Annotated in this window: 205 protein-coding genes, 6 tRNA genes, 1 pseudogene and 2 riboswitches (1 of these 214 cut by a window edge); of the genes and pseudogenes, 89 read left to right on the top strand and 123 right to left on the bottom strand. The window is 65.7% G+C overall.

What is annotated here, in order from left to right; genetic code table 11:
* The 6 genes and pseudogenes from GcLGCM259_RS10750 to GcLGCM259_RS10775 all read right to left on the bottom strand — a co-directional run.
* Window positions 1–1905: the 5' portion of a hypothetical protein gene (locus GcLGCM259_RS10750; protein WP_138926602.1), read on the bottom strand. 1785 nt of this gene lie to the left of the window's left edge; the window shows 1905 of its 3690 coding nt (coding positions 1–1905); its start codon is at window positions 1903–1905; its stop codon lies beyond the left edge, outside the window.
* Window positions 1906–2086: 181 nt separating this feature from the next.
* The gene (gene tuf / locus GcLGCM259_RS10755) at window positions 2087–3277 is read right to left on the bottom strand and encodes an elongation factor Tu (protein ID WP_138177181.1); all 1191 of its coding nucleotides are present in this window, start codon (window positions 3275–3277) and stop codon (window positions 2087–2089) included.
* Window positions 3278–3520: 243 nt separating this feature from the next.
* A complete protein-coding gene (gene fusA / locus GcLGCM259_RS10760; protein WP_138177178.1) occupies window positions 3521–5635 on the bottom strand; it encodes an elongation factor G in 2115 nt (704 codons plus the stop codon).
* Window positions 5636–5707: 72 nt separating this feature from the next.
* Window positions 5708–6178, bottom strand: a complete 471-nt coding sequence (rpsG, locus tag GcLGCM259_RS10765; protein WP_054820669.1) for a 30S ribosomal protein S7 — start codon at window positions 6176–6178, stop codon at window positions 5708–5710.
* Complete coding sequence (gene rpsL / locus GcLGCM259_RS10770) at window positions 6178–6552, bottom strand: 30S ribosomal protein S12 (RefSeq protein ID WP_054820670.1); 375 nt, start codon at window positions 6550–6552, stop codon at window positions 6178–6180. Before rpsL ends, rpsG begins: the two co-directional genes overlap by 1 nt.
* Before the next feature lie 1190 nt (window positions 6553–7742).
* Window positions 7743–8309 (bottom strand): annotated as a pseudogene (locus GcLGCM259_RS10775) (recombinase family protein); the annotation flags it as partial.
* A gap of 165 nt (window positions 8310–8474) precedes the next feature.
* On the opposite strand from GcLGCM259_RS10775, the gene GcLGCM259_RS10780 reads away from it, so the two are divergent.
* Complete coding sequence (locus GcLGCM259_RS10780) at window positions 8475–9221, top strand: formylglycine-generating enzyme family protein (protein WP_138926604.1); 747 nt, start codon at window positions 8475–8477, stop codon at window positions 9219–9221.
* A 350-nt stretch (window positions 9222–9571) separates the two neighbouring features.
* On the opposite strand, the gene GcLGCM259_RS10785 is transcribed toward GcLGCM259_RS10780, so the two are convergent.
* On the bottom strand, window positions 9572–13462 hold the full coding sequence (locus tag GcLGCM259_RS10785; RefSeq protein WP_138177170.1) for a DNA-directed RNA polymerase subunit beta': 3891 nt from the start codon (window positions 13460–13462) through the stop codon (window positions 9572–9574).
* 113 nt (window positions 13463–13575) lie between these two features.
* Window positions 13576–17082, bottom strand: a complete 3507-nt coding sequence (gene rpoB, locus GcLGCM259_RS10790) for a DNA-directed RNA polymerase subunit beta (protein WP_138177167.1) — start codon at window positions 17080–17082, stop codon at window positions 13576–13578.
* 400 nt (window positions 17083–17482) lie between these two features.
* On the opposite strand from rpoB, the gene GcLGCM259_RS10795 reads away from it, so the two are divergent.
* Both GcLGCM259_RS10795 and GcLGCM259_RS10800 read left to right on the top strand, forming a co-directional pair.
* Window positions 17483–18673, top strand: coding sequence for an acetyl-CoA C-acetyltransferase (locus tag GcLGCM259_RS10795; RefSeq protein WP_138926605.1), 1191 nt, complete (start codon window positions 17483–17485; stop codon window positions 18671–18673).
* Window positions 18674–18722: 49 nt separating this feature from the next.
* Window positions 18723–19226: an aminoacyl-tRNA deacylase gene (locus GcLGCM259_RS10800; protein WP_246049536.1), complete on the top strand. Its 504-nt coding sequence runs from the start codon at window positions 18723–18725 to the stop codon at window positions 19224–19226.
* Here the strand turns inward: GcLGCM259_RS10800 and GcLGCM259_RS10805 are convergent.
* From GcLGCM259_RS10805 to GcLGCM259_RS10840, 8 genes are all read right to left on the bottom strand, one after another.
* Entirely contained in the window at window positions 19180–20352 is a 1173-nt protein-coding gene (locus tag GcLGCM259_RS10805; protein WP_138926606.1) for an acyltransferase family protein, read from the bottom strand. The two genes, GcLGCM259_RS10800 and GcLGCM259_RS10805, sit on opposite strands and share 47 nt — an antisense overlap.
* Before the next feature lie 154 nt (window positions 20353–20506).
* Window positions 20507–20884: a 50S ribosomal protein L7/L12 gene (gene rplL / locus GcLGCM259_RS10810; protein ID WP_138177155.1), complete on the bottom strand. Its 378-nt coding sequence runs from the start codon at window positions 20882–20884 to the stop codon at window positions 20507–20509.
* Between the two features lie 80 nt (window positions 20885–20964).
* A complete protein-coding gene (rplJ, locus tag GcLGCM259_RS10815) occupies window positions 20965–21486 on the bottom strand; it encodes a 50S ribosomal protein L10 (RefSeq protein WP_138926607.1) in 522 nt (173 codons plus the stop codon).
* Between the two features lie 1064 nt (window positions 21487–22550).
* Entirely contained in the window at window positions 22551–23252 is a 702-nt protein-coding gene (rplA, locus tag GcLGCM259_RS10820) for a 50S ribosomal protein L1 (protein WP_138177150.1), read from the bottom strand.
* Between the two features lie 130 nt (window positions 23253–23382).
* A complete protein-coding gene (gene rplK, locus GcLGCM259_RS10825; RefSeq protein ID WP_054820895.1) occupies window positions 23383–23814 on the bottom strand; it encodes a 50S ribosomal protein L11 in 432 nt (143 codons plus the stop codon).
* A gap of 128 nt (window positions 23815–23942) precedes the next feature.
* Window positions 23943–24884, bottom strand: a complete 942-nt coding sequence (nusG, locus tag GcLGCM259_RS10830) for a transcription termination/antitermination protein NusG (protein ID WP_391495635.1) — start codon at window positions 24882–24884, stop codon at window positions 23943–23945.
* Between the two features lie 74 nt (window positions 24885–24958).
* On the bottom strand, window positions 24959–25213 hold the full coding sequence (secE, locus tag GcLGCM259_RS10835; protein WP_138177147.1) for a preprotein translocase subunit SecE: 255 nt from the start codon (window positions 25211–25213) through the stop codon (window positions 24959–24961).
* Between the two features lie 122 nt (window positions 25214–25335).
* Window positions 25336–25408: transfer RNA gene (locus GcLGCM259_RS10840), tRNA-Trp, on the bottom strand.
* A 268-nt stretch (window positions 25409–25676) separates the two neighbouring features.
* Here GcLGCM259_RS10840 and GcLGCM259_RS10845 point away from each other — a divergent pair.
* Entirely contained in the window at window positions 25677–26876 is a 1200-nt protein-coding gene (locus GcLGCM259_RS10845; protein WP_138926608.1) for a pyridoxal phosphate-dependent aminotransferase, read from the top strand.
* 97 nt (window positions 26877–26973) lie between these two features.
* On the opposite strand, the gene GcLGCM259_RS10850 is transcribed toward GcLGCM259_RS10845, so the two are convergent.
* Window positions 26974–27657 (bottom strand): LuxR C-terminal-related transcriptional regulator, encoded by a 684-nt coding sequence (locus GcLGCM259_RS10850; protein ID WP_138926609.1) that lies wholly within the window; start codon window positions 27655–27657, stop codon window positions 26974–26976.
* On the bottom strand, window positions 27650–28924 hold the full coding sequence (locus GcLGCM259_RS10855; protein WP_138926610.1) for an ATP-binding protein: 1275 nt from the start codon (window positions 28922–28924) through the stop codon (window positions 27650–27652). Before GcLGCM259_RS10855 ends, GcLGCM259_RS10850 begins: the two co-directional genes overlap by 8 nt.
* 126 nt (window positions 28925–29050) lie before the next feature.
* Between GcLGCM259_RS10855 and GcLGCM259_RS10860 the strand changes: the two genes are divergently transcribed.
* The 4 genes from GcLGCM259_RS10860 (at window position 29051) to GcLGCM259_RS10875 (ending at window position 32304) form a co-directional block, all read left to right on the top strand.
* Entirely contained in the window at window positions 29051–30448 is a 1398-nt protein-coding gene (locus tag GcLGCM259_RS10860; protein WP_138926611.1) for a PspC domain-containing protein, read from the top strand.
* Between the two features lie 12 nt (window positions 30449–30460).
* A complete protein-coding gene (locus tag GcLGCM259_RS10865) occupies window positions 30461–30706 on the top strand; it encodes a hypothetical protein (RefSeq protein ID WP_138926612.1) in 246 nt (81 codons plus the stop codon).
* Between the two features lie 93 nt (window positions 30707–30799).
* Window positions 30800–31042 carry a PspC domain-containing protein gene (locus tag GcLGCM259_RS10870; protein WP_054821522.1) on the top strand — a complete coding sequence of 81 codons (243 nt, stop codon included), beginning with the start codon at window positions 30800–30802 and terminating at the stop codon, window positions 31040–31042.
* A 233-nt stretch (window positions 31043–31275) separates the two neighbouring features.
* Complete coding sequence (locus tag GcLGCM259_RS10875) at window positions 31276–32304, top strand: 6-phosphofructokinase (protein ID WP_138177128.1); 1029 nt, start codon at window positions 31276–31278, stop codon at window positions 32302–32304.
* Between the two features lie 134 nt (window positions 32305–32438).
* Here the strand turns inward: GcLGCM259_RS10875 and ygfZ are convergent, their stop codons facing one another.
* The 3 genes from ygfZ to GcLGCM259_RS10890 all read right to left on the bottom strand — a co-directional run bounded on the left by ygfZ (window position 32439) and on the right by GcLGCM259_RS10890 (window position 35155).
* Entirely contained in the window at window positions 32439–33518 is a 1080-nt protein-coding gene (gene ygfZ, locus GcLGCM259_RS10880) for a CAF17-like 4Fe-4S cluster assembly/insertion protein YgfZ (RefSeq protein WP_175419401.1), read from the bottom strand.
* Window positions 33515–34153 (bottom strand): nitrobindin family protein, encoded by a 639-nt coding sequence (locus tag GcLGCM259_RS10885; RefSeq protein WP_138177125.1) that lies wholly within the window; start codon window positions 34151–34153, stop codon window positions 33515–33517. The genes ygfZ and GcLGCM259_RS10885 overlap by 4 nt, the downstream gene beginning before the upstream one ends.
* Before the next feature lie 261 nt (window positions 34154–34414).
* Window positions 34415–35155, bottom strand: coding sequence for a hypothetical protein (locus GcLGCM259_RS10890; protein WP_175419402.1), 741 nt, complete (start codon window positions 35153–35155; stop codon window positions 34415–34417).
* A 128-nt stretch (window positions 35156–35283) separates the two neighbouring features.
* Between GcLGCM259_RS10890 and GcLGCM259_RS10895 the strand changes: the two genes are divergently transcribed.
* From GcLGCM259_RS10895 to asd, 10 genes are all read left to right on the top strand, one after another.
* Entirely contained in the window at window positions 35284–35946 is a 663-nt protein-coding gene (locus GcLGCM259_RS10895) for a winged helix family transcriptional regulator (RefSeq protein WP_138926614.1), read from the top strand.
* A 197-nt stretch (window positions 35947–36143) separates the two neighbouring features.
* Window positions 36144–37109: an IS481 family transposase gene (locus GcLGCM259_RS10900; protein WP_138927235.1), complete on the top strand. Its 966-nt coding sequence runs from the start codon at window positions 36144–36146 to the stop codon at window positions 37107–37109.
* 10 nt (window positions 37110–37119) lie between these two features.
* Complete coding sequence (mshD, locus tag GcLGCM259_RS10905; RefSeq protein ID WP_138926615.1) at window positions 37120–38070, top strand: mycothiol synthase; 951 nt, start codon at window positions 37120–37122, stop codon at window positions 38068–38070.
* Window positions 38071–38168: 98 nt separating this feature from the next.
* Complete coding sequence (locus GcLGCM259_RS10910) at window positions 38169–40388, top strand: RNA degradosome polyphosphate kinase (RefSeq protein WP_138177114.1); 2220 nt, start codon at window positions 38169–38171, stop codon at window positions 40386–40388.
* A 41-nt stretch (window positions 40389–40429) separates the two neighbouring features.
* Window positions 40430–41395, top strand: a complete 966-nt coding sequence (locus GcLGCM259_RS10915; protein ID WP_138177111.1) for an NUDIX hydrolase — start codon at window positions 40430–40432, stop codon at window positions 41393–41395.
* 128 nt (window positions 41396–41523) lie between these two features.
* Entirely contained in the window at window positions 41524–41853 is a 330-nt protein-coding gene (locus tag GcLGCM259_RS10920; RefSeq protein WP_054821456.1) for a GNAT family N-acetyltransferase, read from the top strand.
* Between the two features lie 80 nt (window positions 41854–41933).
* Window positions 41934–42737 (top strand): thymidylate synthase, encoded by an 804-nt coding sequence (locus tag GcLGCM259_RS10925; RefSeq protein ID WP_138926616.1) that lies wholly within the window; start codon window positions 41934–41936, stop codon window positions 42735–42737.
* A gap of 89 nt (window positions 42738–42826) precedes the next feature.
* Window positions 42827–43300: a dihydrofolate reductase gene (locus GcLGCM259_RS10930; protein WP_425459803.1), complete on the top strand. Its 474-nt coding sequence runs from the start codon at window positions 42827–42829 to the stop codon at window positions 43298–43300.
* Window positions 43297–43521 carry an NF038396 family protein gene (locus GcLGCM259_RS10935; protein ID WP_054821454.1) on the top strand — a complete coding sequence of 75 codons (225 nt, stop codon included), beginning with the start codon at window positions 43297–43299 and terminating at the stop codon, window positions 43519–43521. Before GcLGCM259_RS10930 ends, GcLGCM259_RS10935 begins: the two co-directional genes overlap by 4 nt.
* Window positions 43522–43651: 130 nt before the next feature.
* Window positions 43652–44734 carry an aspartate-semialdehyde dehydrogenase gene (gene asd, locus GcLGCM259_RS10940; RefSeq protein ID WP_425459804.1) on the top strand — a complete coding sequence of 361 codons (1083 nt, stop codon included), beginning with the start codon at window positions 43652–43654 and terminating at the stop codon, window positions 44732–44734.
* 133 nt (window positions 44735–44867) lie between these two features.
* On the opposite strand, the gene GcLGCM259_RS10945 is transcribed toward asd, so the two are convergent.
* The 7 genes from GcLGCM259_RS10945 to GcLGCM259_RS10975 all read right to left on the bottom strand — a co-directional run bounded on the left by GcLGCM259_RS10945 (window position 44868) and on the right by GcLGCM259_RS10975 (window position 50025).
* Window positions 44868–45434, bottom strand: a complete 567-nt coding sequence (locus GcLGCM259_RS10945; protein ID WP_138926619.1) for a P-loop NTPase family protein — start codon at window positions 45432–45434, stop codon at window positions 44868–44870.
* 63 nt (window positions 45435–45497) lie between these two features.
* Window positions 45498–46577, bottom strand: a complete 1080-nt coding sequence (locus GcLGCM259_RS10950; protein ID WP_138926620.1) for a UDP-N-acetylmuramate dehydrogenase — start codon at window positions 46575–46577, stop codon at window positions 45498–45500.
* A gap of 8 nt (window positions 46578–46585) precedes the next feature.
* Entirely contained in the window at window positions 46586–47791 is a 1206-nt protein-coding gene (locus GcLGCM259_RS10955) for an MFS transporter (RefSeq protein ID WP_246049539.1), read from the bottom strand.
* Window positions 47792–47793: 2 nt separating this feature from the next.
* Window positions 47794–48234 carry a MaoC family dehydratase gene (locus GcLGCM259_RS10960; RefSeq protein ID WP_138177092.1) on the bottom strand — a complete coding sequence of 147 codons (441 nt, stop codon included), beginning with the start codon at window positions 48232–48234 and terminating at the stop codon, window positions 47794–47796.
* Between the two features lie 3 nt (window positions 48235–48237).
* Window positions 48238–48684 (bottom strand): FAS1-like dehydratase domain-containing protein, encoded by a 447-nt coding sequence (locus tag GcLGCM259_RS10965; RefSeq protein WP_138177089.1) that lies wholly within the window; start codon window positions 48682–48684, stop codon window positions 48238–48240.
* 57 nt (window positions 48685–48741) lie between these two features.
* Entirely contained in the window at window positions 48742–48996 is a 255-nt protein-coding gene (locus tag GcLGCM259_RS10970) for a hypothetical protein (RefSeq protein WP_138177086.1), read from the bottom strand.
* An 84-nt stretch (window positions 48997–49080) separates the two neighbouring features.
* Window positions 49081–50025, bottom strand: a complete 945-nt coding sequence (locus GcLGCM259_RS10975) for a DUF2797 domain-containing protein (RefSeq protein ID WP_246049541.1) — start codon at window positions 50023–50025, stop codon at window positions 49081–49083.
* A 347-nt stretch (window positions 50026–50372) separates the two neighbouring features.
* Between GcLGCM259_RS10975 and GcLGCM259_RS10980 the strand changes: the two genes are divergently transcribed.
* A complete protein-coding gene (locus GcLGCM259_RS10980) occupies window positions 50373–51134 on the top strand; it encodes a GTP pyrophosphokinase (protein WP_138177591.1) in 762 nt (253 codons plus the stop codon).
* Between the two features lie 119 nt (window positions 51135–51253).
* On the opposite strand, the gene GcLGCM259_RS10985 is transcribed toward GcLGCM259_RS10980, so the two are convergent.
* Both GcLGCM259_RS10985 and GcLGCM259_RS10990 read right to left on the bottom strand, forming a co-directional pair.
* A tRNA-Met gene (locus tag GcLGCM259_RS10985) sits at window positions 51254–51327 on the bottom strand.
* A gap of 47 nt (window positions 51328–51374) precedes the next feature.
* Window positions 51375–51446 (bottom strand) — tRNA-Thr (locus GcLGCM259_RS10990).
* Window positions 51447–51949: 503 nt separating this feature from the next.
* On the opposite strand from GcLGCM259_RS10990, the gene GcLGCM259_RS10995 reads away from it, so the two are divergent.
* Window positions 51950–52024: transfer RNA gene (locus GcLGCM259_RS10995), tRNA-Thr, on the top strand.
* Between the two features lie 411 nt (window positions 52025–52435).
* Here the strand turns inward: GcLGCM259_RS10995 and GcLGCM259_RS11000 are convergent.
* Window positions 52436–54337, bottom strand: coding sequence for a DEAD/DEAH box helicase (locus tag GcLGCM259_RS11000; protein ID WP_175419480.1), 1902 nt, complete (start codon window positions 54335–54337; stop codon window positions 52436–52438).
* A gap of 303 nt (window positions 54338–54640) precedes the next feature.
* Between GcLGCM259_RS11000 and GcLGCM259_RS11005 the strand changes: the two genes are divergently transcribed.
* Entirely contained in the window at window positions 54641–55045 is a 405-nt protein-coding gene (locus GcLGCM259_RS11005; RefSeq protein ID WP_138926622.1) for a hypothetical protein, read from the top strand.
* Window positions 55046–55153: 108 nt separating this feature from the next.
* On the opposite strand, the gene GcLGCM259_RS11010 is transcribed toward GcLGCM259_RS11005, so the two are convergent.
* Entirely contained in the window at window positions 55154–56311 is a 1158-nt protein-coding gene (locus tag GcLGCM259_RS11010; protein ID WP_138177076.1) for a cystathionine gamma-synthase, read from the bottom strand.
* A gap of 26 nt (window positions 56312–56337) precedes the next feature.
* Window positions 56338–57708: a pyridoxal-phosphate dependent enzyme gene (locus tag GcLGCM259_RS11015; RefSeq protein ID WP_138926623.1), complete on the bottom strand. Its 1371-nt coding sequence runs from the start codon at window positions 57706–57708 to the stop codon at window positions 56338–56340.
* 157 nt (window positions 57709–57865) lie between these two features.
* Between GcLGCM259_RS11015 and GcLGCM259_RS11020 the strand changes: the two genes are divergently transcribed.
* Window positions 57866–58819, top strand: coding sequence for a DNA-3-methyladenine glycosylase family protein (locus GcLGCM259_RS11020; RefSeq protein ID WP_175419403.1), 954 nt, complete (start codon window positions 57866–57868; stop codon window positions 58817–58819).
* A gap of 6 nt (window positions 58820–58825) precedes the next feature.
* Here GcLGCM259_RS11020 and GcLGCM259_RS11025 read toward each other — a convergent pair whose 3' ends face one another.
* Complete coding sequence (locus GcLGCM259_RS11025; RefSeq protein ID WP_138926625.1) at window positions 58826–59206, bottom strand: thioredoxin family protein; 381 nt, start codon at window positions 59204–59206, stop codon at window positions 58826–58828.
* Between the two features lie 117 nt (window positions 59207–59323).
* A tRNA-Tyr gene (locus GcLGCM259_RS11030) sits at window positions 59324–59405 on the bottom strand.
* Window positions 59406–59585: 180 nt separating this feature from the next.
* Here GcLGCM259_RS11030 and GcLGCM259_RS11035 point away from each other — a divergent pair.
* Window positions 59586–60074 (top strand): YajQ family cyclic di-GMP-binding protein, encoded by a 489-nt coding sequence (locus tag GcLGCM259_RS11035; RefSeq protein ID WP_054821547.1) that lies wholly within the window; start codon window positions 59586–59588, stop codon window positions 60072–60074.
* Between the two features lie 89 nt (window positions 60075–60163).
* Here GcLGCM259_RS11035 and htpX read toward each other — a convergent pair whose 3' ends face one another.
* Window positions 60164–61039, bottom strand: a complete 876-nt coding sequence (gene htpX / locus GcLGCM259_RS11040) for a zinc metalloprotease HtpX (RefSeq protein WP_054821548.1) — start codon at window positions 61037–61039, stop codon at window positions 60164–60166.
* 237 nt (window positions 61040–61276) lie between these two features.
* Window positions 61277–62554, bottom strand: a complete 1278-nt coding sequence (locus tag GcLGCM259_RS11045; RefSeq protein ID WP_425459778.1) for an MFS transporter — start codon at window positions 62552–62554, stop codon at window positions 61277–61279.
* A 112-nt stretch (window positions 62555–62666) separates the two neighbouring features.
* On the opposite strand from GcLGCM259_RS11045, the gene GcLGCM259_RS11050 reads away from it, so the two are divergent.
* The 3 genes from GcLGCM259_RS11050 (at window position 62667) to GcLGCM259_RS11060 (ending at window position 64834) form a co-directional block, all read left to right on the top strand.
* Window positions 62667–63098 carry a Fur family transcriptional regulator gene (locus GcLGCM259_RS11050; RefSeq protein ID WP_054821600.1) on the top strand — a complete coding sequence of 144 codons (432 nt, stop codon included), beginning with the start codon at window positions 62667–62669 and terminating at the stop codon, window positions 63096–63098.
* Window positions 63099–63274: 176 nt separating this feature from the next.
* Window positions 63275–64213, top strand: a complete 939-nt coding sequence (rarD, locus tag GcLGCM259_RS11055; protein ID WP_138926626.1) for an EamA family transporter RarD — start codon at window positions 63275–63277, stop codon at window positions 64211–64213.
* A gap of 81 nt (window positions 64214–64294) precedes the next feature.
* Window positions 64295–64834: a GNAT family N-acetyltransferase gene (locus tag GcLGCM259_RS11060; RefSeq protein WP_138926627.1), complete on the top strand. Its 540-nt coding sequence runs from the start codon at window positions 64295–64297 to the stop codon at window positions 64832–64834.
* Window positions 64835–64969: 135 nt separating this feature from the next.
* Here GcLGCM259_RS11060 and gabT read toward each other — a convergent pair whose 3' ends face one another.
* The 3 genes from gabT to GcLGCM259_RS11075 form a co-directional block, all read right to left on the bottom strand.
* A complete protein-coding gene (gabT, locus tag GcLGCM259_RS11065; protein WP_138926628.1) occupies window positions 64970–66310 on the bottom strand; it encodes a 4-aminobutyrate--2-oxoglutarate transaminase in 1341 nt (446 codons plus the stop codon).
* Between the two features lie 211 nt (window positions 66311–66521).
* Window positions 66522–66668 (bottom strand): methionine/alanine import family NSS transporter small subunit, encoded by a 147-nt coding sequence (locus GcLGCM259_RS11070; protein ID WP_138177054.1) that lies wholly within the window; start codon window positions 66666–66668, stop codon window positions 66522–66524.
* Window positions 66669–66670: 2 nt separating this feature from the next.
* A complete protein-coding gene (locus tag GcLGCM259_RS11075; RefSeq protein ID WP_138177051.1) occupies window positions 66671–68269 on the bottom strand; it encodes a sodium-dependent transporter in 1599 nt (532 codons plus the stop codon).
* A 113-nt stretch (window positions 68270–68382) separates the two neighbouring features.
* Between GcLGCM259_RS11075 and GcLGCM259_RS11080 the strand changes: the two genes are divergently transcribed.
* The 3 genes from GcLGCM259_RS11080 to GcLGCM259_RS11090 are packed head-to-tail and all read left to right on the top strand — an operon-like array spanning window position 68383 to window position 70792.
* A complete protein-coding gene (locus GcLGCM259_RS11080) occupies window positions 68383–69786 on the top strand; it encodes a PucR family transcriptional regulator (RefSeq protein WP_138177048.1) in 1404 nt (467 codons plus the stop codon).
* A 53-nt stretch (window positions 69787–69839) separates the two neighbouring features.
* On the top strand, window positions 69840–70274 hold the full coding sequence (locus GcLGCM259_RS11085) for a hypothetical protein (protein ID WP_138926629.1): 435 nt from the start codon (window positions 69840–69842) through the stop codon (window positions 70272–70274).
* Entirely contained in the window at window positions 70274–70792 is a 519-nt protein-coding gene (locus tag GcLGCM259_RS11090) for an HIT family protein (RefSeq protein WP_175419404.1), read from the top strand. The genes GcLGCM259_RS11085 and GcLGCM259_RS11090 overlap by 1 nt, the downstream gene beginning before the upstream one ends.
* Before the next feature lie 187 nt (window positions 70793–70979).
* Here the strand turns inward: GcLGCM259_RS11090 and GcLGCM259_RS11095 are convergent, their stop codons facing one another.
* Window positions 70980–71240, bottom strand: coding sequence for a hypothetical protein (locus GcLGCM259_RS11095; RefSeq protein WP_138926630.1), 261 nt, complete (start codon window positions 71238–71240; stop codon window positions 70980–70982).
* 518 nt (window positions 71241–71758) lie between these two features.
* Window positions 71759–72856 (bottom strand): polyprenyl synthetase family protein, encoded by a 1098-nt coding sequence (locus GcLGCM259_RS11100; RefSeq protein ID WP_138177039.1) that lies wholly within the window; start codon window positions 72854–72856, stop codon window positions 71759–71761.
* A gap of 301 nt (window positions 72857–73157) precedes the next feature.
* Between GcLGCM259_RS11100 and GcLGCM259_RS11105 the strand changes: the two genes are divergently transcribed.
* From GcLGCM259_RS11105 to GcLGCM259_RS11120, 4 genes are all read left to right on the top strand, one after another.
* A complete protein-coding gene (locus tag GcLGCM259_RS11105) occupies window positions 73158–74501 on the top strand; it encodes an isochorismate synthase (protein ID WP_138926631.1) in 1344 nt (447 codons plus the stop codon).
* A 317-nt stretch (window positions 74502–74818) separates the two neighbouring features.
* Window positions 74819–75607 carry an ABC transporter substrate-binding protein gene (locus tag GcLGCM259_RS11110; RefSeq protein ID WP_138926632.1) on the top strand — a complete coding sequence of 263 codons (789 nt, stop codon included), beginning with the start codon at window positions 74819–74821 and terminating at the stop codon, window positions 75605–75607.
* Between the two features lie 112 nt (window positions 75608–75719).
* Window positions 75720–76514, top strand: coding sequence for an amino acid ABC transporter permease (locus tag GcLGCM259_RS11115; protein WP_054821028.1), 795 nt, complete (start codon window positions 75720–75722; stop codon window positions 76512–76514).
* Window positions 76515–76525: 11 nt separating this feature from the next.
* Window positions 76526–77308 (top strand): amino acid ABC transporter ATP-binding protein, encoded by a 783-nt coding sequence (locus GcLGCM259_RS11120; protein WP_138926633.1) that lies wholly within the window; start codon window positions 76526–76528, stop codon window positions 77306–77308.
* An 87-nt stretch (window positions 77309–77395) separates the two neighbouring features.
* On the opposite strand, the gene menD is transcribed toward GcLGCM259_RS11120, so the two are convergent.
* The 3 genes from menD to GcLGCM259_RS11135 form a co-directional block, all read right to left on the bottom strand.
* Window positions 77396–79147, bottom strand: a complete 1752-nt coding sequence (menD, locus tag GcLGCM259_RS11125) for a 2-succinyl-5-enolpyruvyl-6-hydroxy-3-cyclohexene-1-carboxylic-acid synthase (RefSeq protein WP_175419405.1) — start codon at window positions 79145–79147, stop codon at window positions 77396–77398.
* A gap of 59 nt (window positions 79148–79206) precedes the next feature.
* Window positions 79207–81294, bottom strand: a complete 2088-nt coding sequence (locus tag GcLGCM259_RS11130; RefSeq protein WP_138926635.1) for a PhoX family protein — start codon at window positions 81292–81294, stop codon at window positions 79207–79209.
* A 145-nt stretch (window positions 81295–81439) separates the two neighbouring features.
* Complete coding sequence (locus GcLGCM259_RS11135) at window positions 81440–82459, bottom strand: o-succinylbenzoate synthase (RefSeq protein WP_138177023.1); 1020 nt, start codon at window positions 82457–82459, stop codon at window positions 81440–81442.
* A gap of 99 nt (window positions 82460–82558) precedes the next feature.
* Here GcLGCM259_RS11135 and GcLGCM259_RS11140 point away from each other — a divergent pair, with 99 nt between their 5' ends.
* Window positions 82559–83398, top strand: a complete 840-nt coding sequence (locus tag GcLGCM259_RS11140) for a phosphatase PAP2 family protein (protein ID WP_175419406.1) — start codon at window positions 82559–82561, stop codon at window positions 83396–83398.
* Window positions 83399–83402: 4 nt separating this feature from the next.
* On the opposite strand, the gene GcLGCM259_RS11145 is transcribed toward GcLGCM259_RS11140, so the two are convergent.
* From GcLGCM259_RS11145 to pdhA, 5 genes are all read right to left on the bottom strand, one after another.
* On the bottom strand, window positions 83403–84590 hold the full coding sequence (locus GcLGCM259_RS11145) for an MFS transporter (protein ID WP_138926637.1): 1188 nt from the start codon (window positions 84588–84590) through the stop codon (window positions 83403–83405).
* Window positions 84591–84647: 57 nt separating this feature from the next.
* Window positions 84648–85670: a hypothetical protein gene (locus tag GcLGCM259_RS11150; RefSeq protein ID WP_138926638.1), complete on the bottom strand. Its 1023-nt coding sequence runs from the start codon at window positions 85668–85670 to the stop codon at window positions 84648–84650.
* A gap of 226 nt (window positions 85671–85896) precedes the next feature.
* Window positions 85897–87306 carry a dihydrolipoamide acetyltransferase family protein gene (locus GcLGCM259_RS11155; RefSeq protein ID WP_138927240.1) on the bottom strand — a complete coding sequence of 470 codons (1410 nt, stop codon included), beginning with the start codon at window positions 87304–87306 and terminating at the stop codon, window positions 85897–85899.
* A gap of 4 nt (window positions 87307–87310) precedes the next feature.
* Window positions 87311–88393, bottom strand: coding sequence for an alpha-ketoacid dehydrogenase subunit beta (locus GcLGCM259_RS11160; protein ID WP_138926639.1), 1083 nt, complete (start codon window positions 88391–88393; stop codon window positions 87311–87313).
* Between the two features lies 1 nt (window position 88394).
* Window positions 88395–89558 (bottom strand): pyruvate dehydrogenase (acetyl-transferring) E1 component subunit alpha, encoded by a 1164-nt coding sequence (gene pdhA / locus GcLGCM259_RS11165; RefSeq protein WP_138926640.1) that lies wholly within the window; start codon window positions 89556–89558, stop codon window positions 88395–88397.
* Window positions 89559–89784: 226 nt separating this feature from the next.
* Here pdhA and GcLGCM259_RS11170 point away from each other — a divergent pair, with 226 nt between their 5' ends.
* On the top strand, window positions 89785–90237 hold the full coding sequence (locus GcLGCM259_RS11170; protein WP_171021222.1) for an Lrp/AsnC family transcriptional regulator: 453 nt from the start codon (window positions 89785–89787) through the stop codon (window positions 90235–90237).
* Between the two features lie 151 nt (window positions 90238–90388).
* Here the strand turns inward: GcLGCM259_RS11170 and GcLGCM259_RS11175 are convergent, their stop codons facing one another.
* The 8 genes from GcLGCM259_RS11175 to GcLGCM259_RS11210 all read right to left on the bottom strand — a co-directional run bounded on the left by GcLGCM259_RS11175 (window position 90389) and on the right by GcLGCM259_RS11210 (window position 97455).
* The gene (locus tag GcLGCM259_RS11175; protein WP_138177005.1) at window positions 90389–91174 is read right to left on the bottom strand and encodes an enoyl-CoA hydratase/isomerase family protein; all 786 of its coding nucleotides are present in this window, start codon (window positions 91172–91174) and stop codon (window positions 90389–90391) included.
* A 10-nt stretch (window positions 91175–91184) separates the two neighbouring features.
* Entirely contained in the window at window positions 91185–92345 is a 1161-nt protein-coding gene (gene paaE / locus GcLGCM259_RS11180; protein ID WP_138177002.1) for a 1,2-phenylacetyl-CoA epoxidase subunit PaaE, read from the bottom strand.
* Window positions 92342–92830, bottom strand: coding sequence for a 1,2-phenylacetyl-CoA epoxidase subunit PaaD (paaD, locus tag GcLGCM259_RS11185; protein ID WP_138926641.1), 489 nt, complete (start codon window positions 92828–92830; stop codon window positions 92342–92344). The genes paaE and paaD overlap by 4 nt, the downstream gene beginning before the upstream one ends.
* Window positions 92831–92876: 46 nt before the next feature.
* Window positions 92877–93737 carry a 1,2-phenylacetyl-CoA epoxidase subunit PaaC gene (paaC, locus tag GcLGCM259_RS11190; protein ID WP_138176999.1) on the bottom strand — a complete coding sequence of 287 codons (861 nt, stop codon included), beginning with the start codon at window positions 93735–93737 and terminating at the stop codon, window positions 92877–92879.
* Window positions 93734–94027, bottom strand: coding sequence for a 1,2-phenylacetyl-CoA epoxidase subunit PaaB (paaB, locus tag GcLGCM259_RS11195; protein ID WP_138176996.1), 294 nt, complete (start codon window positions 94025–94027; stop codon window positions 93734–93736). Before paaB ends, paaC begins: the two co-directional genes overlap by 4 nt.
* Window positions 94028–94030: 3 nt before the next feature.
* The gene (paaA, locus tag GcLGCM259_RS11200) at window positions 94031–95017 is read right to left on the bottom strand and encodes a 1,2-phenylacetyl-CoA epoxidase subunit PaaA (protein WP_138176993.1); all 987 of its coding nucleotides are present in this window, start codon (window positions 95015–95017) and stop codon (window positions 94031–94033) included.
* A 285-nt stretch (window positions 95018–95302) separates the two neighbouring features.
* A complete protein-coding gene (locus GcLGCM259_RS11205) occupies window positions 95303–96061 on the bottom strand; it encodes an amino acid ABC transporter ATP-binding protein (protein WP_138176990.1) in 759 nt (252 codons plus the stop codon).
* Window positions 96058–97455 (bottom strand): amino acid ABC transporter substrate-binding protein/permease, encoded by a 1398-nt coding sequence (locus tag GcLGCM259_RS11210; RefSeq protein WP_138177583.1) that lies wholly within the window; start codon window positions 97453–97455, stop codon window positions 96058–96060. The genes GcLGCM259_RS11205 and GcLGCM259_RS11210 overlap by 4 nt, the downstream gene beginning before the upstream one ends.
* A 303-nt stretch (window positions 97456–97758) precedes the next feature.
* On the opposite strand from GcLGCM259_RS11210, the gene GcLGCM259_RS11215 reads away from it, so the two are divergent.
* The 6 genes from GcLGCM259_RS11215 to GcLGCM259_RS11240 all read left to right on the top strand — a co-directional run bounded on the left by GcLGCM259_RS11215 (window position 97759) and on the right by GcLGCM259_RS11240 (window position 104553).
* Complete coding sequence (locus GcLGCM259_RS11215) at window positions 97759–99924, top strand: S9 family peptidase (RefSeq protein WP_138926642.1); 2166 nt, start codon at window positions 97759–97761, stop codon at window positions 99922–99924.
* Window positions 99924–100991, top strand: coding sequence for a GNAT family N-acetyltransferase (locus GcLGCM259_RS11220; RefSeq protein WP_138176985.1), 1068 nt, complete (start codon window positions 99924–99926; stop codon window positions 100989–100991). Before GcLGCM259_RS11215 ends, GcLGCM259_RS11220 begins: the two co-directional genes overlap by 1 nt.
* An 84-nt stretch (window positions 100992–101075) precedes the next feature.
* On the top strand, window positions 101076–101516 hold the full coding sequence (gene paaI / locus GcLGCM259_RS11225; protein WP_054821979.1) for a hydroxyphenylacetyl-CoA thioesterase PaaI: 441 nt from the start codon (window positions 101076–101078) through the stop codon (window positions 101514–101516).
* A 130-nt stretch (window positions 101517–101646) separates the two neighbouring features.
* Window positions 101647–102966 (top strand): phenylacetate--CoA ligase family protein, encoded by a 1320-nt coding sequence (locus tag GcLGCM259_RS11230; protein WP_054821471.1) that lies wholly within the window; start codon window positions 101647–101649, stop codon window positions 102964–102966.
* A gap of 109 nt (window positions 102967–103075) precedes the next feature.
* The gene (locus GcLGCM259_RS11235) at window positions 103076–103693 is read left to right on the top strand and encodes a TetR/AcrR family transcriptional regulator (RefSeq protein ID WP_138176982.1); all 618 of its coding nucleotides are present in this window, start codon (window positions 103076–103078) and stop codon (window positions 103691–103693) included.
* A gap of 179 nt (window positions 103694–103872) precedes the next feature.
* Window positions 103873–104553 carry a nicotinamide mononucleotide transporter gene (locus GcLGCM259_RS11240; protein WP_138926643.1) on the top strand — a complete coding sequence of 227 codons (681 nt, stop codon included), beginning with the start codon at window positions 103873–103875 and terminating at the stop codon, window positions 104551–104553.
* Window positions 104554–104756: 203 nt separating this feature from the next.
* On the opposite strand, the gene paaZ is transcribed toward GcLGCM259_RS11240, so the two are convergent.
* A complete protein-coding gene (paaZ, locus tag GcLGCM259_RS11245; RefSeq protein ID WP_175419408.1) occupies window positions 104757–106880 on the bottom strand; it encodes a phenylacetic acid degradation bifunctional protein PaaZ in 2124 nt (707 codons plus the stop codon).
* Window positions 106881–106967: 87 nt separating this feature from the next.
* Here paaZ and GcLGCM259_RS11250 point away from each other — a divergent pair, with 87 nt between their 5' ends.
* On the top strand, window positions 106968–107423 hold the full coding sequence (locus GcLGCM259_RS11250; RefSeq protein WP_138926645.1) for a hotdog fold thioesterase: 456 nt from the start codon (window positions 106968–106970) through the stop codon (window positions 107421–107423).
* Between the two features lie 35 nt (window positions 107424–107458).
* Here the strand turns inward: GcLGCM259_RS11250 and GcLGCM259_RS11255 are convergent, their stop codons facing one another.
* The gene (locus GcLGCM259_RS11255) at window positions 107459–108205 is read right to left on the bottom strand and encodes a tyrosine-protein phosphatase (RefSeq protein WP_246049543.1); all 747 of its coding nucleotides are present in this window, start codon (window positions 108203–108205) and stop codon (window positions 107459–107461) included.
* Window positions 108206–108346: 141 nt separating this feature from the next.
* Between GcLGCM259_RS11255 and GcLGCM259_RS11260 the strand changes: the two genes are divergently transcribed.
* Entirely contained in the window at window positions 108347–109228 is an 882-nt protein-coding gene (locus GcLGCM259_RS11260; RefSeq protein ID WP_175419409.1) for a serine protein kinase RIO, read from the top strand.
* 92 nt (window positions 109229–109320) lie between these two features.
* Here the strand turns inward: GcLGCM259_RS11260 and GcLGCM259_RS11265 are convergent, their stop codons facing one another.
* Genes GcLGCM259_RS11265 through GcLGCM259_RS11275 form a run of 3 tightly spaced genes read right to left on the bottom strand, consistent with a single transcriptional unit; the run spans window position 109321 to window position 112211 of the window.
* Window positions 109321–110181: a 3-hydroxyacyl-CoA dehydrogenase family protein gene (locus GcLGCM259_RS11265; RefSeq protein ID WP_138176970.1), complete on the bottom strand. Its 861-nt coding sequence runs from the start codon at window positions 110179–110181 to the stop codon at window positions 109321–109323.
* A gap of 6 nt (window positions 110182–110187) precedes the next feature.
* Window positions 110188–110982, bottom strand: coding sequence for an enoyl-CoA hydratase/isomerase family protein (locus GcLGCM259_RS11270; RefSeq protein ID WP_138926647.1), 795 nt, complete (start codon window positions 110980–110982; stop codon window positions 110188–110190).
* A gap of 5 nt (window positions 110983–110987) precedes the next feature.
* Window positions 110988–112211 (bottom strand): thiolase family protein, encoded by a 1224-nt coding sequence (locus GcLGCM259_RS11275; RefSeq protein ID WP_138176964.1) that lies wholly within the window; start codon window positions 112209–112211, stop codon window positions 110988–110990.
* Between the two features lie 479 nt (window positions 112212–112690).
* On the opposite strand from GcLGCM259_RS11275, the gene GcLGCM259_RS11280 reads away from it, so the two are divergent.
* The 4 genes from GcLGCM259_RS11280 to GcLGCM259_RS11295 all read left to right on the top strand — a co-directional run bounded on the left by GcLGCM259_RS11280 (window position 112691) and on the right by GcLGCM259_RS11295 (window position 117302).
* Window positions 112691–114034, top strand: a complete 1344-nt coding sequence (locus GcLGCM259_RS11280) for an MFS transporter (protein ID WP_246049544.1) — start codon at window positions 112691–112693, stop codon at window positions 114032–114034.
* 186 nt (window positions 114035–114220) lie between these two features.
* On the top strand, window positions 114221–115192 hold the full coding sequence (locus tag GcLGCM259_RS11285) for a 1,4-dihydroxy-2-naphthoyl-CoA synthase (RefSeq protein WP_138176961.1): 972 nt from the start codon (window positions 114221–114223) through the stop codon (window positions 115190–115192).
* A gap of 14 nt (window positions 115193–115206) precedes the next feature.
* Window positions 115207–116337, top strand: coding sequence for an AMP-binding protein (locus GcLGCM259_RS11290; RefSeq protein WP_138926648.1), 1131 nt, complete (start codon window positions 115207–115209; stop codon window positions 116335–116337).
* An 80-nt stretch (window positions 116338–116417) separates the two neighbouring features.
* Complete coding sequence (locus GcLGCM259_RS11295; protein WP_138926649.1) at window positions 116418–117302, top strand: 1,4-dihydroxy-2-naphthoate polyprenyltransferase; 885 nt, start codon at window positions 116418–116420, stop codon at window positions 117300–117302.
* A 24-nt stretch (window positions 117303–117326) separates the two neighbouring features.
* Here the strand turns inward: GcLGCM259_RS11295 and GcLGCM259_RS11300 are convergent, their stop codons facing one another.
* Window positions 117327–117608 carry a DUF4229 domain-containing protein gene (locus GcLGCM259_RS11300; RefSeq protein WP_138176953.1) on the bottom strand — a complete coding sequence of 94 codons (282 nt, stop codon included), beginning with the start codon at window positions 117606–117608 and terminating at the stop codon, window positions 117327–117329.
* Window positions 117609–117660: 52 nt separating this feature from the next.
* Between GcLGCM259_RS11300 and GcLGCM259_RS11305 the strand changes: the two genes are divergently transcribed.
* Window positions 117661–118071 (top strand): PLDc N-terminal domain-containing protein, encoded by a 411-nt coding sequence (locus GcLGCM259_RS11305; RefSeq protein ID WP_138176950.1) that lies wholly within the window; start codon window positions 117661–117663, stop codon window positions 118069–118071.
* A 22-nt stretch (window positions 118072–118093) separates the two neighbouring features.
* Here the strand turns inward: GcLGCM259_RS11305 and GcLGCM259_RS11310 are convergent, their stop codons facing one another.
* From GcLGCM259_RS11310 to GcLGCM259_RS11335, 6 genes are all read right to left on the bottom strand, one after another.
* Window positions 118094–118564, bottom strand: a complete 471-nt coding sequence (locus tag GcLGCM259_RS11310) for a hemerythrin domain-containing protein (RefSeq protein WP_246049545.1) — start codon at window positions 118562–118564, stop codon at window positions 118094–118096.
* Window positions 118565–118792: 228 nt separating this feature from the next.
* Window positions 118793–119830, bottom strand: coding sequence for a c-type cytochrome biogenesis protein CcsB (ccsB, locus tag GcLGCM259_RS11315; RefSeq protein WP_138927242.1), 1038 nt, complete (start codon window positions 119828–119830; stop codon window positions 118793–118795).
* Between the two features lie 7 nt (window positions 119831–119837).
* Window positions 119838–121583 (bottom strand): cytochrome c biogenesis protein ResB, encoded by a 1746-nt coding sequence (resB, locus tag GcLGCM259_RS11320; RefSeq protein WP_138926651.1) that lies wholly within the window; start codon window positions 121581–121583, stop codon window positions 119838–119840.
* Window positions 121583–122338 (bottom strand): cytochrome c biogenesis CcdA family protein, encoded by a 756-nt coding sequence (locus GcLGCM259_RS11325; RefSeq protein ID WP_171021239.1) that lies wholly within the window; start codon window positions 122336–122338, stop codon window positions 121583–121585. Before GcLGCM259_RS11325 ends, resB begins: the two co-directional genes overlap by 1 nt.
* Before the next feature lie 8 nt (window positions 122339–122346).
* On the bottom strand, window positions 122347–122967 hold the full coding sequence (locus tag GcLGCM259_RS11330) for a TlpA family protein disulfide reductase (protein WP_138926652.1): 621 nt from the start codon (window positions 122965–122967) through the stop codon (window positions 122347–122349).
* 5 nt (window positions 122968–122972) lie between these two features.
* Complete coding sequence (locus GcLGCM259_RS11335) at window positions 122973–123635, bottom strand: histidine phosphatase family protein (protein WP_138926653.1); 663 nt, start codon at window positions 123633–123635, stop codon at window positions 122973–122975.
* Between the two features lie 178 nt (window positions 123636–123813).
* On the opposite strand from GcLGCM259_RS11335, the gene GcLGCM259_RS11340 reads away from it, so the two are divergent.
* Both GcLGCM259_RS11340 and GcLGCM259_RS11345 read left to right on the top strand, forming a co-directional pair.
* The gene (locus GcLGCM259_RS11340) at window positions 123814–124578 is read left to right on the top strand and encodes a hypothetical protein (protein WP_138926654.1); all 765 of its coding nucleotides are present in this window, start codon (window positions 123814–123816) and stop codon (window positions 124576–124578) included.
* Between the two features lie 155 nt (window positions 124579–124733).
* Window positions 124734–126680: a potassium transporter Kup gene (locus GcLGCM259_RS11345; RefSeq protein WP_138926655.1), complete on the top strand. Its 1947-nt coding sequence runs from the start codon at window positions 124734–124736 to the stop codon at window positions 126678–126680.
* Window positions 126681–126697: 17 nt separating this feature from the next.
* Here GcLGCM259_RS11345 and GcLGCM259_RS11350 read toward each other — a convergent pair whose 3' ends face one another.
* Both GcLGCM259_RS11350 and GcLGCM259_RS11355 read right to left on the bottom strand, forming a co-directional pair.
* A complete protein-coding gene (locus GcLGCM259_RS11350; RefSeq protein ID WP_246049546.1) occupies window positions 126698–127381 on the bottom strand; it encodes a redox-sensing transcriptional repressor Rex in 684 nt (227 codons plus the stop codon).
* Between the two features lie 44 nt (window positions 127382–127425).
* Complete coding sequence (locus GcLGCM259_RS11355) at window positions 127426–127674, bottom strand: glutaredoxin family protein (RefSeq protein WP_246049548.1); 249 nt, start codon at window positions 127672–127674, stop codon at window positions 127426–127428.
* Window positions 127675–127789: 115 nt separating this feature from the next.
* On the opposite strand from GcLGCM259_RS11355, the gene GcLGCM259_RS11360 reads away from it, so the two are divergent.
* Window positions 127790–128608, top strand: a complete 819-nt coding sequence (locus GcLGCM259_RS11360) for an HAD family hydrolase (protein WP_138926656.1) — start codon at window positions 127790–127792, stop codon at window positions 128606–128608.
* A gap of 190 nt (window positions 128609–128798) precedes the next feature.
* Here GcLGCM259_RS11360 and GcLGCM259_RS11365 read toward each other — a convergent pair whose 3' ends face one another.
* The 5 genes from GcLGCM259_RS11365 to GcLGCM259_RS11385 all read right to left on the bottom strand — a co-directional run bounded on the left by GcLGCM259_RS11365 (window position 128799) and on the right by GcLGCM259_RS11385 (window position 132682).
* Window positions 128799–128897, bottom strand: a complete 99-nt coding sequence (locus GcLGCM259_RS11365) for a 30S ribosomal protein bS22 (protein ID WP_019174583.1) — start codon at window positions 128895–128897, stop codon at window positions 128799–128801.
* Between the two features lie 149 nt (window positions 128898–129046).
* A complete protein-coding gene (locus GcLGCM259_RS11370; RefSeq protein WP_054822018.1) occupies window positions 129047–129271 on the bottom strand; it encodes a helix-turn-helix domain-containing protein in 225 nt (74 codons plus the stop codon).
* Window positions 129272–129544: 273 nt separating this feature from the next.
* The gene (gdhA, locus tag GcLGCM259_RS11375) at window positions 129545–130888 is read right to left on the bottom strand and encodes an NADP-specific glutamate dehydrogenase (RefSeq protein ID WP_138176930.1); all 1344 of its coding nucleotides are present in this window, start codon (window positions 130886–130888) and stop codon (window positions 129545–129547) included.
* A gap of 159 nt (window positions 130889–131047) precedes the next feature.
* The gene (locus GcLGCM259_RS11380) at window positions 131048–131515 is read right to left on the bottom strand and encodes an ArsR/SmtB family transcription factor (protein WP_246049550.1); all 468 of its coding nucleotides are present in this window, start codon (window positions 131513–131515) and stop codon (window positions 131048–131050) included.
* Between the two features lie 51 nt (window positions 131516–131566).
* Window positions 131567–132682 carry an acetoin utilization protein AcuC gene (locus GcLGCM259_RS11385; protein ID WP_138927244.1) on the bottom strand — a complete coding sequence of 372 codons (1116 nt, stop codon included), beginning with the start codon at window positions 132680–132682 and terminating at the stop codon, window positions 131567–131569.
* A 253-nt stretch (window positions 132683–132935) separates the two neighbouring features.
* Between GcLGCM259_RS11385 and GcLGCM259_RS11390 the strand changes: the two genes are divergently transcribed.
* Window positions 132936–134369 carry a TrkH family potassium uptake protein gene (locus GcLGCM259_RS11390; RefSeq protein ID WP_138926658.1) on the top strand — a complete coding sequence of 478 codons (1434 nt, stop codon included), beginning with the start codon at window positions 132936–132938 and terminating at the stop codon, window positions 134367–134369.
* The gene (locus GcLGCM259_RS11395; protein WP_054821453.1) at window positions 134362–135033 is read left to right on the top strand and encodes a potassium channel family protein; all 672 of its coding nucleotides are present in this window, start codon (window positions 134362–134364) and stop codon (window positions 135031–135033) included. The genes GcLGCM259_RS11390 and GcLGCM259_RS11395 overlap by 8 nt, the downstream gene beginning before the upstream one ends.
* A gap of 105 nt (window positions 135034–135138) precedes the next feature.
* Here GcLGCM259_RS11395 and proC read toward each other — a convergent pair whose 3' ends face one another.
* The 6 genes from proC to GcLGCM259_RS11425 form a co-directional block, all read right to left on the bottom strand.
* Window positions 135139–135981 carry a pyrroline-5-carboxylate reductase gene (gene proC, locus GcLGCM259_RS11400; protein ID WP_138926659.1) on the bottom strand — a complete coding sequence of 281 codons (843 nt, stop codon included), beginning with the start codon at window positions 135979–135981 and terminating at the stop codon, window positions 135139–135141.
* Between the two features lie 7 nt (window positions 135982–135988).
* Window positions 135989–136807, bottom strand: a complete 819-nt coding sequence (locus tag GcLGCM259_RS11405) for a sugar phosphate isomerase/epimerase family protein (protein ID WP_138176918.1) — start codon at window positions 136805–136807, stop codon at window positions 135989–135991.
* Between the two features lie 52 nt (window positions 136808–136859).
* Window positions 136860–137882 carry a Ppx/GppA family phosphatase gene (locus GcLGCM259_RS11410; protein ID WP_138176915.1) on the bottom strand — a complete coding sequence of 341 codons (1023 nt, stop codon included), beginning with the start codon at window positions 137880–137882 and terminating at the stop codon, window positions 136860–136862.
* A gap of 29 nt (window positions 137883–137911) precedes the next feature.
* Window positions 137912–140719, bottom strand: a complete 2808-nt coding sequence (gene topA, locus GcLGCM259_RS11415) for a type I DNA topoisomerase (RefSeq protein WP_138926660.1) — start codon at window positions 140717–140719, stop codon at window positions 137912–137914.
* Between the two features lie 140 nt (window positions 140720–140859).
* Entirely contained in the window at window positions 140860–141510 is a 651-nt protein-coding gene (locus GcLGCM259_RS11420) for an ArsR/SmtB family transcription factor (protein WP_138176910.1), read from the bottom strand.
* A gap of 23 nt (window positions 141511–141533) precedes the next feature.
* Complete coding sequence (locus tag GcLGCM259_RS11425; RefSeq protein ID WP_138926661.1) at window positions 141534–143105, bottom strand: DUF7059 domain-containing protein; 1572 nt, start codon at window positions 143103–143105, stop codon at window positions 141534–141536.
* Between the two features lie 60 nt (window positions 143106–143165).
* Between GcLGCM259_RS11425 and GcLGCM259_RS11430 the strand changes: the two genes are divergently transcribed.
* Complete coding sequence (locus tag GcLGCM259_RS11430; protein ID WP_138176904.1) at window positions 143166–143747, top strand: GNAT family N-acetyltransferase; 582 nt, start codon at window positions 143166–143168, stop codon at window positions 143745–143747.
* Window positions 143748–143813: 66 nt separating this feature from the next.
* Here GcLGCM259_RS11430 and trhO read toward each other — a convergent pair whose 3' ends face one another.
* Entirely contained in the window at window positions 143814–144719 is a 906-nt protein-coding gene (gene trhO / locus GcLGCM259_RS11435; RefSeq protein ID WP_138176901.1) for an oxygen-dependent tRNA uridine(34) hydroxylase TrhO, read from the bottom strand.
* Window positions 144720–144857: 138 nt separating this feature from the next.
* On the opposite strand from trhO, the gene GcLGCM259_RS11440 reads away from it, so the two are divergent.
* On the top strand, window positions 144858–145514 hold the full coding sequence (locus GcLGCM259_RS11440) for a GNAT family N-acetyltransferase (protein ID WP_138176898.1): 657 nt from the start codon (window positions 144858–144860) through the stop codon (window positions 145512–145514).
* 166 nt (window positions 145515–145680) lie between these two features.
* Window positions 145681–148014: a DNA 3'-5' helicase SftH gene (locus GcLGCM259_RS11445; RefSeq protein WP_138926662.1), complete on the top strand. Its 2334-nt coding sequence runs from the start codon at window positions 145681–145683 to the stop codon at window positions 148012–148014.
* A gap of 7 nt (window positions 148015–148021) precedes the next feature.
* Here the strand turns inward: GcLGCM259_RS11445 and GcLGCM259_RS11450 are convergent, their stop codons facing one another.
* The 7 genes from GcLGCM259_RS11450 to GcLGCM259_RS11480 all read right to left on the bottom strand — a co-directional run bounded on the left by GcLGCM259_RS11450 (window position 148022) and on the right by GcLGCM259_RS11480 (window position 152740).
* Entirely contained in the window at window positions 148022–148411 is a 390-nt protein-coding gene (locus tag GcLGCM259_RS11450; protein ID WP_138926663.1) for an Rv3654c family TadE-like protein, read from the bottom strand.
* Complete coding sequence (locus tag GcLGCM259_RS11455) at window positions 148408–148749, bottom strand: TadE family protein (protein ID WP_054820908.1); 342 nt, start codon at window positions 148747–148749, stop codon at window positions 148408–148410. Before GcLGCM259_RS11455 ends, GcLGCM259_RS11450 begins: the two co-directional genes overlap by 4 nt.
* A 2-nt stretch (window positions 148750–148751) precedes the next feature.
* On the bottom strand, window positions 148752–148976 hold the full coding sequence (locus GcLGCM259_RS11460) for a DUF4244 domain-containing protein (RefSeq protein WP_246049551.1): 225 nt from the start codon (window positions 148974–148976) through the stop codon (window positions 148752–148754).
* A gap of 131 nt (window positions 148977–149107) precedes the next feature.
* Window positions 149108–149644 carry a type II secretion system F family protein gene (locus GcLGCM259_RS11465; protein ID WP_138926664.1) on the bottom strand — a complete coding sequence of 179 codons (537 nt, stop codon included), beginning with the start codon at window positions 149642–149644 and terminating at the stop codon, window positions 149108–149110.
* A complete protein-coding gene (locus GcLGCM259_RS11470) occupies window positions 149641–150420 on the bottom strand; it encodes a type II secretion system F family protein (RefSeq protein ID WP_175419410.1) in 780 nt (259 codons plus the stop codon). Before GcLGCM259_RS11470 ends, GcLGCM259_RS11465 begins: the two co-directional genes overlap by 4 nt.
* A complete protein-coding gene (locus GcLGCM259_RS11475; RefSeq protein ID WP_138926666.1) occupies window positions 150417–151658 on the bottom strand; it encodes a TadA family conjugal transfer-associated ATPase in 1242 nt (413 codons plus the stop codon). The genes GcLGCM259_RS11470 and GcLGCM259_RS11475 overlap by 4 nt, the downstream gene beginning before the upstream one ends.
* Entirely contained in the window at window positions 151655–152740 is a 1086-nt protein-coding gene (locus GcLGCM259_RS11480; RefSeq protein WP_138926667.1) for a CpaE-like family protein, read from the bottom strand. Before GcLGCM259_RS11480 ends, GcLGCM259_RS11475 begins: the two co-directional genes overlap by 4 nt.
* A 203-nt stretch (window positions 152741–152943) precedes the next feature.
* On the opposite strand from GcLGCM259_RS11480, the gene GcLGCM259_RS11485 reads away from it, so the two are divergent.
* The gene (locus GcLGCM259_RS11485; RefSeq protein WP_138926668.1) at window positions 152944–154596 is read left to right on the top strand and encodes a bifunctional 3'-5' exonuclease/DNA polymerase; all 1653 of its coding nucleotides are present in this window, start codon (window positions 152944–152946) and stop codon (window positions 154594–154596) included.
* A gap of 16 nt (window positions 154597–154612) precedes the next feature.
* On the opposite strand, the gene GcLGCM259_RS11490 is transcribed toward GcLGCM259_RS11485, so the two are convergent.
* Together GcLGCM259_RS11490 and nth are read right to left on the bottom strand one after the other, a co-directional pair.
* On the bottom strand, window positions 154613–155290 hold the full coding sequence (locus tag GcLGCM259_RS11490; protein WP_138176850.1) for an NUDIX hydrolase: 678 nt from the start codon (window positions 155288–155290) through the stop codon (window positions 154613–154615).
* Entirely contained in the window at window positions 155287–156075 is a 789-nt protein-coding gene (gene nth / locus GcLGCM259_RS11495; protein ID WP_138926669.1) for an endonuclease III, read from the bottom strand. The genes GcLGCM259_RS11490 and nth overlap by 4 nt, the downstream gene beginning before the upstream one ends.
* Window positions 156076–156275: 200 nt before the next feature.
* On the opposite strand from nth, the gene acs reads away from it, so the two are divergent.
* Both acs and aroQ read left to right on the top strand, forming a co-directional pair.
* A complete protein-coding gene (gene acs, locus GcLGCM259_RS11500; RefSeq protein ID WP_138176844.1) occupies window positions 156276–158252 on the top strand; it encodes an acetate--CoA ligase in 1977 nt (658 codons plus the stop codon).
* 163 nt (window positions 158253–158415) lie between these two features.
* Window positions 158416–158868 (top strand): type II 3-dehydroquinate dehydratase, encoded by a 453-nt coding sequence (gene aroQ / locus GcLGCM259_RS11505; RefSeq protein WP_054820869.1) that lies wholly within the window; start codon window positions 158416–158418, stop codon window positions 158866–158868.
* A 54-nt stretch (window positions 158869–158922) separates the two neighbouring features.
* Here the strand turns inward: aroQ and GcLGCM259_RS11510 are convergent, their stop codons facing one another.
* Entirely contained in the window at window positions 158923–160113 is a 1191-nt protein-coding gene (locus tag GcLGCM259_RS11510) for a MarP family serine protease (protein WP_138926670.1), read from the bottom strand.
* Window positions 160114–160319: 206 nt separating this feature from the next.
* Here GcLGCM259_RS11510 and GcLGCM259_RS11515 point away from each other — a divergent pair, with 206 nt between their 5' ends.
* Complete coding sequence (locus tag GcLGCM259_RS11515; RefSeq protein WP_054820866.1) at window positions 160320–160997, top strand: Crp/Fnr family transcriptional regulator; 678 nt, start codon at window positions 160320–160322, stop codon at window positions 160995–160997.
* A 97-nt stretch (window positions 160998–161094) separates the two neighbouring features.
* Here the strand turns inward: GcLGCM259_RS11515 and GcLGCM259_RS11520 are convergent, their stop codons facing one another.
* From GcLGCM259_RS11520 to sp36, 3 genes are all read right to left on the bottom strand, one after another.
* Window positions 161095–161970, bottom strand: a complete 876-nt coding sequence (locus tag GcLGCM259_RS11520; protein WP_246049553.1) for an NUDIX hydrolase — start codon at window positions 161968–161970, stop codon at window positions 161095–161097.
* Between the two features lie 82 nt (window positions 161971–162052).
* Complete coding sequence (locus GcLGCM259_RS11525) at window positions 162053–162529, bottom strand: RidA family protein (protein ID WP_138926671.1); 477 nt, start codon at window positions 162527–162529, stop codon at window positions 162053–162055.
* A gap of 21 nt (window positions 162530–162550) precedes the next feature.
* The gene (gene sp36, locus GcLGCM259_RS15595; RefSeq protein WP_246049554.1) at window positions 162551–162706 is read right to left on the bottom strand and encodes a Sp36 family protein; all 156 of its coding nucleotides are present in this window, start codon (window positions 162704–162706) and stop codon (window positions 162551–162553) included.
* 175 nt (window positions 162707–162881) lie between these two features.
* Here sp36 and GcLGCM259_RS11530 point away from each other — a divergent pair, with 175 nt between their 5' ends.
* The 4 genes from GcLGCM259_RS11530 (at window position 162882) to GcLGCM259_RS11545 (ending at window position 170016) form a co-directional block, all read left to right on the top strand.
* Window positions 162882–165125: a transglycosylase domain-containing protein gene (locus GcLGCM259_RS11530; protein WP_246049556.1), complete on the top strand. Its 2244-nt coding sequence runs from the start codon at window positions 162882–162884 to the stop codon at window positions 165123–165125.
* A gap of 109 nt (window positions 165126–165234) precedes the next feature.
* The gene (locus GcLGCM259_RS11535) at window positions 165235–166185 is read left to right on the top strand and encodes a metallophosphoesterase (RefSeq protein ID WP_138176826.1); all 951 of its coding nucleotides are present in this window, start codon (window positions 165235–165237) and stop codon (window positions 166183–166185) included.
* A 289-nt stretch (window positions 166186–166474) separates the two neighbouring features.
* On the top strand, window positions 166475–168211 hold the full coding sequence (locus GcLGCM259_RS11540; RefSeq protein ID WP_138926673.1) for an ABC transporter ATP-binding protein: 1737 nt from the start codon (window positions 166475–166477) through the stop codon (window positions 168209–168211).
* Window positions 168208–170016, top strand: coding sequence for an ABC transporter ATP-binding protein (locus GcLGCM259_RS11545; protein WP_138176820.1), 1809 nt, complete (start codon window positions 168208–168210; stop codon window positions 170014–170016). Before GcLGCM259_RS11540 ends, GcLGCM259_RS11545 begins: the two co-directional genes overlap by 4 nt.
* 92 nt (window positions 170017–170108) lie before the next feature.
* Here GcLGCM259_RS11545 and GcLGCM259_RS11550 read toward each other — a convergent pair whose 3' ends face one another.
* Together GcLGCM259_RS11550 and purD are read right to left on the bottom strand one after the other, a co-directional pair.
* Window positions 170109–171014: a phosphoribosylaminoimidazolesuccinocarboxamide synthase gene (locus tag GcLGCM259_RS11550; RefSeq protein WP_138926674.1), complete on the bottom strand. Its 906-nt coding sequence runs from the start codon at window positions 171012–171014 to the stop codon at window positions 170109–170111.
* A 2-nt stretch (window positions 171015–171016) separates the two neighbouring features.
* On the bottom strand, window positions 171017–172303 hold the full coding sequence (purD, locus tag GcLGCM259_RS11555) for a phosphoribosylamine--glycine ligase (RefSeq protein ID WP_138176813.1): 1287 nt from the start codon (window positions 172301–172303) through the stop codon (window positions 171017–171019).
* Window positions 172304–172445: 142 nt separating this feature from the next.
* On the opposite strand from purD, the gene GcLGCM259_RS11560 reads away from it, so the two are divergent.
* The 4 genes from GcLGCM259_RS11560 (at window position 172446) to purM (ending at window position 176069) form a co-directional block, all read left to right on the top strand.
* Entirely contained in the window at window positions 172446–172844 is a 399-nt protein-coding gene (locus tag GcLGCM259_RS11560; protein WP_138926675.1) for a sterol carrier family protein, read from the top strand.
* 4 nt (window positions 172845–172848) lie between these two features.
* Entirely contained in the window at window positions 172849–173202 is a 354-nt protein-coding gene (locus GcLGCM259_RS11565; protein WP_138176807.1) for a hypothetical protein, read from the top strand.
* A 98-nt stretch (window positions 173203–173300) separates the two neighbouring features.
* The gene (gene purF / locus GcLGCM259_RS11570) at window positions 173301–174824 is read left to right on the top strand and encodes an amidophosphoribosyltransferase (protein ID WP_138176804.1); all 1524 of its coding nucleotides are present in this window, start codon (window positions 173301–173303) and stop codon (window positions 174822–174824) included.
* Between the two features lie 105 nt (window positions 174825–174929).
* Window positions 174930–176069, top strand: coding sequence for a phosphoribosylformylglycinamidine cyclo-ligase (gene purM / locus GcLGCM259_RS11575; RefSeq protein WP_138926676.1), 1140 nt, complete (start codon window positions 174930–174932; stop codon window positions 176067–176069).
* A gap of 88 nt (window positions 176070–176157) precedes the next feature.
* Here purM and GcLGCM259_RS11580 read toward each other — a convergent pair whose 3' ends face one another.
* Both GcLGCM259_RS11580 and GcLGCM259_RS11585 read right to left on the bottom strand, forming a co-directional pair.
* Complete coding sequence (locus GcLGCM259_RS11580) at window positions 176158–177048, bottom strand: Sir2 family NAD-dependent protein deacetylase (RefSeq protein WP_138927246.1); 891 nt, start codon at window positions 177046–177048, stop codon at window positions 176158–176160.
* A 194-nt stretch (window positions 177049–177242) separates the two neighbouring features.
* On the bottom strand, window positions 177243–177470 hold the full coding sequence (locus GcLGCM259_RS11585; RefSeq protein WP_054821086.1) for a DUF3073 family protein: 228 nt from the start codon (window positions 177468–177470) through the stop codon (window positions 177243–177245).
* A 211-nt stretch (window positions 177471–177681) separates the two neighbouring features.
* On the opposite strand from GcLGCM259_RS11585, the gene GcLGCM259_RS11590 reads away from it, so the two are divergent.
* Window positions 177682–178266, top strand: a complete 585-nt coding sequence (locus tag GcLGCM259_RS11590; RefSeq protein ID WP_138176797.1) for a septum formation family protein — start codon at window positions 177682–177684, stop codon at window positions 178264–178266.
* 90 nt (window positions 178267–178356) lie between these two features.
* On the opposite strand, the gene clpB is transcribed toward GcLGCM259_RS11590, so the two are convergent.
* Together clpB and GcLGCM259_RS11600 are read right to left on the bottom strand one after the other, a co-directional pair.
* Entirely contained in the window at window positions 178357–180942 is a 2586-nt protein-coding gene (gene clpB, locus GcLGCM259_RS11595; RefSeq protein WP_138176794.1) for an ATP-dependent chaperone ClpB, read from the bottom strand.
* Between the two features lie 228 nt (window positions 180943–181170).
* Window positions 181171–181578 carry a YccF domain-containing protein gene (locus tag GcLGCM259_RS11600; protein WP_421014115.1) on the bottom strand — a complete coding sequence of 136 codons (408 nt, stop codon included), beginning with the start codon at window positions 181576–181578 and terminating at the stop codon, window positions 181171–181173.
* 137 nt (window positions 181579–181715) lie between these two features.
* Here GcLGCM259_RS11600 and trmB point away from each other — a divergent pair, with 137 nt between their 5' ends.
* Window positions 181716–182570, top strand: coding sequence for a tRNA (guanosine(46)-N7)-methyltransferase TrmB (trmB, locus tag GcLGCM259_RS11605; protein ID WP_138926677.1), 855 nt, complete (start codon window positions 181716–181718; stop codon window positions 182568–182570).
* Window positions 182571–182658: 88 nt separating this feature from the next.
* On the top strand, window positions 182659–183264 hold the full coding sequence (locus GcLGCM259_RS11610; RefSeq protein ID WP_138926678.1) for a GNAT family N-acetyltransferase: 606 nt from the start codon (window positions 182659–182661) through the stop codon (window positions 183262–183264).
* On the opposite strand, the gene GcLGCM259_RS11615 is transcribed toward GcLGCM259_RS11610, so the two are convergent.
* The 4 genes from GcLGCM259_RS11615 to dnaK all read right to left on the bottom strand — a co-directional run bounded on the left by GcLGCM259_RS11615 (window position 183261) and on the right by dnaK (window position 187296).
* Complete coding sequence (locus tag GcLGCM259_RS11615; protein ID WP_246049558.1) at window positions 183261–183629, bottom strand: heat shock protein transcriptional repressor HspR; 369 nt, start codon at window positions 183627–183629, stop codon at window positions 183261–183263. The genes GcLGCM259_RS11610 and GcLGCM259_RS11615 overlap by 4 nt on opposite strands.
* A 158-nt stretch (window positions 183630–183787) precedes the next feature.
* On the bottom strand, window positions 183788–184768 hold the full coding sequence (locus GcLGCM259_RS11620) for a DnaJ C-terminal domain-containing protein (RefSeq protein ID WP_138926680.1): 981 nt from the start codon (window positions 184766–184768) through the stop codon (window positions 183788–183790).
* A gap of 88 nt (window positions 184769–184856) precedes the next feature.
* Window positions 184857–185432 carry a nucleotide exchange factor GrpE gene (locus tag GcLGCM259_RS11625; RefSeq protein WP_138176779.1) on the bottom strand — a complete coding sequence of 192 codons (576 nt, stop codon included), beginning with the start codon at window positions 185430–185432 and terminating at the stop codon, window positions 184857–184859.
* 13 nt (window positions 185433–185445) lie between these two features.
* The gene (dnaK, locus tag GcLGCM259_RS11630; protein ID WP_138926681.1) at window positions 185446–187296 is read right to left on the bottom strand and encodes a molecular chaperone DnaK; all 1851 of its coding nucleotides are present in this window, start codon (window positions 187294–187296) and stop codon (window positions 185446–185448) included.
* Window positions 187297–187657: 361 nt separating this feature from the next.
* On the opposite strand from dnaK, the gene GcLGCM259_RS11635 reads away from it, so the two are divergent.
* On the top strand, window positions 187658–187879 hold the full coding sequence (locus GcLGCM259_RS11635) for a hypothetical protein (protein WP_138926682.1): 222 nt from the start codon (window positions 187658–187660) through the stop codon (window positions 187877–187879).
* Between the two features lie 152 nt (window positions 187880–188031).
* Here GcLGCM259_RS11635 and GcLGCM259_RS11640 read toward each other — a convergent pair whose 3' ends face one another.
* Window positions 188032–189495: a DEAD/DEAH box helicase gene (locus GcLGCM259_RS11640; protein ID WP_138926683.1), complete on the bottom strand. Its 1464-nt coding sequence runs from the start codon at window positions 189493–189495 to the stop codon at window positions 188032–188034.
* Window positions 189496–189832: 337 nt separating this feature from the next.
* Window positions 189833–191953 (bottom strand): MMPL family transporter, encoded by a 2121-nt coding sequence (locus GcLGCM259_RS11645; protein WP_138926684.1) that lies wholly within the window; start codon window positions 191951–191953, stop codon window positions 189833–189835.
* A gap of 111 nt (window positions 191954–192064) precedes the next feature.
* Between GcLGCM259_RS11645 and GcLGCM259_RS11650 the strand changes: the two genes are divergently transcribed.
* From GcLGCM259_RS11650 to GcLGCM259_RS11665, 4 genes are all read left to right on the top strand, one after another.
* Window positions 192065–192550 carry a MarR family winged helix-turn-helix transcriptional regulator gene (locus GcLGCM259_RS11650; RefSeq protein WP_138176764.1) on the top strand — a complete coding sequence of 162 codons (486 nt, stop codon included), beginning with the start codon at window positions 192065–192067 and terminating at the stop codon, window positions 192548–192550.
* Between the two features lie 25 nt (window positions 192551–192575).
* Window positions 192576–193193 (top strand): LysE family transporter, encoded by a 618-nt coding sequence (locus GcLGCM259_RS11655; protein WP_138926685.1) that lies wholly within the window; start codon window positions 192576–192578, stop codon window positions 193191–193193.
* A gap of 79 nt (window positions 193194–193272) precedes the next feature.
* Window positions 193273–193782, top strand: a complete 510-nt coding sequence (locus GcLGCM259_RS11660; RefSeq protein ID WP_138926686.1) for a low molecular weight protein-tyrosine-phosphatase — start codon at window positions 193273–193275, stop codon at window positions 193780–193782.
* Window positions 193769–195802: a chorismate-binding protein gene (locus GcLGCM259_RS11665; RefSeq protein ID WP_138926687.1), complete on the top strand. Its 2034-nt coding sequence runs from the start codon at window positions 193769–193771 to the stop codon at window positions 195800–195802. Before GcLGCM259_RS11660 ends, GcLGCM259_RS11665 begins: the two co-directional genes overlap by 14 nt.
* 13 nt (window positions 195803–195815) lie before the next feature.
* Here the strand turns inward: GcLGCM259_RS11665 and cls are convergent, their stop codons facing one another.
* Window positions 195816–197309, bottom strand: a complete 1494-nt coding sequence (gene cls, locus GcLGCM259_RS11670) for a cardiolipin synthase (protein WP_138927247.1) — start codon at window positions 197307–197309, stop codon at window positions 195816–195818.
* A 160-nt stretch (window positions 197310–197469) separates the two neighbouring features.
* Here cls and GcLGCM259_RS11675 point away from each other — a divergent pair, with 160 nt between their 5' ends.
* Window positions 197470–198345, top strand: coding sequence for an aminodeoxychorismate lyase (locus tag GcLGCM259_RS11675; RefSeq protein WP_138926688.1), 876 nt, complete (start codon window positions 197470–197472; stop codon window positions 198343–198345).
* Window positions 198346–198403: 58 nt separating this feature from the next.
* Here GcLGCM259_RS11675 and GcLGCM259_RS15775 read toward each other — a convergent pair whose 3' ends face one another.
* The 3 genes from GcLGCM259_RS15775 to GcLGCM259_RS11690 all read right to left on the bottom strand — a co-directional run bounded on the left by GcLGCM259_RS15775 (window position 198404) and on the right by GcLGCM259_RS11690 (window position 202308).
* A complete protein-coding gene (locus GcLGCM259_RS15775) occupies window positions 198404–200743 on the bottom strand; it encodes an ATP-binding cassette domain-containing protein (protein ID WP_138926689.1) in 2340 nt (779 codons plus the stop codon).
* On the bottom strand, window positions 200740–201363 hold the full coding sequence (locus GcLGCM259_RS11685) for an ECF transporter S component (protein ID WP_138176746.1): 624 nt from the start codon (window positions 201361–201363) through the stop codon (window positions 200740–200742). The genes GcLGCM259_RS15775 and GcLGCM259_RS11685 overlap by 4 nt, the downstream gene beginning before the upstream one ends.
* 63 nt (window positions 201364–201426) lie before the next feature.
* Window positions 201427–201581, bottom strand: a riboswitch (TPP riboswitch).
* Window positions 201582–201687: 106 nt separating this feature from the next.
* Entirely contained in the window at window positions 201688–202308 is a 621-nt protein-coding gene (locus tag GcLGCM259_RS11690; RefSeq protein WP_138926690.1) for an ECF transporter S component, read from the bottom strand.
* Window positions 202309–202374: 66 nt separating this feature from the next.
* Window positions 202375–202530, bottom strand: a riboswitch (TPP riboswitch).
* Window positions 202531–202648: 118 nt separating this feature from the next.
* Between GcLGCM259_RS11690 and GcLGCM259_RS11695 the strand changes: the two genes are divergently transcribed.
* Window positions 202649–202900, top strand: coding sequence for a DUF4235 domain-containing protein (locus tag GcLGCM259_RS11695; RefSeq protein ID WP_054821138.1), 252 nt, complete (start codon window positions 202649–202651; stop codon window positions 202898–202900).
* 90 nt (window positions 202901–202990) lie between these two features.
* Here the strand turns inward: GcLGCM259_RS11695 and mnhG are convergent, their stop codons facing one another.
* The 6 genes from mnhG to GcLGCM259_RS11725 are packed head-to-tail and all read right to left on the bottom strand — an operon-like array spanning window position 202991 to window position 209303.
* On the bottom strand, window positions 202991–203350 hold the full coding sequence (gene mnhG, locus GcLGCM259_RS11700; RefSeq protein ID WP_054821139.1) for a monovalent cation/H(+) antiporter subunit G: 360 nt from the start codon (window positions 203348–203350) through the stop codon (window positions 202991–202993).
* Window positions 203350–203616 carry an MrpF/PhaF family protein gene (locus GcLGCM259_RS11705; RefSeq protein ID WP_138176739.1) on the bottom strand — a complete coding sequence of 89 codons (267 nt, stop codon included), beginning with the start codon at window positions 203614–203616 and terminating at the stop codon, window positions 203350–203352. Before GcLGCM259_RS11705 ends, mnhG begins: the two co-directional genes overlap by 1 nt.
* On the bottom strand, window positions 203613–204263 hold the full coding sequence (locus GcLGCM259_RS11710) for a Na+/H+ antiporter subunit E (RefSeq protein ID WP_138176736.1): 651 nt from the start codon (window positions 204261–204263) through the stop codon (window positions 203613–203615). The genes GcLGCM259_RS11705 and GcLGCM259_RS11710 overlap by 4 nt, the downstream gene beginning before the upstream one ends.
* Window positions 204264–204276: 13 nt before the next feature.
* Window positions 204277–205884: a Na+/H+ antiporter subunit D gene (locus GcLGCM259_RS11715; RefSeq protein ID WP_138176732.1), complete on the bottom strand. Its 1608-nt coding sequence runs from the start codon at window positions 205882–205884 to the stop codon at window positions 204277–204279.
* Window positions 205885–206334, bottom strand: coding sequence for a Na(+)/H(+) antiporter subunit C (locus GcLGCM259_RS11720; protein ID WP_054821137.1), 450 nt, complete (start codon window positions 206332–206334; stop codon window positions 205885–205887). It abuts the gene before it with no gap.
* Window positions 206331–209303 carry a Na+/H+ antiporter subunit A gene (locus GcLGCM259_RS11725; RefSeq protein ID WP_138926691.1) on the bottom strand — a complete coding sequence of 991 codons (2973 nt, stop codon included), beginning with the start codon at window positions 209301–209303 and terminating at the stop codon, window positions 206331–206333. Before GcLGCM259_RS11725 ends, GcLGCM259_RS11720 begins: the two co-directional genes overlap by 4 nt.
* Before the next feature lie 212 nt (window positions 209304–209515).
* On the opposite strand from GcLGCM259_RS11725, the gene GcLGCM259_RS11730 reads away from it, so the two are divergent.
* A complete protein-coding gene (locus GcLGCM259_RS11730) occupies window positions 209516–210844 on the top strand; it encodes an MFS transporter (RefSeq protein WP_138176726.1) in 1329 nt (442 codons plus the stop codon).
* Window positions 210845–210880: 36 nt separating this feature from the next.
* Here the strand turns inward: GcLGCM259_RS11730 and dcd are convergent, their stop codons facing one another.
* Window positions 210881–211462, bottom strand: coding sequence for a dCTP deaminase (gene dcd, locus GcLGCM259_RS11735; protein ID WP_138176723.1), 582 nt, complete (start codon window positions 211460–211462; stop codon window positions 210881–210883).
* Window positions 211463–211628: 166 nt separating this feature from the next.
* Here dcd and GcLGCM259_RS11740 point away from each other — a divergent pair, with 166 nt between their 5' ends.
* Window positions 211629–212507 (top strand): M15 family metallopeptidase, encoded by an 879-nt coding sequence (locus GcLGCM259_RS11740; RefSeq protein ID WP_138926692.1) that lies wholly within the window; start codon window positions 211629–211631, stop codon window positions 212505–212507.
* A 160-nt stretch (window positions 212508–212667) separates the two neighbouring features.
* Complete coding sequence (locus GcLGCM259_RS11745) at window positions 212668–213306, top strand: DUF4352 domain-containing protein (protein WP_138926693.1); 639 nt, start codon at window positions 212668–212670, stop codon at window positions 213304–213306.
* A 132-nt stretch (window positions 213307–213438) separates the two neighbouring features.
* Here the strand turns inward: GcLGCM259_RS11745 and GcLGCM259_RS11750 are convergent, their stop codons facing one another.
* On the bottom strand, window positions 213439–215145 hold the full coding sequence (locus tag GcLGCM259_RS11750; RefSeq protein ID WP_138926694.1) for a fumarate hydratase: 1707 nt from the start codon (window positions 215143–215145) through the stop codon (window positions 213439–213441).
* A 111-nt stretch (window positions 215146–215256) separates the two neighbouring features.
* Here GcLGCM259_RS11750 and GcLGCM259_RS11755 point away from each other — a divergent pair, with 111 nt between their 5' ends.
* The 7 genes from GcLGCM259_RS11755 to GcLGCM259_RS11785 all read left to right on the top strand — a co-directional run bounded on the left by GcLGCM259_RS11755 (window position 215257) and on the right by GcLGCM259_RS11785 (window position 220828).
* Entirely contained in the window at window positions 215257–215742 is a 486-nt protein-coding gene (locus tag GcLGCM259_RS11755; protein WP_175419412.1) for an SseB family protein, read from the top strand.
* A 211-nt stretch (window positions 215743–215953) separates the two neighbouring features.
* Window positions 215954–216024: transfer RNA gene (locus GcLGCM259_RS11760), tRNA-Gly, on the top strand.
* Between the two features lie 151 nt (window positions 216025–216175).
* The gene (locus tag GcLGCM259_RS11765) at window positions 216176–217105 is read left to right on the top strand and encodes an AEC family transporter (protein ID WP_138926696.1); all 930 of its coding nucleotides are present in this window, start codon (window positions 216176–216178) and stop codon (window positions 217103–217105) included.
* A 214-nt stretch (window positions 217106–217319) separates the two neighbouring features.
* On the top strand, window positions 217320–218120 hold the full coding sequence (locus GcLGCM259_RS11770; RefSeq protein WP_138926697.1) for an amino acid ABC transporter substrate-binding protein: 801 nt from the start codon (window positions 217320–217322) through the stop codon (window positions 218118–218120).
* Window positions 218121–218274: 154 nt separating this feature from the next.
* The gene (locus tag GcLGCM259_RS11775; protein ID WP_054820790.1) at window positions 218275–218937 is read left to right on the top strand and encodes an amino acid ABC transporter permease; all 663 of its coding nucleotides are present in this window, start codon (window positions 218275–218277) and stop codon (window positions 218935–218937) included.
* Window positions 218927–219697: an amino acid ABC transporter ATP-binding protein gene (locus tag GcLGCM259_RS11780; RefSeq protein ID WP_138926698.1), complete on the top strand. Its 771-nt coding sequence runs from the start codon at window positions 218927–218929 to the stop codon at window positions 219695–219697. The genes GcLGCM259_RS11775 and GcLGCM259_RS11780 overlap by 11 nt, the downstream gene beginning before the upstream one ends.
* 138 nt (window positions 219698–219835) lie before the next feature.
* The gene (locus tag GcLGCM259_RS11785) at window positions 219836–220828 is read left to right on the top strand and encodes a hypothetical protein (RefSeq protein WP_138926699.1); all 993 of its coding nucleotides are present in this window, start codon (window positions 219836–219838) and stop codon (window positions 220826–220828) included.
* A gap of 24 nt (window positions 220829–220852) precedes the next feature.
* Here GcLGCM259_RS11785 and GcLGCM259_RS11790 read toward each other — a convergent pair whose 3' ends face one another.
* Window positions 220853–222139 carry an MFS transporter gene (locus GcLGCM259_RS11790; protein WP_246049562.1) on the bottom strand — a complete coding sequence of 429 codons (1287 nt, stop codon included), beginning with the start codon at window positions 222137–222139 and terminating at the stop codon, window positions 220853–220855.
* A gap of 193 nt (window positions 222140–222332) precedes the next feature.
* Between GcLGCM259_RS11790 and GcLGCM259_RS11795 the strand changes: the two genes are divergently transcribed.
* Window positions 222333–222872: a YdeI/OmpD-associated family protein gene (locus tag GcLGCM259_RS11795; protein ID WP_138926700.1), complete on the top strand. Its 540-nt coding sequence runs from the start codon at window positions 222333–222335 to the stop codon at window positions 222870–222872.
* 95 nt (window positions 222873–222967) lie between these two features.
* Here the strand turns inward: GcLGCM259_RS11795 and GcLGCM259_RS11800 are convergent, their stop codons facing one another.
* A complete protein-coding gene (locus GcLGCM259_RS11800; RefSeq protein WP_138926701.1) occupies window positions 222968–224884 on the bottom strand; it encodes an NHL domain-containing thioredoxin family protein in 1917 nt (638 codons plus the stop codon).
* Window positions 224885–224928: the final 44 nt, after the last annotated feature.

Consider the following 224928-nt stretch of genomic DNA (forward strand, 5'->3'; position numbering starts at 1 on the left):
CTCTCCCTGCAGGCGCAACGCCAGTGCGAACACCACCATCACCAGCAGGCTGGCGGTCACCCGGATCCGCCAGTGCAGGTTCGCCACGGCGGTGCGTTCTGCGTGCCCCGCATTTCGGGCCGAGTAGACCAGCATCCCGGCGGCAGCCGCCCAGATGCCCACCATCGCGGCGCTCGCCACGCCCCGGTCGGAGGCCGGGGCAAACAGGAACTGCAGCAGCTGGGCGCTCTTGGCGCCCACCGCCAACAGGAGCACCCAACGCAATTGCGCACCTAGCAGCGCCCGGGATTCGGGCTGCCGCCGCACGACGGCGCCCAGGCCCGCCATGCCAAGGACCAGTGCTGGCAGCGGCGTCCACTCGTCCTGCCAGTTCTCGGCCAGGGCCAGCAGGGCGAACCCGAACAGCCAGCCGGCCTCCACCAGGGTGCCGCCGCTTCCCGCCAGCCAGCCAAGCAGCACCAGCAGGGCAGGGATGACCAGCAGGGTCAGCCACCAGGTGCCGTGGGCGGAGTACGCATCCCTGGTATACCCGGCGGCCAGCGCCAGCCAGGCGCCGGCCCACAACACCATGCGTTCGGCAACCCGCCAGGTTTGGCTGGCCCCAAAAACCCGCTCATAGGCCGCGGCGAAGTGTTGTACGAGCGCCGCCTGGGCGGCCAGCAGCCCCGCCAGGAGAACCAGGATCACCCGGGTATCGACCTGTGCGTAGTCCAGCCCGAACAGCACCGCCAGCAGGAAGAACGCCCGGGCGGTAGCCAGGTTCCAAAGTCGGTGCCGCTCCTCCAGCCGGGTGCTAAGCACATAGAAGGCGCTCAGCGGCAGGAAGATCCAGAAGAACTCGCGGCTGCTCAACTCATCCAGCATGACCAGGGAGGCCAGGAACACCAGCGGAGGCAGCAGCCGGTAGCTGCTGGAGAGCGCTTGGTGGAATTGTGAGGCGCGCACGGCCGGGCTGCCGATGACCAGCAGGAGCATTGCCACCGCCAGCACCAACAGGGCCAGCAGGTAGGCCAGTACGCCCTGCTGGAGCACCGCGCCGCCGGACATGGCGGTGGAGATCAGAATCAGCACGGCCAGCCAGGCCAGCACCCGGGAGTGCAGCCGCAAAGAGGCGAAGCCGAATGCGAGGGTGCCCACCACGGAGTAGCCCAACCAGATGCCGGTGGGTGGGGTGTGCAGGGTGTTGTAGGTCGCCAGGGCGCATAGGGGCAACAGCGCCAACCCCGTGCCGGTGAAGGCCGCGGCGGCCGGACGCAGGTTGGGTTGGACCCGGTGGACTATCAATCCCGCGGCATAAAATGCTGCGGCGACAACACACAGGCCCACCAGCTTGGCCACCGGGGCCAGGGCGAAGCTGAGGAAGAGTGCGCCGGCCGCCACCAGCAGCAGCGCGGCAACATACAAGGTGATGTTCACGTTGCGCAGTTCGCGTTCGCGCGCGCTCAGCGTCGGGCGGACCGGGACGCTCGGTGCTGCACTCGTGCGCTGGGGGCCGAATTCAATGGCCCGCACCCGGTCGGAGACCTGCCCGCCGCCGGACGCGGGCGTCAGGAACGGAAGCCGGGCGGGGGCAGGGGTTGGCGTGGTTTGCGCGGGCTGCTGGCTCTGCTGGTCGCGTGCGGCGGGCGCAGGATGTTGCCCGGGGGCCGGCGCCGGAGGGGAACCGGCGTGGGCATAAGGATGACCCGGCGCGGGCTGCGTGCTGCCAGCTGCAGCGGAGGGTCCTGGCGCCGCGTCCGGCTCGGAGGCCTGGGCACCTGTGCCAGTGCGCCAGTACGCCGTTGCGGCATCATAGCCCTGTTGCCAGGCCTGGCCGAGCTGCTGGCTGCGGCGGCCGGCGGCGGTGCGCCGTCCGATCAGGAAGGCCACCACCGCGATGATGATGACCAAGATGGTGTAGCCCATGCCGCTCCCCCGTTTTCTTGCGTACGCCGACGTCTGTGAACCTGGATCAATTCAACCAGCTTTTTGACTAAATGTCGGCTTTGCTACGCGTATGGGCATAAAAAATTCCCCGTCACTCCTTGCGGAGTCACGGGGAATTTTTTGAACTTAGACCTCGCGGTCTAGAACATCATCCAGGTACTTACTTGGTGATGTTGGTGACGCGACCCGAACCAACGGTGCGGCCACCCTCGCGGATAGCGAAGCCCAGGCCTTCTTCCATGGCGATCGGCTGGATCAGCTCAACCGACATTTCGGTGTTGTCGCCCGGCATAACCATCTCGGTGCCTTCCGGCAGGGTGATGACGCCGGTGACGTCGGTGGTGCGGAAGTAGAACTGCGGACGGTAGTTCGAGTAGAACGGGTTGTGGCGGCCGCCTTCATCCTTGGACAGGATGTAGACGTTGGCCTCGAAGTTGGTGTGCGGGGTGATCGAACCCGGCTTCACAACAACCTGACCGCGTTCCACGTCTTCGCGCTTCAGACCGCGAAGCAGCAGACCACAGTTCTCGCCTGCCCAGGCCTCGTCGAGCTGCTTGTGGAACATCTCGATACCGGTAACGGTGGTCTTCTGGATCGGGCGGATGCCAACGATCTCAACTTCCGAGTTGATGGCCAGGGTGCCACGCTCGGCGCGGCCGGTCACCACGGTACCGCGACCGGTGATGGTGAAGACGTCCTCGATCGGCATCAGGAACGGCTTGTCACGGTCACGCACCGGATCCGGGATGAAGGTGTCAACGGCATCCATCAGTTCTTCGATGGACTTGGTCCACTCCGGGTCGCCTTCCAGGGCCTTCAGGCCCGAAACGCGGACAACCGGGGCGTCGTCACCGTCGAAGCCCTGCGAGGACAGAAGTTCGCGAACTTCCATCTCCACCAGCTCGAGCAGTTCTTCGTCCTCGACCATGTCGGACTTGTTCAGTGCGACCAGCAGGGTCGGAACGCCAACCTGGCGAGCCAGCAGAACGTGCTCGCGGGTCTGAGCCATCGGACCGTCGGTAGCGGCAACCACCAGGATTGCGCCGTCCATCTGGGCGGCACCGGTGATCATGTTCTTCACGTAGTCAGCGTGGCCCGGGGCGTCGACGTGTGCGTAGTGACGCTTCTCGGTCTGGTACTCGACGTGCGAGATGTTGATGGTAATACCGCGCTGGCGCTCTTCCGGTGCGGAGTCAACGCTAGCGAAGTCGCGCTGCTCGTTCAGATCCGGGTACTTGTCAGCAAGCACCTTGGAAATGGCAGCCGTCAAAGTGGTCTTACCGTGGTCAACGTGACCGATGGTGCCAATGTTGACGTGCGGCTTAGTCCGCTCGAACTTTGCCTTTGCCACAGGTTCCTCCTAGAAACATTTCAGAAGACGTATTTCCGTCTGCGCGGTTCGCAAACGAAACTGGAATCAGTCTACTGGGGGCATGGATAAATATGGAAATTTCGGTCCTCTGCGGGATCCGGTTGTGATGGATCCCTCGTTGGCCGTTTGCGAGGCCGGTTTCAATGGCTTTGGAACCGGCCTCGCGATCGGCCACTCCCCCACACAGGCGGGGTCACGGCCAAGTGTTGGTGCCTGAGGCGATTACTCGCCGCGGGACTTCTGAATGATCTCGTCGGCCACGGCCTTCGGAACTTCAGCATAGGTCGAGAAGGTCATCGAGTACACCGCACGACCCTGGGTCTTCGAGCGCAGGTCACCGATGTAGCCGAACATCTCGGACAGCGGCACTGCGGCACGGATGACCTTGACGCCCGAGGCATCGGACATTTCCTGGATCGAGCCACGGCGGGAGTTCAGGTCGCCGATGACGTCGCCCATGTACTCTTCCGGGGTACGGACTTCGACGGCCATCACTGGTTCGAGCAGGATCGGGTTGGCGCGACGTGCACCTTCCTTGAAGACCTGCGAACCGGCGATCTTGAACGCCATTTCCGAGGAGTCAACGTCGTGGTAGGCACCGTCGATCAGGGTGGCCTTCACGCCGACCATCGGGTAGCCGGCCAGGATGCCGAACTGCATGGCGTCCTGGATACCTGCGTCCACCGACGGGATGTACTCGCGCGGAACGCGGCCACCGGTGATGGCGTTCTTGAATTCGTAGCTGACGCCCTCAACGACCTCAAGCGGCTCGAAGGAGACCTGCACCTTCGCGAACTGGCCGGAACCACCGGTCTGCTTCTTGTGGGTGAAGTCGACCTTCTCCACAGCCTTCTTGATGGTTTCGCGGTAGGCCACCTGCGGCTTGCCGACGTTGGCTTCCACGCGGAATTCGCGCTTCATGCGGTCCACCAGGATGTCCAGGTGCAGCTCGCCCATGCCGCCGATTTCGGTCTGGCCGGTTTCCTCGTTCAGGGAAACGGTGAAGGTCGGGTCTTCCGCCGACAGCTTCTGGATAGCGGTCGACAGCTTCTCCTGGTCACCCTTGGTCTTGGGCTCGATGGCCACGAAGATCACCGGATCCGGGAAGGTCATCGATTCCAGAACGATGGGGTTGGCCGGATCGCACAGGGTGTCACCGGTGGTGGTGTCCTTCAGGCCGATCACGGCGTAGATGTGACCCGCGTGGATCTCATCAACCGGGTTCTCCTTGTTGGCGTGCATCTGGAACAGCTTGCCGATGCGCTCGCGCTTCTGCTTGGTGGAGTTCAGCAGCTGGGCGCCGGAGGCGACCTTGCCCGAGTACACGCGGATGAAGTTCAGCTGACCGAAGAACGGGTGGGCAGCGATCTTGAACGCCAGCGCGGAGAACGGTGCGTCCTCGCTCGGCTCGCGGGTCAGTTCGATGCTCTCGTCCTTGGGGTCGTGCCCAACCATGGCCTCGACGTCCAGCGGGGAAGGCAGGTAGTCGATGACCGCGTCGATCATCGGCTGCACGCCACGGTTCTTGAAGGCCGAGCCACAGAACACCGGGTAGGCTTCGCCCTTGACGGTCAGGGCGCGGATACCGGCCTTGATCTCTTCATTGCTCAGCTCTTCGCCCTCGAGGTACTTCTCCATGAGTTCCTCGGAGGCCTCGGCGACGTCCTCAACCAGCTTGTTGCGGTATTCCTCGGCACGCTCCTGCAGATCGGCAGGGATTTCCTGGATCTCGTAGTTGGCGCCCATGGTGACGTCACCCTTGGAGTCGCCTTCCCAGACGAATGCCTTCATGGTCAGCAGGTCAACAACGCCGACGAAGTCGGACTCGGAGCCGATCGGCAGCTGCATGACCAGCGGCTTGGCACCCAGGCGGTTGACGATGGTGTCCACGGTGAAGTAGAAGTCAGCGCCCAGCTTGTCCATCTTGTTGACGAAGCAGATACGCGGGACGTTGTACTTGTCGGCCTGGCGCCACACAGTCTCGGACTGCGGCTCCACGCCTTCCTTGCCGTCGAAGACGGCAACTGCACCGTCGAGCACGCGCAGCGAACGTTCCACCTCAACGGTGAAGTCAACGTGGCCGGGGGTGTCGATGATGTTGATCTGGTTGTTGTTCCAGAAGCAAGTCACGGCCGCGGAGGTAATGGTGATACCGCGTTCCTTTTCCTGCTCCATCCAGTCGGTGGTGGCACCACCGTCGTGGGTCTCACCGAGCTTGTGGTTCACACCCGTGTAGAACAGGATGCGCTCAGTGGTGGTGGTCTTACCGGCATCGATGTGTGCCATGATACCGATATTGCGGACCTTGTTCAGGTCAGTAAGCACGTCCTGTGCCACGTTGTCTCCCTAAGAGCTGAGGCTTGGCATGGCCGGCGGCGGGTTCCCGCCGCCGGCGACGCCAGGCGATTCTTACCAGCGGTAGTGTGCGAAGGCCTTGTTGGACTCGGCCATCTTGTGAGTGTCTTCGCGACGCTTCACAGCGGCACCCAGACCGTTCGAGGCATCCAGAATCTCGTTCTGCAGGCGCTCGATCATGGTCTTCTCGCGACGAGCCTTGGAGTAGCCAACCAGCCAGCGCAGGGCCAGCGCGGTGGCGCGGCCCGGCTTGACCTCGACCGGCACCTGGTAGGTTGCGCCACCCACACGGCGGGAGCGAACCTCTAGGGCCGGACGGATGTTGTCCATGGCCTTCTTCAAGGTCGAAACGGCATCGGCGCCCGACTTGGCGGCGGCACCTTCCAGTGCACCGTAGACGATGCGCTCGGCGGTGGACTTCTTGCCACCGACCAGCACCTTGTTGATCAGCTGGGTGACCAACGGCGAGTCGTATACCGGATCAGAAACCAGTGGGCGCTTCGGCGCCGGACCCTTACGCGGCATTACTTACCATCCTTCTTTGCGCCGTAGCGGGAACGAGCCTGCTTACGATCCTTAACGCCCTGGGTATCCAGTGCACCACGAACAATCTTGTAGCGAACGCCCGGCAGGTCCTTCACACGACCACCGCGCACCAGCACGATGGAGTGTTCCTGCAGGTTGTGTCCGACACCCGGGATGTAGGCGGTCACTTCGACGCCGCCGGACAGGCGCACACGGGCAACCTTACGCAGAGCGGAGTTCGGCTTCTTAGGGGTGGTGGTGTACACACGGGTGCACACGCCACGACGCATGGGGTTGCCGCGCAGGGCAGGGGCCTTGCCCTTGTTTACCTGCGGCTGGCGGCCCTTACGGACCAGCTGCTGAATAGTAGGCACTTTCGTGTCCTTCCAATTTTCTAAAATTCTTCGGCGCCGCCGATCCATCGGATGACGGGTACTGCTGCGCTATCTGCTCGTTCCATCGCGCACTCAGCGAAAAGTCTCTAGGCGTGCGAAAGTGTGGCATTCGTTGCGCAACCTACCCGCAACCCGGACCGCGTCCATTTTGCCACACATAAAACAATTGTTACGAGTCTAGCATTAATCCTGCCAGCCCCGAAAATCCAGGATTCAAAGCCCACATGACCAGTTGATTGCCAGTTCGCAAACCCTTGTCCTGCAGGCGTTGAGCCCCGGAGTGTCTCACCTACTATTTTCGCATGTGCCCCACGACCCAGCAATGGGATGTGCCTCACTATCATTCGGGCTATCCGCGTGCCGGCTGTGGCGCCGGGGCGATTCATCCCCGGCCATACCCTGCGGCGAGCGGACTACCCTCGACTGACCTACTGACAGAGGCCGAACACGCCAACAAGAACGATGAGCGGCATACCGACCGGGGGCCCGGCTCAATATTGTTGCCGCGGGAGGACACCCAATGTTCGGCTGGGCAAGCTTCCGAAGAAGCGAGGCGTGCTCGCGGAGGCGCGCGAGCACCGTGCCGCCTACCATGCCGCGTCGCCGGCTGGCATCCGCGGCGTGCGGGGTTGAATCGTCCAGCGGGCGGCAGTGTGCGGCCGTCCGCAAACCTCGGAAGGCAGCGCCACGCACATCTGCACTCCGCTCCCCCTGGCTCCCCAAAGCCGCCTGTTGCGCACCCAAGAGTTGTAATAGCACCGGGTGTAAATACTACTAGTCGCGCTTTTCTGTCCCGCTGATTATCGACAGTGGAGATCCCTCTACTGCCGGGGATCATGGCGTAGGCCGCTCGCTCACCGTCGGCTTCGCGCAACCCAGCCTTTCGCCTGCCTGCGCCGCGCCTGGGGCTAGGCTGACGGTACCTGGCAAAACCTAGAAGCACGGATGTCGCTCCTCGACCCGCTCACGGAGTTCGTGCCGGTACACGCGAGCATTGTGGTCATTTTCCGAAGCCGGCTGCACACAAGCCATCGAGACTCCAGGCCTGCGCAGCCGGCCATGGACATGAAAATTTCCGAAGGTGACTGCACAGGGCTGGACTTTGCGCAATAGTCCAATGTACTAACCTGCGCAGAAAATAAATGACCGACCCTACTTGATGGGTTCATTGCTCGCCTGAGAGCGCGGTACACGGTCGATCTAGCCACCGAGAACAGTTCTCCAAGTTCTGTCGTTGTCTGGTTCCCAGCGCGATGCAGCTCTACTAGATGTGCTTCTTGCTTGCTGGAAAGTCTGGGCGGCTTGCCGCGTAGTCTGCCTTTTGTCCTTGCAACAGCCATGCCCTCACGCGTGCGTGCCCGGATCAGATCTGCCTCAAACTCGGCAACCATAGCCAGGACGTTGAACAGGAGCTTACCTACAAGGTCGATGGGGTCGTGGACTGATCCGCCGATGCTGAGCTTCACCTCGCGGCCGGTGAGTTCATCAACGATGTCTATCGCGTCGCGCAAGGATCGCGCCATCCGGTCAAGCTTCATCACCACCAACGTATCCCCAGCACGGCAAGCGGCCATCGCCTCGCTGAGCCCGGACCGCGCCCTATTCGTGCCAGTGCGGCCTTGATCAGTGAAGTTCTTCTCAGGAGCCACGCCCGAGGCCATAAGCGCGTTCTTTAGGGCGGTGAGGTCTTGGTCGTTAGTGGATACGCGCGCGTACCCGATACGGAGTCCGGTCATGATTGGGAGCGTCCCGTTTAGGGTGCCTCTACCGGGCATTTTCTCGGTCGGGTCATACGGGAGTCGGGCGGACCCGGAAACCTGCCAGTGTTGCCAGGACCCGAAGTTGTCCGCACTTGTACCAGTGAACGACCGGCTTGCGGGACGGCATGGGAGCATTGTGGAATGCTAATCTTTGACCTTCGTCCGCTACCAGCCGGACAAGTGGAATTGCATGATGCACGACGGAAACGCCGCTGGACCGTCGATCTAGAACCTTTCGAGATCGGGGCCACTTCCGTCACCACCGCGCAGTACGCGCAACTGATGGGTACCAGCGAAACAGGCTCCCAGGAACCCGTGGTGGATATCAACTGGTTAGAAGCCATCCTGTTTTGCAACGCAGCGTCAATGAATGAAGGACTTGCCCCTGCATACATCCTCGAAGCCGGTGAGGCGACTTGGCAGACCAACGCCTCTGGGTACCGCTTGCCCACGGAAGCCGAATGGGAATACGCCTGCCGCGCCGGCACAACGGGGCCACATTACGGCCCCCTCGATGCCATTGGGTGGACAGCAAATGACAAGGTAGAGAAACCGCAAGAAGTTGGTCAAAAACTGCCCAATGCCTTCGGACTCCACGACACCCTTGGAAACGTATGGGAATGGTGTTGGGATCTACTCGATCCGGCCCGCTACGGAGAGTACCGGATCTTCCGCGGGGGAGGTTTCGCTGATAAGTCGTGGAGCGTGCGGGCTTCGACGCGTCGGGGTGGTGCGCCTGGGATGAGCCACCCGGACCTTGGTCTGCGCATGGCACGGGGTGTCTTCGATGATGCACAGGCAGCGCAAGGCTGGTCAGCCGATGCTGATTCTGAACGGGGAAAGATCACTGGCATGCTGCCATCGGGATGGACGCCCCGGGGATACTGAGACTGACCAAAGCAGGCCAGCCCATGTACACGGCGGCGGGTGTCCCACAGAAGGTTCCCCTTGCGGACGGATCAGCCTAGTGCCGAGGACTGCGGACAAAAGTTCTGAGGACTTCGGAAACTGACAGTTCTCGTACTGCGGTCCCCTCCCCTGCCTCGCCTCACTCCGGCAACGCGCTCGCTCTACGCACGGGTCACCCATCCGAGGGTTGCCGGATCCTGTTCACGGCTGAGCCGCAGGGTTTGGTGTCCACCGCTGGGCAAAGTCCTTAACGGGCGAAGCCCGTCCCCACCGCAAAAGAGCGGTGGGAACGGGCTTCGCCATCTGGAGCCGACGGGGCTGCTTCCGGTTTAGCGGAAGTCCTGCCCGGTATCGTAGTCATCCATCGAGATGGCCTGGAACTCGGGCGAGAGCCCGCCGTCCAGTCCGTCGTCGTACAGGCCCGAGGAGAAGGCCGAGGTGCCGGTGAACAACGTGGCCTTGGCCTCGTCGGTCGGCTCCACGGTGACCTGGGTGTAGCGGTCCAGGCCGGTACCGGCCGGGATCAGCTTACCGATGATCACGTTCTCCTTCAGACCCAGCAGCGGATCTTCCTTGCCCTCCATGGCGGCCTGGGTCAGTACGCGGGTGGTCTCCTGGAAGGAGGCCGCGGACAGCCACGAGTCGGTCGCCAGCGAGGCCTTGGTGATGCCCATCATCTCGTCACGGCCGGCTGCCGGACGCTTGCCCTCGGCCACGGCCTTGCGGTTCGCGGCGGTGAAGCGGGCACGGTCGGCCAGCACACCCGGCAGCAGGTCGGTCTCACCGGACTCAATGACGGTGATGCGACGCAGCATCTGGCGCACGATGACTTCCACGTGCTTGTCGTGGATGCCCACACCCTGGGACTGGTACACGTCCTGGACCTCGCGGACCAGGAACTTCTGGGCCTCACGCGGGCCGAGGACGCGAAGAACCTGCTTCGGGTCCAGGGTACCGCTGGTCAGCTGGGTACCGGCCTGCACGTGCTGGCCTTCCTCAACCTCCAGGCGCGCACGGCGCAGGATCGGGTAGGCCTGCTTCTCATCCCCGTTGTCCGGGGTGATGATCACGCGCAGCTGCTTCTCGTCGTCCTCGATCGACACGCGACCGGTGACTTCGGCCATCGGAGCCACACCCTTGGGGGTACGGGCTTCGAAGAGCTCCTGGATACGGGGCAGACCCTGGGTGATGTCATCAGCCGAGGCCACACCACCGGTGTGGAAGGTACGCATGGTCAGCTGGGTACCGGGTTCACCGATGGACTGTGCGGCGATGATGCCCACGGCCTCGCCGATGTCCACGGTCTTGCCGGTGGCCAGCGAACGGCCGTAGCAGTGTGCACAGGTTCCCACGGCCGAGTCACAGGTCAGCACGGAGCGTACGCGGATCTCATCCACGCCCGCGTCGTACAGCTTCTGGATCAGCACGTCGCCCACGTCCGAGCCGGCTTCGGCCAGCACGTTGCCCTCGGCGTCCTTGACGTCGGTGGCCAGCGTGCGGGTGTACGCCGAGTTCTCCACGGTGTCGTGCAGCTTGCGGAAACCGGCGATGTCCTCGGCGATCGGCACGGTCAGGCCGCGGCGGGTGCCGCAGTCCTCCTCGCGCACGATGACGTCCTGGGACACGTCCACCAGACGACGGGTGAGGTAACCGGAGTTCGCGGTCTTCAGCGCGGTATCCGCCAGGCCCTTACGGGCACCGTGGGTCGCGATGAAGTACTCCAGCACCGACAGGCCCTCACGGTAGGAGGACTTGATCGGGCGGGGAATGATTTCACCCTTCGGGTTGGACACCAGGCCGCGGATACCGGCAATCTGGCGCAGTTGCAGCCAGTTACCACGGGCCTTGGAGGTCACCATGCGGTTAATGGTGTTCAGTTCCTCCATGCCCTCCTTCATCGCGTCGGCGACCTCGTCGGTGGCCTTGGTCCAGATGTCAATCAGGTCCTGGCGACGTTCGGTGTCGGCGATCAGGCCCTTGTCGTAGGAGGCCTGCACCTTGCGGGCACGCTCCTCGTACGGGGCCAGGATGGCGGTCTTGTCCATGTTCGAGGTGATGTCCGAGATCGCCACGGTCACGCCCGAACGGGTTGCCCAGTGGAAACCGGCGTCCTTCAGGTTGTCCAGGGTCTCGGCGGCAATCACCTTCGGGTAGCGCTCGGCCAGGTCGTTGACGATCTCCGAAAGCGCGTCCTTGCCCGCCACCTTGGCAACCCACGGGTAGTCGGCCGGCAGGGTGTCGTTGAACAGCACCTGGCCCAGCGAGGAGTCGATCAGCGCCGGGGTGCCCTCTTCCCAGCCTTCCGGAGCAGGCTGCTCGGCGGACGGGACGAAGTTCTCCACGCGGATCTTGATCGGGGCGTTCAGGTGCAGGTCCCCACGGTCCATGGCCATGATGGCCTCGGCGACCGAGGTGAACACGCGCCCGGCACCCTTCTCCTGCTCACGCTTGGTGGTCAGGTGGTGCAGGCCGATGATCATATCCTGCGACGGCAGGGCGACCGGACGGCCGTCCGACGGCTTGAGGATGTTGTGCGAGGAGAGCATCAGGATGCGCGCCTCGGCCTGGGCCTCGGGGCTCAGCGGCAGGTGCACTGCCATCTGGTCGCCGTCGAAGTCCGCGTTGAACGCGGCACACACCAGCGGGTGCAGCTGCAGGGCCTTGCCTTCGACCAGCTGGGGTTCGAAGGCCTGGATGCCCAGGCGGTGCAGGGTGGGTGCACGGTTGAGCAGCACCGGGTGTTCGGTGATGATCTCTTCGAGCACGTCCCACACCTGCGGGCGGTAGCGCTCCACCATCCGCTTGGCGCTCTTGATGTTCTGCGCGTGGTTCAGGTCAACCAGGCGCTTCATCACGAACGGCTTGAACAGCTCCAGGGCCATCTGCTTGGGCAGACCGCACTGGTGCAGCTTCAGCTGCGGGCCGACCACGATGACCGAACGGCCCGAGTAGTCAACACGCTTACCCAGCAGGTTCTGGCGGAAGCGGCCCTGCTTGCCCTTGAGCATGTCGGACAGGGACTTCAGCGGGCGGTTGCCCGGGCCGGTGACCGGGCGGCCACGGCGTCCGTTGTCGAACAGCGAGTCGACCGCTTCCTGCAGCATGCGCTTTTCGTTGTTCACGATGATCTCGGGGGCACCGAGATCCAGCAGGCGCTTGAGGCGGTTGTTGCGGTTGATCACACGACGGTACAGGTCGTTCAGGTCCGAGGTGGCGAAGCGGCCACCGTCGAGCTGAACCATCGGGCGCAGCTCCGGCGGGATCACCGGAACGGCGTCCAGGACCATGCCCTCGGGCGAGTTGTCCGTGGTGAGGAACGCGTTGATGACGTTCAGGCGCTTCAGGGCACGGGTCTTCTTCTGGCCCTTGCCGTTGTCGATGATCTGCTTGAGGTTCTCGGCCTCGCCCTTCAGGTCGAAGGTGGCCAGGCGCTTCTGGATTGCCTCGGCACCCATCGAGCCCTCGAAGTACAGGCCGTACTTCTCGCGCATGATGCGGTACAGGCCCTCGTCACCTTCAAGGTCGGCGACCTTCAGGCCCTTGAAGCGCTCCCAGACGGCGCGCAGGCGCTCGGCCTCGGCCTTGGAACGCTTCTCGATCTGCTGAACGGTCTTCTCCGCGTTGGTGCGGGCCTTGTTCAGCTCGGCACCCTTGGCGCCGCCGGCCTCCAGGCGCTCCAGCTCGGCTTCCAGGTCCGCCAGCACGGCACGCTTGTCCGCTTCGGCGTTGTTGGCCAGCTGGCGCAGCTCCAGGTCGTGCTGGGCCTGCAGGTTCGGCATCTCGGCGTGGCGACGGTCTTCGTTCACGCTGGTGATCATGTAGGCGGCGAAGTAGATGACCTTCTCCAGGTCCTTCGGCGCCAGATCCAGCAGGTAGCCCAAGCGCGAGGGAACGCCCTTGAAGTACCAGATGTGGGTGACCGGAGCGGCCAGCTCGATGTGGCCCATGCGCTCACGGCGCACGTTGGCGCGGGTCACCTCGACGCCGCAGCGCTCACAGATGATGCCCTTGAAGCGCACGCGCTTGTACTTGCCGCAGTAGCATTCCCAGTCGCGCGAGGGACCGAAGATCTTCTCGCAGAACAGGCCGTCCTTCTCGGGCTTCAGGGTGCGGTAGTTAATGGTTTCCGGCTTCTTGACCTCGCCGTAGCTCCAGGCGCGGATCTGTTCCGCGGTGGCAAGGCCGATGCGCATGAGGCCGAATGAGGAATCGCTGGACATATGGTCCTTATCTCTCTTCTCTGGTGTCTGAAGTCAGTACGTGATGGGTAAGTCGGTCTCACCGACCCGGCGCCGGGCACGCGGTGCGCGCCGCGGCGGCAGGCTGGTGGTTCCTAGACTTCCTCGACGGAGCTGGGCTCGGACCGCGAAAGGTCGATGCCCAGTTCTTCAGCGGCACGGAACGATTCCTCGTCCGATTCGCGCATCTCGATGGTGTTGCCGTCGGTACCCAGTACCTCGACGTTCAGGCACAGCGATTGCATTTCCTTGATGAGCACCTTGAACGATTCCGGAACGCCTGGCTCCGGGATGTTCTCGCCCTTGACGATCGCCTCGTAGACCTTCACGCGACCGTGAATGTCATCGGACTTGATGGTCAACAGTTCCTGCAGGGTGTAAGCCGCACCGTAGGCCTCCAGGGCCCACACTTCCATTTCACCGAAGCGCTGGCCACCGAACTGGGCCTTACCGCCCAGCGGCTGCTGGGTGATCATGGAGTACGGGCCGGTGGAACGGGCGTGAATCTTGTCGTCCACCAGGTGGTGCAGCTTCAGGATGTACATGTAGCCCACGGAGATCGGATCCGGGAACGGCTCGCCGGAGCGGCCGTCGAACAGGCGGGCCTTGCCGGTGTTCTTCACCAGCTGCTGGCCGTCGCTGGTCGGGTTCACCGAATCCAGGATGCCGCGGATCTCCTCCTCGGAGGCACCGTCGAACACCGGGGTGGCCACGGTGGTCGAACCGGTCTGGCGCGGCAGGTTCGGCAGGTCCTTGACCCACTCCGGCTCGTTCTCGATGGTCCAGCCCTGCTTGGCGGCCCAGCCCAGGTGGATTTCCATGACCTGGCCGACGTTCATACGCCCGGGCACACCCAGCGGGTTCAGCACGACGTCCACCGGGGTGCCGTCCTCCAGGAACGGCATGTCCTCGATCGGCAGGATCTTGGAGATAACGCCCTTGTTGCCGTGACGCCCGGCGAGCTTGTCACCGTTGGTGATCTTGCGCTTCTGGGCCACGTAGACGCGCACCAGCTGGTTCACGCCCGGGGAAAGGTCATCGTCGTTGTCGCGATCGAAGATGCGCACGCCGATCACGGTGCCGGACTCGCCGTGCGGCACCTTCAGCGAGGTGTCACGCACTTCGCGGGACTTCTCACCGAAGATCGCGCGCAGCAGGCGCTCCTCGGGGGTCAGCTCGGTTTCACCCTTCGGGGTCACGCGACCCACCAGGATGTCCCCGGCCTCGACCTCGGCGCCGATGTAGACGATGCCGCGGTCATCGAGCTGGGAGAGGATGTCCTCGGACACGTTGGGGATGTCGCGGGTGATTTCCTCGGCGCCCAGCTTGGTGTCGCGGGCGTCAACCTCGTGCTCCTCGATGTGGATCGAGGTCAGCACATCGTCGGAGACCATGCGCTGGGACAGGATGATGGCGTCCTCGAAGTTGTGGCCTTCCCAGGACATGAACGCGACCAGCAGGTTCTTGCCCAGGGCCAGCTCACCGGCGTCGGTCGAGGGACCGTCGGCGATGATCGACTGGTACTCCACGCGCTCGCCTTCGGAGACGCGCACGCGCTGGTTGTAGGCGTTGCCCTGGTTGGAGCGGGCGAACTTCATGATCGGGTACATCGACTCGGTGCCGTCGTCGTTCATCACCACGACCAGGTCGGCCGAGACCTCGGTGACAACACCGGGCTTCTGCGCGACCACGGAGTCACCGGCGTCCACCGCGGCGTACTTCTCCATACCGGTGCCCACCAGCGGGGACTCGGAGGCCAGCAGCGGCACGGCCTGGCGCTGCATGTTGGCGCCCATCAGCGCGCGGTTGGCGTCGTCGTGCTCCAGGAACGGGATCAGGGCGGTGGCCACCGACACCATCTGGCGCGGGGAAACGTCCATGAAGGTCACTTCGCCCGGCTCAACGAGCACCGGCTCGCCGCCGCCGCCCTTTTCACGCACCAGCACGGTGTCCTCGGCAAAGTGACCGTCCTCGGTCAGCGGTGCGTTGGCCTGGGCGATGAAGTGCTGCAGCTCGTCATCGGCGGTGAGGTACTCGACCTGGTTGGTCACCACGCCGTCCACGACCTTGCGGTACGGGGTCTCGATGAAACCGAAGGCGTTGATGCGCCCGTAGGTTGCCAGCGAGCCGATCAGGCCGATGTTCGGGCCTTCCGGGGTTTCAATCGGGCACATGCGTCCGTAGTGCGAGGGGTGCACGTCTCGCACTTCCATGCCTGCACGGTCACGCGACAGACCGCCCGGGCCCAGTGCCGAGAGGCGGCGCTTGTGGGTCAGGCCGGCCAGCGGGTTGTTCTGGTCCATGAACTGGGAGAGCTGCGAGGTTCCGAAGAACTCCTTGATCGCGGCCACCACCGGGCGGATGTTGATCAGGGTCTGCGGGGTGATCGCCTCCACGTCCTGGGTGGTCATGCGCTCACGCACCACGCGCTCCATGCGTGACAGGCCGGTGCGGACCTGGTTCTCGATCAGTTCGCCGACCGCGCGGATACGGCGGTTGCCGAAGTGGTCGATGTCATCCACGGCGACCGGGACCTGAACGATCTCGCCCTCGCGGGTGCCTTCGATGGTGCGCTCACCGGCGTGCAGGGCAACCAGGAAGCGGATCATGGCGACGATGTCGTCGATGCTCAGCACCAGGGCGCTTTCGGCGTTGACCGGGGTCTCCACGCCGAGCTTGCGGTTCAGCTTGTAGCGGCCGACCTTGGCCAGGTCGTAGCGCTTGGGCTCGAAGTACATGTTGCGCAGCAGGGCCTGGGCGGCTTCCACCGTCGGCGGCTCGCCCGGACGCAGCTTGCGGTAGATGTCCAGCAGGGCCTCGTTCTGGTCCTTGATGCTGTCCTTCTCCAGGGTGGCGCGCACCGAGTCGTACTGGCCGAATTCGGCCAGGATCTTCTCTTCGCTCCAGCCCAGGGCCTTGAGCAGCACGGTGACCGACTGCTTGCGCTTGCGGTCCAGGCGCACGCCGATTTGGTCGCGCTTGTCGATTTCCAGCTCGAACCAGGCACCGCGCGACGGGATGATACGTGCGGAGTAGATGGTCTTGTCACTGGTCTTGTCCGGCGCGGACTCGAAGTAGGCGCCCGGGGAACGCACCAGCTGGGAGACGACCACGCGCTCGGTACCGTTGATGATGAAGGTACCCTTGTCGGTCATCAGCGGGAAGTCGCCCATGAAGACGGTCTGCTGCTTGATTTCGCCGGTTTCATTGTTCATGAACTCGGCCTTGACGTACAGCGGGGCGGCGTAGGTGGCGTCACGGTCCTTGCACTCGGCGATCGAGTACTTCGGGTCGGCGAATTCCGGCTCCGAGAAGCTCAGGGACATGGTCTCCTGGAAGTCTTCAATCGGGGAGATCTCCTCAAAGATCTCGGCCAGTCCGCTGACGTCCGGCACACTGTTGTCACCGACGGACACGGCGGCGGCCAGGCGCTCCTGCCACCGCTCATTACCGATGAGCCGGTCAAAGCTCTCGGTCTGCAGTGCCAGCAGGTTCGGCACTTCAAGGGGTTCGTGAATCTTTGCAAAAGAAAGTCGGCCAGCGTACGCAGCGTCGCGAGCCGAACTAGCGGTTTGGTTGTTAGAGGTGCTCGAGGCGACCAAGATGGATCCTTCCACAGACCGTCAGGTTTCCGAAGCGTCCCGTTGTGCTAAGGTTCCTGCCAGTGGCTGGTACCCTCGTTACATACGAACCCACCGCTATATGAAGGTCGCATGCGCATACAGTCGGGGCGCAAATTTCCACTGTACCCCATGCGCGCAAGCTTGTCGATAGCAATTTTCCATTTTCGTGTTATAGTTCTGCGCCCGCTTCGCCCCTGGTGAGCCCCCGGCCCGGATGAAGCGTTTCGGTTCCTAGTCAGCGCCCACACCGCCGGCGTTCTCGCGTCCCACACCCCGCAACGCCATCCGTTTTCCTGTGGTGAAGTGCACATGGATTAGTCTTGTAGTGACAGAACATCACCCCAGTTTTCTGGTTGCTTTTCGAATGGAAGTGGTTGCCGTGTCCTCACCCCAAGATGCCGTGATCGTCGGCGGAGCCCGCACCCCCTTTACCCGTTTCAAGGGGGCCCTGGCCTCCCAGACCGCGGTCGACCTGGGGGCGGCGGCCATCGCCGGCGCCCTGGACAACGCCGGGGTCTCCCCCGAGCAGGTCCAGTCGGTCATCATGGGTCAGGTCGTCCAGGCCGGGTGTGGCCAGAACCCCGCCCGCCAGTCCGCCATCCGGGCGGGCATCGGCTGGGACACCCCGACGGTGACCATCAACAAGGTGTGCCTTTCCGGGCTGGCCGCGGTCACCGACGCGGCGCGCATGATCCGCCTGGGCGAGGCCCAGGTGGTCATCGCCGGCGGGCAGGAATCAATGTCCAATACCCCGCACCTGCTGCCCAAGTCCCGTTTCGGGTGGACCTACGGGGACATCACCGCGGTGGACTCGGTCGCCCATGACGGCTTGACCGACGCCTTTGACGGCAAGTCCATGGGACTGAGCACCGAGGAGAAGAACACCGAGCTGGGGATCGAACGCGGACCGCAAGACGAGGTGGCGGCCTCCAGCCACCAGCGGGCGGCCGCCGCGCAGGGCAACGGGGTCTTTGACGAGGAGATCGTGGCGATCTCCGTGCCCCAGCGCAAGGGCGAGCCGGTGATCGTGGACAGCGACGAGGGCGTGCGCCCCGAGACCACCGCCGAGACCCTCTCCGGGCTGCGTCCGGCCTTTGACCGCGATGGGACAATCACCGCCGGCAACTCCTCCCCGCTCTCCGACGGGGCCGCGGCCCTGGTGGTCACCTCGCGCGACTACGCCGAGCAGCACGGGCTGAAAATCCTGGCGGTCATTGGCGCCCCCGGCCAGGTGGCCGGACCGGACAACTCTTTGCATTCCCAGCCTTCGCACGCCATCCAGGACGCCCTGGCCAAGGAGTCCTTGCAGGTCAAGGACCTGGACTTCATTGAAATCAATGAGGCGTTCGGCGCCGTGGCCTGCCAGTCCCTGTCCGACCTGGACTACCCGCTGGAGAAGACGAACATCCACGGCGGAGCCATCGCCCTGGGCCATCCCATTGGCGCCTCCGGGGCCCGCCTGGCGTTGACCGCGGCACTGGAGCTGTCGCGCCGGGACTCGGGGACCGCCGCGGTGAGCCTGTGCGGCGGCGGTGGGCAGGGCGAGGCCCTGCTGCTGCACCACGCCTAACCTGCCCTCCCCCGGGCAGCCTTCCCCGTCACGGAAAGCGAGTGCGCTGTTGACCGAATCCCCTGAGGCCCCGAATGAGGCGCTCACCCGCATCAGCCTGGACGCGAGCCGGCGGAACATCCCCATTGAGATTGTTCCGCGGGCCGCGGCCTCCTCGCTGAGTGAGGCGGCCTCGAATCTGGGCATCGCCGAACACCGGCTGCTCAAGACCCTGGTGCTCAAGCGCAGCAACGGTACGTACCTCTTCGCCCTGATCCCCGGCGGCAGGAGCCTGAGCTGGCCCAAGCTGCGCTTGGTGTTGGGGGTCAACAAGCTCTCCCTGCCCCACGGGGACACGGCGTTCGAGGTGACCGGCTATCGTCCCGGGACGATCACGCCATTTGGCGCGTTGACCCCGTTGCCGCTGGTCATTGACGCCACGGTATTCCAGGGCGAGCAGCAGGCCATGGTGGCCCTGGGCAGCGGGGACCGGCTGCACGCCGTGCTGGTGGCGGCCCAGGATCTGGTCAGTGGATTTGACGCGATAGTGGCAGATATTTCCGTTCCGGAATGACCGGGCTCGGCTTGCGCGCGGCGAGGCTGCGCGCCCATTGCACCGCCTGGGTGGCCCGCAGGGTGAATTCGTTGCGCAGCCACAGCCCTGCCGGCTTCTCCACGTACCGGGCCACAACATAGGCCAGCGCCAGCATCAGCGCGACGGTTCCGACCAGCAGCACGTATTTGTTGAGGACTGGGCTCAGGTGCGCGATGATCCACCAGCCCCACAGCTCGTGGAACAGGTACAGCGGGTAGGTAAGCATTCCGGCGGTGACCATCCAGCGGGCGTGGATCCTCTGCAGCGGGGTCAGCGTGCAGGCCAGCAATAGGGCAATGCACAGCAGCACCAGCAGTGAGAAGTGCCAGGCGGGGATCTGCACCCCCGACAGATAGGCCGAATCCTGTGCTCCCTTCAGGCCCGTGAAGTAGCAGGCGAGCAGGGTGTTGAAGCCGACCAGCAGCCAGCGCGTCGGGGTTTGCCGGTCCCGGTACATCAGGTAGACCACCATGCCCAGGCTGAACAGCGGGGCATACTGCCCCATCACCCATTCCTGGGCCTTGTCCGCCTCGGCCAGGTGCAGGGCCACGCCCAGCAGCGGCCAGGCGAAGCTCAACGCCAGGATAGCCCGGTTCTTGGCCAGTCCGAAGGCCAGCAGCACGGCCAGGATCGCGTAGAAGCGCAGTTCAACCCAGAGCGTCCAGTACACCCCGTCCAGGTCCCTGACGCCCATTCCGCTTTGTGCCATGGTCAGGTTGGGAACTATATCGCCTTCGGTGCGTCCGTCCTTCAGCTCGGGCCAGAGCCGGAAGGTGAGCAGGGCGGCGGCGATAACGGCTAGCCAGTACGCCGGGTAGAGCCGGCCCAGGCGGGAGGCCAGGAATTGGATCAATCCCTTGCCCTGGATGGACATCAGGATCACGAAGCCGGAGATCAGGAAGAACAGTTGGACGCCGATACTGCCGTAGATGGTGAATTTGCCCAGCACCGGCCAGGCGTCGACGGCTTCGGCGCCCCAATAGCCGTGTCCCCACGCGGTGTAGTGGTAAAGCACGACCACCAGCGCGGCAGCGATACGAAGGGCGTCCAGCAGACCGAGCCGCGGGGCCGGTCGTATTGCGTTGGGCTGTTCATTCTTCGGCACATTAAACACCGTAAGCGACGAATATGAATAGCTCCTGTTAATAGAATCGTTATAGTCCGATAACGATTTTTTCCCGTTTAACGGCCCGAGGCCCCGTGGACGATTGCTCGTCCGCGGGGCCCCGGGGAGTAAGGCTGCGAGTGACCGCTGAAGCTTACTTGAGGGTGACGGTAGCGCCAGCGCCTTCCAGTGCTTCCTTGGCCTTCTCGGCGGCGTCCTTGTCGGCGCCTTCCAGGATCGGCTTCGGAGCGCCGTCAACGAGCTCCTTGGCTTCCTTCAGACCCAGCGAGGTCAGAGCGCGAACTTCCTTGATGACTGCGATCTTCTTGTCGCCAGCCGACTCCAGGATCACGTCGAACTCGGTCTTCTCTTCAGCAGCAGCTTCGCCAGCGCCGCCGGCCGGACCGGCAACGGCAACAGCAGCGGCGGTGACCTCGAAGGTCTCCTCGAACTGCTTCACGAACTCGGACAGTTCGATGATGGTCATTTCCTTGAATGCGTCGAGCAGCTCGTCGGTGGTGAGCTTCGCCATGGTGGCGTCCTTTCGGTTATGGATCCCAGATCTGGGAACCGTAATGATTTGGGGTTACGTTGCGAGAGAATCGCGTCAGCTTAGGCTTCTGCCGGAGCTTCCTCGGCAGCTTCGCCACCGTCCTCTTCGAGCTTGATACGCAGTGCGTCCACGATGCGTGCAGCGGCCGAGGCCGGGGCCTGCAGAACGCCTGCAACGCGGGCGAGCTGGTGTTCGCGGGACTCCAGTGCAGCCAAAGCGGCAATGCCAGCTTCATCCAGGGCGGAGCCCTCGAAGAAACCGGACTTGATGATCAGCTGCTGGTTGCTCTTGGCGAACTCCGTGAGGCTCTTGGCGGCGGCAACTGCATCGCCCTTAATGAAGGCGATAGCGGTTGGACCGGTCAGCTGGCCTTCGAACGCGTCGATGCCAGCTTCCTTTGCTGCGATTTCAGTCAAGGTGTTCTTCACAACCGCGTACTTGGTCTCCTGACCAAGCGATCGGCGCAGTTCCTTGAGCTGTGCAACGGTAAGCCCACGGTATTCGGTCAGGACAGCCGCGCTGGATTCCTTGAACTCGGCAGCGATCGACTGGATCGCGGCGTTCTTGGTCTGCGTTGCCATAACACTCCTTCCGGGGTTCAGTTCGGTACCGTTTCATAACCGGCGGAGCGCATAAAAAACGCCCCGCGCAGGAGCACAGGGCAGCTCAACTCACATAAGCAGTTGAGACAATCTATGTAACCTGCGTTGGCAGTCCTTGCGGACACTTCGGAGCGGTTCTCCAGTGGAAAATGCTCAACCGACGGTCTTCGGTTCTTCCATCCTAGTTTGTGCGCGCCCCATACTCCAAATCCCGGAGGTCGTCTTGGCCTATGATCTGAACCACGGCCGGGCCCAGCCCTACTCCCCCGCCGGCGGCCCACGTGTGGCAGTTTTGCAAGACTTCACGGTCTCACCTGGGCGATCCTCGGTCGGCGTTGCGGCCGGCCTGCGCTTTGCCGCACCCGGCTCAACTGGCGGTTAAAAGGACAAGGCCCATTGCCAGCACTTGGGGGACGCTGACAACAGGCTCTTGTCGACACGAAGCTTGGGGAAACTTCGGTGTCCAGTGATTGCATAGTCTTGGGGGTCCCATGCAATCACCGCCGATTCACATCGGTGTCTTCACAGTATCACCACCAACCCGTCTACATGCAACTCGGGGTTCAGGTCATCTCACGAGCCGATCATGCTGTCCCAGCAAGCACTTTTCCTCCCTTTGAACCAACAGTTTGCATTAATTTGGTGAACCTGGAAATAGCAAACCGACGTTCATTTCAGGGCATAAAGCCCGAGATTCTGCGGCAAAACGCCCCGGCGAGAGCGTGGAGCGCAATCCAACTCACAGGAGACTTCCAAGAACTCCCAGAAAACCTCAAGGTCGGTATGTCCGCTGGAGCCAGCCCACGGGCTCCGCAGGGAAGCTGGTCGAGTCCGGAATTTCGCCCAGAGCCAACTCCCCTGCATGATAATTCTTCCAAAAGCTCATGTCGCAGCCGGATGGCAAGGAACTGGAGCGCGTGCCCAGGCCCCCGGCCCCGTGTTCCTGCCGCTGCTGGCTTGACTCTGGGACGGCAAAAGCCTCGGCCCCGGACCGCCACCATCAGGTGGCAGGCCGGGGCCGAGGCTTCAGTGGAACTGGGTGACTAGGCGCTCACGCGGGTCACGTTCGGGTCCAGGGCGATGCCCGGGCCGAAGGTGGTGGCGATGGTGGCCTTGGAGATGTAGCGGCCCTTGGAAGCCGAAGGCTTCAGGCGCAGGATCTCTTCCAGAGCGGCTGCGTAGTTCTCGGTCAGCTGCTTGGCATCGAAGGATGCCTTGCCGATGATGAAGTGCAGGTTCGAGTGCTTGTCGACGCGGAAGTCGATCTTGCCGCCCTTGATGTCGGTGACAGCCTTGGCCACGTCCATGGTCACGGTACCGGTCTTCGGGTTCGGCATCAGGTTACGCGGGCCCAGGATCTTACCCAGGCGGCCAACCTTGCCCATCAGGTCCGGGGTCGCCACGGCGGCGTCGAAGTCGGTCCAGCCGCCCTGGATCTTTTCGATCAGGTCGTCGGAGCCGACGAAGTCGGCGCCGGCGGCGCGGGCAGCTTCTGCCTTGTCGCCGTTGGCGAAGACAACCACGCGGGCGGTCTTACCGGTGCCGTGCGGCAGGTTCACGGTGCCGCGAACCATCTGGTCGGCCTTGCGGGGGTCAACGCCCAGGCGGAAGGCGACCTCAACGGTCGAGTTGGTCTTCTCGCCGGCGATCTCCTTGGCCAGGGCGATAGCCTCGGCTGGCTCGTAGAACTTGTCAGCCTGAATCTTGGCCGCGGCGGCCAAGTATGCTTTGCTGCGCTTTGCCATCTGCGTTTTCTCCTTATGCAGTCGTGGTCTTGAGGACCGCGCTCGGTCCTGCCACTGGCGGGGCCTGCCAGGCAGGTCCCCTGTTGAAATGTTGGTGGTTGCAGCCGTTGCGGGCTGCAGGGTGAGGGTCTTAGCCCTCGACGGTGATGCCCATGGAGCGGGCGGTGCCGGCGATGATCTTCGAAGCGGCTTCCAGATCGTTCGCGTTCAGGTCAGCCATCTTGGTGTTGGCGATTTCCTCAACCTGGGCCTGGGTCAGCTTCGCAACCTTGGTGGTGTGCGGGGTGGCCGAACCCTTGCCAACGCCTGCAGCCTTCTTGATCAGCTCGGCAGCCGGCGGGGTCTTGGTGATGAAGGTGAACGAACGGTCTTCGTACACGGTGATTTCAACCGGAACAACGTTACCGCGCTGCGACTCGGTGGCAGCGTTGTAAGCCTTGCAGAATTCCATGATGTTGACGCCGTGCTGACCAAGGGCAGGACCGATCGGAGGAGCCGGGTTAGCGGCGCCTGCCTGGATCTGCAGCTTGATAAGTCCGGTGACCTTTTTCTTTGGGGCCATGTCGGGTCCTTCTACTCTTGCGTTTCCCGCGGCACAGGAGCGTGACACGGGCTGATGGCCGCCGTGGCGCGGCGGCCGAACGTGCCCGGCTCACGCAAAGCAAACGTGAGGGGCACGAAGACTCAATACTACTGGATCTTGGTGACCTGGTTGAAGTTCAGGGTCACCGGGGTCTCGCGCTCGAAGATCGAGACCAGCACCACCAGCTGCGCGGCCTCCAGCTTGATCTCGGAGATCGTGGCCGGCATGGTTTCGAACGGTCCGTCGTTGACGATCACCGATTCGCCAACCTCGAAATCGACCTTGACCTCGGTGATCGGTGCGCGGCCCGGCTTCGAGGCGGAGGGCTGCTCGGTCGGATCCACCACGGTGTGCTCCAGCATGGAGAACACTTCATCCAGGGTCAGCGGGTTCGGGTCGTGGGCGTTGCCCACGAAGCCGGTCACGCCCGGGGTGTGTCGAACAACACCCCATGAGGCGTCGGTCAGTTCCATGCGAACCAGCACGTAGCCGGGGATGCGCACGCGGCGCACGATCTTGCGCTGGGTGTTCTTGACCTCGACGACCTCTTCCATCGGGACCTGGATCTCATAGATGAAGTCATCCATGTCCTGGGTCTGGATGCGGGTCTCCAGGTTCAGCTTCACGCGGTTCTCATAACCGGCGTAGGTGTGGATCACGAACCAGTCGCCGGGCTGGCGGCGCAGCTTGGCGCGGAACTCTTCCTTCAGCGCCTCAACGCTGACGGCTTGCTCGTCCTCTTCGGCAACGGCTTCGGCCACTGCCTCGCTGGCGTCCTCGTCGGCCTCGGCAACCAGGGCCGGGTCATCGGCGGTGTCCGCGGCGATGTCATCGAGCTGTACGGGCTGGGAGGCTTCGTCGAGGGTTTCCTCTTCGTCCAGGGCGCCCTCGGCGTCCACGGTGCCTTCAACATCCACGGTGCCGTCGGTGTCGGAAGTGCCGTCGGCGAAAATGACATCTTCGGCATTGCCGGTCTGCTCGTCATTGGTCGCGACGAACTCGGCTTCTACCTCGTTGTTATTCTGCGGTTCGAGTTCCTGGTCGGACACTGCAGCTCCTGCTTTCTTCTACTGATGTACACCTGGGGCCCTGACGCGCCGCATGGCGGCTCGCGCAGGAAATTCTACTGCTCTGGCCTGTTTGTGAACAGGAGGGTGGACCCTGCCCCGAAGACAAAGTCCAGGGCCGTCACGATGAGCATCACGATGACAACGAAGGCGATGACAACCAGGGTGTAGTTGATCAATTCGCTACGGGTCGGAGTCACGACTTTTTTCAGTTCCGAGATGACCTGCCGGATGAACAGGGCGATGCGGCCGAAAAATCCGCGACGGGATTTCTTGTCATTTCCCGGATGGGAGACAGCTGATTCGCTCACCGTGTTCCTCGTTTCAATAAAATAGGCCAGTTGAAACAATCACGGTGTGTCGCAGCCTGGCCGACCACAACACACCGTGACGTGAGATTCGCTGTGCGATTTTTTCGTTAATCGCTACTGCGCAGGGCAGACAGGACTCGAACCTGCAACCTGCGGTTTTGGAGACCGCTGCGCTACCAATTGCGCCACTACCCTTCGAGTTTTCACTCTGGTGACATCAACTATATCTGAACGTGTCAGAGCAGCTGGTCACCGCCGGCACCTTAGCACCGAGAAATAACTCTACGCAATGATCAGATGATTGTCGAACTGACAGGGAGCAGTGTGCCCTACACCGCATTCGGGGCGTCCTGGTGGGCCACCCGGCGCGTCATCTTGTCCGACCGAGCATGAATCCAGCCCTGCCTTGGCCTTAAGCTAGTGGTACGTACTCATCTTCTCAGACGTCAGGATGCCCCCAGATATGTCTAGAATCTCCCGCCGCATTGGCGCCATCTCCGAATCCGCAACCCTGGCGGTGGACGCCAAGGCCAAGGCGCTGAAGGCCGCCGGCCGTCCGGTGATCGGGTTTGGTGCCGGCGAGCCGGATTTCCCGACCCCCGACTACATTGTCCAGGCCGCCGTGCAGGCCGCGCAGGACCCGCGCAACCACCGCTACTCCCCGGCCGCTGGCCTGCCGGAGCTGCGTGAGGCAGTGGCGGAAAAGACGCTGCGCGATTCGGGCTACAAGGTCAAACCGAATCAGGTGCTGATCACCAATGGCGGCAAGCAGGCGGTCTACAACACGTTCGCCACCCTGCTGGATCCGGGCGATGAGGTCATCATCCCCGCCCCTTACTGGACGACCTACCCGGAGGCGGTGCGCCTGCACGGCGGGGTTCCGGTGTCCGTGTTCGCCGGCCCGGAACAGGGCTACAAGGTCACCGTGGAGCAGCTGGAGTCGGTTCTGAGCGAACGCAGCAAGGTGCTGCTTTTCGTCTCCCCGTCGAACCCGACCGGCGCCGTCTACTCCCCCGCCGAGGTCGCTGAGATTGGCCGCTGGGCGGCCAGCAAGGGCCTGTGGGTGGTCACCGACGAGATTTATGAGCACCTGACCTATGGGCAGGCGGAGTTCTCCTCGATCGCCACGCTGGTGCCGGAGCTGGCCGACAAGGTCGTGGTGCTGAACGGCGTCGCCAAGACCTACGCCATGACCGGCTGGCGGGTGGGCTGGATGATCGGCCCCAGTGATGTCATCAAGGCCGCCACGAACCTGCAGTCCCACGCCACCTCCAACGTGGCCAACGTGTCCCAGCGCGCCGCCCTGGCCGCGGTGGCCGGGCCGCTTGATGCGGTGAACGAGATGAAAACCGCGTTCAATCGCCGCCGGTTGGCGATCGTCGAGGCGCTGAACGCCATTGACGGGCTCTCCTGCCCCACCCCGGAGGGCGCCTTCTACGCCTACTCGGATGTGCGCGGCCTGCTGGGGCGCGAGATCCGCGGGAAGGTGAGCACCACCAGCGCCGAACTGGCCGCGCTGATCCTGGAGGAGGCCGAGGTTGCGGTGGTGCCCGGTGAGGCCTTTGGCCCTTCCGGCTTCATCCGCATGTCCTATGCCCTGGGCGACGCGGACCTGGCCGAGGGCGTCGCCCGGATGGCCGCCCTGCTGGGCGAAGCCAAGTAGCACTGGCGCCCTGAGCGGCACCGAATACGCATCACGGCTGTGGCCGGAACCTGGGTTCAGGTTCCGGCCACAGCCGCTCCGGGCTTTCGGGCACCGGTCACAGGATCTTGCGGTCCACCGCCCACCGGGTCAGTTCATGGCGGTTGGACAGCTGCAGCTTGCGCAGCACGTTGGAGACATGGGACTCGACGGTCTTGACCGAGATGAACAGCTCCTTGGCCACTTCCTTGTAGCTGTAGCCGCGGGCGATCAGCCGCATCACCTGCAGTTCCCGATCCGAGAGCAGGTCCAGTTCGGTGTCGATTTGCTCGGGCTGGCTGCTGCCGAAGGCGTCCAGCACGAACCCGGCCAGCCGGGGTGAGAAGACCGCGTCCCCGCCAGCCACCCGACGCACTGCATCGGAAATCTCGGGACCGGAAATGCTCTTGGTGACATAGCCGCGCGCCCCACTGCGGATCACCGTGACCACGTCATGGGCCGCATCCGACACGCTCAACGCCAAGAAGCGGGTCTGCGCCAGCAGGTGGGCGCACCCGCGCAGCACCTCGGCTCCCCCGCCCCCGCGCCCGCCGGGCAGGTGCACGTCCAGCAGCACCACGTCCGGGCACAGTGCGGTGATCTGCTCTACGGCTTGTTCCACGGTGCCGGCCTCCCCAACCACCTTCAGGTCGGGATCCAGGTCACTTTTCAGTCCCGAACGAAAGATGGCGTGGTCATCGACCAGCAGCACCCGGATCGGTGCCTCGGGTTCCTGGGTGCCTGCGGGCACTGGGTCAGTCATGGTGGTTTGCCTTTCCTGCCGTGGTGCGCGGCATCTTCAACTGTATTTCGGTTCCCTGCTCGCCGCTGCGGATCTTCGCCTCGCCGCCGGCCCGCTCCATCCGGCCCAGGATCGATTCGCGCACGCCCTGCCGGTCCGGGTCAATGTCCTGTGGGTCAAAGCCGTCCCCGCGGTCGCGGATGAAAACCTCCACGGCCTGCTCACCGCATTCAATGAACACCGAGATCAGCCCGGTTGCGTGCTTGGCCGCGTTCATCATGGCCTCCCGGCTGGCCTGCACCAGGGCGTGCTGCCCCTCGAACCCCTGTGCGGAGCCCACGGAGACCACATCCACCTCGCGCAGCATCAGCTGCTCGATTTGCGCCGCTTCCTGGGAGATCTCGGCCACCACGTCCCCCTCGGAGACGTCCTCGTCCCCGTACAGCCACTGGCGCAGTTCACGTTCCTGGCTGCGGGCCAGGGCCCGCACCGCGGCCGGGTCACCGGCCCGCTTCTGGATCACGGCCAGGGTCTGCAGCACCGAGTCGTGCAGGTGTGCGGCGAACTCGGCGCGCTGTGCCGCGGCCTGGCGGGAACTGCGTTCGGCCAGGTAGTCACGCCACAGCCTGGTGCCGAAGGGCAGCAGCACCACCAGCGCCCCGCCGAAGATCGCCAGCGCCGCCCAGATCCCGCCGATCAGATCCGAGGTGCTCACCGTCCCGTTGACAATCAGCAGCAGCCCGCCAATGACCAGCAGCAGCCCGACCACCAGCCGGCTCAGCGCCCCGGCACGTTCCCTGCGGGTGGCCTGCGGGCCGCCGCGCCCGTCAATCTGCAGCCAGGCCAGCAGCACCCCGGCCACGATCCCAATGCTTGGCCAGATCAGATCCCAGCGGATGTTCCACCCCAGCCATTGGCCCAGGGCCAGCAGGGCCAGCACCGTGAGCACCACGCCCACAAGCACCTCACGCATGGATCCCAGCTTCAGGGCGACTTCTCGGGGGTTCAGGCTGCCGGGGGCGTCCAGGCCCAACTCCTCGGCCAGGCTGCGCCGCCGGGTGCCGGTGCTGCGCTGCTCATCGGCCTGGGACTCCTGGCTGCTGGGGGTGAACACCCACAGCCAGGCGTACAGCACGGCCCCGATGCCGCCGATGGCCGTCAACAGCAAAAACCCCAGGCGCACGTAGCTGACCGGCAGGTTCAGGTGCTCGGCCAGCCCTGCGCAGACACCAGCCAGCAGGCGCGATTCGCTTCTGACGATGCGCCGGGGCTGCTCGGGTGTCTCCATGGTTCAAGTCAAGCATGTTCGCAGGGTCTTTCCCCAGACCCACGTGGCGTTTTACGGGTGCCCTCAGGGTCGAATCAGGGTAGTACCTCATAGCGGGGGCGGGGCAAGGCGCGAAAGAATGGGGGCATGGACCAAGATCACTCCTCGCACAAAATCTTCGACAGCCTGCGTCAGCAGCAGATCCGCCGCAGCGAATCGCAGTGGCTGGGCGGCGTGGCCGCCGGCATCGCGCAGCGCCTGCAGGTTGACGCGGTGCTGGTGCGCGGTGTGGCGGTCGCCCTGGCCCTGCTGGGCGGAGTGGGCTTGATCGCCTACGGCCTGGCGTGGGCGTTCCTGCCGGATGAGAACGGCCAAATCCACGTCGAGCAGGCGCTGCAGAAGAACTGGACCAGCGGCATGACCGGTGCCCTGGTCACCTTCCTGCTCGGTGTCGGGCCCGCCCCCTGGGCCTTTAGCAGCATCGCCCCGTTCGTGTGGCCGCTGCTGATTGTCGCCGGCGTGCTGTTCGTGGTCTTTAGCCGCAACAACACGAAGTTCGCCCGCGGTCCGCGCCCCACCGACACCGCCGCCCCGACCTATCCGGCGGATGCCAGCGGACACACCGGCAGCACCGCAGTGGTGCTGCATGATCCGGAAGTCAGCTGGCAGGACCCGGCTCCTTCAGCGAACCCGGTGGATGACACGGTCCGCGCTGAGCAGGACCTGCCACGGCAGCCCGGGCCGCAGAACATCTTCGGGCGTTCGGCCTCCGACGCACCACCTCGTTCCCGCTTCAACATCAAGGAGCCCACCATGGAGTCCGATTCGGGCCACTACTTCCCCGGCACCCAGCCCCCTTCCGGGCAGGATGAGTACCCCGGCAAGGATTACTACACCGGGAAGGAGTCCAAGGGCAAGCAGAAGATTCCGTTGGCACCCCCGATCCCAGGTTGGGTGGCCACCATCATTGTCGGGGCGACGGCACTGATCATTGCCGTGGTCTTCGGCCTTGATTACCTCGGACTGGTCGACTTCCCCGGCGGCTCCTGGCCGTTGGCGCTGTCCCTGGGCCTGCTCTTCGTGGGTCTGGCCCTGGTGATCGCGGCCCTGGCGCACCGCACCAGTGGGGGCCTGCTGGGGTTGGCGATCCCGCTGCTGGTGCTGACCCTGATCTTCGGCAACTCCGGGGCCGTAAGCAGCACCGGATTTGGCACCAGCTCCGGTGGGGTCATCACTTCGGACAGCGACGGCGAGTACAACGCGATCTTCAGCAACGCCACCATCGACCTGCGCCAGTACGCCGACATCACCTCACCGACCACCGTTGAGGTCAACACCGTCTTTGCCTCGGTGAACCTGCGGCTGCCCGAGGAAGTGCCGGTACGCATCCAAAGTGATGGCATCTTCCTCTCCCAGCACGGTAGCGGCGCCCCAGGGAGCAGCGACTCGAGCAAACCACTGCTGATCGTGGACGTGAACGGCGCCTTCTCAAAGATCAATGCGCTGCCCTCGGACTCCAGCACCGTGACCACCCCAGATTTCTAAGGATGAGCAACAATGACTCCCGAAAAATATGACCGTTCCAAGTTCCCCACCGGAACCCTGGTATTCGGATTGATCCTGGTTCTGGTGGCGCTGGCACAATTGAGCCGTCACGTGCTGTCCTGGGACTTCGACGCCCCGCTGTTCTTTATCGCGTTGATCGCCCTGGCCGGCATCGCGTTGATCGTCTCGGGCATCGGCTCGGCCCGGCGTGCGGCCAAACGCAAGGAGTACCCGCCACACGACTCGACCACCTTCTAGTACCCTGGGGTACTTTCACCCCGTGGCCCGTCCCCGAGGCGGACGTTGGCCGAACCCATTCTTTTGACGAGCACTATCTAAGGACGGACCCTGATGGATAAATTCTTCAACTCCCTGCGTTCCATGCCGCTGCGTCGCGGACCGGCGCGCATGGCCGGCGGTGTGGCCGGCGGCATTGCCGACAAGTTCGGCTGGGACGTTTCGCTTGTGCGGATCGCGATGCTGCTCTCCTTCCTGCTGCCGGTCATTGGCATTGGCGCCTACATCGTGGCGTGGCTGCTGATTCCGGCCCAGGATGGCAGCATTATCCTGCAAAAGTGGTTGCGCGCGCTGTAGCAGCCGCGTCCCGGCAAGCGGAGCGAGAGTGGCGGCGAGTACACCGGAAGGGATCTTCCCGGTGTACTCGCCGCCACATCCTTAAGCCGATAGACTCGCAACGTAGACGGCTCAACGGGGCGCTGTGGACAACGACAGATGATGAACAGATCCAATCCATGAGGGTAGCTGGCCCGCCGGTCCTGCTCCCCACTCATCGGTGCGGCTGTTCGTCCCGGCAGAAATGAGCAGATATGCGTATTGGCCTGTTGACCTCCGGCGGCGACTGCCCCGGCTTGAACGCCGTCATCCGCGGCGCCGTGCTGAACGGCATCAAAAGCTACGACTATGAATTCGTCGGGTTCCGTGACGGCTGGCGCGGGGTCAAGGAAGGCGACCTGATGCCGCTGCCGCGCCACCAGGTGCGCGGCATCTCCAAGCAGGGCGGAACAATCCTGGGCACCTCACGCACCAACCCGTTCGAGGGCGAAAACGGGGGTCCGGAGCAGATCCGCCAGACCCTGGCCCGCCTGGAGGTGGACGCGGTCATCGCGATCGGCGGGGAGGGCACCCTGGCCGGGGCCCAGCGCCTGTGCGAAGCGGGACTGCCGATTGTCGGAGTCCCCAAGACCATCGACAACGACCTGGACGCCACCGACTACACCTTCGGCTTCGACACCGCCAACCAGATCGCCGTGGAGGCCATTGACCGGCTGCGCACCACCGGCGAATCCCACCACCGGTGCATGGTGGCCGAGGTGATGGGCCGCGACGTGGGCTGGATTGCCCTGCACGCCGGCATGGCCTCCGGCGCCCACGCGATCCTGATCCCCGAGGTGTCCACCAGCATGGAACAGATCTTCACCTGGGTGCGTGAAGCCCACGAACGTGGCCGCGCACCGCTGGTGGTGGTGTCCGAGGGGTTCGTGCCCGAGGGTGAGGATGCCGCGTTCAGCTCCCGCGGGGTGGACCGCCATGGTCGGCCACGGCTGGGTGGGATCGGTGAAGTCCTGGCCCCGCTCATTGAGCAGAACACCGGCCTGGAAACCCGTGCCACCGTGCTGGGACACATTCAGCGCGGCGGCGTGCCGACCGCCTTTGACCGGGTGCTGGCCACCCGCCTGGGCATGGCGTCGGTGGATTCGGTGGCTGCCGGCCAGTGGGGCACCATGGTGGCCCTGCACGGCACGCAGATCAACCGGGTCCCGCTCAGCGCGGCGGTGAACAACCTCAAGCGCGTACCGCAGGACCGCTATGACGAGGCAAAGATCCTCTTCGGCTGACCCGGCCGCACATCATCCCGGCCCCGGCCCCCATCGCGGGGCCGGGGCCGGGGCGTTTAACGGCCGCAGGCCACCGCCGCCCTCCAGAGAAAGAAGGCAGCGGTGGCCCGCGGCGGTGCGTACTTGGCGCCTGGTCAGCCGCGTGGCGGGCGCAGGAAGCCGGTGAACCGGCCGGCCACCTGGCCGGCCTCCGGTGAAACGATGACCTCCTGGGCGGCCGGGTAGCTGCTTTCACCGTCCTGGACCACCAGTTCGGCATCCGGCTGCACATTGCGGCGCAGCGTGGCCAGGGCAATCGGCCCGGCCTCGTAGTGCAATGCCACCGAGGTGACCCGGCCGACAACCCGTTCCCCGTCCTTGACCGGTGAACCGGGCGCAGGCAGGGTGTGCATGGACCCGTCCAGGTGCAGCATCGCCAGGCGACGCGGCGGATGGCCCAGGTTGTGCACCCGGGCAATGGTTTCCTGGCCCTTGTAGCAGCCCTTGTTCAGGTGCACCGCGGTACGCAGCCAGTCCAGTTCGTGCGGGATGCTCTTGTCATCGGTGTCCACGATGAACCGCGGCTCCCAGGCCGCGATGCGAAGCGCCTCCACCGCCATGGTCCCGGCCAGGGACAGGTCCCCGACCAGGGAGGCCAGCTGCTCCAGCGGCACGATGTACTCAAACCAGGGCCGTTCCAGGCCCGGGTGCTCCCCGGTGGAGTACGCATGTCCCCCGCCGATCACATTCGGCCAGGGGTTCTCCCACACCACATCGCCCAGTTCGGGGCGCGGCCTGGTGCTGGCAATGACCCCGTGGGTGTTTGAACAATCCACGACTTCAACCCGGGACATGAACCGCATCGAGTTCAGGTACTCGGCCAGCGGTTCGCCGCGCCCGGGCTCGGCGCTGATCCACAACAGGTCGTCGGCGGCCAGGATTTTCAGCTCATGCTCCACCCGGCCCTGGACGCTCAACAGCAGGCTTTGGGTGCTCTGCCCCGGCTTCAGATCGCTCAAGCGCTGGCTGCTGATGGTGTCCAGCCACGTCAAGCGGTCTTCGCCGCGCAGCTGCAGGATGTCCAGATGGCTCAGGTCCGCCACCGCGGTCCCGTCGAAGAGGCTGCGGGCCTCACGGGTCGGTGCCCCGTAGTGGGCGGCAACCCCGGCATCCACGCCGGAGGCCTCCACGGCCCCGTCACGCTGCAGCAGAACCGAAGTGTACTTTTTGCTCATTCCTGGTTTCCGTCTTCCCCCGCTTGGCCCGGCTCGGTCTGGCCAACCCGTTTCAGGGCCGCCGACGCGTGGGCCTTCAAATCACTATCGCCCTGTGAGACGTCCCAACGCCAGAACAGGTCCCCGCCCACCAGCCCGTAGATGCGGGTCGAGGAGGCGTAGGGCTTGGAGTTTTCGCTGCGCAGCAGGGCCTCGGTCGCCAGCTGGATGCGCGGGCCGTTGATGACCCCGTAGTACAGTTCGCTGAGACCGCCCGGATGGTTGATGCTGGCCTGGATCTTGAAACCGTCTTCGGTGCGCAGCCTCTCGACATCGTCGGCCGAGCGCAGCACCGGGAACGGGTCGCCGGGAGTCATACCCGGGCCAGGGTCGGCGGCTTCCTGCTTGCGGTCCAGGGACCAGAAGCCGGACTCGACGGCCAGGGGGCGCAGCCGGGTGCCTTCGGCATCGGTGAGCCAGGATTCGCTGCGGTACTCCAGGTAGGGCAGACCGGTGTCCCGGAAGGTCACCTGCTGCCAGAAGTGCTCGTCATCTGCTTCGCCTTCGCCCAGCTTGCCCGAGCCTTCCCAGACACCGATCAGCCAGGACAGCGGAACGAGTTCCGGGGTGAGATCCGTGGGAATTTCAATAGCCATAACGGCGCTCGCTTTCCGTGGATGTAAATGAAAGAGGCGCACACCCTGCGGTGTGCGCCTTTCCTACTTCTGCCCCTTGAAAAGGCGCTTGACAACCAGTCCGGCGAAACCGGCCATGCCCAGACCGGCAACGGTCAGCAGCGCCAGGTAGAAGATCTCTAGTGCAAGGTAATTTTCGTTCATGGCTCCATCCTAGCGCGCCGCGGGCGCAGGTTACTTAATCAACGAGAGGCGAATCACGTGCCCTCCGTCATTTCCGATTCAGACCTGCCCGAGCACCTGCATGGCGTACCAGCTCAGCGACCCGGTCAACAGCAGGATCAGCGTGGATACGGCGAGCATGTCCTCCACCCGCTTCACCGCCCGGCTGGCCAGGGTGATGGCCCGCAGGCAGCCCACCAGCACTCCGGCGAGCGCACCAATCAACAGGCAGTGGTACCAGGCCAAACCCAGCGGCAGCGCGCTGCTCGCGGCCCCGAGGGCCGCACCGGTGAGCGGGGCCAGGAAGATGACGGCGCGGTCCGGCAGCCGGGTCATGGCGCAGGCCCCGGCACCGAGCAGGGCGATGACGCTGACCAGGATGATGCCAAAGCCGCTGGGTGAGGCCCCCAACGCGGAGAGTCCAGCCCCCTGGGACACCACGGCCAGGCCGCTGATTCCGCTGACGGTGTTCGACAGCCGGCCGCTGGCCCCGGTCCCCCTAAACACCTGGGACATGAACACCAGCGGGACTCCGACCGCGATGACCAGCATGCTGGCGCCCATCCCCACCGGGCCGAGCATTCCCACGGCAAAGAAGGTGGCCAGCAGCCCGGCCAACGCCAGGATGATGCGCAGCGGCCAAGGCTGGGTGCTGCGGGTAAGGGTGGGCCAGCTGTAGGCGAAAAGCAGCTGCAGCACGGCGGTGATCGCTCCCACCGAGAGACCCGGAGTGTCCAGGGTCGCCGCCACGAGCAATGCGGCCGCGGCGAGCAGCCCGCTAATCAGTACCTTGACTCTCAAACTGTCCATCCTGGATCGTTGGCAACGCGCACATGGGGCAACTCGCGTTTATGACGTTCGGTGTTCTTTATACTGTGACACGTAAAAGAGATTTTTTCGTCAAACCACCCGGCAGGAGGTTCCAGCACATGGCGCACCTGCTGCTCTTGGGTGAAGAACGCGAAAACGCCTGTGTGCTGCCCGCGTTGGAGCTGCTCAGCCATGATATCCGACAGCTGCCGGCCACCAGCGATTCCCTGCGCCACGCCGGGCCCGCACAGGCTGTCATCCTGGATGCCACCGGGGATCTGGCTGCGGCCCGGACCGCCTGTCAGCTCGTGGCCGCGACCCTCAACCTCCCCCTGCTGGTGGTGATCCTTGAAGGCGGGTTGACGGTGATGTCCAGCGAATGGCGCGCCGATGACTTTGTGTTGCCCACCGCCTCACCGGCCGAAATTGAGGCGCGCCTGCGCATGCTGCTCAGCCGCGGGCCGTCCGCCACCGGCCCGGTAGACGCCGAACCGGTGGCGGGGCTGCGCATTGACGAGCTGAGCTACACCGCCAAGATTGATCAGCGGGTCCTGGACCTGACGTACAAGGAATTTGAGCTGCTGAAGTATCTGGCCCAGTTCCCGGGGCGGGTGTTCACCCGTGAACAGCTGCTGCATGAGGTGTGGGGTTACGACTACTACGGGGGCACCCGTACGGTGGACGTGCACGTACGCCGCCTGCGAGCGAAGCTGGGCACCGATCATGAACAGCTGATCGGTACCGTGCGCAACGTCGGCTACCGCTTCCACGCCGAGCAGTAGGACACCGCTTCACCTCCGGCCGGTTCACTGCTGGCACATCCCGGGTGATGTTGCGTTCTGGTGGCGGCACGGGACTAGTTGTTCTTCCCACGGAGGTTGTGGGCAACGGCGCGTTGTGTGAGAAGAGGTGAGGACCTCCGGTATCGATATGGGTAACCACACTCATCTCGAATCACACGAAGGTCCTCATGTCTTACATTACTCATGCTCGCGCTTCGCTGACACCGCAGGGCCGACTGAAAATGGTCCTGCTCGTCATCAACGAGAAATGGACGCAGGCGCGTGTCGCCGAGCGCTTCCAGGTCGCTCGCGGGACGGTGTCGAAGTGGGTGGCCCGGTACAAGGCTGAAGGTGCGGCAGGGCTTGAGGACCGCTCATCCAGGCCGCGCCGCTCACCGAACCGCACGTCCCAGCGCACCGAGCGACGGATCGTTGCTCTGCGCGTGAGCCGGCGGTGGGGGCCGCACCGGATCGCGTATCACCTACGCCTGCCGCAATCGACGGTATCGAAAGTGCTGAGCCGGTACCAGGTGCCGCTTCTTGGGCACATCGATCTGAACACCGGTGTCCGGGTGCGAAAGCCCAAGCCGGTGCGCTACGAGCACGAGAACCCCGGCGATCTGGTGCATGTGGATGTGAAGAAGCTGGGCCGGATCCCCGACGGCGGAGGCCACCGCACCCTCGGCCGTGGGCGGGGGAACAGGAACCGGTCCGGTGTCGGTCATCTCTACTTGCATTCCGCGATCGATGACCACTCCCGGTTGGCGTATTCGGAGATCCTTGAGAACGAGAAAAAGGAGGCCGCGGCCGGGTTCTGGGAACGCGCGAACGCGTTCTTCGCCAACCACGGCATCACCGTTTCACGCGTGCTGACCGATAACGGCTCCTGCTACCGCTCACGCCTGTTCAACGACACACTCGGCAAGCACGTCGCGCACAAGTTCACCCGGCCGTATCGACCTCAGACGAATGGGAAGATCGAGCGCTTCCACCGCACTCTGGCGTTCGAATGGGCCTACGCCCGGCACTACAGCTCAGAAGCCGAGCGCGCCGCCGCTTACCCGGCCTGGCTCCATGAGTACAATCATCACAGACCCCATACCGGCATCGGCGGCAAATCACCCATCGACCGCGTACACAACGTCCATGGGAAGAACAACTAGTGTGGGGTTTATGAGTACCCAGCCCAAGCTCCCCCTCAGCGTTCTGTCCTTGCCCGGCGCCGCCGATAACCGGTTGCGCCGCCAGGTCATGGACTTGGCCCGCACCGCCCAAGGCAGTGACGGCAATCCCCCGTTCAGCGAGCAAACCTTCATTGACCTGGCTGCCCAGCAGGCGGACCGCAGCCTGCTGGGCGTGTACGCGTACGCGGCCGAGGACAGCACCGAGGAACTGCTGCTGGGTGCGGCCATTGCCGTGCGCGGGGCGGAAACCGAGCCGTGGACGGTGGAACTGGTGGTGCATCCCGATTACCGCCAACGCCAGGTGGCCGGCAACCTGCTGCAGCAGCTGGGCGGTTCCCTGGATCTGTCCCAGGCCCAGGGCTGGGCGCACGGCGCACACCCTGCCGCGCAGGTGCTGGCCGAACGCCACGGGCTGCAGCGGCAGCGGGAACTGAACAAGATGCGCCGCACCCAGCAGCAGCCGCTGCCGGTGGCACAGCTGCCCGAGAACCTGCAGCTTCGCACCTTCGTCCCCGGCCAGGATGAACAGGCCTGGCTGCAGGCCAACGCGGCAGCCTTCGCCGACCACCCGGAGCAGGGCTCGCTGACCCTGGCCGACCTGCAGGCGCGCATGGCCGAGGACTGGTTTGACCCCGAAGGCTTCTTCCTGGCCGTGGACCAGGACGAAACGGTGCTGGGATTCCATTGGACGAAGCTGCCCCAGCCCGAACCCGGCACCGCCCGGGTGGGTGAGGTGTACGTGGTGGGGGTGACCCCCGGCGCGCAGGGTCTGGGCCTGGGCCGCAGTTTGACCGCCACCGGGGTCAACCATCTGCTGGCCCGCGGGGTTGAGGCGGTCATGCTCTATGTGGATGCGGAGAATACCGCAGCGGTGAAACTCTACGAGTCCTTGGGCTTCACGGTCTGGGATGTCGATGTGATGTACGGGCCTGCGCGGTAGGATTGGCGCTAGGCAATGCGGCGCCTGACAGGGCTTGTCCCCCGGTGGTGTCCGCCATTGCATGACCGGCACCCTGAGCCAGGAAGCGAGATCAGCTGATGACCAAACCCGTGCTCCCACCAACCAGCAAACTCAAGGATGTGCCTTCCTCGGAGGCCACCGTGGACCGGATCGGCTTGCCGGACATTGCCCCGGCCGCCACGCTGCCCATAGGCGGTTTCTCCGCCGAGCGCTTCCTGGACCGGGAGATCAGCTGGTTGGACTTCAACGCCCGGGTGCTGGAACTGGCCGAGGACGAGGATCTGCCGCTGCTGGAGCGGGTGAACTTCCTGTCCATCTTCACCTCGAACCTCGATGAGTTCTTCATGGTGCGGGTGGCCGGGCTCAAGCGCCGCATCGCCACCGGCCTGGCGGTGCCGGCCGCCACCGGGATGAACCCGGTGGACCAGCTGGAACTGATCCTGGCCAACGCCTACAAGCTGCAGCTGCGCCACGCGAAGGTGTTCGCCGATTCGGTGCGCCCAAAGCTGCAGGAAGAGGGCATTGCCCTGGTCGGGTGGAAGGACTTGAGCCCGAAGGAACGCGACGAGCTGTCCCAGTGGTTCATCAAGCAGGTCTTCCCGGTGCTCACCCCGCTGGCGGTGGACCCCGCCCACCCGTTCCCCTACATTTCCGGGCTGTCGCTGAACATGGCCGTTGTGGTGCGCAACCCGCAAACCCAGAAGGACCTGTTCGCCCGCCTGAAGGTGCCGGACACCATCATGCGCCTGATTTCCGTGGACGGGCTGCGCGCGGCCCACTCCTCGCACAGCCAGGCCCGGTTCATTGCCCTGGAAGATGTCATTGCCGAGCACCTGGACCAGTTGTTCCCCGGCATGGACATTGTCGAGCACCACTTCTTCCGCATCACCCGCAATGAGGACCTGGAGGTGGAAGAGGACGACGCGGAGAACCTGCTCCAGGCCCTGGAGAAGGAGCTGCTGCGCCGCCGCTTCGGCCCGCCGGTGCGCCTGGAGGTCGCCGATGACATCAACCCGCAGATCCTGGAACTGCTGGTGCGCGAACTGGGCATCGAGGACGATGAGGTGTTCAAGCTGCCCACGCCGCTGGATTTGCGGGGGCTGGGCGTCATTGCCGGGCTGGACCGCACCGAACTGCACTACCCGAAGCATGTGGGGCACACCTCCAGCCTGCTGAACGTCTCGGAAACCTCCAAGGCGGCCAACGTCTTCGCCGCGGTGCGCCGCCGCGACATCCTGCTGCACCACCCCTATGACTCGTTCTCCACCTCCGTGCAGGCCTTTTTGGAGCAGGCGGCCGCGGACCCGAAGGTCATGGCCATCAAGCAGACGCTGTACCGCACCAGCGGGGACTCGCCGATCGTGGACGCGCTGATCGACGCGGCCGAGGCCGGCAAGCAGGTGCTGGCGCTGGTGGAGATCAAGGCCCGCTTCGATGAGCAGGCCAACATCACCTGGGCGCGGAAGCTGGAGCAGGCCGGGGTACACGTGGTGTACGGCATCGTGGGGCTCAAGACCCACTCCAAGCTGTCCCTGGTGGTGCGCCGCGAGGGCGACAAGCTGCGGCGCTACTGCCACATCGGCACCGGCAACTACCACCCGCGCACCGCCCGCTACTACGAGGACCTGGGCTTGCTCACCTGCGATGACACCGTGGGCGAGGATGTCTCCAAACTGTTCAACCAGCTCTCGGGCTACGCCCCGCGCTCCACCTACCAGCGTCTGCTGGTCGCCCCGCGCTCGCTGCGCTGGGGGCTGGTGCAGCGCATTGAGCAGGAGATCGCCAACGCGCAGGCCGGCATCGACTCCCGGGTGGTGATCAAGGTCAACTCGATGGTCGACGAGACCATCATCGACGCCCTGTACCGGGCCAGCCAGGCCGGGGTGAAGGTCGATGTGATCGTGCGCGGGATCTGTGCGCTGCGTCCCGGGGTCCCGGGGCTGAGCGAGAACATCCGGGTGCGCTCGATCCTGGGCCGGTTCCTGGAGCACAGCCGCGTGTTCATGTTCGCCAACGACGGGGACCCGGTGGTCTACATCGGTTCGGCAGACATGATGCACCGCAACCTGGACCGCCGGGTGGAGGCGCTGGTGTCACTGGCCGAACCGGAGGACATCGCCAACCTGATCGCCATCCTGGACCGCTACCTGGATGAGCAGACCTCGTCCTGGCACCTGCTGGCGGACGGGGACTGGGAGCGACACCACCGTGACGCGGACGGCCAGCCGCTGCTGGATGTGCAATCATGGCTGATCGAGACCCACTCGCGCCGGCGCAACCCGGGTCGCGGAAACTAGTGGCAGCCAATCAGATCAAAGGATCGACCAACACCGTGCTCATGATTCAACGGTCCTCGGATCCCGAGGAAATCCTGCTGGGAGAATTTGACGTCATCGCCGCCGGGGCCATCCCGTGGCGTGTGCTGAACGACGAACTGCAGGTCCTGATCATTCACCGGCCCCGCTACGACGACTGGTCCTGGCCCAAGGGCAAGCTCGATGACGGGGAATCCATCCCCGAATGCGCGGTGCGCGAGGTCGGGGAGGAAGTGGGCCTGCAGGTGCAGCTGGGCATCCCGCTGGAGGCCACCGCCTACACCGTGAACCAGAAGGCCAAGGTCGTCTACTACTGGGCGGCGGCCCTGGCCAACGGGGATGAGCCCACCGTGGACGGGGACGAGGCGGACGAGGCCCGCTGGGTGGGGGCCAAGCAGGCCAAGTCCATGCTGACCAACCCCAGCGACGCGGCCCCGCTCGATGACCTGATCGAGGCGCACCTGGCCGGACGGCTGGATACCCGGGCCTTCATGCTGGTCCGCCACGCCAAGGCCAAGCCGCGGGCGAACTGGACCCGCGAGGAGGGCCAGCGCCCGCTGGCCGCCACCGGCCGGCGCCAGGCCCAGGCCCTGGCCCGGCTGCTGAACTGCTGGAAGCCCCAGCACGTGGCCACCAGCCCCTGGGTGCGCTGCGTGCAGTCCATCACCCCCTATGTGACCGAGCACCAGATCAAGCCGAAGCTGGTGAACTCCATGACGGAGCATGCCGCCCAGCGCAAACCGGAAAAGACGGTCAAGTCACTGACCAAGCTGCTGGACAAGGTCCGCTCCCAGGTGCTGTGCACCCACCGCCCGGTCCTGCCGCTGATCCTGCCGCTGCTCTCCGCACGCTCCTCCCAGGCGGTGCGCAAGCTGCTGCCCACGGCCGACCCCTACCTGCAGCCCGGGGGCATGATCGTGCTGCAGCAGCCGGTGGGGGCGCATGAACGCATTGTCTCCATTGAGATCCACGCCCCGTACTCGGATTAGCGGCACACCCTGGCCCGCTTCCCGCCCTGGCCTGCACGCTGGCCCGCTACGCGGTCTTGGACTGTGTTCGCGGCGCGTACTAGGCTAGGAGAACAGTGGGATAACTCACCATGGGAAAGAGGAGTGCCATGTCATCACAGGATTCCGCGCAACCGCTTGCAAAGATCGTCCACCAGGGATTGCGCCTGGATCACGAGCCGGGCCGGGGACGCTATTCGCTGTGGCACGGTTCGACCTATGTGGGGTTCATCGGCTACCACCGCGACGGGGACGTGGTGACCTTGCAGCACACCATCGTCAATGAGGAATTCGGCCGCCGCGGCTACGCGCGGGCGCTGGTGACCCTGGTGCTGGATCAGCTGCGTCAGGAGGGGGCGAAGATCATCTCCGAGTGCACCTACGTGGATGACTACCTCAAGCGCTACCCGGAATACCAGGACATGCTCATCCGCCAGTAGACCGGGCGCGTGAGGATGTCAGCAAGGTCGCGCCGGCCCGCGCTGTACGTGGCCTTGGCGCTGCGCCTAGACTTGATCGGGTGAGCATCCCAACCCCCTATGAAGATCTGCTGCGCGAAGTGCTGGAAAACGGCACCCACAAGGAAGACCGCACCGGCACCGGCACGCTGTCCGTCTTTGGGCGCCAGATCCGCTTCGACTTGTCCGAATCCTTCCCGCTGATCACCACCAAGCGGGTGCACTTCAAGTCCGTGGCCGCCGAGCTGCTGTGGTTCCTGCGCGGGGACTCGAACATTTCCTGGCTGCAGGAGCAGGGGGTGCGCATCTGGAACGAGTGGGCCGACCAGGACGGTGAACTCGGCCCCGTGTACGGGGTGCAGTGGCGCTCCTGGCCCACCCCGGACGGCGGGCACATCGACCAGATCAGCCAGGTTGTCCAGTCGCTGAGCCAGAACCCGGATTCGCGTCGGCACATCGTCTCGGCCTGGAATGTCGCCGAGATCTCCAACATGGCGCTGCCCCCGTGCCACATGTTCTTCCAGTTCTATGTGGCGGACGGAAAACTGTCCTGTCAGCTCTATCAGCGCAGCGCCGACATGTTCCTGGGGGTGCCGTTCAACATTGCCTCCTACTCGCTGCTGACCCTGATGCTGGCCCAGCAGCTGGGCCTGCAGCCCGGCGAATTCATCTGGACCGGCGGGGATGTGCACATCTACTCAAACCACATGGACCAGGTGCGTGAGCAGCTGGGCCGGACCCCCTACCCGTACCCGCAGCTGCGCTTCGCACGCACCCCGGACTCGATCTTCGACTACACGCTGGAGGACTTCATCGTGGACAACTACCAGCACCACCCCACCATCAAGGGCAGCGTGGCCGTATGAGCCCGACCCACCGCAGCGGCACCGAACAGCGGATGGTCGGGGCCATCTGGGCGCAAACCACCGACGGGGTCATCGGGGATGCGGGCACCATGCCCTGGCAGGTTCCCGAGGACCTGGCCCACTTCAAGCGCATCACCGAAGGACACCCGGTGATCATGGGCCGGCGGACCTGGGAGTCCTTCCCGGAAAAGTTCCGTCCCCTGCCCGGGCGCACGAACATCGTGCTCACCTCCGATGCGCCAGCCCATGACAGACTGCGCGCCGCCGGGGCACAGCCGGCCTCCAGCCTGGAGCAGGCCCTGGAACTGGCCGAGCGCGCGGCAGGCAGTGAGGAAATCTGGATCATCGGCGGCGGCAAGGTGTACGCCGAAACGCTGCACCTGATCGACACCGCCATCATCACCGTACTGGACCTGAACCTCGACGGGGACACCCGGGCCCCTGAGCTGGGGGCGCAGTTCACGTGCAGCCTCAGCGACCCGGCCGAGGGCTGGCACACCTCCAAGACCAACACCGGGTACCGTTTCGAATCCTGGCAACGAACGAAGGACTTGACCAAGTGAAAGAATCCCTGGCCGCGCTGAAGAAGAGCCCCGAGGGCCTGTTCATCATCGGCTACATGCTTTTCCCGCTGCTGGCCCTGGTGGTGGCCGTGCTCGGCTTCTTCCTGGTGCTGGGCGGGCACCGGATTTTCGGTGTGATCCTGCTGCTGGTGCCCACGCAGCTCTTCATTTTCGGGGCCTACTGGGCGATCACCAACCGCAAGCGGCTGATGGCCGAATAACCCGCTGATCCGCCGGCGCACCCCAGGGTGCGCCGGCGTTGTTATATCCGTAACGAATCGCGGCAGGCGAAGACAAAACCCCTACCATGGATTCATGACTTCTTCTGTTGGTTTTGTTGGTTACCGTGGCATGGTCGGCTCCGTGCTGATGCAGCGCATGGTTGAGGAGGGCGACTTCGCCAACCTGGATCCGGTGTTCTTTTCCACCTCGAACCCCGGCGGCAACGCACCGGATTTTGCGTCCGGCGCAGACAAGCTCCAGGACGCCTATGACATCCAGGCCCTGGCCAAGCTGCCGATTATCGTCACCGCCCAGGGCGGGGACTACACCAACACCGTTCATCCGCAACTGCGTGCCGCCGGCTGGGACGGGCTGTGGATCGACGCGGCCAGCGCACTGCGGATGAACGACGACTCGGTGATCGTGCTGGACCCGGTCAACCGCAATGTCATTGACGCTTCCCTGGCCGCGGGCACCAAGGACTTCGTGGGCGGCAACTGCACCGTCTCCTGCATGCTGATGGGCCTGGGCGGGTTGTTCCGCAACAACCTGGTCGAGTGGGGCACGGCCATGACCTACCAGGCGGCCTCCGGCGGCGGCGCCCGGCACATGCGCGAACTGCTCACCCAGTTCGGGGACATCAACTCCTCGGTTCACGCCGAGCTGGCCGACCCGGCCAGCGCCATCCTGGAAATCGACCGCCAGGTGCTGACCACCCAGCGTGAATCCCTGGATGCGGCACAGTTCGGCGTGCCGCTGGGCGGTTCGCTGATTCCCTGGATCGACGCGGACCTGGGCAACGGCCAGTCGCGCGAGGAGTGGAAGGCCGGGGTGGAGACGAACAAGATCCTGCAGACCTCCGGGGACAGCCACATCATCATGGACGGGTTGTGCGTGCGCATCGGCGCCATGCGCTCGCACTCGCAGGCCTTGACCCTGAAGCTGAAGGAAGACCTGTCCATCAGCGAAATCGAGAACCTGCTTGACGGGGACAACCAGTGGGCCAAGGTGGTTCCCAACCAGAAGGAGGCGACCATGAGCCAGCTGACTCCGGTCGCGGCCTCCGGCACCCTGGATATCCCGGTGGGCCGCATCCGCAAGCTGGAGATGGGCCCGAAGTACATTTCCGCGTTCACCGTGGGCGACCAGCTGCTGTGGGGTGCGGCCGAGCCGCTGCGCCGCATGCTGGCGATCGCGCAGGGCCGGCTGTAGCCACCACCCTGACTAACCGGCGGCGGCCACCGAATAATAGTCTTCGGCGGCCGCCGCCGCTTTATGCCGCCCGCCCCGATCTCTTGACCCGTGTACCGCTGTACGGATCCGGGCAGGGGCCGCGCGCCGCCGGTCAGCGCAGCCGGCGCTGTTCGCGCAGCTGCTGGACCCAGCGCTCGGTCTGCCGTGGATGCTGCAGGTGCACAACATGCAGCCCCGGGAAACGGGCCTCCAGGGTCGGAATGACCGGTTTGAGCTGGTTGCGGGTGTTCCAGCCCCAGCGGATGATGTGTTCCTTGTCGGTGAAGAAGGTGTGCAGCGCAGGCTCGTAGTTCCCGTTCCACAGCTCCTCACCCCGCCGCCGGCGCCGGACTGTGCGGGCAATCAGCCGGGCCATGGTGATTGGGGTGGGGTAGTCCAGCCAAAGCAGCGTGTCGGCCCGCGCCACGATCAGCGGGCGAACCTGCCGGTACTGCAGCTCGATGACCCACCGGGGACCGGCGATGAAGTCCTTGACGTCCTGGACGAAGGCGGGCCGTGGGGTCCACTGCGGGCCATGGTGCAGGCTGTCGATTTCCACCCGAGGATAGTTCAGCAGCCCGGCGAGCTGGTCACACAGCGTGGTCTTCCCGGCACCGCTGACCCCGGCCACGGTGAGGCGCTGCGGGTGCCAGGTAATGGGGTCGTTCACTGTGTGCACGCGACCAGCTCTCCTTAGTCGATGACCGCGTCGGGGCGCGGCCTGTGGCTGTCTGCCGGGAGGCTACAGGGCCACCTGTTCGTCCAGGCTCAGCCCGATCAGCAGCGGCTCGTTGACCAGTGTGATGCCGAACTTCTCCGCAACCCCGCGGCGGATGGTGCGCGCGATGGCCAGCACGTCCTGCGCACTGGCCTCCCCCCGGTTGGTGATGGCCAGCGTGTGCTTGGTGGACAGGGCGGCCCGGCCTCCGGCCACCAGGTAGCCCGAGGTGTGCTCCAGCCCGTAGCCCTTGGAAAAGCCGGCCTGGTCGATCAGCCATGCCGCCGAGAGCTTGACCTTGCCCGGCTCGGCCACCGGGTAGTGCGGGGCGTTCTGCGGCAGGTGCTGCAGCACTTGCTCGTCCACGATGGGGTTGGTGAAGAACGAACCGGTGGAATGCGAATCCAGGTCCGCCGGGTCGTAGACCATTCCCTTGCCGCGGCGCAGTTCCAGCACGGTGCGGCGCACCTCGGCGGCCGAGGCGCGCTCCCCCACCTCCACCTCCAGGCGGCGGGCCAGTTCGGCATAGCGCACCGGGGATGATTCGGCACGGTACGGCAGCAGGAAGCTGACCCGCAGGACCACGTAGCGTGGGGAGCCGTCCACGCTGGTGCGCTTGATCAGCGAATCGCGGTAGGCGAACTGCAGCTCCGCGTTGCTCAGCGTGATGATCTTGCCCTGTTCACGGTCAAAGACTCGCACGTTTTCCAGTGTCTGGGAGACATCCGCACCGTAGGCGCCCACGTTCTGCACCGGGGTGGCCCCGCTGCTGCCCGGGATTCCGGACAGGGCCTCAAGGCCGCTGAGCCCGGCATGCAGGCTGTGGGCCACCACCGCGTCCCAGTTTTCCCCGGCGGCTACGGTCAGCCGTGCGGTGTCGGTGGAGATTTCCTGGACATTGATGCCCTTGGTGGCGATCCGGATGACCGTGCCGGCAAAGCCTTCGTCGCTGATCACCAGGTTGGATCCGCCGGCGACCAGCAGCACCGGGATGCCTTGGGCGTCGGCTTCGGCCAGGGCCTGGACCAGGTCGGCTTCGTGGTGGGCCTCCACCAGTTTCCCGGCCGGGCCGCCCACGGCGGTGGTTGTCAGGTGCTTAAGCATTCAGCGTTTCACTTTCCCTGCATCGATTGTTCACTGTCGCCGGTGTCTTTAGGATATCCGGCGGCGTTGGAGGAGAGGACCAGGGCCAGCACAACCAGCAGTGAAATGCTGCTCAAGGCCGGCAATAGCCCGATCTGGTTGGCCAGCAGGCCCAGCAACGGCGGGCCACCGAGGAACGCGCCGTAGCCGATGGTGGACACCACTGATACCCGGGCCGCGGCATGCAGCGGGTCATCCGAGGCCGCGCTCATGGCCAGCGGGAAGGTCAACGCCACACCGATCCCCCACAATCCCAGGGCGGCGAACGCCACCGGCAGCGACTGGCCGGTGCTGAACAGCAGCAGCCCAATCAGCGCCAGCACCGCGCTGACGCGGATCATCACCACCCGCCCAAAGCGCAGGATCAGGTCCCCGCCCAGCAGCCGCATCGCGGTCATCGCCGTGACGAACACGGCGTAGCCCAGGGCCCCGGTGGATTCGGTGGTGCCGTACCCGTCGGCGAGCGCCAGGGCCACCCAGTCCCCCGCGGCCCCCTCGGCCAGGGCCATGCCCAGCACCAGCACGCCCAGCAGGATCGTCTGCGGTTCGCGCCAGGCCCGGCCCAGCGAACCCTGCCCGCTGCCGTGGGCCGCCCGGCTGTTGTCCGGCCCGAAGTACCGGGAACCGAGCAGCACGATCGCTCCGATCAGCACCCCCATCACGGCATAATGCGCCGCAATGGTGATCTGCAGTGCGGCGGCCGCCGCCCCGATGCCGGCGCCGAGCACCGTGCCGATCGAGAAGAAGCCGTGCAGCATGGACATCACCACCCGGCCCAGACTGCGTTCCATGGCCGCGCCCTGCACGTTGGAGGCCACGTTCCAACTGGCAATCCCCAGCCCCTGGGTGAACAGGAAGATCCCGGTCAACCAGGGCAGGTGCCAGAGCACCGCGCTGATGCCCACCAGGGCCAGGGAGGTTCCGGCCAGCACGGCGCACAGTCGCATCACGTTCGCCGCGCCCAGCCGGGAGACCAGGTGCCCGGAGAGGCTGACGGACAGGAAGGAGCCGGCGCTCAGGCACAGCAGCAGCAGTCCCACGCTGGCGTGGTCCAGTTGCAACTCATCACGCAGCGAGGGCAGCCGCGCCACCAGGGTGGCCAGCAGCAGGCCGCTGGCCAGGAACGCGGCCATCAGGGCGTTGCGCCAGGCCACGGCCTGCGGGGCGGGCTGCAAACTCAGAGCTGCACCACGGCCTGGGACTTGACCAGCACCTTGGTGCCGTCCACGCTGACCGTCAGGTCGATGCGTGCAGTGCGGGCCTCGGCGTCCAACGCCCCGACCTTGCCCTCCACCGTGATGGCGGTGCCGGGGTGCTCGGCCGGGTTCGTGCCGGCCGGGTCCTGCACCACGACCGGCTTGGTGAAGCGGGTTTGGTAGTCAATGACCGCACTGGGGTCCCCCACCCAGGCGCTGACCACGTCCACGGCCGCGCCCATGGTGAACATGCCGTGGGCAATCACGTTGGGAAGCTCCACCTCGGTGGCGAAGCGCTCATTCCAGTGAATCGGGTTGAAGTCGCCCGAGGCACCGGCGTAGCGCACCAGGTCGGCCCGGTTCACGTGCAGCGTCGTTGCCCCGATCAGCTGTCCCTTTTCCAAGGTGTCAAAATCAATCATGGTCTACTCCTCGCCCCGCACCAGCAGGGATGAAACGGTGGTGGCCACCTTCTGCCCGTCCACGGTGGAGATCTCGGCACGGGAGGTGATCATCGCACCGGCCCCCATGCTACGCACCTGGTCCACGTGCAGCTCGGCCACCAGCTCATCCCCGGCAATGATCGGCCGGTGGTGGGTGAAACGCTGGTCGGCGTGCACGACACGGGAGAAATCAATACCGGATTCCGGGTCGGTGATCAGGCGCGCGTCGGCCCGCTGCGCGATGATAATGGCGAAGGTCGGCGGGGCCACCAGGTCCCGGTGGCCCAGTTCCTTGGCCGCCTGCAGGTCGTAGTGGGCGCGGTGGCTGGCCTTGGTGGCCGCGGCGAACTCACGGATCTTTTCGCGGCCCACCTGATAGGGCTCATCGGGCGGGTAGACGCGTCCGACCAGGTCGGGGTTGATGCTCATCAAAGCTCCTTGATTGGCGTGGGAGATTTTGGGGTCCGGATTTCAGAACGGTGCGGACTATTTTTTCTTCTTCGGGCTTTGCAGGCCGTTGGCGATGCGCCAGGCCCGCACATCGCGTGAGCGGACGACCAGTGAACCGATGTGCAGGCACATGCCCACGGCCATCATCCCGATGGCAAAGAACAGCAGGGGCCGTGAGGGCAGGTTAATGCCGACAATGGCCAGGATGATGCCTCCGCCCATGAGTGCCAACGCGGAGAACACGAATTTCTTGTAGCGCGTTGAGGCCGATTCCCAGGGAGTGTTGGTCATGACTTCCAGTCTAGTTCAGAGCCCTTGGCGGGCCGGGATTGATGTGTGAGTATCGGGCCACGAACGCCGCAAGCGTCTGCCGGTTCAGAACAGACTGGCTTGTCCCCCGTGGTCAACGAAGTGCGCCTGGCGCAGCACCAGCGCGCGGGTTTTCAGCTCTGCCAGATCCAGCAGCACCAGTTCGGTATGCTCCCCGGTGTCGATCATCAGGGTTTGGCCCAGCACCCCGTGGATGCGCAACGAGATCCCCTCACCACCCGGGACGGCGGGGTCCTTGCGGTGAATGCTGCGGGCATCCCAGGCATTCACAACCTGCTGGGCGTACGTCGGCTGGTGCCAGAGTTCATCGAGCAGCGTGATCCCATAGCGGTCAAGGCCGCGCTGTGATTCCAGCATCCGGTGAACTGCCCGGGCCGCAGCACGGTTCAGTTCCTCGAGACTGGCCAGATTGTGGTCCCAGCTCTCCAGCCCACGGATCTTGGCCTTCTGCCGCACCTGTTGGCGGATTCCGCATTGCTCGGTGACCAGGTCTTCCAGGACCCGCACGGCGGCACCGTCCGGAGCGTGGGCGACATAGCGGGCAATCACCGCTCCCTGGGTGGCCAGCCGGGACCATTTGCTTTGCTCCGAGGCGGTGCCCACCTTGGTGGTTCCGTCCGCGAAGGAGGCGATGTAGAGCAAGTGCGGTTGCTCCAGGTAACGGCGCAGACCTTCGGGGGCCTGGCCGGTCTTGTGAAAATGGTGCATGAACTTGGTCTGGTCCAGCCTGCGGCAGGTCGCGCACTGGGTCCCGGAGGCAATGACCTTGCTTTGGGTACAGACATTGTGCCGGCGGGTTCCGTCGGAGTCCATCAGCACGTGGCCCAGGCACCAGCGTTGCACGCCAACTTCCAGGGCCATGGTGCGGCCGAGCTCCAGCGGTTCATTGATCCATTCGGTGCCCTTGCGTAGGCGCAGCACGGGCGCCGGATCATGCCGGGAAAAGCTGATCCCGTGGCACAGTCGGAGACTGACGCGTTCCAGTGCCATTGCTTCCTTCCACACGTTTGGACCCACTCCACGGTAGGCGATGCGCCCTGCATCCTGCCAGCGGACAACCACCGAGCTGAGCGGAATCAGTGCAACCAGACCATACGGTCCCGGCCCGGTTGGGGGCCGGGAAGCACATTGGATCCCGCCGAGTTTCTAATAGGATTCCAAGACGCGGACTATAGTCTGCCAGACAGGACGTATGCTTCCTACGGGTCCACGAATACCGTGACACCAGCGACCCGCCCTTCTCACTCGTGAGGTGACTACCGATTAAGCCAGGAAAAGATATCGCCACGACGGAAACCTCCCAGGTTCCGTCCGGTCTGAACCCCACCCCGGGCCTGATGCTGGACTTCGCGCAGTCGCTGCGCCAGAAGCTGCCCCGGTTCATGATGGAGTACCGTTTCGGCGTCGATGAGATGTTGACCAAGGTGTCGATTCTGCGTGAGGAATTCATCCACCTGCACCAGTACAACCCGATTGAGCACGTGACGTCCCGGGTCAAAAGCCCTGAGGGGATCTTGGAGAAGGTGGTCCGCCGCGGTTGCGCGCCGACCCTGGAGGAGATTCGCCGCAACATCACCGATATTGCGGGCATCAGGATCACCTGCAGTTTCCTGAAGGACACCTATCACGTGCTGGATATGATCACCTCGCAGCACGATGTGCGGGTCTTGGCGATCAAGGACTACATCAAGAACCCGAAGCCGAATGGCTACAAGAGCCTGCACGCGATTGTCGAGCTGCCGGTCTACCTCTCCGAGGGGCCGGTTCCGGTCATCGTTGAGGTGCAGATCCGCACCATTGCCCAGGATTTCTGGGCCAGCCTTGAACACAAGATCTTCTACAAGTACGAGGGAGAGGTTCCCGAGCACCTGCTCGATAACCTGACCGCCGCCGCCAACGCGGCCGAACACCTCGACCGCCACATGGAACACCTCTATGACGAGGTGCACGGAGAGGCAGCCGGTCCGGCGGCCGGCACCCCCGACCCCTCGGCAGACCAGCGGTTGTGGGAGCAACTGTGGCAGCTCGCCCAGCAAAATGACCTGATCCAGGGAACCACCCGGGATCTGCGCACGGATGCTGGAGACGCCGCGGGCTAACCGGCGAACACCTTGATGACGGGCCGGGCAAAGAATATTGGCGCGGCCCGTCACCGATGTAGATCCCAAAGCCCCGGATACGCAAAATGCCCCGGCAATCCGGGGCATTTTCCTTGGGGTAGCGGTGGCGGGACTCGATCCCGCGACCTCACGATTATGAGTCGTGCGCTCTAACCAGCTGAGCTACACCGCCACAAGTGAGAAGTCATCCAGTAGAAGCCAAGAAGACTTCCCACTCAGAGCCCCCTGCCGGAATCGATCCGGCGACCTCGTTCTTACCAAGAACGCGCTCTACCACTGAGCTAAGGGGGCAACGAGTAAATACTCTACACGGATTCGGCCTCAAATAAAAATTCACCGCCGGCACCCAGACAAGTCCGGATCCATCCACAAAAGGCCAAGTCAAAGATGGGTTAGGAAGCAGCTATTCAAGGCCGGAAAGTGCAGATGGCACAACAACCAGTACAGTGACGCTACTCACGACTCGGCTGACGTCGGCGGTGGAAACGCCGCAGCCCCCACTCGTTGCCTAGCGAAACTCTCCGCGCATTCACCCTGCCCCTTTTGGGAAGTAAACAGTCCCACCGGATCTCACCAGCGCGGCTCGCGTCGCGAAAGGGCTCTACTCCGGGACGGGCCCGCACCTTGTCATCTACGGCCCTGAATCGGCCGCGACCGCAGGCCCTGCTTCCATCACCGAGGGGCCGCTGGAAGGGCCCCTAAATCCCGACAATGAGTAGGGGAATCGTGATCCATCGCACTTCGGGCGACGAATTTTGAAATGCCTCGCAGAATGTGTAAAGTATTTACCTGTTGCCCCCTTAGCTCAGTGGTAGAGCGCGTTCTTGGTAAGAACGAGGTCGCCGGATCGATTCCGGCAGGGGGCTCCAGTCAAGAGGATGGTTCGTATTCACGAACCATCCTCTTTTGCATTTCCCCACGGACCTGCAGTCCCGCAATTTCCCAACCGTGTTCGCCCCACCGATGCCGCGGACGGCACTGCCCCGCTTCCAGGACGCCGCACCGGGCCCCTGCATGCCCTGCAGCATCCCGGCCAATCATCCGCGTTGCCGTTGCTCCGGCACCCCGTCAAAAGCCCTGCAAAGACCCGTGGAAGGCCTTTCAGGAGTGGGCAGCCGGCAGGATCCACGCCTTCCGCGGCTGGCGGTTCACGCGCGTTGCAGGACACCGCCCGCCGGTGCGCGGTTCGCTGGGGACCAGCGGCTCCGGTTAAACGCGAAGGCCGGTTCCGCACCCTCGACAGAGGTGTGGAACCGGCCTTCTTGGAGCCTCAGTGAGTATTAGTACTCGCGGCGACCACCACGGGCGGCGCTGTCGTTGAAACGGCCCTTGCTGCGCCCGCCGAAGCGCTTCTCGCCACCGCGACGCTCGTCGCGGCCGCCGTCACGGAAACCACCATTGCGCTTGCGGTCCTTGAAGCTGCCGCGGTCCGAACGGAAACCACCACGACGGTCGTCATCGCGGTCGCGACGGCCACGGGGGCCCCGATCCAGTTCCAGATTGATCGGCTCGCCGCCGATGCGGGTCTTGGACAGGGCACGCCACTGGTCCTTGGACAGTTCGGCCGGCAGCTCAACCAGGGTGTGGTCCGCGCGGATGTCAATGCCACCAATCTGCGAGGAGTTGAATCCACCCTCGTTGGCCAGGGCACCGACAATGGACCCGGGCTGCACGCGGTTGCGGCGTCCCACTGCCAGGCGGTACATGGCGTTGCCCTCGGCAGCGCCCTTGCGCTGCGGACGCTGGCCCGGCTCACGGCCTTCCCGGTTCATGCGTGCCTGCTTGGACGGCGGGATCACCGGTTCCTCCATCAGCAGCGGGCGTCCACCCTGGGCCATCAGCGCCAGCGCGGCGGCGATTTCCAGGTGATCCAGCTCTTCATGCTCGGTGGCGAACTTCTCCACGATCTCGCGGAAGGCGCTCAGGTCCTGACCAACGATGGTCTGGTCGATCCGGTCGGTGAACTTCTGGATGCGGCGGTTGTTCACCGATTCCACGGTGGGCAGCTGCATCATGGACACCGGCTGGCGGGTGGCCTTCTCGATGGCGCGCAGCAGGTACTTCTCGCGTGGGGTCATGAACAGGATCGCGTCCCCCGAGCGGCCGGCACGGCCGGTGCGGCCAATGCGGTGCACGTAGGACTCGGTGTCATGCGGGATGTCGTAGTTGATCACGTGGCTGATGCGCTCCACGTCCAGGCCGCGGGCGGCCACGTCGGTGGCCACCAGGATGTCAATCTTGCCCGCGCGCAGGTTCTCCACGGTGCGCTCACGCTGCTGCTGCGGGATGTCACCGTTGATGGCGGCGGCGGTGAAGCCGCGGGCCTTGAGCTTGTCGGCCAGGTCCTCGGTGGCCATCTTGGTGCGCACGAAGGTGATAACTCCGTCGAAGTCCTCGGATTCCAGGATCCGGGTCATCGCGTCCAGCTTGTGCGCCCCCATCACCTGCAGGTAGCGCTGGGTGATGTTGGTGCCGGTGGTCTGCTTGGACTTGACCGACACTTCCTCGGGGTTGCGCAGGTACTCGGAGGCGATCCGGCGGATGGCGCGCGGCATGGTGGCGGAGAACAGGGCCACCTGCTTGTCTTCCGGGGTGGCTTCCAGGATCTTGTCGACCTCTTCTGCGAAGCCCATGCGCAGCATTTCGTCGGCCTCGTCCAGCACCATGTACTGCAGGTTCGACAGGTCCAGCGAGCCCTTGTTGATGTGGTCGATGACGCGGCCCGGGGTGCCGACCACGACCTGGGCGCCACGGCGCAGGCCAGCCAGCTGCGGGCCGTAGGGGGCACCGCCGTACACGGGCAGCACGGTGAAGTCATCCAGGTGCTTGGCGTAGGAGGTGAAGGCCTCGGCAACCTGCAGGGCCAGTTCGCGGGTCGGTGCCAGCACCAGGATCTGCGGGGTGCGGGACGGACCGTTCAGGTCAGCGACCTCGGCCATGCGCGAAAGCGCGGGCAGCGCGAACGCGGCGGTCTTGCCGGTACCGGTCTGGGCCAGGCCCACGACATCGCGGCCCTCAAGCAGCAGCGGGATGGTGGCGGCCTGAATCGGAGAGGGCTTTTCGTAGCCCAGGTCGACCACGGAAGCCAGCACGCGGGCGTCCAGGCCCAGCTCGCTGAACAGCACGGTCGGCTCGGCGCTGCCGTTTTCGTTGGTGGAGTTCTCGGTGGAGTTGACGGACATGTCAGTAGACACGAACAGATACCTCATTCGTTAGGGGAAGGCCTACGCGTCCCCAAAAAAACGACGAATAGGCTACACAGTCAAAAACAACTCACGCTCATCAAGCGTTCCCCTATGACATAAATATCCGCACACACTTTGCGGATTCACAACACGAGAAAGGCTCCGGCCTCAAAAATTGGGCAAGATGCGAGGGATGCCCGATGTTCGCGAACAATCCATTCTATCGGCATCGGCCGCGCAAAGACAGGGTCGAGGTGGTGTGAGATCAGGCACCGCGCCCCCTGCACTAGGCTGGCTGGTGTGAAAAGCAACGGTTCCAAGCCCGCGTCCGCCGCGGCGCAGATGCCTTCCGCCCTGCGCATTGCCCGCCTGTGCTGGGTGCTGGCCGCCGCGCTGTTCCTGGGTTTTGCCGCGAGTCTGTTCGCCACCGCCGCGCGCTCGACCGAACCGTCCACCGGTCCGTGGCTGCTGGCCAGCATCCTGGGCGCCGCCGGGGTGCTGGTGCTGTGGTTGGCCCTGCGGCTGTGGCGTTCGGACCGGGCGGCCCGCACCCAGCTGACCTGGCTGGGGCTGATTGCCGCGCTGCCGATGCTGCTGCGCTTTGGACGCTATTCCCTGCTCGCGGCAATGGTGCTGCTGGCCGTGGCCCTAATGTGGACCCCCGCCGGGATCAGGTACTTCCGCGCCCTCTCCCCCCGAGCATGACGGCGCTAAGCATCCGCCCGTCATTCCCCGCTTAAACCTCCCGTCCCCGCACAGCTTGACGCTGCGCGGGGACGGGTGTGTGATTCGGGCGCTGCCCGCCGTGGCCGGTTACAGCTTGGCGAAGGCCTGCTCCAGGTCGTTGATCAAGTCCTCGGCGTCCTCGATGCCCACCGACAGGCGGACCAGGTTCTCCGGGACCTCCAGCTCGGTGCCCTTCACCGAGGCGTGGGTCATCTCCGAGGGGTAGTTCATCAGCGACTCGATCCCGCCCAGGGATTCGGCCAGCTGGAACAGCCGGGTGCTCTCGGCCACCGTGCGGGCGGCCTGAGCGCCCCCGGCGAACTGCACCGAGACCATGCCACCGAAGTCGCGCATCTGCTTCTTGGCAATGTCATGTCCCGGATGGTCCTCGAAGCCCGGGTAGAGCACGCGCTCGACTTCCCTGCGTCCGCGCAGCCAGGCCGCAACCTGGGCGGCGTTCTCCGAGTGCGCGCGCATGCGCACGCCCAGGGTCTTCAACCCGCGGGTGGTCAGGTAGGCGTCCAGCGGCCCGGAAACCGCGCCCACGGCGAACTGGATGAACCCGATCTTCTCGGCCAGTTCATCGTCGTTGACGATCACCGCACCGCCAACCACATCCGAGTGCCCGCCGATGTACTTGGTGGTCGAGTGCACCACGATGTCCGCGCCCAGCGCCAACGGCTGCTGCAGGAATGGGCTGGCGAAGGTGTTGTCCACCACCAGCAGTGCGCCATGGGCGTGGGTGACCTCGGCGACCGCCTGAATGTCCACGATCTTCATCATCGGGTTCGATGGGGTTTCCAGCCACACCATCTTGGCCTGGTGCTGGTCAATGGCGGCCGCCAGGGCCTGGGGGTCGCTCATGTCCAGGGCGGTGTTGGACACGCCCCAGGGGCCCAGCACCCGGTCGATCAGCCGGTAGGAGCCGCCGTACGCGTCGTTGCCCAGCACAATGTGGTCCCCCGGGCGCAGCAGCGCACGAATCAGGGAATCCTCGCCGGCCAGCCCTGAGCTGAACGAAAACGCATGCCGGCCTCCCTCGGCGGCGGCCAGCTGCTCCTGCAGCGCGTCGCGGGTGGGGTTGGTGCCGCGCCCGTAGTCGTAGCCGCCGCGCAACTTGCCGATGGCTTCGGGGGCGTAGGTGGTGGAGAAGTGGATCGGCGGGACCACTGCACCGGTGCGCGGCTCAAACTCTTGGCCGGCGTGGACAAAGCGGGTGTTGAAACCCTGGGCATTCTGGCTCATCGATACCATCCTTTGCGTCGGGAAGTTTAGTTGATCAGGTGGTCAAGCAGTTCGTCATGGGTCAGCGGACACAACACCTCGCCGTCGCGGGTGACCAGCACCGCGCAGTGCTGCTGCAGCAGCGCCTGGGCATGCTCCAGGCTCTGCCCGGCGCCCAGCAGGGGCAGAGCCTCGGTCTGCAGGTCCCCTACCGGGGTGCGTGCCGGGGTTCCGGCCAACAGGGCTTCGGCCACCAGTTCGGCGCTCAGCACCCCACGCACCTCGCCAATGCGGGCCGGCAGGGTGCCGGTGGCGACCACCAGGGCCGAGGCGGGGCTGGCCTTCAGCGCGGCCGCGGCCTGGGCCAGCGTGGTCTGCGGGGACAACACCTGCAGACCGGTGGGGTCAATGTCCTTGATGACCTGCTCCACCAGGGCGGGTTCGCCCGATTCGGAGCTGAATCCCTGGGCCTGCATCCAGGTGTCGTTGAAAATCTTGGCCAGGTAGCCGCGTCCGCCATCCGGGGCGATCACCACGACCACGTCGTCCTCGCCCAAGTCCTGGGCCACGCGCAGCGCCGCGGCCACGGCCATCCCGGAGGAGCCGCCCAGCAGCAGGCCTTCCTCACGGGCCAGGCGCCGGGTCATCTCGAAGGCCTGGGCGTCGGTGACCGCCTCGACGCGGTCGGGCACCTGCGGGTCATAGTTGCCCGGCCACATGTCCTCCCCCACGCCTTCCACGAAGTAGGGCCGTCCGGTGCCGCCGGAGTAGACCGATCCGTCGGGGTCGGCGGCGATGACCTGTACCGGCCCGCTGGCCCGGTCGGCGGAAACCTGTTTCAGGTAGCGTCCGGTGCCGGTGATGGTTCCACCGGTGCCAGCACCGATCACCACGTGGGTGAGCTTGCAGTCGGTGTCATTCCAGATTTCCGGTCCGGTGGTCTCAAAGTGGCTCTCCGGGGCGCCGGGGTTGGAGAACTGATCGGGCTTGTAGGCGCCGTCAATTTCGCGCACCAGCCGGTCCGAGACCCCGTAATAGGAATCGGGCGAATCGGGGGCGACCGCGGTGGCGGTCACCACGACCTCGGCACCGTAGGCACGCAACACGTCCCGTTTTTCCTCGCCCACCTTGTCCGGTGTGACGAAGATGGTGTCATAGCCCTTCAGCTGCCCCACCATCGCCAGCCCCACACCGGTGTTGCCGCTGGTCGGCTCCACAATGGTGCCTCCGGGACGCAGGGCCCCGCTCTGCTCGGCACGCTCCACCATCTTCAGGGCGATGCGGTCCTTGATGGACCCGCCGGGGTTAAGATATTCGAGCTTGACCAATACAGTGGCCTTGATGCCGTCAGTCACCCGGTTGAGTTTGACCAGGGGCGTGTTTCCGATCAGATCCAAGATTGTGGACGCATACTTCATGTCAAGCACTTTACCGCCGCAGGTCATCTAAGTCGCCGCGCTGCGTAGCTTTGCGTCATTGAATTGACAGGCATCCTCCACCCGGGGGACGCAAGGGGTGAGCATTGCAGAATTCAGGGAGGGAACCGAAAGCTTGTCGCAGCAACCATTACCGAAAGTGGCGCAGCAGCACTGGCTGAGCCCCGAGCCGGTTGACCTGCGCTCCACCCTGTCCATCCTGCGCCGGGGCATTGGGGATCCAACGATCCGCTTGGAGCAATCCCAGGCCTGGCTGGTGTTCGCCACCATCGACGGGGATGCGACGCTGCGCATTGAGCTGGAGGCCGACCGGCGTTCGGCGAGCTTCAGCGCCTGGGGCCCGGGCGCGCAATGGGCGCTCGCCCAAGGGCCGGCGCTGCTGGGGGCCGAGGATGATTGGAGCGGGTTTGACGAGACGGCGTTCGCCGTATCGCTACCCGATGTGGTGCGCCGCAGCCGCAGCGAACACCCGGCGGTGCGCCTGCCGCGCACCGGAAGGATTTTTGATCATGCCGCCGGGGCAATCCTGGAACAGCGGGTAACCGGGATCGAGGCGAACTACGCCTGGCGGTGGCTGATCAGGCACTATGGGCGCCCGGCCCCCGGGCCCGCACCGTCGGGGATGCGGCTGTTTCCGCTGCCCGAGGCCGTGGCCGGGATCCCGCGCTGGCATTGGCAGCAGGCACGGGTGGAACACAGCCGTGCCGCCACGATGATCCGCCTGGCCCACGTGGCCCGGCGCCTGGAGCGCTGGGCGGCACTGGGACTGAATGACTCGATGCCGGGCACCACCGGGTCCGGCACGCTGGAGGCGGCGCTGCTCTCCATCAGCGGGATCGGGCCCTGGACGGTGGCCGAGACCCTGCAGCGCTCGCACGGCTCACCGGACCACATTTCGGTTGGCGACTACCACCTGGCGGATTTCGTGGGCCAGGTGCTGGTCGGCCACAGGGTGGATGACCAGCGGATGCTGCAGCTGCTCGAACCGTACACCGGACACCGGCAACGAGTTGTCCGGTTACTGCACCTCTCCGGGCAGCGCAAACAGGGCTTTGGGCCACGCTACGCGCCGTTGGATCACCGCAACCGCTAGCAGCAGCTAGTTGGTTTCTTCCTGCTGGGCGGCTTCCTCGGCGATCTGGGCGTGCACCTCGGACATGTCGATGCCCTTCACCGCGGTCACCAGGTCCTCAAGCTGGGCACCGTTCAGGGCGCCGGGCTGGGAGAAGACCAGAACCTTTTCGCGGAAGGCCATCAAGGTCGGAATCGAGGAAATGTTTGCGGCCCGGGCCAGTCCCTGCTCGGCTTCGGTGTCCACCTTGGCGAACACCACTTCCGGGAACTTCTCGGAAATCTGTTCATACACCGTGCCGAACTGCTTACACGGTCCGCACCACTCTGCCCAGAAATCCACCAGGACGATGTCATTGCCTTCGATCAGCTGCGCGAACTCTGTTTCAGTTACATCTACTGTTGCCATGGTTCAACGGTAACCGACTTCGGGCGTTGGCGCTTAGTTTGGCGGGGAAAACAGCCCGCCTCCCCTGCCCGGAAACCAAAAAATCCTCCAGATCTTGTGGATCTGGAGGATCATTTGTGGCAGATACTGGATTCGAACCAGTGAAGGCATAGCCAGCTGATTTACAGTCAGCCCCCTTTGGCCGCTCGGGTAATCTGCCCGGTTGTTCTGGTGGGAACGAGAAATAACTCTACCGGAACTTTTTGCAGATGAAAAATCGAAAGCCGCCCATTTGCTGTAATGCTCATCACCTCCGGTAAACGCCTGAGCAAACCGGTAGGCTATGAGTCAGATTTGAGCCAAACACTCACCAGTCCAACAAACCACAAGGAGAAGATTCGTGGCCAGCGATTCATCATTTGATGTTGTCAGCAAGGTGGACAGCCAGGAAGTGTCCAACGCACTGAACCAGGCAAGCAAGGAAATCTCCCAGCGCTACGACTTCAAGGGCGTCGGCGCGGAAATCGACTTCAGCGGCGAAAAGATCCTGATGAAGGCGAACTCCGAGGAGCGGGTCAAGGCAGTGCTGGACGTGTTCCAGTCCAAGCTGGTCAAGCGCAACATCTCGCTGAAGTCCCTGGATGCCGGGGAGCCTTTCGCTTCGGGCAAGGAATACCGGATCGAGGCCAGCATCAAGGAGGGCATCGCCCAGGATGTGGCGAAGAAGATCAACAAGCTGATCCGTGACGAAGCACCCAAGGGCGTGAAGTCCATCATCCAGGGCGATGAGCTGCGCGTGTCCTCCAAGTCCCGCGATGACCTGCAGGCCACCATGGCACTGCTGCGCGACTTCGAGGATGTGGACCTGCAGTTCGTCAACCTGCGCTAGCCCCGCGCGCCGGCGGCAGCATGAAAGCCGGTGTCCCATGACGTTTAACGCGCCATGGGACACCGGATTTTGCGTGTGCTGCCTAAAAATTAGTTGCCGCGGGCCATGGCCTCCAGGCGTGCCACGCGCTCATCCATTGACGGGTGGGTGGAGAACATGCGCTTGAGCCGGGAGCCGAACGGGTTGGCGATCATCAGGTGGGAGCTGTTGACGACCTTCTGGTCTTCCTGCGCCAGTGGGGCCTGGTCGATGCCCTGCTCCAGCCGGCGCAGGGCACTGGCCAGCGCCAGTGGGTCGTTGGTCAGGCGGGCGCCATCTTCGTCAGCATCGAATTCTCGGGTGCGCGAGACGGCCATCTGGATCACCGAGGCGGCCAGCGGCGCCAGCAGCGACAGGGCCAGGATGGCCAAGGGGTTCACGTTGCGGTTCTCGTTGTTCCCGCCCCCGGCGCCGAAGAACATCAGGAACTGGGCGATCGAGGTGATCACCCCGGCGATTGCCGCCGCCACCGAGGAGGTGAGGATGTCCCGGTTGTACACGTGCATCAGCTCGTGCCCCAGCACACCGCGCAGCTCGCGTTCGTTCAGGATGCGCAGGATCCCCTCGGTGCAGCACACCGCCGCGTTTTCCGGGTTGCGTCCGGTGGCGAAAGCGTTGGGTGACTGCGTGGGTGAGACGTACAGCCGCGGCATGGGCTGCTGGGCTGCCATGGACAGCTCGCGCACAATCCGGTACATCTCCGGCTGCTCCTGTTCACTGACCGGGTAGGCGTGCATGGAACGCAGCGCGATCTTGTCACTGTTCCAGTAGCCGTAGGCGGTGGTGCCCAGGCCAATGAGCGCGAAAATCCAGATGAAGGAGCTGTTCCGGGTTCCTGAGGCGATCAGGGAGCCCAGGGCCAGCAGCAGGGCAAACATACCGCCGAGCAGCAGGGCGGTTTTCAGGCCATTGTTATGTTGATGCACGGTGGGTTATCGCTCCCGTATCGTACTGAGCCGAACTTCTTGGCAGTGTGCGTGGTCAAAAGGCGTGGGCAAGATGTGTGGGCCAGGACCTCCGTCTTGGAGGACCGAGCCCCTGATCTTGCTCATCATCCTTTAGTTTATGCAACGATTGCCCCGCCCCATAGGTTCCCTCTCGAGCCTATCGTCCAGCTCACAGCGTGCTGCGCGCGCCACGGCAGGTCTCGGCCGTCCACCGAGCTAGGGTTCGGGGTGGCGGGAATCGTAGCGCAGGAAGCCGCGGCGCCAGCGCACCAGCAGCACGGCCACCAGCACACAGCACAACCCCCCAACCACCAGGGTCAGCCCCTCACCCAGGAAGCCCGCGGCGCCTCCGGAGAGCATCTCCCCGACCCGCGGCCCACCGGCGACCACCACGATGAACACTCCCTGAAGCCGGCCCCGCATCTGATCCGGGGCCGCGACCTGCAAGATGGTGGTGCGGAAGACCGAGGAAATGGAATCCGCGATCCCGGCCAGCAGCATGAAGAACATCGCCGGAAGCAGCCACCCGCTGGCCGCCTCGGGCCCGGAGGGCTGCCCGGCGGCCAGCACCACGATCACGCCCAGCGCGCTGATCGCCACACCCCAGATGCACACGCTGATGAACACGGCCACACCCTGGCGGTTGATCCGGCTGTAGGTGCCGGAGAACAGCCCGGCCAGCAGGGCACCACAGGCCGCGGAGGCCAGGAGGATGCCCACCGTGGTCTCTCCCCCGCCGATCATCACCGCGCCGATGGCCGGCAGCAGCGCCCTGGGCGCCGCCAGGATCATGGCCGCCATGTCGATCAGGAAGGTCATGCTGATATTCGGCTGGGTCTTCAGGTAGCGCAGCCCGTCGATGACCGATGAAAGACCCCGTCTGGCGACCTGTTCGGCCGCCGGCAGGGCCGGCAGGCGGAAGACCGACCACACGGCCGCGGTGAACGTGATGGCGTCAAGGGAATACGTCCACTGGTACCCGAACTGGGCCACCAGCAGCCCGCCCAGCAGCGGGCCGACCATCTGCGCCACCCCGAAGGTGACCATGTTCAGCGAATTGGCCGCCGGCAGCAGGTCGCGGCGGACAATGGAGGGAATGATGGCCCCACGGGTGGGCTGGTTGATGCCCGCGGCCGCCGAATGCAGGGCCATCAACCCGTAGAGGACCCACACGCTGCCCACCTGCAGCCACGCCTGCAGCGCCAGCGCGCCGGTGATGACCCACAACGCCAGGCCCGAGTACAGCGCCACCTTGCGCCGGTCGTGCGTGTCGGCGATGGCCCCGCCGTAGAGCCCGGTGATGATCAGCGGCACCAGGGTGAACGCGCCCAGCAAGCCAACATGGAAGCTGGACTGGGTCAGCGCATAGACTTCCAGGCTGACCGCGATCAGGGTCATTTGGGTTCCCACGGCGGAGAGCGAGTTGCCGATCCACAACCGGCGGTAGGCCGGGCTTTGCCGCAGCGGGGCGACATCCATCAAAAAACTGGGCACCCCAAGATCCTACGCATCCTTGCCCCCTCACCGGCTCCCGGGATGGTGGCCCGCCGTCATGTGACGAGATCACCGGTTGACAGATCCCAAGCACCTGCGTGCAATGGTGGGTATGGATTACGCCAAACTGCTGCACGATAACGACCTGAAGGCCACCGGTGCACGTTTGGCGTTGCTTAGGCAGCTGGCCACCGAACCGCACCAGAGCGCCGAGGCCCTGGCCCGCGCCCTGTCCGAGGGTCAGGTCGCACTCAGCTCGCAGGCGGTCTACAACGCGGTCAACGACCTGACCGATCACGGGATCCTGCGCCGGTTCACGGTGCCCGGCACGGCGGCCCGTTATGAGATTGACCCGCACGACAACCACCACCATGCCGTGTGCGTTACGTGCGGGCGGGTGGAGAATGTTCCCTGCGCCCACGGCTCCGCCCCCTGCTTCCACCCCGGTGGGGCCACCAGCTTCAGCATCGACATCGCCGACGTGCTGTTCTACGGGCAGTGCAAGGAAGGCTGTGCGCTGGGCGATCAAGTGGTGGCAGGTTAGGCGCCATCCGGCCCACGGGCGGATGAACCACGGTTTGTGTAGGGCGCATGACCGAACCGATGACGAAACCGGGGCGGTGGAGCAGTAACCTTTAATGGCGCCCGTTGCCCCTTGGCAGCTTCCAATGTGGCGTCGCACCCCTTTCCCGGTCCACCACAGATTGGCAACCACAGACTATGACTGACACCGCTGGTGCCTCCCCGCGCTCCCCACGCAGCATTGGCATTTTGCAAGGCACCAGCGCATACCTGGTCTGGGGACTGCTGCCGCTGTACTTCCTGTTGCTGCCCGAGATCTCCGCGTTTGAATTCGTGGCGCTGCGGGTGGTGTTTTCCCTGGTCTTCTGTTTCCTGCTGCTGGCGGTGACCCGGCAGCTGCGGGACCTGGGGACCTTGCTGCGCGACCGGAAGACCACGGCCCGCCTGGTCCTTGCCAGCGTGCTCATCGCGGTGAACTGGACGCTTTACGCCTTCGCGGTGCTTTCCGGGCACGTGCTGGAGGCCTCGCTGGGCTACTTCATCAACCCCTTGGTCGCCATCGCGCTGGGCGTCTTTGTCCTGAAGGAACGCCTCTCGACCCTGCAGTGGGTGGCCATTGGGTTCGCCGTGGCGGCAGTGGTGGTGCTCACCGCCGGCCTGGGCCGGGTCCCGTGGATCTCCCTGGGCCTGGCCTTCTCCTTCGGACTTTACGGGCTGGTCAAGAACCAGGTGGGCAAGAAGGGCACGGCCCTGGCCACGCTCAGTGTGGAAACCATTGCCCTGACCCCGGTGGCGCTGGTCTTCATTGGGGTGCTGACCTATCAGGGCACCTCGGCGCTGTTCGCCGACGGCGTCCCAGGGTTCTGGCTGCTGGCCACCAGCGGGATCATTACCGCGGTGCCGCTGATCCTGTTTGGCGGTGCGGCCCGCCGGCTGCCGCTGAGCACCCTGGGTTCCCTGCAGTTCCTGGCTCCCATCGGCCAGTTCATCCTGGGCCTGCTGGTGTTCCATGAGGTCATGCCCCTCGAGCGCTGGGTGGGCTTCATCCTGGTCTGGATTGCGGTGATCCTGATCGTGGTTGACATGTTCCGTGCCCCGCGCACCGGTTCCCTGCCCGAGCCCAAGACCGTGAGCTGAGCGCGCCGACCCGTGCTGCGTTCCCCGCCTCTGGCCGGGCAGGGGGCTTGCCCTGCCCGTGGTGTTCGCTAGGGTGATTTCATGTCCACCCTTCAACAACTGAGCCTGTGCCCGCCCCAACGGCAGGATGTGCCGGAACTGCACCGCATCTTTGCCGACCCCCGGGTGTGGAGCCATGCGCCGGCCAAACGCCATGCCAACGTGGAGAAGACCATGGCCATGGTGGAGGCCTGGCGGGGCTGCTGGCGGCGTGAGGGGTTGGGCCCCTGGGTGATTCGGGCCGCCGGTTCCCGGCAGATCATTGGCTATGGCGGATGTTCGCTTACCCGCAAGTCCTTCTGGAACCTGGGGTACCGGTTCGCGGTGTCCGCCCAGGGGCAGGGCTTCGCCACGCAGGTGGCGCGCCAGGCCGTGGGCCAGGCGAACCGGCACCGCCCCGAGGCCCCGGTGGTCGCCTCCCTGCTGGAACACAATGCGGCCTCGGCACGGGTTGCCCAGAAACTGGGATTCACCCTGGCCTACCGCGGTCCCGACCGGGGCAACCCGGATGCACAGGCCATCCGGCTCATCTATGCGGACCGGGCACTGGAGGGCCACCAGCTGGAGCTGATGGTGGGCTGAGCTCCCGCCCCGCCCCAGCCGGCTGGCTGCAGGGGAGGGCAAGAACGACGCCGGGGTGCCAGAACCAATGGTCCTGGCACCCCGGCGTCGTGCTCACCGGATCCCCGAGCTTGAAAACAGGGTCCCGGTGAAGAACTAGGCGTGCTGGCGGATGGCCGCTTCCAGCACGTCGAAGCCGTCGGTGAGCAGTTCGTCGCTGATCACCAGCGGCGGCAGCAGGCGGACGACGTTGCCGTAGGTGCCGCAGGTCAGGATCAGCACACCGTCCTCCAGGCACTGGGCGGCGACCTTCTTGGTCAGCTCCGCGTCCGGCTCCTTGCCGCCGGGCTTGACGAATTCGATGGCCACCATGGCCCCGCGGCCGCGCACGTCACCCACGGCCGGGACGTCCTTCTGCAGCGCGGTGAAGCGCTCGAAGAACTGGGATTCGATTTCGCGGGCACGGCCGGGCAGGTCCTGCTCGTCCATGAACTTGATGCTCTCCAGGGCCGCGGCCACGGCGACCGGGTTGCCGCCGTAGGTGCCGCCCAGTCCACCGCCGTGCACGGAGTCCAGCAGTTCGGCGCGGCCCACCACACCGGACAGCGGCATGCCCCCGGCGATGCCCTTGGCCACGGTCACCAGGTCCGGTTCGATGCCCTCGATGTCGGAGGCGAACCAGGCGCCGGAACGGGCGAAGCCGGCCTGGACTTCGTCGGCGATGAACACGATGCCGTTTTCCTTGGCCCATTCGGCGACCCGCGGCAGGAAGCCGGTGGCCGGGACGATGAAGCCGCCCTCACCCTGGATCGGTTCAATGATGATCGCGGCGATCTGGTCCCCGCCGATCTGCTTTTCCATGGCCAGGATGGCGCGCTCGGCGGCTTCCTTGCCGGAGATGTTCGGGTTTTCCTCACGGTACGGGTAGCTCATCGGCATCCGGTAGATTTCCGGGGCCAGCGGGCCGAAGCCGCGCTTGTAGGGGGCGGCCTTGGCGGTGAGGCCCATGGTGAGGTTGGTGCGTCCATGGTAGGCGTGGTCGAAGGCCACCACGGCCTGGCGCCCGGTGGCCACACGGGCTACCTTGATGGCGTTCTCCACGGCCTCGGCGCCGGAGTTGAAGAACACGGCCCGCTTTTCGAACTCGCCCGGGGTGATGGCCACCAGCTTTTCGGCCAGTTCAATGTAGTTCTCGTACGGGGCCACCATGAAGCAGGTGTGGGTGAAGCGCGCGGCCTGCTCGGCCACCGCCTTGGCCACTGCCTGGTTGGAGGCACCCACGGTGGTCACTGCGATGCCCGACCCGAGGTCGATGAGCTGGTTGCCGTCAACGTCAACGATGATGCCGCCGTCAACATCGGCGGCGTAGACCGGAAGAGTGGAGGCAACACCGGCGGCCACGGACTTCTGGCGGCGGGCGGTCAGCTCCTGGGACTTCGGACCTGGGAATGCACCGTTTACCTTGCGCTTCTGTTCGATACGGTATGAGACGTCCACAGCAAGCTCCTTTCCTCAAATGGGGGCCGGGCCTGGATCCTGCCGGCCCTAAGTCTGTCGTACTCATAGCAGGATATGACGCGGTTTCGACGCGTCCAACCGCCGTGGCACAGGCGCGCGAAGCAGTATTTGTGCAGCTGCACAGACAAGGGCGCGGCGGTGAAGAATCGCTTCCCCACCGCCGCGCCCCGAGGTGTTCTGGCAGCCCCGGCTACAGCTGGGTCGGTGCCTCAATCAGGTCATCTTCCGGATCATCGGGTACATCCGGGTGACGTGACAGGTTGATCAGTGCCAGCACCAGCCCACCCCAGATGGTGAGCATGGCGATGATCATGAAGACAATGGCAATTCCAGTCATGGCTAGTACCTCTTCACAGTGGTGTCGGGCAGTTCCTCATCGAGGACCTTGGCCTTGTGCTGTTCGAATTCCGGGTCGTTGAGCTTCGAGCCACGACTCCAGGGAATCAGCGAGAGCAGCACCGCGAAGACGATCAGCGCTCCGGCCATGCCCCAGCCAAAGATCCCGTTGAACCACGCCGGGTAGCCGGAGTACTGTTCGCCGATCTTGCTCTGCAGTTCGTTGAGCAGCATGTAACCCAGCGCTGCCGGGCCAACGCCGCCGACCAGGACCATCCACCCGGTGCCCAGCTTGATGGAGCTGTGGCGGTTCAGGTGCTTGGCCAGCTTCGGCAGGGCCCCCAGTCCGGCGCCGACCACGATCACGGTGACCAGGGCGCAGGCCAGGATGCCGAACTGGTTGACGAAGGCATCGAGCGTATCCAGCAGGTACAGCGAGGTGGTGGTGGAGAACAGGGCCAGGGAGATCAGCCCGATCGGCACGGTGACGATCAGGGTCGCCGCCTTGCGGTTCCATCCCAGCTTGTCCTGGAACGCCGCGACAATCACCTCAAGGATTGAGATCAATGAGGTCAGGCCAGCGAAGACCAGCGAGCCGAAGAACAGCACGCCCAGCAGGGCCCCGAGCGGTGCCTGCGAGACGATGGTCGGGAACGCGATGAACGCCAGCCCGATGCCGCCGCTGACCACGTCGCCGACTGCGGCCCCGGTGTTGTGGGCCATGAAGCCCAGGGCGGCGAACACGCCGATGCCGGCCAGGATCTCAAAGCCCGAGTTGGCGAAGGCCACCACGTAGCCCGAGCCGGTCAGGTCGGTCTTGCGGCGCAGGTAGGAGGAGTAGGTGACCATGATGCCAAAGGCCACCGAGAGGGAGAAGAAGATGTGGCCGAACGCCGCCGCCCACACCGCCGGGTTCATTAAGGCCTCCCAGTTCGGGGTGAAGAACGCGTTCAGGCCGTCCATGGCGCCGGGCAGGAAGACCGACTGGACCACCAGCAGCACGAACATCACGATCAGCAGCGGCATGAAGACCACGTTCGCGCGGGCAATGCCCTTGTTCACACCGGCCACCATGATGATGATGGTCACGGCCCATACGGCCAGGATCGGGAAGAAGACGCGGGAAACAATGTCGAAGGACACCCCGACGTTGTCGGCCACGTTCAGGAACTCGCCCATGAAGAAGCCTTCGGCGTCATCGCCCCACGCCTTGCTCAGCGAGAACCAGGCGTACATGGCCGCCCAGCCGATGATCGCGGCGTAGTAGATGGCAATGATGAAGCAGATCAGCACCTGCCACCAGCCCAGCACTTCGGCCTTGCGGTTCAGGCGGCGGTAGGCCAGCGGGGCGGAGCCGCGGAAGCGGTGACCGACCGAGTAGTCAAGGAACAGCAACGGAATGCCGGCACACAGGATCGCTACCAGGTAGGGGATCAAGAATGCGCCGCCACCGTTTTCGTAGGCAACGTAGGGGAAACGCCAGATGTTTCCCAGACCGACAGCGGAGCCGATGGCGGACAGGATGAACAACTTGCGCGAGGAGAAGACCTCGCGTTGTCCTGTCGCCTTGCGGGCGCCTCGTACTGAAGATGGAGTGTTCATGTGATTAACCTAACCTAGAACAACTAGCATATGTGTGAAATGGCTGTTTTAGTTCCTTGTCAAGGGGTTTTCCCCATCGCGGCTGCGCACAATTCAGAGCCTAAACTTTAAGCATGGCAATCACCCTTGGAGCCCTGCTTGAGCATGACGAGCTTGATTTGCGCCCGCTCAATGACTTTTCGAAAACCCGCGAGACATCCATCACGTGGGCCGCGATCACCGAGCTGCTGGACCCTTCGGAGTTCCTCACCGGCGAGGAGATCGTGCTGACCACCGGGGTGCGCCAGAAGACCACCGCAAGCCAGCGCGAGTTCGTGCGCCTGCTGGCCGAGAACGGGGTGATTGCCCTGGGGTACGGGACGGGGCTGGGGCACAAGAACGTGCCGCACAGCATCCTGAAGGCGGCCGCCGAGGTCAACCTGCCGGTCTTCGAGGTCCCGTACCAGACCCCCTTCGCGGCAATCACCAAGCTGATTGCCGAGGAACTGAACCGCTTCCACCTGCAGCAGCTGCAGCAGCTGCTGAACTCCCACCAGCGGCTGACCCGCACGCTGCTCTCCTCCAGCCTGGACAGCATGCTCGGCGAGCTGGCGAACATGCTGGGCACCGACGTGGCGGTCTCCCTGTACGGCACCCAAATCTACGGTCCGGACTTCCGCACGGGCACCTGGCACCAGCTGCCGATCGCCACCGGAATGCGCGACCAGGGGGCGTTGTACCTGGCCGAACCCTATGAGCACGATGCGCTGGTGGAGTACGCCCAGTCCCTGATTGGCCTGGAGCTGGCCAACAAGGCGCGGCTGCTTGAATCCCACCGGTTGGGCAACGGGCAGATCCTGGCCGATCTGGTGGCCGGCACGCTGGATGGCAGCGAGGCCGCCGACCGGCTGCGGGCGCTGGGCCTGGACCGGCAGCGCAACCACGTGGCCATCCTCATCCAGGCCGTCTCCGCGGCGTCGGTGCTGCCGAGCCTGCCGTTGCCCCCGCTGCTAGAGCAACAGGTCACCTCGATGATCGATGACCGTTTGGCGATGCTGCTCCCCCAGGAGCTGGCCGCGCAGGCGGTAACGCTGATCAGCGAGTACCTGGAGAAGGCCGGGATTCAGGCGTCCATTGGCTACGGCGGCAGCTATCCGGGGGCGCGCGGGGTGCGGTGGAGCTACTTTGAGGCACTGGAGGCGTTGCGCCACGGGGAACGGGTTAATGCCCCGGCCAAGCTGTCGCTGACCTCCCTGCTGCTCACCGCCAAGGACGTGCCCATCCACGATCTGGCTGCCGAGGCACTGGGGCCGCTCCAGAAATTCGACCGGACCAACCGCGGCGAACTTGTGACCACGCTGCGCGAGTACTTCAAGCTGGACGGTTCGGTCGGCGCCGTGGCCGAGTCGCTGGGATTGCACCGCAACACGGTGCGCTACCGGCTGCAGCAGATCACCGAGCTCTCCGGCTACGACCCGACGGTCACCGGCGACCGGGTGCAGCTGTGGATCGCATTAATCGCCCTGGAACTGGCCTGAGCGAGCGCCGCCCCGGTTCCCTGCCGGGGGCCGTGAGTCGATAGGATATTGACATGGCTGACATGTTCATTGAGAAGTTCCGTTCCCTGGTTCCCAAGTATCTGGATGACGCCTGGAGCCAAAGTGACGGGTTGAGCGCTGCGGAACTGGGTGAGGCACTGGAGGAGTCTCGGGTGCAAATCCCCCAGGTGCTGGAGGAGTTCTACCGTTCGCTGGGCAACTGCGAGGACTTCATGGAGGCCTACCACTACTTCTTCGACCCTGAGGAGCTGGAGGTGGAGGACGGCTACCTCTTGTTCCTGGAGGACGAGGAGGAAAAATTCGTCTGGGGCTTCAAGGTCAACCAGCTCGACGTGCCCGATCCGATTGTTTACCGCCGCAACAACGCGCGCGGCAACTGGACCAGTGAGGAAGGAACGTTCAGCGAGTTCACGCTGGACATGTTCGCCTGGGTGTTCGAGGAGCTCAGCGCAGAATTGGAGAATTAGTGCTGCACCATTCCCACGCCCCGGCCGGGTACCAGTGCCCGTTTTGCGAGTTGCTCAATGGCCTGCCGTTCAGCGGGGGGAACCTGTGCGCTCCCACCGACATGATCTACCAGACGCGTCACGCGGCGGCGATCATGGCCTGTGACGGGTTCGGCAAATACGGCGGACACGTGATGATCATCCCCACCGCCCACCTTGAATCCCTCTATGACCTTGATGATGAGGTCGGCGCGGCGATTATGCGTGAGACCCGGCGGATTGCCCTGGCCATGAAACTGGCCTGGGCTCCGGAGGGAACCAGCACCCGGCAGCACAATGAGCCCGCTGGCAACCAGCACGTGTGGCACTATCACCAGCACGTCTTTGCCCGTTATTCAGATGACATGCTCTATCGCCAGCTGCGCCACCGGGTGCCGGTGTCGGACCGGGCGGAAAAGGCCGAGCAGCTGCGTGCCGCCGTGTTCTCCGAGCGTCACCCCTTCGCCCTGACCGAGGCGGAGTTGCGGCGGGTTCCCTAGTCCTGGTCTGCACGTAGGACGAGCACCTGACGACCTTTCGGGCGCCTTTTGGCACGCGCAGCACACGAGCGGCAGCAAATGGCTGCGTCGCCGGCGTTCGAGGCTGCAATGATCGAGCTGTCGCTCTTGCAGCCTAAACCTTAGTCTCACCCGAACCTTCAGCAGAATCGGGGTTCTTCTGCGAGCATCAGTTGAAGTAGAGAATCGACTGATACTGCGGCCTGTAACCGATGTACTGCTCCCCCTTGCAATACCGCTGAATACTGACCGTGTAGCCCTTATTTCGCAGGTGCTTTGCCCGAGCATTGGTTTCCGCTTGGCAAACCTGCAAGTTGTTGTACCACCGAGTTTGGGTGTCCGCTTGGGCTGCAGGAGCCAGGGCCATCATCCCGGCGGTGAGGCAGAGCGCCGTTGCGCCAGTGGTCAACATCTTCTTGATTTTCAACACCGCTCGATCTCCTTACGCACATCATTTCGCTTTTAGTACACACTAATTAACTTCTGCGCTTCGTCAACCCTTTGCAAGCTATTAATACGCTAGGTATCAGGCTGCCTAGGTAGGTTCGGTGACCTGCTTATATTTATCCAAGCGTCAAGACTCGCCGAGAACAGCAACAGCAATCCGTGGAAGGGCAGCTGAGGGAAGGGATAAATAAACCGAAGGTATCGCGAATCTTTTGTCCTACTTTGATCTTCGCGTCACCCGTCGAACGCAGTGCACGAGTCACGATCCCCCTGGGTGAGTGAACCAGGGACCGCAAATTGTTTTTCTGCAGCCCCTCGATATCGGTTCTGCAAAGGAACCGAGCCCACAGCAGCTGCATCAGGAAAACCGACCTAGACGGCGTTATCACTTCCCTAGGGCACAACATTGCGGCATGATAAAGGATCGGCCGGTCCCCGTGTGGGAACCGGCCGATCCTTTTTGAAGTCTGTTGGTCTGCCCCCTCAAGGGCGCTTCAACGCTCAGGCCTCGCGGGTGACCACGGCGTCAGCGAAGGCGATCAACGCGTGCTTCACGGTGCCTTCGGGCAGCGGCTCCAGAACCTTGATGGCATCGTCAGCCCACTGGCGGGCCACTTCCCAGGCCTGGCGGGTTGCCGGGTGCGCTCCGACGGCCGCAACAGCCTGGGCCAACGCCTCGTCACTGCTCAAATCACCGTCAACAAGCTCCAGGGCCGCGATTGCATCCTGGTCCCCGTGTGCCGCGGCTTCACGGAGCTTCAGCACCGGCAGGGTGGGAACTTCTTCGCGCAGGTCGGTCCCCGGAGTCTTACCCGAGTTGCCGCTGGTGGCGACCAGGTCGATCACGTCGTCGGCCACTTGGAAGGCCACGCCTACCTTTTCGCCGTATTCGCGCAGGATCGCCACATATTCCGGGCGCTGGCCGAAACGGGCACCAAAGGCGCCGGAGGTTGCCAGCAGGGAGGCGGTCTTGTCGCTGATGACCTGCAGGTGGTGGGCGATCGGGTCGTCCCCCTCGCGCGGGCCAATCCATTCGTGCAGCTGTCCCAGGCAGAGGCGCTCAAAGGTGCGTGACTGCCAGGTGACCGCTTCCGGGCCCAGCTCGGCGCCGAGCACCGACGCACGGGCAAAGATCAGGTCACCGGCCAGAATGGCAACCGAGTTGCCCCACACCTCGTGGGCGGTCGGGGCACCGCGGCGCATCGGGGCCGAATCCATGACGTCATCGTGGTAAAGCGTGGCCAGGTGGGTCAGTTCCACCACGGCGGCCGCCTTAATGACATCGTCGTCGATTCCCTCGCCCAGCAGCGCGGTCAGCAGCACCAGCAGCGGGCGCACCCGCTTGCCCCCGGCTTCCACGAGGTGTCGGGAGGAGGCGTCGATCAGCGGATCGGAGTTGGCGATTGCGTCGCGCAGCAGCTTCTCGACCTTGGCCAGCCCGGTGGAGACGGCCGGGCCGAACTCCGGGTCCTCGGCAATCGGGGCGAAACCTGCTGGAAGATTGATGGTCGCGGCCAGTGCCGCGGTTTCCGGATTCAGCTCTATCGAGTTCGGAACCTCATGCCCGGCTGCGGTCCAGTTGCTTTTCGAATCAGTCACTGTTTTACGGCTTACTTATCTTTCAACGGGTTTGGTTATCGTCCCAGGAGGACTCCTCGGCAGCGCACCGCTTCCGAAACTTCTATCACTCTAGCCGATGTGGCCCTCCTCTTTCTCTTCGCGGTGCTGTTATCTTCGCCGTGGGCCAGAGGCCACAAGGCACAGCGGTACACAGCACACCCTTACCGCCCCCACCTCGTAGGCAGGACAACTCCCGCGCACGGACGCACTGGGCCAGAGCGTGACTGCGGCCACCAGCACAGCCTCACCGCGCGCTTTCGGCGGTAGGCTTAGCCGTATCATGTCTGCCGATTTGCCTGTCGCCTCCCCTGCCTTCGTGCAGCAGGAGCTGCCTGTTCTTGCCAGTGTGACCTTTAGTTTCGACCACACCGACCCGTCCTTTGTGCTCGACGCATTGCGTCACCGAGCCCTGGTGTGGACCCGGCAGGGTGACGGCCTGGTTGGCCTGGGGGCGGTGGCCCGTCTGCATACCCAGGGGGCTGAACGCTTCGCTGACGCCCGGCAGTGGTTTACCGACCTCGTGCAGCGCGCCACCGTGATCGATCCAATCAACCAGCCCGGTAGCGGGCCGGTGGCCTTCGGCGCGTTCGCATTCTCCTATACCAGCAACTACCGTTCCCGGCTGGTGATCCCGGAGGTGGTCCTGGGCAAGGACGGAGCGCTTTCGTGGATCACCATCACCAGCGACACCCTGGACACCGAGCAGCTCACCTACGATTACGCCCTGGCCCGGTGCCAGGAGCTGCTGGACGAGGCGGCCTACACCGGCGCCCCGCACGGCACGATCAGCCTGCAGCCCGGAGACCTGACCGCAGGCTCCTACCTGAAGGCGGTCAGCCAGGCGCTGAAGGTGTTGGAGGGTGACGAGATTTCCAAGCTCGTGCTTTCCCGGGACGTGATTGCCCGCAGCAGCGGCGGCATCGATTTGGCTCAGGTTGTCCGGGAGCTGGTTGGCGGCTATGACAACTGCTGGACCTACTCGGTGGACGGGCTGGTGGGTGCCACCCCGGAAATGCTGGTGCGCGTCACCAACGGCACCGCCGAAGCCCGGGTCCTGGCCGGCACCCTGGACCGGGCCACGGCTCCGGTCGGGGAAGCAGGCTACCCGCAGCGTGTCCTGCTGGGTGACCCGAAGCAGCGCGTGGAGCACCAGTTGGCCATCGACTCGCTGACCCTGGCGCTGGATCCGATTTCCCACGGCATGCAGGCCCCCGAGGAACCGTTCATCCTGGAATTGCCCAATGTCTGGCACCTGGCAAGTGATGTCAGCGCCGAGCTGCGCCCCGGTTCTGATGGCCGGTTCCCCACCGCACTTGATATCGCCGAGATTTTCCATCCCACCGCTGCGGTGTGCGGCACCCCAACGAAGCTCGCCGGGAAGGTGCTGCGCGAACTGGAGGGGCTGGACCGCGGACCCTATGCGGGACCGGTGGGCTGGATCGATTCGCGCGGCGACGGCGAATTTGGCATTGCCCTGCGCGGAGGCGTGCTGGAAGACGAAAGCAACATGCGCCTGTATGCCGGTTGCGGGATCGTCACCGGCTCGGATCCGGAGTCAGAACTGGCCGAGTCGTGGGCCAAGATGCGGCCCATGCTGCAGGCCCTGCACGCCGAGCGCCAGTAAAATCCATGCCCCGGCTTTCAAGCGGCCGGAGATGGGGCCCGACTGTGGTGGCTGCGCACCACACCCACCTCAGAGGTCGGGCCGCGCTAAAACAGCATTCACAGTCAAACTTTGAATCTTGACCTTTTTGCAGTTTCCCGCTGACAAGTCCTCGTGCCCAACGCTTCACCACGGCTGGGGAGGGATTAGGTGGGCAATGAGCAAGTAATGCTTATTCCCACATGACACGGTGTGATGCGAATCTCAGGTGGGCCGCGTCATGGTTATGATTATCAGGACGCCTGTAACTCGCATCACCTGAAAGTAGGTCCCGTTCCATGCGCACCTTCAAGAAGAACGTACTATCCACTCTCGCCATCGGATCAGCAGCGCTCATCGCCCTGACCGGCTGTGGCGACTCCAACAACGGCAGCTCGGAGACCGAGGGCAGTGGATTCACTCCCCGCACCGCTGGACAGTTGACGGTCTGCTCCGATGTTCCCTACGAACCGTTCGAATTCAAAAAGGACGGCGAGATCGTTGGCCTGGACATTGATATCGCCAACGAGATTGCTTCGGACATGGATTTGAAACTGAGCGTCATCACCGCAGGTTTCGACTCGATCGAGTCCGGCCTCTTCAAGACTCAGTGCGATATCGCGATGTCGTCGATTTCGATCACCGATGCGCGCAAGGCCAACATGGACTTCTCGGAACCTTACCTGGATGACGACCTGATGCTGGTCGCCCGTAAGGGGTCCGGGATCACCGATGTTGAATCCGCCAAGGGCAAGCGTGTCGCCGTTCAGCAGGCTACCACCGGTGAGAAATACGGCAAGGAACAAGGACTGGAAACCATCGGCTATGAAGACTCCGGTCTTCAGCTCCAGGCCTTGACCTCGAACAAGGCGGATGCGGCGCTGGGAAACCAGTCCGTATTGCGCTATGCGATCGCGGACAAGCCGGACTTTGAAGTCGTTCAAGAGATTCAGACCGGTGAAAAGCTTGGTGTTGCGGTGCCGAAGGACAGCGCCGAGCTGCTGGACAAGGTGAATTCCACTCTGGACCGGCTGAAGAGCTCGGGTGACCTGGACAAGATGACCGACAAGTGGTTGGGGCAGAAGTAAGAATCTTCTAAAGCGGTCTTCGCGAGGAGACCGCTTCCCACACTTCAATGATTTCGCGCGGCGCTTCAATCACAAGTTGGAGCGCCGCGCCCGACAACCATGAGGTTTTTCCATGGCTATGACCACAAGTCAACGGGCTCGTATCAGCAAGATCATTCAAATAGCGGTCTTCGTCGTTGTTCTCGCAGTACTTATCCTTGCTGCCGACTGGCCACAAATCCGAAGCTCGTTCTTCGCTTTCGAGAAGATTGGATCGATGTTCCCCGATCTCATCCTTGTCGGGCTGAAAAACACAATCTTCTACACCATTATTTCTTTTGCTTTTGGTCTAGTGCTGGGTTTGCTGTTGGCGCTCATGAAAATGGCGTCTTTTGCTCCCTACCGCTGGTTCGCCACCGGTTTCATCGAGTTCTTCCGCGGCGTTCCGGCAATCCTCGTGCTTCTCGCATTCGGCTTCGGCGTTCCTGTCGCCTTTCCGGAATCAAACTGGCCGCAACCGGTAAACATCATGGTCGCGCTGGGTTTGGTGTCGGCCGCATACATTGCCGAAACGTTGCGTGCAGGCCTGCAAGCCGTTCCCAAGGGACAAACTGAAGCAGCAAGGTCGTTGGGGATGCCAGCTTGGCGAGCCATGGTGACCATCGTCATTCCCCAGGCTTTTCGAATCGTGCTGCCGCCGCTGACCAATGAAGTCATTCTTCTGACCAAGGACTCCTCCCTGGCGTTTATTTTGGGCATGAGCTTGACTCAATACGAGATTACAAAATTTGGTCGCGAGGGAATTACCGCCTTGGGAGCGGGCATTACTCCGCTAATCGTGGCAGGTGCCTTCTATCTGGTCATCACCATTCCATTGAGCCTGATCGCGCGTCGTTTTGAGGGTTCCTCCGCCCGGCAAAAGCGCTAGGAGAAAGCATCATGAGTACATCTACGACAGAACAAAAGTTTGAAGCAGCGGGCGCGAACATCACCGGTTTGCGCAAGTCTTATGGCAACAATGAAGTGCTCAAAGGGATCGACTTGAACCTCGAACCGGGAGAGGTGGTCTGCCTGATCGGCCCCTCCGGTTCGGGTAAGTCGACTCTCCTGCGCTGCGTCAACCTACTGGAAAAGCCGAACGGCGGCACCATTCATGTCGGCGGTTTCGAAGCTACGGATCCTGATGTGGATCTGGACAGGATGCGCCGACATGTCGGCATGGTTTTCCAGCAGTTCAACCTCTTCCCCCACCTGACCGTGTTGGAGAACTGCACCGTTGCCCAGATCAAGGTCGCAAAACGGCCCAAGAGCGAGGCAAAGAGGATTGCTCAAACCAATCTCGACCGGGTGGGACTAGGTGATTTTGGCAGCCGATATCCGGATCAGTTGTCAGGCGGGCAACAGCAACGCGTCGCCATAGCCCGCGCGCTGTCCATGGAACCGCGGCTGATGCTCTTCGATGAGCCCACAAGCGCATTGGACCCCGAAACGGTGGGCGAGGTCTTGGCGATTATGAAGTCACTGGCCAAGGGTGGCATGACCATGCTGGTGGTCACCCACGAAATGACGTTTGCCAAGGAAGTGGCCGACCGCGTGGTGTTCATGGACGACGGGGTGGTGGTTGAGGAGGGCAAGGCAGCCGACGTGATCGGCAACCCGCAGCAGCCGCGCACCCAGGACTTCCTGCGCCGGGTGCTGGATCCCACCCACGTGGATATCTAGGCCGGAACCCAGCAGCCCAAGCAGAAATAGGACACCGCGCACCCTTGGGTGCGCGGTGTCCTTGTGCCATGGCCTGAGCAGGCTGGGCTAGCGTTCGGGCCAGGGCAGGGCACCGACGGCTTCAGCCCACTGCACGGACTGGGCGCGGACCTGCTCGCGCGGGGCGCGTACTTCGATCAGCCGCACCCCGGCCCGTTGGGGTGCCGCCAACAGTTCCTCCAGCTCGCCGGAATTTTGCGGGCAGTAGTACTTCCATCCGTAGGCCTGGGCGAGGGCGTCGAGTCGGGCCGTGTGCGGGGTGGCGAACAGGCGTTCCACCGCTTGCCCGTACCGCCCCGATTCGTGGACCGCCCCGTGTTCCAGCGTGGAGAAGATCGCCCCACCGGCGTCGTTGTACACCACCACGTCCAGGGTGGGTCGCGGTTCTTCGGGGGCCAGCAGCAGGGCCGAGGCCTCGTGCAGGAAGGTGATGTCCCCCAGCACGGCACGGGTCGGCTGGCCGCTGGCGATGGCCAGGCCCAAGGCGGTGGAGATGCTCCCGTCAATGCCGGCCAGACCCCGGTTGGCGTACACCCGGGCTCCGGGCCGGTCGTCCCCGGCAGCGGCCAGGTCAAAGTCGCGCACGATGTTGGAGGAGCCGATGAACAACGGCCCCTGCCGGTGGCGCCACAACAGCTGGGCCAGCTGGTAGCCGTTGACATGCTTCGACGGCTGCAGGTCCCTTACTATGCGCTGTGCCTGCGCATCCAGGTTCCGCCAGGCGTCCAGCCACCCCTTCGGGGCGGTGCCGGCGAACTCGATGAGCTGGGCGGGGTCGGCGACGAGCCGTTCGCGGCGCCGGCCCGGGGCGTACCAGGACACTGCCCGGGGCTGGTACAGGGCGCTGGGAATGTGGTGGTTCGCCAGCAGGCGGGCCACCGGACGGCTGAGCGTGGGGCGGCCAAAGAGCACCACCCGCTCGATCCGTTCCCCGGCCACGGCCAGCAGCAGCCGGTAATGGGTGATCAGCTGGGCCGAGAACCGTGCGTTCGAGGACGGTTCGGCCAACAGCGGCAGCCCAAGAGCCTGGGCGAAGGCCTGGGCTTCGGGGCCGGCGTCATGCCCGGCCAACACCACGGTGCGTCGTGCCGGCAGGGCGCCAGGCACCACCCAGCGCGGCAGGTCGGGCTGCTCCCCTGCCCAGCGCCCGGGCTGAATCTGCTGGGCCCACTGCTGTACGCCTAAATCACTGTCCCGGGGCGGGGTGAGCGGGTCGCGGAACTGCAGGTTCAGCTGGACCGGGCCCGGCGCGCTCTTGCTTGTCCCGGCGAGCGCCCGCAGGGCTTGGTCTACCGCTGGTGCGGGCGAGGTTCCGGCCGGGACGTTCAGGTTCGCACGCACGTGCACGCCGAACAGTCCACGCTGGTCGGTGGTTTGGCTGGCGCCGGTGCCCTGCAGCTCCTCGGGACGGTCGGCGGAGAGGACCAGCAGCGCGGTGGCGGTGTGGTTGGCTTCCATGATGGCCGGCAGCAGTTGGCCCACGGCCGTGCCGGAGGTCATGGCAATCGCCACCGGGGCCCCGGAGGCCTGGGCCATGCCGAGTGCCAGGAAACCGGCGGAGCGTTCGTCAATGCGTACGTGGATGCGCAGTTTGCCGCTGGCCTCGGCCTCCGCTGCGGCGTAGGCCAGCGGGGCGCTGCGGGAACCCGGTGAGAGCACCAGGTCACGGATTCCCGCGCCGATCAGTGTGCGGAACACGTCCCGGGCGGTATCGATGGCGGTATTCGGCAGGGATTCACGGTGGTGCAGGTCCCTGTGTGACTCGTTGGCGGTGTGCGCCGCGCTTCGTTCAGCTCCCACCTGCCCCAGTCTAGTGGTTGCCCCGCCGGTCCCTGCCGCCTACCGCCTCCCGTTGCCCACTACTTGCCCGGTCCCCGGCCCTGGCCCTTGATGGCCTTGGTGCGCCGGTACACCTGCACGATGGTGGGTCGCGGGCCACGCATCTGGCCCTTCTTGGCCTTGCGACCGTCACTAACGTAGTCCGGGAACAGGGACTGGGGTTCGTTGTAGCTGCCGCCCTCCCCCGGGTGCTGGACCGAAACGAACACCGATTGATCGCTGTCGCGGATCAGCGGGCCGCAGGTCTCGGCGCCGGTCGGTACGGCCAGGAACTGTTCAACCCGCCCGCGTTGTTCACCATCCAGGGTGACCTTGTGCAGGGCATCGGAGTAGCCGATGGTGCTTGGCGCCCCGTCGGTGGAGATCCACAGGTTGCCCTGGGAGTCGAAGGCCAGGTTGTCCGGGCAGGAGATTGAGGAGACCTTGTCGGCCGGGTACCCGGAGAAGTAGGTGGAGGAATTGAACTTGGGATCCCCGGCCACCAGCAGGATGTTCCAGTTGAACTCGTTGGCGGTCGCGTCGGTGGGGTTCTCGGTGATCTCCAGTACGTGCCCGTCCCGGTTGCGCAGGCGCGGGCTGACCTCGGTGGCCCCCTCGGTGCCATGGTTGCCGCGTTCGGAGTTGTTGGTCAGGGCCACGTAGACCTTGCCGGTGACCGGGCTGGGTTCCACGTCCTCCGGGCGGTCCAGCTTGGTGGCGCCGAGCTTGTCAGCGGCCAGCCGGGTGTAGACCAGGACCTCGTCCAGGGCCATGCCCGGTACCTGGGAGGCCCCGTTGAGCACCAGCGGGACCCACGTCCCGGTGCCGTCAAAGGCTCCGTCGGTGGGCAGCGTTCCGGTGCCGTCGATTTCACGGGCCGGGGAATTGCCGCTGAAGGTGGCCACGTACAGATCCCCGTGGGACAGCAGCGTCATGTTGTGGGCGCGGTCCCCCTTGCGGTAGGTGTCGCGCGAGACGAACTTGTACAGGTATTCAAAGCGCGAGTCATCACCCGAGTAGGCGATGACCTTGCCGTTCTGTGCGATGCGCACGTTGGCGCCCTCGTGCTTGAACCGGCCCAGGTTGGTGTGCTTCACCGGGACCGAGTCCGGGTTTTGCGGATCAATTTCCACCACCCACCCGAAGCGGTTGGCCTCGTTCTCATAGCCGGGGTGGTGCAGCCCGAAGCGCGGTTCGCTCTCCTCCCAGCCGCGGCCGGTGGCCTTGGCCTTGATCCCGTACCGGGCTTCCTGCGCGGTGCCCCGGCCCCGGAAGTACTGGTCGAAGTTTTCCTCCCCGCTCAGCACGGTTCCCCACGGGGTGGTGCCCCCGGCGCAGTTGTTCAGCGTTCCCAGCACCCGGGTTCCGGTATCGTCCTCACGAGTGCGCAGCAGCGGGCTGCCGGCGGCCGGGCCGGTCATGCGGAACTCGGTGTGCATGGTGATGCGCCGGTTGCGTTCGCCGCCCACGATGTAGTTCCAACGTCGGTCGTTCTTCTTGCGCTGCACTTCCACCACTGACATGCCGTGCGCGGCCAGCGCGACCCGACGGGCCTCGTCCTTGTTCGCTTCAAACCAGGCGGGCGGGAACATCATTTCCTCGTTCGTGTATTCGTGGTTGGCCACCAGCACCCCACGATGTGATGAGTACTTGTCCACGATGATGTCCAGGTAGTCGCAGTTGTAGCCGAACTGTGCGGCCTGCGCCTTCGCCGAGGGTTTGGCCGGGTCCAGGGCCTGCTTGCGGGAGAACAACGGGTCACCCCAGCGGATGATCGGGTGCCAGTCATAGCCCTCAGGCACGCTCATGCCGTCCACCGAGCGGGACACCGGGGCGATGGCGGTGAAGGGCAGCGACCCGCGGGTTCCCTGGGCCGCCTGGGCGACGCTGGCGGCCGGGGCGGAGAGCAAGGAGGGGCCCAGCACCACAGCCGCCGCGCCCACGGCACCGAGCCCGAGCATGCTGCGCCGCGAGAGGGCAGCATCGGCGATGTCCTTGAAGTACTCGTTGTGCGAGGTGTTGGCCTGCGGCGCGGCGCACGCGTCACCGCACTTGTAATGGCAGGTGGCCGCCGAACGGTTGCCGCGGGTGTGACCGTGCATGGGAAGCAGCCGGCGCGAGGTTTGCATCAGGGATCACTTTCTGTGGTGGTGCTGCACGCCGCGAGCCCGGTGCCTGGGCTGGGGCGTGAAGCGGTGGCTCATCGTGCGCTGGGAAGGGCGCAAGAAGAGCGTGCCACCCGTGGGTGATCGCCGGGGAACCGGAAGGTTAACCTCAGGCCAACGGACGCTGTGCCAGGTCCTGTCCGGCCAGGATGGCGTAGCAGCTTTCCAGGCGCTGCATCCAGCGCTGCCGGCCTTCGGGTTCCACGCTGTAGTGACGCAGCTTCTGCCGGCTGACGCCGGGGCGGCGCACCTGCAGGTAGCCGGCTTCGGCCAGCAGCGGCTGCTCGGTGACGTCATCCTTGTACAGGGTGCCGGTGGACAGCCCGCAGGCATACTTCAGCTCCGGCAGGCTGGCGGCCAGTGCCGCGCCCTGGCCCAGCCCCACCGAGGTGTCCAGGGCGCTGGAGACGACCGCGTCCAGCCCGGCCTCGGCCACGATCTGCAGGGCCTGGCGGATGCCGCCCAGCGGCTGGGCCTTGATGACCATCAAGTCCGCCGCACCCTTGCGGGAAACCTCCAACGGGTCGGTGTGCTTGCGCACCGATTCGTCGGCGGCGATCTTCAGGTCAATGTGCCGTGCGGCCAGGTCCTCGCGCAGCCGGGCCAGGTCATCGATGCCCGGTACCGGCTGTTCGGCGTATTCCAGGTCGTATTCACTCAGCCGGGCCAGGGCGGCGACGGCCTGCTGGGCGGTCCATCCGGCGTTGGCGTCCACGCGCAGCGCCGCCTGCGGGTAGAGGCGCCGGGTTTCGGCGACCCGGGCAATGTCGTCCTGCAGGATTTGGCCGCGTTCGGCGACCTTGATCTTGATGGTGTGCGGCGCGTCGTACTGTTCCAGCACCCGGCCGACCTGTTCGGTGCTCACCGCCGGGAGGGTGGCGTTGACCGGGATGCGCTGCACCGTGGTCTCCGGGTAGGGCTGGTAGGCGGACTCGATGGCGGCGGCCAGCCAGCGGCTGGCTTCGGCCGGTTCGTACTCCAAGAAGGGGGAGAACTCTCCCCAGCCGGCCGGTCCCTGCAGCAGCAGGGCCTCACGTTCGACCACTGCCCGGAACTTCACGCGCAGCGGCAGGCGCACCACAAACGAGTTGGCTTTGAGTTCATCGAGGCTGGGCAGTTGGTTCTCCATGCCTACCAGCCTAGGACAATGTGTTCGGTATCGCGTATCGGGCGGGCTGTGGGGCGACTTGATGTGTGACAATCTGGAAACATGCGAGATTCCAGGCGAGTGAAAGGGCCGCGCCATCTGAAGTGGTGGTGGGCGCTGCTGCTGCTGGGCGTGGTGGGCTGCGTGGAGTACCTGTTCTTCGTTCGGCTGCGTCCGGGCCAGTGGGCCGATGAGGCCGCGTTCCTGGCCTGGGTGAACTGGTGGCCGCGCACCGGACTGGATTCGCCGGTGCGGGCGTTCTTGGATCTGCTGCCGGCCATGTGCGCGGTGATTGCGGTGCTGTTCCTGATCTATCGGGTGATCCGGGACCGAAGTTTCGTGCGGGCGGCGGTGGCCAGCCTGGCGGCGGTGGCGGCCGTGGGCAGCACCCAGCTGCTCAAGCATTTTGTCCTGGAGCGCCCGGATTTCAATTTCGGCACCGCCATGAACTCCTTCCCGTCCGGGCACACCACCACCGCCGCGGCGGCCATGGGGCTGATGTATGTGATCTCCCCTCCCCGGCTTCGCCCGGTCGTGGGGCCCTTCGCCTGGGGCTTTGCCACGGTCACCGGGCTGGCGACACTGATTTCCGGCTGGCACCGGCCCTCGGACATCGCCGCCGGTTTCGTGATGGCCGGGTGGTGGATGGTCATTGGCTGCGCCATCCTGCAGGCCCGCCAGCCGCTGGCGGCAAAGGTGAAGAGCACCGCCTGGTCACGGCGGGCCGGGCTGCTCGCCCTGCTGGCCTGGGCGGCGGTCATCGCCCTGTCCTGGCTGCTGCCCCACCCGCACATCAAGCAGATCCCGGACCCGCTGCTGGTGCTCTATGCGGGGCTGGGGATCGCACACATCGTGGCCAGTGCCCTGCTGAGCGGGCTGTGCCTGCGTTCGGTGGTGCTCGGCCCGGCGCGCCGGCGCTGATGGCCTAGCCGGCGCGGCGGGTGCGGGGAATGAAGTAGCCAAAGATTCCGGCCCCCAGCACCGAGATCCCGCCCAGCGCCCATACCCCCGCACCCAGGGTGCCAACCGCGACCAGGCCCGAGAGCAGCACCGGGCCGGCCATGGCCCCGGCATCGGACATCAGGCGCCACAGGCCCAGGAACTTTGCCCGGCCCACCGGCGGTGAATAATCCGCCCCGAGGGTCATCACGATCCCCGAGCCGATCCCGTTGCCGAACCCCAGCAGCATGGATACCGCCAACATGGCGCCCGCGGTGTGGGTCAGCGGCAGCAGGAACAGCGCCAACGCCATGGTGGCCATGCACGGCACCGCCACCCAGGCCCGGCCCCGCTTGTCCATGACCTTGCCCGCCGGGTAGAAGATGAGCATGTCAATCGCCCCGGACAGGCCGTAAATCAGGGAAATGGTGGCCGCGTCCAGGCCAATGTTCTCGCCCCACAACGGCAGCACCACCTGCCGGGTGGCGCGGACCGCGGAAATGCACACCACCCCCAGCCCCAACCCCAGCAGGATCCGCCACTGGGCCTTGGCAATGGACAGCATCGAGGTGCCGTTCGGGGTGTTGCCGGCGGCCGGCTCGGCACGGGTGGCCAGTTCCGGGATCCACAGGCACACGACCATGGCGGTGAGCATGGCCAGCAGGCCCACCCAGTACGCCCCGGTCAGCCCCAGCCACTTCATGGCCAGGGTCGCGGCGAAGGGCCCGATGAACACGCCGATGCGCATCACCCCGCCGAGCATGGACAGGGCCCGGGCCCTGAATTCCATGGGCACCGCCTCGGCCAGGTAGCTTTGCCGGGCCAGGTTGAACACGGCCCCGGCCATCCCCAGCATGCCCACCCCCAGGGCAAAAAGCCCCAGGTTGCTGGGGACAATGCCCAGCACCATGCCCAGGCTCGCCCAGGCTGCGGCCAGCACCATGGAAATGCGTTCCCCGTAGCGGGTGGTCAACACGGCGGCGGGCACGTTGGCCAGCAGGGAGCCGACCCCAACCAGGGTGACAATCAGTGCTGCGGTGGCGGTATCCGCCCCGCGACCGAGCGCCGCCAGTGAAATGATCGGGGCCACGGCCCCCACCCCCACCCCGTAGAGCAGGGAGGGTGAGTAGACCTTCAGCGCCAGGGGACGCAGGCTGAAGGGTTGTTCGCTCATGCTCCAATCCTACGCACCAGCCCCGCCACCACCGGCGGGGCTGGGCGCCTTGATAGGCTAATCGCGCGGTTCGGCCTGGTGCATGCGGGCCAGCAACTGGTCGCGAACGGCCTCGGAGTCCTCCATGGTCACGGCAAAGCGCTTGTCCCCGGTGGTGTGCACCACCAGCCCGTCCATGGCGCGGAACACGATGGCCGAGCCGCCGGGGAAGAACCGCCAGCCCCAGCCGCCCCACTGCCCCGGGGCGATCCACTCACTGTCCACGCTCTGGATCTGCCGCAGCGGGATCCGGCGCATCGTGAAGCCCAGAATCCCCGAGGTCACCAGCAGCCCCTTCTCATCCACCCGCACGGTTATGCGGCACACCCCCAACAGCAGCGCCAGGGCGAACAACAGCAGCACGGGTCCGGTCAGCAGGCCGAGCACCCCACCGTTCTCCGCCGACCCGTCGAGCACAAAGAACATGACCACGGTGAACACCAGCAGACCCGCGCTCAGGACCCACAGCCACACCGGCGCGTTCACGCTGCGCTGCAGGGGCTGCTGCGCCACGGGCAGCGCCTGGGGAAGTTCCCGTCCCTGCCCCTGGGCGATCCGTTCATCGCGTTCCTGCTTCATCCCCCGGTTCGCCTGCTGGTACACGCCGCTGATCCAGGCCGGCACCAGGCCGAGCAGCGAACCGGCGATCAGCACCAGGATCCAGGCGCCCAACTGCGCCTGTGCCGGGTCCCCGGCCAGCACGGTCGGCAGCACGCAGCCGATGAACATGGTTCCGCTCGTCCAGGCCGCCAGGCCGCCCAGGAACAGCATCAGCAGCTGGGCCGTGGGACGCTTGGCCCCCATCCCGGCCAGGCCCAGCAGCGCCCCGGCCGCGGCAATCCCCAGGCACACCCCGTAGAACGAGCCGAAGCTGCTGAAGCCATCCGGGTAGTCCAGCCCCGACCAGTGGGTGGCCACGACCTTAGGAGCCTGCGCGCCCAGCAGCATCCGGGTGACCAGCACCGCCACCGCCGGCACGAGCAGCAACAGTGAACTCACCGCCCGGTGCTTGACGGTAACCGGTCCTGTGGGCTGCTTCATGGCTCTTCCTCGGGCTTGTGGGGTCAGCGCCGCGGCATCCGCTGCCGCCGCTGTTTGCATGGACCAGCACCAAAATAGTTGCAGGTCACATCATTCTTTGCTTTTGATCCTCTCCCGCGCGGCCCCGGTGGGGCAAATCCCGAGCCGAAAGAGTCCTCCGGGGTTAAAAGCACGACGCCCGGCTCGAAAGCCGGGCGTCGTGCTCCACGCCGGGTGGCGGTGGCCGCTACAGTGAAATGACCGCGTGCTGCGGGTTGGTCATCGCATCGGCGACGAAGCGCAGGAAGCCTGCCGCGGTGCCGCCATCACACACGCGGTGGTCGAAGCTGAGCGTCAGCTCGCAGATCGAACGCACCTTGACCTTGCCCTTGACCACCCAGGGACGTTCCACGACCCGGCCGATGCCCAGGATGGCGGCCTCCGGGTAGTTGATGATCGCCGCGGAGCCATCCACGTTGAACACCCCGTAGTTGTTGATGGTGAAGGTGCTGCCGGACAGGTCCGACACCCCGGCCTTGCCTTCGCGGGCCAGCGAGGCCAGGCGGGCGAACTCGGCCGAGAGCTGCTGTGCGTTCAGCTGGTGGGCGCCGCGCACGTTGGGGACCACCAGGCCCCGCTCGGTTTGCGCGGCGAAGCCCAGGTTCACCCCCTCAAAACGGGTCTGGGTCAGCTGCCCGTCGGCCCCCACCTCGATGCGGCTGTTCAGTTCCGGGAACTGCTTCAGGCCCAGCACCGCGAAGCGGGAGATGATGGCCAGCATGCTCGGGGCGCTGCCGGCACTTTCCTTGACCTTGGCGCGCAGCTTCAGCAGCTTGGTGACATCCACATCCACCCAGACGGTGGCCTCGGGAATCTCCCGGCGCGAGGTGCTCATCGCGTTGGCGATGGTGCGCCGCACGCCGGAGAGCACCGTGGATTCGGCCACCGGCAGGCCGGTGCGTGAATCGGTCTGCCCGGCGCCGACCGGGGCACTGGCCGCCGCAGCCGGGGCCGGGGTGGCTGCCGGGGCCGGGGTGCTGGCCGCCGCCGGGGCTGCGGAGTCGATGCGGGACTGGATGTCGCTGCGCAGCACCATCCCGTTCTGGCCGGTGCCCTGCACGGTGGCGATGTCGATCCCGTGATCGCGCGCCATCTTGCGCACGATCGGGTTGATCACCAGCGGGGCCTGCTCATTGGCCGGTCCGGGGGTGGTGATCACGCTGCCGGCGCGCGGGCGGCGCCGGCGGCTGCCGGTGGACTTGGCCGCGCCGGTGCCGTAGCCGATCAGCACGTTGCCGCTGCCCTCGTCCTCGGCCTGCGGGGCCGTGGTTCCGGCACGCTCCTCCTCACGGTAGGACAGTGCCCCCTCGGCCGGCTCGGAGTCCGCGGGCGAACCGGAGTCCTGGCCGCCGGTTTCCCCGGCCTCGGTGGCCACGGAGATGAACGGCTCGTCAACCAGCATCATCTGCCCGGCTTCCCCGTGCAGCTGGTGCACCACGCCCTCGAACGGGCAGGGGATCTCCACCAGCGACTTGGCGGTCTCCACCTCGGCGATGGGCTGGTCCACGGCCACGGTGTCCCCCGCGGCGACCATCCAGCGCACCAGTTCGGCCTCGGTCAGGCCCTCCCCCAGATCGGGGAGCAGGAATGTCTTGATCACGTTAGGCCTCCCATTGCAGTTGGTCGACGGCGTCGAGGATGCGCTCGGCGCTGGGCAGGTGGTGCTTTTCCAAGGTGGGGGCCGGGTACGGGATGTCGAACCCGGTCACCCGCAGCACCGGGGCCGCCAGCGAGTGGAAGCAGCGCTCCTGGATCCTGGCGGTGATTTCACTGGCCACGGACACGAAGCCCTGGGCTTCGCCGATCACCACGGCTCGTCCGGTCTTGCGTACCGAGGCGGCCACGGTCTCATCATCGAACGGCACAATGGTGCGCACGTCGATGACTTCCAGGTTCCGGCCCTCCTCGGCGGCGATCTTGGCCGCCTCCAGGGCGGTGGACACGCTCGGGCCGTAGGCCACCAGGGTGGCGTCGGTGCCCGGGCGGGCGATGCGGGCGGTGCCCTCGGTCTTCGCCGCGCGCTGCGCCTCGTACTGCCGGGCCAGGTCCTCCAGGTCCACCTGGTCCTTGGTCCAGTACAGCTTCTTCGGCTCAAAGAACACCACCGGGTCCGGGGAGTCGATGGCCTCGCGCAGCATCAGGTAGGCGTCCTGCACGGTGGAGGGGGTGAAGACCTTCAGCCCCGGGGTGTGGGCGTAGTAGGCCTCGGAGGAGTCGCAGTGGTGCTCCACCCCGCCCACGCCGCCGGCGTAGGGGATGCGGATGACCATCGGCAGCGGCAGGCGGCCCTGGGTGCGGTTGCGCATCTTGGCCACGTGCGAGGCGATCTGTTCGAAGGCCGGGTAGGCGAATGCGTCGAACTGCATCTCAATCACCGGGCGCATCTCATTCATGGCCATGCCCACGGCCATGCCCACGATGCCCGATTCGGCCAGCGGGGTGTCAAAGCAGCGGTGGGAACCGAACCGGGCGGTCAGCCCGTCGGTGATGCGGAAGACCCCGCCAAGCACTCCGACGTCCTCGCCGAAGATGACCACCGACTCATCCGCGCTCAGCGCGTCGGCCAGGGCGGTGTTCAGGGCCTTGCCGAAGGTCACCGGCTGGTTGGCCGCGGCCTTGGCTGCGGCGGCGTGTGCGGTTTCGGCGCTGACGTTGCCGTTCTCGGCTGATGCGGTTGCAGTCACCTTATGCCTCCTCGCGGGCTAGTTCGTCGGCCAGCAGTGCGGACTGTTCCTTCAGCTGGGCGGTGGGGGTCGAATACACGTGGTTGAACAGCTCCAGCGGGTCGGTGTCCGCGTCCTGGTTCATCCCGTCGCGCAGGGTCTTGGCCACGGTTTCGGCGTGGTCGGTGATCCGCTGCGTGGCCTCGGACTCCAGCAGCCCGGAGTCGGCCAGGTAGGCTTCCATGCGCTTGACCGGATCCTTGGCCACCCATTCGGCCACCTCCGCGTCCTCGCGGTAGCGCTTGTCGTCATCGGCGTTGGTGTGCGCCTGCATGCGGTAGGTGTGGGCCTCGATCATCAGCGGGCCGGAGCCCTCGCGGGCCAGGCGCACGGCGCGGCCCATTACGGCCATCAGTGCGATCAGGTCGTTGCCGTCCACGCGTTCGCCGGCCATGCCGTAGCCCACGGCCTTGTGGGCCAGCGACGGGGCAACCGACTGATGGGAAAGCGGCACGGAGATGGCGTACTTGTTGTTCTGCACGAAGAAGATCACCGGCAGGTTGAACACGGCGGCGAAGTTCAGGGCCTCGTGGAAGTCGCCTTCACTGGTCGCGCCGTCGCCGCACATGGCCACCACCACGGTGTTCTCCCCGCGCAGCTTTGCGGCGTGGGCAACACCCACCGCGTGCAGCAACTGGGTGGTCAGCGGGGTGGACATCGGGGCCACCTGGTACTGCTTCGGGTCATAGCCGCAGTGCCATTCGCCGCGGAAGCTGGTCATGACCTCCATCGGGGCCACACCCTTGGTCATCACCGCCACCGAGTCCCGATAGGTCGGGAAAAGCCAGTCGCCATCCTGCAGGCACAGCGCGGCAGCGACCTGGCAGGCCTCCTGCCCGTGGCTGGAGGGGTAGACGGCCATGCGGCCCTGGCGGACCAGGGCCGAGTTCTGGTCGTTGACCCGTCGCCCGACCACCAGCGCCTCGTAGGCGCGCAGCAGTTCGGCGGGGCTGGGCAGCGGGTACTCGTGCCCCGGTTCCGCGCCCTGCTCCTCGGTGGAGCGCAGCGAGCCGTCCGGGTTCAGCAGATTGATCATGTGCCGTGCCGGCAGCATGTAGTCCTCGGGGGAAATGCCGAATTTGCGGCTGACTTCAGTGATGAGGTCTTCGCGGGGTTCGGTGCTCATGGCAACCCACCTTTCCTGACCGGGTGCGTGACCCACCACAGAGGGTCGTGTGAAATCACTCACCAATACATTCTTTGTTCACAATTATGGGTAACGATGACTATTCGTCGCCAGTCCGGCGGCTGATCCCAGAAAGTTGCGGGAATATTCCCTATACTCGTAGACGAATAGTTCATTCATCAGGGCTTTGACGAGAACTCGTCCGCCCGCAGTTTCAGGAGCTTTGGTGAGCAAGGAAACCGAGATCAAACTCGATGACGTGGATCATGCGATCCTGGCCGAATTGACCCGGGACGGACGCCAGTCGGTGACCACCGTGGCACAGCGGGTGCACGTCTCGCGGGCCCACGCCTATTCACGCATTGCCCGCCTGCAGGACGCCGGGGTGATCACCCGGTACACGGCGGTCATCGACCCGGTCAAGGCGGGACTGAAGGCCAGCGCCTATGTCACCCTGAAGCTGCGCCAGCATTCGTGGCGGGAGCTGCGGGACCATCTGGCCTCCATCCCGGAGGTGCACCACGTGGGCCTGGTGGGCGGGAACTTCGATGTGATCCTGCTGGTGCGGGCCAAGGACAACCTGGACCTGCGCCGGGTGGTCTTTGAACGCCTCCAATCCCTGCCCACCGTGCTTGACACCCAGACGCTGCTGATTTTCGAGGACGCCGACACCCGGTAGGGGGCGTCCAGCAGCCCCCTGGGCCGGCCGCTGTTCCGGCGCCTTGCCCCTCCGGCTGGGCGCGGTGCCGGTCAACGCAGGCAGCCTCCGGGAAAAGACGGTGTCTTTGCCGGAGGCTGCGTGCGGTCGGTGGCGGTGTTCGCCAGTGCTGTCAGCCGCGGCCGGTGAACCGCGGCGCGCGCTTTTCCTGGAAGGCTTTGAAGCCCTCGCCGTAGTCGGCGGTGTCGCACAGGGCCGCCTGGGCCTTGTTCTCTGCGCGCATGGACGCCCACAGCCCCACCCGCTCGTCACGGATCTGGGCGACCAGTTCTTTGGAGGCCACGAACGCCTGGGTGGCGCCGTTGGCGACCCGGGCCACGATCTGCCCGGTCTGCTCCAGCAGCTGCTCCGCGGCGAAGGCCCGGGAGAACAGCCCGGAGCGCACCGCCTCGGTGCCGGAAATCAGTTCGGCGGTATAGATCAGATCCAGGGTCCGGTGGGCGCCGAGCCGTTCGGTGAACAACCAGTGACCGCCCGAATCCAGGGTGGCGCCCAGGTTGGCGAACGGGGAGCCGATCTTCGCGTTCTCGGCCACGTAGACCACGTCGGTGGCTACGGCCAGGCCCAGCCCGACGCCCAGGCAGGCGCCGTGCACCGCGGCGAACGTCGGGGCGGGAAACGCCGACATCTTCTGCAGCAGCGGCTGCACCTTGCCGTCGAGGTAGCCCATGACGTCATCATCTGCCGGGTTCACCCCGGAGATGTCCCGTCCGGCACAAAACCCGCGGCCCTCCCCACGCAGCAGCAGGGCGCGCACCTGACCGGACTGCACCTGGGCGGCCGCCTGGTCATAGGCCTCGGACAGTTCGGCCAGGGCCGCCTCGTCCAGCGCGTTCATCTTCTGCGGTGCGTTCAGCACCACGGTGGCCACCGAATCGGCAATGTTCAGTTCGATCATCGGGCGGCTCCTAGGCGTCGAAGTCGACGGTGACTTTGTCACTGGTCGGATGGGACTGGCAGGTCAGCACGTAGCCGGCCTCGATCTCGTCCGGCTCCAGCGCGTAGTTTTCGGCCATCTTCACGCTGCCGCAAGTGACCTTCGCGCGGCAGGTGCCGCACACCCCGCCGGCGCAGGCGAACGGAACGTCCGGGCGGACCCGCAGCGCGGCGTTCAGCACGGTCTCATTGGTGCGCACCGGGGACTTGACCTCACCCTGCAGCCCATCGAGCTTGAAGGTGATTTCGTAGCTTTCCTCGTTCTCATCCACCTCGACCGGGCGGCCGATCTGGCCCTGCGGCCGGTTCGGCTCACCGGTGGTGAACAGTTCGAAGCGGACCTTGTCGGCCGGGACCTGCAGCTCGGAGAGCTGGTCGCGCACCAGCTGGACCAGTTCGAAGGGACCGCACAGGAACCATTCGTCCACATCGTCGTGCGGGATGACGGAGTTCAGCAGTGCGGTGAGCTTCTCGGCGTCAATGCGCCCGGAGAGCAGCGGGGAGATGCGCTGCTCCCGGCTGAGCACGTGGTGCAGGGCCATCCGTGAGGGATAGCGGTCCTTCAGGTCCGCCAGCTCCTCCAGGAACATCACGTCCATGGCGGCCTTGTTCGCGTAGATCAGGTCAAAGCGCGTGTTCTCGTTGGCTTCCAGGATGGTGCGGGCAATGGCCAGCACCGGGGTGATCCCGCTGCCCGCGGCAACGGCCACGAAGTGGTCCTGGGTGAGCGTATCCACGCTGGTCGGGTCGTTCATCCCGGTGAGCTTGTGCTTGGAGATGAAGGCGCCGGCCGGGCTCATCACATCGATCTGCTCGCCGGCCTCCAGTTCCTCGTTCGCCCAGGTGGAGAACACCCCGCCCAGGTCGCGCTTGATCGCGACCTTGATCTCGCTGCCGGTCGGTGCGGCACAGATCGAGTAGGAGCGGCGCACTTCCTGCAGCTCGCCCTCGGCGTTGGGCAGTTCCTTGCGCAGGGCCACGTACTGCCCGGCGACGTAGTCGTATTCCTCGGACAGCTCCGGCGGGATCGCGAAGGTCACCTCGATGGAGTCCTTGGTCAAGCGCCGGACCTCGGAGACGGTCAACCGGTGGAAGGTGGCCCGCCGGCGCGTCGGTGTGGTTTGTTCAGTCATGAAAGCACCTTGAAGTAGTCGAAAGGTTCCAAACAGTCGCTGCAGGTGTACAGCGCCTTGCACGCGGTCGAACCGAAGCGGGCGAGTTCACGGGTCTTCAGGGAGTGGCAGCGCGGGCATTTCACGCTCAGCCCCAGGGTCACCGGGCCGCGGTGGCCGGTGCCGGTGGGCGGGGCAATGCCGTATTCGCTGAGTTTGCGTTTGCCGTCCTCGCTCATCCAGTCGGTGGTCCAGGCCGGTGAGAGCACCAGCTTGACGTCCACCTTATGGTAACCGGCGTCCTCGAAGGCGTGGTGCAGGTCCTGGGTGATCACGTCCATGGCCGGGCAGCCGGAGTAGGTCGGTGTGATGGTCACCTGGACGGTGCCATCCTCCAGCTGCTCGACCCTGCGCAGGATCCCCAGATCGGCGATGCTCAGCACGGGGATCTCCGGGTCATTGACCTTGGAGGCGATGTGCTGCAGCTTCTCGTGATCGGTGCTCATGCTTTGCTTCGTCATCTCTGCTCACCCATTCGGTTCGAAAAGATTGCTACCAGGTCGCGCCCGGGTGCTTGCGGGCCAGGACCTGCATTTCGGCCAGAATGTAGCCCAGGTATTCCGAGTGTTCGCCCTGGCGTCCGCGGCACATGGCCTGCGGCACCTGCGGGGCTTCCAGTCCGGCGGCGTCCAGGACGCGGGTGATTTCCGCATCCCAGGCTGCGCGCAGGGTGGAGGGGCGCACGGCGATGCCCTCAAGCTCATCGTGCAGCGGCTCGTCGGCGAACATCTCCGAGACGTAGGGCCACATGATTTCCAGTGCGTGGCGCATCTTGGCGGCCGATTCCTCGGTGCCAAGGCCCAGGCGGATGGTCCACTGCTCGGCGTGGTCGTGGTGGTAGTGCACTTCCTTCTCGGCCTTGGCGGCGATGGCCGCCAGGGTTTCATCCGAAGAGTTCATCAGCTCACGGTAGAGCAGCATCTGGAAGGTCGAGACGAACAGCATCCGGATGATCGTCACCCCGAAGTGCCCGTTGTCCTGCTCCACGATGTGCAGGGAGGTGAAGTCCTCTTCCTCACGGAAGTAGGCCAGCTCATCCTCGGTCTTGTCCCACGCCAGCCCAGCGTAGGTCAGGAACGAGCGGGCGTGGCCCAGCAGGTCCAGGGTGATGTTCCCCAGTGCCACGTCCTCTTCGAGTTCCGGGGCGCGTGAGACCCAGTGGGCCATGCGCTGGGAGAGGATGAGCGAGTCGTCCCCCAGGCGCAGCGCGTACTGGGCGACCGCCTCGGAGGGCTTGACCCCATCCTGGGCGATGTCCTCCGGGCGCAGCGCGTTGCCCGGGGTGACCCGGGTGGCCGAGGCCAGCGCGTCGCCGAAGCTGTCCAGGGTGGCATCCAGTTCATCGGACTTCACAGGTGCTTCACCCCTTCGCTGGCCTTGTAGTAGGTGGCGTGGCGGTAGTCCTTGCCCTTGGGCGATTCAAAGAATTCATCCTTCGCCCCCGGGTCGGAGGAGATGATGTCATCGGACTTCACGACCCACAGCGACACACCTTCGTTGCGCCGGGTGTACAGATCCCGTGCATTGCGCACGGCCATCTGGGCGTCCGGTGCGTGCAGCGAACCGGCATGTACGTGGGACAGGCCACGGGAGGAACGCACGAAGACTTCCCACAGCGGCCACTGGTTCTTCTGGGTGCTCATCGTTTAGGCGACCTCACTTTGTGCTTGCTTGTTGGCGTATGCTGCGGCGGCTTCGCGCACCCAGGCACCTTCGCGGTGGGCGGCGCGGCGGCGCTCCATGCGGTGGGCGTTCATCGGACCGCCACCCTTGATCACGCTCATGAACTCATCCCAGTTCAGATCCTTGTGGATCCACTTGCCCGACTCCTGATCGAAGCGCAGTTCCGGGTCCGGCAGGGTCAGGCCCAGCACCTTGACCTGTTCGGCGATCATGCCCACGAAACGCTGGCGCAGGTCGTCGTTGGAGAAGCGCTTGATCTTCCAGGCCATGGACTGCTTGGAGTTCGGGGACTGCTCATCAGGCGGCCCGAACATCATCAGCGAGGGCTCGTAGAAGCGGTTGATGGCGTCCTGGGCCATCTTCTTCTGCGCCTCGGTGCCGCGGGAGAGGGCCAGCAGGATCTCGAACCCCTGGCGCTGGTGGAAGGACTCTTCCTTGCAGATGCGCACCATGGCCCGGCCGTACGGGCCATAGGAGGCGCGGCACAGCGGCACCTGGTTGGCGATGGCCGCACCATCGACCAGCCAGCCGATGGCCCCCATGTCCGCCCATGTGCGGGCCGGGTAGTTGAAGATCGAGGAGTACTTGGCCCGGCCGGTGAGCAGCTGCTCGTTCAGCTCATCGCGTGCGGTGCCCAGGGTCTCGGCCGCCGAGTACAGGTACAGGCCGTGGCCCGCCTCGTCCTGCACCTTGGCGATCAGGATGGCCTTGCGCTTCAGCGACGGGGCGCGGGTGATCCAGTTGGCTTCTGGCTGCATGCCGATGATTTCCGAGTGCGCGTGCTGCGAGACCTGGCGGGTCAGGGTCTTGCGGTAGGCCTCGGGCATCCAGTCGCGGGGCTCGATGCGCGAATCGTCGTCGATGATGGCATCGAAACGGGCCTGCGACTGCTGTTCCTCATAACTGGGAACGGCGCTAAGCTGCGAATCATTCTGTGTGGTTGCGGCCATGGTTCACCTCACTGATGTCAAAGATATTTACCGACCGTTCGTTCAGTATATTGGTGAGTCACGCATCACGTCAACATGAGTCACCGCTTACAGCACAAGCTGCGCCGCACGGCCCGCTCCCCCGCCCAATGGCCGGAAGCGGCCGGCGAAATCCGCAGGTTCTTCCGGCCCCTTGCCCTCCCGCCGGCGGTAGTCGCCTCCCAACACGAAGGCGCCCGCCCCGGTCTCCGGCCCCAAGGGCCAGGACACCGGAACGGGCGCCGTCTGCGTGGCGGCAGCCAGCCGTTAGAGCACCTTGGACAGGAAGTCCTGGGTGCGGGCCTGCTGCGGGTTGCCGAACAGCTCGGAGGGGACGTTTTCCTCGCACACCACTCCGTCGGCCATGAACACCACCCGGTCGGCCACCTCGCGGGCAAAGCCCATCTCGTGGGTGACCAGCACCATCGTCATGCCCTCATCGGCCAGTTCCTTGATCACCTGCAGCACCTCACCGACCATTTCCGGGTCCAGGGCGCTGGTGGCCTCGTCGAAGAGCATGATGCCCGGGCTCATCGCCAGCGCGCGGGCAATCGCCACACGCTGCTTCTGCCCACCGGAGAGGGAGGCGGGGCGGGCATCGGCCTTCTCCTCCAGCCCCACCCGGCGCAGCAGCTCCAGGGCGCGGGTGCGGGCCTCGGAACGCGACATCTTGCGCAGCTCCACGGGGGCGAGCATGATGTTCTGCGCCACCGACATGTGCGGGAACAGGTTGAAGTGCTGGAAGACCATGCCCACGTGGCGGCGGACCTCATTGATGTCCACCTTGGGGTCGGTGACGTCAAAGCCATCGACCACCACGGTGCCGCCGGTGATTTCCTCCAGCTTGTTCAGGCACCGCAGCAGCGTGGACTTGCCCGACCCGGAAGGCCCGATCACGCAGACCACCTCGCCCTCGGCCACCTGCAGGTCAATGCCCTGCAGCACCTCGTTGCTGCCAAAGGACTTGCGCAGCCCCTCGACCTGGATCTTCGGTTGGCGTGACCGCTTTTCGCTGACTTCACTCACTTGTTAAACCTCCGATCGGCGAAGTTCGCCAGTTTGGTCAGGGCCAGGATGGCCACCAGGTAGATCACGGCCACGATCAGCAGCGTCTCGGTGACCCGGAAGTTCGCCGCGTAGATCTGCTGGCCCTGGTAGAGCAGTTCGCCAAAACCGATGGCCAGCAGCAGTGAGGAGTCCTTGAGCATGATGATCAGCTGGTTGATCAGCGACGGGGTCATGATCTTGAACGCCTGCGGGATCACGACCTTCTGCATTGACTTGCCGTATCCCAGGCCCAGCGAGCGGGAGGCCTCCAACTGTCCAGGGTCCACCGACTGCACGCCGCCGCGCACGATTTCGGCGATGTAGGCCGCGCCGTTCAGGGACAGGGTCAGCACGCCGGCCACCCAGATGTTCACGCTCTGCCCGATCAGCTGGGCCAGACCGAAGTAGAAGAAGAACGCCCACACCAGGATCGGGGTGCCGCGGAAGAGGTTGATGAAGCCGGTGGCCAGTCCGCGGGCGAAGATGTTGCGGGAGATCTTCAGGAATCCGAAGAGCAGACCCAGCGCCATCGCCACCACGAAGGAGATCCCGGTGACCACCAGGGTGTTCTTCAGACCCATCATCAGGGCCGGGAAGGACTGCTTGAGCAGGTCGAAGAAGCCGCCGGAACTGGAGGCGGCCGGATCGGCCAGGTAGGAGTCCAGGATCTTGTCGTACTCCCCGCTGTCCTTCAGCTTGGCCAGCCCGTCATTGAAGGCGGCCAGCAGCGCGGAGTTCTTGCCCTTGTTCACCGCGAACCCGTAGGATCCGGCCGGCTCCTTCTCGGTCACGGTCTTCAGCCCGTTGCCCTGGGCGATGCCGTAGGCCAGCACCGGATAGTCATCGAAGACCGCCACCGCGGTGCCGGCCTTGACCGACTCATACATGGTGGCCGACTGGTCCAGCGACTTGACCTCGAACCCGTATTCGTCGGCGATCGACTTGGCGAAGGTTTCCCCCTCGGAGCCGGTCTTGGCGACCACGGTCTTGCCCTTGAGGTCCTCGTAGCCCTTGATGTCCTCGTTGCCGCGTTCGATGGCCATCTGGATGCCGGACTCGAAGTAGGGTTCGGAGAAGTCGTAGACTTCCTTGCGCTCGTCGGTGATCGACATGCCGGCGATCACGCCGTCGACCTGGTTTGAGCTCAGCGCCTGCAGGGCCGCGTTGAAGCCCAGGGAGCGGATCTCAACATTGAACCCCTCCTCCTCGGCGATGGCGCGCAGCAGGTCCATGTCGATGCCCACCAGATCCCCGCCCTGGCGGAACTCAAAGGGGGCGAAGGTGGTGTCGGTGCCGATGACGAAGGTCTTGCCCTCGACGCCGTCCTCGGGCTGGGCCACGGCGCCGGGGACGCCGATGACCAGGGCCAGCATGGCCAGTAGGGTGCTGGCCAGCCAGCGGCGCCACTGCCGCGGGCCGCTGGCCCGGCGCGGTCGCAGTTGCTCTGGCCGCGCAGAATTCTGTGTAGTTGTCACCAAGTTTCACTCTTTCTTCCAAGGTGCGGTTCCAAGGTGTTGTGCTTGTTATCTGGGTCATACCTCCTTGCTTTAGCCTAAAGCCATCGGTGAGTAGAAGGTACCCGCCGCGCTTTGGCGATCCTCCGGCCGGGGCGACGCGCCGGTTCGCGCAGGGCTAGATCCATCCCCGGCAGGGCGATGGTGGGTTTAGATGGGATCATGCATTCCGAATCGAAGATCCCGCACCCCCCGGTGGCCGCCAAGCGCCCGACCAGCCGCACCCACCACGGTGATACCTTCACCGATGACTATGAATGGCTGCGCGAGAAGCAGAACCCGCAGGTCATCGAGCACCTCCAGGCCGAGAATCGCTACACCGAGGCGATCAGCGCGAACCAGGAGCAGCTGCGCCAGGAGATCTTCGATGAGATCAAGTCCCGCACGGTGGAAACCGACCTGTCGGTTCCCACCCGGCGCCGCGGCTGGTGGTACTTCACCCGCTCCGTGGAGGGCCAGCCCTACCTGATCCACAGTCGGGTCAAGGCCGCGGACACCGGGGACCTGGAGGCGGACTGGACCCCGCCGGTGATTGACCCGGCCGCCGAGCTGCCCGGGGAGCAGGTGCTGGTGGACGGCAACCGGCTGGCCGAGGGCGAATCCTTCTTCGCGCTGGGCGGGATGGCCATCAATGAGACGAGCAACCTGCTGGCCTACTGCGTGGACACCACCGGGGATGAGCGCTTCACCCTCTACCTGAAGGACCTGCAGACCGGGCAGCTGCTGGCTGACACCATCGAGGGCGTGTTCTACGGGTTGGCCTTCTCCCCCGATTCGCGCCGCGTGTTCTACACCGTGGTGGATGAGACCTGGCGCCCCCACCAGATCCGGGCACACGTGCTGGGCACCGACCCGAGTAAGGATGCGGTGATTTTCCAGGAAGATGACCCGGGCATGTGGCTGGGCTTTGAGCTCAGCGCCGACCGGGAGCACCTGCTGATCTCCAGCGGCAACTCCGAATACTCCGAGACCAGCGTGCTGGATCTGCGGGATCCGGCCGCCGAGGTCCAGCTGCTGGTGGACCGTTCCCTGCGCCTGCTGCACGCGGTGGACCTGCTGCCCGGCGAGCGCGCCGACGAGGTGCTGATTACCCACGACCACCAGGCACCGAACAACCGGATCTCCCTGGTGCCCCGCGATCAACTCGGTGCCGCAGCCGATCCCGGGCAGTGGCCCGATGTGGTGCCGCACCGGCCCACCGTCAAATGCGAGGGCGCTCTGATCACCGCCACCCACCTGGTGCTCTCGGTGCGCCGGGACACCTGCGAGCGGGTGGAGCTGCTGCCGCTGCAGGGGCTGGGCACCGACGCCCAGCAGCCAGTGCTGGAGCCGCAGTTCGAGGAGCAGCTGTTCACCGCCTCCCCGGTGTTCGCCTCCCTGGAATCCCCGGTCGCGCGCATCGCCTACACCTCGGACTTCACGCCGGCCCGGGTCTATGACCTGGTCCTGGAGGACCACCGGCTACTGTTGCGCAAGCAGACCCCGGTGAACAACTATGACGCGGCCAACTACCGGGCCACCCGGCACTGGGCCAGCGCCGCGGACGGGACCCAGATCCCGCTGACCGTGATGCACCGGGTAGATGTGGATCTCTCCCGCCCGCAGCCCACCCTCATCTACGGGTACGGATCCTATGAGATGTCCATGGACCCGGGCTTTGGCATCCCCCGGCTGAGCCTGCTGGACCGCGGGGTGGTGTTCGTGGTGGCCCACGTGCGCGGCGGCGGCGAACTGGGACGCGACTGGTACCTGCAGGGCAAGAAGCTGAACAAGAAGAACACGTTCACCGATTTCGTGGACGCCACCACCTACCTGATCGAGAAGGGCATCGCCGACCCGCAGCGGATCGTGGCGTTGGGCGGTTCGGCTGGCGGGCTGCTGATGGGCGCGGTCGCGAACCTCGCCCCGCAGCTGTACGCGGGCATCATCGCCCAGGTGCCGTTCGTGGATGCGCTGACCTCCATCCTGGATCCGGAGCTGCCGCTCTCGGCCCTGGAGTGGGAGGAATGGGGCAACCCGATCCAGGACCGCGAGGTGTACGAGTACATGAAGTCCTACTCCCCGTATGAGAACATCCGCCCGGTGCCCTACCCGCGCATCGCCGCGGTCACCTCCCTGCACGACACCCGGGTGCTGTATGTGGAGCCGGCCAAGTGGGTGGCGAAGCTGCGTGAGGTGGGCACCGGCACCAAGCCGATCGTGCTGAAGACCGAGATGGAAGGCGGGCACGGCGGTGCCTCCGGCCGCTACGAGGGCTGGAAGAACCGGGCGTGGGATTATGCGTTCGCCCTCGATGCCCTGGGGCTGAACCCGGCCGGGAACAGCTGATGAGCTCCCCGCGGCCGGTGGAACTGCAGTGGCTGGAGCATGCCCGGTGGTGCGCCGAACCGGCGTTCACCAGGCTGCTTGGACTGGCCGCGGACCCACCGGACGCGGCACGGCTGCAGGGCCTGGTGCAGCACTGCGCGCAGCTGCACCTGCTCGGGGCGTTTGCCTCCCCCGGAGAGTTGGTGGGCCTGGCCGCCTACCGGCGCCGTCCGGGGCAGTGTGTGGAACTGGAATACCTGGCGGTGCTGCCGCAGGCGCAGCACCGCCAGGTGGCTTCGGCCCTGGTGCAGGCGCTGCGCACGGCCGAGCAGGCCACGGTGGTGGCCGCCACGGATGATGACGCCATCGGCTTCTACCGGGCCCGCGGCTTTCTGGTTTCCCGGGCGCCGCGGGATCCGCGCTGGCCCGCGGCCACCCGCTACTGGTGCACGCTGGCGCACCCGGCCGCCCTGCGTCAGCGGCCCACCGGCGATCCGGGGCTTCAGTATCTTGACGGGGCACCGGCCCCGGGCAGCATCCAGGTGGTGCCCGCCGACCCGGGCTGGGCGCAGCACTTTGAGCAGCTGGCCGAGCGCCTGCGCCGGGCCCTGGGGGCCACCGCGCAGGTGGTTGAGCATGTGGGCTCGACCTCGGTGCCTGCGCTGGCGGCCAAGCCGGTCATTGACATCAACCTGCTGGTGGATGATCCGCGGGACGAGGATTCCTACGTGCCGCAGCTGCGCGCGGCCGGGCTGCTGTTCTGGTTGCGGGAGCCGGGCTGGCACCAGCACCGGTTGTTCAAGCAGCTGGCCACCGGCAGCACGCTGGAGGCCAATATCCACCTCTTCGCGCTGGGCAGCGCCGAGCACTGCCGGATGGTGCTGCTGCGTGACCGGTTGCGCTCCGACCCGGCCATGCGGCGGGCGTACGCTCGGGCCAAGCTCGACGCGGCCGGCCAACTCAATGAGCGCACCGCTCACCAGGGTCTGGTCATGGACTACAACCGGATCAAGGAGCCGTTCATCCTGGGCCTGCTGGAGCAAATCGTCCACGGATTCCCGGAAGACTCTTTGCCCACCACGGCGTGAAACAGTAGACACCCCGACTTGACTTGAGTCACAATTCATTATTACCTAATGATCGTTCGGTAAATAATTCCTGCAGGGGTGCCCATGAGCGAAACACAAGTCGAAAAGTCCCTCCCCCACGCCATCCTGGCCAATGACTACGCCACCGAATGGATGGGCATTGAAGTGCTGCAGCTGGGGGACGGCACCGCCACCATCACCATGCAACTGCGCAAGGAGATGCTCAACGGTTTCGGCATCGCCCACGGCGGGATGGTCTTCGCCCTGGCCGATACGGCCTTCGCCCTGAGCTGCAACCCGGCCGAGGGCAGCGACAAAACCATCACGGTGGCCTCCGGGGTGGACATCAACTTCCTCAAGCCAGGCATTCCCGGACGCACGCTGACCGCCCACGGACAGCGGGTCGCCCAACAGGGCCGCAGCGGCGTGTACGACATCCGAGTCACCCAGGACACCCCGCAGGGAGACGAGGAACTGCTGGCCGTCTTCCGCGGCCGCTCGCGCACCATCCCCAAGCCGGCCTGACACCGCTCCCGACCAGGCCCCGGGGCGTCCCACCAGAAGGCGGCGCAGCAAAAGCCCGGGCAGCCTGGCTCCCCCGCACCGGTCCGCCGGTGCGCACGGCCCCACCACATCACGAACGAAAGATTTGAGCATGACCCAGAACCCCGAACGCGAAGAGCTACCCAACCCGCTGGATCCCGAGGAACTGATGAGCCGGGATGAGATCGAATCGATCCAGCTCACCCGGTTGCAGGAAACCATCGCCTACGCCTACCAGAATGTTCCGTACTACCGCCAGAAGTACGACGCGGCCGGTGTGCACCCGGGGGACATGAAGGAATTGTCCGACCTGGCCAAGTTCCCCTTCACCGAGAAGGAGGACCTGCGCAAGTCCTACCCGTTCGGGATGTTCGCGGTACCCCAGCACCAGATCGCCCGCCTGCACGCCTCCTCGGGCACCACCGGGCGGGCCACCGTGGTCGGCTACACCCAGAAGGACCTGGATGACTGGGCCCGACTCGGGGCCCGCTGCCTGCGCCTGTCCGGGGTCAAGCCGGGCTGGAAGGTGCACAACGCCTACGGCTACGGCCTGTTCACCGGCGGGCTGGGCGCCCACGCGGCGGCCGAGAAGCTGGGCACCACGGTCATCCCGATGTCCGGGGGCCAGACCGAAAAGCAGATTACCCTGATCCACGACTTCCAGCCCGACGCCATCCTGTGCACCCCCACCTACCTGCTGACCATTGGCGATGCGATGCAGCGCATGGGCCTGGATCCGCGCGGCACCTCGCTGAAGGTGGCGGTGCTTGGCGCCGAGCCGTGGACCGAGGAGATGCGCCACGAGCTGGAGGAGATGTTCGGGCTGGACGCCTGCGACATCTATGGCCTCAGTGAGGTCATGGGTCCGGGAGTGGCCGGGGAATCCAATGAGCTCAAGGACGGCAGCCACATCTGGGAGGACTACTTCCGCCCGGAGATCCTGGACGCCTACGACGAAACCAAGGTGCTGCCCGACGGGCAGCACGGCGAACTGGTGTTCACCTCGCTGACCAAGCAGGCGCTGCCGATCATCCGCTACCGCACCCATGACCTGACCCGGCTGCTGCCCGGCACCGCCCGGCCCGGGCACCGCCGCATGGGCCGGATCACCGGGCGCAGCGATGACATGATCATCCTGCGCGGGGTGAACCTGTTCCCCAGCCAGATCGAGGAACTGATCCTGAAGGTCCCGGCCCTCTCCCCGCATTTCCAGCTGGTGCTCACCCGCCCCGGACGCATGGACCAGCTGGCGGTCAAGGTCGAGCGCCGCAGTGACGCGACCGCCCACGAGGTCTCCACCGCCGGGCAGGAACTGGCCTCGCTGATCAAGATCCACATTGGCTCCAGCTGCGCCATCGAGGTCGTTGAGCCCGAGACCCTGGAGCGCTCCATGGGCAAGCTCAAGCGCATCTACGACATGCGCAACCTGTAGCGTTCGCATCCGCCACCCGGCGGGTACGGCCACAACGGGGTGTGGGGGCAAACCGGTGTTTGCGCCCACACTCCGTTTTTGTCTTCCGTAATGGGATAATCGAGGAATCATGTCTGAAACCGAAACAGTTAACGTCTCCGCCCGTCGGGGCCGGCCCGGCTACGACCAGGACTCCGTGCTGGCGATCGCGGTGGAGCTTTTCAACCTCCACGGCTATGACGCCACCAGCATGGGCAAGCTCGCCGACCGGCTGGGGATCAGCAAGTCCGCGATTTACCATCACGTGCCCTCCAAGGAGGACCTGCTGCGCCTGGCCCTGGATGAGGCCCTGATCCCGCTGGAGGCGGTGGTCGAGGACGAGCACACCCACGGGCGCAGCGCCGACGAGCGCCTGGAATACTTCCTGCGCGCCACCGTGCGGATCCTGGTTGCCAAGCGCTCCTACGTCACCCTGCTGCTGCGCCTGCGCGGCAACACCGCCCTGGAACGCGCTGCCCTGGAGCGCCGCCGCGCGGTGGACCGCAAGCTGGCAGAACTGGTGACCCTGGCCCAGCAGGAAGGCTCCCTGCGCCAGGACCTGGAGCCACGCACCACCGCCCGCCTGCTGTTCGGCATGATCAACTCGGTCGTCGACTGGTACCGGGAGGATGGTGTGATCACCGCCGCAGGCCTGGAGCAGCACGCGATTTCCATGGTGTTTGACGGGCTGCACGTCCAGCGCCCCTAGCGCCCCGGGGTGCCAGCTCCCGGGTGGCCGGCTGAGATTGCTTCACAGGTTTCAGATATAGCATCGTGAAGGTGCATGGTGATGCGCTGGGCCCGGTCCCGGACCGGGTGATCCTCCCTGCCCCGCCGGCAGGCAGCGCCCGCCGACCCCTATCATTGCCTAACTAGCTAAGTAGTGTCGTGGAAGAACTATTCTTTAATCTTTTCTCGCAGCTGCCGGGCACCCAGTCCGGGACCCAGGTTGCCCTGTTTTCGCTCAGCGCCCTGCTCTCGGTGATTGCCTGCCTGCTGCTGGCGCACCGCAACGACCTGGGCTGGTGGGCACAGATGCTCTCGGTCTTCGCCGGGCCGCTAGTCATTGCCCTGCAGTACGACCTGAAGCTGCTGATCTACGCGCTGCCCTACTTCATCCTCGCGGCCTTCGGCCTGTGGCGCTTCTCCCGCTATGAATTCCAGGGAAAGTTCACCCGGAAGGTCACCCTGGGCACGTTTGGTCCCGGCGCCTGGGCGCTGAGCGTCATCCTGGTGGCGGTGCTCACCGCGCTGCACCTGGGTGAGATGCTCACCAGCGGTTTTGCCTTTACCGCCGGCACCTCGGTGATCTGGGTCAGTTTCCTGTCCGAGGCGCTGGTGATCACCTCCTTCGTCCTGATCGCCTGCGGCTGGCGTCCGGGCTGGCTGCTCATGGCCCTTGGCTCGCTGGCGTACGTGGTGGCGATCTTCAGCAACAACCCGGCCCTGGCCCTGCTGGGCACCTGGGTGTTCATGGTCCTGGCCTCGCTCTACGGCTGGTGGGCATGGCGTAAGCTGCCGCGGCGCACCGACGCTGCCGCCGAGGCCGCACTGGAGACCCAACCCTAGCCGTTAGCGCCCAGGGAAAGAACTCCCCGTCGGAACCTGCTGCCCCTTGGGGGCGGCGGTTCTGGCGGGGAGTTCTTTGCATCAGCTCGTTGCGGATTCACCGCACCGCGGGAGACCAAAGCCCAGCGGCCCGCCGCCGGCGCATGATGTGCCGGCGGCGGGCCGCTGGGTGGCTGCCCCAGTTGGGCAGCCGGACTGGGGAACTAGTCGGTCCAGTTGGCGTAGATGGAATTCTGCTTTTCGACCAGGGTCAGCACATCGTAGGTGGCCACGATCTCGTCATTCTGGTTGTGCAGCACCGCATCCCAGGCCACTTCCCCGTACTCGTCGGTGACGCGCGGGGTGATCCTCTTGGCGGTCAGGGTCACCCGAATCGAGTCCCCCGCCCCCACCGGGGTGATGAAGCGCAGGTTCTCCAACCCGTAGTTGGCCAGCACCGGCCCCGGCGCCGGTTCCACGAACAGTCCCGCGGCCCAGGAGACCAGCAGGTAGCCGTGGGCCACGATGCCCGGGAAGAACGGGTTGGCTTCGGCGGCCTTCTGGTTGGTGTGCGCGTAGAAGGTGTCCCCGGTTTCATTGGCGAAAGCGGTGATCTCCGCCAAGGTCACCTCCCGCAGGTCCGAGGCCAGCGCGTCGCCGATGCGCAGCTCGGCCAGCGACTTGCGGAACGGGTGCACATTGCCCGGCTGCGCCCCATACTTGGCGCTGCCGGCGATCTGCCGGTCCGCCCCCGTGTGCCAGACCCCGGTCAGCGCGGTCAGCATGTTCGGCGAGCCCTGCACGGCGGTGCGCTGCATGTGGTGCATCACCGAGCGGATGCCGCCCAGCTCCTCGCCGCCGCCGGCGCGTCCCGGCCCACCGTGGACCAGGTGCGGCACCGGGGATCCGTGTCCGGTGGAGGTGCGGGCGGTTTCCCGGTTCAGGATGTGCACGCGCCCGTGGTGGGCGGCGATGCCCAGGGTCAGGGCACGCATCGCCTCGGGGTCATTGGTGCACACCGTGGCCACCAGGGAGCCGGCGCCCTGCGCGGCCAGCTCCACCGCCTCATCCAGGCTGCGGTACCCGACCACGGAGGAGACCGGGCCGAACGCCTCACGCGAGTGCAGGATCGGGTTGGCCGGATCGGACCAGCGCAGCACCACCGGGGCCATGAACGCCCCGTCCTGGGCGATCTCGGTGCGTTCGCCGCTGGTGCGCACCCGCGGGGCATCCAGCGAGCCGTAGGCCAGTTCGCCGCCGGCGTCCAGCATGTCCTGCACCGCCTGGCGCACGTCGCGCAGCTGGTCCAGGGAGGCCAGCGCGCCCATGGTCACGCCCTCCACGCGTGGATCGCCGATCACGGTGCGGGCCTCGATGCGCTCGCCGACGGCCTTGATGACGGCGTCAACCAGCTGCTCGGGCACGATGCTGCGTCGGATGGCGGTGCACTTCTGCCCGGCCTTGCTGGTCATCTCGCTGACTACGGCCTTGACGAAGGCGTTGAACTCCTCGGTGCCCTCGACCGCGTCCGGGCCGAGGATTGCGGCGTTCAGCGAGTCGGTTTCCGAGGTGAACTTCACCCCGCCATCCACCACGTTGCGGTGGGCCTTGAGCTTGTTGGCGGTCGCCGCCGACCCGGTGAAGGCCACCATGTCCCGGTAGTCCATGTGGTCCAGCAGATCCCGGGCCGAACCGGAAAGCAGCTGCAGCGAGCCGTCGGGCAGGAGTCCGGAGTCCAGCATCATGCGCACCACGGCCTCGGAGAGGTAACCGGTGGGGCTGGCGGGCTTGACTATGGTCGGGACCCCGGCGATGAAGGCCGGGGCGAACTTTTCCAGCATTCCCCAGACCGGGAAGTTGAACGCGTTGATCTGCACGGTCACCCCGGCCATGGGGGTGAAGATGTGGGTGCCGATGAAGGACCCGTCCTTGCTCAGCGGCTCGGTGGGCCCATCCAGGATCACATTGGAGTTGGGCAGTTCACGCCGCCCCTTGGAGGAGAAGGTGAACAGCACCCCGATGCCGCCATCGATGTCGACCATCGAATCGATCTTCGTGGCACCGGTGCGGTAGGAGATCTCGTAGAGCTCTTCGCGGCGCTCGTTCAGGTAGAGCGCCAATTCCTTGAGCTTCAGGGCGCGCTGGTGCAGCGAGAGACCGGACAGTTCACGCTGTCCCACGGTGCGTCCGTAGTCCAGTGCGCCGGCCACGTCCAGCGCTCGGGCGCTGACGGTGGCAACGGGCTGGCCGGTGTTCGCATCGAGCACCTGCGTGCCGCCCTCGGCCTGCGGGCTGATCCATTCTCCGGCGATGAAACTAGGCACCACAGTGGCTTGGGCAGTCGACATCGACACAATTCCTTCCTGAACGATCGGTCAGTATTAGGATTAAGAGTAACAGTATTGCGTGATAGCCAACACTTTGAAAGGTCCGCCATGTCACAGAATGCGCCCCGCGCCACCCCTGCGCCCGGCTCGCCCCAACCCGAGGCGCTGGAGCCCTGGACGATCGAACTGGGCGAGCTGGATCAGAAGATGGGCGTGCGGATCATCGAGGAATCCGTGCAGCGCGTCGTGGCGCGCATGCCGGTGGCCGGCAACACCCAGTCCTTCGGCCTGCTGCACGGCGGGGCCTCGCTGGCCGTGGGCGAGGCGGTGGGCTCCTGGGCCGCCGTGAAGTTCGCCTCGACCTTCGGCAAGGTGGTGGTCGGCGTGGATGTCAATGCCACCCATCACCGCTCGGCCACCGGCGGCGAGGTGACCATCACCGCCACCCCGATCAAGCTGGGGCGGCGGCTCACCAGCCACGAGGTCATCATCACCGATGACCAGGACCGCCGGATCTGCACCCTGCGCATCACCAACCTGGTGGTGGACAGGCCCGCCCACTAGACGCCTCTCGCCAATGGCCGGGGCGCCGGCGGCGGTTAGCGGCCAGGACGGGAGTCCGCCTGGGCCTGCGACACCACCTGGCGCAGCCGCTGCACCGTGGCTTCGGACAGGCCCAGGCGGAGCAGGAACTCCTGCGGATCACCCACCCAGCGCATGAACTCCTTGAGCGCGGAAGCCCGGCTGGCGAGGATCGGAGTAAGTTTTCCGTCGGGCAGGTGGCTTTCGTGCGGGTGGCGGTACCCGCTGACCCGGTGCCATTCATTGATGCCGCGGGTCGCCAGGGCGTCCTGCTCCAACACCTCATCGCCACGCCCGGCCAGGGCCAGCAGCAGGCTGGCCACCAATCCGGTGCGGTCCCGGCCCGCCGAGCAGTGCAACACCACCCCACCCTCGCCCGCGGCAAGCTCGGTGAAGACCTCCCGCAGCCGGTGGGGAAACTCCTCGCACACCAGGCGATACATCGACGGGTGGTTCATGTACGGAACGGCCACGGCCGCGAACCGCTCATTACCGGCATCCTCCAGGGGCAGGTTGACCACCCGGATGCCCTCCAGCGCATCGGGACGCACCCGCGGGTCCAGTGCCCGGGCCTTGTTTTCCCCGGGATTGCGCAGATCCAGCACCCGCCGCACGCCGGACTCCCGCAGCTGCCGCCAGCCGGCCTCGGTCAGCCATTCGCGCCGGCCCATCCGGTAGACCGAGCCGGCAATGCGCCGGGCATTGACCGATCCATCCCACGTCACATCCCCGGCGCCGCGCCGGTAGGTCCCTGGTTCCATCATGCTCCCATTGCACCACAACGCCGCCTCAGGCTACGCTATGAACTGATTGAGTTTCATCAATCGGTATTTGTTCCAAGGAGGGATCCCGATGGCTGTTCTGACTTCACCCCATGCCCCATCCCGTCTTTCCAAGGACCGATTGTGTATCACTCTTCTGCCACAAACCGATTAGACCCCACCGCCGAACCTTTTGAACCCACCCGCCGCCGGCAGTGGCGCTGGGATGAATCCGGCCCGGAACCGCTGCCCGCCAGCCAACGCCACTCCACCTGGACCGGCATTGAGAAGGGTGCGCGCGGCCCGCGCCCGTATCCTTCCTGGCTGATCGAGGAGGCGGCCGCCATCGACACCGAGCTGGGCTTGATCAAGTCCGGCAAGGAGGCCGAGGTGCATCTGCTGGAACGCGCCACCGAGCAGCGGCGGGTCCTGCTGGCCGCCAAACGCTACCGCGCCAGCGAACACCGGCAGTTCACCCGCTCCCAGGCCTACAGCGAGGGCCGCGCCGCACGGCGTTCACGGGATAACCGCGCGGTAAGCAACAATTCCAGCTACGGCCGCCAGGTCGCCGCCGGACAATGGGCCGCCGCCGAATTCCACTACCTCACCCTTTGCCACCAGGCCGGGATCCCGGTTCCCTACCCGGTGCAGATCGATGGGACCGAGCTGCTGTTGGAATTCATCAGCGACCCGCAACACCCGCAGCTGGCGGCCCCGCGCCTGCAGCAGCTGCGCCGGGAGGATGAGCGGCTGCCGCAGCTGTGGGACCAAGCCGTGCGGATCCTGGAGGGGTTCGCGGCGGCCGGCCTGGCCCATGGGGACCTATCGGCCTACAACCTCCTGGTCGCCGGCCGGCGCCTGGTGGTGATCGACGTGCCGCAGTGCGTGGATTTGGCCGGCAACGCCAATGGCCTGGATTACCTGCACCGGGACTGCGTGAATCTGTGCGCCTGGTTCGCCTCGAAGAACCTGGAGCGTGATCCGGACGCGCTGTTCACCAGCCTGCTGGCGGTGATGTTCAGCTAAATCCGGCTCGCGGGCACCGGTTAAGCGCCGCAGGGGCGTGCCGCCGTAGGCAGCACGCCCCTGGTGGACCGTTTCCGGTGTCCTGGGCTCTTCTAGTCCTGGGACCAGTCGTAGAACCCCTGGCCGCTCTTGCGTCCCAGCTTGCCCTCGGCCACCAGCTCACGCAGGATCTGCGGCGGCTCGAAGCGCTCCCCCAGTTCCTGATGCAGGTATTCGGCAATACCCAGGCGCACGTCCAGGCCGACAATGTCGGTGGTCTTCAGCGGCCCGGTCGGGTGCTTGTACCCCAGCACCATGGCGTTGTCGATGTCCTCGGCGCTGGCCACGCCCTCCTGGACCATGCGCATCGCCTCCAGGGCGATGGCCACTCCCAGGCGGGAGGAGGCGAAGCCGGGGGCGTCATTGACCACCACTGCGGTCTTGCCCAGCGCGGCAACCCAGCCGCGGGCCTGGTCCACCAGTTCGGCGTCGGTCTGCTTGCCGATCACCACCTCGATCAGCGTCGAGGCCGGGACCGGGTTGAAGAAGTGCAGGCCCAGGAAGCGGGAGGGGCGGGACAGCTCTCCGGCCAGCCCGGAGACCGAAAGGCTGGAGGTGTTCGAGGCCAGCACCGCCGTGGGTGCCAGGACCTTTTCCACACCCTGCAGCGAGGAAACCTTCAGGTCCCAGATTTCCGGGACGGCCTCGACCACCAGCTGGCAGTCGGCAAACTGCTGGTAGTCGGTGCCCACGCTCAGCCGGGCCCCGAGCTGCTCACGGGTCTCGGACAGGGTGCCGCGGGCCAGGGACTTGTCCACCGAACCCATGACGCGTTCGCGGGCGGCGGCCGCCGAGGCCTCGTCGCGTTCAATGACGCGCACCTGGGCGCCGCTGATCAAAAATGCATGGGCGATGCCGGCGCCCATGCGCCCGCCGCCCAGCACGCCTACTGTTGCCGGAAGGGAATTGCTCATCGTCGCCTACTTCTTCTTTCGATCCAAAAACGCCTGCATGCGGTCAAACTTGGCCTGGGACTCAAAGAGCATCCCCTGGGCCAGGGTGTCGATCACCGGGTGCACCTCACGCGGGGTGTGGAACACGGCCTTGGTGATCCGCACCGCCAACGGGTCCTGGGCGCAAATCCTGTCGGCGAGCGCGTCCGCCGCGGCCTGCAGCTGCTGCGGGGCATGCAGTTCGGTGATCAGCCCGGCCTGCAGGCACTGGCTGCCGGTGAGCACCTTGCCGGCCAGCAGGATCTCCTTGGCCATCGGTTCACCTACCAGTTCCTTCAGCCGCCAGGTGGCCCCGGCGGCGGCCATGATTCCCAGGTTGGTTTCCGGGTTGCCCATGCGCAGCGCCTCGGTGCCGATGCGGAAGTCCGCCGCGTAGGCCAATTCCGCTCCCCCGCCCAGGGCGTAGCCATCCAGTGCCGCGATGACCGGCATCGGCAGCTTGGCGATCCGGTCAAAGATGGTGGAGTTGATCCCGGCCAGCGCATCATCACGCCGGCGTTCGCGCAGCTGGGCGATGTCTGCTCCGGAGGCGAAGATTCCCTTGACGCCCTTGGGGTGCTCTTCGCTGGGTTCCTGGCCGGGGGTACCGGCCAGGATCAGCACCTTCGGGGTGGCCTCCAGGTGGCTGCACACCGCGTGCAGCTCATCGACCATCACCTGGTCGATGGCGTTGCGCACCTTGGGTCGGTGCAGGCGCACCCACAGCCGGTCCTCGCGCTCGCTGATCTGTAAGGTGGTGAAGTCTGTGGCATTCAGGCTCACTGGGACTAGACCCCCTCAACCAAAAGCGCGGTGCCCTGTCCCACGCCCACGCACATCGTGGCCACGCCAAGCTTGCGCCCGGTTCCGCTCAGTTCGCGTTCCATGCGTCCCAGCAGGGTGATCACGATGCGCGAACCGCTGGAACCCAGCGGGTGGCCCAGGGCGATGGCCCCGCCGTCGTTGTTCACGATTCCGGCGTCCACGCCCAGTTCGCGCATGCTGGCCAGGGACTGGGAGGCGAAGGCCTCGTTGATTTCCATGGCTCCCAGCTCATCGATGCCGATTCCGGCGCGCTCGAGCACCTTGTTGGTGGCCGGCACCGGGCCCATGCCCATGATTTGTGGGGCCAGGCCGGCGGCCTGGCCGTCGATGATGCGGGCGCGCGGGGTCAGCCCGAAGCGTTCGATGGCCCGTTCGGAGACGACCAGGATCGCCGAGGCGCCGTCGTTCAGGGAGGAGGCGTTGCCGGCGGTGACCACGCTGCCGCCCTTGACCACCGGACGCAGCCCGGCCAGCGCGTCCAGGGAGGTTTCGGGGCGGGGGCCTTCGTCGGTGTCCACCACGTGTTCGCCCTTACGGGTCTTGACGCTCACCGGCACGATTTCCTCGGCAAAGCGCCCGGCCTGGATCGCGGCGATGGCCTTCTGGTGGGACTGGTAGGCGAATTCGTCGCAGTCCTCGCGGGAGATGTTGTAGACCCGGGCCACTTCCTCGGCCGTCTCGGGCATGGAGTACGTGGCCTTGCCCTCGCGGGCCAGTTCCCCGGAGAGGAACCGCGGGTTGGTAAAGCGCCAGCCGATGGAGGTGTCGAAGGTGGCGCCGGGCTTGGCGAAGGCCTTGGTCGGCTTTTCCATGACCCACGGGGCGCGGGACATTGATTCCACCCCGCCGGCGACGACGATGTCCGCCGCACCGGCCTTGATCATGTGGCTGGCCATGGTGATGGCACTCATGCCCGAGGCGCACAGCCGATTGACGGTGATGCCCGGTACGGTATCCGGGTACCCGGCCAGCAGCCAGGCCATGCGGGCCACGTTGCGGTTTTCCTCCCCGGCACCGTTGGCGTTGCCGTAGATGACCTCATCCACGGCCGAGGGGTCGATCCCGGCCTGTTCGATGACGCTGCGAATCGTCAGCGCCGCCATGTCATCCGGACGCACCGAACTCAGCGCCCCTCCGTAGCGGCCCACGGGCGTGCGCGCGCCACCGACCAAAAATGCCTCGGTCATGAAAACTCCTTTGTCTGCTGGCCCGATGCGCCCCGCCCGCCGTGCGGGCCGGACGCTGGGAATGCCGGACCGGACAGGGGCGGGAAACGCCCCTGAATACTTACCGACCATTCGTTCACTATTAGAATCCCATTGTGCCAATGTGGTGGTCAAGAACGCGAATGTGAACCAAGCAACAGTATAGGGCTAGTTAGTGAGGTCAGACGGGGTTTATCCGAATCCACAGGCAAAGAATTCCATGTCAAAGCCTTGATATCTTCCGCAACGCCAAGTAGTCTCTTCTGCTTGACCGACTCTGGACCTGATTCCAGATCGTGGACCGTTACCAAGGCCGTGCCGCGGGCACCGGTTTTGGGCATCCGGTCGACGGAAAGCTGAACGACGACGGAGCAGTAATGCCACCGGTAAGCAGCCAACCAGATAACTCCGATAATTCACCACATTTCACTCCCGATCTGGACCTGGACATTGGCCCAGACATGAACACTGCCGCCGGGCGCAGCGAGATCCGCAAGGCCACGGCCGCATCGGCGATGGGTAACCTGACCGAGTGGTTCGACTACGGCATCTACGCCGTGGCGGTCACCTACATTACTGCCCACTTCTTCCCCTCCGAGGGCGGCACCCTGATGGCCCTGGCCACCTTCGCCCTCTCCTTCCTGGTGCGCCCGCTGGGCGGGCTGGTGTGGGGCCCGCTGGGCGACAAGCTGGGCCGCAAGAAAATCCTGGCCCTGACCATCCTGATGATGTCCGGGGCAACCTTCCTGATCGGTGCGCTGCCGACCTTCCAGCAGGTGGGCGTGCTGGCACCGGTCCTGCTGGTGCTGCTGCGCATGATCCAGGGATTCTCCACCGGCGGCGAGTACGGCGGGGCGGCGACCTTCATGGCCGAATACGCCCCGGACCGCAAGCGCGGCTTCTTCGGCTCCTTCCTGGAATTCGGCACCCTGGGCGGCTTCGCCCTGGGTACTGCCGTGATGCTGGGCATGCAGCTGCTGCTGTCCGAGGACGCCATGATGGCATGGGGCTGGCGCATCCCGTTCTTCCTGGCCCTGCCCATGGGCCTGGTCGGGCTGTACCTGCGTAACAAGATCGAGGACACCCCGGTATTCCAGGAGCTGGAGGAGGCCGGCGAGGTCGAGCAGGGCAGCTCGCTGAAGGAACTGGTCAGCGAATACTGGCGCCCCATGCTGGTGATGACCGGCCTGGTCATCGCGCTGAACGTGGTCAACTACACCCTGCTGACCTACATGCCCACCTACCTGGAACAGCAGCTGGGGCTGAGCTCCAACGCCTCGCTGGCGGTCATCCTGATTGGTGAGGTCGCCATGATGGGCGTGATCCCGTTTGCCGGTTCCCTTTCCGACAAGGTGGGCCGCAAGCCGATGTGGTACACCTCGGTGATTGGCCTGTTCGTGTTGGCCCTGCCGATGTTCTGGCTGATGGGCCAAAGCTTCGCCTGGGCGATCGTGGCCTTCGCAGTGCTGGGCCTGCTCTACATCCCGCAGCTGGCCACCATCACCGCCACCTTCCCGGCGATGTTCCCCTCCCAGGTGCGCTTCGCCGGGTTCGCGATCACCTACAACGTGGCCACCGCCATCTTTGGCGGCACCGCGGCGATGGCCAACGAGGCGCTCATTGACGCCACCGGGTTCCTGCTGATTCCGGCGGTGTACATGATGGCCGCCTGTCTCATCGGCATGGTCGCCATCCGCTTCATGCCCGAAACCGCCGGCGCTTCGCTGCGCGGCACCGAGATCCCCGATGCCCTGGACACCGGCATCCTGGCCCAGGTGCCGCCGCGCACCGAAACCCAGGCCTAGGCGCCCACCGGGCCTCTGGCCCACTGGACGACCACGCCCCATGCAGGGCGAGCCGCGGGGTGGGAACACGACTGCTTGATCGTGTTCCCACCCCGCGGCTGTGTTGTTTGGCCCCGCCGCCCCGCACCGTGCGCGACACACGCCGAGCCCCGCGCGAGATGCCCGCGCGGCGGTGAAGGGACTAGCATGCATAGGGTGAGTAGCCATAATAATTCCGCCCTGCCCGAGCAGGTTTCCGACATCTTTGACGCCCAGCGCTGGCGTGAGGTTGAAGGGTTCGACTTCACCGACATCACCTATCACCGCCAGGTGGAGCGTGACGCCAATGCGGCGGTGGTCCGTGACCTGCCCACCGTGCGCATCGCCTTCAACCGCCCCGAGGTGCGCAACGCCTTCCGCCCGCATACCGTTGATGAGCTCTACCGGGCCATGGATCATGCGCGGATGACCAGTGACGTGGCAACGGTCCTGCTCACCGGCAACGGCCCCTCCCCCAAGGACGGCGGGCATTCCTTCTGCTCCGGCGGGGACCAGCGCATCCGCGGCCGCGACGGCTACCGCTACGCCGAAGGTGAGACCCGGGAATCCATCGACCCGGCCCGCGCCGGGCGGCTGCACATCCTTGAGGTCCAGCGCCTGATGCGCACCATGCCCAAGGTGGTCATTGCCGTGGTCAACGGCTGGGCGGCCGGTGGCGGGCATTCGCTGCACGTGGTCTCGGACCTGAGCATCGCCTCCAAGCAGCACGGCAAGTTCAAGCAGACCGACGCCACCGTGGGTTCCTTCGACGCCGGCTATGGTTCGGCGTTGCTGGCCCGCCAGGTGGGGCAGAAGGCGGCCCGCGAAATCTTCTTCCTGGCCCGCGAATACTCGGCCGAGGACATGGTGCGCATGGGCGCGGTCAACGAGGCGGTGGAGCACGAGCAGCTCGAAGAGGTGGCCCTGCAGTACGCCGCCGACATTGCCCGCCAGTCCCCGCAGGCCCTGCGCATGCTCAAGTTCGCCTTCAACCTGGCCGATGACGGGCTGGCCGGCCAACAGGTCTTCGCCGGGGAGGCGACCCGCATGGCCTACATGACCGATGAGGCGGTGGAGGGACGCGACGCCTTCCTGGGCAAACGCGAACCGAACTGGGCCGACTACCCGTACTACTTCTAGGGCCGGACCAGGCAATGCAACCGAACTCGCTGCACGAGCAGGTGCACACCGCACTGTCCCGGGCCATCAATGAAGGCGGCCCGGCCATTGAGGTGGTCGCCGACGCCGGGACGCCCGAAGGCGCCCGCGTGGAGTACCTGCAGCCCCAGCAGCTGCCGGGATTCACCGATCCGCTGCTGGTGGTGCGCACCTCCGGCTCCACCGGGCGGGCCAAGCGCACGGTGCTGTCCACCGCGGCGATGGCCGCCAGTTCGCAGGCCACCGCCGAGTTCCTGGGGCTGCAGGGCCAGTGGCTGCTGGCCCTGCCGGTGCACTACATCGCCGGGCTGAGCGTGCTGACCCGTTCCCTGTTTGCCGGCACCACCCCGGTGGCCATGGAAACGAACGGCGGGTTCAGCGCCCAGAAGTTCACCGAGGCCGCCGAGCAGCTCACCGAGGCCAACAAGCTCACCTCCCTAGTGCCCACCCAGTTGGCCCGGCTGCTGGATAACCCGGCGCCGCGCACCGTCGCGGCCCTGAAGTCCCTTGACGCGATCCTGCTCGGCGGGGCACGGGCCAGCCGTGACCTGCTCACCGCCGCCCGGCACCTGGGGCTGAAGATCTTCCAGACCTACGGGTCCTCGGAGACCGCCGGCGGGCTGGTCTACAACGGCACCGCCCTGCCCGGGGTGAGCCTGCGGGAGGAAAACGGGCGGATTCTGGTCAGCGGCCCGATGCTGGCCGACGGATATCTTGCCGATCCACAGGCCACCGCCCGGCACTTTGTGCTGCGCGAGGGCCGGCGCTGGTACCTGACCGATGACCTGGGCAGCATTGAGAACAACAAGCTGCAGATCCACGGCCGGGTGGATGACGTCATCAATACCGGTGGAATCAAGCTCTCGGCCGGGCAGGTGGAGGGGCTGCTGGATGAGTTCTTTGACCAGTGCCTGGTGGTTCCGGTGCCCGACGGGCAGTGGGGCCAGGCGGTGGGTCTGGCGTTCAGCGGCCCCAGCGACACCGCCCCGGCGTTCGAGGCGGTGCGGCGCACCTTCGGAGCCCCGGCCGTGCCCAAGCGGGTGCGCCACTACCCGCAGGGCCTGCCGCTGCTGCCCAACGGGAAGGTCAACCGCCGGCTGGTGATTGAGCAGCTCTCCGCCATGTGACCCAGCCCCATGGATTCGCGTCGAATGGGTTTTCGGGCGAAAATAGAGGGTCAGTCTTCCCTTCCCGAAAGGAATCCCCCGTGGCCTCCATCTCCCAGTGGGTTGCCGGAGCGCGTCTGCGCACCCTGCCGATCGTCATCGCCCCGGTGGTGATCGGAACGGCGGCCGCGGCCGGCGCTGCCGGTGAAGTGCACTGGGTTCGGGCCCTGCTGGCTCTGCTGGTCGGCCTGCTGCTGCAGGTCGGGGTGAACTATTCCAATGACTACTCCGACGGCATCCGCGGCACGGACGCGGACCGGGTCGGCCCGCTGCGGCTGACCGGCTCGGGGGCCGCCGAACCCCGGCAGGTGCGCAACGCGGCCTTCGGATGCTTCGGGCTGGCCGCCCTGGCCGGGCTGGTGCTGGTGATCATCTCCGCCTCCTGGCCGCTGCTGCTGGTCGGGGTGGCGGCGATTTTCGCCGCCTGGGGCTACACCGGTGGACGCAACCCCTACGGCTACCGCGGCTGGGGTGACGTGTACGTATTCATCTTCTTCGGCTTGGTGGCGACCATGGGCACCACCTACACCCAGATCGGGCGGATCACCGAAGCCTCACTGATCGGGGCGGTGGGCACCGGCCTGATCGGCACCGCCCTGCTGATGGCCAACAACGTGCGGGACATCGCCACCGACAAGCCGGCGGGCAAACTGACCCTGGCGGTGCGCCTGGGCGACCAGTTGGCCCGCATCAGCTATGTGGCCATGGTGGCGGTCGCCATCATCCTGCCGGTGCTGCTGACCACCACCTACCCGTGGATGTGGCTGATCCTGGCCACCGCATTGGCGGCCATCCGCCCGTGCTGGCTGATGCTGCGCCAGCCGGACGCGTCCCGGCTGGTCCCGGTGCTGAAGCAGACCGGGATCCTGAACCTGGCCTACGCCCTGCTGTTCACCCTGGCCATCGTGCTGCAGCTGCTGGGCTAGCAGCACCGGGCGTGACGCCCTCGGCTACTGGCCGTCGTGGCGCTGCTGTTCGTCGAAGGCGTCCTCGACGTCCTCATCGGCCCGCTGCTTCGGGGTCTTGCGGCTGCTGGTGCGGGAAAAGAGCCGCTGCACATCCGCCCCGGCGGCCAGCCGAAGCTTGTTGAAGAACAGGTAGGTGACCGCAAAGGCGATGATCAGCCCGATCAGCGCGGCAACAAAGATCGGCCAGCCCATCAGCTGCCAGAGCGCGAAGAAAACGATGAGGAAGATCCCCAGGCGGAGCACGGAGTATTTTAGAAACTGCACATAGTCCAGTCTACCGAGCAATAAGCCGAGGTATTTTTACTAGACTAGGTATATGGTCCGCTTTATTATCTTCGCAGCACTCGTCGCCGTTGCGGTAACGATCTACACCCTGATCGACTGTGCCCGCACCGACCGCCATCAGGTGCGCTCGCTTCCCAAGGCGGCGTGGCTCGTGGTGATCCTGCTGCTGCCGCTGATCGGCGCCGGACTGTGGTACGTGCTGGGTCGTCCCGGCGTCTTCTCGGCCCCGGCCGCCGCCCCGCGCAGCAACGCGCCGGATGACGACGAGGACTTCCTGCGTCAGCTTGAGGTGTGGCGCCGCCAGCAGCAGCGTGAAGCCGAACTGAACCAGCGTGAGGCGGATCTCAAGCGCAAGGAAGCCGAATCCGGTGAGGATCATACCGATCCGGAGGACCACAACCACAACGGTTCTGCGGGCAATCCGAACTCCAAGGACAACTAGTCCCCACCCCGGCGGGCTGCTCCTAGGCGCTGGCCCGGGCGCACCGCCACCCCTCGGGCATCTGCCCGGTGGCCAAGAACTCCCCCAGCCGGCGTGCCGCGGCATCCTCCAGCCCCTCATCGGCCTGCGGGTAGATGATGGGCTCTTCCTTCGCGTTGTGCTTCTCCAGCGTCTGCAGCAGCCGCTGACACAGCTGGCGGGCTTCTGCCCCGCCCCACTGCCCCTGGCGCTGATCCAGGGCGTCCAGCAGGTCCCACAGCCGCCCGTGCTCACGCTCCATCACGAACAGGGCCATATCCAGTGACCCGCCACGCAACGACGGGAAGAGGATCACCTCCTCCAGGTAAATGTGCCGCCGCAGGGCCGCCAGGGCGGCCCCCAGGGACTCCCGGGCCCGGGCACCGGTGGCTTGGCGGGCCAGGAAGTCCTCAATCCCCGAATCAATCCGGCGGTGTTCGGCCTCCAGCGCCGCCGCCAGCTGCTCTCCGCTCATGGTCGTTCCCCTTCCCGGCCCCAAGTCCGCCCACCGATAGGTGGCCAGGCCGCGTGCCTGCGGCAGCGTCGCCTGGGGCTTTCTTGTCTCCAGCGTCATCCCGGCCCGGGCGGAAGTCAACCAGAACAGGGAACGGTCAAGCCCGCGCCGATGATGCCACCGCGGAGGGTGAAGACAAAAAGGGCGCCGACGCAGTTGACCGCGTCGGCGCCCTGAGTACTGCCGGGACTAGATTCCGGCGTAGGAATGCAGGCCGTTGAAGTAGATGTTGACCACCGTAAAGTTGAAGATCACGCAACCGTAGCCGATGATCGACAGCCAAGCCGAACGCGGCCCGGTCCAGCCACCGGTGGCGCGCGCGTGCAGGTAGCCGGCATAGACCACCCAGATCACGAATGACCATACTTCCTTCGGGTCCCAACCCCAGTAGCGTCCCCAGGCCGCCTCGGCCCAGATGGCGCCGGCCATCACGGTGAAGGTCCACATCACGAACGCGATGGTGTTGATCCGGTAGGCGAAGTTCTCCAGGGCACCGGCCCCGGGCACCAGACGCATGAACGGCAGCCGGTCGTTCTTGCCCTCGGCCAGGCGGTTCATCCGGGAGTGCTGCAGCAGCTGCAGCACGTTCATGGCGAAGCTGATGGAGAACAATGCCGAGGCCAGCACCGCGATGGACACGTGGATCACAATCCAGGGGCTCTGCAGCGCCGGCACCAGGTGGCCAACCGGGGTGGGGAAGCCGATGGTGGCCGCGCACAGCATCAGGGTCACCAGTCCGATGATGAAGGTGCCCATGAAGCGCAGGTCCTTCAGCAGCAGTGCCACCACGTACACGGCCGCGACCACGAACGCACCGGTGGTGAGGAACTCGTACATGTTGCCCCAGGGCACCCGGTTCGCGGCCAGCGCCCGGGAAACCACGGCGAAGCCGTGCATCAGCACGCCCAGCCAGGTCAGCACGACGGCGATGCGGGCCATGCCGCGTTTGGCGGAGCTGGCGGTGTAGGTCATCTTGTCGTTGACCACGTGCTCGCCCATCAGGTCGGCGCGCGCGTTCTTGGTCCGCCGCGGTTTGCCGCCCGGGACGCCGGCGGTCACCAGCGACTTCTGGTCGCTTTGCAGGGCGGCGGCGTCCAGTTCGGCGATGGTCTTGTTCGACTGCACCAGATCCAGTGCGTAGAAGATGAACGCGACCGCGTACACCATGGCCGACAGCAGCATGAACAGCTGGCTGTACACCCCAAGGGTCTCGTTAATGGGTTCCAAGGCGCTGTTAGTGCCCACGGTCTTCTCCTAGTTCCTGCTCGTCCGAATCCGGCTCATCAGCCACCGGCCATGTTTTCTCAAAGATGCGCCGCAGTTCGCGGGCCTCGTTTTCCAGCCGCGGGTCCTCGCCGCGAGCCAGCAGCGCGAACTCGATGCCGCGCTGCCCACCCTCATCGGTGAGCTTGACCCACACGCGCCGGCGCGGGGTGAACAGCGAAACCGCCAGCCCCACCAGGGCCAGCCCGGCGAAGATCGCAATCGGCAGCTTGCCCGGGTCGGCGTTGATGTCCACCGCGATGTACCGCTTCAAGTCCTCGAAGGTGATGCTACCGGCATTGTCCGGCAATTCGTAGGTCTGCCCGGCTTCCAGGATGATGCCGCCGGCGTCCTGGGAACGCGAGTTCAGCTCGGTCATCTTCTCGGTGTCCAGTACGTACACGTTCTGCGGCACCCCGTCATCCACGCCCAAATCCCCGGCGTAGGAGTTCAGGTGCAGCTGCGGGTTGATGGCGTTGGGGTCCCCGGAGATGCCAAAGCCGTTCTCGTCCAGCATCGCGGTGGGCAGCAGGAATCCCTGGAAGCCCAGCTGTTCGGGCTTGGCGTCGGGGACCTTGGCCACCATCAGGGAGGTGTACACCGAGTCCTGCGGCACCGAAACCACCGGGCCGGAGAATGCCACATCCCCGTTGCCGTCACGCACCGTGACCACCGGGGCGTAGCCGTTGCCCACCAGGTACACATCCGCGCCGTTGATGCGCAGCGGATGGTTGACCTTCAGCTCTTCCTTTTCCGGCTCCGCGTCCGGGGAGCGCCGGGTGGTCACGTGTGCGGTGAAGTCCAGCGGCTGGCCGAAGTGGGTTTCGGATTCCCGGTCGAAGAGGATGTCGAACTTGTCCAGGGTCACCGAATACGGTTCCAGGTTCTCGGCATCAAAATAGGTGCCCGGGGAGAAGGAGTCGTAGGAAACCAGCGAGTTCACGAACGTCTCGCCCTCCACGATGACCCGCTGCCCCCCGTAGCCGAAGGCCCCGCCCAGGGCCATGGACAACAGCACGCCGACCAGGGAGATGTGGAAGGTCAGGTTGCCGATTTCACGGGTGTAGCCGCGTTCGGCGGCCACCGAGGCCCCGGCCCCGCTCCCCCGGGCCTCGGCGCGGTAGCCGCGGCGCTTGAGGATCTTGTGGGCGGTGGCGATGACCTCGTCCTCGCCGGGCAGCTGCCCGGCGCTGGCGGCAATTTCCAGGCGGGTGTACTGCGGCAGCCGGTTCAAGCGCGCGGGGGTGCGCGGCGGCGGGGTGCGCAGCGCCTTGGCGTGCTTCTTGATGCGCGGGATGATGCAGCCGACCAGCGAAATGAACAGCAGAATGTAGATCGCGGAGAACCACGCCGAGGAGTACACGTCAAAGAGCTGGAACCGGTCCAGCCACGGCGCGCTGTCCGGATTGTCCACGAAGTACTGGTTCACCATTTCCGGGTTCACCCGGCGCTGCGGGAAAATCGAGCCCGGCACCGCGGCGACCGCCAATAGCAGCAGCAGGAACAGCGCGGTGGGCATGGAAGTCAGCTGGGTCCAGATCCAGCGCAGCATGCCCAGCGGGCCCAGGGCCGGGGCATCGCCCCGGTTGTTTTTCCCGCCCTTGCCCTTGCGGGTCTTGGTGGCACCGCCGGTGCCGCGGCCGGCCGCGGTGCTCCCGGCGGTACCGGGTGCGTCGGCAGGTGCGGACGGGTGCGGGGTGTGATCGCGTTGTGCCATCAGATCGGCAACCTCACTTCATTGGCAAACCAGTTCTGCAATTCGGCCACCCAGCTGCCCCACAGGCCGGTGGCCATGACGATGCCCAGCGCAATCAGCAATCCGCCACCAAAGCGCATGATCGCCAGTTGGTGCCGGCGGAAGAAGTCCAAGGTGCCCATGCCGCGGCGCATCCCCAGGGCGATCAGCACGAACGGCACGCCCAGCCCGAGGCAGTAGAAGAAGGTCAGCAGCGCGCCGCGGGCCACGTTCGCGTCGGTGCCGGTGCTCATGATCAGCACCGCCGAGAGGGTCGGGCCAATGCACGGGGCCCAGCCCAGACCGAAGGTCAGCCCGAGCACCGGGGCTCCCCACAACCCGGCCGGGGGCCGGCGGTGGATCTTGCGGTCGCGCTGCAGGAAGGAGATCCCGCCCATGAACACCACGCCCATGATGATCACCACCACGCCCAGCAGCTGGGTCACCCAGGCGCCGTTGAAGCGCATCCACGCGGTCACCTGGCTGAAGAGCACGCCGGCGGAGATGAACACCACCGAGAACCCCAGGATGAACAGCAGCACCCCGGCCAACACCCGGCCGCGGCGGTGTTCACGCAGATCCGCCCCGGTCAGCCCGGTGACGTATCCCAGATACCCGGGAACCAGCGGCAGCACGCAGGGAGAGAGGAAGGAGACCAGCCCGGCCAGCAGGGCCACCGGTCCGGCAAGAAACAGCGACCCGTCCAGCGCGATCTGGGAAAACTGGTTGGTCGTCACGGCCAGGTTCACAGTTCCTCGTTCAGTCCAGACTTGATCAGGGCACGCAGGGTGGTTTCCTCCGCGGCACCGATCACCCGGGCGCGCACCCGGCCCTGGCGGTCGAGCACCAGGGTGGTGGGCACCGCCTGCAGCGGCACGTACTGGGTCATGGCCAGCTGGATCTTCCCGTCGGTGTCCTGCACGGACTCATAGGGGATCTTGAAGGTGCGTTCGAAGGCCAGCGCCGCTTCCTTCTCATCACGCACGTTCACGCCCAAGAAATGGACCTTTTCCCCGAATTCCTCGCTGAGCTTGCGCAGGTGTGGGGCCTCGATGCGGCACGGGGCGCAGGCGGCGTACCAGAAGTTCATGACCACCGGGGCGCCCTGGAACTGGGCCAGCTCCACCTTGGTGCCCTGATAGGTGCTGGCGCTGATCTGCACCGGGTCGGTGCGCTTTTCGACCGCGTATTCCTCCACCGCGCCGTCCCCGGCGATGTAGTTCTTGTTGTCCCCGCTGCGGGCCTGTTCGGCCAGCGGGTCATCGGTGGCGCAGGCGGCCAGCGGAATCACCGCGGCGGCCAGGAACGCCGAACGCAACAGGCTCCGCCGCCCGATGCGTGCTGCGGGATTCGACGAATCAGTCATGGGTGTCAGGCTCCAGGGATGTTTGCGGCACCGGCCAGCAGGTCGGCGCACGGTTCGTGGTACGACAGGTTCACCAACTGGTCGTCCGAGAATTCAAAACTGGTGATCGAGGTCAGCGTGCATTCGCGCTGGCGCGGATCATGCCACAGGCGCTGGCCCTGGGAGGCGCGGCGGGTCACCCAGATCGGCAGCTGGTGGGAGACGATGACCACCTCGGCGCCGTCCCCGGCCTCGGCGACCGCGGCCTTGCGGTGCTCCTGCATGGCCAGGCGCATCCGATCGACCTGTTCGCTGTAGGGTTCGCCCCAGGAGGGCTTGAGCGGGTTGATGATGTAGGGCCAGTAGCGCGGCTCCCGCAGGCGGTTGGCAATGCGGGACAAACCCTCAAAACGGTTCCCGGCCTCGATGACCCGCTCATCGGTGAGGATCGGCAGCTCCAGGGCCGCGGCGGTGGGGGCAGCGGTTTGCTGGGCCCGCAGCAGCGGGGAGGCGACCAGGCGCACCAGTTTCGCGCCCTCCGCGGCCTGCTCGCCGAAGTACTTTCCGGCGCGTTCGGCCATTTCCATTCCCAGTTCGGATAACCCGTAACCGGGGATCCGCCCGTAGAGGATGCGATCGGGGTTCTGCACTTCCCCATGGCGCAGCAAATGGACGGTCGATTTAGGCATGGACTCATTCTCTCAAAGATTTTCGGGAAAACCGTCGGATTGTGGCCACACTCAAGTTTTCACAGCCTGCGCATGGGATTCGCATATACAAAAACCATCCTTTCGGAGGTGTCCGGCGCAAACCCCCATCCACTAGGGTTGTGGTAGATAATCCAGCAGTCGCATGAAGGAAGTTCCCATGAGTTCCACTGACCCGAACCAGCCCGGCGACCAGCCGCAGGGTTCCACGCCCTACAACCCCTACGGGGGTGCGGCGCCCCAACCCCCGGCGTACGGCTCCAACCCGTACGGGCAGCCGGATCCTTCGCAACAATCCAATCCCTATGCCCAGCCCCCGCAGTACGCCTACCCGCCGGCCGGCGGGTACGCTCCGGTGCAGCCCCCGGCAGAGCGTCCCCGCACCCTGCAGCTGGCGTTCTGGCTGATCCTGGCCGCCGGTGTGGTCTCGGCCCTGAGCAGCTGGCTGCTGGACCGCACCCAGTTCTTCGCCGGCATCATCCGTTCGGAGTGGGACCTGTTCCAGTCCGAACTGCGCCGCCAGATGGAAGCGGATCCGAGCCTGGGCAATGACCCGCAGCTGCAGCAGATGCTGGAGAACCCCGACCAGATGATGAACGCGATCTCCGGGGCGATGACCGCCTTCACCATGGTCTCGATTGTCCTGACCCTGATCGCCTACTTCCTGGTTGGCTTCTTCGTTGGCCGCGGCGTGAACGCCATGCGCATCATCGCCACCATCCTGGCCGCCCTGTCGCTGCTGGGCCTGCTGAGCGTGGTGCCGACCATCGCCATGTACGCCAATGCCGCGGACGTGGGAATGCTGACCAGCGCCTACGTGGCCAGCGTGCTGCTGGGCATCGCCGGCGTCGTGTGCTCCTGGCTGCGTCCCTCCAGCCAGTACATTGCCCAGCGCCGCGCCGCCCGGCAGGCCGGCTACCGCTAGACCACACCCGCTCACCCAGCCTTCGAACCCCACCGGCACCGGCCTCACGGCCCGGAGCGCCGGTGGGGTTCGGTCGTTAACGCCTGGCCGGTTCCCGAGAAAAATATCCCCGGTCCACCGGTTCCTTTCCCCGTAAAGGGGCGCACAATAAGGTCATGGTTGCCCAGCACCGGACCAGCAGGCCGCACCACCGCCCGAACCGTTTTCCCAGGTCGGACCCGTCCACCCAGGCAAAGCGCGCCACCGCCGGGCTGGGGGCCCTGGGGGTGGTCTTTGGGGATATCGGCACCAGTCCGCTGTATGCGTTGCACACCGCCTTCAGCATGGAGCACAACGCGGTGCCCGTGGACGCCGAGAACCTCTACGGGGTGATCTCCATGGTGTTGTGGACACTGACCCTGATCGTCACGGTGAAGTATGTGCTGCTGGTGACCCGGGCGGACAACCATGGGCAGGGCGGGATCCTGGCGCTGCTGGGGCTGCTGCGCTCCCGGCTGACCTCCGCCCGAGGCATGGTGCTGGTCACCGTGCTGGCGATGGCCGGGGCGGCGCTGTTCTTCGGCGACTCGGTGATCACCCCGGCAATCTCCGTGCTCAGCGCCGTGGAGGGGCTGGCCACCGTCTCCCCGGGCCTGGCCGGGCTCATCCTCCCGGCGGCCGTGGCCGTGCTGCTGGTTTTGTTCGCCATCCAGCCCTTCGGCACCGGCAGGGTCGCCCGCGCCCTGGGACCGATCATGCTCGGCTGGTTCCTCCTCCTGGCGGCGCTGGGGCTGCCGCAGATCGCCGCGCACCCGCAGATCCTGCTGGGATTGTCCCCACAGTGGGCCGGCCTGCTGCTGCTGAACCACCCGGTGCAGGGGTTCATCCTGTTTGGGGCGATCGTGCTGACGGTGACCGGGGCCGAGGCCCTGTACGCGGACATGGGCCTGTTCGGCGCCCGGGCGGTGCGCCGGGCATGGCTGTGGGTGGTGATGCCCGCCCTGCTGCTGGTGTACCTGGGGCAGGGCGCCCTGGTGCTGGGTACCCCGCAGGCGGTGGAAAACCCGATGTTCTACCTGGCCCCGCCGGCCCTGCGGGTGCCGCTGGTCATCTATGCCACGCTGGCCACCGTGATCGCCTCCCAGGCGGTGATTGCCGGGGCCTACTCGGTGACCCGCCAGGCGATGCGGCTGGGGTTGCTGCCCCGGCTGAGCGTGAAGTACACCTCCCGGCGCGACGAGGAACAAATCTACCTTCCCGGCGTGAACTGGGTACTGTTGGCCGCGGTGCTCACCGTGATGGTGGTCGCCGGGTCCTCGTCCGGGCTGGCCAACGCCTACGGCCTGGCGGTGACCGGGACCCTGCTGCTGGAATCGGTGATCTTCCTGATCTTCGCGGTGCTGGTGTGGCGCTGGCGCTGGTGGAAGGTCGGAGCCTACCTGCTGGCCATCGGGCTGCTGGAAGTGGTGCTGCTGGCGGCGAACTCGGCCAAGCTGCTGTCCGGGGGCTGGGTGCCGCTGGCCCTGGCCGGGGGCATGCTGGTGGTGATGACCACCTGGCAGCGCGGGTTCCGCACCGTGGCGGCCTACCGGGCCGAGCTGGAGGGCTCATTCAGCGGCTTTGTGGAAGCACTGTCCGCCACCAACCTGCGCCGTACGGCCGGGGTGGCGGTCTTCCCGCACCCGAACCTGCACAGCACTCCCCTGTCGTTGCTGCTGTGCACCCGGATTTTCCGGATGCTGCACGAACAAGTGGTGATCGTGCGGATCGCCTACGCGCACAGCCCGCACGTACCGGTGCACTCGCGCTTTGAGGTGGACCAGCATTTGAGCGCCAGCCACGGCATCACCCGGATCACCATCCACACCGGCTACCTGGACCGGCAGAACATTCCGGCGAACCTGGCGCTGGTGCACGACCAGGTGCCCGAGTGCGAGATCGATTTCAGGCAGGCGCTGTATTTCCTCTCGGTGCTCACCCTGCACAGCCCGCACCCGGAAAGCCTGCGCCGGTGGCGGCGCAGGCTGTTTGTGGCATTGGAGAAGAACCAGGCCCCGCGCGCGGAAATGTTCCAGCTGCCGCCCGAACGCACCATCGTGCTCGGCTCCGAGGTGCGGCTCTGAGGTGGAGCCCAAGAATCCTAGGCTTCGGTTCCCAGCCCGGACAGTGGCCCCTGCCCGGTTTCCAGGTCGTTGCGCACCGCGTGGTAGGCCAGGATCTGCAGTTCGGTGGACAGATCCACCCGGCGCACCTCCACCCCCCTGGGGGCACGGATGACGTGCGGGGCGAAGCTGAGGATGCTTTTCACCCCGGCATCGGCCAGCTGGTCCACCAGCGGCTGGGCAGCCGCGCCGGGCACCGCCAGCACCGCGATGTTGATCTGCTGCTCGGTGACCACCGCACCCAGTTCGGCTGCGTCGCGCACCACCAGTTCCCCGACCCGATGCCCCACAAGGTCCGGGTCGCTGTCCAGCATGGCCTTGACGTGGAAGCCGCGGGAACGGAATCCGGCGTACCCGCTCAGGGCGCGCCCGAGGTTGCCGGCCCCGACGATCAGGACCCGCCAGTCCTGATCCAGGCCCAGGGTGCGGCTGATATGGTCGGCCAGTTCGCGCACCACGTAGCCCACCCCGCGGGTGCCGTAGGAGCCCAGCAGCGACAGGTCCTTGCGCAGGATCGCCGGATTCACCCCGGCCGCCTCGGCCAGGACCCCCGAACTGGTGCGTTCCACGCCCTGGGTGTCCAGGGCGTTCAAGGCCCGCAGGTACTGCGTTAGACGCATCAGCGTGGCCTCGGGCAGGATTCGCGGTTCGGATAGGGGCAAGGAGGGCTCTTTCGGTTGGGGTCAGCGGCGGAACGGGCTGCGGCCTAGTGCTCGCGCAGCAGGCGTTCGAGCCGTTGCGGGTCGATTCGCCAGAAGTCCCGGACCTGCCCGTCGATCAGCAGCACCGGCACCTCTTCATGGTGTTGCTCACGCAATTCTGGGCGGGTGTCGATGTCCACTTCACTGAAGCTCATTCCCAGGCGCGAGGTCACCTCGGCCACGGTCTGGCGGGCGGCAGCGCACAAATGGCATTCCTGGCGCACCAACAGCTGGATTTCGGGAGTCTGTTTCACCCTTCCATGTTCTCACGCCGCATCCCGGGCACGGGTGTTGGCGCCGCTTTGCGACGCCCCGCCCGGGGCCGGCCCCGCGGGAAGAAGCGCAGGGCCACCGGCTAAACTTGGGCTAATGGAAGCCAACGAAGTACGGGACACTGCGCAGCATCCTGCCCCCACCGAGGGGCGGATCGCGGCGTTCTTTGACGTTGACAACACCCTGGTGCGCGGAGCCTCGCTATACGCGGTGGCCCGCAAGATGCACCAGCACAAGTTCTTCCACTTCCGCGAGGTGCTGTTCTTCGCGCTCAAGCAGCTCAGCTTCCTGGCCCGTGGGGAGCACCTGGGCGACATCACCGCCATCCGTGACCGGGCCCTGGACATGGTGCGCGGGGTGAAGGTCGAGCAGATGCGCGAGCTCGGGGATGAGATCTATGACGAATTCATTCACCCCAAGCTGTGGGGCGGGACCGTGGCCATTGCCCGCCAGCACCTGAACGTGGGGCGCGAGGTCTGGCTGGTCACCGCCACCCCCACCGAGGTGGCCGGGGTGATCGCCCGGCGCCTGGAACTGACCGGAGCCCTGGGAACCCGGGTGGAAAGCGAAAACGGGGAATACACCGGACGGCTGACCGGCCCCATCCTGCACGGCGCGGACAAGGCGCAGGCGGTGCTGGAGCTGGCCCAGCAGCAGAACATCAACCTCGCCGGGTCCTGGGGATACTCGGATTCCTACAATGACGTGCCGTTGCTGGAGGTTGTCGGCCACCCGGTGGCCATCAACCCCGATGCCCGGCTGCGCGCCTACGCCAAGGAGCGCGGCTGGCAAGTTTATGACTTCCGCACCGGGCAGCGTGCGGCCCGGGTGAGCCTGAAGCTGGCCGGGGTCATTGGCGCCCTGTGGGCGGCCCGGCGCAGCCTGCAGCGGCTGCGGCACGGCGGCGGCCGCTAACCGGTCTCGGCGCCCAACGCCTCCGCCATCGCCCATCGGGTAGCTGCTCGGTGGGGTGTCGGCGTCGAAGGCGGCCCGGTCCTGCGGCGGCACGCCGTCGACAGCTTGGGGATACAACAATCGCCACCGCCAAGGGCAAAGCCTTCGGGCGATGGCGATCATCTCCAAGAACGTGTTTCGCGGTGCGAGACTACTTCTTGTTGCGGCGCTGGTGGCGAGTCTTGCGAAGCAGCTTGCGATGCTTCTTCTTCGACATACGCTTGCGGCGCTTCTTAACAACTGAGCCCATAGTGGTTCCTCACAGACTAAATAAATGCATCGACCGCGTTACCATCAAGCCAACAAAGGCTTCACGCACGGCCGACCGGACGTTAAACGTTCCTTAATAGGTTACCCGCTCCATGGCCGGTTTCTGACCACGGTCATCCTATCTGCCGTCTACCTGCCGTACGATCCAGTTCCCCTGTGAGGATCGACACCTGCGGCCTGCAGGTAGGCTTCAACGGCGTTTTCCGGAACGCGATAGGAGCGGCCGAACTGCACGGCGGGTAAATCACCGGCGTGGATCAGACGATAAACGGTCATCTTTGAAACACGCATCATCTCGGCCACCTCGGCCACAGTCATGAATCGTGCTCCAGCAAAATTCTGTTTATCCGCCATAGGGGACTTTCTCCTGACGCTGATCTCTGTTTCGTCGCGCTGTCGGCATACATGAACTTCTTCGACTTGTGATCAACGTCGGTAACGTCACGTACACCTTCACCATAGTCTACTGGGTGGCCGACCGCTTTTCGAAGCATGAACACACGCGCACGCACCAGTAGTTCGCGATCCGCAAGGTGCCGGACACGCCGCGGGCGCGGCCGTGGCTGTCGCCTGCGGCCGCGCCCGCGGTTCCAAGGCCGTGCCCGGCCCGAAGGCCGAAGCCCGGGCCTAGATCAGCCCCTGGGCGAGCATCGCGTCGGCGACCTTCACGAAACCGGCAATGTTCGCCCCGGCCACGTAGTTGCCCGGTACCCCGTATTCCTCGGCCGTGGCCGCGCACCGGTCGTGGATGCCGATCATGATTTCACTCAGGCGGCGCTCGGTGTGGGCGAAGGACCAGGAGTCACGGCTGGCGTTCTGCTGCATTTCCAGCGCGGAGGTGGCCACGCCACCGGCGTTGGCCGCCTTGCCCGGGCCGAAGAGCACCCCGGCGTCCTGGAACAGGGAAACCGCCTGGGCGGTGCAGGGCATGTTCGCGCCTTCGGCCACCGCGATCAGCCCACCGGAAATCATCTTCTTCGCCGAGCTGGCCCCCAACTCGTTCTGGGTGGCGCAGGGAAGGGCGACCGTGCACTTTTCGTCCCACACGTTCCCGTCCGCAACGTAGCGGGCCTTCTTGCTGCCGCGGCGCTTGGCGTATTCGCTGATCCGCTCGCGCTCAACTTCCTTGATCTGGCGCAGCAGCGGAACATCGATGCCGTTCTCATCCACGATGTAGCCGCCCGAATCCGAGGCCGCCACCACGTGGGCGCCGAACTGCTGGGCCTTTTCGATGGCGTGGATCGCCACGTTGCCCGACCCGGAGACCACCACACGCTGGCCCTCAAAGCTGGTGTTGCGAGTGGCGAGCATCTCCTGGGCGAAGAGGACCGCACCGTAGCCGGTGGCTTCCGGACGCACCAGGGACCCACCCCAGCTCAGCCCCTTGCCGGTGAGCACCCCGGACTCGTAGCGGTTGGTGATGCGCTTGTACTGGCCGAACAGGAAGCCGATCTCGCGCCCGCCCACGCCAATGTCCCCGGCCGGGACGTCGGTGTATTCGCCGATGTGCCGGTACAGCTCGGTCATGAAGGACTGGCAGAAGCGCATGACCTCCGCATCGGACTTGCCGCGCGGGTCGAAGTCCGAACCGCCCTTGCCGCCGCCGATGGGCATGCCGGTCAGCGAGTTCTTGAAGATCTGTTCAAAGCCCAGGAACTTCACGGTGCCCAGGTAGACCGAGGGGTGGAAGCGCAGTCCACCCTTGTAGGGGCCCAGCGCGGAGTTGAACTCGACGCGGAAGCCGCGGTTGATCTGAACCCGGCCGGCGTCATCGGTCCACGGCACACGGAAGATGATCTGGCGTTCCGGCTCGCACATGCGTTGCAGGATCGCCGCTTCGGCGTATTCCGGGTGCTTCTGGGAGACGGCTTCGAGGCTCTCGAAAACCTCGGTAACGGCCTGGTGGAATTCGGCTTCCCCGGGATTCCTGCGGAATACCTCATCGCGGATAGTCGCTAAATGCTGGTCCAAGTTACTCTCCTCATCACTTGGGGCAGGCGCTGGGGCAGAGTTCTACCGCAGAACCGGCGTCACTGCCCCACCGAAGAGAATGCCACGGTGGTGCGCGATGTCGGAAATTTTACGTCAATTTTTTTGTGCCGCACGTAACGTTCGGCGGTGGTGCGCAGCCTAGCGTTTGCGCCCGAAACGGGGGAAACGCTCAATCAGTTCATGGGCGCGGCCGGTAACGTGTTCCAGGCTGCGCCCCACGGTGCGCCCCAGCTGCTGGGCGGCGGTGGTGGCCGGGGTGCCGGCGTTCGCGGGCATCACCGCAGCGGTCGCGGCGGTGACCTCGGTGAGCTGGGCGGCGGGCTCCTCCGCCGGCTGCGGCTCGGGCAGGAAGTCCGCGCACCACTGGCCCAGGGTCTCAATGGCGGCCAGGTCCAGGGCATAGATGCGGCGCTGGCCCTGGGCGGTCATGTTCACCAGCGACGCCTCGCGCAGCACCTTCAGGTGCTTGGACACGGTGGGCTGGGAGATCTGCAGGCGCTCGACCAGCATCCCCACGGCCAGGGCCTCGTCCTTCAGTTCCTCCATGATGCGCCGCCGGGTCGGTTCGGCCAGCGCTGCGAACAGTTCATCAATAGCCACAGACATAACCCTAGCGGCATATAGGGCGTTTTGCCGGTAGCCGGTGCCGGGGCGGGGCTAGTCGAACCAGGGATCCAGTCCGTAGAGCGGGAAGACTTCCTTGCGGGTGGCGATGATGGAACGGTCCACCGGGTCGGCCGGGTCGTAGCCGATCTCCCAGTTGCGCCACCACAGCTCCGCGTCGTCCCCCATCAGGTACGGCATCGCCTTGCCGTAGGTTTCCAGCACGTAGCGCCGGAAGGTCTCGGGCACATAGGTGCGCAGCGGCACCGGCTTGTCCGCGGCAATCGCGATCAGGTGGCTCCAGGTGCGCGGCACCACGGCGGTAACGTTGTACCCGCCCCCACCGGTGGCGATCCACCGGCCCTCGCAGACCTCATCCGCCAGCTGGGAGATATCCAGCGCCACCTGGCGTTGGGCATCGACGGAGAGCTTCAGGTTGGTCAGGTCATCGTCCCGGTGCGAGTCGCAGCCGTGCTGGGAGACGATCACCTCGGGTTCAAAGGCCTTCACCAGCTGCGGCACCACCGCATGGTAGGCCCGCATCCAGCCGGCGTCCCCGGTCATCGCCGGCAGCGCCAGGTTCACCGCACTGCCACGCGCCCGCTCCCCGCCGATCTCGTTGGCGAACCCGGTGCCGGGAAACAGGCTCATCCCGGATTCGTGGATGGAGATGGTCAGCACCCGCTCCTCATCCCAGAACAGGGATTCGGTGCCGTCCCCGTGGTGCGCGTCCACGTCGATGTAGCACACCCGCTGCACCCCCTGATCCAGCAGGTACTGGATGGCGGCGGCCGCATCGTTGTAGATGCAGAACCCGCTGGCCTTCTCCCGCGCCGCATGGTGCATCCCGCCGGCGAAGTTCACTGCCCGCACCGCCTTTTGCTGCACGATGGCCTCGGCGGCGACCAGCGAGCCGCCAAAGAGCCGGGCGCTGGCCTCGTGCATGCCGGCGAACGCCGGATCATCCTCCGTGCCCAGCCCATAGTCCGGGGCCTGGAGGGTGGGGTCCTGGCTGACCCTGCGCACCTGGTCCAGGTAGTCCTGCGAATGCACGGTGAGCAGTTCGTTGTCCGCGGCAACGGTGGGCGGTGCCACCTCCAGGTTCGCCCCACGCATCACCCCCAGCTCCTGGCTCAGGCGCATGGTCAGCTCCAGGCGGGAGGGATGCATGGGGTGGTAGTCGCTGAACTTGTACTGCAGGTACTTTTCATCCCAGACCACCAGTGTCGGGCGCGGAGCACGTTGAGGTTGTAGCACGTCTTCTACGCTACCGGATTGTGACCGAACTCAATGCGTCGGCTCACATTTGTGCCCCAGTGCTACCTTGGCGCCGCGTGCGCCTGCGCGCAGGCGGTGCGGGGCGTAGATTACTCTGAAGAGTCAGTACTTCTATCCCCACTTCTTTCCCGCAGGAGAGGCATCGATGAGCGACCCCATGCAGCAGCGCCCCAGCGGGCCCGCTGACAGCTTGTGGTTACGCAAACGCAAGCAGCTGTTGCGCGTCAAGGCGGCACTGTCCGACTTCACCGCCCGCTCCCCCGCCCGGCTGGCCCTAGGCGCGTTCCTGCTGGTGATCACCCTGTTCACCGCGCTGCTCTCCGCGCCCTTCGCCTCGGCCAGCGGCGAACCCACCGCGCTGCATGACGCGCTGTTCACGGCCGTCTCCGCGGTGTGCGTGACCGGTCTGACCACGGTGAGCACCGCGGTGCACTGGTCGTTCTTTGGCCAGCTGATTCTTCTGGTGGCGATGTTCATTGGCGGGTTGGGGATCCTCACGATCGCCTCCCTGCTCTCCCTGGCGGTGTCCAAGCGCCTGGGCGTGCGCGGGAAGCTGGTGGCGCAAAGTTCGATGAACACGGCCGCGACCTCCACCCTGGGTGAGGTTGGTTCGCTGCTGCGCGTGGTGATCCTGACCGCGATCACCCTGCAGGGTCTGCTCTCGCTGCTGCTGATTCCACGCTTCTACGTGCTGGGTGAAAGCCCGCTCTCGGCGATCTGGCACGGGGTGTTCTACGCCGTCTCGGCGTTTAACAATGTGGGCTTCACCCCGCACTCCAATGGGCTGGTGCCCTATGAGATGGACCTGTGGATCCTGATCCCGCTGATGCTCGGGGTGTTCGTCGGTTCGCTGGGCTTCCCGGTGATCATGGTGTTGGCCGCGCACCGGCTGAACCACCGGCGCTGGACGCTGCATGCGAAGCTGACGCTGCTGACCACCACGATCCTGTTGCTGAGCGGTACCGTGCTGTGGCTGCTCTTTGAATGGAACAACCAGCGCACCATCGGCGGGGAGGATGTCGGGGAGAAGATCGTCAATGCGCTCTTCGCCTCGGTGATGATGCGTTCGGGCGGGATGAACCTGGTGGAGCCCTCCGACATGCAGCCGGTGACGGTGTTGCTGACCGATGCGCTGATGTTCGCCGGCGGCGGCTCGGCCTCCACCGCCGGCGGCATCAAGGTCACCACCATTGCGGTGATGTTCCTGGCGATCTTCGCCGAGGTGCGCGGCGACAAGGAGGTGCGCGCCTTTGGCCGCCGCCTGCCCGAGAGCACCATGCGCGTGGCGATCTCGGTGGTCGTGCTCGGTGCCACGCTGGTGGCGGTGGCGGTGGGGGCGCTGCTGGTCATTGATGACACGCTCTCCTTCCAGCGGGCGCTGTTCGAATCAATCTCCGCTTTTGGCACCGTGGGGCTGAGCATGAATGTTTCGGCCGAACTGCCCCCGGAGGGCAAATACGTGCTCTCGGCGCTGATGTTCGCCGGGCGCATCGGTAGCATTACCTTGGCAAGCGCGCTGACCATGCGCCAGCGCGATACCCTGTACCAGTTCCCGGAAGAGAGGCCGATCATTGGCTGATAGATCTATTTCGCACAATGCTCCGGTCCTGGTGATCGGGCTGGGCCGTTTCGGCATCGCGGTGGCCGAGCAGCTGGTCAAGCAGGGCCGTGAGGTGCTGGCCATTGAACGTGACCCCGAACTGGTGCAGAAGTGGGCCAGTTCGCTGACCCACGTGGTGGCCGCGGATGCCACGAACATCGACGCGCTGCGCCAGTTGGGCGCCCAGGAATTCTCCTCCGCCGTGGTCGGGGTGGGCACCTCCATCGAGTCCTCCGTGCTGATCACCGTGAACCTGGTGGATCTGGGGATCGAGCACCTGTGGGTCAAGGCGATCACCCCGGCCCACGGCAAGATCCTCACCCGCATCGGGGCGAACCACGTGATCTACCCGGAAGCGGACGCCGGGGTGCGCGCCGCCCACCTGGTGGGCGGACGGATGCTGGACTTCATCGAATTCGATGACGGATTCGCGATCGTGAAGATGTACCCGCCGAAGGAAACCCAGGGCTTCACCCTGGCCGAATCCAATGTGCGTTCCAAGTACGGGGTGACGATTGTGGGGGTGAAGTCCCCCGGCGAGGACTTCACCTACGCCGTGCCCGATACGGTGGTCACCCGCCGTGACGTGCTGATCGTCTCCGGCCACGTGGATCTGCTCGAGCGCTTCGCCTCCCGCCCCTAGCCGGGCCCGGACGCCCAAAGACCACGGCCGGCGGCCAGAACCCCGAAGGGTCCAGTCCGCCGGCCTTTGCGTGAGCGTGCTGCGCGTGTTCCCGGATTGTGCCGGCTAGCCCAGTTCGCGGCTGATCTGGGCGGCGCGTTGGGCGGCGGCCGCGGCACCGTCGGCGATGAGCTGCTCCATGCCGCCCTTTTGGAAGGTGGCGATCGCCTGCTCGGTGGTGCCATTGGGGCTGGTGACCTTCTTGCGCAGCTGCCCGGGGTTCGCCTGCGGATCGGCCAGCATCTTCCCGGCCCCGGCGACGGTGGCCCGGGCCAGGTCGATGGCCAGCTGCTCGTCAAGGCCCAACTTTATCCCGGCCTTGGCCATCGCCTCGGCCAGGAAGAAGCCGTAGGCCGGCCCGGAGCCGGAGATCGCCGAGAGCGCGTCCTGCTGGGCCTCCTCGATCACGTGCACCTCACCGGAGCCGGCGAACAGGTCAATGACCTGCTGCAGCTGCTGTTCACTGACGGCCGCGGCCGGGCTAAGGCCCACCACCCCGGCCCCCACCTGCAGCGGGGTGTTGGGCATGGCGCGCACCAGCGGCTGGTCCTGCGGCAGGTGGGCGGCCATGGACTGCAGGGTGATGGCCGCGGCCACCGAAACAATCACGGTCTGCGGGCGCAGCGCTGCGGAGATCTGGTCGCACAGCTCGGTGATCCCCACCGGCTTGACCCCCAGGAAGACGACGTCCGCCTCGGCCGCGACCCGCGCGTTCGCCTCGGGATCCTGCCCGGTCACCACCACGTTCACTCCCAGCTCGCGCAGCTCGGCCTCACGCGCGTCGCTGCGGATGGTCGCGGTGATCAGCTTCGGGTCGTGCCCGGCTCCCAGGATGCCGCGCAGGATCGCCCCGTTCATGGAGCCGGTGCCCAAAAAGGCCAGGGTCAACGAGTTGGTCAGTTCGCTCATGGTGTCCTTACTTCGTTCGATCTGCGGTATCCGGCAGCGCCAGGTGGGTGCGGGCGTATTCGAGGGTTTCCCCCAGCCACTGTTCCTTCTGCCCGGTGCCCTTGGCCTTGCGGGTGGAGACCTCCACCGCGATGACCCCGCCGAAGTCGGTGTCGCGCAGGTACTGCAGGGTTTCGGCCACCGGCTGGGTGCCGCGCCCGGGCACCAGGTGTTCGTCCTTGCCGTTGTTCAGCCCGTCGCACAGGTGCAGGTGCGCCAGGCGCTCCCCCAGCTGCTCCACGGCCTTGCGCGAATCCATCTCGGCGATCGCCGCGTGGGAGAAGTCCCAGGTGACGTGCGGGTAGGACTGCGGTACCGGGTCCCAGTGCGGCAGGTACATCTTCGCTTCGCGTCCGCGGGCCCGCCACGGGTACATGTTCTCCACCGCGATCTTCATCCCGGTCGAGTCGGTCAGCCGCTGCACTCCCCCGGCGAACTCCAGGGCATAGTTCCCCTGCCAGCGGAACGGCGGGTGGGCCACGACGACCTCGGCCCCCACGGCCTGGGCCAGGATGACCGAGCGTTCGATTTTTGCCCACGCCGAGCCCCACACCTGCTGGGTGAGCAGCAGCGTCGGGGCGTGGATGGCCCGAATGGGCAGCTGGTACTTGTCCATCAGCGCCAGCAGGGCGGTGGCCGACTGGGTGGCCTGGTTGCCGGTGATCAGCACCTCCAGCCCGTCGTAGCCCACATCCTTGGCCACCGCGAACGCGTCGTGCACGGTCAGGGGGTAGACCGAGGCACTGGACAGCGTGATGGGGATTGACGTTGTTGCAGGCTCTTGCATGACTCAGCCCCTTCTTCCAAGCACTGGTGTGCCGATCAACCCCGAGCCGGGGCTAATTCGTTTCCGCGGGTGCGGGCAGTTGCCCCATCCCGGCACCGAGCGCTACCTCTCCAACTCCCACGCTACTACTTAGCGGAGTCGAAGAGTCAAACAAGACATGATCAAAACGGCGCAGCATCAGCCCTTCGCGCAGCGCCCACGGGCAAATGCGCAGGTGTTTGATCTTCAGTTTCTTCATGGCCTCGATCGCCACCAACGCGCCGGCCAGCAGCTGCGGGGCCCGCACCTGGGAAACCCCGGGCAGTTCGGCGCGTTCCTCCCAGCTCATGGCCATCAGCCGGTTCGTCCACAGTTTCAGGCTTTCGCGTTCCAGCACCCGCTTCACATAGGGCCCCTCGGTGCTGGGGGCGGCCCCGGTAATCCGGGCCAGGGAGCGGAAGGTCTTGGAGGTGGCGGTGGCCAGGGACGGTTTGCCGTACTGGGCCAGCTCCGTGGTGGGGTCCGAGAGCACATCGCGCACATAGGTGCGCAGCTCCTTGACCTGCTTGGGGGTGGGCCGGTCATCGGGCAGCCATTCGCGGGTCAGCCGCCCGGCGCCCAGCGGCACCGAGTAGGCCACCTGCGGGAATTCATCGTTGCCCAGGGCCAGTTCCAGCGAACCGCCGCCCATGTCCAGGTTCAGGATCGAGTCGTAGGCCCAGCCGAACCAGCGGCGCACCGCATAGAACGTCATGCCCGCTTCCTCTTCACCCGAAAGCTCCAGCAGCTTCACCCCGGTCTCGGCCTCCACGCGTTCCAACACGTGGGCGCCGTTGGAGGATTCGCGGATCGCGGAGGTGCAGAACGCCATGAAGTCCTCCACCCGGTGGCTGCGCGCGAACCGGGAGGCCTCGGTGATGAAGCCGATCAGTTCGCGCTGCCCCTCCTCGGTGATGGCCCCGTACTCGTTCAGGTACTGCACCAGGGAGAGCGGGCGCTTGTGCGACGCGTAGGGGTTGGGCCGGGCGCCGGGGTAGGCGTCCACCAGCAGCAGGTGCACGGTGTTCGAACCGATGTCCAGTACGCCCAGCCTCATCAGATGTCCTTCGCGTCGGGTAGCCTGCGCTACTTCTCGGTCTTCTTCGCGGTGGTCTTGGCCGTGGTGGCCTTCTTTGCCGTGGAGGCCTTCGTGGTGCTCTTCTTGGTGGTCGTCGCCTTCTTGGCCGGGGCCTTCTTGGCGGCGCTCTTGCGCTTGAGCGGGCCGCGGGCCCGTTTCTCGGCCAGCAGCTCGATGGCCTTTTCCCGGGTCAGCTCCTCGATCGCGGTGCCTCGCGGGACGGTGATGTTCGTTTCCCCGTCGGTGATGTACGGTCCGAAGCGGCCGTCCTTGACCACGATGTTCTTCTCACTGGTCGGGTCGGTGCCGAATTCGGCCAGCGGCGGCACCGCGGCACGCCGGCCGCGCTGCTTGGGCTGGGCGTAGATCGCCAGCGCCTCCTCCAGGGTGATGGTGAAGATCTGCTCCTCGGATTCAATGGAACGCGAGTCGCTGCCCTTCTTCAGGTACGGGCCGAAGCGCCCGTTCTGCACCGTGATTTCCTCACCCTCGGCATCGGTGCCCACCACGCGCGGCAGGCTCAGCAGCTTCAGCGCCTCCTCCAGCGTGACGGTCTCAATGCTCATTGACTTGAACAGCGAACCGGTGCGCGGCTTGATCTTGGCCGGCTTCTTCGGCGGCTTGGGCTTGCCGTTCTTGTAGTACTCCACCGGCTGGGCGGCCAGTTCCTCGGCGGTCGGCTCCGGGATCACCTCGGTGACGTAGGCGCCGTAGCGCCCGTCCTTAGCCAGGATGGTGCGCCCGGTCTGCGGATCCACCCCCAGCTCGCGTTCGGAAACCTGCGAGTTGGCGAACAGCTCCTCGGCCTTTTCCGCCGTCAGCTCATCCGGGGCCAGGTCCTCGGGCACGTTCGCGCGCTCCGGGGTGGCGTCCTCGGCCGCATCGGCGGGCAGGGCGCGTTCCAGGTAGGGGCCGAACTTGCCCACGCGCAGCACGATGTCATCGGTGATGGCAATGGAGTTGATGGCCCGGGCGTCAATGTCCCCCAGGTTTTCCACCACGTGCTTCAGCCCGCTGGCCGCGTCGCTGCCGAAGTAGAACAGGTTCAGCCAGTCGCTGCGGGCGCGCTGGCCCTTGGCGATCTCGTCCAGGTCATCTTCCAGCCGGGCGGTGAAGTCGTAGTCCACGTACTGGGCGAAGTGCTCCTCCAACAGGCGGATCACCGAGAAGGCGATCCAGCTGGGCACCAGGGCGCCGCCGCGCTTGGTGACGTAGCCACGGTCCATGATGGTGGAAATGGTCGGCGCGTAGGTGGAGGGGCGCCCGATCTCCCGCTTTTCCAGTTCCGCCACGATCGAGGCTTCGGTGTAGCGGGCCGGCGGGGTGGTTTCGTGGCCCAGGGCCTCCAGTTCGGTGCCGTTCAGCCCGTCCCCGACCTTCAGCTGCGGCAAGCGGGCCTCGGCGGACTCGCTGGCCTCGGCCTCCGGGGTGGTGTCCTTGCCCTCCTCGTAGGCGGCCAGGAAGCCGCGGAAGGTGATCACGGTGCCGGAGGCGGAGAACTCGGCCACCCGCTGGTCGCTGGCGGTGCCTGCCAGCTTGATGGTGGCGGTAAAGCCCTTCGCGTCGGACATCTGGGAGGCGACGGTGCGCTTCCAGATCAGCTCGTACAGGGTGTACTCGTCCTTGCTCAGCGAGGCGCGCACATCCCTGGGCCGACGGAACATGTCACCGGCCGGGCGAATGGCTTCGTGGGCCTCCTGCGCGGCGTCGGTCTTGGCCTTGTAGACGCGCGGACGCTCGGGCACCGAGTCCGCGCCGTACAGTTCGGTGGCCTGGGTGCGGGCCGCGTGCACGGCCTCGTTGGAGAGGAACACCGAGTCGGTACGCATATAGGTGATGTAGCCGTTTTCATACAGGCGCTGGGCGACCTGCATGGTGATCCGCGAGCTCCAGCGCAGCTTGCGCGAGGCTTCCTGCTGCAGCGTGGAGGTGGTGAACGGTGCGGCCGGGCGGCGGGTGTAGGGCTTGTCCTCCACCGAGGTGACCTTGAAATCGGCCTCGGCCAGGTTTTCCACCAGCGAGCGGGCGGCCGCCTCGTCAAGGTGGGTCACCGCGCTGCGCGAGCTCTTGAGCTGCCCACGGTCATCGAAGTCGCGGCCGGAGGCCACGCGGGCCCCGTCCACGGAGGAAAGCTTGGCGGCAAAGGATTCGGCGTTGCCGGTGGCGAAGACGCCCTTGATGTCCCAGTAGCCGGCGGAGATGAACGCCATGCGTTCGCGTTCACGCTCCACCACCAGGCGGGTGGCCACCGACTGCACACGGCCGGCGGAGAGCCCGCGGGCGATCTTGCGCCAGAGCACCGGGGAGATTTCGTAGCCGTAGAGGCGGTCCAGCACGCGCCGGGTCTCCTGCGCGTCCACCAGGTCGGTGTCCAGTTCGCGCATGTTGCCCAGGGCGCGTTCGATGCCCTCCTTGGTGATCTCGGTGAAGGCCAGGCGGCGCACCGGCACCTTGGGCTTGAGCACCTGCAGCAGGTGCCACGCGATGGCTTCGCCCTCGCGGTCCGCATCTGTGGCCAGGTAGAGCTCGTCGGCTTCCTTCAGCTTGGCCTTCAGCTCGGAGACGCGCTTCTTCTTGTCCGGGTACACCACGTAGTAGGGCTCGAAGTCGTTGTCCAGGTCGACCGCAAACTTGCCCACCGAGGTCTTCTTCAGCTCGGTCGGCAGTTCCGAGGGCTGGGGAAGGTCACGGATGTGCCCCACCGAGGCGTCCACGTCGAAGCCTTCGCCCAGGTACTTGGCAATCGACTTCACTTTGGCAGGGGACTCGACGATGACGAGCTTCTTACCGGTTTTTTCCTTGGCCTTCGGGGGCACGGCTCTCCTTCACACGGTGTCGGCAACAACCCGACCCCGAAACTATCAGACCCGCTGTCGTTGTCGCCAAGATGCATCCATGGCTCCAGTGCTGAGCCACGATTCCCGATGATCATACATCGGGCAGCAGCCTGTCCTTGCTACGCCCCGGCCGGGGAAGGATGCGGGTACTCGGGCAACAACGATACCAAGTAGAACATCCGGGTGGAGTGGATACTGCGCTCCTCGGCTGTGGCCATGGCCTCATATTCGTAGATCAGGTCCATCAGCCGGCGGTTAAATTCCTTCTGCTTGTCCTCCGGGAGGAACACCAGCCCGCTGCTGAGCAGCGGTGGGCGGTCCGCGGGGGCCACGATGCCGGCCTTGGCCTCGGCCTCGCGGCGGGCCACCTCGGCGTTCAGCCGGGTGCGGAAGTTGTTCAGCTGCACGTTCAGGTAGGCGGTCTTGGCGTTGGCCGAACCGTCGTGGGTGTTCAGCTCCAGGCGTTCACCGGCCGCCTTCCACCGGCGTTCGCGCGCATCACCCTCATTGGCGGCGCGCACCACGTATCCGTACTTCTCCAGCGCCCGCAGGTGGTAGCTCATCGCACTGGGGGTCAGCGAGCACAAGGTGGCCAGCTCAGTGGCGGTGCGGGTGGCCTGGGAGGCAAAGAGTTCGTCGAGCACGATGAGCCGGGCGTCGTGGGCCAGCGCGCGAATCGCCTGGGGGTCGGTGATGGACACCAGTTTCGGGTCCGGCGCGGCCCCAGGGGCCTGGTGCTCGTCAGGCCTCTCGGATGTGTTCTGTGTCATACCGAAAAACTTTAGTCCTTGTTTCACACTTTGCGAAGAAAGCCATGCCGGATTAAGCGTTCCACCCCGTCACGCAGGCGATCGGCGAAGGATTCATCCCCCTCCCCGATCAGCGCGTCCAGCGCATTGACCAGCTGGTCCACGCTCAGTTCCCCGTCACTGGCGGACACGAACCCGGCCTGGGCGGTGTCCAGCACCTCGCTGCGGCGCAGCCCCGCGCCCTGGCGCAGCAGGATCACCCCGGGATGTTCGGCGCCCGGGCGCTGGTGGCGCTCCTCGGTCACGTCCTCCGCGGCCTCCAGGTGCCACTGTCCCCATTGCCCGTTGGCGGCACGCAGCTCGGCTGCGGTGTGCAGGTCCCGCTGCAGGAAGGGCGCCAGCGGCTGCTGGACCGGGTGGGTGATGGATTCGAAACGCTGCTCGGGCCGATGCCCGTCCCGGGCCAGGCCAAGGTAGACGTAGCCGAACCCGATCCCGGCGACCGAACGGCCGGCAAAGTCATCCAGGTACGCCTGGTAGGCCTGCTGATACTGTTCGGGGTCCTGGTCCTGGGAGGCATCGCGCAGCCAGGTTTCGGCGTACAGGCTGGGGCTGGACTGCTCCCGCTGGATGACCCAGACATCCAATGCCGGATCAAACCACGGGCGGATCCGCTGATCCCAGGGCTGCTCGCCCAGCGGGATTTCCCAATTCGCCAGCATCTGTGCACTGCCCCCGGGCTCCAGGTAGCTGGGCAGCTGCGAAATCAGGGCCTGGACCAGGCTGTCCCCGGCCATCCCGCCATCACGGTAGGTGAAGATCGCTTCGTCCTCCGCGCGCGGGGTGATGACAAAGGGCGGGTTGGTGGCGATCAGGTCAAAGCGCTGCCCCTGCACCGGTTCAAACAGGCTGCCGCACCGCAGGCTCACCCGCTCCTCCAGCCGAGCCGGATCCACCTCCAGCTGCCGGTGGTTCAGCAGCAGGTTAAACCGGGTGAAGGCCAGGGCGCGCACGGAAAGGTCGGTAGCCGTGACATGCCGGCAGTGGGCCAGCAGGTGGAATGTCTGGATGCCGCACCCGGTGCCCAAATCCAGGGCCCGGTCCACCTGGGGACGCAGCGTGATCTGCGCCAGGGTCAAGGACGCCTGGCCGATGCCCAGCACATGGTCCGCCCGCAGGACCCCGGGGCGCTGGTGCGCGCCCAGGTCGTGCGCCACCCACAGTTCCGCGGAGCTGTCCGATGCGTGTGGGGTCAGGGCCACACTGGCCCGCAGCCCTGGACCATGCTGCTCAACCAATCCCAGCCGCAAAAGCCCCTGCACCCCGGTGCGGCTGAAGGCCGCATCGATCCGGTCGGCCGGGTAGCCCTGGCCCAGCTGGAACAACCCAATCACCGTGGCCAGCCCGGACTGCTTCGGGGTCGCCCGGCGCACCTGGCGCAATGCCGGCGGGATCTGGTCGCGGCCGAACGCCTCCACCGCTTCCTGCCCGAGCAGGGCCGTGATCGCATCGAACGTGAAGTCCAGTGCGGTTAGATCGAAATACAGGGAATCAAGCAGCGCCTGCTGGTCACTGCGTGGGGCGTCGTCAACGGCGGCAAAATCGGTGGAAGTCACAATTGCGATTCTAGCTAGTTGCGGCAGAAATGACCGGGGGCAGGCGCGTACGATGCGGTCATGGCCTTAGTCACCGTCACCTACCTGCAGCAAACCGATCCCTCCCAGCTGGTCCCCTCCTCGCGTCCCCTGCCCGAGGACGCGCGCATCGACTGGGTCCAGCAGATCACCCCGGAGTTCTCCCGCTTCCTGTACCTGGGGGTGGGCAGCGAACTGCACTGGGCCGATCGCCTGGTGCTCACCCGCCGACAGTGGCTGGAGCAGCTGCGGGCCCCGGGCTCCGAAACCCATGTGCTCTACCGCCATGGGGCTCCGCAGGGGTACATCGAGTTGGCCGCTGTGCCCGGCACCGCCGGGACCGAGGTGGAAATCTTCTACTTCGGCCTCTTCCCCCAGGCCATCGGCCAGGGGCTGGGTGGCGCCCTGCTCACCGAGGGGATCCGGCGGGCCTGGACTCTGGACGAACGCCATGCCGGGATGGCGCCGGTCAGCCGGGTGTGGCTGCACACCTGCTCCCTGGATGGGCAGCAGGCCCTGCCGAACTACCAGGCCCGCGGGTTCACGGTCTATGACGTGCAGGAAGAGCAGACCGAGGTGCGTGATCCCTCCAAGGACCTGTGGCCCGACGCTTCCCGGGTGTAGCCCGAAACGAAGCAAGGCCTGGAGATCCCCACCAGGGATCACCAGGCCTTCACACTGTAGCCGGGCCTAGGCGCTGAGCGCCGCCTGCTGGCACGCCGGGCAGCGGCGCAGCTGCTCGTCCTGGGCGCATTCGGTGCAGAACAGCCGCAGGTTGCGGCAGGAGAGCTCGGCGCAGTTCTCAAACTTGTTGGTCGGCGCCTGGCAGCCCACGCATTCGCCGATGGTCACCGCGTCCTCGGTGAATTCCATGTGCATGCGCTTGTCGAAAACGTACAGCGAACCCTCCCACAGGCCGGCATCCCCATACTTTTCTCCGTAGCGCACGATCCCTCCCTGCATCTGGTAGACCTCTTGGAAGCCACGGTTGATCATCAGCGCCGAGAGCACCTCACAGCGAATCCCACCGGTGCAGTAGGTGACGATCGGCTGGTCCTTGAGGTGGTCGTATTTACCGGAGTCGATCTCTTCCAGGAAGTCCCGGGTAGTGTCCACCTCGGGCACAATCGCGTTCTTGAACCGGCCAATCTGTGCCTCGAACGCGTTGCGCCCGTCGAAGAACTGAACCTGGGTTCCTTCCTTCTGCTTGGCCTCGACCAGTTCATGCAGCTCTTCCGGACGCAGGTGCGTACCGCCGCCAACGACGCCGTTCGCGTCGACCTGCAGCTCCCCCGGTGCCCCGAAGGTGACAATCTCATCGCGCACCTTCACCGAGATGCGCGGGAAGTCCTCGGCGGAGCCTTCGGACCACTTGATGTCCATCTTCTTGAAGGCCGGATATTCGCGCGTGGCCTTAACATACTGCTTCACCGCGGAGATCTCCCCACCGACGGTTCCGTTGATGCCGTCCTTGGAGATGATGATGCGTCCTCGCAGACCCCACTGCTCCAAAAGGGAGCGCTGCCACAGGCGGATCGCCTCGGGGTCGTTCAGCGGTGTAAAAGCGTAATACAAGACAATGCGATGAATGGCCACAAGGTATAAGGGTAGTGGGTTTAGCGTCCATTCAGGTGCTACGTGGAGCAACGTCACATCAGTTTGACTATGATTTCAAGTAAGCAACGATTGGCCTTTGTCAGCGAGTTACTAGGAAAGACAGGGTAGGGTCAAAGCATGGCATCAAACGCAAGCGATGAACTAATTGGCACCTGGGTTGCAGGCTGGTCCGGCGCGCGCGGCTATGAAGCGCGCCATGAAGGCCGTGTCCATGCGGCGCTGCGGCACGACACCACCGAGGACTGGGAGTACGTCATCTACGACCCCTCCCGCGAGGAACTGCAGGCCGTTGCCGAGACCCTGAAAAAGCATCCGGCGCGACGACTGACCGCCTTTTCCGAAGACGTTCCGGGGCTGATTGAGCTGGCCAACGAGGTCGGTTTGCAGATCGCTGCCGATGACGAAGTTTTGATGGTTACCGAGTTGGCTGCCCACGACGTGGAGGTGCCGCTGCCCCCGGATGGCTTCGTGTTCCAGATTGAACGCGATGGCACCCACGCCTACGTCTCGCTGCACCCGGAGGATAACGAGGAAGTCGTTGCCGCCTCCGGCCACGTCTCGGCAGTAAATGGTTATGCCATCTTTGACCGCATCATCACCGGTCCCGAATTCCGCCGCCGCGGCCTGGGCACCCTGGCCATGCGCGCCCTGGCCTCCTTGGCACAGGAACACGATGTGGACGAAGGCCTGCTGATTGCTTCCGTTGATGGCCAGAAGCTCTACGCGTCACTGGGTTGGACGAATCTGGGCAGCGTTGTGGCCTTCAAAGGCTAACTCGCACGCGTCCGCCCCCTCGCCGCCGAGCCCGCTTCGGCGGCGAGTAGCATTTAACGGACCGGGCAGGCCCGCGTGCTCACCCCGGCTGTGAGCTTGGGGCTGCACCCCGCCGGCCCTGCCAATCATGCGTCCATCCCGCCAACCACCGAGGTGATCCCAGCCCATGGCCAAGACCGTCAACGCGCTGCTGGATCCATTCGAACGGCACAATGACCCGGACGCAGTAGTGCACCGCCGCGTGGTGCCGGCCAAGGATGAAATCACCGCACCGTGGCCCGAATGGCTTGACCCGCAGGTGCGCGGGATTTTCCAGGGGCTGGGGATCAACCAGCCCTGGCTGCACCAGGTTCAGGCGGCCGAGCTGATCCATCAGGGACAGCACACGATCGTGGCCACCGGCACCGCCTCGGGCAAATCCCTGACCTACCTGATGCCCGGACTGGACGCACTGTACCGGGCACGCCAGGCCTCCCCCAACGACTGGGACGCCCAAGCCACCATCTTGTACATTTGCCCGACCAAGGCGCTGGCCGCCGACCAGCTGGCCACCGTGCAGGCCCTGCAGGTGCCCGGGGTACGGGCCTCCAGCTATGACGGCGACACAGACCCGGCCCGCCGCTCATGGATCCGGCAGCACGCGAACTTCATCTTCACCAACCCGGACATGCTCCACCGCGGCATCCTGCCGAACCATCAGGGCTGGGACCGCTTCTTCAAGCGACTGCGCTATGTGGTCATTGATGAGGCGCACTCCTACCGCGGGGTCTTTGGTTCCCATGTGGCCAACTTGCTGCGCCGGCTGCGTCGGGTGTGCCAGCACTACCGGTCCGGCCCCGTCTTCATCGGCGCCTCGGCCACCAGCGCCGACCCGGCAGCGTCTTTCTCGCGGCTCATCGGCGCCCAGGCCGAAGCGGTGACCCATGACTTCTCCACCTCCGGCGAGCTGGTAATTGGGCTGTGGGAACCGCCCCTGACCGAACGCGTGGGAGAAAACGGGGCACCGGTTCGTCGCACCGCGATCGCCGAAAGCGCTTCCATCCTCACCGATTTGATGGCCGACCACACCCGCAGCATAGTCTTCATCAAGTCCCGTCGCGGCGCCGAAACGATTGCCACGCTCACCCGCCGTCACCTGGAACAGTTCGCCCCCGAGCTCAGCGTCCGCCTGGCTGCCTACCGCTCGGGCTATCTGCCCACCGAGCGCCGGGAGATCGAATCGGCTCTGCGCTCGGGCAAATTGCTGGCAGTCACATCCACCTCCGCGTTGGAACTGGGAATCGACATCGCCGGACTGGACGCAGTGGTGGTCGCCGGCTGGCCGGGCACCCGGGCCTCCTTCTTCCAGCAGATCGGCCGGGCCGGGCGGGCAGGGCAGGGTTCCCTGGCCATTTTTGTGGCCAGTGAAGATCCCCTGGACACCTACCTGGTGCACCACCCGGAGGCGATCTTTGACCTGGGCGTTGAGGCGACTGTGTTCGATCCGCAGAACAAGTACGTGCTCTCCGGTCACCTGTGTGCGGCAGCCCAGGAACTGCCGTTGCGCAGTGAAGAACTGGAAATGTTTGGCCCCACCTCGGAGGAGCTGCTCGATTCCCTGGTGGCCCGCGGTTACCTGCGCCGCCGCCCGGCAGGCTGGTTTTGGACCCACGCCCAGCACGCGGCGGCCATGTTCTCCATCCGCGCCGATGGCGGGGGCCCGGTAAACATCATCGACGCGGAATCCGGCGCGATCCTTGGCACCATGGACTCACCGCAAACCCACTACCAGGCCCACCCCGGCGCGATTTACGTCCACCAGGGTTCCAGCTACTTTGTTGAAGAGCTCGACGAACAGAACCATACCGTCGTTGTCACCCGCGTCAACCCGGACTATTACACCACCGCGCGGGACATCACCACGGTCGCCGTGCAGGGAACCGAGCGCAGCAGCGAGCACCGCGACCTGGCCATCCACTTTGGAGAAGTCATCGTCACCACCCAGGTGGTGTCCTTCCAGCGCAAGTCCGTCTCCTCCAACGAGGTACTCTCCGAGGAGCCGCTGGATCTGGAAGCACGCGAGCTGCACACCAAGTCCATCTGGTTCACGCTCACCGAACAGCGGCTGATCAATGCGGGAATCACCCCCGAATTTTTCCCCGGGGCCCTGCATGCGGCGGAGCACGCGATGATCGGTCTGCTGCCCTTGGTGGCCACCAGCGACCGGTGGGATATTGGAGGAGTCTCCACCGCCTTGCACGTGGACACTGGGCAGCCAACAATCTTCGTCTACGATGCCCAGCCCGGCGGTGCCGGATTCGCCGAGCGGGGTTTTGAACAATTCGTCCGTTGGGTGCGGGCCACCCGTGATGCCATCGACAGCTGCGAATGCACCAACGGCTGCCCCAGCTGCGTCCAGTCCCCCAAGTGCGGCAATAGGAACAATCCGCTAAACAAGGCCGGCGCAATCCTACTGCTCAGCGCAGTGCTGGATGACATCGAGCCGCGGCACTGGCGCTAGGAACTGATCAGTTCCACAGTGGCGGCGGCCCTGCCCGCGCGGTCGCTCGCGCCTGATACACATTCAGGCCTGCGAAGGTAAATCCCACCGGCACGCTCACCGATACCTGCACCACCTGACCGCCTTGCAGGGCGCAATGTTCCACGCCAGCCCCGTTGCTGCCGGCGATCTGCACAGCCACGGCGCACGGTTCACCCTCACGCAGCCCGCGGGCCGTATCCGCCGCGGCGAGCGCCGCTAGATCGGCGGCAGTTCCAGCCCGGGTGGCCGCATGCCCTGCCGATAGGATCAGCGCGATGGCCCCGCAAGCCAATATTCCCACCAGCAGCAGGGCCAAGCCCAGCACCGTGCCGCTGCCGCGTTCCGGATCCTGCCCGAGCGTTGCTGACCTGTTCATTTCTGCTCCCACGCCGCATGGGCCTCGCCGCGCAAGGTAACCGTCCCGATCAGGGGCACCTGCAGGATTCGGCTCACCTTCACCTCAGCCAATGACCCGCCGGTGCTAATGCTGAACCGTGCCTTGCCTCCGGCCAGGCGGCTGCCGGTGGCCCGTGCCTGGGCAGGCTCTTCACCGCGCGCCAATTCCCGGGCAACCGCCGAGGCAGCCTGCTGCACCCGGATCTGCTGCATTCCCAGGACTCCCACGCCCAAAGTGAGGCTGAGCATCAGTGCAATGCCCGGCAGCAGCACCGCAAGTTCTGCGGTGCTGCTGCCCCGGTCATCTTTCAGCCCCATAGCTAGAGGCTCAGGGCCCTGCTGATCAGGCCCAGCAGCATGCCGCGCACATCCCCGCTGGACAGGATGCTGATCAATAAACCAGCGAAGGCAACCGCTGCCAGGGTCACCATGGCGAATTCGGCGGTCGTACTGCCGCTCTCATCGTCCCATTCAATCCCGGCAGGCACCCCGGGACGCTGTCGTAGACCCTTGGAACCCATTGCGTTCCTGATCCGTGATTTCATGTCGGTTCCTTTCGAGGGTAATTTTCCGAATCATTTCCGGTTGGTTGGACAAGGTTGGGGATCAACCCCGTCTGCCATCCACCATCACGGCATTACTCCCACCCCTGCAGGGGCGGGTGGCGGATTGGGGATTACCACTGGGGCAGCAACGCGACGATCAGCGGGATGACGCCCAAGGCGATGAACGCCGGCAAAGCGCACAAGCCCAGCGGCAGCACGAGTTTGGTCCCAAACTGGGCACCGACCCGCTGTGCGGTGGCGATCCGCTCGCGCCGTTGCAAGGCCGCCGAGTTGTGCAGCAGCTGGGAGGCGGACGCTCCGGAACTGCGGGTGAAATATAGCGCCCGGCGCAGCGGCGCCAGCCAGGAGGGTGTGCCGTTCCAGGCGTCGTTCCAGTCCATGTTCATCTCCAGGCAACGACACACGGCACGCAACGGCGCACAATGCGGAATGTTGGTGCCCAGGATCTGCAGCACGCGATTCAACGGCAGCCCCGATTCCAAGAGGCTGGCCGCCAGGTCCAGCACCAGTTCCACCGGCGGATCCTGGGCCGACGGTTTCGTTCTTCGTTTCCCTTCCCGCCCACTGCCGGGCCGCTGCTGGCGGGCTGGCGGACGGAAGGCCAGCATTACGCTGATGGCCAGGGACAGCAGGAACAACGCTCTCACCCCTGGACCGCCTCACGGGTGGAACGCGTTAACAGCAGCCGGCACCAGAGCCGGTTGGCCGCCCAGAGCCCAAGACCCAGCAGGACCGCCACCCGGGCCAGCGCGGATTCTGCCAGCACGGTGAAAACGTCAATGCCAAAGAGCGCCCCACTCAGCAAACCGAGCAGGGGCAGCCAGGTCAGCAGGCGGGTGGTGGCCCGGGGACCGGCCAGCGCGACATCCAGGGTTCGCCGTGCATCCTGCGCCGCCTCCAGGTCCTCGGCCAAACGCTCCAGCACTTCTGCCAGCGGGGCGCCGCTTTGCTCACAGATCTCAAAACACCAGTGCAGCCGGCGCAACAGGTGCCCGGCCTCCCCGTCCAGGCCGGCAACCGCGCCTGGGGGCTGTGTCCAGCGGGTCTGGCGTTGGACATACAGTGCCGATAGTGCCTGTGCTGCCGGGTTTGTCTCCCCTGCTTCGATCCGCAGCAGCAACTGCATGGCGGCGTCCAACTGTTTACCGCTGCGCAGCAGCCCTGCCAGTTCGCGCACCACCCGTACGCTGGACTCCGCATGCGCGTCCACCGCTGCACCCCGACCCGGGCCGATTCGTTGCCCCGGCCAGAAGCGCCGGTGGAGTGTATCCCCGGAATGAAAACTCGTTGCGTTGCGCAGCAGCGGCCGCCTTCCCAGGTTTGCATTGGGGCCGCCGCACTGCTGCCGCCGACGCGTAGGGGAACGCCACAGGGCGGCGGCCGCCACCAGCAGCAGCAGTCCGAAAACCGAGAGCAGGGTCATGTTGCGCTCCCCGGTCGGCGGTACAGCGCCTGGAGGATCGTCTCCACGGTGGCAGAATCGAACCGCTCCTTTAACCATGATTCCGCGCCAGGCAGCAGCGGGTCGTGCAAGGAGGCGTCAATCAGCGGTTGGGTGCGCATCTGCTGGGTCTCCCCCAGGAACAGGCGACTCAGCTTCACCGGAGCCCGACTCCCGTCAGGACCGCGTGCCATGTGGATGAGCAGGTCCAGTGCGCTGCTGGCCTGCAGCGCGGTGGCCTGCGGATCCCAGCCGGCTAGGGCCCCGAGCGCCGCCAACCGTGCCGGAACCGCCCCGGGTTCATTGGCGTGGATCGTCCCGGCTGCCCCCTGGTGCCCGGTATTCATGGCCGCCAGGAAGTCCCGCACCTCCGCACCGCGGCATTCTCCGACGATAAGCCGGTCCGGGCGCATCCGCAGGGCCTGGATCACCAGGTCGCTTAATCGCACCTCGCCACGGTGCTCCGCGTTTGGAAGGCGCGCCTGCAGCGACACCACATGCTCGTGCTCGACCTGCAATTCGTGGGTGTCCTCCACGATCACCAGCCGCTGGCCCGAATCCACCAGCCCAAGCATGGCCTGCAGCAGGGTCGTCTTGCCCGAGCCGGTGCCCCCGGAGACCAGGAAGTTCTGCTCGGTGCTCACCACCGCCTGAAGCAGCGGCTGCCACCACCGGTGGGCGGCCCCCAGCAATTGGTCCAGCCCACGCCCGGCGGCCTGCTTGACACGGATGGAGATCACCGGGCCCTGCACGGCAACAGGCGGCAGCACCGCGTGGATCCGGTACCCACGCACCGAGACATCCACGAAGGGCATCGCCTCGTCCAAACGTTTGCCGGCCAGGGACGCGAAGTGCACGGCCAGCCGGCGCACCTGCTCGGCGGAGCTGAAGCTGAACCCGGTGAGACGCAGTCCCTGCGCTGAATCGGTCCACACCTGGCCCCGCCCATCCACCAGCACGTCGCTGACACCGGGCAGGGTGGCAAACTGTTCCAGTACCGACAAGCCCTGCACCTCATCACGCAGGTTCTGTAGGGTTTGTGCCGAACCGGTCGAACCCCAGGCCGTACCGGCTTCGGTGACCGCTTCGGCCAGCGCGATCGGGTCCAGGTTCCCTCCGCTTTGGATCGCCTTGCGCCGCACCGACTCCAGGATCCTTTGGTCCACCAGCCCCTGCCGGTAGCTGCCGCCCGGCCGCTGGGCGTGCCGCCCGCCGTTCACGATCCACTCTCCTTGAGCGGCAGCAGTGCGCAGTCGGCAATCGCCTGCCGCAGCCTACGTGAGCGCAGTGCCTGCAGCAGTTCACCGCGTTCCGCACAGCGCTGCACACCGCCGTGCTGGGGAAAGAACCCCAGCAGCCCCTCGGGCTGCCCCAGTGGACTCCTGCCGGTGCCGGCACACAGCACGTACCCGTATCCGGTTGCACGCTGGCGGCTTTGCCCCGAACCGGTGAGCACCATGCGGTCCTGAAACTGCCCCAACACCGGGGCCAACGGGTGGATGAATCGACCAGTGTCAATGACCACCAGGTCAAAGGCCTGTCGGGCGGCCACCAGGACCCGTGCCGCCAGCGGCTCGTCAATCACGAACGTTCCGGGATCCTGCCGCCAGGACAGCACGGCAGTGCCCTCACAGCGCGGCAGCATTTCCCTAAATTGGTGCGGGGCCAGGTGTCCGCGGGATTCGCGCAGCTGCTCCCAGCCAATCCCGCTGACCGGTTGCCAGCTGAGCATTGGCCACAGCGACCCGGAGTGGGGATCCAGGTCCAGCACCACCGATTCCAGTCCGCTCAGCGTGCCGGCATGGGCGCTGAGGCACGCCAGCGAACTGGTGCCGATCCCTCCGGCGAGCGCGGCGAGGGCCAGCGTGTGCCCGTGCCCCGCCCGCAGCGCCCACTGGCCCAGATACTCCCCCAGCCATCCGGCCGCCTGCGGCAGCACCGCCACCCGGGTTTGCGGCCACGCGCTGGCCGCCAGCCACAGCTGCTGCGCGTGTTCGTCCCTTCCCACCAGCACCTGGCCGGTCCCCGGCGCGTGCTGCCCAAGCCAACCGCACTGGTCCGCTCCCCACAGCACCGGTCCGTCCACCTTCATCTCCGGCAGCTGCTGCGGGTCTGGACAGTGGCGCAGACGCACGGCGCAGCTCAGGGCAATCATCGCCATCGCATCTATCAGTTCGCGGTCGTTGGTCACCAGCCAACAGCTTGGCTCCCCGGCAACGCTGGCCGCCGTCGCCACCGCTGAGCGGCCGGGTGCGGCAGCGTCACGGACCTGCACCTGCCCGGGGCCGGGGTTCGGAAACATTTGGGGCGCCGCGGTTGGCACCGCGCGGTCGGTGGCCAGCGGCGGGGGCGGGACCGCCACAAAACGCTGATCCACACCAGCCGGTTCACACCGTCGGAGGTTCTCTAGCCATTTCATGCCCCTACCGTGACCGGCCACCCCTGGCCTGGAGGGTCGTAGGGGGCCGAATGGGGAAATCTCGGGCACCAAGGCACAATTAAGCCATGCCCACACTCGCCTTCCTCGCCACCGGCACCGATGAGGCCTTCGGAGTCATTTTGCTGCGCGAGGAAGCCGATGGAAAGCAACTGGCTCCACCGATCACGGTGTCCCGGCAGGACTTTGCCGCCACCGTCCAGCGCCTGGAAGACCAGTACAGCCCACGCTGGGTCATCTCCCGCACCGCGAACTGGATGCCTGCGCTGCTGGAGGCCGACGTGCACCTGGCCAAGGCCCATGTCCTGGACCTGGCCCAGCGGATCCTGCACCGCAGCCCCTTCGTCTCCCAGCGACTACCCGATGTGGAGCTGGACGAACGTGCCGCCCGCCCCGCCCAGCCGGGCCAGGACACGCTGTTCGCCGAACCCTCCCAGGGTGAGGACCTGCCCGGACTGGAGGCCCGCTACCTGCAGCAGCGCCAGGCCCTGCCCAACGACGCGCAACAGCGTCACCGCCTGCAACTGCTGCTGCGTGCCGAGAGCATCGGCGCGGTCATTGCCGCGGAGATGGAGCACGCGGGGTTGGCCTGGGATGCGAACGCGCACCGGGCCCTGCTGCGAGAACAGCTGGGCGCCCGGGTCCCGGAGGGGATGCGAGAACCGAAACTGGCGGAACTGGCCATCGAACTCGGCCAGGCGCTGCACAGCCCGGGACTGAATCCGGATTCGCCCCAGGAGCTGCTGCGCGCCCTGCAGCGGGCCGGGTACCCGGTGGGTTCGGTGCGCGCCTGGGAACTGGAGCAGCACCGTGATCCGGTGATCAACCTGGTGCTGCACTACAAGCACCTCTCCCGGCTGGCCAGCACCCACGGGGATGCCTGGCTGGATCAATGGGTGCGCGACGCGCGCTTCCACCCGCATTACGTGTTGGGCACTGTCGCCTCCGGGCGCTGGGCCGCCACCGGCGGCGGGGCCCTGCAGCTGCCGCACGATATCCGCCAGGTGATCACCGCCCCTGCCGGACAGGTGTTCGTGGTGGCCGACGGACGCCAGCTGGAACCGCGGATCCTCGCAGCCATTTCCGGGGACGCTGCACTGCAGCAAGCCGGGCAGGACGCTGACCTGTACCAGGCGTTCGTGGACGTCGGGGTCGCCGCCAGCCGGGCGGATGCGAAGCTGGGCATGCTTTCGGCAATCTACGGGGGAAGCTCGGCAATGGCCGCCGGGGTGGTCTCCGCACTGGAGCGCAACTTCCCGCGCGCCATGGAGTATGTCAGCCAGGCCGCCCGGGCCGGGGAACAGGGCCAGGGGGTGCACAGCTGGCTGGGCCGTGGCTGCCCACCGGCCTCCGAGGAATGGGTGAACGCCCAGCGCCACACCGCCGACGCGGCCGCCCAGGCCGCCGCGGATGCCGCTGCCCGCTCCCGGGGCCGGTTCACCCGCAACTTCGTGGTGCAGTCCACCGCCGCCGAATGGGCGCTGGTATGGATGGCGCACACCCGGCATTTGATCTACTCAGCCGGGCTGCACACCCGCTGCCGGCAGGTCTTCTTCGTCCACGATGAGCTGGTCTTCGAGACCGAAGAGGCGCTCGCCGAAGGCTTGGCCCACGCGATCCGCCAGGGCGCCCGGCAGGCCGGACAAACCCTCTTCGGGCAGCATTCCCCGGACTTCCCGGTCAGCGTGGCAACCGTCAAAAGCTACGCGGACGCCAAATAGGCGGTCCTTGGGGCGCTTAGGCCATCTTGATTTCGCGCGCGGTATCCCAGTGCCGGGTCCAACCCAGTTCATTGAACAGGCGGTCCAGCACGATCGCGGTGAACCCCCAGATGATGCGCCCCTCATAGTCGAACGCGGGGGCGCTGAAGCGCTGCCGGCCACGGCTGACCACGGCGCTGAGCCGGTTGTGCGGGTTGAGCAGTTCGGCCACCGGGGCGCGGAACACGTCCTGGGACTCCCCCGGGTCCACCGGGTAGACCTCACTCTCCTGCTGCCACCAGCCGATGACGGGGGTGACCAAAAAATTGGTGATCGGCAGTTCGGCGTCCGACAGCTGGCCGAGCACCTGGATCCCGTCGGTGCGCACCCCGGTCTCCTCCTCGGCCTCACGCAGCGCGGCGGCTGCCGGCGAATCGTCTTCCGGGTCGATGCCGCCGCCGGGGAAGGCGATCTGCCCGGCATGGTTGCGCAATGTCGCGGCGCGGGTGACAAACAGCAGGTCCAGTTCATCGGCCGGGCTGTCGTCGCGCAGCGGACCGGAATCGTGGTGCCCAAAGAGCATCAGCACCGCCGCGCGGCGGGCGGTCGGCGCGTCCACCTGCTGCATCACCCAGTCCCGGGGCATCGACTGCGGGGCCCCGGCCCGGGTGCGGTGCGTCTTGATGATGGCTTCCAGTTCAGTGCGTGCGCTCATGCTCCCAATCCATATCCCTGGCTGCGCAGTTCGCGGCGGGTAGCTCCTGCCCGCATCTTCTCCAGCAGGTCTTCGCGTCCCGGCGCCAGCTCATACTTAAGTAACTTGCGCGCCTTGGCAGGTATTTCCTCCCCGATTCCGTAGGAGGGACACAGCTTGGCCAGCGGGCAGGCCCCGCAGGCGGGGGTGCGGGCGTGGCAGACGCGTCGGCCGTGGAACACCACGTGGTGGCTGAGCATGGTCCAGTCACGCTTTTCAAACAGCGCCCCCACCGCGTGCTCCAGTTTTACCGGGTCGGTTTCGCTGCTCCACCCAAAACGGTTGGCCAGCCTGATGAAGTGGGTGTCCACGGTGATCCCCGGGATCCCGAACGCGTTGCCCAACACCACGTTGGCGGTCTTGCGGCCCACCCCGGGCAGCTTGACCAGCTCCGCCAGCTTGCCCGGCACCTGCCCGTCATGCTGGTCCACCAAGGCGGTGGAAAGCCCCAGCAGGGATTCGGCCTTGGCCCTGAAAAACCCGGTGGGGCGGATCAGTTCCTCCAGTTCGGGCCGCTCGGCCTGGCTCATGGCCTCGGCATCCGGGTAGCGGGCGAACAGTGCCGGGGTGATGGAGTTGACCCGCACGTCGGTGGTCTGCGCGGAGAGCACCGTGGCCACCAGCAGCTCGAAGGGGTTCTCGAAATCAAGTTCCGCGACCGCGTACGGGTAGGTTTCGGCCAGGATCCGGTTCATCTTCCGCGCCCGGCGCTTCAGGGCCAGCGGAGACTCGGTGATACTTTTCATCGACACCCCCTGATCGTGTCACGGCCGGGCTGTTTTTCTGAAGATTACGCACGCTTCGGCGCAGGGCTACGACCGTTCGGCGCACTTTTCGGGCCTCTGGCGTCCCAAATGGTGGCGCAGTTCACTTTAGCGGCCGCGAAAGGGGTAACTTGGATCACAGGAAACTTTTGTGAATGCCAAGCCGGAAGGGAAGCACACTGATGAGCGAAGCCAAGACCCTGGACAACCTCTCGAACGAGACCCGGTCCTTTGCCCCGAGTGTTGAGTTCGCCGCCAACGCCGTGGCCAACGCCGAACAGTACAAGAGCGCGGACGCGGACCGCCTGGGCTACTGGGCGGACCAGGCGCGCAAGGTGCTGACCTGGGACACCGACTTCACCGAGACCCTGGACTGGTCCGAGGCGCCGGTGGCCAAGTGGTTCGTGGGCGGGAAGCTGAACGCCGCCTACAACGCGCTGGACCGGCACGTGGAGAACGGCCTGGGCGACCGGGTTGCCATCTACTTCGAGGGCGAGCCGGGTGACACCCGCGCCTACACCTATGCGCAGCTGACCGAGGAAGTGAAGAAGGCCGCCAACGCATTTGAATCCCTGGGCGTGGCCAAGGGCGACCGGGTGGCGGTCTACCTGCCGATGATCCCCGAAGCCGTGATCACCATGCTGGCCTGCGCCCGTATCGGCGCGATCCATTCGGTGGTCTTCGGCGGCTTCTCCGCCGACGCGCTGCGCAGCCGCATCGATGATGCTGAGGCCAAGCTGGTGGTCACCGCCGACGGCACCTGGCGCCGCGGCAAGCCCAGCCCGCTGAAGCCGGCCGTGGACGAGGCCCTGGCCGCGCCGGGACACACCGTGCAGAACGTGCTGGTGGTCAAGCGCAACGGCGAGGACGTGGCCTTCGGCGAACTGGACAAGTGGTGGGATGACGTCGTGGGCGCCGCCAGCACCGAGCACACCGCCCAGGCGCACGACGCCGAGCACCCGCTGTTCGTGCTGTACACCTCCGGCACCACCGGCAAGCCCAAGGGCATTGTGCACACCACCGGCGGCTACCTGGTCCAGGGAGCGGTCACCCACCGTGACACCTTTGACCTGCACCCCGAATCGGACGTGTTCTGGTGCACCGCCGACATCGGCTGGGTGACCGGGCACAGCTACGTCACCTACGCCCCACTGGTCAACGGCGCCACCCAGGTGATGTACGAGGGCACCCCGGACACCCCGCACCAGGGCCGCTGGTGGGAACTGGTGGAAAAGTACGGGGTCACGATCCTGTACACCGCCCCCACCGCGATCCGCACCTTCATGAAGTGGGGCCGGGAAATCCCGGACGGCTACGACCTGTCCTCGCTGCGCGTGCTCGGCTCGGTGGGCGAACCGATCAACCCCGAGGCCTGGATGTGGTACCGGGACGTGATCGGATCAAACAACGGCAAGAACGGGGAGAAGAAGGAACACCCCACCCCGATCGTGGACACCTGGTGGCAGACCGAGACCGGCGCGCACATGATCGCCCCGCTGCCCGGGGTGACCTCCACCAAGCCGGGTTCCGCCCAGGTGGCGGTGCCGGGCATCAGCGTGGACGTGGTCGATGAGGAAGGCAAGTCCGTCGGCAACGGGCAGGGCGGCTTCCTGGTCATTCGTGATCCGTGGCCGGCCATGCTGCGCGGCATCTGGGGCGACATGCAGCGCTACAAGGACACCTACTGGTCGCGCTTCCAGGACATGTACTTCGCCGGGGACGGGGCCAAGAAGGACGATGACGGGGATATTTGGCTGCTGGGCCGCGTGGATGACGTGATGAACGTGTCCGGCCACCGCCTGTCCACCACCGAAATCGAGTCCTCGCTGGTCGCCCACCCGCTGGTGGCCGAGGCTGCGGTGGTTGGCGCGAAGGATGACACCACCGGGGAGGCCGTGGTCGCGTTCGTGATCCTGCAGCGCGAACCGGAGGAGGGCCAGGACGTGGTGGCCACGCTGCGTGACCACGTGGGCAAGGACATCGGCCCGATCGCCAAGCCGCGCCACGTGCTGGTGGTCCCGGAACTGCCCAAGACCCGTTCGGGCAAGATCATGCGCCGCCTGCTCAAGGATGTGGCCGAGGGCCGTGAGGTCGGAGACGCCACCACGCTCTCCGATGCGACGGTGATGACCCAGATCGCGCAGTCAATGCGCAAGTAGCAGCCGAGTCCGGCGCCGCCTGGCGCCGGTGACCTGCCCGGCCCGGAAAGCCAGGAGGAGACATCCTTCCGGCTTTCCGGGCCGGGCGCTTTTTAACGCCGGGTGACCGCTCTTTGACGCCGCCGCAGGCTGGGCGGGACGCCGGTGCAGTAAATTTGGCTCCATGAGCGCAACCGAGAAGAACACCATCCTGCTGGTCAACGGCCCGAACCTGAACCTGTTGGGCACCCGGGAGCCGGCCATCTACGGCCATGACACGCTGGCCGACGTCGAGGCCCTGGCCCGCGACACGGCCGCGGCCCACCAGCTGGAGGTCAAGGCCGTGCAATCCAACCATGAGGGCGTGCTGATCGATGCGATCCACGAGGCCCGGACGCAGGCAGCCGGGATCGTAATCAACCCGGGGGCCTTCACCCACACCTCGGTGGCCATCGCGGATGCGCTGGCGGGGGTGGATTTGCCGGTGATCGAGGTGCACATCTCCAACGTGCACCAGCGTGAAGCGTTCCGCCACCACTCCTATGTTTCCCCGGTGGCCAGCTCCATCATCATTGGTGCCGGGATCAACGGCTACCGGCTGGCCGTTGAGCAGCTCGCGCACCTGCTCGGCCGCTGACCCCGCGACGCTCCCACGGGGCCTGCACCGGATGGGGCACCGCGTGCGGCGGTGTTAGTCCTGCAGGCAGCCGCCGGTCTTAATCGACTTGGTGCGGCCGGCCGCTTTGGCCATGGCCTCTTCGAGCTCGTCCAGGCTCTGGGCGAAACCGACCTCCTCGTCGCTGCGCGACTTGGCGAACACCATGCCCACGGCCTGCCCGTCCTCGTTGACCAGCGGCCCGCCCGAGTTGCCCTGGGACACTTCGGCGGTGAGCTGGTAGACGGACAGCGGCCCGGTCTTCTGCTCGTAGATGTCGGCAATGGTCACGGTCGCCTCGGAGGCGACCACCGCGCCACGGATCTGCAGCGGACCGCCGGCCGGGTGGCCAATGAAGGCCGCCTCGTCCCCGCGCACCAGATCCTGGCCGGCCATCGGCAGCGTCTCGGCCTGCAGTCCGGGAACGTTGAGCACCGCGATGTCCGCGGCCGGGTCAAAGTACACCACCTTGGCGCGCAGCAGCTCCTGGTCCGGCACCTCGACGGTCGCGGCGCTGACCCCGGCCACCACGTGGGCGTTGGTCATCACCATTTCCGGGGCCACCACGAAGCCGGAACCGGTCAGGTTCACGCCGCATTGGGCGGCGGTGCCGGAGATCTTCGCCACCGAATCCTCGACATCCAGCTGTGCCTGGCTGGGGGCCCAACCGGTTTCCTCCACCGGCTCCACGACCGGGGCGAAGGGTTCCATGATGGCTGGAAGGGTTTGGGCCATGACCGCTGAACGTGCCGAGGAGATGGCCGAGGTGACGAACTGCGGGGTGGCGTTGCGGATCGTGGCGATCATCGAGGACTGGGCGATCTCGGTGGACAGGCGCGGGATACCCATTGAGGAGGTGGAAAAGGCCAGCGCGCCGATGACGGTCGCGGTGATCAGCACCGACAATGCGCCGCCCATGAGGCGGTCAAAGACCCGCACCACATCAAAGTTCAGCCGCCGCCGGATGCCGGTGGCAATCACCCGACCCAGTGCCTGGCCCAGCAGGATCAGCACCGCGGCCGCGCCAACCATCAGGCCGACCCGGCCCCACGGGTTGGACACCCAGGTGGACACCAGCGGGATGGCGAAGAACGCGGCAATACCGCCGGCCACCAGCCCCAGCATGTCCCCGACGGTGAGCATGAAGCCGCGCCGAACCCCGGCAATGAAAAAAGAAAGGAGAACGATGCAGATGGCAATGTCCAGCCAGTTGAAAGCTGCGAGCAACGAGACTCCACTTCGTTCTAATGATCCTTCGGCCTTTCCAAGGTACCCTTTTTACCTGATGGATTTCTGCGAGTTCTTTTGCTCCCTCAGCCGTATTCGGCGTGATTAATAGCATTTTCTCGGCAAAACCACGTGTGGAAACTGTCACATTGTTACCGGATGCGGCACAATGAAATTAGCGCTCACTACTGTTGACAGGAGATTTAATGGATATCGAGGTTTTGCGCCGCGCGCCGCTATTCGCATCTTTGGGTGATGACGTCTTCACCACCCTGACCGAAGAGCTGACCGAAGTTGATCTCTCTCGCGGTGCATCAGTGTTCCGTGAGGGCGACCAGGGCGACCAGCTGTACTTCATCGTTTCCGGCAAGATCAAGCTGGGGCGCACCTCGGCTGACGGCCGCGAGAACCTGATTGCAGTGCTCGGCCCGGGTGAACTCTTCGGCGAAATGGCCCTATTCGACCCCCACCCGCGCAACGCCACCGCCACCGCAGTCTCCGAGACCCGCCTGGCTGGTCTGCGCCACGAGAACCTGCGCAAGGCGATCCTGAACTCCCCCGAGGTTTCCATCCAGCTGCTCCAGGCCCTGGCTGCCCGCCTGCGCCGCACCAACGAGTCGCTGGCGGACCTGGTCTTCTCGGACGTTCCGGGTCGTGTCGCCAAGGCCCTGCTGGACCTGGCTGACCGTTTCGGCCGCCCGGCCACCGACGGCATCCTGGTCGCCCACGAGTTGACCCAGGAAGAGCTGGCCCAGCTGGTTGGCGCTTCGCGTGAGACCGTGAACAAGGCCCTGGCCGAGTTCGTGCAGCGTGGCTGGCTGCGCCTGGAAGCACGCGCCGTCGTGATTCTGGACATCCAGCGCCTGCGCCAGCGTTCGCGCTAAAACTGCGAAGCCCCGGACGGCCGGCCTCCACGGTGTGTGAAGACCGGCAGTCCGGGGCTTTTTGCTGTCCGAAATTAGTCGGGGCAGGATCCAGCGCCTAGCGCCAGTCGTCCAGGTCCCCGTCATCGCTGGTGACCACTTCCAGCAGGTAGCGTTCCTCACGCTCCAGCAGATTCGGGTGCTGGGCCTGCAGGGAACGCAGCCTTGCCAGGTAGGCGATCGCCCCGTTCGATTCGGCCAGCTGCTCCATGATCATTTCCACGGCCGGGTAGGTGATCTGGCTGAACGGCAGCTCGCGGGTGTCGGGCTGGTCCACCAGGTCCCCCAACCAGCTGCCGTGGCGCTGGGCGATGACCTCCCGCGCATTGCACCATTGGGCCCACCGGCCCTTGGCCCGCAGCAGGCTGGTGCTCTGGCCCTGGGGCACGGCGGCACTGAAGTACCAGGTGTCAAAGCGGCGCAGCGCAAAGTTCGGGCTGACCCAGTGCGCGACCGGACGCAGCAGGTCGGTGCGCACCCCCAGGCCGCGACGGGCCAGGAAGCTGCTGAACTGCAGGTCCTGTCCGGCAATGGCCTCGCGCGCCGCCATCCATTCCTCGGGTTCGCCGGCCTCGGCCACCGTTTGTTCATCGGCGCCAGCCAGCAGGATCCCGGTTTCCTCAAAAAGTTCACGAATCGCGCACACCACGTGCGAGCGGACCAGCCGCTGGTCCAGGACCCCCATCTTCGCCGACCAGGCACCCAGCGAGGGGCCAAACCATTGCAGCTCGCTGAAGTCATCGGCTTCAACACTGCCACCGGGGAACGCGACGGTTCCCAGGGGCGACTCCCCCGCACGGTAGCTGAGGTAGGTTTGCAGCCCGTCGTTGTCGTCGCGGACCAGGCACACCGAGGAGGCGCGCCTGGCCTTGCGCGGGGTGCGGGAGCCGAAGGTCACCCAGTTCTCGGCCGCCGAGACCTGGGATGGCGGCAACGGGAAAACGCGTCGTTGCACGCCGGTGCGCGGGACGGGAGGAATCTTTCCCCCGACCCGCGCACCACGTTCCGGAATCCGGCTACTCAAATTCGGCGATAACCTCGACCTCGACCGGGGCATCCAGTGGCAAGGCGGCGACGCCGACCGCCGAGCGGGCGTGCAGCCCGGCATCCCCGAAGACCTCACCGAAGAATTCCGAGGCACCGTTGATGACGCCCGGCTGAGCGGTGAAGGCCGGGTCCGAGGACACGAAACCCACGACCTTCACGATGCGCTTGATGCGATCCAGGTCACCAATTTCAGCTTTGATGGCCGCCAATGCGTTCAGCGCGCAGACCTGTGCCTGCTGGGCAGCGACCTCGGTGGAAACCTCGGCGCCGACCTTTCCAGCAACTGTGAGTTCTCCCTTAATTATCGGAAGCTGCCCTGAGGTGTAGACGTAGTTGCCGGAGGTCACAGCCGGCAGGTAAGCGGCTACCGGCTTGGCGACGGCGGGAAGCTCATGGCCCAGCTCGGCCAGCCGCGCTTCGACACGCGAAGAATTCGCTTCTTGCATGGGGTTTTGCTCCTTTATCGTTTAGGCTTTCGGACGCTTCATGTAGGCGACCGGAGAGGTTCCGTTGGGGCCTGGCACAACGGCGACCAGCTCCCAGCCGTCATCTCCCCACTGGTCCAAGATCTGCTTGGTCGCGTGGATTACTAGTGGCAATGTTGCGTACTCCCATTTAGTCATACTCGCTACGTTAGCGCGTCCTTGTAAACTAGTACGCATGGCAGCTAAGAAGTCCCCCTTTTTTGACACAGCTACCACTCTTGGCAAGATCGTTGCATTCCTTGGAATCAGTGCCTTGTGTGGTGTGCTCGCGGCCGGCATGTTGGTGCCCGCTGCGGCAATCGCGAAAACCGGTATGACCACCGGATCCAACATCGTTAACTCGCTTCCGGCGTCGTTTGAAAAGCTGCCGATTCCGCAGCCCTCCCAGATGTTGGACCGCAATGGGAAGGTCATTGCCACCTTCTACGAGCAGAACCGTGACCCGGTGAAGCTTGAGGACATCTCCCCATACATGCGCAAGGCCATCGTCTCGGTTGAGGATGAGCGCTTCTACGAGCACAACGGTGTTGACCCCAAGGGCATGCTGCGCGCTGTTGTCTCGAACCTGACTTCTTCTTCGCGCCAGGGTGCCTCGACCCTGACCCAGCAGTACGTGAACAACCTGCTGGTGAACAACCAGTACCTGACCGGTGACAAAGACACCACCGTGTCGGGCCAGAAGGACTACGCGGACAAGATCCGCGAAGTCCGTTACTCGGTGGCAATCGAGAACGAGATGTCCAAGGACGAAATCCTCGAAGGCTACCTGAACCTGGTGCTCTTCTCCGGGCGTGAATACGGTGTGCAGGCTGCCGCACAGCGTTTCTTCTCAGTAGACGCCAAAGACCTGAACCTGCAGCAGTCCGCGATGCTCGCGGGTATGGTGCAGCTGCCTAACGTGTACAACCCGATTGACAATCCGGAACGGGCCAAGGACCGCCGCGACAAGGTCCTGGGCAACATGTACCGCACCGGGGCGATCACCAAGAAGGAATACGACAAGGCCGTGGCCTCCAAGCTGGAGACCAACCCGAGCCAATCACGTTCCGGCTGCATGGCCGCCGGCGACAACGCCTACTTCTGCGACTACGCGACCCGTTTGATCACCCGCGATGAGGCCTTCGGCAAGACCAAGGAAGACCGCACCAATCTGCTGTACCGCGGTGGCCTGACCATCAAGACCACCCTTGACTCCAGTCTGAACAAGAAGGCCGCGAAGGATACCCGCAAGGCCATCATCCCGGACATGAAGGGCAATGAAGACATTGGTGCCTCACTCGTCTCGGTAGAACCGGGCAGTGGCAACATCGTCACCATGGCGCAGAACTCGACCTACGCTCCTGACAACGAAAAAGTGGAGAACAGCGTTCTCAACTACTCTGTGGAACGTTCCCTGGGCGGTGCTGGCGGTTTCCAGGGTGGCTCGACCATGAAGCCGTACACCACTCTGGCCTGGCTGCATGAGGGTCACCACATGTACGACAAGATCAATGCGAAGCGGCAAACCTTCATGCCAGGCGACAAGTGGCAGGCTTCGTGTCTGCCCGGCGGAACCACTACCGTCGGTGAAAAGTGGACTCCTAAGAACGCCTCCTACGGCTTCTACAAGAACATGACCGTGGACTACGGACTGTATTGGTCGGTCAACGCAGCGACCGTTCAAGAGGCCCGGCAGGTTGATCTGTGCACCATCACCGACTACACCACTAAACTGGGCGTGCTCAACCAGAACGGTGGAGAAAACGGTGCACCCGCGCCGATCAGCCCCAAGAATCCATCGTTTGTTATCGGCTCGGTTAGCATTACCCCGCTGTCCCAGGCTGCTGCTTTCGCCGCGTTTGCCAACAAGGGCGAATACTGTGAGCCACGTGCCCTGACCTCCGTGGTGGACGGTGAAGGCAACAAGTACAACGTGCCGCAGCCGGACTGCAAGCAGGTCATTGACGAGCAGAACGTCGCCGATCTAAACGGGACTTTGCAGAAGATCGCAACGAAGCGCGTGTCCAAGGGGCAGGTCTCCGGACCAATCGCGGGCAAGACCGGTACCAACAACTGGTCGACCTCCACCTGGTTCGTCGGCTACTCGACCGGCATCTCGACCGCTGCCTGGGTTGGTCGCGTGGACGCCCAGGCTGCTGAGAAGAAAAACACTCTGCAGAACAAGGTCGTGAACGGTCGCAGGTACGGCAGCATTGTGGACTCCTCAACGTTCGCTTCCCCGCTGTGGGTCGACTTCATGGAGGAAGCAGTCCACGAGTTCGACCAGGGCTCCTTCGGCTCGGCTCGTTCGGCTCCCAAGCCGAAGCCGCAGCCCAAGGAGGATTCGGATTCCAGCGATTCGAGCGACTCCAGCGATGCGAACGACTCGAGCGATTCGAGCGACTCGAACAAGTCGGATTCGGAAGATTCCAAGGATTCGAAGGACAAGAAGGAAAAGAGCGAGAACAAGTCCAAGGGCGAAAATAAGTCCAAGGACAAGGGCGAAGACAAGAAGGAAAAGAAGTCCAAGCCTGAACCGACAAAGTCGGGTTCGCCGAACGACTCCGACGAGGACTAAACTGAAGGCCGTGGCCACCTTGGTGGCCGCGGCCTTCCTTTATCCGCAACTACGATGGTTTCGCATTCCAACCAGCACTTTTCGTTGAAAGGACACTGACGGTCCACCTATGACTTCACAGAAGGATTTTTCAACGGCCTTGGCCTCAGCCGCTCGCCGCACCGCCTTGCTGGCAGGCGGCGCCCTGGCCCTGGGCACGGCGGCCATCGGTTATGGAATGTATGAAACCCAGCAGTTCCAGCTGCGCCGCGAAACCCTTCCGGTTCTGCCGGTGGGCGCCCCCGACATTCGCATCCTGCATCTGTCGGACATCCATATGGTGCCTGGCCAGCAGCTCAAGCGGCGCTGGCTGCACCAGTTGGCCGAGTTGCGCCCCGACTTCGTGATCAACACCGGCGATAACCTGTCGCACCAGAATGGCGTGCCGGCCCTGATCGACGCGCTGGAGCCCCTGATGCAGTTCCCCGGCGCCTTCGTTCCCGGGTCCAACTGCTACTTTGCCCCGCAACTGAAAAACCCCCTGCGCTACCTCAAGCGCAGCCGCGGCGTGCCGAACAACTCCAGCCGCAACGCGCTGCCGCACGAGGAGATGCACCGGCACTTCGGCGCCGCTGGTTGGCTGAATATGGCCAACCGCAACCAGTCGGTTCCCATGAAGGGGATCCGCATGGATCTAAGCGGTGTGGATGACGCGCACATCAACCGCGACACCTTCGCCGGGTGGCCGGCCGGCTCGGTGAACTCGGCGCGCTCCCCGCACGTGAAGATTGCATTGGCCCACGCGCCCTACCAGCGGGTGCTGGATGAGTTCACGCGCACCGGCGCCGACGTCATCTTCGCCGGGCACACCCACGGCGGCCAGATCTGCATTCCCGGTTACGGTGCCCTGGTAACCAACTGCGATTTGCCTACCTGGCGCGCCCGGGGACTGACCAACTGGGAGCTGAACGGACGCAGCGTCCCGCTGAATGTGTCCGCCGGTATCGGCAATTCCCGCTTCGTCCCGGTACGCATCGCCTGCCGGCCCGAAGCCGTGCTGGTGACCCTGACCTCCAAGTAGGCATCGGCCCGCACCGATACTGCTAACGCTTCGCCTCCCGCGCCACCGGTGCGGGAGGCGAAGTTGTTCTTGCCACCGCACCGCCATGATTTGGAAGTCCGCCCTTCAAGCCGGGCCGCAGGACGATTGAATATTCTCAACCACAACCGGTAGCCTGTGTGGTGGATCAAATCACACTTCCCAGAACGAAGGTAAAACGGTGCCGCGGCAAAGCAAAACATCAGGCGACAGCCCGGATACTTCCCTTCGAGCCACGCTGCGGCGTCTGGCCCCCTTCGTCAAACCCATCATGCCCCGGCTTATCGCCGGGTTCTTCTGTGCCCTGGGCGCCGGCATTGTCGCCCTGGTAATCCCCCAGGTCCTGGCCTGGCTGGTCAACAACGTGCTGGGCAGCGACGCGTCCTCCTCCCAGATCTGGGTGGCGGTGGCCATTGTGGCCGGGCTGGGCTTCCTGGAGGCGTTCTTCATCTTCCTGCGCCGCCAGTTCGTTCTCACCCCGGCCGCCGGGCTGGAGAACCAGATGCGCGTGCGCTTCTACAAGCACCTGCAGCGCCTGCCGGTCGCCTTCCATGAGCGCTGGGGCTCGGGACAGCTGCTCTCGCGGTCCATGTCGGACCTGTCGCTGCTGCGCCGCTGGCTGGCGTTCGGCGCCATGATGCTGGTGGTGGAGACCGTCACCGTCATCACCGGCCTGATCCTGATGTTCACCCACTCCTGGATTCTGGGCCTGCTCTATCTGGCCGGCTCGGTGCCGATCATGATCAAGGCCTACCGCTTCCGCAACGACTACCGCGCGGCCAGCCGGCTTAGCCAGGACCAGGCCGGTGACCTGGCCACCGCCGTGGAGGAATCGGTGCACGGCATCCGGGTCATCAAGGCCTTCGGCCGCGGACCGGACATGTACGACGGCTTCAACGAGCAGGCCAAGTCCCTGCAGGAGACCGAGATCAGCAAGGCGAATACGCTGGCCAGCTTCCTGCTGGCCGTGGTCGCCATTCCCGAAACCATTCTCGGGGTGGGCCTGATCATCGGCGTTTCCCTGGTGGCCAGCGGCAACCTCAGCGTCGGCTCGCTGGTCGCCTACTTCGCGATTGCCGCGGTCATTGCCGGGCCCGTGGAGGGCATGGGCATGCTGCTGGGCATGACCCTGAGCACCAAGACCGCACTGGACCGCCACTTCGAGGTCATGGACACCGTCAATGACCTGACTTCCCCGCAGCACCCCTCCCGCCCGGAAACGCTCAGCGGCGAGGTGGAGCTGCGCCATGTGCGCTTCACCTACCCCGGCGCCGGCGGGCAGGCCCGCCCCATCCTGGCCGGCATCGACCTGAAGATCCGGCCCGGGGAGACCATGGCACTGGTGGGGATCACCGGTTCGGGCAAGTCGACCTTGTTGAACCTGGTGCCGCGGCTGCACGACGTTGATGCCGGGCAGGTGCTGGTGCACGGCCAGGACGTGCGCGAATGGGACCTGCAACAGCTGCGCACCGAGGTCGCCGTGGCGTTCGAGGACACCACGTTGTTCTCCACCTCGGTCCGTGAAAACGTGCTGCTCGGCGCGCCGGAGGGCCTGGACGAGCGGCAGCTGGAGGCACTGCTGGCCGAGTCCCTGGAGGTGGCCCAGGCGCACTTCGCCTACGAGCTGCCCGAGGGGGTGGACACCCTGATCGGCGAGGAGGGCCTGTCCCTGTCCGGCGGCCAGCGCCAACGCCTGGCCCTGGCCCGCGCGATCGCCGCCCGGCCGCGGATCCTGGTGCTCGATGACCCGCTCTCGGCCCTGGATGTGCGCACCGAGGAGGCGGTGACCGCCAGGCTGCGCCAGGTGCTGGAGGGCACCACCACGCTGGTGGTGGCCCACCGCCCCTCCACGGTGATGCTCGCCGACCGGGTGGCGCTGCTGCGCGATGGCCACATTGACGCCGTGGGCAGCCACACCCACCTGCTCAGCACCAATGAACACTACCGTTTCGTAATCGCCAGCCTGGATGATGACGAGACCCTGATCAGCGCGGAGGCCGGCCAGTGAGCATCCAGTCAGGTGTGGCGAACGAAGACGCCATCAAGCTCAGCGCCGCCGAACGCAAGGTCGTTCGCCAGCGCTCCTTCAGGCTGCTGGCCGCCCTGGCGGTCCCGCAGAAGAAGCTGTTCACCCTCACCGTGGTGCTGGTGCTGGTTTCCAATGCGGCCCGCGTGGCGCTGCCGATGATCATCGCCCTGGCGATCGACTGGACCCTGCCGCAGGTGCGCCAGGGCAACTGGTCCTCGCTGGGGGTCTCCGGCGGTGCGTACATCGTCTGTGCGCTGCTGGCCGGGTTCCTGCTGGCCTGGTACATCCGCTGCGCCGCCCGGATCTCCCAGGCGATGCTGCTGGATCTGCGCCAGCAGGTCTTCCGCCACACCCAGCGCCTGAGCCTGGAATTCCATGAGCACTACACCTCCGGGCGCATCATCTCCCGGCAGACCTCGGACCTGGAGACGCTGCGCGAGCTGCTGGACCAGGGGGTTTCGGAACTGGCCTCCTCCTTCGTGTTCGTGGTGTTCACCCTGATTTCAATCTTCGTGCTGGACTGGCGCAGCGGCCTGGTGGTCTGCGTGGCGGCCATCCCGGTGGGGATCCTCTTCTTCTGGTACCAGCGCCGCTCCGAGGTGCTCTACCGGGAATCACGGGTCGTCTCGGCTCGGGTGATCTCCACGTTCGTGGAGACCATGACCGGCATCCGGGCGGTCAAGGCGTTCCGCCGGGAGAAGGCCAACGACCAGAACTATGCGGCCGTTGCCGCCCAGTACCGGGACAACTCGGTGCGTTCCTTCAACCTGTTCGGTGTGCTGCAGCCGGGTCTGGTGATGATCGGCAACCTGACCGTGGCCGCGCTGCTGGCCTACGGCGGGTTCCGCATCATTGACGGCTCCCTGGCGGTGGGCGTGATGGTGGCGCTGCTGCTGGCCTCCAAGCGGGTTTTCCAGCCGGTGCAGCAGATCGCCATGTTCTATTCCTCGCTGCAGTCCGCCACCGCCGCCCTGGAGAAGGTGTCCGGGCTACTGGAGGAGGAGCCCACGGTGCGTGAACCGCAGCAGCCGCGCAGCATCGAGCGGGTCAAGGGCGAGATCGGCTTCAGTGACGCGGTGTTCGGCTATGGCCAGGGCCCGGTGGTGATGGACAAGTTCGACCTGCACATCCCGGCCGGCCAGGTCGTCGCGGTGGTGGGGCAGACCGGGGCGGGCAAGTCCACGCTGGCCAAGCTGATCGCCCGCTTCTATGACCTGCGCTCGGGCAGCCTGGAGCTGGACGGGGTGCCGATCAAGGAGCTGTCCAACAAGGAGCTGCGCCGTCACGTGGTGATGGTGACCCAGGAGGCGTTCCTGTTCTCCGGCTCGGTGGCCGAGAACATCGCGTTGGGCCGGCCCGGCGCCTCCCTGGCCGAAATCCAGGACGCGGCCCGCGCCGTGGGCGCCCACGACTTCATCCTGGGGTTGCCCGAGGGCTATGACACGGATGTGAACAAGCGCGGCGGTCGGGTGTCGGCCGGGCAGCGCCAGCTGATTTCCTTTGCCCGCGCCTTCCTGGCCGACCCGGCGGTGCTGATCCTGGATGAGGCGACCAGTTCCATGGACATCCCCTCGGAGCGGGCGGTGCAGCGGGGCCTGCAGAAGCTCTTGGGCGACCGCACCGCGTTGATCATTGCCCACCGCCTGTCCACGGTGCAGATCGCCGACCGGGTGCTGGTGGTGCACGATGGGAAGATCATCGAGGACGGTTCCCCGCAGGAACTGATCGCCGCCAATGGACGCTTCGCCGCCCTGCATCGGGCCTGGAGGGATTCGCTGGTCTAACCGGGCGCACGGCATCGCTGCCCACGACGGCGAGGAGCCCCGAACCAGCAGGCTGGTTCGGGGCTCCTTGCCGTCGTCGGTCTGCCGGGAAGCTAGGCGCTGAAGTCCTGCCCGGTCAGCCGCTCATAGGCCTCGATGTAGCGGGCGCGGGTCTTGGCGACAATGTCCTCGGGCAGCGCCGGGGGCTGCTGGCCGGAGGCCTTGTCCCACCCGGAGGCGTTGGAGGTCAGCCAGTCGCGCACGAACTGCTTGTCGAAGCTGGCCTGGGACTTGCCCGGGGCGTAGTCCTTGGCGTCCCAGAAACGGGAGGAGTCCGGGGTGAGCACCTCATCGCCCAGGGTGATCTGCCCGGTGGACGGGTCCGCGCCGAATTCGACCTTCGTGTCGGCCAGGATGATCCCGCGCTCGCGGGCAATCTTTTCGGCCTGCTCGTAGAGCGCCACCGTCTTCTGCCGCAGCGCCTCGGCGACCTCCAGTCCGACCCGTTCCACGGTTTGTTCGAAGGAGATGTTCTCGTCGTGCTCCCCCACCTCGGCCTTCGCCGAGGGGGTGAACAGTGCCGGGCTCAGCCGGGACCCGTCGACCAGGCCCTCGGGCAGCGGCAGTTCGCATACGGTGCCCGAGGCCTTGTACTCAACCAGCCCGGAGCCGGTCAGGTAGCCGCGGGCGATGCACTCGATCGGGTACATGTCCAGCTTCTTGCACACCATCGCGCGCCCAGCCACCTGCTCGGGCACCTCGGTGGAGATCACGTGGTTGGCGAAGTCGCCCAGCTGTTCAAACCACCACAGGCTCAGCTGGGTGAGCACCTTGCCCTTGTCCGGGATTTCGGTGGAGAGCACAAAGTCGTAGGCGCTGATCCTGTCGGAGGCGACCACCAGCACGCGGTCGGTGTCCGCGAAGGACACCCCGGCCGGGACGTAGAGGTCGCGCACCTTGCCGGAGTAGAAGTGGTCCCAGCCGGGAAGCTGCAGCACTTCGGTCTTGAATCCTGCCATGCCTACTTAGCCTCCGTGTTCACGATGATCTGTCCCCGCTCGGCCTTCAGGCCGATGTCGGTGCGGTACTGGGCGCCGGGCCAGGAGATCTTGGCGACCCCCTGGTAGGCGGCCTTCCGGGCGGCGGCCAGGTCATCGCCCAGGGCCACCACGGCCAGCACCCGGCCGCCGGCGACCACGGTGTTGCCCGCGGCATCCAGCGCGGTGCCAGCGTGCACCACGTGCACCTGCTCCACCGCGTTGGCCTCCTCCAGGCCCTGGATGACGGCACCCTTGACCGGGGTGTCCGGATAGTTCTCGGCGGCGATCACCACGTCCACGGCGGTGGCGTGGTGCCAGTGCAGCTGTTCGGCGTCATCCAGTTCGCCCTTCGCCGCGGCCAGCAGCAGTGCCCCCAGCGGGCTCTTCAGCCGGGCCAGCACGGCCTGGGTCTCCGGGTCGCCGAAGCGGGCGTTGAACTCAATGACCCGCATGCCGCGGCTGGTCAGGGCCAGGCCGCAGTACAGCACGCCGGTGAAGGGGGTGCCGCGGCGTTCCATTTCGCGCAGGGTCGGGTAGGCGACGCGCTGCATGACTTCCTCGGTAAATCCCTCCGGCAGCCACGGCAACGGCGAATAGGCGCCCATGCCCCCGGTGTTCGGGCCCTGGTCTCCGTCGAAGATGCGCTTGAAGTCCTGGGCCGGCGAGAGCGGCACCGCATGCTTGCCGTCGCAAATCACGAACAGGGAAACTTCCGGGCCGTCCAGGAACTCCTCGATGACCACGCTGCCGCCGGCGGCGAAGCAGGCCTCGGCGTGGGCCAGGGCCTCTTCGCGGTCGGAGGTGACCACCACGCCCTTGCCGGCGGCCAGGCCGTCGTCCTTGACCACGTGCGGGGCGCCGAACGCGTCCAGGGCGGCTTCCGCCTCCTGCCGGTTGGTGGCCACCCGCGCCATCGCGGTGGGCACCTCGGCCTCGGCCATCACGTCCTTGGCGAAGGCCTTGGAGGCCTCCAGCTGGGCGGCGGCCCGGCTGGGGCCAAAGACCGGGATCCCGGCCTCGGTGAGCACATCGGCCACCCCTGCGGCCAGTGGGGCCTCTGGACCGATCACCACCAGGTCGCTGACCAGTTCCCGGGCCAGGGCCAGGACCGCTTCCGGGTCCTGGGCGTCGATGGCGTGCACCGGCACCTCACCGGCAATGCCGGCGTTGCCGGGGGCGCAATGCACCTGTTCAACGTAGGGGTCTTCGTTCAGTGCACGGACAATTGCATGTTCACGGCCGCCGGGGCCAATAACCAGTACCTTCACAGGCCTAGAGTTTACCGGACGGGGCACCGCCGCCGGGGGTGTGTGACCCGCTGATGAAACCGGCCGATCGCGGCGCTAGACTTGGCTCTGCGCGGCGGGCGGCGGCCCGCGGCGCGGTGGAGGGCACGGCGAAAGGCGGCAGATGGCCATCAAGCGCAGAATCGATCCGGTCAACGGCAGGCAGGCGCTGAACCAGTGGGTGGCGGCCCAACCGGATGCGACGGATGCCGCCCAGCAGCCCCCGCTGCCCCGCCCGGTCCGGGCAATGGCGGTGCGCTTTGCGCTGGAGGAACTGGCCAGCCGGGCGGAGGGGAACTCGGTGGAGGTGCGGGTTCCACCCTTTGGTGTGACCCAATGCATCCCCGGCCCCCGACACACCCGCGGCACTCCCCCGAATGTGGTGCAAATGGACGCCGAGGCGTTCTTATCCCTAGTCACGGGGCGGCTTTCCTGGCAGCAGGCGGTGGCCGACGCCCGGGTGGAGGCTTCCGGGCTGCGCGCGGACCTGTCTGCGCATCTACCGCTCTTTGAGTACGCTTAAGGGCATGGAGCAAAACCCCTCTCGTCCCCACGGCTCGGCGCAGCGCCCGGGGAAGTCCTTTGAAGTCGAAGTGAAGTCCTCCCCCAAGTTGTGGCCGATCCTCGCCACCGGCGGAGTCGCCGGCGCCCTGGCCGGCACCATCATCGCCCTGCTGGGAGATCCCTCCCCGAACTACACCGTGGCCGCCACCGTCGGTTTCTTCGCCGCCTTCTGTGCCGCCATCGGCCTGGCCGTGGCCGCCGTTGTCTACCTGGTGCTGGACCGGGTCAGCGCCCGCCATACGGTCCGCCGCCTGGCCGTGCCGGTGCAGCAGGACGAACCGTCCCACACCGAGACCCCACACCGCGAACACCCCTAGAACACCGGGCAGATCCGGTGAACTGCGTAGATCCGGGCAGCCTGTAACGAACCACACTTTTGGCCGACCCCGGCCCGGATACATGAGAGAATACTGACATGGCGCGTGGCGATGGAAAACTGAATCATGACCTCCTTTCAAGCGACAAGGGACCGCAGGACGAGTGCGGTGTCTTTGGTGTGTGGGCACCGGGCGAGGAAGTAGCGAAACTGACCTACTACGGTCTGTACTCACTGCAGCACCGTGGGCAGGAGTCCGCGGGCATCGCCACCTCCGACGGGGAACGCATCAACGTCTACAAGGACATGGGCCTGGTCTCCCAGGTCTTTGACGAGAACACCCTGAACTCCATGAGTGGGCACCTGGCCATCGGCCACTGCCGCTACTCCACCACCGGCTCCAGCCACTGGGCCAACGCCCAGCCGACCCTGGGCCCGACCAAGTCCGGCACCGTGGCCCTGGCCCACAACGGCAACCTGACCAACTCAGCGGACCTGGCCGACATGGTGCGCGCCAAGATCGACGCCGAGGGCGGGAAGATCACCGGCGAGATCGCCCAGGGCAACACCACCGACACCGCGCTGGTCACCTCCCTGCTGGGCGGCTCCGAGGGCCAGACCCTGGAGGAAACCGCGCTGGGGCTGCTGCCGAAGATCGAGGGCGCGTTCTGCTTCGTGTTCATGGACGAAAACACGCTCTACGCCGCCCGCGACCCGCACGGCGTACGCCCGCTGGTGCTCGGGCGCCTGGACCGCGGGTGGGTGGTTGCCTCCGAGCAGCCGGCCCTGGCCACCGTGGGCGCGTCCTTCATCCGTGAAATCGAACCGGGTGAGCTGATCGCCATCGACGAGGCCGGGGTCCGTTCCCAGCGCTTCGCCCAGGCCAACCCGAAGGGCTGCGTATTCGAATACGTCTACCTGGCCCGCCCCGACGCCTCCATCGCCGGGCGCTCGGTCTACGAATCCCGCGTGGAGATGGGCCGCCAGCTGGCCCGCGAGAACACCGCGGTGGCCGACATCGTGATCCCGGTTCCCGAATCCGGCACCCCGGCGGCCATCGGCTACGCCGAGGAATCCGGGATCCCCTTCACCCACGGCTTCGTGAAGAACTCCTATGTGGGGCGCACCTTCATCCAGCCCAGCCAGACCCTGCGCCAGCTGGGGATCAAGCTCAAGCTCAACGCCCTGGAATCGGTGCTCAAGGGCAAGCGCGTGGTGGTGGTGGACGACTCGATCGTGCGCGGCAACACCCAGCGCGCCGTGGTGCGCATGCTGCGTGAGGCCGGCGCCGCCGAGGTGCATGTGAAGATCTCCTCCCCGCCGGTGAAGTGGCCGTGCTTCTACGGCATCGACTTCGCCACCCGCGCCGAGCTGATCGCCAACGGCGCCGCCGTGGATGAGATCGCCAAGTCGATCGGCGCGGACTCCCTGGCCTACATCTCCGAGGACGGGATGATCTCGGCCACGAACCAGCCGCGCGAACGGCTGTGCACCGCCTGCTTCACCGGCGAGTACCCGATCAAGCTGCCGGACTCCTCCCGGCGCGGCAAGAACCTGCTGGAGCGCACCGCCCAGGCCGGCTGCGAGCCGGGCCCGGACGCCGAGTTCGACGCCGTCAGCTAGTCCCCCGCGGCGCGGGCACCCGCCGCTGCGCCGCCACGTTCCACGTTCCCGATTCTTCCGCGCGCAGCTGCGCGGGTGTTCACGACAGAAAAGGACCGATCTGCCATGAGCGGCAAAGAGCAGCCCACCTCCATCACCTATGCCGGCGCCGGCGTCGACGTCGAGGCCGGTGACCGCGCCGTCGAGCTGATGAAGGGTGCGATCAAGGCCACCCACACCCAGAACGTGATCGGCGGGGTCGGCGGCTTTGCCGGGCTGTTCGACGTCTCCTTCCTCACCGGGTACCGCAAGCCGTACCTGGCCACCTCCACCGACGGGGTGGGCACCAAGGTCGCCATCGCCCAGGCCCTGGACATCCACCACACCATCGGCCAGGACCTGGTGGGCATGGTCGTGGACGACATTGTGGTGGTGGGCGCCAAGCCGCTGTTCATGACCGACTACATCGCCTGCGGGAAGGTCATCCCCGAGCGCATCGCCGACATTGTTCGCGGCATCGCCGAGGGCTGCAAGCTGGCCGGCACCGCACTGGTCGGCGGGGAAACCGCCGAGCACCCGGGCCTGCTGGGCGAGGACGAATACGACGTGGCCGGCGCGGCCACCGGGGTCATCGAGGCCGACGCGCTGCTCGGCCCGGAGCGCGTGCAGGCCGGTGACGTGGTCATCGGAATGGCCTCCTCCGGCATCCACTCCAACGGCTACTCGCTGGTGCGCCGGGTGATTGCGCACGCCAAGTGGGAACTGACCCGCGAGGTGCCCGAATTCGGACGCACCCTGGGCGAGGAGCTGCTGGAGCCCACCCGCATCTACACCTCCGCATGTCTTGACCTGGTCAACGAACTGAACGGCGCGGACCGCTTCGGCGTGCACGGATTCAGCCACGTGACCGGAGGCGGGCTGGCAGCCAACCTGGCCCGCGTGCTGCCCCAGGGCCTGATGGCCCGCGTGGATCGCTCCACCTGGGCGCTGCCGGCCGTGTTCCGCACCATCGGCGAACTGGGCAACGTCCCGCAGACGGACCTGGAGCGCACCTTGAACCTGGGCGTGGGCATGGTCGCGGTGGTGGACGCCGCAGTGGCCGACCGGGCCGTGGAGCTGCTGAACGCATTGAACATGGGCGCCTGGGTCATGGGCGAGGTTGAGAAGCTGGATGAGTCGGCCTCCGCCGCCGGCGCCGACTTCGTGCAGGGCGCCAAGGGCGTGGACGGCGGTGCCGTGCTGCTGACCGGCGCCTACGCCTCCTAGTCCCCGGCACACCGGCAACGGCCGCTGCGCCTTCCCCTGGGGGAAGGCGCAGCGGCCGTTGCCGTATGCAGGTTCGCCGGCCGGCGAGCTAGGAAAGCCGCTCCAGGGAGTCGCTCAGCGGCGCCTGCCAGCGCCAGGTCGCCTTCTGCTCGCCGCGCACGTGCCCATTGGTCAGCAGCGCCACCGGCAGCTGGCGCTGCACGAAGTTCAGCAGGATCCGGTAGCCGCTCATCACCGCCAGCGAGGAGCCCAGCACCAGCAGGGAGCTGGAACGCTGCTCCATGTCGCTGATGGCCTGCTTGCGGGCGGCGGGCACGCTCTCACCGAAGTACACCACGTCCGGCTTCAAGGCCATCGAACCGCAGCGCAGGCAGGGAACCATCACAAATTCCTTGACCAGGTACTCGGGCAGCTGCACGTCCCCGTCCGGGTTCACGGCCGAGGGGTCCAGGTCCACCTTCTGCGCGTAGCCCGGGTTCGCCTTCTGCAGGCGGGCATCCAGGTGTTCGCGGTCCTCCCGGTAGCCGCAGTCCAGGCAGATCACCACGGACAGGTCCCCGTGCACCGGCACCACGCTGTGTGACCCGGCCTCCTGGTGCAGGCCATCCACGTTCTGGGTGACTATCCCGCTGATCCGGCCCTCCTGTTCCCAGCGGACCAGGCGGCGGTGGATCTGGTTGGGCTGCGCCTTGAACATGTGGCGCCAGCCAATGTAGCTGCGCGCCCAGTAGCGCTGCCGGGCGTCGGGGCGGTAGCGGAATTCCTGGTAGGTCATGGGCCGGTGGCGCTGCAGCGAGCCGTTGGGGCCGCGGTAGTCCGGAATGCCGGAATCGGTGGAAACTCCGGCCCCGGTGACCACCATGACATTGCCGTGATCCAGCATCCGCTGCACCCCGGCGGCCGCTTCGGCCGGGTCGCTGGGCGGTGCGGTCTGCTCCACGATGCGCTGCATGGAACGGATCGCCGAACGGTGGGCCATGTTGATTGACAGCGCGTGGTTTTCTTCCAAAATCGGCCTTCCGCTAGGGGTTGCGGACACGACAAACGCCGCAACGAGCTAGGGCTAAATTTAGCCTAGTTGTTGCGGCTTGTCGTGTGATGTGTACTGATAGAGTCGGACTCCTCCAACGACTGTCGTGAAACCGGGGCCATCACTTCCCGATACCGCCGGGCCTAATGCCGGGCGTCGCTCTCTTCGTCGTCAGAGTATTTCTTGGCCAAATCGTCATAGTCCGAATAGTCGTCACTATAGGACGATTCGGCATGCTCAGGTGCCTGGGTATGGCGCTCACGGCGCACGCCCAGTTCACGCTCCAGTGCGGTCAGATCAGTGGCGGGCGAGTAGTACTTGATGTCTCGCGCCTGACGCTGTGCTTTAGCCTTTTGACGGCCGCGCCCCATGGCGTGACCCCCTCTTTTCAGTAGAGTCGGGAGGTGGTCCACCAATTAGCCAGTGGAGGCCCCCGAATATGTGATCAGTTCTTTCGTAATTCAAGGTTAACATGATTCCCCGGCGAGCGCTCATCGCAACACGTGCACAAACCGTTAGACTAACGACAAGTGCCGTGATCATTTGGCCCCACGCCAAATCCATGTGAAGGAGTTCACATCGGTGATCGATGATAACCTGCCCGAGCCCCAGGCGGCCCTGCCGCCCCTGCGGCCCGAACCCGAGCCAGAAAAGAAGCGCACGGGACAGTGGATCCTGCTGGTGATCGCCTTCCTTGCCCTGGCCGCGGCGGCTGTCTTCGTGGTGTTGCGTTTTATCTCCCCCACCCAGGCTCCGCTGCAGGCCGAGGTTGACCGCAACCCGGATCCGGGGCTGGACGGGGTCATCGCCGAGGCGATGCCCCCGGAGCAGCTGAAGGTCGGCGAGTGCCTGCGCGGCTTCACCTCCCCGCTGGAACCGCAGACCGTGGTGACCTGCGAGTCGGCGCACAACGCCCAGCTGATCGGCACCTTCGAGGTGGAAGGCAGCGAGTTCCCGGGGGCCTCGCAGCTGCTGACGGAGGCCGAGGACCTGTGCAAGTCGGTTCCGCTGGATCCGACCTCCCCACTGGACTCAAGCTGGACCTACCATTTCTCCCGCCCCAGCCAGGGCACCTGGAACCAGGGCGACCGGCTGATCTCCTGCTTCCTGTCACTGAGCGAGGGCAGCGTGCGCAGCTCGCTGCTGCCGCCGGACACCGCCAGCTAGGCCGGCCCCGTTCACCCGCCAGCGCGGCGCACCATCACTGGGATGGTGCGCCGCGTTGCTGGTTTCACCGGGCTGTCGCTGCCGCCGGGCCTAGGCCGGGCTGAGGGTCAGCCCGTTGGCCTCCACGTCCACGCCCACCTTGACGGTGTCCCCGTCGTGGATCGTGCCGGCCAGCAGTTCGCGGGCCAGCTTGTCCCCGATCTCGCGCTGCACCAGCCGGCGCAGCGGGCGGGCACCGTAGGCCGGGTCGTACCCGGTCAGGGCCAGCCAATCGCGGGCTGCGGAGTCCACCTCCAGGGTGAGCCGGCGCTCTGCCAGCCGTTCGGCCAGGTTCGCGATCTGCAGCTCGACAATGTGGCCCAGCTGCTGGACGCTGAGGGCGTCGAACATGATCACGTCATCCAGCCGGTTCAGGAACTCCGGCTTGAACGAGGCATTGACCACGTTCATGACCGCCTCGTGCCGTGCGGCCAGATCCATCTCCTGGTCGACCAGGAACTGGCTGCCCAGGTTGGAGGTCAGGATCAGGATCGTGTTGCGGAAGTCCACGGTGCGTCCCTGCCCGTCGGTCAACCGCCCGTCATCGAGCACCTGCAGCAGGATGTCGAACACTTCCGGGTGCGCCTTCTCGACCTCGTCGAGCAGGATCACCGAGTAGGGCCGGCGGCGCACCGCTTCGGTGAGCTGGCCGCCCTCCTCGTAGCCGACGTAGCCCGGAGGGGCACCGACCAGCCGGGCCACCGCATGCTTCTCCGAGTACTCGGACATGTCGATGCGCACCATGGCCCGGGCGTCATCGAACAGGAAGTCCGCCAACGCCTTGGCCAGCTCGGTCTTGCCCACGCCGGTGGGGCCCAGGAACAGGAACGAACCGGTGGGCCGGTCCGGGTCCGCGATCCCGGCCCGGGAACGGCGTACCGCATCGGAGACGGCGGCCACCGCCTGGGTCTGGCCGATCAGCCGCTGGCCGATCACCTTTTCCATGTCCAGCAGCTTCTGGCTTTCACCCTGCAGCATCCGCCCGGCCGGGATCCCGGTCCAGGCCGAGATCACCTCGGCGATGTCATCGGCGGTGACCTCCTCGGCGACCATCAGCTCCCGATCCGCGTCGCTGGCCTCGGCCGCGGCGGCCGCGTCCAGCTCCTGCTGCAGCGCCGGGATCTCCCCGTAGAGCAGCCGCGAGGCCTTCTCCAGGTCGCCTTCGCGCTGGTACTTCTCCGCCTGGCTGCGCAGCTCGTCAAGCTGGGCCTTCAGGTCACCGACCCGGTTCAGCCCGGCCTTCTCCGCCTCCCAGCGGGAGTTCAGCGCGTCAAGCTGCTCCTTCTTGTCCGCCATGTCCTTGCGCAGCGCCTCCAGACGCTCCACCGAGGCCGGGTCGGTCTCCGTGGACAGGGCCAACTCCTCCATGGTCAGCCGGTCCACCTCACGGCGCAGCTCGTCGATCTCCTCGGGGGCCGAGTCGATCTCCATGCGCAGCCGGCTGGCGGCCTCGTCGACCAGGTCGATGGCCTTGTCCGGCAGCTGGCGTCCGGAGATGTAGCGGTTGGACAGGGCGGCGGCGGCCACCAAGGCACTGTCGGCGATGGCAACCTTGTGGTGCGCCTCGTAGCGTTCCTTCAGCCCACGCAGGATCGCGATGGTGTCATCAACGCTCGGCTCGCCCACGTACACCTGGGCGAAGCGGCGTTCCAGGGCCGGGTCCTTCTCAATGTTCTCGCGGTACTCATCCAGTGTGGTGGCGCCGATCAGGCGCAGTTCCCCGCGAGCGAGCATCGGCTTGAGCATGTTTCCGGCGTCCATTGCGCCTTCCGAGGCACCGGCACCCACGACGGTGTGGATCTCGTCAATGAAGGTCACGATCTGCCCGTCGGAGGCCTTGATCTCCTCTAGGACGGCCTTCAGGCGCTCCTCAAACTCACCGCGGTACTTCGCACCGGCCACCATGGCACCCAGGTCCAGGGAAATCAGGGTCTTACCGCGCAGCGATTCGGGTACGTCCCCGGCGACCATGCGCTGGGCCAGGCCCTCCACCACGGCGGTCTTGCCGACGCCCGGGTCACCGATGAGCACCGGGTTGTTCTTGGTGCGCCGCGAAAGCACCTGCACCACACGCCGGATTTCCTTGTCGCGCCCGATCACCGGGTCGAGCTTGCCGGAGCGGGCCAGTGCAGTCATGTCGGTGCCGAACTTCTCCAGCGACTGGAACGTGCCTTCCGGATCCGGGCTGTCGACCTTGCGGTCCCCGCGGATGGAGGGCAGGGTGGCGCTGAGCAGTTCGCGCGTCGCTCCAACCTCGCGCATCGCTTCCCCGGCCTTGGTGACATCCGAGGCCAGTCCGATGAGCAGGTGTTCGGTGGAGACATAGGTGTCCCCCAGTTCACCGGCCAGTTCCTGGGCCGCGTTGACAGTCTGCAGCAGCTGGCGCGAGAACTGGGCCTGCGCCACGGAGGAGCCCGAGCCGGCGGGCAGAGCCTTGATGACCGAGCTGGTCTTGACCGAGAGCCCATCGACGTCGATGCCTGCGGTCTTCAGCAGCGCCACGGCCACCGAGTCACGCTGGTCAAGCAGCGCCTTGAGCAGGTGCGCCGGTTCAATCTGCGGGTTGCCCGCGGTCGAGGCATTCATCCCGGCCGCGGAGAGAGCCTCCTGGCTCTTGGTGGTGAGTTTGGTGTCCATTCGAGTCCTTCCTCTCAGACCTACACCTCATAAACTTGAGTCTACTTAACTCAACTTACTTTGGGGAGATCCTATTCCGGACTTTACGGAAAATTTTCGTTGTTTTCCCGGCCCTTCCACGCCTCGGCGGCCGGCGCCGCCCGCGCGGGCTTCGGCGTCCCCTTAAACGCAAAAGGCGAGCACTTCACCAAGAAGCACTCGCGTTTCGCGGCAGCGGTTCGGGCCGGGTCAGCGGCGGATGGAACCGATGAAGTAGTCCGAGGGAACGATCGCCTTGCCCAGCGGCATCAGCGAAATCGGGATCATCTTCAGGTTGGCAATGCCCAGCGGGATTCCAACGATCGAGATGAACATCGGGATGGCCGTCAGCACATGGCCGATCGCGATCCAGATCCCGGCCACAATCACCCAGATGATATTGCCCAGGGTCGAGAACGCGCCGACCGGTCCGCGGTCAACGACGGTACGCCCAAAGGGCCACAACGCATACCCGGCAATCCGGAAGGAAGCGATGCCAAAGGGAATGGTGACGATCAGCAGGCAGCAAATGATGCCGGCCAGCACGTAGCCCAGCGCCAGCCACAGCCCGCCGCAGACCAGCCAAATGATATTCAGTACCGCACGCAATAGACTCATGGCTTTATTCTGCCCCAACCCGGCCCGCTGGGACATCGGGGAAAACCCGGATCAGCCCCGGATTCCTGCCGAACGTGCGCAATCTCCCGGCCTTCCTGCTCCCGGTGCGGCCGGCGGCTCCGATAGGATTAGGCATCATGAGCGACCGTAGCGCAGATTCGATTCCCTCCCCCGAAACCGGCACCCGCGACCCGGAACTGTTCCGCAAGGAACCGTTTTCCTTCGTGCGCCGTGGCAACCGCCTGCAGGGACGTCGCGCCCGAGCCTGGGAACGCAATGCCGACCGCTACGTGATCGAACCGGAACGCAAGCAGACCGACACCTCCGTTGCCGAGGATCAGCAGCTGGACCTGCAGCAAACCTTCGAACGCACCGCTCCGCTGATCGTGGAGATCGGCACCGGGTTGGGCGAATGCATCGCCAACGCGGCCAAGGACGACGCGGAGCGCAACTACCTGGCGGTGGAGGTCTACCGCCCCGGCTTGGCCCAGCTGATGCTGAAGGTCGAGTCCTTTGGGCTGCAGAATGTACGCGCGATTCAGGCCAACGCGCCCGAGGTGCTCGATGTCATGCTGCCTGCGTCCAGCGCCGATGAAATCTGGATCTTCTTCTCCGACCCCTGGCACAAGACCCGCCACCACAAGCGCCGCCTGATCAAGACCGAATTCCTGGACAAGGTCGCGCGCGTACTCAAGCCCGGCGGCACCCTGCGACTGGCCACCGACTGGTCCAACTACGCGGAGCAGATGCGCGAGCTGCTGGAGGCACACCCTCAGTTCACCAACCAGCATCCGGGCAATCTGGCCGGCGAGCACAGCGAACTGACCAGGGTGCGTCGTGAGGGGCTGGAAGGCCATGACTCCGAGCCGGCCTTTACCGATGAGCTGGGCGGCTGGGCCCCGCGCTTTGAGCGTCGCATCCTGACCAGTTTTGAAAGCAAGGCGTTGAAGGCCGGACGCCGCGTGTTTGACCTGGCCTACACGCGCAACTAGGCGCTGGGTGCCCGGCGCGGCGGAAGTATTTTCGCCCTCGTCCCACCCGGATGGGGCAGCCGGAGGGCTGTGGCGCTAAGGTTCAACCATGGATTTGTCGTCGTCTCCCACCCTGGAGTTTGCCCAGACCCGCTTGGAGCAGCTGGCTCCATCCCACGTGAACGATCTGGCCGCGGTCGTCGCCGAAGAGGGCATGCAGGAGTTGTGGTTTACCTCGATCCCGGCCCCCACCGCAGTGGGTTCTGAGATTGAACGACGTCTGGAACTCCAGGATCAGGGGCTGATGGCGCCGCACGCGATCATCGATGCCCGTTCGGGACGCGCCGTGGGCGCCACAACGTTGATGAATATTGATGCGGTGAACCGACGGGTCGAAATCGGTTCCACGTTCCTGGCACCCTCGGCCCAGGGAACGGGAATCAACCCGGCGGCCAAGTTCATGCTGCTGAGCCGGGCGTTCGAGGATCTGAAGTGCATCGCGGTTGAATTCCGCACGCATTGGCACAATCAGGCCAGCCGGGCCGCCATCTCCCGGCTGGGCGCAAAGCAGGACGGTGTGCTGCGCAGCCACATGTTTGACCCGGCGACCCAGTCGCTGCGCGACACCGTGGTCTTCTCGATCCTGCCCCACGAGTGGCCGGCGGTGCGCGCCAACCTTCTGGCCCGCCTGCGCAGGCACGGGCTGACCGGCTAGGGACCGATCGCGCGCCGGGTAGTGAACAGTGTGACCTGTGGTTCGCGGCGCTGCGGGCGGGTGCCGCGGCTGAGCGTGACAATGTCCCCGGCCATGGTGCCTGCGGCAAACACGCGGCTCTGGTTGCTGCGCAACTCATAGACCTCCTCCTGCAGGGCTCCAACCTGCCGGCGCAGCTGGTCCACCTCGGCCTCAAGCTGCAGAATGCGCCGGATGCCTTCGAGCGAAACGCCTTCCTTGCTCAGCTGCTGGACCTGGCGCAGCAGCTGCACATCGCGCTGCGAGTAGCGCCGCTGCTTGCCGGCCTGCCTGCTGGGAGAGACCAGGCCCATGCGGTCGTACTGGCGCAGGGTCTGTGGATGCATGTCAGCCAGCTGCGCGGCAACCGAAATGACAAATACCGGTCGTATGTAATCCCCGGTCACTTTCACCTACCACCTTTTCGGTTCGGGCAGCCCCACTCGGTGCCCGAACATGTACGTGCGGCCGGCAACCCGTCAGCGGATGGGTTGCCGGCCCCTTGCTATAGCCGTGCCCGGGCCGCCAGATCGGCCCGCGGGTCATCCCCGGCCGTGGCCGCGGCGAACTGCTCGATGGCCTTCTTGGCTTCATCGCTCAGGTTCTGCGGCACCATCACGTCCAGGACGATCATCAGGTCACCGGAGGCCCTGGAAGTCTTCACTCCCCGGCCCTTCAGGCGCAGCGTTCGTCCCGAGCTGGAACCGGCGGGCACCTTGACGGTGACTTCTTCGCCGTTCAGCGTCGGCACCTGGATCTTGGCCCCCAGGGCAGCTTCATCGAAGCTGACCGGAACGTGGATGCGGATGTTGTTCCCGTCGCGCTTGAAGAACGGGTGTTCACTGACCTTGACCTTCACCAGCAGGTCCCCGTTGCCCGCCGGGCCGGGCTGCCCCTTGCCGCGCACGCGCACGGACTGCCCGTCGCGGATGCCGGCGGGAATGCGCACGTCGATCACTTCGCCGCTGGGTTCACGCAGCCCGATGGTCGTGCCGTTGATCGAGCCGGCGAAGGAGATGGTGGTGCTGGCGTTGCGGTCCGCGCCCTTGCGCGGCGGTGCCTGCCGGCCGAAGCCGCCGCCAAATCCGCCGCCGCCGAAACCGCCGCCACCGCCAAAGAGGTCCGCGAACTCCGGGGGAACCTGTCCACCGCCGCGTGCCCCGCCGCCGCCCCCGAAGAGGTTGGAGAAGATGTCCTCGAAACCTGCCCCCTGGGCCCCGGCGCCGGCGCCGGAGGTGAAGCGTGCCCCGGACCCCATGGCGCGGATGGCATCGTACTGCTGGCGCTGTTCCGGTTCGGACAGTACCGAGTTCGCCTCGGAGATGTCCTTGAATTTCTGTTCGGCCGCCGCGTCCCCGGGGTTCGTATCCGGGTGGTACTTGCGTGCCAGCTTGCGGTAGGCCTTCTTGATTTCCGCGTCGTCGGCATCCTTCGAGACGCCGAGGATCGCGTAAAAGTCCTTTTCGATCCAATCCTGACTTGCCATCAGGCCTCCAACCTTTCGTCAGCCGGTTCGACACTGCCCACTGTCGATTCTCGGCAGTGGGCAGTGTCGATGTGTTATTTGTCGGCGACTACTCGCCGGTGGATACCATCACCTGGGCGGCGCGCAGGATGCGCTCCCCCTTCTTGTATCCAATACGCAGGATCTGTCCCACATGGTCGGCGTCGATCCCCTCAACCGGCTGACGCAGCAGCGCCTCGTGGACGTTCGGGTCGAACTCCACACCCGCCTGGTCGATACGCTCCAGTCCGTGAGACTGCAGTACCGCATCGAGCTTGTTCGCGATGGCCGCGAACGGCCCATCGGTCAAGTCCCCGTGCTTGCGTGCGGCGTCCACGTCGTCGAGCACCGGCAACAGGGTTGCCAGCACCGACTGCACCGCTTGGTCGCGCACGGCTTCACGGTCGCGCTCCACGCGCTTGCGGTAGTTCACGTACTCGGCCTGCAGCCGCAGCAGGTCGTTGCGCAGCTCGGTGACAACCTCGCCCACTTCGTCCTGCTCCGACTGTTCAGCCGATACGCCTGCCTCGTTCAGGATCGCCTCGGCCTGACCCAAAGCGTCGGCGTTCGGCTGCGCCTCGGCAGCCTCCTGCTGGTTCTCCGGCTGCTGGCCGGAGTTGGCGTTCTGGTCCTGTGCCTCGGACATGTTCCCTTACTCCCTACTTCTTGTCGTCTTCGTCTTCGTCAATGACCTCGGCGTCGACGATGTCTTCCTCGGCGTTGGGAGCTTCGCCCTCGCCTGCGGCTGCGGACTCGGCCTGGGTGTTGGCGTAGATGGCCTCGCCCAGCTTGGTCTGCGAAGCCTGCAGCTTCTCAAACGCGGCCTTGACCTCGTCGTCGTTGTCCTGCTTCTCCAGGGCGGCCTTCAGTGCATCCACATCGGCCTGGACTTCGGTCTTGACCTCTTCGGGCAGCTTGTCCTCGTTGTCCTTGATCAGCTTGTCCACCGAGTAGGCGGCCTGCTCGGCGGCGTTGCGGGTCTCGGCAGCTTCACGACGCTTCTTGTCCTCGGCTGCGTGCTCCTCGGCTTCGCGCACCATGCGCTCGATGTCATCCTTGGACAGCGAGGTGCCGCCGGTGATGGTCATCGACTGCTCGGTGCCGGTGCCCTTGTCCTTGGCCGAAACGTGCACGATGCCGTTGGCGTCGATGTCGAAGGTGACCTCAACCTGCGGGATGCCGCGCGGAGCCGGGGCAATGCCCGTCAGCTCGAAGGTACCCAGTGCCTGGTTGTCGCGGGTGAACTCGCGTTCGCCCTGGAACACCTGGATGGACACCGAAGGCTGGTTGTCCTCGGCGGTGGTGAAGGTTTCCGAGCGCTTGGTCGGGATCGCGGTGTTGCGTTCGATGAGCTTGGTCATCACGCCACCCTTGGTCTCGATGCCCAGCGACAGCGGAGTCACGTCGATCAGCAGCACGTCCTTGCGTTCGCCCTTGAGCACGCCGGCCTGCAGGGCGGCGCCCACGGCCACGACCTCATCCGGGTTCACACCCTTGTTGGCTTCCTTGCCGGCCATTTCCTTGACCAGTTCGGCCACGGCTGGCATACGGGTCGAACCACCCACCAGGATCACGTGGGCAATGTCCGACACCTTCACGCCGGCCTCGCGGATGACGTCCTGGAACGGCTTCTTGGTGCGCTCCAGCAGGTCCGCGGTCAGTTCCTGGAACTTGGCGCGCGAGAGGTGCTCATCCAGGTGCACCGGACCATCGGCGGTCACCGACAGGTACTGCAGCGAGATGTTGGTGCTGGTGGCCGAGGACAGCTCCTTCTTGGCCTGCTCAGCGGCTTCCTTCAGGCGCTGCAGGGCGATCTTGTCCTTGGACAGGTCAGCACCCTTGCTCTTGGCCTGGGCCAGCAGCCAGTCAACGATGCGCTGGTCCCAGTCGTCGCCGCCCAGGCGGTTGTCACCGGCGGTGGCGCGAACCTGAATGGTCGAGAAGTCGTCCTCGTCCTTGCCAACTTCCAGCAGCGAGACGTCGAAGGTACCGCCACCCAGGTCGAAGACCAGGATCAGTTCATCTTCCTTGCCCTTGTCCAGGCCGTAGGCCAGGGCCGCGGCGGTCGGCTCGTTGACGATGCGCAGCACGTTCAGGCCAGCGATTTCGCCGGCTTCCTTGGTGGCCTGGCGCTCGGCGTCGTTGAAGTAGGCCGGAACGGTGATGACCGCGTCGGTCACCTTTTCACCCAGGTAGGACTCGGCGTCGTTCTTCAGCTTCATCAGCGTACGGGCCGAGATTTCCTGCGGGGTGTACTTCTTGTCATCGATCTCGATGGTCCAGTCGGTGCCCATGTGGCGCTTGACCGAGGCGATGGTGCGATCGATGTTGTTCACGGCCTGGCGCTTGGCGATGTCACCGACCAGGACTTCGCCGCTCTTGGAGAAGGCGACGATCGAGGGGGTGGTGCGGTTGCCTTCAGCGTTGGCGATAACGGTCGGCTCGCCGCCTTCCAAAACGGAAACGACGGAGTTGGTGGTTCCGAGGTCGATACCTACGGCACGCGACATAATGGCTCTCCTTTGCCTTGGTTAAAACTGACTAACGCTGGGGCGTTTTACCCCGGTTGAGCGTTCCGCACTCAAGTTTACTCTCGAGCGTTTCGCTGTCAAATCAAACTTGAGTGATGGTGACTCAACTTTGCGTTCTGTCATGTTCAACGGGCCCGGAGCCACAATCATTCCCCGTGGCGAAAGATTTTTTGGAAAATTTTTTTGCCAGGCCCGTCCCCGGCTCGTTTCCCCGCCCAGCCTGCGGCCTGCCGCCTGCCCATCTACCGCCGGATCGTGGGAACCAGCACTGCACGGGACAATGGAGAACAGGGCATTGGACAATGCAATTGAGCACGAAAACCAAGAAGGGAAGCCACCGATGAAATCGAAGAACCGCTGGAAGGATCTCTCCCCCGCCCGGCGTGCGGTGCTGGTTGGCCTGGCCGCCGTACAGCTGCTGCTCCAGGGAATCGCGCTGCGCGACCTGGCCGCGCGCGGTCAGCACCGGATCAACGGCTCGAAGAAGCTGTGGGTGGCCGCAACCTTTATCAACTTCGCCGGCCCGCTGGGCTACCTGCGCTGGGGGCGCAAGCAGCCCTGAGCCGCCCGGCGGCCCAATCCGGCTCCTGCGGGGATGGCAAAGCCCGGCAACGCGATGGCGTGGCCGGGCTTTGTCGGCTGTGGTCCCAGCCGTGGATCTTCCGTTGTGCGCTGCGCCGGACCCATCTGGACCTGGCGCGTGCGGCCGGTGAACTACCGGGAATTAGTGGCCGGGCTAGTGGCGCGGCGGGGACGACGCGAGCGACTGCGGTTCGCCCCGGCGGCCGGGCGGGATTCGCTGGCCCCGCGGGTGTTGCGGCTGCGCCCACCGTCCTTGGGTGCGGACTTCTCACGGTTCGCACCGGCTTCGGGGCGTCCGGCGCCGGAGCGGCGGGTGCCCGAGGCGCGGGAGGACTCGGTCTTGCCGCGGCGGTTGCCGCCGCGGGCGCCCTGCGCCGTCTTGGGGCCCTGGCGCTTGGGCTGCTGCTTCACCGGCGCCTCGTAGGCCACCAGTTCGGCCACTTCCCCAACAACCTCGGCCACGGCCGGCGAATTACGGTCCACCTTCTCAAAGGGAACCTTCAGTCCGGCCTGCTTGAGCAGCTGGGCCACATCCCCCTGCTGGTCGGTGGTGGCGATGGTGACCACGGTGCCGTCGGAGCCGGCACGGGCGGTGCGTCCCGAGCGGTGCAGGTAGGCCTTGTGCTCTGCCGGCGGGTCAATGTGCACCACCAGCTCCACCCCGTCCACGTGCACGCCGCGGGCGGCGACGTCGGTGGCCACCAGCACCTTGGCCGAGCCGTCGGAGAACGCGGCCAGGTTGCGGTCACGGGCGTTCTGGCTCAGGTTGCCGTGCAGGTCCACGGCCGGGATGCCGGCCTTGGAAAGCCACAGCGCCATCTTCTTGGCGTGGTGCTTGGTGCGCATGAACATGATGCGCCGGCCCACACCGCTGGCCAGGGTACGCACCATCTCCTTCTTTTCCTCCGGATCCACCACGAAGACGCGGTGCTCCATGGTGTTCACGGCGGCCTTCGGCGCATCGACCGAATGCACGGTGGGGTTGTGCAGGTAGCGCTTGACCACCTTGTCCACCCCGTTGTCCAGGGTGGCGGAGAACAGCAGGTGCTGGATGCCCTGCGGGGTGCGGTCCAAGATGCGACGCACCACCGGCAGGAAACCCATGTCGGCCATGTGGTCGGCCTCGTCGAGCACCGAGACCTCGACCTCGGACAGGTCCACGATCTTCTGCCCCATCAGGTCATCCAGGCGTCCGGGGCAGGCGATGACAATGTCCACGCCCTCATTCATGGCCTTTTCCTGGCGCGACTGGGCGACCCCGCCGTAGATGACGGTGGTGCGCAGCCCGGCGGCGGCGGCCAGCGGGTCGATGGTCTTGGAAATCTGGGTGGCCAGCTCACGGGTGGGGGCCATGATCAGGGCGCGCGGGAAACGCGCGCGGCGGCGGCGCGGCTGGGCGGCCAGGCGGGCCACCACCGGCAGGGAGAAGGCCAGGGTCTTGCCCGAACCGGTCTGTCCGCGGCCCAGCACGTCCCCACCGGCCAGGGTGGAGGGCAGGGTGGCTTCCTGGATCGGGAACGGGGAGTCGATGCCCTGCTGCTGCAGGACCGAAACCAGGTTCTGGGGCACACCAAGGGCGCTGAAGGATGCTGTCATGAGACGAACTTTCTCTAGAACTCGCTGATGCGCCGCCTGTGCGGCGCACGGGATCGCCGAAAGCAGGAGAAAGTCCGCAGCCGCGAGGTGCAAAGCCGGCGGAGGGCCGGGTTCACGACGCGTGGCCGCGCGGGCGGATTCGCCCCGGGACCAGTGGGAAATCTAATCAATCGACGCATGCGCCGCGCGGGGCAACCCGGACGATTTCCGGGGCCGGCCGCCAGGGGCGCATAACGTTCAATCCTACCAGCGCCGCCTCGCCCAGACCGTGGTCTACGGCATACCGCCGGCTTCCAGGACCGAGATGTGTACCACGTTGGCCCCGGAAGCCGGGCGCCTACTTCGCCCCGTGGCGCAGCCGGCTGGGCCACCAGATGATGCGCCCGAACTCGTGGACCAGCGCCGGGACGAGCAGGGAACGCACCACCAGGGTGTCCAGCAGCACGCCGAAGGCCACGATGAAGCCCAGCTGGGCCAGGAACATGATCGGGATGACCCCCAGCGCTGCGAAGGTGGCGGCCAGTACCACTCCGGCGGAGGTGATCACCCCGCCGGTCACGGTCAGTCCGCGGCGCACGCCCTCCAGGGTGCCGTGGTGCAGGGCCTCTTCACGCACCCTGGTCATCAGGAAGATGTTGTAGTCCACGCCCAGGGCCACCAGGAACACAAAGCCGAACAGCGGCACCGCCGGGTCGGCCCCGGAGAAGTTGAACACGTGGTTGAATACCAGGGCGCTGACGCCCATGGCCGTGCCGTAGGAGAGCACCGTGGTGAGGATCAGCAGCACCGGGGCGATGATCGAGCGCAGCAGCAGCATCAGGATCACCAGGATCGCGGCCAGGATCAGCGGGATGATCTTGAACAGGTCCGCGGTGGCGGTCGCGTTCGTGTCCATCTGGGTGGCGGTGGTGCCGCCAACCAGCCCGTCCGGGTCCTGCTGGTGCACGGTGTCGCGCACCAGCTGCACGGTGTCCTTGGCCTGATCGGAGTCCGCCGCGTCGGCCAGGGTGATGGAGATCAGGGAGCGGCCCTCAACCACCTGCGGCTCGGCGCCGCGCTCGGCCATGGCCGGGCCGCCGTCCTCGGCCTGCAGGTAGGCCGAATCCACGCCGTCCAGGGCGCTCACATCCTTCAGGATGGCCTCGGCATCGGCTTCGTCCACGATGGCCACCGCCGGGGAGCCGCTGCCGCCCGGGAAGTGCCGACCGAGCACCTCCTGGCCGTCACGGGCCTCGGACTGGGAGGTGACCAGGTCACTTTGCGGCACCCCGCTGGCCTGGAGCTGGGTCATGCCCAACGCGCCGGCCAGCAGCACCACGCTGGTCACGATCCACACAACACGGCTGCGCCGGTCAACGAAGGAGGCGATGCGCGCCCAAAGTCCGCCGCTGGTCTTGGCGTGCTGGGCGTGGCCGGCCGGCTTGGGGGCGAAGGGCCAGTAGGCGGCCCGGCCCAGCAGGCCCAGGGCCGCGGGCAGGAAGCTGAGGGCGGCAATGATGGAGAAGATGATGCCGCTGGCGGCGATCGGCCCCAGCGCCTTGTTGGAGTTCAGGTCGGAGAACAGCAGGCACAGCAGGCCCACGGTCACTGTACCGCCGGAGGCGATGATCGGTTCCAGGCAGCCGCGCCAGGCGGTGGCCACCGCCTGCCAGCGCGACTGGCCCTGGCTCAGCGCTTCCTTGTGCCGCGCCACCAGCAGCAGCGAGTAGTCGGTGGCCGCGCCGATCACCAGGATGGAGAGGATGCCCTGGGACTGACCATCCAGCCGAATCCAGCCGGCGTCGGCCATGTAGTAGACCACCACAATCGCCGCGCACAGGGCGACCATGGCGGTCAGCAGCACGGTGAAGGGCAGCAGCACGGAACGATAGACCAGCAGCAGGATCACCAGCACCGCGCTGAGCGCCACGCCCAGCAGCACGCCGTCGATCCCGCCGAACGCCTCGATCAGGTCGGCATTGAACCCGGCCGGGCCGGTGACGTAGCCCTCGGCGCCCTGGGGCAGGTGCCCGTTGAGCAGCGCCCGCAGGCTCTCCACCCCGTCGTCGGCCTTGACCTCACTGGAGATCGGCACCAGCAGTTCCACCGCCTTGCCATCCTCGGCCAGGAACGGCCCGGTCACCTCCCCGTCGAGGTATTCAAAGGACTTCAGCTCTTCGGCCAGGGCCGTGCCGTCCTTGGCGTCCAGCCCGTCCTGGTTGGCCACGACCACCACGGCGGGGATGGCGTCACTGGTGCGGAACTTCTCCTGCCATTCCAGGGCCCGGGTGGCCTCCGCGCTGGCCGGCAGGAATGCGGCCTGGTCGTTGCTTTGCACGTCGGACAGCTTGCCAAAGGTCGGTCCGCCGATGCCGGCGACGGCCAACCAGATGATGACCAGCACCGCGGCCAGCAGGGCGCGCAGTCCGTTTTTGGGTTTGCCGTTTGCAGGTGGTGCGCCGGTTCTCGAGGATGCCATGGCCGGTTTCCTTCGGGTCGAGGCCGCGCCGCGCCCGGTGCGCGGAGCGTGTGCCGTAGGGGTCAAACTAATTCCATCATCGAACTATATCATTGGTTATAGAATGTGCCTATGGACCCCACCCCTTCCTATGAACTCGTCCTGCAGCTGCAGCAGTTCGCCCAGGCCTCGGACCGCTACGTGGAGTCCACCGCCAGCGCCCACAGCTCGCACCGCACCGACATGAACGCGCTGGGCGTGATCATGCGCTACCAGCGCGCCGGGTCGCTGCCCTCACCCCGGGATCTGTCCCGGGAGCTACAGCTGAGCGCACCGGCCACGACCGCCATGCTCGACCGGCTGGAGCGGCTGGGCTACATTGAGCGCCGGCGCACCGATGCCGACCGGCGGGTGATCCGCATCGCCATGACCGAGCTCGCCCAATCCAGCGGTCAGGAAATGTTCGCCCCGCTGGCCCGCAAGCTGCACCAGGTCATCCAGGGCTATCCCAGCGAGCAGGTCGAACTGATCACACAATTCCTGCGCGAGGCCACCGCCGGGGTGGACGAGGTGCGCGAGGCCACCGCGTCACAAATCCCCACACGAAAACGCGCCTAGTCGCTCCGGCGATTATGCTGTTTCGGTGACTCTTCCCCTCTGGTTCTCCCTACTGGGTGCCGCGGTGGTCATCAGCTTCACCCCGGGCGCCGGGGCCATCAACACCATGAGCAACTCGATTCGGGTGGGCTGGCGCCGCTCGCTGTGGGGCATCATCGGCCAACAGCTGGCCCTGCTGATCCACGTGGCCATCGTGGCGGCCGGGGTGGGGCTGCTGGTCAGCCGTTCTCCGGTGCTCTTTGAGGTCATCCGCTATGCCGGTGCCGGCTACCTGATCTACCTCGGGGTGCGCATGCTGCTGGCTCGTCCGCAACCGGAACAGCTGCAGGACGCAGCGCCTGCCGGGCGGCTGTACATGGTGCGTCAAGGCCTGCTGGTGAATCTGCTCAATCCCAAGGCGATCGTGTTTTTCCTGGCGCTGACCCCGCAGTTCATCCGGCCCGATGCGCCCCAGCTGCCCCAGTACCTGGTGTTCATGGCCACCATTGTCCTGGTGGATGTGCTGGTGATGTTCCTGTTCTTCGCCGCCATGGCCCGCACCTTCCAACGATTTACGGCCACCGTGCGCGGCGCGCGAATCCAGAACATTGTCTTTGGCACGCTGTTCATCTTCGTTGCGGTGCTGCTGGTGCTGGCGCGCTAGTGAATTGTTGTCGATTCGTTGCGCGCGCATCGGGGCGTCACCCTCGAATGTATCGGCCAATTCACCCTAGACTTGTCTCATGTTCCGGATAATGACGGTGTGCACGGGCAACATCTGCCGCTCGCCCATGGCCGAATTCATGCTCAAGAACGCCCTGGAGGACGCGGGAATCGGCGACGTCGAGGTGTTCTCCCGGGCCGTGACCGACGGGGAGATCGGCAACCCCATTGACCAGCGCGCCGAAGCGACGCTGCGTTCCCACGGCCTGAGCGGTGAGGGACATGTGGCCAGCCAGCTCACGGCCGAGGAACTGGGATCGGTGGACCTGATCCTGGCGCTGGACACCGACCACTTTGAGGCGCTGGTCCCGGATTTGTCGAACATCGCCCAGGAGCGGCGTCCGCAGCTGCGGATGCTGCGTTCCTTTGACCCGCAGTCCGCCGCACAGCCCCACGACGCGCAGGGCATCTATGACCCCTGGTACGGGGACGCCGCGGACTTTCGTGAAACCTGGAAGATGATTGCCGCCAGCCTGCCGGCGCTGGTCGACTACGTTCGGAGCAACACCGCCTCCCGTGGAAACCGTTAAACCACTGATCATCGCCCTGGACGGGCGCTCCGGAGCGGGCAAGAGCTCACTGGCTGCGGCCCTGGCCGCGGCCTGGGGACCCGAACGGGTTTCCATCCTGCACCTGGAGGACCTGTACTACGGCTGGGATTCTCTGCAGGAAACCTGCACGCGCTATGCCGTGCTGCTGCGCCGGATCCGAGCGGGCCAGCCGGTGAGCTGGCCGCGCTGGGACTGGCAGGCCAACGCCCCGGCGGCCGAACACATCCACTTCACCCCCAGCGAGATTGTGCTCGTCGAAGGGGTGGGGGCCCTGTGCGCCGAAGCGGTACCGGAGATTGACCTGGGCATCTGGCTGCAGGCCGGGGCCACGGTACGCCGGGAACGCGCGCTGCGCCGCGACGGGGAGGTCTTCGCCCGGCACTGGGCGCGGTGGGCCGATCAGGAGCAGGACTACCTCAGCGCCGCAAACCCGGCAGCCACCGCCAACGTGCACCTGCGCTCCGATGCCCCCGACGAGGATGCTGCCCTGCACCAGCTGCGCCGGCTGGCGCGGTTCCTGCCCGCCCGGGTACGGGTCAAGCTGCCCGCCACCTGGCTGCGGGCCGCGGTGCGCCATGAGCGTGAGCTGCCGGTGCCCGGGGATGTGGCCGCCGTCTTTGAGTCGCTGGCCGAGCACTGCCGGCATGCGGCACTGCTGGAATCCACCAGCCACCGGCTGCAGGACCCGTTGGGCCGCAACCGCTATACGGTGCTGGCCCTGGCCCAGGAACCGGAGGCAGCGCTGCTTTCGGCCACCGCGCAGGGCACCGAGCTGCGTTCGGGCAACGCGATGCTCCGGCTGGGCCCCGAGTTCTTTGCCGCCCTGGGCGGGATCTGGCCCTCGGAGACCGGGCCCGGGGCGGAGCCTGACCCCGCGGCAGAGCCGCCGGCCCCGGACCCGCAGTGGGTGGGCTACCTGGGCTATGAGCTCAAGCGCGAGGTGGGTGCGGCGGATGTGGCGGCCCGGCTGCCCGATGGTTCGCTGCGCCCGGACGCGCAGTTCTTTGAACCGGACACCGTGCTGATTGTTGATCACCTGCGCGCCCGGCTGACCGTGCGCGCCCCAGGCCACCTGCTGGAGCCGACCCTGGCCCGTCTGCAGCGGCTGCAGCTCAAGGTGCGGGAGCCCGGGCCGCTGCCGGTGCCGGTGTTCAGCTGCCGCGACACCCCCGAGCAGTACCGGGACAAGGTGCGTCGGGCGCAGCACGAAATCTGGCAGGGCAACAGCTATGAGGTGTGCCTGACCACCGAACTGCGCGCCACCGTGGAGCATTTCTCCGCCTTCGAGGCGTATAGCCGGTTGCGTGAATCCTCCCCGGCCCCGTTTGCGCACTACCTGCGCCTGGGCTCCCTGGAGGTGGCCAGCATCTCCCCGGAACGCTTCGTGAGCATCTCGGGCACCGGCAAGCTGCGCGCCGAACCGATCAAGGGCACCCGTCCGCGCGGCCAGGATCCCTCCAGCGATGCGGCGCTGCGTGAGGATTTGGCCTCCCATCCCAAGGACCGGGCCGAGAACATCATGATCGTGGACCTGCTGCGCAACGACCTGTCCCACCATGCGGTGCCCGGCACGCTGTCGGTCACCCGCCTGTGCGCCATCGAAAGCTACGCCACGGTGCACCAGATGGTCTCCACCATCGACGCGCAGCTGCGAGAACCGGCGCTGGCCGCCGCGGCGCTGCGCGAGGCCTTCCCGCCCGGGTCCATGACCGGGGCACCAAAACTGTCGACCATGCACATCCTGGACCGGCTGGAGGAAAACCGGGCGCGGGGACTGTACTCCGGCGCGGTGGGCTACCTGGGCGCAGATGGCGGCGCCGACCTGGCGGTGGTGATCCGCACCCTGGTCTGCGACCGGCTTGGGGACGGGTCCTGGCAGCTGAGTCTGGGGTTGGGCGGGGCGATTACCGCGGACTCGGATCCGCAGGAGGAATGGGATGAGGTGCGCACCAAGTCGGTGGGCGTGCTCAGCGCCCTGGGGGCGCGCTTCCCGCACTAGGGCGGTGCCGCTCCTACTGCAGGGTGGCGGTCAGCCGGGCGGCGTTGTCCACCCAGCGCTGCAGCCGCGGACGCTTCTCCCACTCCTCCAGGGTCAGTTCCTTGGAGATGCTGCGGTAGTGGGCCTGCACCTGGTTGACCTGGTCCACCATCTGCGCGCCGAGCAGCATAACCGAGATCTCCATGTTCAGGCTGAAGGAGCGCATGTCCATATTCGAGGATCCCACGACCGCGACCTCGTCATCGACGGTGAAGCACTTGGCGTGCAGCACCATCGGGGCCGGGTACAGGTAGATGCGCACCCCGGCCTCCAGCAGCACCTGGTAATAGGACTGCTGGGCGTGGTGCACCAGGAACTGGTCCCCGGACTCGCATACGAACAAATCCACCTCAATGCCGCGCTGCGCGGCGGTGGTGATGGCGTAGAGCATTGAATCATCGGGCACAAAATAGGGGCTGGTGATCTTCAGGCGTTCGGAGGCCGAATAGATCAGCGTGTTGAACAGGCGCAAGTTGTTCTCATCCTCATACCCCGGCCCGCTGGGCACCACCTGTCCCACGGTCTCCCCCGGCACATCGCTGGCCGGCAGCGGGTAGCGGGCGTCGGTCAGGTCCTGCAGCACGTCATCGGTGTCGGCCTCCTGCCACCAGTCGGTGGCGAAGACCACGTCCAGGGAACGCACCAGCGGGCCGCGCACCTGGATCATCAGCTCCACCCATTCGCGCCCCACCTTGTGCGAGCTGAGCCGCTTGTAGCCCGGCTCGATCAGGTTTTGGCTGCCGGTGAAGGCCACTTCCCCGTCCACCACCAGGATCTTGCGGTGATTGCGCAGATCCGGGCGGCGCCAGCGGCGCCGGAACGGGGCCACCGGCAGCATCCGCTTCCATTCGATGCCCGAATCCTTCAGCCGCCGCTTCAGCTGCCCGTACCCGGCCACCCGGGCGGTGCCCAGGTGGTCAAACAGCAGGCGCACCACCACCCCGCGCTTGACCGCGGCCTCCAGGGAATCCAGGACCGGGCCGACGAAGTCCGGGTCATCGCCCATGATGTAGAACTGGATGTGCACGAATGTCGTGGCCTTGTCGATCTCCCGGCGCATTGCCTCCAGCGAGGCACGGTAATCGGAGATCACCTCCACCTCGTTCCCGCCCTCCAGCGGCAGCGCCCCCAGGGTGCGGTTGAGCACCGCGGCGGACTCAATCCATTCCTCATCACTGTGGAATTCGACCGGCGAATCCATGTGCGAGGTGGCCTGCAGGATTGCCTCATTGGCGCGGCGCTGCTTCTCCAGGCGCCGGCGGGAGAGGCGCGGGTTGGCAAAGAGCAGGTAGAGGATCAGCCCCACGACCGGGATGAAGAAGATCGCCAGCAGCCAGGCCATGGCGGTGGTGGGCCGGCGGTTGCCCGGAACCACTCCAATCATCACGATACGCACCACGATGTCGAAGGTCACCGCCAGCGCCCAGACCGTCGGGCCCAGCTCCCGCAGGAAGTTCTCACCTAGCATCATGCGGCCAACTCCTGCCCTCGTGCTTTCCACCGGGGCGTCTTTCCCGCGGTCATCGTGCGTTTTGCCTATCGCTAGACTACCCAATTCCCCGGTTCAAGGCGGTGTCGGTTGCGGCGAGTTATCCGAAGCACCGGCGGGATTCGATAATCTAGTACCTATGAGTTCATTGGTTTTCCTCGATCCGTCCTATCCGGCCGGTCGACTGGCGGACATTAACGCGCCGCAACTGCCCGTGACCGCCCAGGGTGTTTCCCGTGGTGACGGTATCTTCGAATCGATGCTCTACAAGCACCAGAGCGTGCGCAAGATCGACGCGCACCTGGCCCGCCTGCAGTCCTCGGCCCAGCTGTGCGACCTGGAGATCCCCGACCAGATCCAGTGGCGTGCGGCCATTGACACCGCCATCGCGGACTTTGATGCCACCGGCGGGGCCGATGAGGCCGTGGTGAAGCTGGTGGCCGCCCGCGGGGACGCGGACAGCGACCCGGCCCTGTGCTGGGTGACCGTTACCCCGGCCCCGACGCTGGGCCAGGCCCAGCGGGATTCGGGTGTGGACGTGCTGCTGCTGGATCGCGGCTATGATTCGAAAATCGCCGAACGCGCGCCCTGGCTGCTGATGGGAGCCAAGACGCTGTCCTACGCGGTGAACATGGCGGCCCTGCGCTACGCGCGGGCCCATGGTGCCCATGATGTCATCTTCACCTCCTCCGACGGTGCGGTGCTGGAGGGCCCGACCTCCACCGTGCTGATGGCCCAGCGTGATGGGCAGACCAAGCGCCTGCTCACCCCGCTGCTGGAAACCGGGATCCTGCCGGGCACCACCCAGGCGGCGATCTTCGCTGCCGCCGCGGAGGCCGGCTGGGAGTTGGGGTATGGTCCGCTGCGTCCCGAGGACCTCTACCAGGCCGACGTGCTGTGGCTGGTTTCCTCGGTGCGCCTGCTCACCCCGGTGAATTCGCTGGACGCCAAGCCGCTGCGCTTCGACGCCGAACTGCACGCGGAGCTGAGCGAACTGGCCGATCACCTGGCCTAACCGAGCACGCAAAAACGGGGGGAGCAGTCCATGGACCGCTCCCCCCGTTCTTGGTGCGCTATCCCCAGACCAGGCTCCAGGTCCCGGCCAGCACGGCGGCGGCCACCGCCAGCGCCCCCACCGCGAGCCCGGCACCGATCACCAGCACGTCACGCCCCCCGAAGTCCGGGGTGCGCAGCCAGCTGCGCCGCCCGGCGCCGAAGCCCTTGGCTTCCATGGTGATGGCCAGTCGCCCGGCCCGGCGGATCGCCTGCACCAGCAGGGCCAGCACCTGCCCCAGGTTCGCGCGCAGGCGCTGGGCCGGGGACCCGAAGTTCCCCACCCCGCGCGCCCGGCGGGCCAGGGTCAGGGTGGTGAACTCCTCCACCAGCAGGCCCAGCAGCCGCATCCCGGCCAGCGCCCCGAGCACGAAGCGGTGCGGCACGCGCAGCTGCTGGGACAGGGCCGAGCCCAGGTCGGAGGGGTTGGTGGTGCTCAGCAGCAGCACCATCGGCACGGCCATCGCCATGGCGCGCATGCCGGTGGCGATGCCCCCGGCCAGGGAGCCCTCGGTGATGGTGAAGACCCCCAGGTCCAGCAGCAGCGCCCCGGAATCCTCCCCGACCAGGCTGATCCCCCAGGCGGCGGTCAGCCCGGCCAGCAGCAGCGGCCAGGCGCGCAGCAGGAAACGTGGGATGCTCAGCCGCGCCAGCGGCAGCATCAGCAGGGTCGCGGTGATCACCACCAGGCCCGAGACCCAGTCAATGGTGGCCACCAGCGGGATGGTGGTGGCCACGATCGCCGCCAGCTTCGCCAGCGGGTTGCGCCGGGCCAGCCAGCTGTCGCCCACCGCGGATCCCAGCAGCGGGTCCGGCCCGGCGGCCTCGGCCCGCGGGGCGGGGGCCTGCAGCTCGAGTTCCCGGGCGCCCAACGCCCGGGCGAAGTGCCCGTCGTGGGTCACCGCGATCACGGCGGTGCCCTGCTCAATCACCTCGATGAGCAGCTCGGCCACCTCCCGCCAGGTGTTCGCGTCCTGCCCGAAGGTCGGCTCATCCAGGATCAGCACGTCCGGGCTGGCGGCCAACACCGTGGCCACCGAGAGCCGACGCTTCTCCCCGCCCGAGAGCGTGTACGGGTTCGCCTCGGCCAGGTGGTCCAACCGCAGCCGGGTCAGCAGCGCGGCGGTGCGTTCGGCGATCTGCTGTTCATCAAGCCCGGTGCCGCCCTGCCCATCCCGTTCCCCCTTCGCCCGGCGCGGCCCGTAGGCCAGCTCGTCGGCAACGCTCTGGGTGACAAACTGGTGTTCGGGTTCCTGGAAGACCGTGCCGATGCGGGCCACCAGCTGCCCGGCCCGCCAGAGGAACGGCTTGTCCCCCGCCTCACCGGCCAACAGTTCAGTGGCGTGCAACCGGCCGCTGGCCGGCTCCAGCAGCCCGCCCAGGGTCAGCGCCAGGGTCGACTTGCCCACCCCGTTCGCGCCGCGGATCACCAGTGCGCCGCCGGCGGGCAGTTCCAGGTCCACCGCCGCGGTCAACGGGGCCTTCTTTGAACGCCTGGCCTGCAGCGCGCTGGCCCGCAGCAGGCCACCGCCCGGGCTGGTGCGTGGGGTACGGGTGTGCGGGACGTAGCCGGGCACCCAGATCCCGGCCTCGGCCAGCTCCCGGCGCAGCGGCTGGTCGCTCAGCAGCGCCTGCGGGGCCACGTCGTGGCTGATCCCGCCGCCGGGCTCCAGCACCAGCACCCGGTCCACGTGTTCCACCCAGGTCTCCACCCGGTGCTCGACCACGATCAGGGTCGCTGCCGTGCGCTCGGCGGCGTTGAGCACCGCGTCGCGTACCCCCAACGCGCCCTCCGGGTCAATGTTGGCGGTGGGTTCATCCAGCAGCATCAGCCCCGGGCGCATGGCCAGGATCCCGGCCAGGGCCAGGCGCTGCTTCTGTCCCCCGGACAGCTGCTGGGTGGGGTGTTCCGGCGCCAGCTGGCCCAACCCGACCGCCTCCAGTGCCAGGGGAATGCGCCGGGAAATCTCCTGCGGGTCCACCCCGAGGTTTTCCGCCCCGAAGGCCACGTCGTCCTCCACCCGGGCCTGCACGATCTGGGTTTCCGGGTCCTGCTGCATCAGGCCCACACCCTGGCGCGGCCCGAACGCGTCCTGCTCCCCCACCAGCAGCTGCCCGGTGCACCCGGCCAGCTCGGAAACGTCCAGGACCCCGGCCATGGCGTGCAGCAGCGTGGATTTGCCCGCGCCGCTGGGTCCCAGCAGCAGCACCCGCTGCCCGGCCGGAACCTCCAGATCCAGGGCGTGCAGGGCCGGTTGCTGACGGTCGGCGTGCTTCCAGCCGAACCCGCGCGCGCTCACGGACAGGGCACCGGATTCCAGCTGGGGCAGCGCGGCGTGGTTCGTGATGCCGGCGGTCATTGCTTCGCCCGCCCAAAGACCGGTTCACGGTTCGCCCTGCGGCTGGGCAGCGCGGAAAGCGCCCCGGTGGCCGCCAGCGCGCGGGTGGCGAAGTAGGACAGGATGCCGGCAATCACCAGGCCGGAGAGGCTCATCGCCGCCACGTGGAAAAGCTTCATGCCCGCGGTGTATTCCGCATAGTAGGCCATCAGGTAGGCCTCGCTTAGCGCACCGAACAGTCCGGCGCCCAACCCCGCCAGCATCGCCACCCCAAGGCTCCACACCCGGTAGCGGAAGAGCGCGAACACCACCTCGGCGCCCAGCCCCTGGACAATGCCGGAAACCAGCACGGTGATGCCCCACTGCGAGCCCAGCAGCGCGGAGATCACAGCGGCCAGCAGTTCACAGTACAGGGCGGCGCCGGGCTTGCGGATGATCAGGGCCCCGAGCACTGCCGGGAAGAGCCACATCCCGGCCACGAAGGCGCTAGCCGGCGGGAAGGCCACAAAGGCCAGGGAAATGAAGCCGTAACCGGCGTTCCAGCCCCAGAACACCACGCCCGAAGCCACGGCGATCACCGAGGCGACGACGATGTCGGCGACCTTCCACGAGCTGCTGGCCCGCAACGGTGTTGTTGTCACTTGAATATCCTCCTGAATCAGGAGGGGAGCATGTATGCGAACCGGGGCGCGTCCCCGGGGGCATACCTGAGATTCTCGACTTCCTTCGCCGGTACTAGCCGGGGCAGGTTCGAGGGTCTGCGATCTATCGCACTCTCAGCGTCTTTTACCCTTACGCCTGCCGTGACGCGCCTGGCGGCACGGCAGCGGGCTGGTATGACGCTCCCCTGTCGGTTTATGTCTGCGTTGCCACCATACCCCAGGATGCCGGTCGGGCAGAACCCGCACCGGCGACCGGTTTGAGGCGGACGTCATATTGCTCTTGCTCCCGCCGCCAGGCGCCGCCTAGCGGGAGCGGGTGAGCACCGGTTCCCGGTGGGCCCGGCGGCTGGGCAGGGAGGCCAAGGCACCGGTGTTGGCCAGCATGCGGGTGAGGAAGAACGAGCAGATCCCGGCGATCAGCAACCCGGAGACGCTCATCGCCGCCACATGAAACAGCTTCATCCCGGGGGTATAGTGCACGAAGTGGGCGGTGATGTACGCACCGTTGAGGGCGCTAAGGAAGCCGGAGCAGAAACCGGCCAGCATGGCGGCGGACAGGTTCCACACCCGGTAACGCAAGAGCGCGAACACCAGCTCGGCGCCCAGCCCCTGCAGCAGCCCGGAGACCAGCACCGTCAGTCCCCAGTGGGTGCCCAGCAGGGCCTCGATGATGGCGGCCAGCAGTTCGCAGTACAGTGCCGCACCGGGCTTGCGAATGATCAACGCCCCGAGGACCGCGGGGAACAGCCACATGCCCGAGAGCAGCGCGCTGGCCGGCGGGAACGCGGCGAAGGCCAGCGTCACGAAACCGTAACTGGCGCTCCACGCCCAGAACACCACGCCCGAAGCCACGGCGATGACCGAGGCGATCACGATGTCCGCGACCTTCCATGAGGTGCCGCCGGTTCGCTTGGTTGTTGCCATTTTCTTCCATCCTCCTGGTTCAGGAGGGGAGCACATGCGGATGCGCAGGGAGCTGTCCCTGCCGCACATCTGAGATTCTCGACTTCCTTCGCCGGTACTAGCCGGAGCAGGTTCGAGGGTCTGCGATCTATCGCACTCTCAGCGTCTTCCACCGGTCCCGGCCACCGGCGTTTGCTGCGCGGTGAGCCTCGGGGACGGTATGACGCTCCCCTGTCGTTTCTTGTCAGCAGATTGCCCCGGCGATCCGTGGATCACCCGATGCCATGTCTGCGATGCCACCATAGCTCAGGATATGCTTTCGATAGAAAGAGAAGTCCCCATGCGAACAGGAGCGCGAAGAATGAAACCAATGATGAAGCTGCTCGCCACCGGCATTTCCCTGGGAGCCGGGTTTGTCGGCAGCAAGCTGGTGGACCGCCTGTGGAAGGGATTCACCGGCAATGATGCCCCGCGCCACGGCCAGGAAGCCGAAGCCGAAGCCTCGATGCGCCAGGCCCTGGCGTTCGCCGTCTTCTCCTCCGTGGTGGCCGCAATCATCCAGGTCCTCACCGACCGCGGCACCCGCAAGGCGTTGGCCAAGCTGAACAAGTAGTTCCCCGGCGTTTGCGCCGTGGACAGGCAGGGCCTCGGAGCACCGTGATGCGGTGCTCCGAGGCCCTTGTTCGTGGTGCCGGCAGTGGCGCTAGTCCTTGTTCTGGCGGCTGGCGTTCTCCACCACGGTGCGCAGTTCATCGCTGTACAGCGTTTCGCGCTTCACGTGCTTGGTGCGGTACCCGGAACGGCCAATCATGTGCGCGGAGACCGGTGCGGTTAGCAGCTGCACGCCCCAGGCCAGGGCGAGCACCGGCACCACCTGCCAGGAGCGCAGGTGGATGGCCAGCCCGATGAACAGCAGCAGGAAGCCAAGCACCTGGGGCTTGGTGGCCGCATGCATCCGGGTGAGCAGGTCGGGGAAGGTCAACAGGCCTATGCCGGCGATCAATGACATCAGCGAGCCGACGATCATGCAGCCGGCGGCCACAATTTCCAGGAACTGATCCATCACGCATTCCTCTGGTCGGAAACGAACCGGGAGACGGTGACCGAGCTGATGAAGCCGATGGCGCAGGCGATCACCACGAACAGGATGTGGTTGGTGTGCCGGTTCAGGTACATTTCCAGGCACAGGGCGGCGGAGATGATCAGCAGCATCACATCCAGGGCCAGCACCCGGTCCAGGATGGAGGGTCCGCGGGCGACCCGGATCAGGCAGGCCACCGCACCCACCGAGAGCAGCACTCCGCTGATTCCCACGATGATATAGCTCAACGCTTTGCCTCCTTGGCCTTCTGGCGGGCGCGCTGGGCGATGTCCTTGCGCACCTGCTTGACGTACTCGTACTCGTCGTGGCTGCCGATGGCCATGATCACCCGCCGTTCGATTTCATGGATCTTCGCCCGGGAGCGGGCGACCTTGATGGCGTTGGAGGCGTTGAGGTAATGCAGGTACAGGGTGGAGCTGCGCCGGTCCACCTCCACCACGAACGATCCGGGGATCAGGGTCAGCACGTGCCCGACCGTGGTGACGATCAGGTCCGAGTCGGTGTGCAGGCGCACCGCAATGATGGAGCTGCGGGTCTTCTGGCGCCGGAAAAGCGCCAGGTAGGAAACCTCCAGGCTGGCCGCCACCACCTGCATGATGAACCAGCCCAGCAGCAGGAAGCAGTACCACGGGTTGATGCGCCCCGACAGGCGCACCGGGGGCAGCGGGAACAAGGCGACCAGCAGCAGGGACAGCAGCGCCCCCACGATTAGGGTTCCGGGGGTGAAGTCCTGCCACAGCGCGCCCCAGACCAGGGTCATGAACAGCAGCAGCGGCCACTCCTGGCGCAGTGTGGCGCGGTTGCGCTGGCCCGAGGCCTCATCCAGCGCGTCGGCGATGCGCTGGTCGCGTGGCTCGTCAATACGTTTTGGCATGTGTCCTTCCCCTTTAGCCTGGCGGCAGAACCGCGGTGATGTAGGGGGCCCGGCTCAGCAGCTCGGCGGCCACCCGCTGACAGAAGGCAAAGAGCGGTCCGGCGAACACGGTCAACGCCACCCCGGCAGCGACCAGGGCCCCGGTGGAGTAGCGCATCCCCCAGGGCAGGAACTTCGCCTCCATCTGCCGGGCGAGCCTGGCCCCCAGGATCGGCCCCTGATTGCCCGAGGACTGGATCAGTTCGGTCATCTCCTTGGACTGGTCCACCAGGGACGCCTGCGGGTCCTCCGCCTCGGCCGCCCGGCGCCAGAAGGCGCGGGCCCAGACGCGGATGATGGCCAGCAGGGTCAGCAGGCTGGTCAGCAGCCCGGCGGCGATCACCGCCCAGTTTAGTGCCCCGCCCTGTTCGGTCGCGGCGTGCAGCAGCCCGAACTTGCCCAGGAACCCTGAGAATGGCGGGATGCCGCCCAGGTTGATGGCCGGGATGAAGAACAGCACCGCCAATGCCGGGGAAAGGCGGGCCAGGGATCCCAGTTCGGTGATGTTCGCGGTGCCGGCTCGCCGTTCAATCAGCCCGGCGACCATGAACAGGGAGGTCTGCACGATGATGTGGTGGCCCACGTAGTAGATCGTGGCGGCGATCGCGGTTTCGGTGCCGACCGCGATCCCGAAGATCAGGTAGCCGATGTGGCTGGTCAGCGTGAAGGAGAGCATGCGCTTGAAGTCCGACTGGGCCAGCGCACCGAAGATGCCGATCACCATGGTCAGCGCCGAGACCACCAGCAGCACCGAGTTCACTTCCCCGCCCGGGAACAGCAGCGTCTCGGTGCGCACGATCGCGTACACGCCCACCTTGGTCAAGAGTCCGGCGAACACGGCGGTCACCGGGGCCGGGGCGGTCGGGTAGGAGTCAGGCAGCCACAGCGAGAGCGGGAACACGGCGGCCTTGATGCCAAAGGCGATCAGCAGGAAGCTGTGCAGGATCAGCTTTGTCCCCGAATCCAGGTCGGCCAGCTTCAGCGCCAGGTCCCCCATGTTCACCGTGCCGGTAGCCGCATAGATCAACGCGATCGCGGTCAGGAACAGCACCGAGGAGACCACGGAGACCACCACATAGGTGATGCCCGAGCGGATCCGTTCGGCGGTGCCGCCCAGGGTGAGCAGCACATAGCTGGCGGTGAGGAAGATTTCGAAGCCCACATAGAGGTTGAACAAGTCCGCGGCCATGAACGCGTTGGACACCCCGGCCAGCAGGATCAGGTAGGCAGGGTGGAAAATCGAGACCGGCCCGTGCTCATCCCCGTCGGCCATCCCCTGACTGGTGGCGAACAACAGCACCGCCAGGGACACCACGGTGGAGACCAGCAGCATGAACGCGCTGAATCCGTCCACCACCAGGGCTATGCCGGTGGGGGTGTCCCACCCGGCGATGGTGATCGCGTAGGTCTGCCCGTTCCAGGTGGCCGCCAGCATCCCGACCTCCAGCAGCAGCGTGGTGCACAACACCCCGATGGTGATGATCCGCTGCCAGCGCACCTTGCGCCGGGCCAGGAAGGTCGCGCCGGCGCCGAGGATCGGCAGGATGACCGCCAGCGGGGCCAGGGACATGAGCTGCTGCATCTATTCCTCCCCCTCGCGGATCGGTCGGCCTTCCTCATCGACGAATTCGGTGGTGTCTTCCTCCACGGGAGCGTCCTCTTCTTCGTCGTAGGCACTGGCCTGGGAGACGCGGATATCTTCTTCATCGTCCCGCACGGTATCGGCGTTGGTCAGCGACCAGGACCGGTAGATCAGCGCGAGCAGGAACGCGGTCACCGCGAAGGTGATGACAATGGCGGTCAGGATCAGCGCCTGCGGCAGCGGATCCGAGTACTCATCGGCCGGCAGGTCGGGCTGGAACAGCGGGGCCTTGCCCATCCTCCCGCCGGCGGTGAGGATCAGCAGGTTCACCGCGTTGCCCAGCACCACGATGCCCAGCAGCACCCGGGTCAGGGTGCGTTCCAGCACCAGGTAGTAGCCCACCGCCAACAGCACGCCGGTGATGACCAGGAAGGTGATGTTCACACTCACCGGCCCACCCCCGTCTGGTAGCTGGCCACCACATCATGGCGGGCCACCGGGGAGCGGCCCTCGGAGAGCTGGTCGATTTCGCTGCCCAGGGATCGCAGCACGTCCTGCACCAGGCCGAGCACCACCAGATACACTCCAATGTCGAAGAAGGTTGAGGTCACGAACTTGTGTTCGCCAAATAGCGGAAGGCTGAACTGCCAGACGTAGGTGCTGAACACCGGGTCCCCCGCCAGCAGCGGAATGATGCCGGAGCAGGCCGCCACGGCCAGCCCGCCACCGATGAGGATGTTCGGGGAGACGCGCATCGATTCGGCCAGCTCCACCCGCCCGCCGGCCAGGTAGCGGATGGTCAGCGCCAGCCCGGCCAGCAGCCCGCCGGCGAAACCGCCGCCGGGGTTGTTGTGCCCGGTGATCAAGGTGAACACGCTCAACAGCAGGATCGAATGGAAGATCAGGCGGGTGACCACTTCAAAGACGATGGAGCGGCGTTCGGCGACCAGCGTGTGCCCGGCGATCAGCCAGTCCTCATTGTCCGAGGTGGCGAACTTGCGGGCCAGATCCAGGCGGGCCTGGCCGAATTCGCCGGTGGACATGGCCTCCGAACCGTGGTCGATGGAACCGCTTTCCACCTCGCGGGCACGCAGCCGGCGACGGGAGGGCACCGCCACGAAGATCAGTGAGGCCACCCCGGTGGCCGCGGCGGCCAGCACGGTGATTTCCCCGAAGGTATCCCACACGCGCAGGTCCACCAGGGTCACGTTGACAATGTTTGAGCCATAGCCCTCGTGGTAGGCCAGGTCCGGGAAGGCCAATGAAATCGGCGCCTCCTGGCGCGCTGCCATCATTCCGATGGCAACATATACGGTCATCAGCGCCAGGGCGGTGGCCAGGACGGCCCGTCCCAGCTTGATCCGGGAGATGCCCACCCACAGCCGCTTGGGCAGGGCGCGCAGGGCCAGCACGAACGCGACCAGCACAATGGTCTCCACCAGCAGCTGGGTCAGCGCCAGGTCCGGTGCGCCCTGCAGCGCGAAGATGGCGACCATGCCAAAACCGGTCACCGAGACCATCAGCACCGCCATGAAACGCTTCGAGGCGCGGATCGCCGCGATCGCCCCGACGATCATGATGGCGCCGATGACGATCTGGGCGGGATGGTCGGCAATCACCCACTGATCGGGCCAGGGGGTGGGCACGGTCAGGGCGATGCTCAGCGGAACCACCATCGCCACGGCCAGGATCACGCCCAGGTAGAAGGAGAGCGAACCACGCTGGGTCCGCCCGGTCACCCAGATCGCCAATTCGTCGGTCAGGTTCACGATGCCGCGGTAGGCTTCCTCCGCGGCCGGCAGCCGGCGGTGCAGCCGGGCCGAATAATCCGCCCGCGCCCGTCCCACGAACAGCAGCACACCGCCGAGCACGGCCAGGACGCTGAGACCCAGGGCCGGGGTGAAGCCGGCCCACAGGGCCAGGTGCACCTCGATCGGCTGCGGGTAGAGCCCGGCGGCGTGCTTCACCAGCGGCTCCACCAGGCCGGGCAGCACGCCCAGCACCACGGTTCCGGCGGTGAGCACCAGCAGCGGGGCCAGGAAGATCAGCGAGGGGCGCTTGCAGGCGGTGGGCTGCATGCCGCGCTTGCGTCCGAAGGCGCCAAGCACGAAGCGCAACGAGTAGGCCACGGTCAGGCCCGTGCCGAGCACAATGCCGGCCACCGGGAGCCAGGCCAGCGGCCCGCCCTGGTGCAGCAGCGCGTCGAACACCGATTCCTTGGCCACGAACCCGTACAACGGCGGGATTCCGGCCATGGACGCGGCGGCCAGGGTGGCCACGGTGGCCAGCACCGGCATGCTGCGTCCCAGCCCGGAAAGCTTGCGGATGTCACGGGTTCCGGTGTTGTGGTCCACGATGCCCACGGCCAGGAACAAGGTGGCCTTGAACAGCCCGTGCGCCAGGGTCAGGGCCAGGGCGGCAAAGGCGGCATCGGCGTTGCCCAGCCCGAAGATGGAAATGATGAACCCCAGCTGGGAGACGGTGCCGAAGGCCAGGATCAGTTTCAAGTCGTATTGCTTCAGCGCCCGGTAGCCGCCGATGATCATGGTCAGGATGCCGATGCCCACGGCCAGCGGCCCCCAGAACATCGTCTCGGAAAAGCCCGGGGCCAGGCGGGCCACCAGGTAGACACCGGCCTTGACCATGGCCGCAGCGTGCAGGTAGGCGGAGACCGGGGTGGGGGCGGCCATCGCGCCGGGCAGCCAGAAGTGGAAGGGCACCAGCGCCGACTTGGACAGCGCGCCGAGCAGCACCAGGGCCACGGCCACGTCGATGTGTCCGCCCATGGCGCTCAGCTCCGGGGCCGCCGCCACAATGTCTGAAAGCCGGTAGCTGCCGGTGGAGGTCCCCAGGATCAGCAGACCGCCGAGCATGGCCAGCCCGCCGAAGGTGGTGACGATCAGGGCATTCATGGCCGAGCGGCGTGCGGTGATCAGCGCCTGGCTGAAGCCGATCAGCAGGTAGGAAAGCACCGAGGTGATTTCCCAGAAGATGAACATGATGATCACGTCATCGGCGGTGACCAGCCCGGTCATGGCCCCGGCGAAGGCGACCAGCTTGGCCGCGAACGGGCCCACGCCCATGTCGTCGTTCTTGAAGTAGCGGGCACAGTAGACCAGCACCAGGGCGCCGACCCCGAGGATCAGCAGCAACAGCACCGCGGCCAGCGTGTCCAGGCGGAAGTCCAGGTTTACCAGGAACCCGGGGATCCAGGGGATCTGGATTGACGGCGGGGCGTTCGGCAGCCCGTTGGCCAGGCTGGGATCGGAGGCCAGCACCTGCGGGAATCGGGTGAGCAGCCAGACGAATCCCATTGCGGGAACTACGGCGACAATATAGAACCCATTGCGTCGGAAAATCCGAAAAATCAAAGGGCAGAGCGCAGCAGTTGCGAAAAGCGCAATGAGAATAATAAACACACGTCTCCTCTGTCGACTTGTATGGGGCAGAGTCCGACGATTTACACGGCCGGTCTGTTCATTTTATCAGTGCAAAGGCGCTTTCTACCGTCCGGTAGATCACCTTGCTCGCTCCTGACCACAGAAAATTCGGGAGTGAACGCTTGAACCCAGATTTTCCCCGTTGCCTCGAATTCATGTTCTGATCACCATTAACCGGATACGATGCGAGCATGGAAAGCAACGTGGCGCGGGATCTTGCGCGACCAAAAAACTCGTGGCTTAATACTGCGACTCTGGCCTGGGCCAGCTGGGACTGGGGCCAGGCCGCCATCAACGCCGTGATGACCACCTTTGTCTTCACCGTCTACCTCACCAGTGAGCTGTTCGGATCCACCGATCACGCCTCGGTGGTGCTGGGCCAGGCGCTGACCGTGGCCGGGGTGGCCATCGTCCTGCTGGTGCCGGTAACCGGGATGCGTTCGGACGCGGCCGGGCGGCGCAAGTTGTGGCTGACGGTGAACTCGCTGGTCGTGGTGGCGCTGACCGCCGCCTGCGTGTTTGTTGCCCCGGACCCGAAGTACCTGTGGTTGGGAGCCTCGCTGATCGCCGCGGCCTCGGTGTTCTCCGAGTTCGCCTCGGTGAACTACAACGCGGTGCTCACCCAGATCTCCACCCCGGCCACGATCGGCAAGGTCTCCGGTTTCGGCTGGGGCATGGGCTATGTGGGCGGCATCCTGGCCTTGGCCCTGGTCCTGTTCGGCTTCGTGGACCCGTTGTTCGAATGGCCCGGGGCGAACACCGAGGATTCGTGGAACCTGCGCTGGGTGGCGATCTTCAGTGCCCTGTGGTTCCTGGTCTTCGCGCTGCCGGTCTTCTTCCGCATTCCCGAGTCCCCCGCCAGCCAGTCCGCGCGCATCCCCCTGGCCAGCTCCTACAAGGTGCTCTTCGGGCGGATCGCCCAGCTGTGGCGGGAGGACCGCAACGCCGTCTTCTTCCTGGGCTCCTCGGCGATCTTCCGTGACGGGCTGGCCGCCATCTTCACCTTTGGCGGGGTGATTGCCGCCGGGACCTTCGGGTTCGCCCTGAACGAGGTGATCATCTTCGCGATTGCCGGGAACGTGGTGGCGGCCCTCGGCGCGCTGGCCGGCGGGTGGCTGGATGACGTGATTGGCCCCAAACGGGTCATCCTGGGTTCGCTGGTCGGACTGCTGGTGGCTGGGCTGGGCGTGTTCTTCTCCCCCGAGGCCAGCGGCTTCTGGTTGTTCGGGCTGCTGTTGTGCCTGTTTGTTGGTCCCGCGCAGTCCGCGTCCCGCTCACTGCTGGCGCGCATGGCCCCGGCGGGCCGCGAGGGGGAAATGTTCGGGCTCTACGCCACCACCGGTCGGGTGGTCAGTTTCCTGGCCCCGGCCCTGTTCACCACCTCGATCGCGCTGGCCACTCCCCTGGTTGAGCCCGGTGCGGCGCAGCGCTACGGGATCCTGGGCATCCTGCTGGTGCTGCTGATCGGGTTGCTGTTGCTGCTGCCGATCAAGACCCCGCGCACCCGATTGGAAGACTAGCCCGCCTCCGGGCGCACGGGCCCGGCGCGGGCAGAATTAGTTTTCCAGGAGGCTGCGGTGGAAATTCAGGTGGCTGCGTGAGGCCGTTGGCCCGCGCTGCCCCTGATAGCGGTTGCCGTAGGGGCCAGAACCGTAGGGGTGTTCGGCCGGCGAGGTGAGCTGGAAGAAGCACAGCTGGCCGATCTTCGACCCGGGCCACAGCTTGATCGGCAGGGTGGCCATATTGGACAGTTCCAGGGTGACGTGGCCGGAGAAGCCGGGATCGATGAACCCGGCAGTGGAGTGGGTGAGCAGCCCCAGGCGGCCCAGTGAACTCTTGCCCTCCAGGCGGGCGGCGATGCCGTTGCCCAGGGTGACCTTCTCGTAGGTCGCGCCCAACACAAATTCCCCCGGGTGCAGCACGAACGGCTCATCCGGGTCGACTTCCACCAGCCGGGTCAGTTCCGGCTGGTCGGTGGCCGGGTCGATGTGGGCGTACTTGTGGTTGTCGAACAACCGGAAGAAACGGTCCAGCCGCACGTCCACCGAGGCCGGTTGCACCATTTCCTCGGAGTACGGTTCCAGGGCGATCTGCCCGCTGTCTATTGACCGACGAATGTCACCATCTGAATACAACACGCCTATAAATTTATCCTGCTGGCGCCCCCCGACGGTAACCCGCGGCCGAATGTGGCGCAAATGGGGCGATTGAATCGGCGCAATCCCACATGGCTGCGAGCCACCTTCAGGCACTATCCTTGAAGTGTTGTCGTGCCAAAACCCAAAGGATGGTGTCTTACCAACAATGCGCTCCGTTACCCGGGCAGCCAGTGCCGCGCTGGTCTCACTGCTGTTGGCGGCAGGCGGCCTTTCCGCCGCGAACGCCGCCCCCGCCGATGAGGTGCCCGAGGTCAGTGCCGAGGAGCTGTCCGACAGCAGCAGCCTTTTGGCCTTGATCAACCCCAGCATCAAGCTGCCCGAGGAGGACTACCACCCCAAGGGGCTGCGCAACGTCGCCGGTTCCGGTGATCAGTTGCGCGATGAGGCGGCCGACGCGGTGGAGGATCTGGTGGCCGATGCCCGCAAGGCCGGGCACCCGCTGAAGGTCATCAGCGCCTTCCGTTCCTATGAACGCCAGCAGGTGCTGTTCAACCAGTACCAGGCGAAGTTCGGCACCGAGTATGCCGAACGGATTTCGGCCCGCCCGGGGACCAGTGAACACCAGCTGGGTCTGGCCGCGGATGTTGGCTACAGCGGCAGCAAATGCGAACTGCACGCCTGCTTTGGCCAGACTCCGGCCGGCAAGTGGATTGCCGAGCACGCCGTGGACTACGGGCTGATTGTCAGGTACCCGGAAGGCGAGGAGAAAACAACCGGCTACCGTTACGAGCCGTGGCACCTGCGCTACATCGGCACCGAGCATGCCCAGGCAATGAAGAAGCTGGACATGGACACGTTCGAAGAGTACTTCCAGCTGCTGGTGGAGAACACCGAGCAGGGCGACCAGGCCGCACAGGAGTCGGCCCCATCCTCCCCCGCCCCGAGCGACAAGGAGGATGGTGCGGCATCGCAAGAGGCCAGTGAACCGAGCCCCACGCCGACCTCCCTGCGGGAGCCCGAGGACCTGATGGTGCTGCGATTCCTGCCGCCCTTCAGGGATTGGGCATTCGGGCTAAGCCAGTAAGAACACGAACTGGTGGGTTGCGTTCCTGATCCTGTGTCCGGACGTACCTCCACCTCACAAAACACAGGTGTTTATTTCATTTTACGCTTCGAAGATGGATTACCGCGCATGTCCAATGCAATGATTCAAAGTAACGAGTCTATAGTCGTAAACTTCTTTTGTGAAAAGAAATTCAACACTCGCATCACTTTGCATCGCTCTCCTAACCGTCTCAGGTTGCGCTTCTTCGTCTGAGTCTTCCACACCTTCCGAAACCCCAGTCGATTTTGAGCTCAACAAGTCTTCTGAGGAATCACGCGCCACCCCAACACCCTCCCCTTCCCCTTCAAAAAATATCAGGGGAAATCTCGAGAAAGACCTCGGTGAAACCGCTGGATTCCTAAGTTATAGCGGCGATACAACTGCTGTTTTTCAGATCAAGGACTTCGTACGCAACGTCAAATGCACCGAACCATACTCAGAGAAACCCGAGAACGGCGAACTGGTCGCTTTGAAGATTTCGGCCAAGACCGAACCCTCGTTGGCTGAGGACATAAATGGTTCAATAACTTTTGACCCCATTATGTGGAAATACATCGATAGCGACGGAAAAACTTTCAACGGTGATCTTGGCACAATCAGTACCTACAGTTGCTGGGCAGAGAAGAAAATAATCTCCAATCAGATCGGCCCAGGCGAAAAGGTTGAAGGATGGGTGCTGCTCGACGTTCCTGCTTCCGACGGTCTCCTCGTTTACACGCTCGACACCGTCTCCGGCTGGGAGTATGACCTGAGTAAATTCCCGGACAAGGCAAAATAGCGAAATCGGCTATCAGGGATTGGGCATTCGGGCTGGGCCAGTAGCTCCTGCCGGCCCTCCCTCAGAACTGCGCGAAGGCCGCCCCACTGGGGCGGCCTTCGTTGTTGGTGCCGGTAGGCGGTGCGACGTCGGCTAGTTCGCGCGCACGGGGATGCCGGTGAAGGTCGGCTTGGAGGTGGCTTCGAAGAAGTCGTTGCCCTTGTCATCCACGACGATGAATGCCGGGAAATCCTCCACCTCGATCTTCCACACTGCCTCCATGCCCAGCTCCTCGTATTCCAAGACCTCGACGTTCTTAATGCAGTCCTGGGCCAGGCGGGCAGCCGGACCTCCGATGGAACCCAGGTAGAAGCCGCCGTGGGTGCTGCACGCGTCGGTGACCTGCTTGGAGCGGTTGCCCTTGGCCAGCATCACCTTCGAGCCGCCAGCCGCCTGGAACTGCTCCACATAGGAGTCCATGCGCCCTGCGGTGGTCGGTCCGAATGACCCGGACGCCATGCCGTCCGGGGTCTTGGCCGGGCCAGCGTAGTAGACCGGGTGGTCCTTGAGGTACTGCGGCATCTTCTCGCCGGCGTCCAGCCGTTCCTTGATCTTGGCGTGGGCGATATCGCGGGCCACGACCAGCGGACCGGTCAGCGAGAGCCGGGTCTTGACCGGGAACTTGCTCAGCCCGGCCAGGATCTCATCCATCGGCTTGTTCAGGTCGACCTTTACCACGGAGCTGCCGCCGGTGCCGGTCACCCCGTCGGTGGCCTCCCCGTGTTCGGCCACGGCCGGGTGGGACTCGTCGGGCATGAAGCGGGCCGGGTCGGTTTCCAGCTGTTCAACGAAGACGCCTTCTTCGGTGATCTTCGCCAGCATCTGCCGGTCGGCGGAGCAGGAGACCGCGATGGCCACCGGCATCGAGGCGCCGTGGCGCGGCAGGCGCACCACGCGCACGTCATGGCAGAAGTACTTCCCGCCGAACTGGGCGCCGATGCCGAAGTTGCGGGTCAGTTCCAGCACCTTCTCTTCCAGGTCGGTGTCACGGAACCCACGCCCGGTCATGGCGCCCTCGGTGGGCAGCGTGTCCAGGTACTTCGCCGAGCCGTACTTCGCGGTCTTCAAGGCCATCTCGGCGCTGGTGCCGCCGATGACGATGGACAGGTGGTAGGGCGGGCAGGCGGCGGTGCCCAGGGAGCGCAGCTTCTCATCGAGGAAGCGCAGCATCGAGTTCTCGTTCAGGATCGCCTTGGTCTCCTGGTAGAGGAAGGACTTGTTGGCGCTGCCGCCGCCCTTGGCCATGAACAGGAACTTGTATTCGGTATCCGCCCCGGGCTTCGTGTTGGCGTACAGGTCGATCTGCGCCGGCAGGTTGTTGCCGGTCTGCTTTTCTTCCCAGGTGGTCAACGGAGCCAGCTGCGAGTAGCGCAGGTTCAGCTTGGTGTAGGCGTTGTAGATGCCGCGTGAAAGCGAAATTTCGTCCTGCTCCTCGGAGAGCACCCGCTGTCCGCGCTTGCCCATCACAATCGCGGTGCCGGTGTCCTGGCACATCGGCAGGATGCCGCCGGCGGCGATGTTCGCGTTCTTCAGCAGGTCCAGGGCCACGAACTTGTCGTTCGGGCTGGCTTCCTCATCGTCGAGGATGTTGCGCAGCTGCTGCAGGTGGGCCGGACGCAGGTAGTGGGAGATGTCGCGCAGGGCGGTTTCGGCCAGCAATTCCAGGGCCTGCGGGGAAACCTGCAGGAACTTCTTGCCATCTGGACCGGTGGCGACATTGACACCGTCCGAGGAAATCTTGCGGTAGGGGGTGTTGTCCTCGCCGATGGGCAGAAGATCTTCATAACGGAATTCAGGCATGCTCAGTCCTTGCATCTTTTGTGGGTTGCTCGAGAGCCATTTTAGGCTCTCGGCCGCAAAATGCGGATTTGGTGTTTGCGCGGGTGGGCCAAGGGCGACATGCTTGAGGGCATGAGCAACGAAAACCCAGAGGCAACCTCCCAGTCCGGGCAGCCCGAACAGCTGCCGGACATGATCATCGAAACCCCGATAGACCAGGAGCGGGCCCGGCCCAAAACCCACTTCGAGAACATGATCGCCGCGGGCCTGAACAAGCCCGAGCTCTCCGGCTCAGTGGTGGGCGCCTTCATGGCCGCCGAGGTGTATTTCCTTTCTCGCGAGGAAGTCACCGGCGAAAACCCCAACGCGCAGCCCATGTTGCTGACCAATCCCGCCGGGGCGCCGATGGTTGCGGTGTTCAGTTCACTGGAGCGCATCCCGGGCACCTACATTGACCAGGCACCCTACGGTGTGAAGGTGCAGGGGGCCACCATTGTGCGCGCCCTGGAGGGCACCGGGATTGTCATCAATCCCGGTGACGATCTCAGTTTTGAGATTCCGGCCGAGGGTGTGGCGGTGTTGCGTCAGGAACTGGGCAAGGGCCGAGGCAGCCACTAGCCGTCGGCGCGCCGCGGGCACCCGCGCGGGAATGTAATCATGGTCACACCCCGGACAAGCGGTTGGCCGCGGATTTCCGCGGTTCGAGCGCCGCACCTGTGGCCATTGGCGCATGCCACAGGTCATCTTGGCGTCATTGGCTTGAAAACCAGGGCGCTGATTGCGCTATGCTGGGATACGCCCGGGCCGCCAATAGGCCGCTCGGAGCTTTGCGGGCGTAGCTCAATGGTAGAGCGCTAGCTTCCCAAGCTCGATACGCGGGTTCGATTCCCGTCGCCCGCTCGCAAGACCAAACGCCGGGACCCAGCAGGGTCCCGGCGTTTGGCGTCTGGGCACCCATCAGGGAGCCGGGCCCCGCTGGCGCGGGATCGACTCCCAGCCGCCGTCCCAGCCGGTGCCCCATCCGAGCAGCACAATGATCCAGGAGGCCGTCATGACCGGAGTGCTGTCCGGCTTCTCCATCATCTGGGTGGTCATCCTGGTCGGCTACGCGGTCGGACGCACCGGGGTGCTGGGCGACCAAGGCCGGTGGGTGCTGAACCGGTTGACCTTCTTCGTGGCCAGCCCCGCCCTGCTGTTTCTGGCCATCGCCGATTCCGAACCGACCCAGGTGCTCGGACCACTGCTGTGGATCGCCACTATTTCGGCGTTCCTCACCGCCGGGATCTATCACCTGGCCACCTTCAAGTGGCTGCAGCGCCCGGCCGCCGAACGCATCGTCGCGGCCATGAGCGCCTCCACCGTGAACTCAGCGAACCTGGGCCTGCCGATCGCCCTGTACGTGCTGGGCGACATGGCCCACGCCGCCCCGGTGATCCTCTTCCAGCTGGCGTTGTACCAGCCGGTGAACCTGGCCATGCTGGATGCAACCACCATCAAGCACCGCACCACCTTCTGGGCGTTGGCCTCGGCCACCGCGAAGAACCCCATGATCATCGGCTCCCTGGCGGGCCTGGTGGTCGCACTGACCGGCGTGCAGCTGCCCGAACTGGTGCTGGCGCCCATTGAACTGATTTCCGGGGCCTCGATCCCGGCGATGCTGCTGGCCTTCGGAATCTCGCTGGTCGGTTCCAAGCCCCTGGACCCGGGCACCGGGCGACGGGCGGACGTGCTGATTGGTTCGCTGGCCAAACTGGTCATCCATCCGCTGATCGCCTGGCTGCTGGCGGCCTTCGTGTTCCGCCTGCCCACGGAAATGATCGTGGCGGCGGTCATCATGGCCGGGCTGCCCACCGCGCAGAACATCTTCGTCACCGCCTCGCGCTATGAACGGGGCGTGGTGATCGCCAAGGACACCGTGCTGATCACCACCATCTGCGCCATCCCGATCATGATGCTGCTGGCGCTGCTGCTGGGCGTGTAGCCCCCTGCCTGATCACGGCGGTCATCTCGCGCTGCGCCCGCCCTATGCCGCCGGTCGGCCCGGCGCGGTGTGGGCTGTGTCAAGAGTGTGAATTTTTGTGACACCCCCGCCCCGGAAACTCCCCGCCGGCCGGCGGGGCAGGGAATACTCGGATATGACCGGGACGTTGTGACGTTCAGGCCATCACCCGCCGCAACCAAACCGAGGGGTTCTCATGAAACGGATTTTCACCGCACTGTCCACCGCAACCGTTCTGGCCTTGTCGCTCAGCGCCTGCGGCTCCTCGAACGATTCGGGCGGCGACGAGGCCAGCGGCTCCACCTACCAGCAGGTGCAGGAATCCGGGACCCTGACCGTGGGCACCGAAGGCACCTACCGCCCCTTCTCCTACCATGAGGGCAACGAGCTGACCGGCTACGACGTCGAGGTGATCGAGGCCGTCGGCGAGAAGCTGGGGGTCGAGGTCGAATTCGAGGAAACCCAGTGGGATGGCATCTTCGCGGGCCTGGATGCCAAGCGCTTTGACGTCATCGCCAATCAGGTGAGCGTGAACGAGCAGCGCGAAGAGAAGTACCTGCTGTCCACCCCCTACATCGTCTCCAACGGGGTCATCGTGACCAAGTCGGACAACACCGAGATCACCTCCTTCGAATCCCTCAAGGGCAAGAGCACCGCCCAGTCACTGACCAGCAACTGGTATGAGACCGCCAAGGACGCCGGCGCGAACGTACAGGCCGTGGAGGGCTGGGCGCAGGCCGTCACCCTGCTGAAGCAGGGCCGGGTGGACGCCACGATCAACGACAAGCTCACCTACCTGGATTCGCAGAAGAACCAGCCGGATGACGCGATCAAGATCGCAGCTGAATCCGATGACAAGTCCGAGGTTGCCGTGGCGATGCGCAAGGACGACACCGAGCTGCATGAGGCGATCAACAAGGCGCTCGATGAGCTGCGCCAGGACGGAACCCTGGCTGAACTGTCCGACAAGTACTTCGGCAGCGACGTCACCAAGTAGCCTTTTGCCGTGTGCGGGCCCGGCCCGCACACGGCCCGTGCACTGAACGAATGGCGAGGCATCCCCCACCGTGGGGTTCGGCCTATGCGTACACTTGCCCCAAGGAGATTTCCTCGGGGCAAGTTGGCTTAAACCGCAAGGAGAAAGAGGACCGATGGACCAGACATGGCAACTGGTTTTGGATTCACTGTGGCCCCTGGCCAAGGGGGCACTGACCGGAACCATTCCCCTGTCGCTGGCCAGCTTCGCACTAGGACTGATTCTGGCGCTGGTGATCGCGTTAATGCGCATCAGCGCGAACCGCTTCGTCTCTGCGATTGCCCGGATCTACATATCGGTGATCCGCGGCACCCCGCTGCTGGTGCAGCTGTTCGTGATCTTCTTCGGCATGCCCTCGGTGGGAATCACCATTGACCCGTGGCCCAGCGCGATCATCGCGTTCACGCTGAACGTGGCCGGCTATGCCGCGGAGATCATCCGCGCCGCGATCCTCTCGGTCCCCTCCGGGCAGTGGGAAGCCGGCTACACGATCGGCATGTCCCGCACCCGCACTCTTTACCGGCTGATCCTGCCCCAGGCGACCCGGGTGGCGGTCCCGCCGCTGTCCAACACATTCATCTCCCTGGTCAAGGACTCCTCGCTGGCCTCGCTGATCCTGGTCACCGAAATGTTCCGCCGGGCCCAGGAAATCGCCGCGAGCAGCCTTGAATTCATGACCCTGTACCTGACCGCGGCCGCCCTGTACTGGGTGATCTGCCTGGTTCTCTCCACCCTGCAAACCCGCCTGGAAGGAAGGCTTGAAAAATATGTTGCCTAACACCGCAGCCCCGCTGCTCACGGTTACCGGGTTGCACAAGGCCTTCGGCGACAACCAGGTGCTGCGCGGCATCGACTTCACGGTGCACGAGGGTGAAGTGCTGGCACTGATTGGCCCATCGGGCTCCGGCAAGACCACGGCGCTGCGCTGCCTGAACGGGCTGGAGGCCGCCGATTCGGGGACCGTCGCCTTCGCGGGCGGCCCTCAGGTCACCTTTACCCCGCAGCTGCGCAAGAAGCAGGCCTCGGTGCTGCGGGACCGCTCGGCGATGGTGTTCCAGGGCCACCACCTCTTCCCGCACCTGACGGTGCTGCAGAATGTCACCGTGGGGCCCCTGGAGGTGCAGCGCCGACCCAAGGCCGAAGTGCTGGAGCAGGCCAACGCGCTGCTGCAGCGGGTGGGGCTGGCCGCCAAGGCCAGCGCCTATCCCTCATCGCTTTCCGGCGGCCAGCAGCAGCGGGTGGGGATCGTGCGCGCCTTGATGCTGCAGCCGGACCTGCTGCTCTTCGATGAGCCGACCAGCGCCCTGGATCCGGAACTGGTCGGGGACGTGCTCGCGGTCATCAAGGAGCTGGCAGCCGAGGGCTGGTCCATGGTGCTGGTCACCCATGAACTCGCCTTCGCCCGGGACGTGGCCGACACGGTGGTGTTCATGGACGAGGGGCACGTCATCGAACGCGGCCCCGCCGCGCAGGTGCTGCGTGAGCCGTCCCAGGAACGCACCAAGGCGTTCGTGCACCGGCTGCTGAACCCCTTCTAAGCGCTGGTGCGCGAACCGGAACACCTGGCGGCGAGAGGTGCTGGCGGTACCCTGGAGGGCAACGCCGTACGGCGCGGTAATTTAAGAACTCACCAGCGCAGCCGATACCCTTATGGGGAGATGAACGCACCTAATCCTGTGACCCGAGTCGCTCTGCGCTGGGCCCTCGTAGTACTTGCCCTTGTGCTCCTGTTCGCCGCGGCGATCATAGTTTGCAATCGAACGATCTGTTCCCCGGCAGCACAGGTCAAGCACCTGCATCAGCTGTTGGAGGAAGGCAAGGGCGCCGAGGCGCTGGGTCTGCTGGGGGCCAAGGTGCCCCAGGGGGACGCGGTGGCCCTGGATGGCGAGGTGCTTTCCCGCACCCAGTCCGGCATCACCGAATTCGAGGCGGATACGGCCCAGCAGGATCAGGATGTACCCGGCAGGGTGACGGTCACCGCCCACTACAAGGCCCACGGGGTGCCCAGCGAATCGACCTATGCGCTGCACCATGACGGGAAGTCCTGGATGTTCTTCGACACCTGGAAGTTCGAGGAAGTCACCCTGCCCACCGTGCAGATCAAGGCGAACACCGTCAACGAGATCGAGGTCAACGACCAGAAGATCCCGCTGCAAAAGGGCCGCACCGAGCTTCCGGTGTTCTTCCCCGCCGTGCTGGACGCCGGGTTTGAAACCAAGAACTTCAAGGCCGACACCCGCGGCAAGCTGATCACCTCCCCGGTGCAGAAGCCGGTGGAGATCGCCCTGCGCACCGAACCGACCAGCCATTTCACCCAGAACATCAGCAAGCAGCTGAAGAAGTACCTGGATGGGTGCGCCACCCAGAAGGTGCTGATGCCCACGAACTGCCCATTCGCGTATCACACGACCGCGCGGGTGGATGCCAAGACCATCAAATGGCAGATCACCGACTACCCCAAGCCGAAGGTTTCCTACTATGACGGGGCCTGGGTGTTGGGACCGCTGACGGTGAAGACCGAGCTGCAGCTGACCGAACAGGATCTGCGCACCGGTGAACTGAAGCCGAAGGTGGTCAAGGACGCGTTCGGGTTCAACGCGAACCTGGACACCAGCACCACCGATGTCAATGTGCGCCCGGTGGCCGCCGTGGAACAGCCGGCCCACTAGCCGGTCGCAGCCAGGCTGCCGGCTCTAGCCCTCGCCCTCACGTCCCGTGGGTTCTTCCTGGTGGCGCAGCCGCAGCAGCTGCACCTGCCGGCGCAGCGGGATCGCATCGGCACGGAACTTCTGCCACAGGATCAGGGCAATGATCCCGGAGACCAGGGAGGCGCCCGCGCCCAGCCCGACCGCCATGCGCGGCCCGAACAGGGTGGCCAGCCAACCGACCAACGGCGCCCCAATCGGGGTGCCGCCCTGGACCACCATCAGGTACAGCGCCAGGACCCGGGCCCGGTATTGGCCCGGAACCGAGGTCTGCACCATCGTGTTGCAGCTGTTCAGGAACGTGAGTGCAAACAAGCCGATGGGGACCAGGGAGAGCGCAAAGAGCGTGTAGGTCGGCATCAGCGCGGACAGCAGTGCGCTCGCCCCGAAGAACGTGGCGCCCAGGATGATGTAGCGCCACCGCGGCCGGGAGCGCCGGGCCGCCAGCAGGGCTCCGGCGAAGGTGCCCACGGCCATAATGGTTCCCAGCATGCCGTACTCCCCCGCCCCGACCCCGAACACCTGGGCCGCCATCATGGCGTTGGTCAGTTGGAAGTTCAGCCCAAAGGTGCCCACCACGAACGCCAACCCAAAGATCAGCAGCAGGTCCCGGCGTCCACGCACATAGGCGAACCCCTCCTTCACCTGGCCCTTGGCCCGCACCACCCGCTTCGCCGCGTGGATTTGGCTGCGGTCCAGGTTCGTCAGCGAGAACAGCACCGCAATGAACGAGAACCCGTTGATCAAAAACGCCGGGCCGGTGCCGAACGCGGCGATTACCAGGCCGGCCACACCGGGGCCGGCCAGCCGGGCCAGGTTGAAGTTCGCACTGTTCAGCGCCACCGCGTTGGTCAGGTGGGTACCTGGCACGATCTCCGAGACGAACGCCTGGCGGGCCGGGGCGTCAAATGCGGAGCCGACGCCCAGCGCGGTCGCCAGCACGTACACGTGCCACAGCTGGGCCACATCGAGCAGCACCAGGGTGCCCAGCACCAGGGCGCACAATCCCATGAAGCTTTGGGTGCACAGCAGCACCTTGCGTTTTTCGTAGCGGTCGGCGATCAGTCCGGCGTAGGGGGCCAGCAGCAGCACCGGCAGGAACTGCAGGCCGGTGACGATGCCGGTGGCCGTGCCGTCGTTGTCCGTCAGCTCGGTGAGCACCAGCCAGTCCTGTGCGACCCGCTGCATCCACGTGCCAATGTTCGATACCAGCGCGCCAATCACCCACAGCCGGTAGTTGCGGATCGACAGTGCCCGGAACATCTTCGTAGCCACGTGTTCTCATAGCCGGCCCAGTCGGGTGCCGGCGTTCCTCCTCACCCTTTGTAGTCTAGCCACGTTGCCGGGACCCGAAACGGTGCGGTCATGAAACTTTCACCCCGCCTCCTTCCCGCTGCGCCTGGGCTTCACACCCCGGGGGCTTCAGTGCCTAGAATTAACCCACGCACACACCGGAAGGAACATGGCAATGGCCAGCGCAGAAGAAACCCTGGAACTCAGCGGCACCACGCGCCTGATTGGCGAGCGGCTGATCCTTGAATTTGATGCCGACTCCAGCGGGCTGCTGCCCAGCCGCGGCCAGGTTGCCGTGCGCCTGCAGTCCGCGGACAGCACCCCCACGGTGGTGTTGGAACCCGATGGCCGGCGCGGGCACTGGCTGGCGCTGGACCAGGACGCCACCGCGGCATTGGCCAGCGGCCCGGGCGAGCAGCTGACGCTGCGGGCCACCCTGGCCGAGCAGTGGCCCGAGACCAGCGTGCCGCAGGACCTGGCCGAGGCGCTGGAGGAGGCCCAGGACCTGGAGGGGACCTGGGAGAGCCTGACCCCGATGGCCCGCTGGGAATGGGTGCGCTGGGTGGGGGCCACCAAGAACCCGTCAACCCGCCAGCGCCGCGTGGAAGTGAGCATCTCCAAGCTGCGGGACGGCAAGCGCCGCCCCTGCTGCTTCGACCTGTCCTCCTGCACCGACCCGGAGGTCGCCAAGAGCGGCAAGCTCATCGAGGCGTAGTCGGCCATCGAAGCAAAGCAGCGGGCCGCCCACCGGATCCTCTCCGGCGGGCGGCCCGCTGCCTTGCTCTTCGTACGGCGCTTCCCGTACGCGGGTTAGTTCACCCCGCGCAGGTCCAGCTCCAGCTGCTGGTCCCCTTCGGCATCCAGCAGCACCGGGATGCCCCAATCCTGCTGGTACAGGTGGCAGGCGGCGTGGTCCGGAATTTCCCCACCCGGCTCCCCGTCACAGGCGGCGGCGCGGGCGGTGATGTGCAGGACCCCCTCGGGCACGTCCGGGTTCAGGCTCAGGGTACGTTCCAGGCCCACCGAGGTGCCGGCCCCCTCCAACAGCAGCTCCTCCGGGCTGGCGGAGATCTTCAGCTGGGTCGGGTCCCCCCAACGGTCATCGAGCTTCTGCCCGCTCGGGGCGGCGAAGCGCACGGTGATCCGGTGCTGCCCGGAACGCACCTTGGTACGCGGACGCTGGGTCTGGCTGGCGCCCTTGTCCACGGACAGGGCCTCTGCCGGGACCGGGATGCGCACCAGCTGGTGAGCGTTGGTTTCCACGATCAGCAGCACCGGGTCCCCGTCCACCGAGTCATCCAGCAGCACGTCCGCCGGTTCCTTCAGCCCCTTGGCCAGGGTGGAGACGGTTTGGGTCACCGGATCGTAGCGGCGCACCGCCCCGTTGTAGGAGTCGGCCACCGCCACCGAACCATCGGGCAGGTTCGCCACGCCCAGCGGGTGCTGCAGGCGGGCTTGTTCGGCCGGCCCGTCACGGAACCCGAAGTCGAACAGGCCGGTGCCGATGGCGGTGGAAACCTGAAGGGCCTGGCCACGCTCATCGGTGGTGATGCTGCGCAGCGCACTGGTTTCGGAGTCCGCCACCCACACGGTGCCCTGCGCGTCGATGCTCAGCCCGGAGGACTGGGCGAACCAGGACTCATGGGCCGCACCGTCGGCCAGCCCCTCCAGGCCGGTGCCGGCAAAGACGCTGACCGCGCTGGTGCGCGGGTCGAAGGAGAAGATCTGATGGGTGCCGGCCATCGCCACGATTACCTTGCCCGCCGGGTGGTAGACCACGTCCCATGGCGAGGAGAGGGAAATGTTCAATGCATCCGTGCCCAGTTCGGTGGGCTGTTCGGTGCTCCGGGCCGTTTCGGCATCCAGCAGGCGCTGCACGCCGTTGCCGGCCAGGGTGCCGACCTTGCCGGTGCCCAGGTTGACCGAGCGCAGCCGGTGGTTCACGGTGTCCGCCACGACCACGTCGTAGCCGACCTCCTCGGCCAGTTCGGCCGGCAGCAGGCTCAACCCCTGCAGTTCGTTGAACTGGGCGCTGTCCGCGTCCCCGTCCGCGTAGCCGCGCACCCCGGAGCCGATGGTGCGCACCACGCTGGACAGGTCCGGCCCCAGCTCCACCAGGCGGTGGTGGCCGGAGTCGCCGACCAGGAAGTTCCCGTTGGGCAGCGGCATGACCTTGCCCGGGAAGCGCAGATCCCCCTCGCGGGCCGGCGGGGCCACGTACGGCCCGTCCCCACGGTGCAAGGTGCCCTTCGCCTCGTGCTCGGCAACCAGTTCGGCGACCAGGGAGCGCAGCCCGGCCGCGTGCCCCTCCCCGGAGAGGTGGGCGACGATGTAGCCCTCGGGATCCAGCACCACCAGGGTGGGCCAGGCGCGGGCCGCGTAGGCCTGCCAGGTCTGCAGTTCCGGGTCATCGAGCACCGGGTGCTCAATCTCGTAGCGTTCCACGGCGGCGGCCAGCGCGTCCGGGTCCGCCTCGTGTTCAAACTTTGGCGAATGCACGCCCACGGTCACCAGCACGTCCCGGTACTCTTCCTCCAGCGGGCGCAGCTCGTCGAGCACGTGCAGGCAGTTGATGCAGCAGAAGGTCCAGAAATCAAGCAGGACAATCTTGCCGCGCAGGGCCTCCAGGTCCAGCTGCCGCCCGCCGGTGTTCAACCAGTTGCGGCCCACCAGTTCGGAGCCGCGGACCTTGTAGGCGGTGCGGACGGAAGAAGTATCAGGGCTCATGCCAAGGGCTCCTTAGGTTGGGGACACCGGTGGCCGATGGCCGA

The sequence above is a fragment of the Glutamicibacter creatinolyticus genome (genome assembly GCF_006094275.1).
GTDB lineage: Bacteria > Actinomycetota > Actinomycetes > Actinomycetales > Micrococcaceae > Glutamicibacter > Glutamicibacter creatinolyticus.

What these genes read in the sequence shown, in the direction of transcription:
- GcLGCM259_RS10860 (WP_138926611.1), top strand. Translation starts at nt 29,051, where the DNA reads ATGGACCAAGATCACTCCTCGCACAAAATCTTCGACAGCCTGCGTCAG.
- GcLGCM259_RS11640 (WP_138926683.1), bottom strand. Translation starts at nt 189,495, where the DNA reads ATGACAGCATCCTTCAGCGCCCTTGGTGTGCCCCAGAACCTGGTTTCG.
- GcLGCM259_RS11215 (WP_138926642.1), top strand. Translation starts at nt 97,759, where the DNA reads ATGCATTCCGAATCGAAGATCCCGCACCCCCCGGTGGCCGCCAAGCGC.
- GcLGCM259_RS11485 (WP_138926668.1), top strand. Translation starts at nt 152,944, where the DNA reads ATGCCCACACTCGCCTTCCTCGCCACCGGCACCGATGAGGCCTTCGGA.
- GcLGCM259_RS10970 (WP_138177086.1), bottom strand. Translation starts at nt 48,996, where the DNA reads ATGACCAACACTCCCTGGGAATCGGCCTCAACGCGCTACAAGAAATTC.
- GcLGCM259_RS11265 (WP_138176970.1), bottom strand. Translation starts at nt 110,181, where the DNA reads ATGAGCAATTCCCTTCCGGCAACAGTAGGCGTGCTGGGCGGCGGGCGC.
- aroQ (WP_054820869.1), top strand. Translation starts at nt 158,416, where the DNA reads ATGAGCGCAACCGAGAAGAACACCATCCTGCTGGTCAACGGCCCGAAC.
- GcLGCM259_RS11660 (WP_138926686.1), top strand. Translation starts at nt 193,273, where the DNA reads ATGTTCCGGATAATGACGGTGTGCACGGGCAACATCTGCCGCTCGCCC.
- GcLGCM259_RS11050 (WP_054821600.1), top strand. Translation starts at nt 62,667, where the DNA reads ATGGATTACGCCAAACTGCTGCACGATAACGACCTGAAGGCCACCGGT.
- GcLGCM259_RS11470 (WP_175419410.1), bottom strand. Translation starts at nt 150,420, where the DNA reads ATGACCCTGCTCTCGGTTTTCGGACTGCTGCTGCTGGTGGCGGCCGCC.
- GcLGCM259_RS15775 (WP_138926689.1), bottom strand. Translation starts at nt 200,743, where the DNA reads ATGACCGCCGGCATCACGAACCACGCCGCGCTGCCCCAGCTGGAATCC.
- GcLGCM259_RS11795 (WP_138926700.1), top strand. Translation starts at nt 222,333, where the DNA reads ATGGCCAGCGCAGAAGAAACCCTGGAACTCAGCGGCACCACGCGCCTG.
- GcLGCM259_RS11420 (WP_138176910.1), bottom strand. Translation starts at nt 141,510, where the DNA reads ATGACACAGAACACATCCGAGAGGCCTGACGAGCACCAGGCCCCTGGG.
- GcLGCM259_RS11370 (WP_054822018.1), bottom strand. Translation starts at nt 129,271, where the DNA reads ATGGCGGATAAACAGAATTTTGCTGGAGCACGATTCATGACTGTGGCC.
- GcLGCM259_RS10895 (WP_138926614.1), top strand. Translation starts at nt 35,284, where the DNA reads ATGGCGCACCTGCTGCTCTTGGGTGAAGAACGCGAAAACGCCTGTGTG.
- GcLGCM259_RS11710 (WP_138176736.1), bottom strand. Translation starts at nt 204,263, where the DNA reads ATGCCAAAACGTATTGACGAGCCACGCGACCAGCGCATCGCCGACGCG.
- GcLGCM259_RS11615 (WP_246049558.1), bottom strand. Translation starts at nt 183,629, where the DNA reads ATGCATCCACAGACCCTGCGCCAGTACGACCGCATGGGCCTGGTCTCT.
- GcLGCM259_RS11405 (WP_138176918.1), bottom strand. Translation starts at nt 136,807, where the DNA reads ATGCAAGAGCCTGCAACAACGTCAATCCCCATCACGCTGTCCAGTGCC.
- GcLGCM259_RS11460 (WP_246049551.1), bottom strand. Translation starts at nt 148,976, where the DNA reads ATGAAATCACGGATCAGGAACGCAATGGGTTCCAAGGGTCTACGACAG.
- sp36 (WP_246049554.1), bottom strand. Translation starts at nt 162,706, where the DNA reads ATGACTAAATGGGAGTACGCAACATTGCCACTAGTAATCCACGCGACC.
- mshD (WP_138926615.1), top strand. Translation starts at nt 37,120, where the DNA reads ATGAGTACCCAGCCCAAGCTCCCCCTCAGCGTTCTGTCCTTGCCCGGC.
- GcLGCM259_RS11070 (WP_138177054.1), bottom strand. Translation starts at nt 66,668, where the DNA reads ATGACTGGAATTGCCATTGTCTTCATGATCATCGCCATGCTCACCATC.
- paaI (WP_054821979.1), top strand. Translation starts at nt 101,076, where the DNA reads ATGAGCGAAACACAAGTCGAAAAGTCCCTCCCCCACGCCATCCTGGCC.
- paaB (WP_138176996.1), bottom strand. Translation starts at nt 94,027, where the DNA reads ATGAGCACCCAGAAGAACCAGTGGCCGCTGTGGGAAGTCTTCGTGCGT.
- GcLGCM259_RS11210 (WP_138177583.1), bottom strand. Translation starts at nt 97,455, where the DNA reads ATGCTGGCCCTGGTCATCGGCGTCCCCGGCGCCGTGGCCCAGCCCGAG.
- GcLGCM259_RS11080 (WP_138177048.1), top strand. Translation starts at nt 68,383, where the DNA reads ATGGCAATCACCCTTGGAGCCCTGCTTGAGCATGACGAGCTTGATTTG.
- paaD (WP_138926641.1), bottom strand. Translation starts at nt 92,830, where the DNA reads ATGAGCACCGATCACGAGAAGCTGCAGCACATCGCCTCCAAGGTCAAT.
- GcLGCM259_RS11025 (WP_138926625.1), bottom strand. Translation starts at nt 59,206, where the DNA reads ATGGCAACAGTAGATGTAACTGAAACAGAGTTCGCGCAGCTGATCGAA.
- GcLGCM259_RS11775 (WP_054820790.1), top strand. Translation starts at nt 218,275, where the DNA reads ATGGACCAGACATGGCAACTGGTTTTGGATTCACTGTGGCCCCTGGCC.
- GcLGCM259_RS11770 (WP_138926697.1), top strand. Translation starts at nt 217,320, where the DNA reads ATGAAACGGATTTTCACCGCACTGTCCACCGCAACCGTTCTGGCCTTG.
- GcLGCM259_RS10980 (WP_138177591.1), top strand. Translation starts at nt 50,373, where the DNA reads ATGCTGGACTTCGCGCAGTCGCTGCGCCAGAAGCTGCCCCGGTTCATG.
- GcLGCM259_RS11540 (WP_138926673.1), top strand. Translation starts at nt 166,475, where the DNA reads ATGCCCCGGCTTATCGCCGGGTTCTTCTGTGCCCTGGGCGCCGGCATT.
- GcLGCM259_RS11410 (WP_138176915.1), bottom strand. Translation starts at nt 137,882, where the DNA reads ATGAGGCTGGGCGTACTGGACATCGGTTCGAACACCGTGCACCTGCTG.
- GcLGCM259_RS11610 (WP_138926678.1), top strand. Translation starts at nt 182,659, where the DNA reads ATGGATTTGTCGTCGTCTCCCACCCTGGAGTTTGCCCAGACCCGCTTG.
- GcLGCM259_RS11130 (WP_138926635.1), bottom strand. Translation starts at nt 81,294, where the DNA reads ATGCAAACCTCGCGCCGGCTGCTTCCCATGCACGGTCACACCCGCGGC.
- GcLGCM259_RS11345 (WP_138926655.1), top strand. Translation starts at nt 124,734, where the DNA reads ATGGTTGCCCAGCACCGGACCAGCAGGCCGCACCACCGCCCGAACCGT.
- GcLGCM259_RS10850 (WP_138926609.1), bottom strand. Translation starts at nt 27,657, where the DNA reads ATGACTGACCCAGTGCCCGCAGGCACCCAGGAACCCGAGGCACCGATC.
- GcLGCM259_RS11780 (WP_138926698.1), top strand. Translation starts at nt 218,927, where the DNA reads ATGTTGCCTAACACCGCAGCCCCGCTGCTCACGGTTACCGGGTTGCAC.
- GcLGCM259_RS11110 (WP_138926632.1), top strand. Translation starts at nt 74,819, where the DNA reads ATGCGCACCTTCAAGAAGAACGTACTATCCACTCTCGCCATCGGATCA.
- GcLGCM259_RS11585 (WP_054821086.1), bottom strand. Translation starts at nt 177,470, where the DNA reads ATGGGGCGCGGCCGTCAAAAGGCTAAAGCACAGCGTCAGGCGCGAGAC.
- GcLGCM259_RS11230 (WP_054821471.1), top strand. Translation starts at nt 101,647, where the DNA reads ATGACCCAGAACCCCGAACGCGAAGAGCTACCCAACCCGCTGGATCCC.
- purM (WP_138926676.1), top strand. Translation starts at nt 174,930, where the DNA reads ATGAGCGGCAAAGAGCAGCCCACCTCCATCACCTATGCCGGCGCCGGC.
- GcLGCM259_RS10785 (WP_138177170.1), bottom strand. Translation starts at nt 13,462, where the DNA reads ATGTCCAGCGATTCCTCATTCGGCCTCATGCGCATCGGCCTTGCCACC.
- GcLGCM259_RS10965 (WP_138177089.1), bottom strand. Translation starts at nt 48,684, where the DNA reads ATGAGCATCAACCCCGACCTGGTCGGACGCGTCTACCCGCCCGATGAG.
- GcLGCM259_RS11135 (WP_138177023.1), bottom strand. Translation starts at nt 82,459, where the DNA reads ATGGAGAACCAACTGCCCAGCCTCGATGAACTCAAAGCCAACTCGTTT.
- GcLGCM259_RS11750 (WP_138926694.1), bottom strand. Translation starts at nt 215,145, where the DNA reads ATGCCTGAATTCCGTTATGAAGATCTTCTGCCCATCGGCGAGGACAAC.
- GcLGCM259_RS11560 (WP_138926675.1), top strand. Translation starts at nt 172,446, where the DNA reads ATGGCCATCAAGCGCAGAATCGATCCGGTCAACGGCAGGCAGGCGCTG.
- rplJ (WP_138926607.1), bottom strand. Translation starts at nt 21,486, where the DNA reads ATGGCAACGCAGACCAAGAACGCCGCGATCCAGTCGATCGCTGCCGAG.
- GcLGCM259_RS11275 (WP_138176964.1), bottom strand. Translation starts at nt 112,211, where the DNA reads ATGACCGAGGCATTTTTGGTCGGTGGCGCGCGCACGCCCGTGGGCCGC.
- GcLGCM259_RS11565 (WP_138176807.1), top strand. Translation starts at nt 172,849, where the DNA reads ATGGAGCAAAACCCCTCTCGTCCCCACGGCTCGGCGCAGCGCCCGGGG.
- resB (WP_138926651.1), bottom strand. Translation starts at nt 121,583, where the DNA reads ATGGCACAACGCGATCACACCCCGCACCCGTCCGCACCTGCCGACGCA.
- GcLGCM259_RS11440 (WP_138176898.1), top strand. Translation starts at nt 144,858, where the DNA reads ATGGCATCAAACGCAAGCGATGAACTAATTGGCACCTGGGTTGCAGGC.
- mnhG (WP_054821139.1), bottom strand. Translation starts at nt 203,350, where the DNA reads ATGGATCAGTTCCTGGAAATTGTGGCCGCCGGCTGCATGATCGTCGGC.
- GcLGCM259_RS11330 (WP_138926652.1), bottom strand. Translation starts at nt 122,967, where the DNA reads ATGACTGATTCGTCGAATCCCGCAGCACGCATCGGGCGGCGGAGCCTG.
- GcLGCM259_RS11455 (WP_054820908.1), bottom strand. Translation starts at nt 148,749, where the DNA reads ATGGGGCTGAAAGATGACCGGGGCAGCAGCACCGCAGAACTTGCGGTG.
- GcLGCM259_RS11620 (WP_138926680.1), bottom strand. Translation starts at nt 184,768, where the DNA reads ATGGCAAGTCAGGATTGGATCGAAAAGGACTTTTACGCGATCCTCGGC.
- GcLGCM259_RS11000 (WP_175419480.1), bottom strand. Translation starts at nt 54,337, where the DNA reads ATGTCCGTCAACTCCACCGAGAACTCCACCAACGAAAACGGCAGCGCC.
- paaE (WP_138177002.1), bottom strand. Translation starts at nt 92,345, where the DNA reads ATGACTGAACAAACCACACCGACGCGCCGGCGGGCCACCTTCCACCGG.
- ygfZ (WP_175419401.1), bottom strand. Translation starts at nt 33,518, where the DNA reads ATGAGCAAAAAGTACACTTCGGTTCTGCTGCAGCGTGACGGGGCCGTG.
- GcLGCM259_RS11085 (WP_138926629.1), top strand. Translation starts at nt 69,840, where the DNA reads ATGGCTGACATGTTCATTGAGAAGTTCCGTTCCCTGGTTCCCAAGTAT.
- GcLGCM259_RS11550 (WP_138926674.1), bottom strand. Translation starts at nt 171,014, where the DNA reads ATGGCAGGATTCAAGACCGAAGTGCTGCAGCTTCCCGGCTGGGACCAC.
- GcLGCM259_RS11390 (WP_138926658.1), top strand. Translation starts at nt 132,936, where the DNA reads ATGAGCGACCCCATGCAGCAGCGCCCCAGCGGGCCCGCTGACAGCTTG.
- GcLGCM259_RS11580 (WP_138927246.1), bottom strand. Translation starts at nt 177,048, where the DNA reads ATGGCCCACCGTTCGGCGATCCGTTCCATGCAGCGCATCGTGGAGCAG.
- GcLGCM259_RS10915 (WP_138177111.1), top strand. Translation starts at nt 40,430, where the DNA reads ATGATTCAACGGTCCTCGGATCCCGAGGAAATCCTGCTGGGAGAATTT.
- rarD (WP_138926626.1), top strand. Translation starts at nt 63,275, where the DNA reads ATGACTGACACCGCTGGTGCCTCCCCGCGCTCCCCACGCAGCATTGGC.
- proC (WP_138926659.1), bottom strand. Translation starts at nt 135,981, where the DNA reads ATGAGCGAACTGACCAACTCGTTGACCCTGGCCTTTTTGGGCACCGGC.
- GcLGCM259_RS10845 (WP_138926608.1), top strand. Translation starts at nt 25,677, where the DNA reads ATGTCTAGAATCTCCCGCCGCATTGGCGCCATCTCCGAATCCGCAACC.
- GcLGCM259_RS11445 (WP_138926662.1), top strand. Translation starts at nt 145,681, where the DNA reads ATGGCCAAGACCGTCAACGCGCTGCTGGATCCATTCGAACGGCACAAT.
- GcLGCM259_RS11335 (WP_138926653.1), bottom strand. Translation starts at nt 123,635, where the DNA reads ATGCCTAAATCGACCGTCCATTTGCTGCGCCATGGGGAAGTGCAGAAC.
- GcLGCM259_RS11340 (WP_138926654.1), top strand. Translation starts at nt 123,814, where the DNA reads ATGAGTTCCACTGACCCGAACCAGCCCGGCGACCAGCCGCAGGGTTCC.
- GcLGCM259_RS11695 (WP_054821138.1), top strand. Translation starts at nt 202,649, where the DNA reads ATGAAACCAATGATGAAGCTGCTCGCCACCGGCATTTCCCTGGGAGCC.
- GcLGCM259_RS11625 (WP_138176779.1), bottom strand. Translation starts at nt 185,432, where the DNA reads ATGTCCGAGGCACAGGACCAGAACGCCAACTCCGGCCAGCAGCCGGAG.
- GcLGCM259_RS11250 (WP_138926645.1), top strand. Translation starts at nt 106,968, where the DNA reads ATGTCACAGAATGCGCCCCGCGCCACCCCTGCGCCCGGCTCGCCCCAA.
- GcLGCM259_RS11450 (WP_138926663.1), bottom strand. Translation starts at nt 148,411, where the DNA reads ATGAACAGGTCAGCAACGCTCGGGCAGGATCCGGAACGCGGCAGCGGC.
- GcLGCM259_RS10920 (WP_054821456.1), top strand. Translation starts at nt 41,524, where the DNA reads ATGTCATCACAGGATTCCGCGCAACCGCTTGCAAAGATCGTCCACCAG.
- GcLGCM259_RS10875 (WP_138177128.1), top strand. Translation starts at nt 31,276, where the DNA reads ATGCGTATTGGCCTGTTGACCTCCGGCGGCGACTGCCCCGGCTTGAAC.
- GcLGCM259_RS11755 (WP_175419412.1), top strand. Translation starts at nt 215,257, where the DNA reads ATGAGCAACGAAAACCCAGAGGCAACCTCCCAGTCCGGGCAGCCCGAA.
- GcLGCM259_RS10960 (WP_138177092.1), bottom strand. Translation starts at nt 48,234, where the DNA reads ATGATTGATTTTGACACCTTGGAAAAGGGACAGCTGATCGGGGCAACG.
- GcLGCM259_RS11010 (WP_138177076.1), bottom strand. Translation starts at nt 56,311, where the DNA reads ATGAGCCAGAATGCCCAGGGTTTCAACACCCGCTTTGTCCACGCCGGC.
- purF (WP_138176804.1), top strand. Translation starts at nt 173,301, where the DNA reads ATGGCGCGTGGCGATGGAAAACTGAATCATGACCTCCTTTCAAGCGAC.
- GcLGCM259_RS10855 (WP_138926610.1), bottom strand. Translation starts at nt 28,924, where the DNA reads ATGGAGACACCCGAGCAGCCCCGGCGCATCGTCAGAAGCGAATCGCGC.
- GcLGCM259_RS11530 (WP_246049556.1), top strand. Translation starts at nt 162,882, where the DNA reads ATGACCACCGGATCCAACATCGTTAACTCGCTTCCGGCGTCGTTTGAA.
- GcLGCM259_RS11115 (WP_054821028.1), top strand. Translation starts at nt 75,720, where the DNA reads ATGGCTATGACCACAAGTCAACGGGCTCGTATCAGCAAGATCATTCAA.
- GcLGCM259_RS10975 (WP_246049541.1), bottom strand. Translation starts at nt 50,025, where the DNA reads ATGGCACTGGAACGCGTCAGTCTCCGACTGTGCCACGGGATCAGCTTT.
- cls (WP_138927247.1), bottom strand. Translation starts at nt 197,309, where the DNA reads ATGCTAGGTGAGAACTTCCTGCGGGAGCTGGGCCCGACGGTCTGGGCG.
- GcLGCM259_RS11075 (WP_138177051.1), bottom strand. Translation starts at nt 68,269, where the DNA reads ATGAACACTCCATCTTCAGTACGAGGCGCCCGCAAGGCGACAGGACAA.
- GcLGCM259_RS11150 (WP_138926638.1), bottom strand. Translation starts at nt 85,670, where the DNA reads ATGAAGCAGCCCACAGGACCGGTTACCGTCAAGCACCGGGCGGTGAGT.
- paaZ (WP_175419408.1), bottom strand. Translation starts at nt 106,880, where the DNA reads ATGTCGACTGCCCAAGCCACTGTGGTGCCTAGTTTCATCGCCGGAGAA.
- GcLGCM259_RS11740 (WP_138926692.1), top strand. Translation starts at nt 211,629, where the DNA reads ATGCGCTCCGTTACCCGGGCAGCCAGTGCCGCGCTGGTCTCACTGCTG.
- GcLGCM259_RS11690 (WP_138926690.1), bottom strand. Translation starts at nt 202,308, where the DNA reads ATGGCAACAACCAAGCGAACCGGCGGCACCTCATGGAAGGTCGCGGAC.
- GcLGCM259_RS11255 (WP_246049543.1), bottom strand. Translation starts at nt 108,205, where the DNA reads ATGATGGAACCAGGGACCTACCGGCGCGGCGCCGGGGATGTGACGTGG.
- GcLGCM259_RS11650 (WP_138176764.1), top strand. Translation starts at nt 192,065, where the DNA reads ATGGACCCCACCCCTTCCTATGAACTCGTCCTGCAGCTGCAGCAGTTC.
- dnaK (WP_138926681.1), bottom strand. Translation starts at nt 187,296, where the DNA reads ATGTCGCGTGCCGTAGGTATCGACCTCGGAACCACCAACTCCGTCGTT.
- GcLGCM259_RS11385 (WP_138927244.1), bottom strand. Translation starts at nt 132,682, where the DNA reads ATGCATCCCTCCCGCCTGGAGCTGACCATGCGCCTGAGCCAGGAGCTG.
- paaA (WP_138176993.1), bottom strand. Translation starts at nt 95,017, where the DNA reads ATGGCCGCAACCACACAGAATGATTCGCAGCTTAGCGCCGTTCCCAGT.
- GcLGCM259_RS11480 (WP_138926667.1), bottom strand. Translation starts at nt 152,740, where the DNA reads ATGTTTCCGAACCCCGGCCCCGGGCAGGTGCAGGTCCGTGACGCTGCC.
- GcLGCM259_RS10870 (WP_054821522.1), top strand. Translation starts at nt 30,800, where the DNA reads ATGGATAAATTCTTCAACTCCCTGCGTTCCATGCCGCTGCGTCGCGGA.
- GcLGCM259_RS11175 (WP_138177005.1), bottom strand. Translation starts at nt 91,174, where the DNA reads ATGATCGAACTGAACATTGCCGATTCGGTGGCCACCGTGGTGCTGAAC.
- GcLGCM259_RS10910 (WP_138177114.1), top strand. Translation starts at nt 38,169, where the DNA reads ATGACCAAACCCGTGCTCCCACCAACCAGCAAACTCAAGGATGTGCCT.
- GcLGCM259_RS11235 (WP_138176982.1), top strand. Translation starts at nt 103,076, where the DNA reads ATGTCTGAAACCGAAACAGTTAACGTCTCCGCCCGTCGGGGCCGGCCC.
- GcLGCM259_RS10780 (WP_138926604.1), top strand. Translation starts at nt 8,475, where the DNA reads ATGCTAATCTTTGACCTTCGTCCGCTACCAGCCGGACAAGTGGAATTG.
- rplA (WP_138177150.1), bottom strand. Translation starts at nt 23,252, where the DNA reads ATGGCAAAGCGCAGCAAAGCATACTTGGCCGCCGCGGCCAAGATTCAG.
- GcLGCM259_RS11380 (WP_246049550.1), bottom strand. Translation starts at nt 131,515, where the DNA reads ATGTCTGTGGCTATTGATGAACTGTTCGCAGCGCTGGCCGAACCGACC.
- GcLGCM259_RS11060 (WP_138926627.1), top strand. Translation starts at nt 64,295, where the DNA reads ATGTCCACCCTTCAACAACTGAGCCTGTGCCCGCCCCAACGGCAGGAT.
- GcLGCM259_RS11015 (WP_138926623.1), bottom strand. Translation starts at nt 57,708, where the DNA reads ATGAAGTATGCGTCCACAATCTTGGATCTGATCGGAAACACGCCCCTG.
- GcLGCM259_RS11105 (WP_138926631.1), top strand. Translation starts at nt 73,158, where the DNA reads ATGTCTGCCGATTTGCCTGTCGCCTCCCCTGCCTTCGTGCAGCAGGAG.
- GcLGCM259_RS11280 (WP_246049544.1), top strand. Translation starts at nt 112,691, where the DNA reads ATGAACACTGCCGCCGGGCGCAGCGAGATCCGCAAGGCCACGGCCGCA.
- rpsG (WP_054820669.1), bottom strand. Translation starts at nt 6,178, where the DNA reads ATGCCGCGTAAGGGTCCGGCGCCGAAGCGCCCACTGGTTTCTGATCCG.
- GcLGCM259_RS11715 (WP_138176732.1), bottom strand. Translation starts at nt 205,884, where the DNA reads ATGCAGCAGCTCATGTCCCTGGCCCCGCTGGCGGTCATCCTGCCGATC.
- GcLGCM259_RS11305 (WP_138176950.1), top strand. Translation starts at nt 117,661, where the DNA reads ATGGTCCGCTTTATTATCTTCGCAGCACTCGTCGCCGTTGCGGTAACG.
- acs (WP_138176844.1), top strand. Translation starts at nt 156,276, where the DNA reads ATGAGCGAAGCCAAGACCCTGGACAACCTCTCGAACGAGACCCGGTCC.
- GcLGCM259_RS10950 (WP_138926620.1), bottom strand. Translation starts at nt 46,577, where the DNA reads ATGCTTAAGCACCTGACAACCACCGCCGTGGGCGGCCCGGCCGGGAAA.
- asd (WP_425459804.1), top strand. Translation starts at nt 43,652, where the DNA reads ATGGTCGGCTCCGTGCTGATGCAGCGCATGGTTGAGGAGGGCGACTTC.
- rplK (WP_054820895.1), bottom strand. Translation starts at nt 23,814, where the DNA reads ATGGCCCCAAAGAAAAAGGTCACCGGACTTATCAAGCTGCAGATCCAG.
- GcLGCM259_RS11535 (WP_138176826.1), top strand. Translation starts at nt 165,235, where the DNA reads ATGACTTCACAGAAGGATTTTTCAACGGCCTTGGCCTCAGCCGCTCGC.
- GcLGCM259_RS11285 (WP_138176961.1), top strand. Translation starts at nt 114,221, where the DNA reads ATGCATAGGGTGAGTAGCCATAATAATTCCGCCCTGCCCGAGCAGGTT.
- GcLGCM259_RS11525 (WP_138926671.1), bottom strand. Translation starts at nt 162,529, where the DNA reads ATGCAAGAAGCGAATTCTTCGCGTGTCGAAGCGCGGCTGGCCGAGCTG.
- GcLGCM259_RS11765 (WP_138926696.1), top strand. Translation starts at nt 216,176, where the DNA reads ATGACCGGAGTGCTGTCCGGCTTCTCCATCATCTGGGTGGTCATCCTG.
- GcLGCM259_RS11635 (WP_138926682.1), top strand. Translation starts at nt 187,658, where the DNA reads ATGAAATCGAAGAACCGCTGGAAGGATCTCTCCCCCGCCCGGCGTGCG.
- GcLGCM259_RS11120 (WP_138926633.1), top strand. Translation starts at nt 76,526, where the DNA reads ATGAGTACATCTACGACAGAACAAAAGTTTGAAGCAGCGGGCGCGAAC.
- GcLGCM259_RS10930 (WP_425459803.1), top strand. Translation starts at nt 42,827, where the DNA reads ATGCCCTGGCAGGTTCCCGAGGACCTGGCCCACTTCAAGCGCATCACC.
- GcLGCM259_RS11290 (WP_138926648.1), top strand. Translation starts at nt 115,207, where the DNA reads ATGCAACCGAACTCGCTGCACGAGCAGGTGCACACCGCACTGTCCCGG.
- GcLGCM259_RS11645 (WP_138926684.1), bottom strand. Translation starts at nt 191,953, where the DNA reads ATGGCATCCTCGAGAACCGGCGCACCACCTGCAAACGGCAAACCCAAA.
- GcLGCM259_RS11800 (WP_138926701.1), bottom strand. Translation starts at nt 224,884, where the DNA reads ATGAGCCCTGATACTTCTTCCGTCCGCACCGCCTACAAGGTCCGCGGC.
- rplL (WP_138177155.1), bottom strand. Translation starts at nt 20,884, where the DNA reads ATGGCGAAGCTCACCACCGACGAGCTGCTCGACGCATTCAAGGAAATG.
- pdhA (WP_138926640.1), bottom strand. Translation starts at nt 89,558, where the DNA reads ATGAGCACCGAACCCCGCGAAGACCTCATCACTGAAGTCAGCCGCAAA.
- GcLGCM259_RS10885 (WP_138177125.1), bottom strand. Translation starts at nt 34,153, where the DNA reads ATGGCTATTGAAATTCCCACGGATCTCACCCCGGAACTCGTTCCGCTG.
- GcLGCM259_RS11430 (WP_138176904.1), top strand. Translation starts at nt 143,166, where the DNA reads ATGGCCTTAGTCACCGTCACCTACCTGCAGCAAACCGATCCCTCCCAG.
- GcLGCM259_RS11600 (WP_421014115.1), bottom strand. Translation starts at nt 181,578, where the DNA reads ATGAGTCTATTGCGTGCGGTACTGAATATCATTTGGCTGGTCTGCGGC.
- GcLGCM259_RS11145 (WP_138926637.1), bottom strand. Translation starts at nt 84,590, where the DNA reads ATGAGCGAACAACCCTTCAGCCTGCGTCCCCTGGCGCTGAAGGTCTAC.
- GcLGCM259_RS11365 (WP_019174583.1), bottom strand. Translation starts at nt 128,897, where the DNA reads ATGGGCTCAGTTGTTAAGAAGCGCCGCAAGCGTATGTCGAAGAAGAAG.
- GcLGCM259_RS11220 (WP_138176985.1), top strand. Translation starts at nt 99,924, where the DNA reads ATGAGCTCCCCGCGGCCGGTGGAACTGCAGTGGCTGGAGCATGCCCGG.
- trmB (WP_138926677.1), top strand. Translation starts at nt 181,716, where the DNA reads ATGAGCGACCGTAGCGCAGATTCGATTCCCTCCCCCGAAACCGGCACC.
- GcLGCM259_RS11310 (WP_246049545.1), bottom strand. Translation starts at nt 118,564, where the DNA reads ATGAGCGGAGAGCAGCTGGCGGCGGCGCTGGAGGCCGAACACCGCCGG.
- nth (WP_138926669.1), bottom strand. Translation starts at nt 156,075, where the DNA reads ATGAAAAGTATCACCGAGTCTCCGCTGGCCCTGAAGCGCCGGGCGCGG.
- GcLGCM259_RS11515 (WP_054820866.1), top strand. Translation starts at nt 160,320, where the DNA reads ATGGATATCGAGGTTTTGCGCCGCGCGCCGCTATTCGCATCTTTGGGT.
- GcLGCM259_RS11675 (WP_138926688.1), top strand. Translation starts at nt 197,470, where the DNA reads ATGAGTTCATTGGTTTTCCTCGATCCGTCCTATCCGGCCGGTCGACTG.
- GcLGCM259_RS11490 (WP_138176850.1), bottom strand. Translation starts at nt 155,290, where the DNA reads ATGAGCGCACGCACTGAACTGGAAGCCATCATCAAGACGCACCGCACC.
- clpB (WP_138176794.1), bottom strand. Translation starts at nt 180,942, where the DNA reads ATGGACACCAAACTCACCACCAAGAGCCAGGAGGCTCTCTCCGCGGCC.
- GcLGCM259_RS10865 (WP_138926612.1), top strand. Translation starts at nt 30,461, where the DNA reads ATGACTCCCGAAAAATATGACCGTTCCAAGTTCCCCACCGGAACCCTG.
- GcLGCM259_RS11360 (WP_138926656.1), top strand. Translation starts at nt 127,790, where the DNA reads ATGGAAGCCAACGAAGTACGGGACACTGCGCAGCATCCTGCCCCCACC.
- GcLGCM259_RS11730 (WP_138176726.1), top strand. Translation starts at nt 209,516, where the DNA reads ATGGAAAGCAACGTGGCGCGGGATCTTGCGCGACCAAAAAACTCGTGG.